Annotated in this window: 227 protein-coding genes, 2 tRNA genes, 4 pseudogenes and 1 riboswitch (1 of these 234 only partly in view); of the genes and pseudogenes, 126 read left to right on the top strand and 107 right to left on the bottom strand. The window is 64.5% G+C overall.

Going from position 1 to position 222315, the window contains the following annotated elements:
• The 5 genes from C7G42_RS25775 to flaF form a co-directional block, all read left to right on the top strand.
• Positions 1 to 1015, top strand: a 1015-nt coding sequence (locus C7G42_RS25775) for a DUF1522 domain-containing protein (RefSeq protein ID WP_147250286.1), incomplete at its 5' end; no start/stop codon positions are given.
• A 358-nt stretch (positions 1016 to 1373) separates the two neighbouring features.
• On the top strand, positions 1374 to 3656 hold the full coding sequence (locus C7G42_RS25780; RefSeq protein ID WP_106951760.1) for a DUF1522 domain-containing protein: 2283 nt from the start codon (positions 1374 to 1376) through the stop codon (positions 3654 to 3656).
• Positions 3657 to 3997: 341 nt separating this feature from the next.
• On the top strand, positions 3998 to 6280 hold the full coding sequence (locus tag C7G42_RS25785) for a DUF1522 domain-containing protein (protein ID WP_106951761.1): 2283 nt from the start codon (positions 3998 to 4000) through the stop codon (positions 6278 to 6280).
• A gap of 219 nt (positions 6281 to 6499) precedes the next feature.
• A complete protein-coding gene (locus C7G42_RS25790; protein ID WP_106951762.1) occupies positions 6500 to 8791 on the top strand; it encodes a DUF1522 domain-containing protein in 2292 nt (763 codons plus the stop codon).
• Between the two features lie 296 nt (positions 8792 to 9087).
• Positions 9088 to 9456, top strand: a complete 369-nt coding sequence (flaF, locus tag C7G42_RS25795; protein ID WP_008554779.1) for a flagellar biosynthesis regulator FlaF — start codon at positions 9088 to 9090, stop codon at positions 9454 to 9456.
• Between the two features lie 116 nt (positions 9457 to 9572).
• Here flaF and C7G42_RS25800 read toward each other — a convergent pair whose 3' ends face one another.
• The 4 genes from C7G42_RS25800 to C7G42_RS25815 form a co-directional block, all read right to left on the bottom strand.
• Complete coding sequence (locus C7G42_RS25800) at positions 9573 to 9932, bottom strand: hypothetical protein (RefSeq protein WP_106951763.1); 360 nt, start codon at positions 9930 to 9932, stop codon at positions 9573 to 9575.
• 164 nt (positions 9933 to 10096) lie between these two features.
• Positions 10097 to 10591 (bottom strand): hypothetical protein, encoded by a 495-nt coding sequence (locus C7G42_RS25805; protein ID WP_106951764.1) that lies wholly within the window; start codon positions 10589 to 10591, stop codon positions 10097 to 10099.
• Positions 10592 to 10602: 11 nt separating this feature from the next.
• The gene (gene flgJ, locus C7G42_RS25810) at positions 10603 to 10971 is read right to left on the bottom strand and encodes a flagellar assembly peptidoglycan hydrolase FlgJ (protein WP_199581144.1); all 369 of its coding nucleotides are present in this window, start codon (positions 10969 to 10971) and stop codon (positions 10603 to 10605) included.
• Positions 10971 to 12095: a flagellar basal body P-ring protein FlgI gene (locus C7G42_RS25815; RefSeq protein ID WP_106951766.1), complete on the bottom strand. Its 1125-nt coding sequence runs from the start codon at positions 12093 to 12095 to the stop codon at positions 10971 to 10973. The genes flgJ and C7G42_RS25815 overlap by 1 nt, the downstream gene beginning before the upstream one ends.
• A 283-nt stretch (positions 12096 to 12378) precedes the next feature.
• Here C7G42_RS25815 and C7G42_RS25820 point away from each other — a divergent pair, with 283 nt between their 5' ends.
• On the top strand, positions 12379 to 12792 hold the full coding sequence (locus C7G42_RS25820; protein ID WP_106951767.1) for a flagellar assembly protein FliX: 414 nt from the start codon (positions 12379 to 12381) through the stop codon (positions 12790 to 12792).
• Positions 12793 to 12939: 147 nt separating this feature from the next.
• Here the strand turns inward: C7G42_RS25820 and C7G42_RS25825 are convergent, their stop codons facing one another.
• The gene (locus C7G42_RS25825) at positions 12940 to 13311 is read right to left on the bottom strand and encodes a winged helix-turn-helix transcriptional regulator (RefSeq protein WP_094972339.1); all 372 of its coding nucleotides are present in this window, start codon (positions 13309 to 13311) and stop codon (positions 12940 to 12942) included.
• A gap of 148 nt (positions 13312 to 13459) precedes the next feature.
• On the opposite strand from C7G42_RS25825, the gene C7G42_RS25830 reads away from it, so the two are divergent.
• Together C7G42_RS25830 and dksA are read left to right on the top strand one after the other, a co-directional pair.
• The gene (locus C7G42_RS25830; RefSeq protein ID WP_106951768.1) at positions 13460 to 14071 is read left to right on the top strand and encodes an NAD(P)-dependent oxidoreductase; all 612 of its coding nucleotides are present in this window, start codon (positions 13460 to 13462) and stop codon (positions 14069 to 14071) included.
• Positions 14072 to 14286: 215 nt separating this feature from the next.
• Positions 14287 to 14652 carry an RNA polymerase-binding protein DksA gene (gene dksA, locus C7G42_RS25835; protein WP_008554760.1) on the top strand — a complete coding sequence of 122 codons (366 nt, stop codon included), beginning with the start codon at positions 14287 to 14289 and terminating at the stop codon, positions 14650 to 14652.
• A gap of 284 nt (positions 14653 to 14936) precedes the next feature.
• Here dksA and C7G42_RS25840 read toward each other — a convergent pair whose 3' ends face one another.
• Entirely contained in the window at positions 14937 to 15335 is a 399-nt protein-coding gene (locus C7G42_RS25840; RefSeq protein ID WP_199581145.1) for a winged helix-turn-helix transcriptional regulator, read from the bottom strand.
• 92 nt (positions 15336 to 15427) lie between these two features.
• Here C7G42_RS25840 and C7G42_RS25845 point away from each other — a divergent pair, with 92 nt between their 5' ends.
• Together C7G42_RS25845 and C7G42_RS25850 are read left to right on the top strand one after the other, a co-directional pair.
• On the top strand, positions 15428 to 16456 hold the full coding sequence (locus C7G42_RS25845; protein ID WP_106951769.1) for an SDR family oxidoreductase: 1029 nt from the start codon (positions 15428 to 15430) through the stop codon (positions 16454 to 16456).
• Between the two features lie 84 nt (positions 16457 to 16540).
• A complete protein-coding gene (locus tag C7G42_RS25850) occupies positions 16541 to 17320 on the top strand; it encodes a 2-keto-4-pentenoate hydratase (RefSeq protein WP_106951770.1) in 780 nt (259 codons plus the stop codon).
• A 287-nt stretch (positions 17321 to 17607) separates the two neighbouring features.
• On the opposite strand, the gene flgH is transcribed toward C7G42_RS25850, so the two are convergent.
• Genes flgH through flgF form a run of 4 tightly spaced genes read right to left on the bottom strand, consistent with a single transcriptional unit; the run spans position 17608 to position 21092 of the window.
• Positions 17608 to 18372 (bottom strand): flagellar basal body L-ring protein FlgH, encoded by a 765-nt coding sequence (gene flgH / locus C7G42_RS25855; protein ID WP_106951771.1) that lies wholly within the window; start codon positions 18370 to 18372, stop codon positions 17608 to 17610.
• Positions 18373 to 18381: 9 nt separating this feature from the next.
• Positions 18382 to 19515, bottom strand: coding sequence for a flagellar basal body P-ring formation chaperone FlgA (flgA, locus tag C7G42_RS25860; RefSeq protein WP_199581146.1), 1134 nt, complete (start codon positions 19513 to 19515; stop codon positions 18382 to 18384).
• 10 nt (positions 19516 to 19525) lie between these two features.
• A complete protein-coding gene (gene flgG, locus C7G42_RS25865) occupies positions 19526 to 20314 on the bottom strand; it encodes a flagellar basal-body rod protein FlgG (protein WP_091965437.1) in 789 nt (262 codons plus the stop codon).
• Between the two features lie 16 nt (positions 20315 to 20330).
• Positions 20331 to 21092, bottom strand: a complete 762-nt coding sequence (flgF, locus tag C7G42_RS25870) for a flagellar basal-body rod protein FlgF (protein WP_106951772.1) — start codon at positions 21090 to 21092, stop codon at positions 20331 to 20333.
• Positions 21093 to 21465: 373 nt separating this feature from the next.
• On the opposite strand from flgF, the gene fliL reads away from it, so the two are divergent.
• The 5 genes from fliL (at position 21466) to C7G42_RS25895 (ending at position 28272) form a co-directional block, all read left to right on the top strand.
• Positions 21466 to 21966, top strand: coding sequence for a flagellar basal body-associated protein FliL (gene fliL / locus C7G42_RS25875; protein WP_106951773.1), 501 nt, complete (start codon positions 21466 to 21468; stop codon positions 21964 to 21966).
• A gap of 29 nt (positions 21967 to 21995) precedes the next feature.
• Positions 21996 to 23198: a flagellar motor switch protein FliM gene (gene fliM / locus C7G42_RS25880; RefSeq protein ID WP_094972332.1), complete on the top strand. Its 1203-nt coding sequence runs from the start codon at positions 21996 to 21998 to the stop codon at positions 23196 to 23198.
• The gene (locus C7G42_RS25885; protein WP_106951774.1) at positions 23195 to 23641 is read left to right on the top strand and encodes a DUF6468 domain-containing protein; all 447 of its coding nucleotides are present in this window, start codon (positions 23195 to 23197) and stop codon (positions 23639 to 23641) included. Before fliM ends, C7G42_RS25885 begins: the two co-directional genes overlap by 4 nt.
• A gap of 9 nt (positions 23642 to 23650) precedes the next feature.
• The gene (locus tag C7G42_RS25890; protein WP_106951775.1) at positions 23651 to 24415 is read left to right on the top strand and encodes a MotE family protein; all 765 of its coding nucleotides are present in this window, start codon (positions 23651 to 23653) and stop codon (positions 24413 to 24415) included.
• A 104-nt stretch (positions 24416 to 24519) separates the two neighbouring features.
• Positions 24520 to 28272: a tetratricopeptide repeat protein gene (locus C7G42_RS25895; RefSeq protein WP_199581147.1), complete on the top strand. Its 3753-nt coding sequence runs from the start codon at positions 24520 to 24522 to the stop codon at positions 28270 to 28272.
• A gap of 190 nt (positions 28273 to 28462) precedes the next feature.
• Here the strand turns inward: C7G42_RS25895 and fliP are convergent, their stop codons facing one another.
• A complete protein-coding gene (gene fliP, locus C7G42_RS25900) occupies positions 28463 to 29221 on the bottom strand; it encodes a flagellar type III secretion system pore protein FliP (RefSeq protein ID WP_094895712.1) in 759 nt (252 codons plus the stop codon).
• Positions 29218 to 30189, bottom strand: coding sequence for a flagellar biosynthetic protein FliO (locus C7G42_RS25905; RefSeq protein WP_106951777.1), 972 nt, complete (start codon positions 30187 to 30189; stop codon positions 29218 to 29220). Before C7G42_RS25905 ends, fliP begins: the two co-directional genes overlap by 4 nt.
• A gap of 354 nt (positions 30190 to 30543) precedes the next feature.
• Here C7G42_RS25905 and flgB point away from each other — a divergent pair, with 354 nt between their 5' ends.
• From flgB to C7G42_RS25950, 9 genes are all read left to right on the top strand, one after another.
• Positions 30544 to 30948: a flagellar basal body rod protein FlgB gene (gene flgB / locus C7G42_RS25910; protein WP_106951778.1), complete on the top strand. Its 405-nt coding sequence runs from the start codon at positions 30544 to 30546 to the stop codon at positions 30946 to 30948.
• Positions 30949 to 30966: 18 nt separating this feature from the next.
• Positions 30967 to 31392: a flagellar basal body rod protein FlgC gene (gene flgC / locus C7G42_RS25915; RefSeq protein ID WP_091965448.1), complete on the top strand. Its 426-nt coding sequence runs from the start codon at positions 30967 to 30969 to the stop codon at positions 31390 to 31392.
• Between the two features lie 16 nt (positions 31393 to 31408).
• The gene (gene fliE / locus C7G42_RS25920; protein ID WP_106951779.1) at positions 31409 to 31723 is read left to right on the top strand and encodes a flagellar hook-basal body complex protein FliE; all 315 of its coding nucleotides are present in this window, start codon (positions 31409 to 31411) and stop codon (positions 31721 to 31723) included.
• Positions 31724 to 31878: 155 nt separating this feature from the next.
• A complete protein-coding gene (gene fliQ / locus C7G42_RS25925) occupies positions 31879 to 32142 on the top strand; it encodes a flagellar biosynthesis protein FliQ (protein WP_018321865.1) in 264 nt (87 codons plus the stop codon).
• A 17-nt stretch (positions 32143 to 32159) separates the two neighbouring features.
• Complete coding sequence (gene fliR, locus C7G42_RS25930; protein WP_106951780.1) at positions 32160 to 32930, top strand: flagellar biosynthetic protein FliR; 771 nt, start codon at positions 32160 to 32162, stop codon at positions 32928 to 32930.
• Positions 32931 to 32940: 10 nt separating this feature from the next.
• Positions 32941 to 34020 carry a flagellar biosynthesis protein FlhB gene (gene flhB / locus C7G42_RS25935; protein ID WP_106951781.1) on the top strand — a complete coding sequence of 360 codons (1080 nt, stop codon included), beginning with the start codon at positions 32941 to 32943 and terminating at the stop codon, positions 34018 to 34020.
• A gap of 156 nt (positions 34021 to 34176) precedes the next feature.
• A complete protein-coding gene (gene cckA / locus C7G42_RS25940) occupies positions 34177 to 36756 on the top strand; it encodes a cell cycle histidine kinase CckA (RefSeq protein ID WP_106951782.1) in 2580 nt (859 codons plus the stop codon).
• Between the two features lie 216 nt (positions 36757 to 36972).
• On the top strand, positions 36973 to 37983 hold the full coding sequence (locus tag C7G42_RS25945; RefSeq protein WP_106951783.1) for a Tim44 domain-containing protein: 1011 nt from the start codon (positions 36973 to 36975) through the stop codon (positions 37981 to 37983).
• Positions 37984 to 38235: 252 nt separating this feature from the next.
• A complete protein-coding gene (locus tag C7G42_RS25950) occupies positions 38236 to 38943 on the top strand; it encodes a glutathione S-transferase (RefSeq protein ID WP_106951784.1) in 708 nt (235 codons plus the stop codon).
• 319 nt (positions 38944 to 39262) lie between these two features.
• Here C7G42_RS25950 and C7G42_RS25955 read toward each other — a convergent pair whose 3' ends face one another.
• The 3 genes from C7G42_RS25955 to C7G42_RS25965 form a co-directional block, all read right to left on the bottom strand.
• Positions 39263 to 40384 (bottom strand): helix-turn-helix transcriptional regulator, encoded by a 1122-nt coding sequence (locus C7G42_RS25955; protein ID WP_106951785.1) that lies wholly within the window; start codon positions 40382 to 40384, stop codon positions 39263 to 39265.
• 340 nt (positions 40385 to 40724) lie between these two features.
• Positions 40725 to 40898 carry a hypothetical protein gene (locus C7G42_RS35460; RefSeq protein ID WP_162848669.1) on the bottom strand — a complete coding sequence of 58 codons (174 nt, stop codon included), beginning with the start codon at positions 40896 to 40898 and terminating at the stop codon, positions 40725 to 40727.
• A 266-nt stretch (positions 40899 to 41164) separates the two neighbouring features.
• A complete protein-coding gene (locus tag C7G42_RS25965; RefSeq protein WP_106951787.1) occupies positions 41165 to 41638 on the bottom strand; it encodes a hypothetical protein in 474 nt (157 codons plus the stop codon).
• 212 nt (positions 41639 to 41850) lie between these two features.
• On the opposite strand from C7G42_RS25965, the gene C7G42_RS25970 reads away from it, so the two are divergent.
• Positions 41851 to 43506: a fumarate hydratase gene (locus tag C7G42_RS25970; protein WP_106951788.1), complete on the top strand. Its 1656-nt coding sequence runs from the start codon at positions 41851 to 41853 to the stop codon at positions 43504 to 43506.
• A 140-nt stretch (positions 43507 to 43646) separates the two neighbouring features.
• Here C7G42_RS25970 and C7G42_RS25975 read toward each other — a convergent pair whose 3' ends face one another.
• From C7G42_RS25975 to C7G42_RS26000, 6 genes are all read right to left on the bottom strand, one after another.
• Entirely contained in the window at positions 43647 to 44567 is a 921-nt protein-coding gene (locus C7G42_RS25975; protein ID WP_106951789.1) for a hypothetical protein, read from the bottom strand.
• Between the two features lie 14 nt (positions 44568 to 44581).
• Positions 44582 to 44878, bottom strand: coding sequence for a hypothetical protein (locus C7G42_RS25980; protein ID WP_106951790.1), 297 nt, complete (start codon positions 44876 to 44878; stop codon positions 44582 to 44584).
• A gap of 101 nt (positions 44879 to 44979) precedes the next feature.
• Positions 44980 to 45534, bottom strand: a complete 555-nt coding sequence (locus tag C7G42_RS25985; protein ID WP_106951791.1) for an inner membrane-spanning protein YciB — start codon at positions 45532 to 45534, stop codon at positions 44980 to 44982.
• A gap of 12 nt (positions 45535 to 45546) precedes the next feature.
• Positions 45547 to 46122, bottom strand: coding sequence for a hypothetical protein (locus C7G42_RS25990; RefSeq protein ID WP_106951792.1), 576 nt, complete (start codon positions 46120 to 46122; stop codon positions 45547 to 45549).
• 76 nt (positions 46123 to 46198) lie between these two features.
• Positions 46199 to 46462: a hypothetical protein gene (locus C7G42_RS25995; RefSeq protein ID WP_106951793.1), complete on the bottom strand. Its 264-nt coding sequence runs from the start codon at positions 46460 to 46462 to the stop codon at positions 46199 to 46201.
• A 68-nt stretch (positions 46463 to 46530) separates the two neighbouring features.
• Positions 46531 to 47928 (bottom strand): carotenoid oxygenase family protein, encoded by a 1398-nt coding sequence (locus tag C7G42_RS26000; RefSeq protein ID WP_106951794.1) that lies wholly within the window; start codon positions 47926 to 47928, stop codon positions 46531 to 46533.
• A gap of 104 nt (positions 47929 to 48032) precedes the next feature.
• On the opposite strand from C7G42_RS26000, the gene C7G42_RS26005 reads away from it, so the two are divergent.
• Positions 48033 to 48764, top strand: a complete 732-nt coding sequence (locus C7G42_RS26005; RefSeq protein ID WP_106951795.1) for a TetR/AcrR family transcriptional regulator — start codon at positions 48033 to 48035, stop codon at positions 48762 to 48764.
• Positions 48765 to 48963: 199 nt separating this feature from the next.
• Entirely contained in the window at positions 48964 to 49455 is a 492-nt protein-coding gene (locus C7G42_RS26010) for a DUF6321 domain-containing protein (RefSeq protein ID WP_245427955.1), read from the top strand.
• On the opposite strand, the gene C7G42_RS26015 is transcribed toward C7G42_RS26010, so the two are convergent.
• Positions 49452 to 50054 carry a hypothetical protein gene (locus tag C7G42_RS26015; protein ID WP_199581171.1) on the bottom strand — a complete coding sequence of 201 codons (603 nt, stop codon included), beginning with the start codon at positions 50052 to 50054 and terminating at the stop codon, positions 49452 to 49454. The genes C7G42_RS26010 and C7G42_RS26015 overlap by 4 nt on opposite strands.
• A gap of 163 nt (positions 50055 to 50217) precedes the next feature.
• Here C7G42_RS26015 and C7G42_RS26020 point away from each other — a divergent pair, with 163 nt between their 5' ends.
• Positions 50218 to 50772 carry an SET domain-containing protein gene (locus tag C7G42_RS26020; protein WP_106952020.1) on the top strand — a complete coding sequence of 185 codons (555 nt, stop codon included), beginning with the start codon at positions 50218 to 50220 and terminating at the stop codon, positions 50770 to 50772.
• Between the two features lie 71 nt (positions 50773 to 50843).
• Here the strand turns inward: C7G42_RS26020 and C7G42_RS26025 are convergent, their stop codons facing one another.
• The 3 genes from C7G42_RS26025 to C7G42_RS26035 are packed head-to-tail and all read right to left on the bottom strand — an operon-like array spanning position 50844 to position 53155.
• Positions 50844 to 51374 (bottom strand): VOC family protein, encoded by a 531-nt coding sequence (locus C7G42_RS26025; RefSeq protein WP_106951798.1) that lies wholly within the window; start codon positions 51372 to 51374, stop codon positions 50844 to 50846.
• Positions 51375 to 51432: 58 nt separating this feature from the next.
• On the bottom strand, positions 51433 to 52281 hold the full coding sequence (locus C7G42_RS26030; RefSeq protein ID WP_106952021.1) for an alpha/beta fold hydrolase: 849 nt from the start codon (positions 52279 to 52281) through the stop codon (positions 51433 to 51435).
• A 49-nt stretch (positions 52282 to 52330) separates the two neighbouring features.
• Positions 52331 to 53155 carry an oxidoreductase gene (locus C7G42_RS26035; RefSeq protein ID WP_106951799.1) on the bottom strand — a complete coding sequence of 275 codons (825 nt, stop codon included), beginning with the start codon at positions 53153 to 53155 and terminating at the stop codon, positions 52331 to 52333.
• Between the two features lie 206 nt (positions 53156 to 53361).
• Here C7G42_RS26035 and C7G42_RS26040 point away from each other — a divergent pair, with 206 nt between their 5' ends.
• From C7G42_RS26040 to C7G42_RS34875, 3 genes are all read left to right on the top strand, one after another.
• Positions 53362 to 54216, top strand: a complete 855-nt coding sequence (locus tag C7G42_RS26040; protein ID WP_106952022.1) for a LysR family transcriptional regulator — start codon at positions 53362 to 53364, stop codon at positions 54214 to 54216.
• A gap of 416 nt (positions 54217 to 54632) precedes the next feature.
• Positions 54633 to 54860, top strand: a complete 228-nt coding sequence (locus tag C7G42_RS34870; RefSeq protein WP_158537637.1) for a hypothetical protein — start codon at positions 54633 to 54635, stop codon at positions 54858 to 54860.
• Positions 54861 to 55094: 234 nt separating this feature from the next.
• Positions 55095 to 55571 (top strand): cupin domain-containing protein, encoded by a 477-nt coding sequence (locus C7G42_RS34875; protein ID WP_147250288.1) that lies wholly within the window; start codon positions 55095 to 55097, stop codon positions 55569 to 55571.
• Positions 55572 to 56581: 1010 nt separating this feature from the next.
• Here C7G42_RS34875 and C7G42_RS26045 read toward each other — a convergent pair.
• On the bottom strand, positions 56582 to 56980 hold the full coding sequence (locus C7G42_RS26045; RefSeq protein WP_106951800.1) for a hypothetical protein: 399 nt from the start codon (positions 56978 to 56980) through the stop codon (positions 56582 to 56584).
• Between the two features lie 37 nt (positions 56981 to 57017).
• Positions 57018 to 57248: a hypothetical protein gene (locus C7G42_RS26050; protein WP_106951801.1), complete on the bottom strand. Its 231-nt coding sequence runs from the start codon at positions 57246 to 57248 to the stop codon at positions 57018 to 57020.
• 101 nt (positions 57249 to 57349) lie between these two features.
• Between C7G42_RS26050 and C7G42_RS26055 the strand changes: the two genes are divergently transcribed.
• Together C7G42_RS26055 and C7G42_RS26060 are read left to right on the top strand one after the other, a co-directional pair.
• On the top strand, positions 57350 to 58171 hold the full coding sequence (locus tag C7G42_RS26055; protein WP_106951802.1) for a helix-turn-helix domain-containing protein: 822 nt from the start codon (positions 57350 to 57352) through the stop codon (positions 58169 to 58171).
• A gap of 78 nt (positions 58172 to 58249) precedes the next feature.
• A complete protein-coding gene (locus tag C7G42_RS26060; protein WP_106951803.1) occupies positions 58250 to 58915 on the top strand; it encodes a DsbA family oxidoreductase in 666 nt (221 codons plus the stop codon).
• A gap of 7 nt (positions 58916 to 58922) precedes the next feature.
• On the opposite strand, the gene C7G42_RS26065 is transcribed toward C7G42_RS26060, so the two are convergent.
• The gene (locus tag C7G42_RS26065; RefSeq protein WP_106951804.1) at positions 58923 to 60086 is read right to left on the bottom strand and encodes a GNAT family N-acetyltransferase; all 1164 of its coding nucleotides are present in this window, start codon (positions 60084 to 60086) and stop codon (positions 58923 to 58925) included.
• Between the two features lie 105 nt (positions 60087 to 60191).
• A complete protein-coding gene (locus C7G42_RS26070; RefSeq protein ID WP_106951805.1) occupies positions 60192 to 61118 on the bottom strand; it encodes a transglutaminase family protein in 927 nt (308 codons plus the stop codon).
• A gap of 200 nt (positions 61119 to 61318) precedes the next feature.
• Between C7G42_RS26070 and C7G42_RS26075 the strand changes: the two genes are divergently transcribed.
• The gene (locus C7G42_RS26075) at positions 61319 to 62203 is read left to right on the top strand and encodes a transglutaminase-like domain-containing protein (RefSeq protein ID WP_106951806.1); all 885 of its coding nucleotides are present in this window, start codon (positions 61319 to 61321) and stop codon (positions 62201 to 62203) included.
• 25 nt (positions 62204 to 62228) lie between these two features.
• Here the strand turns inward: C7G42_RS26075 and ccoG are convergent, their stop codons facing one another.
• The 4 genes from ccoG to C7G42_RS26095 are packed head-to-tail and all read right to left on the bottom strand — an operon-like array spanning position 62229 to position 65657.
• On the bottom strand, positions 62229 to 63665 hold the full coding sequence (ccoG, locus tag C7G42_RS26080) for a cytochrome c oxidase accessory protein CcoG (protein ID WP_106951807.1): 1437 nt from the start codon (positions 63663 to 63665) through the stop codon (positions 62229 to 62231).
• A 36-nt stretch (positions 63666 to 63701) separates the two neighbouring features.
• Positions 63702 to 63905 (bottom strand): YgaP family membrane protein, encoded by a 204-nt coding sequence (locus C7G42_RS26085; protein WP_106951808.1) that lies wholly within the window; start codon positions 63903 to 63905, stop codon positions 63702 to 63704.
• A 25-nt stretch (positions 63906 to 63930) separates the two neighbouring features.
• Positions 63931 to 64374, bottom strand: coding sequence for a thioredoxin TrxC (gene trxC / locus C7G42_RS26090; RefSeq protein WP_106951809.1), 444 nt, complete (start codon positions 64372 to 64374; stop codon positions 63931 to 63933).
• The gene (locus C7G42_RS26095) at positions 64371 to 65657 is read right to left on the bottom strand and encodes an NAD(P)/FAD-dependent oxidoreductase (RefSeq protein ID WP_106951810.1); all 1287 of its coding nucleotides are present in this window, start codon (positions 65655 to 65657) and stop codon (positions 64371 to 64373) included. The genes trxC and C7G42_RS26095 overlap by 4 nt, the downstream gene beginning before the upstream one ends.
• Positions 65658 to 65773: 116 nt before the next feature.
• Here C7G42_RS26095 and C7G42_RS26100 point away from each other — a divergent pair, with 116 nt between their 5' ends.
• From C7G42_RS26100 to C7G42_RS26115, 4 genes are all read left to right on the top strand, one after another.
• Positions 65774 to 66073: an ArsR/SmtB family transcription factor gene (locus C7G42_RS26100; protein WP_199581148.1), complete on the top strand. Its 300-nt coding sequence runs from the start codon at positions 65774 to 65776 to the stop codon at positions 66071 to 66073.
• Positions 66074 to 66196: 123 nt separating this feature from the next.
• Positions 66197 to 67198: an efflux RND transporter periplasmic adaptor subunit gene (locus tag C7G42_RS26105; protein WP_106951812.1), complete on the top strand. Its 1002-nt coding sequence runs from the start codon at positions 66197 to 66199 to the stop codon at positions 67196 to 67198.
• Complete coding sequence (locus tag C7G42_RS26110; protein ID WP_106951813.1) at positions 67195 to 70422, top strand: efflux RND transporter permease subunit; 3228 nt, start codon at positions 67195 to 67197, stop codon at positions 70420 to 70422. Before C7G42_RS26105 ends, C7G42_RS26110 begins: the two co-directional genes overlap by 4 nt.
• Positions 70423 to 70429: 7 nt before the next feature.
• Positions 70430 to 70786, top strand: coding sequence for a carboxymuconolactone decarboxylase family protein (locus tag C7G42_RS26115; protein ID WP_106951814.1), 357 nt, complete (start codon positions 70430 to 70432; stop codon positions 70784 to 70786).
• A gap of 77 nt (positions 70787 to 70863) precedes the next feature.
• Here the strand turns inward: C7G42_RS26115 and C7G42_RS26120 are convergent, their stop codons facing one another.
• Together C7G42_RS26120 and C7G42_RS26125 are read right to left on the bottom strand one after the other, a co-directional pair.
• A complete protein-coding gene (locus C7G42_RS26120; RefSeq protein WP_106951815.1) occupies positions 70864 to 71190 on the bottom strand; it encodes a hypothetical protein in 327 nt (108 codons plus the stop codon).
• Positions 71191 to 71297: 107 nt separating this feature from the next.
• The gene (locus C7G42_RS26125; RefSeq protein ID WP_106951816.1) at positions 71298 to 71702 is read right to left on the bottom strand and encodes a hypothetical protein; all 405 of its coding nucleotides are present in this window, start codon (positions 71700 to 71702) and stop codon (positions 71298 to 71300) included.
• Between the two features lie 153 nt (positions 71703 to 71855).
• Between C7G42_RS26125 and C7G42_RS26130 the strand changes: the two genes are divergently transcribed.
• Both C7G42_RS26130 and C7G42_RS26135 read left to right on the top strand, forming a co-directional pair.
• Positions 71856 to 72080 (top strand): hypothetical protein, encoded by a 225-nt coding sequence (locus tag C7G42_RS26130; protein ID WP_106952023.1) that lies wholly within the window; start codon positions 71856 to 71858, stop codon positions 72078 to 72080.
• A gap of 56 nt (positions 72081 to 72136) precedes the next feature.
• A pseudogene (locus C7G42_RS26135) lies at positions 72137 to 74130 on the top strand (pyrroloquinoline quinone-dependent dehydrogenase).
• A 44-nt stretch (positions 74131 to 74174) separates the two neighbouring features.
• Here the strand turns inward: C7G42_RS26135 and C7G42_RS26140 are convergent.
• Positions 74175 to 74417: a PilZ domain-containing protein gene (locus C7G42_RS26140; RefSeq protein ID WP_199581149.1), complete on the bottom strand. Its 243-nt coding sequence runs from the start codon at positions 74415 to 74417 to the stop codon at positions 74175 to 74177.
• Positions 74418 to 74598: 181 nt separating this feature from the next.
• Between C7G42_RS26140 and C7G42_RS26145 the strand changes: the two genes are divergently transcribed.
• Positions 74599 to 74892 (top strand): HdeA family protein, encoded by a 294-nt coding sequence (locus C7G42_RS26145; protein ID WP_162307619.1) that lies wholly within the window; start codon positions 74599 to 74601, stop codon positions 74890 to 74892.
• 121 nt (positions 74893 to 75013) lie between these two features.
• Here C7G42_RS26145 and C7G42_RS35465 read toward each other — a convergent pair whose 3' ends face one another.
• Positions 75014 to 75478 (bottom strand): PaaI family thioesterase, encoded by a 465-nt coding sequence (locus C7G42_RS35465; protein WP_199581150.1) that lies wholly within the window; start codon positions 75476 to 75478, stop codon positions 75014 to 75016.
• A 363-nt stretch (positions 75479 to 75841) separates the two neighbouring features.
• On the opposite strand from C7G42_RS35465, the gene C7G42_RS26155 reads away from it, so the two are divergent.
• On the top strand, positions 75842 to 76138 hold the full coding sequence (locus C7G42_RS26155; RefSeq protein ID WP_106952024.1) for a hypothetical protein: 297 nt from the start codon (positions 75842 to 75844) through the stop codon (positions 76136 to 76138).
• 107 nt (positions 76139 to 76245) lie between these two features.
• Positions 76246 to 76500 carry a hypothetical protein gene (locus C7G42_RS26160; RefSeq protein ID WP_094972285.1) on the top strand — a complete coding sequence of 85 codons (255 nt, stop codon included), beginning with the start codon at positions 76246 to 76248 and terminating at the stop codon, positions 76498 to 76500.
• A 74-nt stretch (positions 76501 to 76574) separates the two neighbouring features.
• Here C7G42_RS26160 and C7G42_RS26165 read toward each other — a convergent pair whose 3' ends face one another.
• Together C7G42_RS26165 and C7G42_RS26170 are read right to left on the bottom strand one after the other, a co-directional pair.
• On the bottom strand, positions 76575 to 76808 hold the full coding sequence (locus C7G42_RS26165; RefSeq protein ID WP_106951819.1) for a DUF6894 family protein: 234 nt from the start codon (positions 76806 to 76808) through the stop codon (positions 76575 to 76577).
• Between the two features lie 166 nt (positions 76809 to 76974).
• The gene (locus C7G42_RS26170) at positions 76975 to 77172 is read right to left on the bottom strand and encodes a hypothetical protein (RefSeq protein ID WP_106952025.1); all 198 of its coding nucleotides are present in this window, start codon (positions 77170 to 77172) and stop codon (positions 76975 to 76977) included.
• A 354-nt stretch (positions 77173 to 77526) separates the two neighbouring features.
• Between C7G42_RS26170 and C7G42_RS26175 the strand changes: the two genes are divergently transcribed.
• Complete coding sequence (locus C7G42_RS26175; RefSeq protein WP_199581151.1) at positions 77527 to 77784, top strand: DUF2798 domain-containing protein; 258 nt, start codon at positions 77527 to 77529, stop codon at positions 77782 to 77784.
• Between the two features lie 674 nt (positions 77785 to 78458).
• Here C7G42_RS26175 and C7G42_RS35470 read toward each other — a convergent pair.
• Both C7G42_RS35470 and C7G42_RS26180 read right to left on the bottom strand, forming a co-directional pair.
• Positions 78459 to 78626 (bottom strand): hypothetical protein, encoded by a 168-nt coding sequence (locus C7G42_RS35470; RefSeq protein WP_199581152.1) that lies wholly within the window; start codon positions 78624 to 78626, stop codon positions 78459 to 78461.
• Positions 78627 to 78780: 154 nt separating this feature from the next.
• Entirely contained in the window at positions 78781 to 78981 is a 201-nt protein-coding gene (locus C7G42_RS26180; RefSeq protein WP_106952026.1) for a hypothetical protein, read from the bottom strand.
• A 310-nt stretch (positions 78982 to 79291) separates the two neighbouring features.
• Between C7G42_RS26180 and recA the strand changes: the two genes are divergently transcribed.
• A complete protein-coding gene (gene recA / locus C7G42_RS26185) occupies positions 79292 to 80380 on the top strand; it encodes a recombinase RecA (protein WP_106951821.1) in 1089 nt (362 codons plus the stop codon).
• A gap of 102 nt (positions 80381 to 80482) precedes the next feature.
• Entirely contained in the window at positions 80483 to 81484 is a 1002-nt protein-coding gene (locus C7G42_RS26190) for a hypothetical protein (protein WP_106951822.1), read from the top strand.
• Between the two features lie 133 nt (positions 81485 to 81617).
• Here the strand turns inward: C7G42_RS26190 and gcvP are convergent, their stop codons facing one another.
• From gcvP to gcvT, 3 genes are all read right to left on the bottom strand, one after another.
• The gene (gene gcvP / locus C7G42_RS26195) at positions 81618 to 84485 is read right to left on the bottom strand and encodes an aminomethyl-transferring glycine dehydrogenase (RefSeq protein ID WP_199581172.1); all 2868 of its coding nucleotides are present in this window, start codon (positions 84483 to 84485) and stop codon (positions 81618 to 81620) included.
• 162 nt (positions 84486 to 84647) lie between these two features.
• Positions 84648 to 85016 carry a glycine cleavage system protein GcvH gene (gcvH, locus tag C7G42_RS26200; protein ID WP_106951824.1) on the bottom strand — a complete coding sequence of 123 codons (369 nt, stop codon included), beginning with the start codon at positions 85014 to 85016 and terminating at the stop codon, positions 84648 to 84650.
• 9 nt (positions 85017 to 85025) lie between these two features.
• Entirely contained in the window at positions 85026 to 86174 is a 1149-nt protein-coding gene (gcvT, locus tag C7G42_RS26205) for a glycine cleavage system aminomethyltransferase GcvT (protein ID WP_106951825.1), read from the bottom strand.
• A gap of 162 nt (positions 86175 to 86336) precedes the next feature.
• A riboswitch (glycine riboswitch) is annotated at positions 86337 to 86427 on the bottom strand.
• 223 nt (positions 86428 to 86650) lie between these two features.
• On the opposite strand from gcvT, the gene alaS reads away from it, so the two are divergent.
• Together alaS and C7G42_RS26215 are read left to right on the top strand one after the other, a co-directional pair.
• A complete protein-coding gene (alaS, locus tag C7G42_RS26210) occupies positions 86651 to 89332 on the top strand; it encodes an alanine--tRNA ligase (protein WP_199581153.1) in 2682 nt (893 codons plus the stop codon).
• Between the two features lie 6 nt (positions 89333 to 89338).
• A complete protein-coding gene (locus C7G42_RS26215; RefSeq protein WP_106951827.1) occupies positions 89339 to 90571 on the top strand; it encodes a cyclic nucleotide-gated ion channel in 1233 nt (410 codons plus the stop codon).
• Positions 90572 to 90587: 16 nt separating this feature from the next.
• Here the strand turns inward: C7G42_RS26215 and C7G42_RS26220 are convergent, their stop codons facing one another.
• Entirely contained in the window at positions 90588 to 91088 is a 501-nt protein-coding gene (locus C7G42_RS26220) for a DUF3455 domain-containing protein (RefSeq protein ID WP_106951828.1), read from the bottom strand.
• 96 nt (positions 91089 to 91184) lie between these two features.
• Positions 91185 to 92399: an NADP-dependent isocitrate dehydrogenase gene (locus C7G42_RS26225; protein ID WP_094895661.1), complete on the bottom strand. Its 1215-nt coding sequence runs from the start codon at positions 92397 to 92399 to the stop codon at positions 91185 to 91187.
• Positions 92400 to 92747: 348 nt separating this feature from the next.
• Between C7G42_RS26225 and C7G42_RS26230 the strand changes: the two genes are divergently transcribed.
• Positions 92748 to 93947: a TrmJ/YjtD family RNA methyltransferase gene (locus tag C7G42_RS26230; RefSeq protein WP_106951829.1), complete on the top strand. Its 1200-nt coding sequence runs from the start codon at positions 92748 to 92750 to the stop codon at positions 93945 to 93947.
• Between the two features lie 184 nt (positions 93948 to 94131).
• On the opposite strand, the gene C7G42_RS26235 is transcribed toward C7G42_RS26230, so the two are convergent.
• From C7G42_RS26235 to C7G42_RS26250, 4 genes are all read right to left on the bottom strand, one after another.
• Positions 94132 to 97395, bottom strand: coding sequence for a CHAT domain-containing tetratricopeptide repeat protein (locus C7G42_RS26235; RefSeq protein WP_106951830.1), 3264 nt, complete (start codon positions 97393 to 97395; stop codon positions 94132 to 94134).
• 162 nt (positions 97396 to 97557) lie between these two features.
• Entirely contained in the window at positions 97558 to 97965 is a 408-nt protein-coding gene (locus C7G42_RS26240) for a hypothetical protein (protein ID WP_106951831.1), read from the bottom strand.
• Between the two features lie 369 nt (positions 97966 to 98334).
• Entirely contained in the window at positions 98335 to 98718 is a 384-nt protein-coding gene (locus tag C7G42_RS26245) for a nuclear transport factor 2 family protein (RefSeq protein ID WP_106951832.1), read from the bottom strand.
• Between the two features lie 34 nt (positions 98719 to 98752).
• The gene (locus C7G42_RS26250) at positions 98753 to 99505 is read right to left on the bottom strand and encodes an SDR family NAD(P)-dependent oxidoreductase (RefSeq protein WP_106951833.1); all 753 of its coding nucleotides are present in this window, start codon (positions 99503 to 99505) and stop codon (positions 98753 to 98755) included.
• Positions 99506 to 99620: 115 nt separating this feature from the next.
• Here C7G42_RS26250 and C7G42_RS26255 point away from each other — a divergent pair, with 115 nt between their 5' ends.
• A complete protein-coding gene (locus C7G42_RS26255; RefSeq protein ID WP_106951834.1) occupies positions 99621 to 100514 on the top strand; it encodes a LysR family transcriptional regulator in 894 nt (297 codons plus the stop codon).
• A gap of 58 nt (positions 100515 to 100572) precedes the next feature.
• On the opposite strand, the gene C7G42_RS26260 is transcribed toward C7G42_RS26255, so the two are convergent.
• Genes C7G42_RS26260 through mddA form a run of 4 tightly spaced genes read right to left on the bottom strand, consistent with a single transcriptional unit; the run spans position 100573 to position 103799 of the window.
• Positions 100573 to 101325: a hotdog fold domain-containing protein gene (locus tag C7G42_RS26260; RefSeq protein ID WP_106951835.1), complete on the bottom strand. Its 753-nt coding sequence runs from the start codon at positions 101323 to 101325 to the stop codon at positions 100573 to 100575.
• 25 nt (positions 101326 to 101350) lie between these two features.
• Positions 101351 to 102328 carry an NADPH:quinone oxidoreductase family protein gene (locus C7G42_RS26265; RefSeq protein WP_106951836.1) on the bottom strand — a complete coding sequence of 326 codons (978 nt, stop codon included), beginning with the start codon at positions 102326 to 102328 and terminating at the stop codon, positions 101351 to 101353.
• Positions 102325 to 102954: a helix-turn-helix transcriptional regulator gene (locus C7G42_RS26270; RefSeq protein ID WP_245427957.1), complete on the bottom strand. Its 630-nt coding sequence runs from the start codon at positions 102952 to 102954 to the stop codon at positions 102325 to 102327. Before C7G42_RS26270 ends, C7G42_RS26265 begins: the two co-directional genes overlap by 4 nt.
• Positions 102955 to 103007: 53 nt before the next feature.
• On the bottom strand, positions 103008 to 103799 hold the full coding sequence (mddA, locus tag C7G42_RS26275; RefSeq protein ID WP_106951838.1) for a methanethiol S-methyltransferase: 792 nt from the start codon (positions 103797 to 103799) through the stop codon (positions 103008 to 103010).
• 147 nt (positions 103800 to 103946) lie between these two features.
• Between mddA and C7G42_RS26280 the strand changes: the two genes are divergently transcribed.
• Entirely contained in the window at positions 103947 to 105509 is a 1563-nt protein-coding gene (locus C7G42_RS26280) for a bifunctional AfsR/SARP family transcriptional regulator/alpha/beta hydrolase (protein ID WP_106951839.1), read from the top strand.
• 107 nt (positions 105510 to 105616) lie between these two features.
• Here C7G42_RS26280 and C7G42_RS26285 read toward each other — a convergent pair whose 3' ends face one another.
• Positions 105617 to 106294 carry a TetR/AcrR family transcriptional regulator gene (locus C7G42_RS26285; RefSeq protein WP_106951840.1) on the bottom strand — a complete coding sequence of 226 codons (678 nt, stop codon included), beginning with the start codon at positions 106292 to 106294 and terminating at the stop codon, positions 105617 to 105619.
• A gap of 245 nt (positions 106295 to 106539) precedes the next feature.
• On the opposite strand from C7G42_RS26285, the gene C7G42_RS26290 reads away from it, so the two are divergent.
• From C7G42_RS26290 to cynS, 7 genes are all read left to right on the top strand, one after another.
• The gene (locus C7G42_RS26290; RefSeq protein ID WP_094972527.1) at positions 106540 to 107082 is read left to right on the top strand and encodes an OsmC family protein; all 543 of its coding nucleotides are present in this window, start codon (positions 106540 to 106542) and stop codon (positions 107080 to 107082) included.
• Positions 107083 to 107117: 35 nt separating this feature from the next.
• On the top strand, positions 107118 to 108251 hold the full coding sequence (locus C7G42_RS26295; protein WP_199581154.1) for an acyl-CoA dehydrogenase family protein: 1134 nt from the start codon (positions 107118 to 107120) through the stop codon (positions 108249 to 108251).
• Positions 108252 to 108298: 47 nt separating this feature from the next.
• A complete protein-coding gene (locus tag C7G42_RS26300) occupies positions 108299 to 109177 on the top strand; it encodes a sulfurtransferase (RefSeq protein WP_106951842.1) in 879 nt (292 codons plus the stop codon).
• Positions 109178 to 109295: 118 nt separating this feature from the next.
• Positions 109296 to 110675: a CmpA/NrtA family ABC transporter substrate-binding protein gene (locus C7G42_RS26305; protein ID WP_106951843.1), complete on the top strand. Its 1380-nt coding sequence runs from the start codon at positions 109296 to 109298 to the stop codon at positions 110673 to 110675.
• 142 nt (positions 110676 to 110817) lie between these two features.
• Complete coding sequence (gene ntrB / locus C7G42_RS26310) at positions 110818 to 111657, top strand: nitrate ABC transporter permease (protein ID WP_106952027.1); 840 nt, start codon at positions 110818 to 110820, stop codon at positions 111655 to 111657.
• 4 nt (positions 111658 to 111661) lie between these two features.
• The gene (locus tag C7G42_RS26315) at positions 111662 to 112585 is read left to right on the top strand and encodes an ABC transporter ATP-binding protein (protein WP_106951844.1); all 924 of its coding nucleotides are present in this window, start codon (positions 111662 to 111664) and stop codon (positions 112583 to 112585) included.
• A 16-nt stretch (positions 112586 to 112601) separates the two neighbouring features.
• A complete protein-coding gene (gene cynS, locus C7G42_RS26320) occupies positions 112602 to 113090 on the top strand; it encodes a cyanase (protein ID WP_106951845.1) in 489 nt (162 codons plus the stop codon).
• A 98-nt stretch (positions 113091 to 113188) separates the two neighbouring features.
• On the opposite strand, the gene C7G42_RS26325 is transcribed toward cynS, so the two are convergent.
• Positions 113189 to 113512, bottom strand: a complete 324-nt coding sequence (locus C7G42_RS26325) for a DUF1476 domain-containing protein (RefSeq protein ID WP_106951846.1) — start codon at positions 113510 to 113512, stop codon at positions 113189 to 113191.
• Between the two features lie 321 nt (positions 113513 to 113833).
• Here C7G42_RS26325 and purC point away from each other — a divergent pair, with 321 nt between their 5' ends.
• Both purC and purS read left to right on the top strand, forming a co-directional pair.
• Positions 113834 to 114601: a phosphoribosylaminoimidazolesuccinocarboxamide synthase gene (gene purC, locus C7G42_RS26330; RefSeq protein WP_173015815.1), complete on the top strand. Its 768-nt coding sequence runs from the start codon at positions 113834 to 113836 to the stop codon at positions 114599 to 114601.
• Between the two features lie 14 nt (positions 114602 to 114615).
• Complete coding sequence (purS, locus tag C7G42_RS26335; protein ID WP_106951847.1) at positions 114616 to 114858, top strand: phosphoribosylformylglycinamidine synthase subunit PurS; 243 nt, start codon at positions 114616 to 114618, stop codon at positions 114856 to 114858.
• 108 nt (positions 114859 to 114966) lie between these two features.
• Here the strand turns inward: purS and C7G42_RS26340 are convergent, their stop codons facing one another.
• The gene (locus C7G42_RS26340; protein WP_106951848.1) at positions 114967 to 115983 is read right to left on the bottom strand and encodes a magnesium and cobalt transport protein CorA; all 1017 of its coding nucleotides are present in this window, start codon (positions 115981 to 115983) and stop codon (positions 114967 to 114969) included.
• Between the two features lie 167 nt (positions 115984 to 116150).
• On the opposite strand from C7G42_RS26340, the gene purQ reads away from it, so the two are divergent.
• From purQ to C7G42_RS26355, 3 genes and pseudogenes are all read left to right on the top strand, one after another.
• Positions 116151 to 116852, top strand: coding sequence for a phosphoribosylformylglycinamidine synthase subunit PurQ (gene purQ, locus C7G42_RS26345; RefSeq protein ID WP_106951849.1), 702 nt, complete (start codon positions 116151 to 116153; stop codon positions 116850 to 116852).
• Positions 116849 to 117835, top strand: a complete 987-nt coding sequence (locus tag C7G42_RS26350; RefSeq protein WP_106951850.1) for a tripartite tricarboxylate transporter substrate binding protein BugD — start codon at positions 116849 to 116851, stop codon at positions 117833 to 117835. The genes purQ and C7G42_RS26350 overlap by 4 nt, the downstream gene beginning before the upstream one ends.
• A gap of 191 nt (positions 117836 to 118026) precedes the next feature.
• Positions 118027 to 118763, top strand: a pseudogene (locus C7G42_RS26355) (tetratricopeptide repeat protein).
• A 1-nt stretch (position 118764) separates the two neighbouring features.
• Here C7G42_RS26355 and C7G42_RS26360 read toward each other — a convergent pair.
• Positions 118765 to 119730: a DMT family transporter gene (locus tag C7G42_RS26360; RefSeq protein ID WP_106951851.1), complete on the bottom strand. Its 966-nt coding sequence runs from the start codon at positions 119728 to 119730 to the stop codon at positions 118765 to 118767.
• Positions 119731 to 119806: 76 nt separating this feature from the next.
• Positions 119807 to 120286: a PaaI family thioesterase gene (locus C7G42_RS26365; RefSeq protein ID WP_199581155.1), complete on the bottom strand. Its 480-nt coding sequence runs from the start codon at positions 120284 to 120286 to the stop codon at positions 119807 to 119809.
• A 184-nt stretch (positions 120287 to 120470) separates the two neighbouring features.
• Between C7G42_RS26365 and purL the strand changes: the two genes are divergently transcribed.
• Positions 120471 to 122681, top strand: a complete 2211-nt coding sequence (gene purL, locus C7G42_RS26370) for a phosphoribosylformylglycinamidine synthase subunit PurL (RefSeq protein WP_106951852.1) — start codon at positions 120471 to 120473, stop codon at positions 122679 to 122681.
• A 120-nt stretch (positions 122682 to 122801) separates the two neighbouring features.
• Here the strand turns inward: purL and C7G42_RS26375 are convergent, their stop codons facing one another.
• On the bottom strand, positions 122802 to 123989 hold the full coding sequence (locus C7G42_RS26375) for an acyltransferase family protein (protein WP_106951853.1): 1188 nt from the start codon (positions 123987 to 123989) through the stop codon (positions 122802 to 122804).
• A gap of 166 nt (positions 123990 to 124155) precedes the next feature.
• Here C7G42_RS26375 and C7G42_RS26380 point away from each other — a divergent pair, with 166 nt between their 5' ends.
• Positions 124156 to 124329, top strand: a complete 174-nt coding sequence (locus C7G42_RS26380; RefSeq protein WP_007612121.1) for a DUF1328 domain-containing protein — start codon at positions 124156 to 124158, stop codon at positions 124327 to 124329.
• A 125-nt stretch (positions 124330 to 124454) separates the two neighbouring features.
• On the opposite strand, the gene C7G42_RS26385 is transcribed toward C7G42_RS26380, so the two are convergent.
• On the bottom strand, positions 124455 to 124814 hold the full coding sequence (locus tag C7G42_RS26385) for a DUF427 domain-containing protein (protein ID WP_106951854.1): 360 nt from the start codon (positions 124812 to 124814) through the stop codon (positions 124455 to 124457).
• Positions 124815 to 125008: 194 nt separating this feature from the next.
• On the opposite strand from C7G42_RS26385, the gene C7G42_RS26390 reads away from it, so the two are divergent.
• The 3 genes from C7G42_RS26390 to C7G42_RS26400 are packed head-to-tail and all read left to right on the top strand — an operon-like array spanning position 125009 to position 126840.
• The gene (locus C7G42_RS26390) at positions 125009 to 125245 is read left to right on the top strand and encodes a BolA/IbaG family iron-sulfur metabolism protein (protein ID WP_106951855.1); all 237 of its coding nucleotides are present in this window, start codon (positions 125009 to 125011) and stop codon (positions 125243 to 125245) included.
• 25 nt (positions 125246 to 125270) lie between these two features.
• A complete protein-coding gene (locus tag C7G42_RS26395; protein WP_106951856.1) occupies positions 125271 to 126461 on the top strand; it encodes a low temperature requirement protein A in 1191 nt (396 codons plus the stop codon).
• 7 nt (positions 126462 to 126468) lie between these two features.
• Positions 126469 to 126840, top strand: a complete 372-nt coding sequence (locus C7G42_RS26400) for a hypothetical protein (RefSeq protein WP_106951857.1) — start codon at positions 126469 to 126471, stop codon at positions 126838 to 126840.
• A gap of 36 nt (positions 126841 to 126876) precedes the next feature.
• On the opposite strand, the gene egtD is transcribed toward C7G42_RS26400, so the two are convergent.
• Positions 126877 to 127848 (bottom strand): L-histidine N(alpha)-methyltransferase, encoded by a 972-nt coding sequence (gene egtD / locus C7G42_RS26405; RefSeq protein ID WP_199581156.1) that lies wholly within the window; start codon positions 127846 to 127848, stop codon positions 126877 to 126879.
• A 48-nt stretch (positions 127849 to 127896) separates the two neighbouring features.
• Positions 127897 to 129192 (bottom strand): ergothioneine biosynthesis protein EgtB, encoded by a 1296-nt coding sequence (gene egtB / locus C7G42_RS26410; RefSeq protein ID WP_199581157.1) that lies wholly within the window; start codon positions 129190 to 129192, stop codon positions 127897 to 127899.
• Positions 129193 to 129432: 240 nt separating this feature from the next.
• Between egtB and grxD the strand changes: the two genes are divergently transcribed.
• From grxD to C7G42_RS26430, 4 genes are read left to right on the top strand one after another with little or no spacing between them, the layout of a single operon-like run.
• A complete protein-coding gene (gene grxD, locus C7G42_RS26415; RefSeq protein WP_094972247.1) occupies positions 129433 to 129759 on the top strand; it encodes a Grx4 family monothiol glutaredoxin in 327 nt (108 codons plus the stop codon).
• 3 nt (positions 129760 to 129762) lie between these two features.
• Positions 129763 to 130314 carry an O-acetyl-ADP-ribose deacetylase gene (locus C7G42_RS26420; RefSeq protein ID WP_106951859.1) on the top strand — a complete coding sequence of 184 codons (552 nt, stop codon included), beginning with the start codon at positions 129763 to 129765 and terminating at the stop codon, positions 130312 to 130314.
• A 46-nt stretch (positions 130315 to 130360) separates the two neighbouring features.
• Complete coding sequence (locus C7G42_RS26425; RefSeq protein WP_199581158.1) at positions 130361 to 131647, top strand: serine hydrolase domain-containing protein; 1287 nt, start codon at positions 130361 to 130363, stop codon at positions 131645 to 131647.
• A 1-nt stretch (position 131648) separates the two neighbouring features.
• Positions 131649 to 132908 carry a serine hydrolase domain-containing protein gene (locus tag C7G42_RS26430; RefSeq protein WP_199581159.1) on the top strand — a complete coding sequence of 420 codons (1260 nt, stop codon included), beginning with the start codon at positions 131649 to 131651 and terminating at the stop codon, positions 132906 to 132908.
• 99 nt (positions 132909 to 133007) lie between these two features.
• Here C7G42_RS26430 and C7G42_RS26435 read toward each other — a convergent pair whose 3' ends face one another.
• The 6 genes from C7G42_RS26435 to murI all read right to left on the bottom strand — a co-directional run bounded on the left by C7G42_RS26435 (position 133008) and on the right by murI (position 137923).
• Complete coding sequence (locus tag C7G42_RS26435) at positions 133008 to 134075, bottom strand: threonine aldolase family protein (protein ID WP_106951861.1); 1068 nt, start codon at positions 134073 to 134075, stop codon at positions 133008 to 133010.
• A gap of 88 nt (positions 134076 to 134163) precedes the next feature.
• Complete coding sequence (rpsD, locus tag C7G42_RS26440; RefSeq protein ID WP_106951862.1) at positions 134164 to 134781, bottom strand: 30S ribosomal protein S4; 618 nt, start codon at positions 134779 to 134781, stop codon at positions 134164 to 134166.
• 197 nt (positions 134782 to 134978) lie between these two features.
• Complete coding sequence (locus tag C7G42_RS26445; protein ID WP_106951863.1) at positions 134979 to 135746, bottom strand: acyltransferase; 768 nt, start codon at positions 135744 to 135746, stop codon at positions 134979 to 134981.
• Between the two features lie 103 nt (positions 135747 to 135849).
• Entirely contained in the window at positions 135850 to 136233 is a 384-nt protein-coding gene (locus C7G42_RS26450; protein WP_106951864.1) for a cupin domain-containing protein, read from the bottom strand.
• Between the two features lie 63 nt (positions 136234 to 136296).
• A complete protein-coding gene (locus C7G42_RS26455; protein ID WP_106951865.1) occupies positions 136297 to 137070 on the bottom strand; it encodes an HpcH/HpaI aldolase family protein in 774 nt (257 codons plus the stop codon).
• A gap of 61 nt (positions 137071 to 137131) precedes the next feature.
• Complete coding sequence (gene murI, locus C7G42_RS26460; RefSeq protein ID WP_106951866.1) at positions 137132 to 137923, bottom strand: glutamate racemase; 792 nt, start codon at positions 137921 to 137923, stop codon at positions 137132 to 137134.
• 174 nt (positions 137924 to 138097) lie between these two features.
• On the opposite strand from murI, the gene C7G42_RS26465 reads away from it, so the two are divergent.
• Positions 138098 to 138739 (top strand): glutathione S-transferase family protein, encoded by a 642-nt coding sequence (locus C7G42_RS26465; RefSeq protein ID WP_106951867.1) that lies wholly within the window; start codon positions 138098 to 138100, stop codon positions 138737 to 138739.
• Between the two features lie 10 nt (positions 138740 to 138749).
• On the opposite strand, the gene C7G42_RS26470 is transcribed toward C7G42_RS26465, so the two are convergent.
• A complete protein-coding gene (locus tag C7G42_RS26470; protein WP_106951868.1) occupies positions 138750 to 139556 on the bottom strand; it encodes a Crp/Fnr family transcriptional regulator in 807 nt (268 codons plus the stop codon).
• A 253-nt stretch (positions 139557 to 139809) separates the two neighbouring features.
• Entirely contained in the window at positions 139810 to 140904 is a 1095-nt protein-coding gene (locus C7G42_RS26475; RefSeq protein ID WP_106951869.1) for a SecDF P1 head subdomain-containing protein, read from the bottom strand.
• Positions 140905 to 141107: 203 nt separating this feature from the next.
• Here C7G42_RS26475 and C7G42_RS26480 point away from each other — a divergent pair, with 203 nt between their 5' ends.
• The 5 genes and pseudogenes from C7G42_RS26480 to C7G42_RS26500 all read left to right on the top strand — a co-directional run.
• Entirely contained in the window at positions 141108 to 141452 is a 345-nt protein-coding gene (locus tag C7G42_RS26480) for a hypothetical protein (protein WP_245427960.1), read from the top strand.
• The gene (locus C7G42_RS26485; RefSeq protein ID WP_245427962.1) at positions 141391 to 142275 is read left to right on the top strand and encodes a hypothetical protein; all 885 of its coding nucleotides are present in this window, start codon (positions 141391 to 141393) and stop codon (positions 142273 to 142275) included. Before C7G42_RS26480 ends, C7G42_RS26485 begins: the two co-directional genes overlap by 62 nt.
• 155 nt (positions 142276 to 142430) lie before the next feature.
• Positions 142431 to 144338: an acyl-CoA synthetase gene (locus C7G42_RS26490; protein WP_106951871.1), complete on the top strand. Its 1908-nt coding sequence runs from the start codon at positions 142431 to 142433 to the stop codon at positions 144336 to 144338.
• 214 nt (positions 144339 to 144552) lie between these two features.
• A complete protein-coding gene (locus tag C7G42_RS26495; RefSeq protein WP_106951872.1) occupies positions 144553 to 146346 on the top strand; it encodes a caspase family protein in 1794 nt (597 codons plus the stop codon).
• Between the two features lie 23 nt (positions 146347 to 146369).
• Positions 146370 to 147206, top strand: a pseudogene (locus tag C7G42_RS26500) (caspase family protein); the annotation flags it as partial.
• 160 nt (positions 147207 to 147366) lie between these two features.
• On the opposite strand, the gene C7G42_RS26505 reads toward C7G42_RS26500, so the two are convergent.
• Both C7G42_RS26505 and purB read right to left on the bottom strand, forming a co-directional pair.
• Complete coding sequence (locus C7G42_RS26505) at positions 147367 to 148539, bottom strand: M20 aminoacylase family protein (protein ID WP_106951873.1); 1173 nt, start codon at positions 148537 to 148539, stop codon at positions 147367 to 147369.
• Between the two features lie 112 nt (positions 148540 to 148651).
• Positions 148652 to 149959: an adenylosuccinate lyase gene (purB, locus tag C7G42_RS26510; RefSeq protein ID WP_106951874.1), complete on the bottom strand. Its 1308-nt coding sequence runs from the start codon at positions 149957 to 149959 to the stop codon at positions 148652 to 148654.
• 558 nt (positions 149960 to 150517) lie between these two features.
• Between purB and C7G42_RS26515 the strand changes: the two genes are divergently transcribed.
• Positions 150518 to 151105: a TetR/AcrR family transcriptional regulator gene (locus C7G42_RS26515; protein WP_199581160.1), complete on the top strand. Its 588-nt coding sequence runs from the start codon at positions 150518 to 150520 to the stop codon at positions 151103 to 151105.
• 35 nt (positions 151106 to 151140) lie between these two features.
• Here C7G42_RS26515 and C7G42_RS26520 read toward each other — a convergent pair whose 3' ends face one another.
• The 3 genes from C7G42_RS26520 to C7G42_RS26530 form a co-directional block, all read right to left on the bottom strand.
• Positions 151141 to 151461, bottom strand: a complete 321-nt coding sequence (locus tag C7G42_RS26520; protein ID WP_106951876.1) for a hypothetical protein — start codon at positions 151459 to 151461, stop codon at positions 151141 to 151143.
• Between the two features lie 113 nt (positions 151462 to 151574).
• Positions 151575 to 152225 (bottom strand): response regulator, encoded by a 651-nt coding sequence (locus tag C7G42_RS26525; RefSeq protein ID WP_106951877.1) that lies wholly within the window; start codon positions 152223 to 152225, stop codon positions 151575 to 151577.
• Positions 152226 to 152232: 7 nt separating this feature from the next.
• The gene (locus C7G42_RS26530; protein ID WP_106951878.1) at positions 152233 to 153603 is read right to left on the bottom strand and encodes a sensor histidine kinase; all 1371 of its coding nucleotides are present in this window, start codon (positions 153601 to 153603) and stop codon (positions 152233 to 152235) included.
• 185 nt (positions 153604 to 153788) lie between these two features.
• Here C7G42_RS26530 and C7G42_RS26535 point away from each other — a divergent pair, with 185 nt between their 5' ends.
• The 5 genes from C7G42_RS26535 (at position 153789) to C7G42_RS26555 (ending at position 158211) form a co-directional block, all read left to right on the top strand.
• Complete coding sequence (locus C7G42_RS26535; protein ID WP_106951879.1) at positions 153789 to 154583, top strand: MotA/TolQ/ExbB proton channel family protein; 795 nt, start codon at positions 153789 to 153791, stop codon at positions 154581 to 154583.
• The gene (locus tag C7G42_RS26540; RefSeq protein WP_106951880.1) at positions 154580 to 155266 is read left to right on the top strand and encodes a DUF2135 domain-containing protein; all 687 of its coding nucleotides are present in this window, start codon (positions 154580 to 154582) and stop codon (positions 155264 to 155266) included. Before C7G42_RS26535 ends, C7G42_RS26540 begins: the two co-directional genes overlap by 4 nt.
• Positions 155259 to 155864 carry a hypothetical protein gene (locus C7G42_RS26545; RefSeq protein WP_106951881.1) on the top strand — a complete coding sequence of 202 codons (606 nt, stop codon included), beginning with the start codon at positions 155259 to 155261 and terminating at the stop codon, positions 155862 to 155864. The genes C7G42_RS26540 and C7G42_RS26545 overlap by 8 nt, the downstream gene beginning before the upstream one ends.
• A 160-nt stretch (positions 155865 to 156024) precedes the next feature.
• Positions 156025 to 156765 carry a metallophosphoesterase family protein gene (locus C7G42_RS26550; RefSeq protein ID WP_106951882.1) on the top strand — a complete coding sequence of 247 codons (741 nt, stop codon included), beginning with the start codon at positions 156025 to 156027 and terminating at the stop codon, positions 156763 to 156765.
• 6 nt (positions 156766 to 156771) lie between these two features.
• On the top strand, positions 156772 to 158211 hold the full coding sequence (locus C7G42_RS26555; protein ID WP_106951883.1) for a serine/threonine protein kinase: 1440 nt from the start codon (positions 156772 to 156774) through the stop codon (positions 158209 to 158211).
• A gap of 24 nt (positions 158212 to 158235) precedes the next feature.
• Here the strand turns inward: C7G42_RS26555 and C7G42_RS26560 are convergent, their stop codons facing one another.
• Entirely contained in the window at positions 158236 to 158427 is a 192-nt protein-coding gene (locus tag C7G42_RS26560; protein WP_106951884.1) for a hypothetical protein, read from the bottom strand.
• Positions 158428 to 158475: 48 nt separating this feature from the next.
• Here C7G42_RS26560 and C7G42_RS35090 point away from each other — a divergent pair, with 48 nt between their 5' ends.
• Positions 158476 to 158652, top strand: coding sequence for a hypothetical protein (locus C7G42_RS35090; protein ID WP_158537638.1), 177 nt, complete (start codon positions 158476 to 158478; stop codon positions 158650 to 158652).
• On the opposite strand, the gene C7G42_RS35475 is transcribed toward C7G42_RS35090, so the two are convergent.
• The 3 genes from C7G42_RS35475 to C7G42_RS35920 form a co-directional block, all read right to left on the bottom strand.
• A complete protein-coding gene (locus tag C7G42_RS35475) occupies positions 158634 to 158777 on the bottom strand; it encodes a hypothetical protein (protein WP_199581161.1) in 144 nt (47 codons plus the stop codon). The genes C7G42_RS35090 and C7G42_RS35475 overlap by 19 nt on opposite strands.
• A gap of 167 nt (positions 158778 to 158944) precedes the next feature.
• Positions 158945 to 159646, bottom strand: coding sequence for a ribulose-phosphate 3-epimerase (gene rpe, locus C7G42_RS26570; protein WP_106951886.1), 702 nt, complete (start codon positions 159644 to 159646; stop codon positions 158945 to 158947).
• Positions 159647 to 159812: 166 nt separating this feature from the next.
• On the bottom strand, positions 159813 to 160064 hold the full coding sequence (locus tag C7G42_RS35920; protein ID WP_245427989.1) for a hypothetical protein: 252 nt from the start codon (positions 160062 to 160064) through the stop codon (positions 159813 to 159815).
• Here C7G42_RS35920 and C7G42_RS26575 point away from each other — a divergent pair.
• On the top strand, positions 159952 to 160698 hold the full coding sequence (locus C7G42_RS26575) for an EF-hand domain-containing protein (RefSeq protein ID WP_245427983.1): 747 nt from the start codon (positions 159952 to 159954) through the stop codon (positions 160696 to 160698). The genes C7G42_RS35920 and C7G42_RS26575 overlap by 113 nt on opposite strands.
• A gap of 13 nt (positions 160699 to 160711) precedes the next feature.
• Here C7G42_RS26575 and C7G42_RS26580 read toward each other — a convergent pair whose 3' ends face one another.
• From C7G42_RS26580 to C7G42_RS26590, 3 genes are read right to left on the bottom strand one after another with little or no spacing between them, the layout of a single operon-like run.
• Positions 160712 to 160924, bottom strand: a complete 213-nt coding sequence (locus tag C7G42_RS26580; RefSeq protein ID WP_106951888.1) for a KTSC domain-containing protein — start codon at positions 160922 to 160924, stop codon at positions 160712 to 160714.
• Positions 160925 to 160973: 49 nt separating this feature from the next.
• Positions 160974 to 161969 (bottom strand): P1 family peptidase, encoded by a 996-nt coding sequence (locus tag C7G42_RS26585; protein ID WP_106951889.1) that lies wholly within the window; start codon positions 161967 to 161969, stop codon positions 160974 to 160976.
• Between the two features lie 58 nt (positions 161970 to 162027).
• The gene (locus C7G42_RS26590; protein ID WP_106951890.1) at positions 162028 to 164835 is read right to left on the bottom strand and encodes a PAS domain S-box protein; all 2808 of its coding nucleotides are present in this window, start codon (positions 164833 to 164835) and stop codon (positions 162028 to 162030) included.
• A gap of 236 nt (positions 164836 to 165071) precedes the next feature.
• On the opposite strand from C7G42_RS26590, the gene C7G42_RS26595 reads away from it, so the two are divergent.
• The gene (locus tag C7G42_RS26595; RefSeq protein WP_106951891.1) at positions 165072 to 165458 is read left to right on the top strand and encodes a response regulator; all 387 of its coding nucleotides are present in this window, start codon (positions 165072 to 165074) and stop codon (positions 165456 to 165458) included.
• A 78-nt stretch (positions 165459 to 165536) separates the two neighbouring features.
• On the opposite strand, the gene C7G42_RS26600 is transcribed toward C7G42_RS26595, so the two are convergent.
• The 5 genes from C7G42_RS26600 to C7G42_RS26620 all read right to left on the bottom strand — a co-directional run bounded on the left by C7G42_RS26600 (position 165537) and on the right by C7G42_RS26620 (position 170637).
• Positions 165537 to 166655, bottom strand: a complete 1119-nt coding sequence (locus C7G42_RS26600) for a branched-chain amino acid ABC transporter substrate-binding protein (RefSeq protein WP_106951892.1) — start codon at positions 166653 to 166655, stop codon at positions 165537 to 165539.
• Positions 166656 to 166818: 163 nt separating this feature from the next.
• Positions 166819 to 167562 carry an ABC transporter ATP-binding protein gene (locus C7G42_RS26605; protein WP_106951893.1) on the bottom strand — a complete coding sequence of 248 codons (744 nt, stop codon included), beginning with the start codon at positions 167560 to 167562 and terminating at the stop codon, positions 166819 to 166821.
• Positions 167559 to 168392 carry an ABC transporter ATP-binding protein gene (locus tag C7G42_RS26610; RefSeq protein WP_106951894.1) on the bottom strand — a complete coding sequence of 278 codons (834 nt, stop codon included), beginning with the start codon at positions 168390 to 168392 and terminating at the stop codon, positions 167559 to 167561. The genes C7G42_RS26605 and C7G42_RS26610 overlap by 4 nt, the downstream gene beginning before the upstream one ends.
• Positions 168389 to 169666, bottom strand: coding sequence for a high-affinity branched-chain amino acid ABC transporter permease LivM (livM, locus tag C7G42_RS26615; protein WP_502694238.1), 1278 nt, complete (start codon positions 169664 to 169666; stop codon positions 168389 to 168391). Before livM ends, C7G42_RS26610 begins: the two co-directional genes overlap by 4 nt.
• A gap of 53 nt (positions 169667 to 169719) precedes the next feature.
• Positions 169720 to 170637, bottom strand: a complete 918-nt coding sequence (locus C7G42_RS26620) for an ABC transporter permease subunit (RefSeq protein WP_015685118.1) — start codon at positions 170635 to 170637, stop codon at positions 169720 to 169722.
• A gap of 276 nt (positions 170638 to 170913) precedes the next feature.
• On the opposite strand from C7G42_RS26620, the gene C7G42_RS35480 reads away from it, so the two are divergent.
• Complete coding sequence (locus C7G42_RS35480; RefSeq protein ID WP_199581162.1) at positions 170914 to 171087, top strand: hypothetical protein; 174 nt, start codon at positions 170914 to 170916, stop codon at positions 171085 to 171087.
• Positions 171088 to 171317: 230 nt separating this feature from the next.
• A complete protein-coding gene (locus tag C7G42_RS26630) occupies positions 171318 to 171854 on the top strand; it encodes a hypothetical protein (protein ID WP_106951896.1) in 537 nt (178 codons plus the stop codon).
• Here C7G42_RS26630 and C7G42_RS26635 read toward each other — a convergent pair.
• From C7G42_RS26635 to C7G42_RS26645, 3 genes are all read right to left on the bottom strand, one after another.
• Complete coding sequence (locus C7G42_RS26635; RefSeq protein ID WP_014494190.1) at positions 171816 to 172208, bottom strand: carboxymuconolactone decarboxylase family protein; 393 nt, start codon at positions 172206 to 172208, stop codon at positions 171816 to 171818. The genes C7G42_RS26630 and C7G42_RS26635 overlap by 39 nt on opposite strands.
• A gap of 114 nt (positions 172209 to 172322) precedes the next feature.
• Positions 172323 to 173105 carry a 3-oxoadipate enol-lactonase gene (gene pcaD / locus C7G42_RS26640; protein WP_106951897.1) on the bottom strand — a complete coding sequence of 261 codons (783 nt, stop codon included), beginning with the start codon at positions 173103 to 173105 and terminating at the stop codon, positions 172323 to 172325.
• Between the two features lie 98 nt (positions 173106 to 173203).
• On the bottom strand, positions 173204 to 174559 hold the full coding sequence (locus tag C7G42_RS26645; RefSeq protein WP_106951898.1) for a 3-carboxy-cis,cis-muconate cycloisomerase: 1356 nt from the start codon (positions 174557 to 174559) through the stop codon (positions 173204 to 173206).
• A 173-nt stretch (positions 174560 to 174732) separates the two neighbouring features.
• On the opposite strand from C7G42_RS26645, the gene C7G42_RS26650 reads away from it, so the two are divergent.
• From C7G42_RS26650 to adhP, 11 genes are all read left to right on the top strand, one after another.
• Positions 174733 to 175179: an SRPBCC family protein gene (locus C7G42_RS26650; protein ID WP_106951899.1), complete on the top strand. Its 447-nt coding sequence runs from the start codon at positions 174733 to 174735 to the stop codon at positions 175177 to 175179.
• Between the two features lie 134 nt (positions 175180 to 175313).
• Positions 175314 to 175799: a (2Fe-2S)-binding protein gene (locus C7G42_RS26655; protein WP_106951900.1), complete on the top strand. Its 486-nt coding sequence runs from the start codon at positions 175314 to 175316 to the stop codon at positions 175797 to 175799.
• A 33-nt stretch (positions 175800 to 175832) separates the two neighbouring features.
• On the top strand, positions 175833 to 176639 hold the full coding sequence (locus tag C7G42_RS26660; RefSeq protein WP_106951901.1) for an FAD binding domain-containing protein: 807 nt from the start codon (positions 175833 to 175835) through the stop codon (positions 176637 to 176639).
• Positions 176640 to 176701: 62 nt separating this feature from the next.
• Entirely contained in the window at positions 176702 to 177637 is a 936-nt protein-coding gene (locus tag C7G42_RS26665) for an AAA family ATPase (RefSeq protein ID WP_106951902.1), read from the top strand.
• Positions 177638 to 177782: 145 nt separating this feature from the next.
• Positions 177783 to 178985, top strand: coding sequence for a vWA domain-containing protein (locus tag C7G42_RS26670; RefSeq protein ID WP_106951903.1), 1203 nt, complete (start codon positions 177783 to 177785; stop codon positions 178983 to 178985).
• 11 nt (positions 178986 to 178996) lie between these two features.
• Positions 178997 to 179320, top strand: a complete 324-nt coding sequence (locus C7G42_RS26675; protein WP_007602422.1) for an XdhC family protein — start codon at positions 178997 to 178999, stop codon at positions 179318 to 179320.
• Positions 179321 to 179322: 2 nt separating this feature from the next.
• Complete coding sequence (locus tag C7G42_RS26680) at positions 179323 to 180024, top strand: XdhC family protein (RefSeq protein WP_106951904.1); 702 nt, start codon at positions 179323 to 179325, stop codon at positions 180022 to 180024.
• The gene (locus C7G42_RS26685; protein ID WP_106951905.1) at positions 180021 to 181625 is read left to right on the top strand and encodes an NTP transferase domain-containing protein; all 1605 of its coding nucleotides are present in this window, start codon (positions 180021 to 180023) and stop codon (positions 181623 to 181625) included. Before C7G42_RS26680 ends, C7G42_RS26685 begins: the two co-directional genes overlap by 4 nt.
• 191 nt (positions 181626 to 181816) lie before the next feature.
• Positions 181817 to 182206, top strand: a complete 390-nt coding sequence (locus C7G42_RS26690) for a DUF4189 domain-containing protein (RefSeq protein WP_106951906.1) — start codon at positions 181817 to 181819, stop codon at positions 182204 to 182206.
• Between the two features lie 80 nt (positions 182207 to 182286).
• Complete coding sequence (locus C7G42_RS26695) at positions 182287 to 182697, top strand: DUF2000 family protein (protein WP_106951907.1); 411 nt, start codon at positions 182287 to 182289, stop codon at positions 182695 to 182697.
• A 135-nt stretch (positions 182698 to 182832) separates the two neighbouring features.
• On the top strand, positions 182833 to 183858 hold the full coding sequence (gene adhP / locus C7G42_RS26700) for an alcohol dehydrogenase AdhP (protein WP_106951908.1): 1026 nt from the start codon (positions 182833 to 182835) through the stop codon (positions 183856 to 183858).
• A gap of 4 nt (positions 183859 to 183862) precedes the next feature.
• Here the strand turns inward: adhP and C7G42_RS26705 are convergent, their stop codons facing one another.
• The 3 genes from C7G42_RS26705 to C7G42_RS26715 are packed head-to-tail and all read right to left on the bottom strand — an operon-like array spanning position 183863 to position 185085.
• Positions 183863 to 184276: a GFA family protein gene (locus tag C7G42_RS26705; RefSeq protein WP_106951909.1), complete on the bottom strand. Its 414-nt coding sequence runs from the start codon at positions 184274 to 184276 to the stop codon at positions 183863 to 183865.
• A gap of 12 nt (positions 184277 to 184288) precedes the next feature.
• Positions 184289 to 184753: an SRPBCC family protein gene (locus C7G42_RS26710; protein ID WP_106951910.1), complete on the bottom strand. Its 465-nt coding sequence runs from the start codon at positions 184751 to 184753 to the stop codon at positions 184289 to 184291.
• A complete protein-coding gene (locus tag C7G42_RS26715; RefSeq protein ID WP_106951911.1) occupies positions 184750 to 185085 on the bottom strand; it encodes an ArsR/SmtB family transcription factor in 336 nt (111 codons plus the stop codon). Before C7G42_RS26715 ends, C7G42_RS26710 begins: the two co-directional genes overlap by 4 nt.
• A gap of 105 nt (positions 185086 to 185190) precedes the next feature.
• Here C7G42_RS26715 and C7G42_RS26720 point away from each other — a divergent pair, with 105 nt between their 5' ends.
• From C7G42_RS26720 to C7G42_RS26745, 6 genes are all read left to right on the top strand, one after another.
• Positions 185191 to 185874 (top strand): TetR/AcrR family transcriptional regulator, encoded by a 684-nt coding sequence (locus C7G42_RS26720; protein WP_245427964.1) that lies wholly within the window; start codon positions 185191 to 185193, stop codon positions 185872 to 185874.
• A complete protein-coding gene (locus C7G42_RS26725) occupies positions 185871 to 186659 on the top strand; it encodes an HlyD family secretion protein (protein WP_106951913.1) in 789 nt (262 codons plus the stop codon). Before C7G42_RS26720 ends, C7G42_RS26725 begins: the two co-directional genes overlap by 4 nt.
• Entirely contained in the window at positions 186656 to 187588 is a 933-nt protein-coding gene (locus C7G42_RS26730; protein WP_106951914.1) for an ABC transporter ATP-binding protein, read from the top strand. Before C7G42_RS26725 ends, C7G42_RS26730 begins: the two co-directional genes overlap by 4 nt.
• On the top strand, positions 187585 to 188748 hold the full coding sequence (locus C7G42_RS26735; protein ID WP_106951915.1) for an ABC transporter permease: 1164 nt from the start codon (positions 187585 to 187587) through the stop codon (positions 188746 to 188748). The genes C7G42_RS26730 and C7G42_RS26735 overlap by 4 nt, the downstream gene beginning before the upstream one ends.
• Positions 188749 to 188776: 28 nt before the next feature.
• Positions 188777 to 190084 (top strand): adenylate/guanylate cyclase domain-containing protein, encoded by a 1308-nt coding sequence (locus C7G42_RS26740; protein ID WP_106951916.1) that lies wholly within the window; start codon positions 188777 to 188779, stop codon positions 190082 to 190084.
• A 128-nt stretch (positions 190085 to 190212) separates the two neighbouring features.
• Positions 190213 to 191127: a PhzF family phenazine biosynthesis protein gene (locus tag C7G42_RS26745; protein WP_106952032.1), complete on the top strand. Its 915-nt coding sequence runs from the start codon at positions 190213 to 190215 to the stop codon at positions 191125 to 191127.
• A gap of 107 nt (positions 191128 to 191234) precedes the next feature.
• Here C7G42_RS26745 and C7G42_RS26750 read toward each other — a convergent pair whose 3' ends face one another.
• The gene (locus C7G42_RS26750; RefSeq protein ID WP_106951917.1) at positions 191235 to 191696 is read right to left on the bottom strand and encodes a DUF488 domain-containing protein; all 462 of its coding nucleotides are present in this window, start codon (positions 191694 to 191696) and stop codon (positions 191235 to 191237) included.
• An 8-nt stretch (positions 191697 to 191704) separates the two neighbouring features.
• Positions 191705 to 192541: a DUF72 domain-containing protein gene (locus tag C7G42_RS26755; RefSeq protein WP_106951918.1), complete on the bottom strand. Its 837-nt coding sequence runs from the start codon at positions 192539 to 192541 to the stop codon at positions 191705 to 191707.
• Between the two features lie 102 nt (positions 192542 to 192643).
• Here C7G42_RS26755 and C7G42_RS26760 point away from each other — a divergent pair, with 102 nt between their 5' ends.
• The 4 genes from C7G42_RS26760 to C7G42_RS26775 all read left to right on the top strand — a co-directional run bounded on the left by C7G42_RS26760 (position 192644) and on the right by C7G42_RS26775 (position 196226).
• A complete protein-coding gene (locus C7G42_RS26760; RefSeq protein ID WP_106951919.1) occupies positions 192644 to 193024 on the top strand; it encodes a hypothetical protein in 381 nt (126 codons plus the stop codon).
• Positions 193025 to 193137: 113 nt separating this feature from the next.
• On the top strand, positions 193138 to 193341 hold the full coding sequence (locus C7G42_RS26765; protein WP_094895576.1) for a hypothetical protein: 204 nt from the start codon (positions 193138 to 193140) through the stop codon (positions 193339 to 193341).
• A 242-nt stretch (positions 193342 to 193583) separates the two neighbouring features.
• Positions 193584 to 194717: a glycosyltransferase family 2 protein gene (locus tag C7G42_RS26770; protein WP_106951920.1), complete on the top strand. Its 1134-nt coding sequence runs from the start codon at positions 193584 to 193586 to the stop codon at positions 194715 to 194717.
• Between the two features lie 6 nt (positions 194718 to 194723).
• A complete protein-coding gene (locus tag C7G42_RS26775; protein WP_106951921.1) occupies positions 194724 to 196226 on the top strand; it encodes a glycosyltransferase family 39 protein in 1503 nt (500 codons plus the stop codon).
• Between the two features lie 5 nt (positions 196227 to 196231).
• On the opposite strand, the gene C7G42_RS26780 is transcribed toward C7G42_RS26775, so the two are convergent.
• Positions 196232 to 198118, bottom strand: a complete 1887-nt coding sequence (locus tag C7G42_RS26780; protein ID WP_106951922.1) for a CHASE2 domain-containing protein — start codon at positions 198116 to 198118, stop codon at positions 196232 to 196234.
• A 132-nt stretch (positions 198119 to 198250) separates the two neighbouring features.
• The gene (locus tag C7G42_RS26785) at positions 198251 to 198769 is read right to left on the bottom strand and encodes a FecR domain-containing protein (RefSeq protein ID WP_199581163.1); all 519 of its coding nucleotides are present in this window, start codon (positions 198767 to 198769) and stop codon (positions 198251 to 198253) included.
• Positions 198770 to 199426: 657 nt separating this feature from the next.
• Between C7G42_RS26785 and C7G42_RS26790 the strand changes: the two genes are divergently transcribed.
• A complete protein-coding gene (locus C7G42_RS26790) occupies positions 199427 to 200518 on the top strand; it encodes a DUF2778 domain-containing protein (RefSeq protein ID WP_199581164.1) in 1092 nt (363 codons plus the stop codon).
• 61 nt (positions 200519 to 200579) lie between these two features.
• Here the strand turns inward: C7G42_RS26790 and C7G42_RS26795 are convergent.
• Positions 200580 to 201403: pseudogene (locus C7G42_RS26795) on the bottom strand (SDR family NAD(P)-dependent oxidoreductase).
• Positions 201404 to 201425: 22 nt separating this feature from the next.
• Complete coding sequence (locus C7G42_RS26800) at positions 201426 to 202259, bottom strand: MurR/RpiR family transcriptional regulator (RefSeq protein WP_106951925.1); 834 nt, start codon at positions 202257 to 202259, stop codon at positions 201426 to 201428.
• 134 nt (positions 202260 to 202393) lie between these two features.
• On the opposite strand from C7G42_RS26800, the gene C7G42_RS26805 reads away from it, so the two are divergent.
• The 7 genes from C7G42_RS26805 to C7G42_RS26835 all read left to right on the top strand — a co-directional run bounded on the left by C7G42_RS26805 (position 202394) and on the right by C7G42_RS26835 (position 209398).
• The gene (locus C7G42_RS26805) at positions 202394 to 203689 is read left to right on the top strand and encodes an ABC transporter substrate-binding protein (RefSeq protein ID WP_245427966.1); all 1296 of its coding nucleotides are present in this window, start codon (positions 202394 to 202396) and stop codon (positions 203687 to 203689) included.
• Between the two features lie 105 nt (positions 203690 to 203794).
• Entirely contained in the window at positions 203795 to 204715 is a 921-nt protein-coding gene (locus tag C7G42_RS26810; RefSeq protein ID WP_106951926.1) for a branched-chain amino acid ABC transporter permease, read from the top strand.
• 3 nt (positions 204716 to 204718) lie between these two features.
• Positions 204719 to 205762, top strand: a complete 1044-nt coding sequence (locus tag C7G42_RS26815; RefSeq protein WP_106951927.1) for a branched-chain amino acid ABC transporter permease — start codon at positions 204719 to 204721, stop codon at positions 205760 to 205762.
• The gene (locus C7G42_RS26820) at positions 205759 to 206502 is read left to right on the top strand and encodes an ABC transporter ATP-binding protein (RefSeq protein ID WP_106951928.1); all 744 of its coding nucleotides are present in this window, start codon (positions 205759 to 205761) and stop codon (positions 206500 to 206502) included. Before C7G42_RS26815 ends, C7G42_RS26820 begins: the two co-directional genes overlap by 4 nt.
• Positions 206499 to 207200, top strand: a complete 702-nt coding sequence (locus C7G42_RS26825; protein ID WP_106951929.1) for an ABC transporter ATP-binding protein — start codon at positions 206499 to 206501, stop codon at positions 207198 to 207200. Before C7G42_RS26820 ends, C7G42_RS26825 begins: the two co-directional genes overlap by 4 nt.
• Positions 207201 to 207866 carry an ATP-binding cassette domain-containing protein gene (locus C7G42_RS26830; protein ID WP_106951930.1) on the top strand — a complete coding sequence of 222 codons (666 nt, stop codon included), beginning with the start codon at positions 207201 to 207203 and terminating at the stop codon, positions 207864 to 207866.
• A gap of 95 nt (positions 207867 to 207961) precedes the next feature.
• Positions 207962 to 209398, top strand: coding sequence for an NAD-dependent succinate-semialdehyde dehydrogenase (locus tag C7G42_RS26835; RefSeq protein WP_106951931.1), 1437 nt, complete (start codon positions 207962 to 207964; stop codon positions 209396 to 209398).
• Between the two features lie 117 nt (positions 209399 to 209515).
• Here C7G42_RS26835 and C7G42_RS26840 read toward each other — a convergent pair whose 3' ends face one another.
• The 3 genes from C7G42_RS26840 to C7G42_RS26850 form a co-directional block, all read right to left on the bottom strand.
• The gene (locus C7G42_RS26840; RefSeq protein WP_106951932.1) at positions 209516 to 210865 is read right to left on the bottom strand and encodes a caspase family protein; all 1350 of its coding nucleotides are present in this window, start codon (positions 210863 to 210865) and stop codon (positions 209516 to 209518) included.
• Between the two features lie 108 nt (positions 210866 to 210973).
• Positions 210974 to 211603, bottom strand: a complete 630-nt coding sequence (locus C7G42_RS26845; protein ID WP_106951933.1) for a glutathione S-transferase family protein — start codon at positions 211601 to 211603, stop codon at positions 210974 to 210976.
• A gap of 11 nt (positions 211604 to 211614) precedes the next feature.
• A complete protein-coding gene (locus C7G42_RS26850; RefSeq protein ID WP_106951934.1) occupies positions 211615 to 212208 on the bottom strand; it encodes a cysteine hydrolase family protein in 594 nt (197 codons plus the stop codon).
• Positions 212209 to 212338: 130 nt separating this feature from the next.
• Here C7G42_RS26850 and C7G42_RS26855 point away from each other — a divergent pair, with 130 nt between their 5' ends.
• The 5 genes from C7G42_RS26855 (at position 212339) to lepB (ending at position 215914) form a co-directional block, all read left to right on the top strand.
• Positions 212339 to 213178, top strand: coding sequence for a LysR family transcriptional regulator (locus tag C7G42_RS26855; RefSeq protein ID WP_106951935.1), 840 nt, complete (start codon positions 212339 to 212341; stop codon positions 213176 to 213178).
• A gap of 193 nt (positions 213179 to 213371) precedes the next feature.
• A tRNA-Phe gene (locus tag C7G42_RS26860) sits at positions 213372 to 213441 on the top strand.
• A 5-nt stretch (positions 213442 to 213446) separates the two neighbouring features.
• A tRNA-Asn gene (locus C7G42_RS26865) sits at positions 213447 to 213514 on the top strand.
• A 337-nt stretch (positions 213515 to 213851) separates the two neighbouring features.
• A complete protein-coding gene (locus C7G42_RS26870) occupies positions 213852 to 215003 on the top strand; it encodes a slipin family protein (RefSeq protein WP_106951936.1) in 1152 nt (383 codons plus the stop codon).
• Positions 215004 to 215164: 161 nt separating this feature from the next.
• Positions 215165 to 215914 carry a signal peptidase I gene (gene lepB / locus C7G42_RS26875; RefSeq protein ID WP_106951937.1) on the top strand — a complete coding sequence of 250 codons (750 nt, stop codon included), beginning with the start codon at positions 215165 to 215167 and terminating at the stop codon, positions 215912 to 215914.
• Positions 215915 to 215985: 71 nt separating this feature from the next.
• On the opposite strand, the gene C7G42_RS26880 is transcribed toward lepB, so the two are convergent.
• The 3 genes from C7G42_RS26880 to C7G42_RS26890 form a co-directional block, all read right to left on the bottom strand.
• Complete coding sequence (locus C7G42_RS26880; protein ID WP_106951938.1) at positions 215986 to 216273, bottom strand: GIY-YIG nuclease family protein; 288 nt, start codon at positions 216271 to 216273, stop codon at positions 215986 to 215988.
• A gap of 149 nt (positions 216274 to 216422) precedes the next feature.
• Positions 216423 to 218063, bottom strand: coding sequence for a chaperonin GroEL (gene groL / locus C7G42_RS26885; RefSeq protein WP_100176750.1), 1641 nt, complete (start codon positions 218061 to 218063; stop codon positions 216423 to 216425).
• A gap of 43 nt (positions 218064 to 218106) precedes the next feature.
• Complete coding sequence (locus tag C7G42_RS26890) at positions 218107 to 218421, bottom strand: co-chaperone GroES (RefSeq protein WP_008139213.1); 315 nt, start codon at positions 218419 to 218421, stop codon at positions 218107 to 218109.
• Positions 218422 to 218798: 377 nt separating this feature from the next.
• On the opposite strand from C7G42_RS26890, the gene C7G42_RS26895 reads away from it, so the two are divergent.
• Entirely contained in the window at positions 218799 to 219086 is a 288-nt protein-coding gene (locus tag C7G42_RS26895) for an usg protein (RefSeq protein ID WP_094895562.1), read from the top strand.
• Positions 219087 to 219094: 8 nt separating this feature from the next.
• On the opposite strand, the gene C7G42_RS26900 is transcribed toward C7G42_RS26895, so the two are convergent.
• On the bottom strand, positions 219095 to 221224 hold the full coding sequence (locus C7G42_RS26900) for an O-linked N-acetylglucosamine transferase, SPINDLY family protein (RefSeq protein ID WP_106951939.1): 2130 nt from the start codon (positions 221222 to 221224) through the stop codon (positions 219095 to 219097).
• A 218-nt stretch (positions 221225 to 221442) separates the two neighbouring features.
• Here C7G42_RS26900 and C7G42_RS26905 point away from each other — a divergent pair, with 218 nt between their 5' ends.
• Entirely contained in the window at positions 221443 to 221970 is a 528-nt protein-coding gene (locus tag C7G42_RS26905; protein WP_106951940.1) for a cupin domain-containing protein, read from the top strand.
• Between the two features lie 319 nt (positions 221971 to 222289).
• Positions 222290 to 222315: the start of an MgtC/SapB family protein gene (locus C7G42_RS26910; protein ID WP_106951941.1), read on the top strand. It continues 397 nt past the right edge of the window; the window shows 26 of its 423 coding nt (coding positions 1-26); the start codon lies at positions 222290 to 222292; its stop codon lies off the right edge, out of view.

Consider the following 222315-nt stretch of genomic DNA (forward strand, 5'->3'; position numbering starts at 1 on the left):
GGTCAACGCCAACGGCACCGCGACGCTTGCGACCGCCACCGGCCAGACCAACTCGTCGATCAACGCCTCCGGCCAGCTCAAGATCTCGACCGGCGTCAATGCCGATCTGTCGGTCACGGGCACAGGCAACGCGCTGAACGTGCTCGGCCTTGCCGGCAACACCGGCACGGCAACCGCTTTCACGGCGGCCCGCACCTCCGGCGTCGGCGGCATCTCCGGCAAGACCTTGACCTTCTCGTCCTTCAATGGCGGCACGGCGGTCAATGTCACGTTCGGCGACGGCACCAACGGCACGGTCAAGACGCTCGATCAGCTCAATACCAAGCTTCAGGCCAACAACCTGACGGCGACGATCGACGCCAACGGCCTGCTGACGGTCTCCACCACCAACGACTACGCGTCCTCGACCATCGGTTCGAGCGCCGCAGGTGGTTCGATCGGCGGAACGCTGACCTCGTCGCTGACCTTCTCGACGGCTTCCACCCCCGTCCAGGACACGGTTGCCCAGACCTCGCGTTCCAACCTGGTCAACCAGTACAACAACATCCTGAACCAGATCGACACGACCTCGCAGGACTCCTCGTTCAACGGTGTCAACCTCTTGAACGGCGACCAGCTCAAGCTGGTGTTCGACGAGACCGGCAAGTCGAACCTGAGCATCACGGGCGTGACCTACAACTCCAAGGGTCTGGGCCTCGCTGCGCTGACCAGCGGTGTCGATTTCATCGACAACGCTGCGACCAACAAGGTGCTGTCGAACCTGAACGCCGCGTCGAGCACGCTGCGCTCGGAAGCGTCGAGCCTTGGTTCGAACCTCTCGGTGGTGCAGGTTCGTCAGGACTTCAACAAGAGCCTGATCAACGTGCTGCAGACGGGTTCGTCCAACCTGACCCTGGCCGACACCAACACCGAAGCGGCCAACAGCCAGGCGCTGTCGACCCGCCAGTCCATCGCGGTCTCCGCGCTGTCGCTGGCCAACCAGTCGCAGCAGAGCGTGCTGCAGCTGCTCCGCTAAGTCGCGGACCACATCGCAAGCAAGATCCGGCGGCGGGGCTTCGGCCCCGCCGCTTTCTTTTTTGCGCTGGCATCAGAATGTCGCCATGAGATGAGAATGATGCAATCGAATGCAGCCAATTGCTCACTCTGAGTTATGGTTGACAAGTGGCAAACGCTTCGTCGCTGCACCGAAAAGCGTCATTCTTTCATGACGATATGAGCGAACACGTTCTGGCTCCGAACGCGCGTATGGTGAATCCGGGCAAGGCCTGCCGCGACACGCTTCATGCTTTGTTAGCCGTCTGCGTTCACCGTCCCGGCCATCGATTAATCCTAATCGAAGTTAGTTGCGTTGCGTACCAGAAGGGTAACACTCAATGTCCGGTATTGTTCTCTCCTCGTCGGTTCGTCAGAACCTGCTCTCCCTCCAGTCCACCGCTGATCTTCTCGCCACCACCCAGAGCCGCCTGTCGACCGGTAAGAGCGTCAACTCGGCCCTGGACAATCCCACCAACTTCTTCACCGCCCAGTCGCTCGACAACCGCGCCAGCGACATCAACAACCTGCTCGACGGCATCGCCAACGGCGTGCAGGTGCTGCAGGCCGCCAACACCGGCATCACCTCGCTGCAGAAGCTGATCGACTCCGCGAAGTCGATCGCGAACCAGGCGCTGCAGACCACGGTCGGCTACTCCACGAAGTCGAACGTCTCCACCACGATCTCGGGTGCGACGGCGGCCGACCTGCGCGGCACCACCTCGTACGCCAGTGCGACTGCGAGCAGCAACGTGCTGTATAGCGGCGCGGCCGGCGGCACCACCGCGGCGGGCGGCACCACGACCCTCGGTGCCACCATCGGCACCTTCACCGGCACCACCGCGACGACCGGCGCCGGCGGTACCACGGCCCTGACCGGCACCATCACCCTGATCGCCACCAACGGCACGACCGCGACCGGCCTTGCCGGTGTGGCGCAGCCGGCTGACGGCGACACGCTGACGGTGAACGGCAAGACCATCACCTTCCGTGCCGGCACCGCGCCGGCGACGACCGCCGTTCCGACCGGCTCGGGCGTCAGCGGCAACCTCGTCACCGACGGCAGCGGCAACAGCACCGTTTATCTCGGCACCGCCGGCACGCCGGCTGCGACCGTCAACGACCTGTTGAGCGCGATCGATCTTGCCAGCGGCGTCAAGACGGTGTCCATCACCTCGGGTGCCGCGACGCTCGCAACGAGCACTGGTCAGACTGCCTCGAGCGTCGCTGCGAGTGCCGTCACGCTGAAGAGCTCGACGGGTGCGGACCTGAACGTCACCGGCAAGGCCGACCTGCTCAATGCGCTTGGCCTGACCTCTGCCGTGGGCGGCGGCAACGCTACCGTCAGCGCCAACCGCACCTCGAGCTCAGGTTCGCTGGGCGCGACGATTGCGGACGGCTCGACGCTGAACGTCGACGGTCACGTCATCACGTTCAAGAACGCCCCGATCCCGGGTTCGACCGGTGCTCCGAGCGTTCCGAGCGGGTTCGGTGCGAGCGGCAACGTCCTCACCGACGGCGCCGGCAACTCGACGGTCTATCTGCAGGGCGGCACGGTCAATGACGTGCTGAAGGCGATCGACCTTGCCAGCGGCGTTCAGACCGCCACGGTCAACGCCAACGGCACCGCGACGCTTGCGACCGCCACCGGCCAGACCAACTCGTCGATCAACGCCTCCGGCCAGCTCAAGATCTCGACCGGCGTCAACGCCGATCTGTCGATCACCGGCACCGGCAACGCGCTGAACGTGCTGGGCCTTGCCGGCAACACCGGGACCGCCACCGCCTTCACCGCGGCGCGCACCTCCGGCGTGGGCGGCCTCACCGGCAAGACTTTGACCTTCTCCTCCTTCAATGGTGGCACGGCGGTCAATGTCACGTTCGGCGACGGCACCAACGGCACGGTCAAGACGCTCGATCAGCTCAACTCGAAGCTTCAGGCCAACAACCTGTCGGCGACGATCGACGCCAACGGCCTGCTGACGGTCTCCACCACCAACGACTACGCGTCCTCGACCATCGGGTCGACGGCCGCAGGTGGTGCGATCGGCGGAACGCTGACCTCGGCGTTGACCTTCTCGACGGCTTCCAGCCCCGTCCAGGACACGGTTGCCCAGACGTCCCGTGCCAACCTGGTCAACCAGTACAACAACATCCTCCAGCAGATCGACTCGACCGCCCAGGACTCCTCGTTCAACGGCGTCAACCTGCTGAATGGTGACCAGCTCAAGCTGGTGTTCGACGAGACTGCCAAGTCGAGCCTCAGCATCACCGGCGTGACCTACAACTCCAAGGGTCTGGGCCTCGCTGCGTTGACCAGCGGTGTCGACTTCATCGACAACGCTGCCACCAACAAGGTGCTGACCAACCTCAACTCGGCGTCGAGCACGCTGCGTTCGGAAGCTTCGGCTCTGGGCTCGAACCTCACGATCGTGCAGGTTCGTCAGGACTTCAACAAGAACCTGATCAACGTGCTGCAGACCGGCTCGTCCAACCTGACGCTGGCCGATACCAACGTCGAAGCGGCCAACAGCCAGGCGCTGTCGACCCGCCAGTCCATCGCGGTCTCCGCGCTGTCGCTGGCCAACCAGTCGCAGCAGAGCGTGCTGCAGCTGCTCCGCTAAGTCGCGGACCACATCGCAAGCAAGATCCGGCGGCGGGGCTTCGGCCCCGCCGCTTTCTTTTTGGCTGCGCGAGATCGCGCGGCGGGGAGGGGGCGCTCGAAAAAAGTAACCATCAAAAGTAACCAGCGGTTATGGTTAATGGAGCGTAAGCGCCGGGAATTCTCAATGATTTCAGGGGTATTGCGAACCGCGCGCGCGCCGTCTGACCGGTCATGGTGAACCGGCGCTTATGCAAGCCGCGCGCGCTTCACCCTTTGTTAGCCATGTCGCGGCACGCTGGCCCCGTCACTCGATCCAGAAGCGATCGAACGAAGACGCGTAAGCCAGAAGGGTAAAGAGTCATGTCCGGTATTGTTCTCTCTGCGTCGGTTCGCCAGAACCTCCTCTCTCTCCAGTCCACCGCCGATCTTCTCGCCACCACACAGAACCGTTTGTCGACCGGCAGAAGCGTCAACTCGGCGCTCGACAATCCCACCAACTTCTTCACCGCCCAGTCGCTCGACAACCGCGCCAGCGACATCAACAACCTGCTCGACGGCATCGCCAACGGCGTGCAGGTGCTGCAGGCCGCCAATACCGGCCTGACCTCGCTGCAGAAGCTGATCGACTCCGCGAAGTCGATCGCCAACCAGGCGCTGCAGACCACGGTCGGCTACTCCACCAAGTCCAACGTCTCGACCACGATCGCCGGTGCGACCGCGGCTGACCTGCGCGGCACGACGAGCTTTGCCAGCGCCACCGCGAGCAGCAACGTGCTGTATAACGGTACGGCCGGCGGCACCACCGCGGCGAACGGCACCACGACGCTCGGGGCCACCATCGGCGTGTTCGCAAGCACTGGCGCAACGACCGGCGCCGCCGGTACGACGACCCTCGAAGGCACCATCACCCTGATCGCCACCAACGGCACGACCGCGACCGGCCTTGCCGGTGTGGCGCAGCCGGCTGACGGCGACACGCTGACGGTGAACGGCAAGACCATCACCTTCCGCAGCGGTTCAGCTCCGGCCTCGACCGCGGTTGCGTCCGGTTCGGGCGTCAGCGGCAACCTCGTCACCGATGGCAGCGGCAACACCATTGTCTATCTCGGCACCGCGGGCACTCCGGCTGCGACCGTCAACGATCTGTTGACCGCAATCGATCTTGCCAGCGGTGTCAAGACAGTGTCCATCAGCTCCGGTGCTGCGACGATCGCCACGAGCGTCGGCCAGACTGCCTCGACCGTTGCCGGCGGCGCCGTCACGCTGAGGAGCTCGACAGGCGCGGATCTGAGCGTCACCGGCAAGGCCGACCTGCTCAAGGCGCTCGCGCTGACTACGGCGACGGGTGCAGGCAACGCCAACATCGAGGTCAACCGAACCACGACCGCGGCCTCGCTGGGTGCGACGATTGCGGACGGCTCGACGCTGAACGTCGACGGTCACGTCATCACCTTCAAGAACGCGCCGGTGCCGGGTTCGACCGGCGCTCCGAGCGTTCCGAGCGGTTATGGCGCGAACGGCAATGTCATCACCGACGGCAACGGCAATTCGATCGTCTATCTGCAGGCCGGCACGGTCAACGACGTGCTGAAGGCGATCGACCTCGCCACCGGCGTGCAGACGGCGACCATCAACGCCAACGGCACCGCGACGCTTGCGACCGGCACCGGTCAGTCGAACTCGACGATCAACACCTCCGGTCAGCTCAAGATCTCGACCGGCATCAACGCCGATCTGTCGATCACCGGCACCGGAAACGCACTTAACGTGTTCGGCCTCGCGGGCAACACCGGCAACGCAACGGCGTTCTCCGCCGCCCGCACGTCCGGCATCGGCGGCCTCAGCGGCAAGACCTTGACCTTCTCGTCCTTCAACGGCGGCACGGCGGTCAACGTCACCTTCGGCGACGGCACCAACGGTACCGTCAAGACGCTCGATCAGCTCAACTCGAAGCTTCAGGCCAACAACCTGTCCGCGACGATCGACGCCAACGGCCTGCTGACCATCACCGCGTCCAACGACTATGCGTCCTCGACGCTCGGCTCGACGACTGCCGGCGGCGCGATCGGCGGCACGCTCACCACGGCGCTGACGTTCTCGACGGCTTCCAACCCCGTCCAGGATGCGGTTGCCCAGACGGCGCGTGCCAATCTGGTGTCTCAGTACAACAACATCCTGAACCAGATCGACACGACCTCGCAGGACTCCTCGTTCAACGGCGTCAACCTCTTGAACGGCGACCAGCTCAAGCTGGTGTTCGACGAGACCGGCAAGTCGAGCCTGAACATCACCGGCGTGACCTACAACTCGAAGGGTCTGGGTCTTGCCGCGCTGACGGTCGGCGTCGACTTCATCGACAACGCCGCGGCCAACAGGGTTTTGACCAACCTGAACGCCGCGTCGAGTACGCTGCGCTCGGAAGCCTCGGCTCTGGGCTCCAACCTCTCGGTTGTGCAGATCCGTCAGGACTTCAACAAGAACCTGATCAACGTGCTGCAGACCGGCTCGTCCAACCTGACCCTGGCCGACACCAATGTCGAGGCGGCCAACAGCCAGGCGCTGTCGACCCGCCAGTCGATCGCGGTCTCCGCGCTGTCGCTGGCCAACACCTCGCAGCAGAGCGTGCTCCAGCTGCTTCGCTAATAAGCAACTGAAATCACTAAATAAAACCGGGCGGCGGGGCCATTTGCCCCGCCGCCCATTTTTGCGTTCCGAGGTGGGGGAGGGCCTTCACGAGCCATTAACCGTGTCTCTTAAACCGGCGTTAACCATACTTTAAAGGACACCTCCTAAAACTGGACAAAAGCCCGCTTTCGAGACCGCGCGGCCGATTCGTATCCGGTTCAAGAGGAAGACTCGCCAATGTCCAACATCGTTCTCTCGGCGTCCGTTCGCCAGAACCTGTTGTCGCTGCAGTCGACGGCCGACTTGCTGGCCACGACGCAGGAGCGGCTGTCGACCGGCAAAAAGGTCAATACCGCGCTCGACAATCCCACCAACTTCTTCACGGCGCAGGGGCTGGACAATAGGGCGAGCGACATCAGCAACCTGCTCGACGGCATCAATAACGGTGTCCAGGTGCTGCAGGCCGCCAACACCGGCATCACCTCGCTGCAGAAGCTGATCGACTCCGCGAAGTCGATCGCCAACCAGGCGCTGCAGACCACGGTCGGCTACTCCACCAAGTCCAACGTCTCGACCACGATTCCCGGCGCGACCCCGGCCGATTTGCGCGGCACGACCTCCTATGCCAGCGCGACCGCCAAGAGCAACGTGCTCTATACCGGTGCAGCCGGTGGCGTGACCCCGGTCACCGGAACTGCCGCGCTTGGCGCATCGCTCGGCTCGACCGCCGGCGCCTTCATCGGCACGGCAGTGACCGCGGCCGACGGCACCACCGCGCTGTCCGGCACCGCCACGCTGGTCGGCACTACTACGTCCACCACATTCAGCAGTGCGCCTGCGGACGGCGACACCATCACGGTGAACGGCAAGACCATCACCTTCCGCACCGGCATCGCGCCGAGCACGCAGCCGACCGGCTGGGGCCTCGACGCCAGCGGGCACATCGCTACGGACGGCAACGGCAATTCGATCGTCTATGAAGGAACGGCGGCTGCCCCCGGGGCAACCATCAACGATGTCCTCAGTGCGATCGACCTCGCCAGCGGCGTCAAGACTGCGACGATCAGTGCGGGGGCGGCGACCATCGCGGTCAGCGGTGCGGCTGGTCCCGTCGGCACGCTGCAGGTGGCATCCTCCATCACGGCAGGCGCAACGACGCTTAAGAGCTCGACCGGCGCCGATCTGAGCGTGACCGGAAAGGCCGATTTCCTCAAGGCGCTTGGTCTGACCGCCGCGACCGGCGCCGGCAACGCCAACGTCACCGCGGCCCGCTCGACGACCGCCGGCTCGCTCGGCACTCTCGTTCAAGACGGCTCGACCCTGAACATCGACGGTCACACCATCACATTCAAGAACGCGCAGACGCCGCAATCGGCGGCGAGCGTGGCCACCGGCTATGGCGTCAACGGCAATGTCGTCACCGACGGCAACGGCAACTCGACCGTCTATATCCAGAGCGCGACGCTGACCGACCTGTTGAACGCGGTCGACCTCGCCACCGGCGTCAAGACGGCGAATATCTTCAACGGCGCGGCTGCACTGTCGACCACCGCGGGCCAGATCCCGTCCTCGGTCAATAGCAGCGGTCAGCTTGCGCTCTCCACCGGTATCAACGCCGATCTCTCGATCACCGGCACCGGCAACGCCCTCAGCGCGTTCGGCCTCAGCGGCAACACGGGAACCGCGACCGCCTTCACCGCCGCGCGGACCTCCGGCGTCGGCGGCGTCAGCGGCAAGACCCTGACCTTCTCCTCCTTCAACGGCGGCACGCCGGTGAACGTTACCTTCGGCGACGGCACCAACGGCACCGTCAAGACGCTCGACCAGCTCAATGTGCAGCTGCAGGCCAACCACCTGACGGCGACGATCGATGCCAATGGCGTGCTGACGGTCACCACCGTCAACGAATACGCGTCCTCGACCCTCGGTTCGACGGCCGCAGGCGGCGCGGTCGGCGGTACGCTCACCGGCGTGCTCGCCTTCACCACCGCGCAGCCGCCGGTTCAGGACCCCGTCGCGCAGACCGCGCGGTCGAGCCTGGTCAGTCAGTTCAACAACATCCTGGCGCAGATCGACACGACCTCGCAGGACTCGTCCTTCAACGGCATCAACCTGCTCAACGGCGACACGCTGAAGCTGGTCTTCAACGAGACCGGCAGCTCCACGCTCGGCATCAACGGCGTCGTGTTCAACGCGGCCGGCCTCGGCCTCAGCAATCTCGTTCCCGGCACCGACTTCATCGACAACGGCGCCACCAACAAGGTGCTGGCCAGCCTGAATGCCGCCTCGAGCAGGCTGCGCTCGGAAGGATCATCGCTCGGTTCGAACCTCTCGATCGTGCAGGTGCGTCAGGACTTCTCCAAGAACCTGATCAACGTGCTGCAGACCGGCTCGTCCAATTTGACGCTGGCCGACACCAACGAGGAAGCGGCCAACAGCCAGGCGCTGTCGACCCGCCAGTCGATCGCGGTGTCCGCGCTGTCGCTGGCCAACCAGTCGCAGCAGAGCGTGCTGCAGCTGCTCCGCTAATCTCGCAGCGCAAGATCGCGATACGATATATCGCGGCGGGGCTAACGCTCCGCCGTTCTTTTTTGAGGGAGATCGCTAAGACGAGATTAGCCGAGATCGACACGTATCACGCGAAGCGAATTTACTTCGTGCATGCATCGATCTAGCGTTGCGCCAACGAAGAGCTCCGCGCCCCGTAATTATCCGGAGTGCTTCGAAGCACAACACGTAAGCAAATCTTAAGCGGTGCTGCCTAGGGTTGGAAAAGAAATCCTTAAGCGCTTACAACGCGCTAGGTTACCTCCAGGGTGTGATTGATGTCGAATTCCGCTGCCTCGGCTTATGCGCGTGTTGCAACGACCACCGCATCTCCTCGCGACATCGAGGCGCAGACCCTGCTCAAGGCCGCGAACAAGCTCCAGGATGCGGTGAACAACGCCGATCCGCTCAGCGAGCAGACCATGCAAGCCCTGATGTTCAACCGCAAGCTCTGGACCATCTTTCTGAGCGAGGCGATGCGCGACAACAATCCGCAGCCGATCGACGTCCGGCAGAAGATCGCCAACATCAGCGTGTTCGTGCTGAGCCAGACCGCGGCGCTGCAGATGAGCCCGCAGTTCGATCACTTCCGTCCGCTGATCGAGATCAACCGCAACATCGCCGCGGGCCTGTCCGGGCGGCCGTGACGGCTGCTGGTGATGCGCGGCATCACCAGCAGCTTGGACCTTCGTCTTTCGGCAACGCGAATTTCGCGCTGACCGGTACCGGTCAGACGCAGCAGAACGTCGCTAATACCTGATCGTCAGGCGCTGACGTCGGTGCTGAGCGGACGCGAGGGCTCGGACTTCATATCCATCGCATGGAAATAGGCCCGCCGGCGCAGCATCGCCTCGTCGGGGAACTGGTTGACCACCGCGTCGGTCTTGTCGTTGACAACCTGAAACACGAAGGATGCGGCCGCCTGGTCGAACACGACCTGGCGCGAGACGTTCTCGTGGTTCGGCAGATCGTTGCGCAAAGGTGCGCTCGTATCCGCCGCGGCGACCGTCTGGTTCACCGGAAGATCGGTCTGCACAGCCTCGTTCGCCGCCGCATTGGACGTCGTTACGATCTGCACAGGGGCCGGGATCCCCACCGGCCTGATGCTGAAATCTGTACTCATGGCAGCCTCCTGGTTGCCTAACGTGAGTCAAATCCCAACCCCTCTCGTAACGCAACCTTGGAACACCAGGACTGAAGACCCGGTAAGGAAACGTGCCTAACCGCGCGACGATTTCGCCGCGCGGTTTTTCGTAAAATTGTCGCTTGTTCTCGTGCGTGCTCGGCTCAGAGCGAGCGGCTGACCGCGAGCGGCGTGATGTGACGCGGGCCGGGAGCTGCGCGGCGACCTGCGGCCGTGTAGGTGTTCGGCACGTTACGCTTCTGGATCTCGGCATTGACGCCGCGCACGACGCTTTCGGACACCGCGTGCGCGGTCGCGAGCACGGTGAGATTGACCTGGAGCATCGCGCGAAACGCATCGTGGTGGCGGTGCAGCGTCGAGAGCAGTTCCGGCGCGGATTTTGCGAGCTGCGCCTGGTTCGCCTTCAACTGGCCGACGGCGCCGACATAGTTTCGCGACAGCTCCTGCTTCTTGCTCTCGAGCATCATCGCCTCCCGAACCTTGCCGGCGCGAACGAGCTCGGTCTCGCGCTCGATCAGTCCGAGCAGGGCGCTCATCGCGTCCATCAGGCCCTCGGCGAGCTTGCGCGCCTCGGCACTGCCGGGCGCGGTGTTCGGGCGCTGTTGCATCGGCTGACGTGAGGCGTTGAAATGGTTCATCTCGTTTGACCTTATGCCGTGCGGATCGTTTTCGCCTGCTGCGTGATGAGGGTGCGATAGACGTCGCGGGCAATGCCGACGCCGCCGGCATTGGCGAAGTTCTTGGAATATTGCTCGGTCAGCATCGAGCGCCACACGCCGGTCCCGGGCGTGTCGCCGAACGGGCCTTCGCCCTTCAGGCCCGAGGTCATTTGCGAGAACATGCTGTTGAGGAACATCGCCTCGAAGTCGGTGGCGGTCTTCTGCGCTTTGGTCTGCTGCTTCGGCGAGACCTTTTGTAGCGCCGCAGCGAGTTCGAAATCGGGCCGGCCGTTGCGGCTCTCGACCGAGAAGGCCGAGGACGTGGCGGCACGCGGGGTGTTGATCGTGCCGGCCTGCATCACATCACCTCGATGTCGGCTTCGATCGCACCGGCGGCCTTGATCGCCTGAAGGATGCTGATCATGTCGCGCGGACCGATGCCGAGGCCGTTGAGGCCGTCGACGAGCTGCTGGAGCGAGACGCCGTCCTTGACGAGGGCCAGTTTCTTGCCGTCCTCGGTGACGGTGACGCTGCTGCGCGGCGCGACCACGGTGCGGCCGCGCGACAGCGGATTCGGCTGGCTGACCTGCGGGCTCTCGGAGATGGTGACGGTGAGGTTGCCCTGCGCCACCGCGACGGTGGCGACGCGGACGTCGCGGCCCATCACGATGATGCCGCTGCGTTCGTCGATGATGATCTTGGCGGCGAGATCAGGGTCGACCTGCAGCTGCTCGATCTCGGTGAGAAAGGCGACGACGTTGCCCTTGAACTCGGGTGGCACCGAGAGCTGCACCGTCGAGGGATCTATCGGCTCGGCGGTCTTGACGCCGAGATAGTCGTTGATCGCAGCCGCGATCCGTTTGGCCGTGGTGAAGTCGGCGTTGCGCAGCGCCAGGCGCACGTTCGGCAGCCGATTGAGCGCGAACTCGATCTCGCGCTCGATGATGGCACCGTTGGCGATGCGTCCCACGGTCGGCACGCCGCGCACGATCTTGGCCGCCTCGCCCTCGGCCTGGAAGCCGGAGATCGCGAGCGAGCCCTGCGCCACTGCGTAGACATTGCCGTCGGCACCGAGCAGGGGCGTGACGAGCAGGGTGCCACCCTGGAGGTTCTTGGCATCGCCGAGCGCGGAGACGGTGACGTCCATGCGCGTGCCCTGGGTGGCGAAGGCCGGCAGATTACCTGTTACCATCACGGCGGCGACGTTGCCGGTGCGGATGGTGGCGCCCCGGATGTTGACGCCCATGCGCTCGAGCATCGCCTGCAGCGACTGCTTGGTGAAGGGGATGTTGTTGAGCGTGTCGCCGGTGCCGTTGAGGCCGACAACGAGGCCGTAGCCGATGAGCTGGTTTTGCCGCACGCCTTCGATATTGGCGAGGTCCTTGATGCGCGAGGTCGCAGCCGCGGGCGCGAGCGACAGCGTCAGCGCCGACAGCGCGGCACAGGCCACCCCGATAATCCTCACCCAACGAACGCCTGGCATCCTCTGCTCCCCAAGGATCCTCAAAAGGCTCCTCAAATCGTAAGGACCTGCACGACACTCCCATGACGAGCTGGTCCGACGCTGTCCTTGCGAGGGCTGTGCCAACAAGGGGCCGCAGCATAGGTGGCTGAATAGGTTGAATAAATCTGTTTCGGCTGGTGTCAGCCGGTGTTGTCCCTGAGGACCGAAACTGCCGCGTGTCGGCAGATTTTGCCGGGCTGTTTACGCCCCGTTAACCATAAGACGGCGAAGGTGACGGCATCGACCACCCGGATTCCCTCCGATGCGCATCTACGGACCGAACGGCACCACACTTGGAACGCCGGCCAGCCAGGCCCGGCGGACCGGCTCCGGCACCTTCGAGCTGCCCGACACCTCGTCGGCGCAGGAGACGCGTAGCGCCGCCGCACCGAAGGCCGCCACCAACATCGACGGGCTGCTGGCGCTGCAAGGCGTCGAGGAGGACCCGGTCGAACGCCGCAAGCGTTCGGTCTCCCGCGGCCGGACGGCGCTCGACGTGCTCGACGATCTCAAGATGGGGCTGCTGTCCGGCAATCTCGACGCCTCGACCGTGATGCGCCTGCGCGATGCTGCGGCGAACCTGAAATCGTCCTCGGGCGATCCGGGACTGGACTCGCTGCTTTCCGAGATCGAGCTGCGCGTCGAGGTCGAGCTGGCCAAGGCCGGGCAGGCCTAATCAGGCGTATTCAGCAGTCGTAGTTCGGCTTGACCGGGTCACCTAGTCTTCCAGAGACAGTCGTTTTTGCATCGAGCGGCCGCGGTGTAGCCGGAGCGTGACAGCGGGGATTGGGCGAGACCGCGTCTCGCTCCACAACGCGCCTCCTTACGCCGCTTCCTTCTTCTGCTGCGCGTCATAGCTGCGCTGGGCGGCGAGAACGTCTTTCAGATTCTGCTCGGCCCAATCGCGCAGCGGATCGACCGCACCGGCGAGCGTCAGCCCGAGCTGCGTGATCGAATACTCCACCGTGACGGGCACGGTCGCGATGGCGTGGCGCCTGAGCAGGCCGTCGCGTTCGAGCGATTTGAGAACCTGGCTCAGCATCTTCTGCGAAATGCCTTCGATCGTGCGGCGCAGCTGATTGAAGCGCATCGGCTCCTCGCGCAGCAGCAGCAGGATCAGCACGGCCCATTTGTCGCCGATGCGATCGAGGATCTGGCGCGTGGGGCAGTTCGCTGCATAGACGTCGGGTTTCATCGTCAGGCCTCGGAATACAGTTTCGTCGCTTGCGATACGCGTGCGGTTACCCCTACGTAATCAGGTAAGCACAAAGTGCTCTCTTAACACCAGCATTCTTTGCGATATCTAGTAACTTCTAGTTACTATTTAAGCAAAGGAGCCTTCCATGAAAATCGCAGTTGCCGGCGCATCGGGCCGGGCCGGGTCGGAGATCACCAGGGAACTGTCCCGCCGCGGCCATGCGGTCACCGCCATCGCTCGGAACCCCGAGAAGATCGCGGCCCTGCCGAACGTCACGCCGACCAAGGGGGACGTGCTCGACCAGGCGGGCCTTGCCAAGCTGTGGGCCGGGCACGACGTCGCCGTGAGTTCGGTGCATTTCCTGGCCAGCGATGCGCAGAAGCTGATCGGCGCGGCGAAGGACGCCAAAGTCGGTCGTTACCTCGTCGTTGGTGGCGCCGGCAGCCTCGAGGTCGCACCGGGTGTGAAACTCGTCACGACTCCCAATTTTCCGGCCCAATACAAGGCGGAAGCGGAGGCGGGCTCGGCTTTCCTCGACCTGCTGCGGCAGGAAAAGGAGCTGAACTGGACCTTCATTTCGCCCTCGGCCTTGTTCGTCGAGGGGGAGCGCACCGGCAAGTTCCGCGTCGGGACCGACCAGCTTCTCGCAGATGCGAACGGCAAGAGCTGGATCACCTTCGCCGACTATTCCATTGCGCTCGCCGACGAGATCGAGCGCCCCGCCCATGTGAAGCAGCGCTTTACGGTCGGCTACTAGCTTTCGGCCGCCCCCGGTCCCTCAAGGATATACCTTCCTGTGCAAGGGCTTGGGGGCGCCGTTCGGGCGGTAAGGGAAACATTGTCTGTCACAGGTGGCCGCTATATAAGGCCCCGCTCAGCGGACCCCGTTCCGCTGTACGAGTCGTTGCTTAGACAGATAGGCCGCCCTTGGAAAAGTTGAAAAACTACCGACCGACCGAAAAAGAGCCTTTCATGAACGACCGGCAGAAGGAGTACTTCCGTTTGAAGCTCCTCGCCTGGAAGGATGAGATCCTCAAAGAGTCCAAGCTCACCCTGCAAGCCCTGCAGGAGGAGAACGTGAACCACCCCGATCTCGCCGATCGGGCATCGTCCGAAACCGACCGTGCCATCGAACTCCGTGCCCGCGACCGCCAGCGCAAGCTGATCGCCAAGATCGACGCCGCGCTCCAGCGTATCGAGGACAACACCTACGGCTATTGCGAGGACACCGGCGAGCCGATCTCGTTGAAGCGGCTCGAGGCCCGGCCCATCGCGACGCTCTCGGTGGAGGCGCAGGAGCGCCACGAGAAGCGCGAGAAGGTCTATCGCGACGAATAGAGACGGAGCCGCCACGTGCGGCTCTTTTGTTTTGGGACTCAAGGTGCCGCTTCGCGCCGTATTCAGCGTTTTGCCCGTCGCTTGTCGCCGGTGCGCCTTTGGCGCGCGGACGCAATCGCGAAAAGTGAATCGCAATCAACGGGCTAGAGTCACTTCCTCCGAGCTCACGTGAGTTCGGATGAGAAACAGCCTTCACTTCAGGTGCGGGAGATTTTGCGAGTCGCATCAACGAGATCGCCAGGCCTGTTGAAGCGTGGATCGAGTTGCATCAAGCATCGCTGCAATCAGGCTTCTTGCGACGCCGCGAGGCGTGCATTCCCATAAAGCCTGGACCAGCTCAATATTTCCTTAAACGCTGGCAGCAGGCCGAAGGCCGCATCGGTCAGCTCGTACTCGATCCGCAACGGCCTCGAAGCGAGAACGGTGCGCGACACCAATCCGTCTCGCTGCAGCTCGCGCAATTGCGTGGTCAGCATGTGCTGGGTGACGCCGCCGATCGATCGCCGCAAGGCGCCGAAGCGGACCGCACCGTTCATCAATGCGAACAGGATCTCCAGCTTCCACTTGCCGCCGATGGCATGGATGGCCTGCTTGAAATCGGCGAGCACGGCAGGGTCGGGGCTGCAATCGCAGTCTTCGTCGCAGGCGCTGGTCGGGTTTTCCATACTGGTCTCGAAATCCATTCTACTTGTTGCCCCCAGAGATAGTGACCAGATGCGGCCTTGAGCAGGTGGCGGAACCCATTCGCCGGCCTGGGCAACGAGGGAATTTGGCTATGAGCACTGTCCTGGTGACCGGCGGGTCCGGCTTCGTCGGCATCCATGTCGTCCTGCAACTTCTCGCCGCCGGCCATCGGGTGCGGACCACGGTGCGCCGGCCGGACCGGCAGGCCGACGTGCTGGCGATGCTGCGTGAGGGCGGGGCGGCATCGCCCGAAAGCCTGTCCTTCTTCACCGCCGACCTCACCGCTGACGAGGGCTGGCGCGAGGCGGTCACGGGATGCGACTACGTGCTGCATGTCGCCTCGCCGCTCTCGACCAGCATTCCCAAGGACGAGAACGAGATGATCGTCCCCGCCCGTGACGGCACGCTGCGGGTGTTGCGCGCCGCGCGCGATGCCGGCGCCAGGCGTGTGGTCATCACCTCGTCGCTGGGGGCGATTGGCTACGGCCATCCGCCGCGCGACAAGCCGTTCGACGAGTCGGACTGGACCGATCTGGGCGGCGCCGACGTGCGGCACTACATCAAGTCCAAGACGCTGGCCGAGCGGGCGGCCTGGGATTTCATTGCGCAGGAGGGCGGCGGGCTCGAATTGTCGGTGGTCAATCCTGCCGGCATCTTCGGTCCGGTGCTCGGGCCGGACTTCTCCGGCTCGATCGAGATCGTCAAATCGCTGCTCGACGGTGCCATGCCGGCCGTGCCGCGGGTCTATTTCGGCGTGGTCGACGTGCGCGACGTGGCCGATCTGCATCTGCGGGCGATGATCGCGCCGGAAGCGAAGGGCGAGCGCTTCATCGCGGTGTCCGGCGAGACGATGTCGATCCTCGACATCGCCAAACTGCTGCGGCGGGAACTGGGGCCAGCGGCACGCCGGGTTCCGCGGCTGCAGGCCCCGGACTGGCTGGTGCGGCTCGCCGCCAACCGGATCCCCTTGCTGCGCGCGGTCGTGCCGATGCTCGGCAAGGTGCGACATTCGACCAGCGCCAAGGCGAGGTCGGTGCTCGGCTGGCAACCCCGTTCCAACAATGAAGCGATCCTCGCGACGGCCGAAAGCCTGATCCGGCTCGGCCTCGTCAAGGGTTGAAGGCACACGCCGCTTGCGCTTGTCATGCCCGGGCGGGGATGCTGAAGTGCCGCCTTCGACTGCGTAGCGTGGGAGGCGGCGCCGATGGACAGGATTCTCGAAGCCGCGAAGGCGATCGCGCTGGCGCGTCGCAACCATGCGCCGCTCGCGGCGCTGGAGCGTCCGCCAGCCGATGAGGCCGAGGGCTATCAGGTCCAGCGCGCGCTGCACGATCTGCTGCTGCCGCATCTCGGACCGCTGGTCGGCTACAAGATCGGCTGCACCAGCCAGGTGATGCAGGACTATATCGGCATTCCGCACCCTTGCGGTGGCGGCGTGTTCCAGAAGGGCGTGCACGAAACCGGCGCCAGGCTCGCGGCTGCCGACTATGTCCGGGTCGGCGTCGAATGCGAGATCGCGGTACGGCTGAAGCGGAACCTCGCCGCCGGCGAGGCGCCGTTCACCGCCGAATGGGTCGGCGAAGCCGTCGAGGCCTATCATCCCGCGATCGAGATCGTCGACGACCGCTACGTGAAGTGGGAGACGATGGGCGCGCCGACGCTGATCGCCGACGATTTCTTCGCCGCCGGCTGCGTGCTGGCCCCCTCTGTTCCGCGCTCGTCGGTGCCGGACCTGAGGGCGGTCAAGGGCCGCGCCATCGTCAACGGCGAGGAGGTCAGCCACGGCACCGGCGCCGACGTCCTCGGTCATCCCCACAACGCGCTCGCCTGGCTCGCCAACCATCTCGCCGCCGACGGCAAGGGTCTTCACGCGGGGCAGCTCGTGCTGACGGGCAGCCTGGTCAAGACGCTATGGCTGAAGGCCGGCGACAAGGTGCGGATGGAGCTGGACGGGCTGGGGGCGGTGGAGGCGGAGTTTACGTGAGGGGGGCGCACAGCGCCGTGGCATTCTCCGTCATTGCGAGGAGCTCTTGCGACGAAGCAATCCCGACTCTCTCCGCGGCAGTCTGGATTGCTTCGCTGCGCTCGCAATGACGGGCTTTGAGGCGGCAGCGTCGCCATGATTGCGCGCGCGGAGCTGGTTCACTGCACGCAGCCGCATCCACGCCAAAATACATGCGGCCCTCGCCAGGGGAGCTAGCGAGGGCCGCGTCGTACATCGTCGTTCGCGCCTTAAGTTCGCGAACACGATGTGGGAGCTCTTGAAGAGACTTAGAAGGGCAGCAGCACGTCCATCACTTGCTGGCCGTAGCGCGGCTGCTGCACGTCCATGATCTGGCCGCGGCCGCCATAGGCGATGCGGGCTTGTGCGATCTTGGTGGAATCGATCGTGTTGTCGCTCTGGATGTCCTCGGGGCGGACGATGCCGGCGACCACGAGCTCGCGGATCTCGTAGTTGACGCGGATCTCCTGCTTGCCCTCGACCACGAGATTGCCGTTCGGCAGCACCTGGGTGACGACCGCGGCGACGTTGGTCTGCAGGGCTTCCGTGCGGTTGACCGAGCCCTTGCCGTCGCTGGAGGCGGAGGAGTCGGCCGTGAGGATGCGGCCCGGCAGAACCTTCTGCGCCTGCGCGCCGAGGGTCTTGGCGCCGATGAAGTCGGTGATGCCGGAATCTTCCGAATTGGTGCGGCTGCGCTGGGTCTCGTTGGCGATGTTGGCCTTGTCCGTGATGTTCACGGTCACGGTCAGGAGGTCGCCGACCTGGCGGGCGCGCTGGTCCTTGAAGAAGGCGCGGCTGCCGTTGCGCCACAGCGAGTTCGGATTGTAGGAGGCGACTTCCGGCTTCGGCATCGGCATCTGCACCGGCTTGTAGCCCGGCTGCGTCGTCGGATTGTCGATCGCCGACAGCTTCGGTTGCTCCCCGATCTGCGACAGGCGGTCGATTGAGGAACAGCCGCCCAGCGCGCACGAGGCCAGCAGCAGGGCAGAGATCGCGATGCGACGAAGACGGTAAGCCGAACTGAAAGCGGACATGACGAACTCTTACTTGGCTTGAGCTTGCGAGGCGCGAGCTTGCGGGATCTGGGCTTCTGCGATCTGGGCCGGCGACGCGGGGGCCTGAACCAGGCTCCGGAGGAGAGCTGCGGTGTCGACGGGGGCCGGCGCCTCATCGCGCTTGAGCGAGGAGGTCTGCTCGACCGCGGGCGCCATCGGCGCGGACTGGCTCGCACCCTCGATCGTCACCTGGCCGCGGCCGGTGACGACGCCGCTCAGCGTCCGCTTGGATTGCACATTGAGCACGCTGACGGTGTCGCCCTCGGCGCCGCTCTCGATCGCCTTGCCGCGCGAGGTGAGATAGAGGCCGGGCACCTTGTAGATGATGGTGACGCTCTGGTCGCGCACCACCAGGTCGGGCTTGACCATATCGGCAGCACGCAGCGGCGTACCCGCGCGCATCGGCCGGCGCAGCTGCATGCCGACGCTGCGGTCGCGCGAGGCGGGCTCGCCGGTGATTTCGGCCTTCGGCCGGCGCTCCAGTGCGATGTCGGATGACTTCAGCAGATCGGTACGGTCGATGTCGCGCGTCAGCACGGCCACTTCCACCGTCTCGATCGCGGTCCCGGTGAAGCGCAGCTTGGTCGGGACCGGACTGCTGTCGTTGGCGATCTCGAAGGCGATGTCGAACCTGCCGCTGCGGGCATCGTAGCGGGTTGCGACCGGCTGCAGCGCGCCGGAGTTGGAGGCATCCAGCCGCATCTCGGCGACGCCGCGGTCGAAGGTGACGGTGATGTTGGCGGCGTCCCCGAGGCCGAAGCGGTGCCCGAGCGCCGCGGCGACCGCGGTTTCGAGATCCTTGTTCGCCAGCGTGCGGGCGAGGCGGGTGACCTGCACCTCCTTGAGGTCGCCGGTCATGACGCCGATCACCTGCTTGGCGCGGAGCACCGACAGCACCTGGCCGACCGTCAGCGTGCCGGTGGTGCCGAGATCGGGCGAGCGGTAGACCGGGATCAGCGCGGCCGATCCGGCATTGTCGAGGAGATCGCCGACCCGCACCACGTCCGAAGTCACGGTGACGCTCGCGCGCAGCGTCGGCGAGGCGATGAAGTCGTCCGCGGCCGCTGCCGGCAGGGCCAGCGCGAGCAGGGCGGAGAGGGTGGCGAGGGTGGTGCGGATCATCGTCATCACCTCAGCGGAACAGCGCGGTGGTCGATTGCATCATCTGGTCGGCGGCGCTGATCACCTTGGCGTTCATCTCGTAGGCGCGCTGCGCGGCGATCAGGTCGCTCATCTCCGAGACGACGTCGACATTGGCCTGCTCGAGGCTGCCCTGGGTGATCTTGCCGTAGCCCTCGGAGTTCGCGGTGCCGTCCTGCGGCGGGCCGGACGACGGGGTCTCGGTGAACTGGTTGCTGCCGACCGGCTGCAAGCCGGCCTTGTTGATGAAGCGGGTCACGCCGATCTGGCCGACGATCGAGGAGGTCGATGAGCCCGGCAGCGTCACCGAGACCTGGCCCTGCTCGCTCACCGAGATGCCGGACGCGTTGTTCGGGATCGTGATCGTCGGCTGCACCGGGTTGCCCTGGGCGGTGACGACGCGCCCCTGGTTGTCCATCTGGAAGGTGCCGTCGCGGGTGTACTGGTAGGTGCCGTCCGGCATCAGGATCTTGAAGAAGCCTTCGCCCGACATCGCGAGGTCGAGATCGTTGCCGGTCTGCGACAGCGTGCCCTGCGTCATGCTGCGCGGCGTGCCGACGGTCTTGACGCCGCCGCCGATGTCGACGCCGACGGGCAGGATGGTGCCCTGGTCCGAGGCCTGCGCGCCGACGCGGCGGACGTGCTCGTAGATCAGGTCCTGGAACGCCGCGGTCTGCTTCTTGAAGCCGGTGGTGCGGAGGTTCGCGATGTTGTTGGAGATCACCTGAACGTTGAGTTCCTGTGCCGCCATTCCGGTCGCTGCGGTGTGAAGCGCCTGCATATCAGTTCTCTCTCAATCAGGCCGGAACGTCGGCGAGCTTCTCGATCGCCGATTTGTGGAGGTCGCTCTGCTGCTGGAGCAGGTTGGCGATGGCGGTGTAGCTGCGCATGACTTCGACCATGCGGGTCATCTCGCCGACCGAGTTCACGTTGGACTTCTCGATATAGCCCTGGCGCACGGTGGATTTGGCATCGGGCTGCTGGGTGGCGGAGCCGGCGGAATAGAGATTGGCGCCGAGCTTGGTCAGCTTGGTCGGATCGTCAAACGAGGCCATGCGGATCTTGCCGCGGATCGAGTCGGTCTTGGCGGTGCCTTCGAGCACCGTGATGGTGCCGTCCGGCGCGACGTTGATGTCGTGATCGGTCGGCTGGAAGGTGATCGGGCCGCCGGTGCCGAGCACCAGATTGCCGCTCGAGGTGACGAGCTGGCCGGTGCTGTTGAGCGTGAACTTGCCGTCGCGCGTGAACATCTCGCCGCCATTGGCCTGCACGGCGAAATAGGCGTTGCCGTCGATCGCCATGTCGAGCGGGTTGCTGGTCGCTTCCATCGCGCCCTGGCCGATGTCGCGGTAGGTGCCGCGGTCCTGCACATAGGAGACACGGCGGTCCGCGCCGACGAAATTGTCCTCGCGTGCGTTCGAGTTGAGGAATTCCTCGAACAGCGAATGGTCGGCCTTGAAGCCGTTGGTGTTGGCATTGGCGACGTTGTTGGCGATGACATCCATCTGCCGTTCCAACGTCATCTGCCGTGACAAGCCGATCAGAAGCGCGTTCTGCATCGGAAATCTCCCCTGAGCGGATCTGCCATTTCGCTCTCCCAAGCGCCGTGGCGGACCCCGTGAACGAGACCGTCGGGTTCTCCCAAACCGTTCGGTCTCGATCCTTTCTCAGCGAAAGCCGTGCCAACCTGAAAAGATTCGTAATTTCAGTGGCTTGATTATTTTCGAGGGGCGTCGGAGGGCGGCAGAAAGGTTCTGTTAGCCATGTCTGCCCGGCAGATTTTTCCTAGCGGATGCCAGATCGAAAGGTTCCGTTAACCATTATTACCGTAGCGTTTGCATGAAGAGGAGCGCATCGCGCCGGGGCATTTGTATCGCGTTCTTGTCTTATGGCTTCGCTCTTTCGACCCCTTTGAGAGATCCGGGCGCGGCCATGGCAGAGAATGAAGCGGAAGGCGGCGCGGCCGCCGAAGGCGCGGAAGCCGCTCCGCCGAAGAACAAGCTGAAGCTCATCATCATGGTTGTCGGCCTGCTCGCCGTGCTCGGCGGCGGTGCTGCGACCTGGTTCTTCTTCTTTCGTCACGGCGACGACGAGCATCATGCCGAGGCAGCACCTCCGCCGAAGCCGCCGTCCTTCGTCGACGTTCCCGACATCATGGTCAATCTCGCCGGCGCGCCCGGCGAGCGCGTGCAATATCTGCGGCTGAAGATCGTGCTGGAGCTGAAGGAAGAGAAGCAGATCGAGGTGATCAAGCCGACGATGCCGCGCGTCACCGATATCTTCCAGACCTATGTGCGCGAACTGCGCCCCTCCGACCTCAACGGCTCCGCCGGCATCTTCCGCCTCAAGGAGGAGTTGACCAAGCGTGTCAACGCGGCGGTCGCCCCGGTCCAGGTCAGCGCGGTGCTGTTCAAGGAAGTCGTGATCCAGTGACGGCTTGCGGAAGGTAACGGGCTAGCGTCATGGCCGGCAACGAACAAATGGACCAGGATGCGATTGCCGCCCAATGGGAGGCATCGCTCGATTCCGAGGATCCCGCGGAGGCCGCCAAGGCTGCCGCCGAAAACGAACTCTCCGAGACCATGGCCCTGCAATGGGCGGCGATGGTCGAGGACGGCAGCCGCGATCTCGGCACCGGCAAGAACTCCGGCGAGCGGGTGCTGTCGCAGGAGGAGATCGACAACCTCCTCGGCTTCGCCGTCGGCGACGTCACCCTCGACGACCATTCCGGCATTCGCGCCATCATCGATTCGGCGATGGTCTCCTACGAGCGTCTGCCGATGCTCGAAATCGTCTTCGACCGCCTGGTGCGGTTGCTGACGACGAGCTTGCGCAATTTCACTTCCGACAACGTCGAAGTCTCGCTCGACCGCATCACCTCGGTGCGCTTCGGCGATTACATGAACTCGATCCCGCTGCCCGCCGTCCTCACCGTCTTCAAGGCCGAAGAGTGGGACAATTTCGGCATGGCGGTGGTCGATTCCAGCCTGATCTACTCGATGATCGACGTGCTGCTCGGCGGCCGCCGCGGCACCAGCCAGCTCCGTATCGAGGGGCGGCCCTACACCACGATCGAGACCGAGCTGGTCAAGCGGCTGGTCGAGGTGGTCATGGCCGACGCCGAGCAGGCGTTCCGGCCGCTGTCGCCGGTGACCTTCACGATCGACCGGCTCGAGACCAATCCGCGTTTCGCCGCGATCAGCCGTCCCGCGAATGCCGCGATCCTGGTGCGCCTGCGCATCGACATGGAAGACCGCGGCGGCAACATCGAGCTGCTGCTGCCTTATGCGACCATCGAACCGATCCGGGGCGTCCTGCTCCAGATGTTCATGGGCGAAAAATTCGGCCGCGATCCGGTCTGGGAAGGCCATTTCGCAACCGAGATCGTGCAGGCGGAGATCGCCGTCGATGCCGTGCTCTACGAGGCCGAGATTCCGCTCAAGCAGCTGATGCGGCTCAAGGTCGGCGACACGCTGCCGCTGGACATGCGCGCCGACGCCAACGTCACCGTGCGCTGCGGCGACGTCACGCTCACCGAGGGGCGGATGGGCCGGGTCGGCGACCGCGTCGCGATCCGGGTGACGAAACCCTTGCGCAAGCCAAGTACGACACTTGCGATGTTCGAGAAGGTGGACGAGCAGAACAAGATGATGGAGGCCCCATGAACCACTCCCTGGGAATGGCGATCGAGACGCTGGTGGCTATCCTGCTGATGCTGACGATCTTCTACTGCGTCATGCTCAACAAGCGGCTGACGCGGCTGAAGGCGGACGAGCATTCGCTGAAGGCGGTGATCGGCGAGCTGATCACCGCGACCGAGATCGCCGAGCGCGCGATCGGCGGGCTGAAGCTCGCCGTGCGCGACGTCAACGAGAACCTCGGCAGCCAGCTCGCAGCGGCGACGCAGATGTCGGACCAGCTCTACAAACAGCTCGGCGAAGCCGACAACGTGGTGCGGCGGTTGTCCAAGATCGCGATCGCCGCGCGTCCCATGACCAATCCCGAAACGGCCGCCGCGCCCGCAGCCAAGCCCTCGTCGGCGAAGGCGGTGGCGGCTGCGGCCGAAGCCTTCTCCGAACGAAGACGATCCAACGGCCTTGCGGCATAAAGTCAGGGTATGAAGTCCTTTCGTAACATCCGCGTCATCCCGGTCGTCCTGGTCGCCATCGCAGGCCTCGCCACGCTGAAGGTGGCGGGCCTCGTGATCAATGGCGGCTACGTCTTCGACTACAAACCGAACCAGACCAAGAAGTCGTGGGCGGAGGAAAATCTGAACTTCCCGACCGGCCGCGAGGAGCCGGAGATCATCACCGGCTCGACCCATGGCGCGCCGAAGGAGGCGCCCAAGCCGGCCGCGCCCGAGACCAAGCCGGAAGGCACCGTGGTCAAGATCGACGAAGCCCAGCCGCAGATCTCGGCCTCCGAGCGCGCGATCCTCGAACGGTTGCAGGCGCGCCGCCAAGAGATCGAGGCCCGCCAACGCGAGATCGACATCCGCGAGAGCCTGTTGAAGTCGGCCGAGAAGCGCATCGAAGGCAAGGTCGAGGAGATGAAGGCGGTGGAAACCCGCATCTCCGCGACGCAGGCCGACCAGAAGGCCGCCGAAGCCCAGCGCATGAAGGGCCTCGTGACCATGTACGAGGGCATGAAGCCCAAGGACGCCGCGCGGGTGTTCGACCGGCTGGAGATGGGCGTGCTGATCGAGATCGCCTCGGCGATCGCGCCACGGAAGATGTCGGACATCATGGGACTGATGTCGCCGGAGGCCGCCGAGAAGCTGACGGTCGAGATGGCCCGCCGTGCCAATGGCGGCGGCGATCAGTCGGCCTCGGCCGGCGAGCTGCCGAAGATCGACGGCAAGCCGACGCAAAAGCCGAATTGAGGGCTCATACTTAAGAAGTCCTTAATTGGCAAAACCTTAGACTCGGGGGCAGGGGCCGGCACCAGTGCCGCCGTGGACCCGTCGAAACGGAAGACATGCCGCCAATGGCGCGAGAGGCTGCCGATGGATTGTGGTCGCGAGCCCGCGCTCTGGCGCCGGGGCTGTCGCGGCATGTCCGCGTGCTGGTGGTCTGCCTGCTGGTCGGCGTCGGTACTCCGGCCCGGGCGGCCGATCCCGTCAGGGGCGAGGCGAGCTTTTCGGCCGGCGGCGGCTTTGCCCGTCTCGTCATCAAGCTCGGCGAGGACATTCCCTCCGAGGTGACGACCGCGGGCTCCATCCTCATCATCCGCTTCGACCGGCCGGTCGACGTTCCCGTCGACCGCGTTCCGGAAGGCGCGCCCGATTACGTCAACTCCGCGCGCCGCGACCCCGATGGCGGCGCCATCCGCCTGTCGCTGGCGCGCCGCGTCACCGTCAACACCATGAATGCCGGCGAGCGCACCTTCGTCGACCTCCTGCCGGAGGGCTGGAAGGGACCGCCGCCGAGCCTGCCGATGGACGTCGTCAAGGAACTCGCCGAGCGCGCTCGCGCGGCCGAACGCGCGCTGCGCGCCCAGCGCTCCGCGGCGGAGACCAAGAAGCGTCCGCAGATCCGCGTGCGCGCTTCGGTGCAGCCGACCTTCGTGCGCTTCGTGTTCGAGATGCCCGACGGCGTCGGCGTGTCCTCCGTGCTCAACGAGCAGAAGCTCACGCTCGCTTTCAACGCCAACCTCAATTTCGATCTGGCCGACGCGGTCGTCGCAGCGCCGCCGAACGTCGCCTCGATCAAGCAGAAGGCCGACATCGACCAGACCAATGTCGAGATCGCGCTGATCGGCGATTCCGATGTGCATTCGTTCCGCGACGAGAAGAACTACGTCGTCGACGTCTCCTTCCAGCCCGACAAGGGCAAGACCGCCGCGACGCCCGAGGCGGCGATCGCGCAGATGAAGCCTGCCGGTCGCGGACCGGCGCCGGCGCCGGACAAGCAAGCGGCCCAGAAGCCGAAGGACGCCCATAAGGACGTCCACGGCGAGATCGCGCCGCCGACCTCCGAGAGCATCGCGCGCGAAGCCAAGATCGACGTCAAGCCCGAGCTGAAGCCGGACGCGCCCGCCGCGATGCCGCCAGCAGAAGCGCCGAAACCGGCGCCGGCTCCCGCGACCGAGGCCGCGCCCGCTCCCGAAGCGCCCAAGGAAGCGTCCAAGGAAGCCCTGAAGGAAGCTCCGAAGGACATTTTGAAGGAAGCTGCGAAGCCCTCACCGGTGGCCGAAGCTGCGCCCGCCAAGCCGGCGCCTGCGGAGGCGCCGAAAGAGGCCGCGAAGGAGCCGGTCAAGGACGCCGTCAAGACTGCGTCCGCCGAGGCGCCGGCCGCGCCGCTGCCCACCGTCGCCAGCGTCGATGCGCGCCGCGACAGCGACGGCTTGCGCGTGACGTTCCCGATTCCGGTCGCAACGCCGGCGGCGGCTTTCCGCCGCGGCGACACGGTTTGGCTGGTGTTCGATACGCCGAAGCCGATCGACCTCGAGGCGATCCGCAGCAAGGGCGGTGTGATGATCGGCGAGGTCGGTCGCATTCCGCTCGACAAGGGCCAGGCGGTGCGCATCCGTCTCACCCGCCCGCTGGTCTATTCACTGGCGAGCGAGGAGGTCGGCAAGGAGACCAACTGGCTCCTGACGCTCGCCGACAAGATCCAGACGACGCCGCTGCCGCTGATGATGTCGCGCAACATCACCGACCCCGCGCTCGCCAACATCGCTATCCCCTTCGCCAATCCGGGCCAGCTGCACAAGCTCACCGACCCCGATGCCGGCGACACGCTCTTTGTCGTCACCGCGCAGCGGCCGGTGCGCGGCTTCATCAAGCGGCAGGATCTCGTCGATCTCTCGCTGCTGGAATCCGCGCACGGCATTGCGATCCGGCCGAATTCCGACGAGGTCGGCGTCGAGGTCGGTGCCGACAAGGTGATTCTCGGCAAGAAGGGCGGACTGACGTTGTCGCCGGTCGACATCTCGGCCGAGCGGGCGCCGACCGCGGTGCGTCCGGTGTTCAGCCCCGAAGGCTGGCGCAAGGGCCAGTCGGAGAACTTCGTGGCGCGCCAGAGCGAGCTGATCGCGGCGATCTCGGTCGTCGAGCCGGCGCTGCGCTCACTGCCGCGGCTCGATCTCGCGCAATTCTACATGTCCCGCGCGATGTATCACGAAGCCAAGGCCGTCACCGACCTGATGCTGAGCGATCCGCTCAACAAGGAGGAGAGCGGCGCGCTGATCATGCATGCGATCGCCAGCATCCTGATCGGCCGCCCGGCGCAGGGCCTGAAGGACCTCGCCAATCCCGTGATCGGCAACAGCCACGATTCCCAGCTCTGGAAGGCGCTCGCCTATGCGCGCCAGGGCAAATGGGCTGACGCGCGCGAGAAGTTCAAGAACGTCGAATTCGCGATCGCCTCGCTGCCGCTCGACATCCAGCGCATCGTGACGATGGACGCGATGCGCGCCTCGCTCGAGGTGAAGGACTATGCCGGCGCCTCCAAGCGCCGCAGCGAGCTCGAGGTCGTCGGCGTCTCGCCGGAGGCGGCGCCCGGCTTTGCCGTGCTGCGCGGCCGGCTCGCCGAGGCGCTCGGCCACGACAAGGACGCGCTCGACGATTACAGGTTCGCGGCTGCCTCGGCTGATCGGCCGGCTGCGGCCGAGGCCAAGCAGCTCGAGATCGCGCTGCGGCAGAAGCGAGACGAGATCGGCAAGGACGAGGCGCTGCGCGAGCTCGAGACCCTGTCCATGACCTGGCGCGGCGACTCGATCGAGGTCAAGACGCTGCAGATCCTGTCGAAGATGTACGCCGAGGGCGGGCGCTACCGCGACGCGCTCACCGCGGCGCGCACCGCGACCAGGTTGCAGCCGAACGCGGACGCCTCGCGTCAGGCGCAGGATCTCGCCTCGGACCTGTTTACGCAGATCTTCCTGGGGCCGAAGGGTGACGAGCTGCCCGAGGTCGAGGCGCTCGGGCTGTTCTACGAGTTTCGCGAGTTGACGCCGATCGGCAGGCGCGGCGACGAGCTGATCCGCCGTCTCGCCGACCGTCTTGCCTCGATCGACCTGCTCGACCAGGCGGCCGAGCTGCTGCAATATCAGGTCGACCACCGGCTCGAAGGCGCCGCCCGCGCCCAGGTCGCCGCACGCCTGTCCATGATCTATCTCGCCAACCGCAAGCCGGACAAGGCGATCACGGCGCTGCGCGCGAGCCGCATCAGCGATCTCTCCGGCGAGCTCAGGCAGCAGCGCCTGCTGCTCGAAGCGCGCGCGCAGAGCGACGTCGGCCGTCACGATCTCGCACTCGACATCGTCTCCAACGTCTCGGGGCGCGAAGTGCTGCGGCTGCGCTCCGACATCTTCTGGGCGGCACGGCGCTGGCGCGAGTCCGCCGAGCAGATCGAGCTCTATTACGGCGAGCGCTTCCGCGACTTCAAGCCGCTCAATTCGGTGGAGAAGAGCGACGTCATCCGCGCAGCCGTCGGCTATGCGCTCGCCGACGACTCGATCGGCCTGTCGCGCTTCCGCGAGAAATACGCGCCGCTGATGAGCGAGAGCGCCGACCGTCTCGCCTTCGACATCGCCAGCAAGCCGGCCGCGGCCTCCAGCGCCGAATTCGCCGAGATCGCCAAGCTCGCCGCCAGCGTCGATACGCTCGACGGCTTCCTGCGCGAGATGAAGCAGCGCTTCCCCGACGCCACCGCCCGCGCGCCGCAGGCCAAGGAAGAAGACCACACCGGCTCGCTGCCGACGATCCCGGTCGTGCGGCAGATCAAGATGACGCGGTAGCCTCTGCTGCCGCACGAAGCGCGGCCCGTGATAGCGCTACAACTTCGTCATTGCGAGCGCAGCGAAGCAATCCAGAATTTCTCCGCTGAGGGATTCTGGATTGCTTCGTCGCAAGTGCTCCTCGCAATGACGGTGACGGGGCGGGGGCTATTGCGGGAGCAGAGGGGACGCGGGCGTCACCAGGGGCTCGCTACCCTCCGTAACTCTGCACCAGGCTTCCCGCCACCAGCGACCAGCCGTCGACCAGCACGAAGAAGATCAACTTGAACGGCAGCGAGATCGTGGCCGGCGGCAGCATCATCATGCCCATCGACATCAGCACCGAGGCAACGACGAGGTCGATGATCAGGAAGGGCAGGAACAGCAGGAAGCCGATCTCGAAGGCGCGCTTCAGCTCGGAGATCATGAAGGCGGGGACGAGGATGCGCAGTGCCAGCTCGTCGGGCGTGGCCGGCGGCGGCTCGCCGGAGAGATCCAGGAACAGCTTGAGGTCCTTCTCGCGCACGTTCTTCTGCATGAAGCCGCGCAACGGAACGGAGGCGCGCTGCAGCGCGTCCTCGACGCCGATCTGGTTGGCGACGAGCGGGCGGATGCCGTCGTCGTAGGATTTTTGCAGCACCGGCCCCATCACGAAGAAGGTGAGGAACATCGCCAGCGCGATGATCACCGAGTTCGGCGGCGCGGTCGCCGTGCCCATCGCGGTGCGCAGCAGCGACAGCACGACCACGATGCGCGTGAACGACGTCATCATGATCAGGATCGACGGCGCGATCGACAGCACGGTGAGCAACGCGATCAGCTGGATCGCGCGCTCGGTGACGCCGCCGCCGCCAGCGCCGCCGCCGAGATTGATGCTGATGTCCTGCGCATGCGCCGGCATCGCTGCCGATGCCGCGCCGATCAGAACAGAAAGGAAAACAACTCTACGCGGAAGGGACGGCAGCCTCACGAAGACGGCTTCGGACGGCCGAGCAGCGAGGCCATCTCGTCTTCGAGGTTTTCAAAGCTGGTCTTTTCCGCGGCCGGCTTTGCCGGCGGGGCCGGTGGTGCCGGCGGCTCGCTGCGTGCGGCGCGCGGGGAAGCAGCAGGCGGCTCCGGCGCAACCGGAGGCGCGACCGTCTCGCCGGTCGGACGACGTAGCGCGGCCTCCAGCCGCTGCGCCATCTCGGCCAGATTCTGCTCGGCACTGGAAGGGGCTGCGGCGGAAGCCGGCGGCGGAACGGGCGGAGCCTGCGGCACCGGCGGAGGCGGCGGGGGGGCGGCGACGCGCTCGGCCCGCACCGGCGGCATCTTCGGCGGCTCGCTCTGGCGCGGCGGCCGCGGCATCAGTGGCGGCTCGCTGCGCGGAACGCGCGGCGGCAGCGGCTCGGGCCGCGGTTCACGCTCGGGGCGTGGCGCGATCGGCTCGGCCGTGAAGCCGGCGAGGGGATCGCTGCGGCGTTCGGCCAGCGCGGGAGCGGGCCGGCGCACCTCGTCGGCAAAAGACGGGCGCGCGGGCCGCGGCGGCGGCTCGGGCATTTGCGGCTCGGGATGATCGAGCAGTTCCGGTCGCGGCGCTTCGTCGGCCCAGCCGCTGGTATCCGGCATGGGCGCGAGCCGCGGCGGTTCCGCGGCGTTCGGACGCTGCGGAAGCTGGTCGCGGCCGGGCGCGGCGCGAACGATGTTGGGCTCGACGACGATATCGGTCGGCCCGCCGATCATCAGGAGATGCTCGACATTGTCACGCCGGACCAGCACCAGGCGGCGCCGACCGTCGACCGCGGCAGCGTCGATCACCGCGAGCCGGGGCATCCTGCCGCGCTGGGTGTTGGCGCCGACCCGGCTGCCGGCGAATCGGCGAACCAGCCAAGCAGCGACGCCGATCAACGCCAGGACGACGATGAACGCCACGATGAAGGTGATAGGGCTGCCTTGCATACTTGTCCCCGACAAATGGCGCTGTTCTCGTGCCGATGGTTGGACGCGCCAACCACTGGTTTAACGATGCCCCAAACCTGCGATTTCTTAACGTCCCACGGCAAGTTTTGCCGTCCCCAACTCTTAATAACCCATGAATCGCTCGATCCAAAACGACTTCTTGGCCTGTGCACGGGCCGCCAAATGGTTGGGTTAATGCCGGTTTTGGAGACGTAGAATCACGGGAGCACAAAATGGTGTCCCGCCCGGGGACACGCCTCGAGGGCGGTCTTAACCAGCTGTTAACCATACACGCGGCAAATTCTGCCTAGCGGCGGACCCAAGGTTCGCAAGACGGCGGAAGGAGCCGCGACGATGTCCATCAACGACCTCCCGGTGCTATCGGCGCTTCGCACCAAGATGCAGTGGCACCAGGAGCGCCAGCGCGTCCTGTCCGAGAACGTCTCCAATTCCGACACGCCCAAATTCCGGCCGCGCGACCTCGTCGAGCCCAAGCTCGACAAGGCCGGAGCTGTCACCGGCTCGATGGGCCCCCTGGCAATGACCCGCACCAGCGGCTCTCACATGACGCCGTCGGGGGCGGCGTCCGGATTCGACCAGAACAGGAACGCGGGCTTCGAGACCCGCCCCGCGGGCAACGCCGTCAATCTCGAAGAGGAGATGATGAAGGCGGCCAGCAACCAGATGGACTACGCGGCGGCGACCTCGCTCTATTCGAAGAGCCTGCATCTGCTCAAGACCGCGATCGGCAAGGGCTAGAGCTAGAGGAGGCGCATCATGGCGAATGACAGCAGCGACTTTGCCCGCTCGATGGCGATCGCGACCTCCGGTCTGCGGGCGCAAGCCGGCCGCATGCGGGTGATCTCGGAAAACATCGCGAACGCGGATTCGACCTCGCAGACATCAGGCGGCGATCCCTACCGGCGCAAGGTTCCGACCTTCTCCTCCGCGCTCGACCGCACGCTCGACGCGCAGGTCGTCACGCTCGGCAAGATCAAGCCCGACCAGTCGAACTTCCGCGTCAAATACGAGCCGAGCAATCCGGTCGCGGACGCCAGCGGCAACGTCAAATATCCCAACGTGAACTCGGTGGTCGAGATGACCGACATGCGCGACGCGCAGCGGTCTTACGAGGCCAACCTCAACATCATCAGTGCGACGCGCCGGATGATCCAGCGCACGCTCGACATCCTCAAGAGCTGAACAGGACAATTGAGCCATGGCATCACCGACAATCGCAGCCAATGCTTATGCCAACCTCGCCCGGGTGCTGGAGAACAGCGGCGGCGGTGCGGGCAAAGCCACCGAGGCCGGCGGGCAATCCTTTGCCTCGATGCTGAAGGACGCCGTCGGCAGCGTCATGGAGTCCGGCCGCAAGTCGGACGCGCAGACGGTGGCGATGGCCGCCGGCAAGGCCAACGTGATGGACGTGGTGACGGCGGTGGCGGACACCGACGTCGCGGTGTCCACCCTGGTCTCGGTCCGCGACCGTGTGATCGCGGCGTACGAAGACATCATGAAGATGCCGATCTGATTTCTGCTCCGTCGTCATTGCGAGCGAAGCGAAGCAATCCAGAATCTCTCCGCGGTGGCAGTCTGGATTGCTTCGCTTCGCTCGCAATGACGGGGAGGGGTTCGTGTGGTCGTCCTCAAGCGGTGGGGATGAGATTTGAATAAAGGAACTGCGAAATGACCGGCCCCGAAACCCTCGACGTCGCGCGCGATGCGATCTGGACGATCGTGATCGTGTCCTCCCCCCTGATGGTGGTCGGTCTGGTGGTCGGCGTCATCGTGTCGCTGTTCCAGGCGCTGACGCAGATCCAGGAACAGACGCTGATCTACGTGCCGAAGATCCTCGCCATCTTTGCCACGATGCTGCTGGCGCTGCCGTTCATGGCCGACGCGCTCCATGCCCACATGCTGCGGATCTCGTCGCGAATCATCGGCGGCTGAGGCAGGATGCGTCAATTATGCGCATCGACGTCTCGCTGCTGCCGGCGCTCGCCGCCTCCTTCATGCTCGCCTTCGCCCGGGTCGGCGCGATGGTGATGCTGTTGCCGGGGCTGGGCGAGACCAACATTCCGACGCGGATCAAGCTGTCGATCGCGCTGCTGCTGACTCTGATCATCCTGCCGCTGCATCGCGACGCCTACCATGTCGACATGGGCTCGCTCGCGCCGCTCCTGGTCCTGATGCTGCACGAGATCGCGATCGGCATCGTGCTGGGCGCCACTGCGCGCGTGACGCTGTCGGCGCTCCAGGTCGCGGGATCGGTGATCGCGCAGCAGATGGGGCTCGGTTTCGTCACCTCGGTCGATCCGACGCAGGGCCAGCAGGGCGTGCTGGTCGGCAACTTCCTGACCATGCTCGGGGTGACGCTGCTGTTCGCCACCGACAGCCATCATCTGGTGATCGCGGCGCTGAACGACAGCTACACGATCTTCTCGCCGGGCGAGACCGTGTCGAGCGGCGATGTGGCCTCGCTCGCGACGCGCGCCTTTGCCGCCGCGTTTCGCCTCGGCCTGCAACTCTCCGGACCGTTTCTGGTCTTCGGCCTGGTCTTCAACATCGGCCTTGGTGTGCTGGCGCGGCTGATGCCGCAGATGCAGGTCTATTTCGTCGGCGTGCCGCTCTCGATCTTCGCGGGCTTCCTGGTGCTCGCCGTGGTGCTGTCGGCGATGATGGGGACGTATCTGGATTACTTCATCGGTGTCATGCACCAGTTGATGCCGCTGAGGTAACGGTCGATCGATGTCAGAAGACAAGGACCCGGAGAGTCAAACAGAAGACCCGACGCAAAAGCGTCTGGACGACGCGCTCGAACGCGGCGACGTCGCCAAGAGCCAGGAGATCAACACCTGGTTCATGATGGCGGGCGGCACGCTCGTTGTCTCCACCTTCTCGGGCTCGGTGGGCAGCGGGCTGCTGGCGCCGATGCGGGGCCTGCTCGCCAATTCCTGGATGATCAAGACCGACGGCAAGGCCCTGATCGCGCTGATGCAGCAGATCGAATTCGCCATTCTTGCGGCGATCGGCGTGCCGCTGATGATGCTGATGCTGGCGGCGATTGCCGGCAACATGCTGCAGCACCGCCTGGTCTGGTCGGCCGAATCCCTGACGCCGAAATTCAGCAAGATCTCGCCCGGCGCCGGCTTCAAGCGCATCTTCGGCAAGCAGGCGGCGGCCAATTTTCTCAAGGGCATCGGCAAGCTGGTCGCGCTCAGCGTGGTCATGACAATGATCCTGTGGCCGGAGCGGCATCGCATGGAGGCGATGGTCAGGCTCGATCCGGCCGCCATGCTCGGCGCCAGCACCAGCATGACGATCCATCTGCTCGGAGCGGTGGTCGCGGCGCTCGCGATCATCGCCATTGCCGATTATTTCTTCCAGTACCGCAGCTGGTTCCAGCGGCAGAAGATGTCGCTTCAGGAGATCAAGGAAGAGTTCAAGCAGTCCGAAGGCGATCCGCACATCAAGGGCAAGCTCCGGCAGTTGCGCCAGCAACGCTCCAGGAAGCGCATGATGGCGGCGGTTCCCAAGGCTGCGGTGATCATCACCAACCCGACCCACTATTCGGTGGCGCTGTCCTACGAGCGCGGCATGACGGCCCCGATCTGCGTCGCCAAGGGCGTCGACAATCTCGCCTTCAAGATTCGGGAGATCGCGCGCGCGCACGACATCCCGATCGTGGAGAACGTGCCGCTCGCCCGCGCGCTCTACGCCACCGTCGAGATCGACCAGGAAATCCCGGCCGAGCACTACCATGCGGTCGCCGAAGTCATCGGCTACATCATGCGGCTGAAGCGTGGCTTCAGCGCCGGGCGAGGATAAAAACACCCGAAAAGTACCGGAAATGGCCGTAATCTGGGAATCAGCGTACCTTTCGCCCCCGCGGCCCTTGCACCTCAGGGTCCGATTCAGGCAGGGAGGACCCCACGCGCGCTGTCGCGCGTTGATTCTCTGTCGACAGGCTGCGCCAGCTCGAGAATGACCGCCGAGTCCGACCACGACCTCACCCGCGAGCCCGTTGCGACGCACGAGCCGTCGCCGCGCTCGGGTAGCATTGCGCTGGTGCTGCTGGTGGCCGCCGGCCTCGTCGCCGTCGCCGTCGGGTTGATGACGCTCGGGCGCGTGCAGGCGCAGCCCTATATCCTCGGCATCCTTGCCGTGCTGGCGATGGTCGGCCTGTTCAACCTGTTCGCTTTCGCCGCCGGGATCATCCGCTTCGCCGACCGCAGCCTCGATGATCCGGTCGTGGGCCGTATCGCCGATCACGGGTTCGATGGCCTCGCCGTGACCGATCCGCGGGGCCACGTGGTCTATTCCAACGCCGCCTATCTGACGCTCACCGGCGCCAGCGGTCCGCAGGACGTGCGCCCGGTCGAGCGTGTCTTCATCGGCAACCCCGACGTTTCGGAGGCCGTGTTCCGCCTGCTCAAGGCCGCGCGCGAGGGCAAGCGACAGCAGGAAGAGGTCCGGATCTCCGGCCAGGACGGCAGCCAGGGCCGCTGGCTGCGCATGCGGGTGCGCCCGCTCGGCACCGGCAAGCGCGAGGCGAAATACGCGGTGTGGTCGATCGCCGACATCACCCGCGACCGCGAGCGCCAGGAGGACGTATTCCAGGAGCTCCAGCACGCCATCGAATATCTCGACCACGCGCCGTGCGGGTTCTTCTCGGTCAATCCGGCCGGGGAGCTCGCTTACGTCAACGCGACGTTGGCGAACTGGCTCGACTACGACCTCGCCGAGATCGGCTCGGGCGGCCTCAAGCTGACCGACATCGTCTCCGGCGACGGCGCCTCGTTGCTGACCTCGATCGTGGCGGTCCCGGGCGAGGTGAAGACCGAGGTCTTCGACATCGACCTGCGCATGCGCACCGGCAAGACCATGCCGGTGCGGCTCTATCACAAGCTCGCCTTTGGCGCCGACGGCGCGCCGGGCCCGTCGCGCACGCTCGTGATCAGCCGCGCCCGCGACGAGCGCAGCGATCCTGATCGCGCCGCCGAAGTCCGCTTCATGCGCTTCTTCGACCATACGCCGATGGCGATCGCGACCGTGGACCGCGCCGGCAACGTGGTGCGCGCCAACGCGCGCTATGCCAAGCTCGGGCAGGCGCTCGGGCTCGACAGCTCCTCCAAGTCGATCTTCCGCGCGGTGAATTCGCGCGACCGTCACCTTTTGATCGCGGCCATCAACCAGGCCGCCGATGGCCAGGCCGACGTCGCGCCGGTGGAAGTGGCGCTGGAAGGGCCGAGGGAGCGCTGGGGCCAGTTCTTCGTCACGCCGGTGGATGCGGCCGAGAACGAGGCGGAAGCCGCCATCGTGCACATGCTCGAGACCACCGAGCGGCGCGCGCTGGAGAACCAGATCAACCAGTCGCAGAAGATGGAAACGGTCGGCCAGCTAGCCGGCGGCATCGCCCACGACTTCAACAACGTGCTCTCCGCCATCATGATGGCGAACGACTTCCTGCTGAACGCGCACAAGCCGACCGATCCGTCGTTCCAGGACATCATGCAGATCAAGCAGAACGCCACGCGGGCCGCCACGCTGGTGCGGCAGCTGCTGGCGTTCTCGCGGCGGCAGACGCTGCGGCCGCAGGTGCTCGATCTCGGCGATGCGTTGTCCGATCTCGCCATGCTGCTGCGCCGCCTGATCGGCGAGAAGGTCAAGCACGAGACCATCCACGGCCGCGATCTCTGGCCGGTCAAGGTCGACGTCTCCCAGTTCGAGCAGGTGATCGTCAATCTCGCGGTGAACGCGCGCGACGCCATGCCCGACGGCGGCAAGCTGATCATCCGCACCGCCAACGTCACCGCGGAGGAAGCGGCCAAGCTCGCCTACAAGGGCATGCCGGCCGCGGATTACGTCCGCATCGAGGTCGCCGACACCGGCACCGGCATTCCCGCCGACATCCGCGACAAGATTTTCGAGCCGTTCTTCTCGACCAAGGAAGTCGGCAAGGGCACCGGCCTCGGGCTTTCCACCGTCTACGGCATCGTCAAGCAGACCGGCGGCTTCATCTACGTCGATTCCACGCCGGGACAGGGCACCTCGTTCCACATCTTCCTGCCGCGTCACCATGCCGAGCCGGAAGCGCAGGTCGAGCAGCCGGCGGCTGCCGTCAGCGCGACCAACGGCGCCGGGAAGGACGCCGCGGCGGCCGAGGCCAAGCCGCGCACCGATCTGACGGGGCAGGGCACCATCCTGCTGGTCGAGGACGAAGAGGGCCTGCGCGCACTGAACGCACGCGGATTGCGCTCGCGCGGCTACACCGTGGTCGAGGCCGAGAACGGCGTCGATGCCATGGAAGTGCTGGAGGAGCAGAGCGGCGCGATCGACCTCGTCGTCTCCGACGTCGTCATGCCCGAGATGGATGGCCCGACGCTTTTGAAGGCGATGCGGGAGAAGAAGCCCGACATCAAATTCATCTTCGTCTCCGGCTATGCCGAGGACGCCTTCGAAAAGAGCCTGCCCGAGGGACAGCAGTTCGACTTCCTGCCGAAGCCGTTCACGCTCAGCCAGCTGGTGGCGGCGGTGAAGGAGACGATGGCGAAGCAGGGGTGAGCGAGGGCGCTCCTTTCTGCCGTCATTGACGAAGGAAACGCGGAGTTCGCTTCCTCACGCCGCTGGTATCCCGCGACCACGGTTCCCCCGCGCATTCGGTCAAGCCCCCGCCAAATATGGGCTTTTGCCACATCCCCGCGACTGAGGGCCGCAGTCGCAAGTTCCGAAAGCGTCTTCACTTTTCGGCAAGTCTGCCCATCTTAGGAGCACGTCCCCATGCCGGGGATTTGGGAAACGAACATGAATTTCTCGCTACGCTCCCGCAGTCTCTTCAAGACGATCGCTGTCGTGCTGGCGCTTGCGCTGCCGACCGCCCTGGCGATCTCGTCCGCCGACGCACGTGTCGGCGGCGGCGGCTCGTCGGGCTCGCGCGGCTCGCGCACCTTTTCGGCGCCGCCCTCGACCTCCACGGCGCCGGGCTCGGCCTCGCAGTTCAACCGCACCTACACCCAGCCGGGTGCAGGCATGAACTCGGCTGCTGCCGCGCCCGCGCGCGGTGGTCTGTTTGGCGGTCGCGCCGGCGGCTTCATGGGCGGCCTTGCGGCCGGCTTCCTTGGTGCCGGCCTGCTCGGCATGCTGTTCGGCGGCGGCCTGTTCGGCGGCCTCGGCGGCCTGTCCTCGATCATCGGCCTGATCATCCAGATCGCGCTCGTGGTGCTGGTGGTGCGGCTGGCGATGTCCTGGTGGCAGCGCCGTCACACGCCGCAGGCGGCCTATGCCAATGCCGATGCGGGCGCAGCTCCCGGACCGCAGCCGAACCAGCGCGGCGGACTCGGTGGTGGTCTTGGTGGCTTCGGCTTCGGCGCGAACGCCAACAACGCGCCGCTCGAGATCAAGCCGGACGATTACGAGGCGTTCGAGCGCCTGCTCGGTGATGTCCAGACCGCCTGGTCGAACGAAGACGTGGCCAAGCTGCACACGCTCGCGACGCCGGAGATGGTCTCCTACTTCGAGCAGGACCTCGCCCAGAACCGCGCGCGCAACGTCGTCAACAAGGTGACCGACGTCAAGCTGCTGCAGGGCGACCTCGCGGAAGCCTGGCGCGAAGGCGAGACCGACTACGCCACGGTGGCGCTGCGCTTCGCGCTCACCGACAAGACGCTCGACCGCAACAGCGGCACGGTCGTCGCCGGCAGCGAACAGCCGGGCGAAGTCACCGAAGTCTGGACCTTCGCGCGCCGGCCCGGCAGCGGCTGGGAATTGTCGGCGATCCAGCAGACCAACTGATCGCAAGCAGATTGAAGACAAGGGCGTCGTGCTCCGGCACGGCGCCCTTTTTCGTTGAAGGGTTATCAGCTCTCTCCGCCCGTCATTGCCAGCGTATCGAAGCAATCCAGGGTCTTTTCACTGCGGGATTCTGGATTGTTTCGCTGCGCTCGCAATGACGAGTGTGTGGCTCCGCTGTTCCGTCCCACGCTGACGAAACCTTGGAGCGCGTGCTACATTGGATTCACCATCCAACGCACACGGACTCCTCCCATGAAATACGAGCTCTATTACTGGCCCGAGATCCAGGGCCGCGGCGAATATGTGCGGTTGGCGCTGGAGGAGGCGGGCGCCGCTTACGTCGATGTCGCGCGCGGAGCGCGCGGTACGGCTGCGATGATGAAGATGATGGACGCGCATCAGGGCACGCCGCCCTTTGCGCCGCCGTTCCTGAAAGCGGGCAAGCTCGTCATCGGCCAGACCGCCAACATCCTGCTCTATCTCGGCGCCCGCCATGGGCTCGCGCCGAAGACGGAGGCTGGAAAACTCTGGGTGCACCAGCTGCAGCTCACCATCACCGATTTCGTCGTCGAGATCCACGATACCCATCATCCGCTCGGGCCCTCGCTCTATTACGAGGACCAGAAGCCGCCGGCGAAGAAACGCACGGCGGATTTCTGGAGTGAACGCGTGCCGAAATATCTGGGCTATTTCGAGCAGCTTCTCACCGGGAATGGCGGCGCCTATGTCACCGGCCGGCGGCTCACTTACGTCGATCTCTCGCTGTTCCAGATCGTCGCCGGGCTGCGCTATGCCTTCCCCAAGCGCATGACGGCGTTCGAGACGGACATTCCGGGGCTCGTGGCGCTGCACGACCGCATCGCCGGGCGGCCGAACATCAAGGCGTATCTGGCAAGCGAGCGCCGCATTCCCTTCAACGAGGAGGGCATCTTCCGCCGCTATCGTGAGCTGGATGGCTAGAGCGTTTTCAACTTAGGGAATCTAGCCGGTCCGGAGGGAGGCTGGCGGCAGCCCCCGTTCCGGACCGGCCGCTTCGGGCGAGATCAATCGCCCGAATGCGTCGTGGCCGGGAAGCGTCTGTGAACGCGCCGGTCCAGATCGGTTGTCTGAATCATCGGCGACGGGAGAGAGGTCGTGCTCGTCGGGGCAGGGGGGCTTGCAGAACATCGTCGCGTCTCCCGTTGCGTGGGTGCGGTTCCCTCTAGCGAGGTTCGCTTGCGGCGACGTCAGTCGATCGGAGGAGGAGACGCGATTTCGCCGCCCGCGCGACGTCCCGGCTTCAGACCTTGATCGGCGGTGTGAAGGCCGCCATCAGCCGAACCAGATCCGCCTGTCGTTTGGTCCCGGTCTTGGCGAAGATCCGGGCGAGATGGGTCTTGATCGTGCTTTCGGCGGTGCCCATGCTCCTGGCCACGTCGGGAACCCCGCCGATCTCGACAATGGACAGGAACACGCGCAGCTCGGTCGGCGTCAGCTTGAACAGCTTGCGGATCAGGTCGGGCGCGACGCTCGTATCGAACGCGGCCTTGCTGACGAACAGGACGGCGCAGGCATCGTAGCTGGCTGCGAAGCTTTGCCGGCGCCCGGCGGTCAGCGGCAGGAGATGCGCAACGAAATGCGAGCCGTCGCGGGCCGTCAGATGCAGCGAGATGCTCGCACTCGTCATCGCCCGGTCGCCGAGAGCCGTGCTCGCCAGCGCCTGCCGCAACACACGATCGGCGTTCGGGTCGGACGTCACCAGCCGGCCCCGGACCGAGCGAAGGATTTCGGCTTCCTCCAGAATGTCGCGCGCAGCGGCATTGGCGTGCGTGATATGAGCCTCGGCATCGAGCAGCAGCACGGCTGTTCGCAGGGCGTCGAGCGTGCGGACCGAAATATCCTCCAGCGCGTTCTGCTGCTGCAGCTTCTGTCTGACGATCATGGCCCGTTGCAAATGCGGCGTGAGGTGGGAGATCACCTGGACCATCCTGCGATCGACCGGGCCGCCGGCCTTCATGATCGACAGGCGGGATATTCCCTCGGCAGATTTGTCGAGCAGGATATTGGCGGCGTCCTCGAGGCCCTGCGGCCGCGTCCATTCGTTGTAGAATTGGGTGGTGCGGAATTCGTCGATGTCGACCCAGTCCCTGATGGTCTGGATCTCGCCGACCGGAGCGTGGAGCACGCTGCGCGAGGGATCGAACGGTTCATAGGTTTCGATGTAGGATTGAACAAAGGCGGGCTCGACCCCGACGGCATGCGCGATCACGGCCTCGCCGGCTGCTCCGATCCGCACCAGACCGCCGCTCTGGCCGCCCGCCATGTCGACGATGCGACGCAGCGTCGACGACCATCGGGAATCGTCGAGCGCTGCATCGTAGATGTCCGCCACCAGCGACAGCAGCTTTTCATTCAGTTCCATCGGCCTGTCCCATCGACGCATGCTCGTTCGGCCTCGCAGATGAGCACGCCGGATGCGGAGATTTGATGAGGCGGATCACACTTGAAGATGCGAAATGGCCGCGGAGGAGCAGGCCGGGCGCGGCGAGAAGCACCGACGCCGGCGCCACGTTCGCGTGGAGGCGAACGTTCGCGCGCTCATGGCGGCGACGAGCGTGGTGTCAAGCAGCGGCAGTTTTGCGATCATGCGCAGGCCCCGGAGTGGGCGCGCACGATGTCGATCCCGCTCTCCGGCGACGATTCGGCCGGACGCGAAACGGCCCGATCAACCGGATCGGGCGATTCGTCATCGAGAGGATCGATCAGGCGAGCTGATCGATCCGCGTGCCCTGACCCGGCGGCAGCGGTGCGGGCGGCTGCGGCTTGTAGGTGGGGTCGGCATCCCTGGTCTTGGTCTGATCGTCCTGCTGCTTGGTCGTGTCGTAGCTCGGAACCACAACCGCGATCGGCGGCGGCGCAACGGTGGAAACGTTCATCCGCAAATCCTCACACATGGAAACAAAGCGATCCTGTGCTGCGACGAGCGAAAATTCCTTCAAGCCAATCGTTAAAATGCAAGGGAATCCAGAGGATGAGGGTGGCCCGCGCCACTCTGTCATTCGATGGACGCCCGGTCTCTCCCTGTCATTGCGAGCGTAGCGAAGCAATCCGGAGTCCCTCCGCGGAGACAGTCTGGATTGCTTCGCTGCGCTCGCAATGACGGAGTGTGTGGCCGGTGGCGAGCCCGCCCAAACGCGCGCGCCTACTCGTCCTTGCCGCGCGTGATCGCGATGGACGCGTCCTTCTTGGTGCGGGTGCATTCCATGTTGAGCCGCCGATAGCGCATGCTGATCTTGTCGCCGCGCAGCAGGCCCATCCGCTTCAGGCAGCGTGTCGCGCCCGTCGTGGTGTCGTCCTTGGTCACGGTGAAGACGATCGCCGCCATCGATCCCACCAGCGCAAAGAACTCCGGCTTGGGCTTGCGGTCGCCCTTGGCATAGAGCTCGATGGAATATTTATCGCCGCGGCAAGCTACCGACAGCTCCTTGGCGAGCGGGTGCGTCAGGTAGACGACGTTTGCTGCCCGGAAATTCACCTTGAGGCGATCGACCTGGTTCGCCAGCTCCTTGGCGCTGTCGTCGCAGCGGTCCGCGCGCGCAGGCGAGGCGAGGGTCACAAGTCCGGTGATGGCGGCGGCGACCAGGATCGCGCCGCGGACGTTCAGTTTCAATGTCATGTTGAAAAGCCCCTTAAGCGGCGCATTCAAGCGTCGTCGGGCGCGAAGCGCAAGGGTGGGGACGGGCATTTCCACGTGCTGTGTCAGCACCTTCCCCGAGCCCGAGCCGGCCTGCCCATGCGCGTCGTTCCCTTTCCTTTCCGCTCAAAATGGGCTTAGAACGCTTCTACGCGAGGGCCCGCACGACGGCTCCAAAACCCGAGATTCGACCCATGAACGCTCCGACCGCCTTCCCCGACCAGTCCAAGCCCGTTCCACCCTACAAGCACACCCCGCTGTTTCCGCTCGGCAAGGACGAGACGCCCTACAAGAAGATCACGGCCGAGGGCGTCCGGGTCGAGAAGGTTCTGGGCAAGGACATGCTAGTGGTGTCGCGCGAGGCGCTGCGGGCGTTGTCGGAGGCCGCTTTCGGCGACATCAACCATTACCTGCGCCCCGGCCATCTGAAGCAGCTTCGCGCCATCCTGGAGGACGGCGAGGCCAGCCCGAACGACAAATTCGTCGCGCTGGACTTCTTGAAGAACGCCAACATCGCGGCCGGCGGCGTGCTGCCGATGTGCCAGGACACCGGCACCGCGATCATCATGGGCAAGAAGGGTTGCAACGTCATCACCGACGGTGACGACGAGGCGGCGTTGTCGGAAGGCGCGCGCGATGCGTATCTGCGCCGCAATCTGCGCTACTCGCAGGTCGCGCCGCTCTCGATGTACGAGGAGAAGAACACCGCCAACAACATGCCGGCGCAGTGCGAGATCTATGCCGAGGGTGATGACGCCTACAAGTTCATGTTCATGGCGAAGGGCGGCGGCTCCGCCAACAAGAGCTTCCTGTTCCAGGCGACGCCCTCGGTGCTGACCAAGGACCGGCTGCTCGCCTTCCTGAAGGAGAAGATCCTCACGCTCGGCACCGCGGCGTGCCCGCCTTATCACCTCGCCATCGTGATCGGCGGCACCTCGGCCGAACTCTGCATGAAGACCGTGAAGCTGGCGTCGGCCCGCTATCTCGACGCGCTGCCGACCCACGGCTCGCCCGACGGCAACGCCTTCCGCGACGTCGAGATGGAGCAGGAAATCCACAAGATGACGCAGTCGCTCGGCGTCGGCGCGCAGTTCGGCGGCAAGTATTTCTGCCACGACGTGCGCGTGATCCGCATGCCCAGGCACGGCGCCTCGCTGCCGATCGGGCTTGGCGTGTCGTGCTCGGCCGATCGCCAGGTGCTCGGCAAGATCACCAAGGACGGCGTCTATCTCGAGGAGCTCGAGCACAATCCGGCGCAGTACCTGCCCGAGGTCGAGCAGGCGCTTGGCGGCGAGGTCGTCAAGATCGATCTCAACCAGCCGATGAAGGACATTCTGGCGACGTTCTCGAAGCATCCGATCAAGACGCGCGTTTCGATGACCGGCACCATGATCGTCGCGCGCGACAGCGCCCACGCCAAGCTGCGCGAACGGCTGGAGAAGGGCGAGCCGCTGCCGGATTACTTCAAGAACCATCCGGTCTACTATGCCGGCCCCGCCAAGACGCCCGAAGGCTACGCTTCCGGCGCATTCGGTCCGACCACGGCGGGCCGGATGGATTCCTTCGTCGACCAGTTCCAGGCCGCCGGCGGCTCGATGGTGATGGTGGCCAAGGGCAACCGCGCGCCGGCCGTGCGCGAGGCCTGCAAGAAATATGGCGGCTTCTATCTCGGCTCGATCGGCGGTGCGGCGGCGAACCTCGCCGAGCACTGCATCAAGATGGTCGAGGTGCTCGAATATCCCGAGCTCGGCATGGAAGCGATCTGGCGCATCGAAGTCGTCGACTTCCCGGCCTTCATCATCATCGATGACAAGGGGAATGACTTCTTCAAGGAGTTGAATCTGGGTTGAGGCTGCGTTCCCCGGATGCTGCGCAGCACGAAGTGATGCGCTGCTGATCCGGGGTCCATTTGGCTGCATGGGTCCCGGCTCAGCGGAGCAGCGTTACACGCTGCACCGCGTCCGGGACATGAGATCCTCGTCTCACTCGCTCAACTGCAATTCGTGACCTGGTTCGAGCACAGTCCGCGCCACCAGCCGCGGACGCCGTCTTGGCTCTCGACCAGGCCCCAGAGGCCACTGCAGGCGAGCATTCGCTTCGGGCCGCCGTCGGTGTCGATTGGGCCGCCGAGCTCGCGCTGGGCCGGCATCCATTTGGCATCGACGAAGGGGGCCTGAAACAGGCCGCCCATGCGGGTGGCGCCGTTGGCATAGGCGGCGCCGATCTTGTTGGACGCGACCCAGCCGCGCCCGGCATAGGGTTTGGGCGCGCTGCGCGGATATTTCTTCTCGTCCTCGTAGTCCCTGCCCGGCGGCTTGGCGCCTTCGATCAGGAACCAGCCGTTCCTGAAGGCGATGATGCGGAATTCGGTGAGCCAGCCGCCGTCGGGCGTGTTCTCGGCGCCGCCCAACTTCAAGCGGTAGGGCGGCGGCAGCGTGCCGAGCACGCGCGCCGTCACCGACGGCTCGGCGCGCACGTTGAGGCCGGCAGGGTCCTTGTCGATGGACCAGGCGCCGAGGTCGCAGGGCTCGGTGCCATCGGGCAGCGTCGCCCGCTTGGCCGCAAGCTCGGCGTGCAGCTTTGCGAAATCGGCCGCGTCATCGTCCGGATCGGGCTCCACGCGCGGCTTCAACTCGGCTGAAACGGCGCGTGTCGCATCCGATGTCAGCGTGACCACGAGCGCCTGGCGCGAAGCGAACACGCTGGCCGGTGTTTTCGGATCGTTCGATGCCGCGGGATAGACGGCGAGATAGCCTGTTGAACCCTCGGTTCGATAAGCGGTGCCGGCGACGTATCCTGCCGGCACCAGGGCGAGCGCGCTTGCGCGCCACGCCGGCTCGGTGTCATCCGCGCGCGCCGCTTGTGTCGCGACGCACAGCATCGTCGCCGCGATGAGACGGAGCACACGCATGTTGCTGCGCGGCCTTACGCGCGGGCGCCCGTGAACGGGAAGCTGCCCATCGGGCCGATGCCCATCTCGCCACTGATGCTGTCGCCGGAGACCGTGCCGGCGAATTCGAGCGTGAGCGGCATCGGTTTGTCGATCGAGACCTTCCAAGAGACGTTGTCGCCAGAGACGGTGCCGTCGAAAATTTCGGTGGTATTACCTTCCGCACTCTGCGTGCCCGTGAGCGTGCCGCCCGCGGCCTTGAGGCTCAGGGTCGTCTGGCGCTCGCCCATCGGCGTCGTCGTGGTCAGAGTCCAATTGCCGTCCACGGCCATTCGCGTCTCCCAAAATTCTGGCGGACCGCGACGATCCGCGGTCAGTCCGAGCGAGCCTATAACCCAACTCGCAACTCCTGCCTAACCCTCCGGTAGGGCATTTAAGCGCGGGCGGCGGCGCGACGGCGGCTGGTGACGATGAGGCGCAAAACCACGTATTGCACGGCGAAGGCGAGGATCTTGCCGCCGCCGGCGACCACCGTGAGGTAGAACGCCCACAGCTTCAGATCGCCTGTGGAGGCGACCACGATCACACCGGCGCCGATCACGAACATCAGCGCCGCCCAGGCATAGCCCGCAGCCGTGACATATTCCGGAACGGTCTCCACGACGATTGGCGGCATGTAGCGCAGCATCCAGCCGCGCTTGAGCATGATCAGACCGATCGCGAAATGCGCGATCGCGGGCTTTGCCAGCATGAAGCGGGGATCATTGGTCAAGAGCGTGACCGTGCCCAGCACGACGACGAGCGCGAGGCTCGCGTAAGTCATGTAGTTGAGCTGCTGTCCCTTGATGCGGGCGTAGACCACTTGTGCGAACGCGCCGGCGATCGCCACCGACGTCGCCAGGATGACGTTGTCGGTGACGAGATAGACGACCAGGAAGACGATGGCGGAGAAGAGGTCGGAGGCGAGGCGGGCGAATACGTCCTTCATCGTCAATCCTGTTCAGCTTGCGTCGGGCAATGCGCGGGCGGGCGTACCGTACTTGATCCGGATATATTCGGGGTACCACTTTGTGAAGTAAATCGCGCTGTTGCGGGCGGCGAAGGCGACCGCAAGGCTGGACCACAGCGGCAGGCCGGGGACGTAGAGCAGCACGAGATTGCCGGCCGCCATCAGCAGCGCGGCCACGGTCCAGGCGCCGGTGATGACGTAATTGGCGGTGAGAAAGCCCGGCATCGCCGCGGTCTCGGCCGGCACCGCTTCAAGCGCATATTGCAGCGTGAAAGGACGGCGGACCAGCAGCGAGCCGAACGAGATGACGAAGATGCCGATATCGACCGAGAGCTTGACGCCGAGCGTTCCGAGCTGCGGATCGATCAGCGCGAGGTAGAGGCCGATTGCGGCGAACACGATCGCCGAGCCCGACGCCAGAATCTTCACCGAACGGCCGCGCACCACATCGATTGCGACGGTGGCGAGGCAGATCGCGGAGGCCGCGAACACGCTTGAAGCGGCCGACGTCACCAGCATCAGCAGGCTGAAAGCGCCGTAGGGCGCCAGGATCAGGAAAATCGCCATTGCCACCCTCGGTCAGGCCCATCTTTACGGTGTAAAGATAAATAATTCAGCGGCGTGGTCGGGTCAAGCGAAATCTTTACAGTGTCAAAATGATATACGCGGCATGTAAAAGCTGAATGGCAGCAATGGCTTGTTCGGACGCCTCGTCGACCGGATCCGCCCAGTTCAGGCGCGACAGGAGGGGGAGCGCGCAGGCGATCGCAAGGCCGAGGGCGAGCAGGATGCCGCCGTTGAAGATGATCTCGCCGCTTCGCCGCAGCCGGATCACCTCGAGGGTGAGTGCGGCGCAGACGAGGGCGAGGATGGCGAGGAGGTCTGCGGTGATCGAGGGCATCTGCATGCGGGCCTCCAGGTGACAAATCCCGTGCTGTGGCCGGGCGCGCCACGAGCGCGCCCCGCATGACGGGGCTACTGCGCCCCCACCCAATTGCCGTGAAAGCCGTCGGGCACGCGGTGGCCGAGCTGCACCAGCGCGACGGGACCCGCTTCGACATCGGTGGCGTTGAAGACGGCGAGGTCGCTGCGATTCTCCCACGCCCGCCAGATGACGGCCAACAGCCAGCCATCGCCCTCGGCAGCATCCTTCGATCTCTCGACGAACACCGGTTCGGAAATGGTATCGCCGGCGGGCAGCAGATAATGGCCGAGACGCCTGCCGTTGCCGTCGACATGGACAATGCCGGACAGCGCGCCGAATGTCGGCCGTTTCGGGTTGGCGCAGGCGTACCAGCCGTGACGGTTCCTCAGCCCCGCGTGGCGGTCGTCGATGCGTGGGAATTCGCCGGTGAGGTCGTCGAGATAGGTCTGCTGGAAGCGGTCGGTATTCCCGGAGAGATCGAACGTCCAGCGGCAGTGCCGGGCGCGCGACTTCTCCGGATCAGTCGGCCGGCCGTCGGGATGCGGAAACAGCGGCGCTTCCTCGAACTGCATGACGTCGGCGACGATACGGTTGTCGTCCTCCCACGCGTTCATGATGTGGAAGACGTAGCAGGCTTCACCGCGAAACCAGACGATGTCCTTTGCCGTGCCGCTCCGCTTCATCACGCCGACATAGGCGCCCTTGTCCGGCTCCCAGGCGTAAGGCGGCCGTCCGCTCATGGCGCGCTCCATGCTGCCAGTGATTGGCAGGATCGGAAACAGCACGTGGTTCGCGGTGACGATGAAGTCGTGCACCATGCTGGCATAGGGCGCCTCGAACCGCTCGAAGCGCGTCGCCTTGCCGGCGGCGTCGATCGAGCCGTAGGAGAGGGCAGGCGTCAGCGGTCCCGCCGCGTTGTAGCCGAAGAACACGAGCTCGCCGGTGACGGGGTCGATCTTCGGGTGCGCGGTAAAACTGCCGGCGACGCGGCCCTGGTAGTTGTGATAGCCGCGCGTCGCCAGCGTGCCCGGCTCGATCTCGGTCGGCAGATGCGCTTCTTCCAGCGCCAGCAGCTTGCCGGCATGGAAGATGATGTTGGTGTTGGCGACGCCGCCGTCGGTGAGATCAGCGGGCGCATCCGGCAGCTTGCGGCCGAAACCGCCGAACAGGGCGCGGCCGGCATCGTGCTCGGCGAGCCATTTCGGTGTGCGGACCCAGCGGTTGCGATAGGTGGCGCGGCCGTTCTCGAGATGGAAGGCGTGCAGCATGCCGTCGCCGACGAACCAATGTGCGCCGGGGGAATCGAATTGCGGGTTGGGGCCGTTGCGATAGAGCACGCCGTTCAGCTCGCGCGGCAATTCGCCGATGATCTTCAGGAACGGCGCGTCCGCCTCGAACGGGATAGGCGAGATATTGTTGCGGCGCTCGGTGACGGCGTCGTGCTGCACGGCGTACCTCCCTATCTTTACATCGTAAAGATCAGTTAGCGCCGAACATCGCCTGCGTCAAGCGAAATCTTTACACTGTCAATATTGCGTCATATATCTTGCGAATGGCCAAGATCGACACCAAGAGCGAAACGGCGCGAAGCACGCGTCCCTCCAGAAGAACGAATTCGACTGCGGGGTCGCGCCCAAAGCGCGGCCCGGCGAGCGTGAAGAGCGAGACGCCCTATCATCACGGCGCCCTGCGCGAGGCGCTGCTCCAGGCCGCCGAACGGGTGCTGGAGCGCGACGGGCTCGCCGGCCTCACCTTGCGCGCTGTGGCGCGCGAGGCGGGCGTCTCGCATGCCGCACCGACCCATCATTTCGGCGATCTCACCGGCCTGCTCAGCGAACTCGCGGCCGTCGGCTTCCGCCAGTTCAACACGGCGATGGCGTCATCATGCGATGCCGCCACCACGCCGCTCGAAGCCGCGCTGGCGCGCCCCAAAGCCTATGTCGCCTATGCGCAGGCGCATCCCGGCATGTATGGCATCATGTTCCGCACCGAGCGGCTCGACTATTCCAGGCCCTCGCTGCACGAGGCGGCCGAAGCCTCCTTCGCCGGGCTTGCGAATGCGATCGGCATGATGCGGCAGGAGCGGATCAGCGGCGACGCGCTGACCTTGAACCAGGGCGCCGCGATCGCACGCGCCTGGTCGATGGTGCATGGCTTCACCACGCTGCTGCTCGACGGACGGCTCGAAGACATCCTCGGGCGGCTGCCCGAGGGAACGACGGCCGAAAGGTTGCTCGAGGCGATGCTGACGGTGCCGATGACGGGGAAGCCGCCCGGCCCCTGACCCCGCATGCGCAACTCTTGCCGTGGTGACGCGTTGACGGCGCATGGCAAAAACATCACGCGCGCCCTGGAAACGCTCAAATCCCCGCAAGCGGGCAGGCAAAGCCTCCAAGCACCTCAGTCCCGCGCAGAAATCGGCGGCGAAAGCGCGCGCGCGTCGCGCCGGCCGCCGCTATCCCAACCTCGTGGACAACATGCGTATGGCAGCGAAGAAGACCACCAAGAAGGCCTCGAAGAAAAAGACTTCCAAGTCCAAAGCGTCGAAATCGACGGCAAAGTCGGCGAGAAAAACTGCAAAGAAGGCCCGCAAGCGCACCGCGAAAAAGAAAGCCAAGTCCTCCCGCAAACGCAGCGCGTCCGTGCGCGAAAAGGATCCGCGCGGCGGTCTGACTGCGGCCGGCCGCAAGGCATTTGCGCGCAAGCAGGGCGCCCATTTGCGACCCGGCGTCACCAAGACAGAGGCGGAGATGACGCCGCAGGAGATGCGGCGGAAAGGCAGCTGGGCCGTGCGCTTCTATGGCCGCGCCAAGCTTCCGCCTTTGGTCGATGCCAAGGGCCGGCCGACCCGCCACGCATTGTCGGCGCATGCCTGGGGCGAGCCGGTCCCGAAGACCGTGGCAGCGGCACGGCGCATCGCTGCCAAGGGCGAGCGGCTGCTGGCGCGCTATCGGCGTGCCAAGGCGAAGGCCTAGCGCATCGTCGCAAGGTCGACGGCGCGGCCGCGAGTGCCGATGATCTTCACCTCGTCCTTGCCGCACACGAAGCCGCGGGCGAAATCGTCGGCGGCCTTGCGCGCGAGCTCGTTGGCGGTGGGGTTGGCGACCGCATCGACATAGGCGACGTGGCAGACCGGGCCCGGCGGCAGCCGGGTCACGACCAGCATGGCCTTGGTGTTCGGCCGGCCTCGCTTGTCGGGATCGTCATTGTCGGCGATGTGCCAGCGCTGGATGATCGCGAACGGCTTTGCGCCCATTGCGCGCCATTCGATCGTGGTCTCCGACGAATTGAATGGGCCGAACCAGACCTTGGCCGCCGGTTCCTCGGCAGCTCGCCTGCGATTGCGGCCGACCGAGACGATTTCGCGAAGGTCGTCCTCCGCGATCAGCACCGTCAGGCCTGCCTTGCCCGGGCATGCCCGCGTGGTGCCGCCGTCGAGTTCGCTGGGCCTGCCGATCTGGCGGCAATCCTTCGGCGCCGTCGAGGTGTATGTGCTGCCTACGGATTGGGCGCCGGCGCTGTTCAGGCCGATGCAAATCATCAAGACAGCCAGTCGTAGCGTGATGCGGTTCATCATGAGGACTTCATCGCAGGGAACTCCGTCCCATCAGACGTCTTCATTGTGGGCAAGGTTCAAACAGGCGTGGGATTGACCTGACAGCGGCGCGGAATCGTTCTAGAAGAGCGGCTTCGCCTGAGGCCTCCCGCCTCGTTTGCGTTTCTCATTACCCTTGATCATGCCAGCCATCGCTTCCAGCAAATCCTACCGGGTCGGCCGCTCCAAGACCGGACTTGGCCTGTTCGCCACCATGCCGATCAAGAAGGGGACCCGGATCATCCGCTATTTCGGACCGATTCTGGACTCCAAGATTCCCGCGCACGACGAGATCGAGAACAAATATTTGTTCGAGCTCAACGGCCGCTGGACCATCGACGGCTCAGTGCGCAAGAACCTCGCCCGCTACATCAACCATTCCTGCCGGCCCAACGCCGAGTCCGACGTTCGGCCGCGCGAGCGCAAGGTCTTCATCCGCGCCATCAGGAACATCGAGCCGGGCGACGAGATCAACTACGACTACGGCACCGACTATTTCAAAGCCTACCTGAAGCCGATCGGCTGCAAGTGCGAGTCTTGCGAGAAGAAGCGCAAGAAGCTGCGCGCCGAGGCACGGGCGGAAGCCGCCAAGGTGAAGGCGCGCGCCGCCAAGAAGGTGGCCCCGAAGAGCACGGCGAAAAAGAAGAAACTTAACGGCAAGCGTTTCGCCGGCAAGGCCGGTCGGGCCAAGGCGTAGCGCTTCTTTCGTGGTCTGACATCGTCAGCATCGTCGCGAATGAGCTGATGCGGGTCCCTTTCGCGCCCTGCTCAGTCCTCATCTTGCCACCTGCGTAGATCCGTCTGGTCATGATAGGCCATTCGGTCCGGCGTGGTGATGAATTCCATCGTCGTGCCCCAGGGCATGCGGCAGTAGCAGACCTTGTTTCCAGGACCTTTCTCGGTTGCATAGGGAATTGCGCGCGGCGCGGTGAGGGGCGTGCCTCCCGCCTTCGCGAAGCGCTCGACCGATGCGTCGATGTCGTCGGTGTAGAGCGCGAAGTGCGTGATGCCGAAGTCGCTCGCCCGGATCGGCTCGGCTTGCTCGGGACCGTGCATTTCGAAGAGCTCGATATCGGGTCCGGTTCCGATCTTGACCATCGCCTGCGCGCGCACGACCGTTCCGGGAAAAGCGCCGACGGCCCGCTCGAATTCGGCTCCCTGCCGCGGCGGATCCTGCGGTCCGAAGGACTGGTAGATCACTTGGCCGCCGAAAGCTTCCACCAGGAACGATTTTGCTGCTTCGATGTCGGGCACCGTGATGCCGATATGATTGACACCGCGAATGACGGGTGCGGTCATGACAGTCTCCTTTGTTTTATTCGATCCGCCCGGCCCAGGACGGCGCGGGCGCTGAGTTTCAATTGGCCTTGAGGAACTCGATCAGGGCGGCTGCGACTTCATCCGGTCGCTCGTCCGCGACATAGTGGCTGCACCGCGCGATCGAGCCGCCCCTCACATGGGTGGCGAACTCCTTGAGCATTGGCACCATCTGCGCACCGAACCGCTGGTCCCCACCCAGGCCAAGCACCGGTATGTCGAGCGGTTGCGTCTTGTACGCGAGCGCTGTCGCATGATCGGCGGCGAGTGTGCGGTACCATTCCATGCCGCCACGCGTGCGGCCAGGAAGCGCCATCGCTCTGGCGTAGATCTCGATGTCCGCCGGATTGAAGGTGCTGTGATCGTAGAACCGCTCTGCCATGAAGGTCGAAACATAGTCGTATTCACGGCCATGAATCAGGCGCTCGGGCAGGTCCCGGTTCATATGGAAGCTGAAGTGCCAGAGCCTTGCGGTCGTCGCCTCCCATCCGGTCCAGCCGGGAAGCGGAACGTCGAGGACGGCCAGGTGGGTAACGGCCTCCCGATGGATGGCGGCCTGCGGCAAGGCAACCATTCCGCCGATGTCATGTCCGCACACGGCGTAGCGTTCGTGCCCAAGGGCAACCATCACTTCATGCGCGTCGCGCGCCATCGTCGCCTTGTCATAGCCGCCGAGGGGGCAGTCGGAAAAGCCCGCGCCGCGCAGATCCATGGCGACCACGCTGAAATGCTCGGCGAGCCGCGGCATCACATGATGCCATTCCCACCATGTTTCCGGCCAGCCATGTAGGAGAAGAATCGGCGGGCCTGAGCCTCCCGTGACGGCGTTGATCTTGATGCCATTCGCCGGCATGAGCTGCTGGGTAAACCCCTTCAAAGTCGCGATCATCATCGCTTTCCAGTCGGATGTTGACGTTCACAGAGTTCGTGGCCAGCGCTCACGGCTGGTCGAAATCGGTGGCGATCGTGATGTCGCGCCAGGCGTCGATATCGCTGCGGAAGGCAGCCAGCTTTCGCTCGGCGATCGCGTGCGCGATCGGGCCGAGCGGCAGATGAAGCGGGGCGTCATCGGCGTCGACTGCCTGCAGGATCACCGCGACCGCCTTGTCGGGATCGCCGGCCTGATTGCCGTTGTTGGTTTCGCGATAGTGCTTTCGCGAGCTCGCGGCGTATTCCGGCATCCCGTTGGCCGCCATCGTGATCGAACGGCCGAGGAAATCGGTACGAAACGGCCCGGGCTCGACGATCAGCACGCGAATGCCGAACGGCTCCAGCTCGCCTGCGAGCGCTTCGGAAATCCCCTCCACGGCAAACTTGGCGGCATTGTAATAACCTCCTCCGCCGCCGCCTGCGATGCCCGCGCCGGACGACATGTTGACGATCGTTCCGCCGGAACGTCGCAGGACGGGCAGGGAGGCTCTGGTGGTTTCGATCAGGCCGAAGACGTTCACCTCGAACATCGGCCGGTATTCCTCGGGCGTGCCTTCCTCGATCGCGCCGAACAGTCCGTAGCCGGCATTGTTCACGAGCACGTCAAACCCGCCGAAGATCTCGACCGCCTTTGCGACCGCTGCCTTGGCCGCCGCCGCATCGGTCACGTCGAGTGGCAAAGTGATCATCCGGCCGCCGAAAGGCTTAGCCATTTCCTCGATCGTCTTGACATTGCGGGCCGTCGCGATGACCCGATCTCCGCGCTGTGCCGCGGCCAGCGCGAGCCGCTGGCCGAAGCCGCTTGAGCAGCCTGTGATGAGCCAGGTTTTCATGACTTCTTCTCCGAGTTGTTTTCCGACGACGCCACGCCGTCGCGAACCGTCGAGCTTTCCTTGGGGCCCACACTCAGGGTCCCCTCACGGGTCGGGGGAAGCCACAGAAGGACGCACCAGACGATGGCGGGGATCTAGGTGCTTAGATTTGTTCTTGAACTGACATAAATGTACTCTCCGCGTTCAGTTTTGTGCGGATGGTCTCGATGGAATGGAGTGACGTCAGAATCTTTCTTGCTATTGCGCGATCCGGCACGCTCGGCGGCGCCGCGCGTTCTCTTCAGACAAGCCATCCGACCGTTGGCAGGCGCCTTCGCGCACTTGAGCAGGCAATCGGTCACACGCTCTTCCAGCGCACAGTGGACGGTCTTGTTCTGACCGACGAGGGCCACGGGGTCATCGCGCTGGCCGAGCAAATGGAAGAAGGCGCGCTAGCCATGGAGCGCCGGCTTGCGGGGCAGGAACAGAATCTCAGAGGCAGTCTGCGCATTTCGTCAACGGACTGGTTCGGGGCCTATGTCCTCCCTCCTATCCTGGCGGATTTCTCGAAAGCCTATCCGAACGTCGACGTCGAGATCCTGACCGGCACGCGCCGATTCAGCCTTGCCCAGCGGGAGGCTGAAGTCGCTTTTCGTGCCGTTCCGTTCGACACTGCCGATGTCATTCAGCGGCGGCTCTTCAGGCTCGACTACGGCGTCTACATCGCGGAGGAGGCGGCTGATCCCAAATATGGCGATGGGACTGGTTTCCGGCTGATCACGCCATCCACGCCCCACTTTCCCGACAGCGCGTGGCTCATCGAGAGTTTCCCCAACGCAAAACCGGTCCTGCGATCGAACAACCGCAACGTCCAGGGGCGCATGTGCAGGCAAGGCGTCGGCATCGCTGTCCTGCCCCGCGTGGTCGGCAGCCAGATCCCTGGTATTCGCAGACTGGACCTGCCGACCCTGCCGCCAGCGCGAGACATCTGGATGGGATACCACCGAGACCTACGGCGTCTTGAGCGTCTCCGCGCGTTCATCTCGACGGTATCCGACCATCTCGTGGACGCCGCCACATAGCACGAAAAGAAGAAGTGATGTGACGTCTGCAACTGGCTCCATCGGCGAAGTGGCGGCACCTCTTACAAGGTCCGCTCACTGAGGAATAACAGACGAGATTTGCTCAGGTTGAGTTCTTCGCGTTGTGACCCATTGCAGATGTCGCAATGAATTGGCACCATCATGCAATAATGAATACATCGCTTCCCGACCTGCGCACATGGGCCGTCTGTTGGATCGTTTGCTGCGCGGCTTGCACAGGCGCAGTTGCGGCCACAGCTCCCTGCGTGCCAGAGGCCTTCCGGGCCATCACATTCGAGCACGTCCCGACCGATATCGATGCCCCGGTCATCGTAGAAGCGACCATCCAGGACACTGCGGTCCTAAGAGACAACGGAGTACGCCGGTTAGTCGTTATGAACGCGCGGATCGATCGCGTGATCAAGGGCGATGTCGATGTCAGGACCTTGAAGATTGTTGTCGAAGCCGAAAGATGCACCCGCGCCGACGTCGGCCAAGGCATCGTCCTCGGAAAGCTGCAAGACGATCCTCTGCACGGCGCGGTGTTGGAAGCAGTTTCAAGACGCGAAGATGCTTGCATGGTCCAAAGAATTTGCGCAGAAGCAACGGCACCTTCTGAACAGCGCAATTTGCTTGAAGAATGAGTTCGGCTTTAGGGAGTGCCGCCTTACCGGTGCCGGACCGGGCTCGACCAAACGATAGTATCGGAATAGTTCTGCTGTTGGCCCGAACGCGAAGTCTGGCAGCGTCCCGGGTGGTCGGCTCATAGGGGTAGACTAGACGCAGCCGGCCGGCACTCCGAAGGGCGGTTATGACCCCTAGCGGACTCGAGCAGCTTGGAATAAAATCAAGTCACCACATCCGGCGGGAGCACAACGATGTCGCCCTTGAAGCTGATGACTGGTTTCGTTTCATTCATTGTTTTCTTCGCATCACCAACGGCGCATGCACAATCGCCAGCGTATGCCCGCGTTCTGCCCGACGATTTGAAGTGGACGCCATTACCCTCGATGCCAAAAGGGGCACAGATTGCGGTGCTACATGGCAGTCCCGGGAAGCCCGGCCTTTTTACGATCCGGGTCAAATTGCCAGCGAATTTTAAGCTCCCCGTGCATTCTCATCCAGATGAACGTGTGCGCACAATCATTGCCGGTACTTACTATTCAGCCATTGGTGACAAGGTCGATAATTCTGCGTTGATGGCGTTTCCCGCTGGTACCTTCTCTCATGTGCCGCCAAAGGTTTGGCAGTTTGCGGAAACGAGGGGAGAAGAGGTCGTGTTTCAGATTACAGGCGTGGGACCAACCGGTATTGACTATCTCAACCCTTCTGAAGACCCGCGAAAACCCCAGTAGGACGCGCGGCTATTTTTGGTTTTGGCCCTTCAGCGACCTCGGGAGACGTCAGCTTTCCCGCCGTTGTTAGAGGCTGGGCGGACATCAGGCGGCCAGCTATTAATAAGCCCATAGCCTAAAGCGGACGCGGCATCCGGATGTTGGGCGCCGTCTCCTGCCGGCTCTGACTGGCGCGGCGCGAGGCGTCGGGCAAAACACCCGAAACCCGTCAATCCCTCCCGACATAAATATATCGCTTTTCCGAATTTCGGATTTGTGGCATATGTGCGCCATCCCGGCCCTGCCAGAGGGGCGCTTCGCGATCGTCACGAGATGCGGGCCGGGGTGCGGTGGACGCGGTAGCGCCGACGCGATTGCGTGGGGACAGGGACGGGTGACCGTTGAGTCCCGGCGCGATGCGCATACGACACGGCGCGGTCACAGCGGTTTGGTCGATGGTCGGGGGTGCGCACACCAAGCCCCGGGCGCTGAGGCCACGCCGTCCGCGGACGGAGAAGTCGTGTGGTCCCGACGCCCGGGGTTCTGGCGTCAAGTCTTGCGGTGATGCGGCGGCCCGACCGGGTCCTCACATCGATCAACCGCAAGGGGACGGGGGCAATAGTGCAACGCTCCCCGAGGAGAGCACGAAGGACACCGTTAAAACCATCCGCGCAGGGAAGGCCGGGCGACCGGCATCACCTGTAGTCCACCCCGTGTGCATGTCCTTGTACACGGACTCGGGTGCCGCCGGCGCCCGGCCTTCCCTGCGCCCTTTGGCAATCCATGGGCGCAAGACGGCAGCAAAGCTCGGGCGAAATCCGCCGCGAGAACGCGAGGATATGTCTGCAATGACGATTGTGGAAAGAGGTGTGTCGAAAAGCCACGATCTCGTGCCCCGGACGCAGTGCAGCGCGCACGTGCGCGATTCGCTGCAGAGCCGGGGCCCATGTATCGGTGTGGCATGCGGTCGCTGGGTACCGGCTCTGCGCAGCAGCGCAAGAGCGCTGCAGCGCGTCCGGGACACGAGATCGTCAGGCTGTGACGACACGCTCGCTCTTGCGCAAACCCACATATTGCAGCTCGGCGAACACGCCGGTGGCGATCGCTTCCGCCACGATCATCAACTCACCGGCGAGGTTCGGCGACACCGCGCCCGACAACAGCAGCGCGATGCTGCCGACCGTCCAGGCCGCATTGCCGACCACGACCAGCAACACCAGCGGCTTTGCCACCGAAGCGCGCGAGGCGAGCCAGCCGACCAGCGCGGCATAGGCGATCAGGAACAGGCCGGTCTCGCGCAGCAGCGCCTCCGGCAGATTGAACAGGGTCGCGAACGCGCTTGCGCCAAACGTGAAGCCGAGCGCGGCGACGCCGCTGAAGACGGCGTCGGCGAGCAGGGCGCGGCGGAGGAAGGTGGATGCGGCGATCATTTGAGGTCTCCATGGTCAGGTGGGCTCGGGGTGAAACTCAGTGCCGTCCGCGCCACCAGGCGCGGAGCAGGCGGGCGAGGCGGAACGGGCAGAGGCTTCTGCCGACGCCGTGCTCGAAGGCCGTGACCCGCGCGACCACATAGTCGCCGGTCGAATGCAGCAGCGGCTCCGGCATATCGAGGCTGCGCGCCAGCATCCGCGTGGTCAGGGTGACGGCGAAGGGAACGACGTGGTCGGCGACAGCGCGGTAGATCACGAGAGCAATCATGGCGAACTCCTGTTGCCACGGAGGATGCCGCCGTGCCGGGTCGGTTTCGATTACCTCGGGGGTAATGGAAGCTCTGAAATCCGCATGCTAGGTTTTTGCTCATGAACGCACATGCATCCACGGCACAGGCCGACCGCAGCCAGCCGGTCCACATCGGCGACCATTTGCGCGAATGGCGGCAGCGCCGCCGTATGAGCCAGCTCGATCTCGCGGGCGAGGCCGAAATCTCGGCGCGTCATCTCAGCTTCGTCGAGACCGGCCGTGCCGCGCCCTCGCGCGACATGGTGCTGCGGCTCGCCGAGCGTCTCGACGTGCCCTTGCGCGAACGCAACGTGCTGCTGGTCGCGGCCGGCTACGCGCCGGCGTTTCCGCAGCGCCAGCTGGAGGATCCCGCGTTGAAATCAGCCCGCCAGGCGATCGACCTCGTTCTCAGAGCGCACGAGCCCAATCCCGCGCTCGCGGTGGACCGGCACTGGAACCTGGTCTCGGCCAACCGCATGGTGGCACCGCTGCTCGACGGCATTCCGCAGCATCTGCTCGGCCAGCCCCTCAACGTGCTCAAGCTCGCCTTTCATCCGGAGGCGCTGGCGCCGCGCACGGTCAATCTCGCGGAGTGGTGCGGGCATCTTCTGGAGCGTCTGCACCGGCAATGCGAGGTGACGGCCGATCCTGAGCTGATCAAGCTCTACACCGACCTCAAGACCTATCCGATTCCGGCGCGCGCGGGGCCGCTGTCGAGCGACAACGTCGCGATCCCCTTCAAGCTGCGCCACGGCGGTGAAATCCTGAGCTTCTTCTCCACCACCATGGTGTTCGGCACGCCCGTCGACATCACCCTGTCGGAGCTGGCGCTGGAAACCTTCTTCCCGGCCGATGAGCGCACCGCCGAGCGGCTCAGGCAGATGGCAGCAGCCATGACTTAGCGCCCCTTGGCGCCCTTGCCTCGGAGCGGGTTCGGCTTATCTTCCGACGAACCTTATCGCCCGAAGGAGGCGCCTGACATGAGCACGCTGAAACCGCTCCAGATCGACGTCGTCTCCGACGTGGTGTGCCCCTGGTGCTATATCGGCAAGCACCGGATCGAGAGCGCGCTGGCGCTGGTGCCGGACGTTCCGGTCAAGCTCAATTTCCGCCCGTTCTTTCTCAATCCCTGGGTGCCGCGTGAGGGCATCAGCCGCGAGGCCTATCTCACGCAGAAGTTCGGCTCGGTCGAGGCCTACAAGGGCATTTCGGGGCGCGTCGTCGCGGCCGCGAGCGAGGAGGGCCTTCTCTACAAGCCCGAGCTGGTGGCGCGCCAGCCCAACACCACCGACTGCCATCGCCTGATCCTGTGGGCGGAAGCGATCGGCAAGGCGCCCGAGATGAAGCAGCGCCTGATGGAGCTGTATTTCCGCGACGGCGGCGATCTCACCGATGTGAACGTGCTGGTGCAGGCGGCGGCCGATGTCGGCCTCGATGGCGACGACGTGCGCAAGCGCCTTGCCACCGACGAGGACGTCGCGCGCGTCTCCGCGGACGCGCAGGAGGCTGCCGAGAAGGGCATCTCCGGCGTGCCGACCTATGTGTTCGCGCAGAAATACGCCGTCTCCGGCGCGCAGGATCCGAACCTGCTGGCGCGCGCCATCCGCCAGGTCTCGGCGGAAATCAACGCGCAGGCGGCGGAGTAGTCTTCGGCTATTTGCGGAGCCGGCGGACCACACGTCGCGCGGCCTCGTGCGCGGCGTTGCGGCCGAGCAGCGCGCCGTGAATGAGCGCGACGACCGGATCGTGTCGCCGCAACGGGATCAGCACGTCGCCGACCGCGAACCGCCCGCGCCAGATCGGGTTGATCATGGGGTGGTCGGCGCTCGCGGTGGAGTCCGCGCTGGCGATGGCGGGATCGGCGCAGAGATGGCGCGTCAGCTCGAGCGTGAGCTGCACGCCGGGGGAATATTTCGCAAAACGCTCGTCGATGCCGAGCTTGAAGAAGAAGGCGCGGTCCTGATGGCGCAGCACGATGCCGGCGGCCACCGGTGTCGTCCCGGTGCGAAGCGTGATGATCTCGCACTGCGCGGTCTCGGCCAGCGCCGGCACGGCGCGGCGAATGAAGGCCGCATCGCCCGCATGCTGCGCCAGCGCGGTGCCGCGCTTGCCCTTCCAGCCGCTGGCTTCGAGCTGCAGGAATGTCTCGAGTGCGGGCCCGATCTCGTCAGGCCGGCGTGCGACGTCGAGCGCAACGGGGCCGTGCTCCTCGAGCCGATGGCGCTGTCGGCGCAGCTCCTTGAGCTTCTTGGCGCCGAGCGCCTCGCGCAGCAGCGTTTCGTCATCCTGCGTCGCATCGAGGCTGGCGCGGACGTAGGAGGACAGTACGCGTGGCTTCAGGCCGTCGCGGTCCAGGACCTGCTTCAGCGCAGTCATCGCGGCACCGTCGAGCGCGACGTCGTTGAGCACGAGCGCATGCGCGCCGGCCTCGCGCGCCCGCTGCAACAGTTGCGTGGCCGCCTCGATCGGGGCATCGCGGTCGATCAGCGGGCTGCAGAGCGTGCCGTAGGGATGCGCGCTCACCAGCGCGGCCAGGGGAATCTTTAAGGAGCGCCAGAGCGGGATTACAGGCATCAGCCCGATCAACCGCTTCGAAGAGCCGTCGAATGCGGGCAATGCCGAGGCGTCGGTGCGGTCGCGCGCGGTCGCGCTGACGGCGAACTCCCAGCCGGGCAGATAATATCCGTTCGGCTCGATCGCCCGCTGCGCGAGCGCGCGCCACTGGCCGGGGTCGATCGCGGTGAGCGGCACGCGCGCCGTCGCGGCATCCGCCGCCGGTGCCGGATGGATCGCTGCCTGCTGCGCGATGTCGACCACGTCCCTCGTCCCCGTTCACGCGGGCCGAGCCCGAGTTCTGTGGGGCATGCTAGCGCATAGGATGGAAAATGCCGTTCGGGCGCCGCGCCAATTTGCGCGAAATTGTTAACGTCGCGTTGACGATAGCGAATGCTGCGCCGCCGGCTGGTCGGCCGGAGAGGTCAGCCCGGTCTTCACGTTCACCGAGACTTCCATGCCGAGATCGTCCTCGGGTTCCCCCCAATAGGAGCCCCAGAGCGGGATGGCCTGCTGCGGCGTCCGGGCGACGCCGACCCGGATCAGGTCGCGATTGCCGACGATGCCGTTGGTCGGATCGAACTCCACCCAGCCCGAGCCGGGCACGTAAATCGAGCACCAGGCGTGGGTCGAGCCGCCGCCGAGCCGCACCGGCCCGTCGCGATCGGCAACGTAGACATAGCCTGTGATGAAGCGGGCGGCGAAGCCGAGCGCGCGTGCCGCCTCCATCATCAGCAGCGCGAAATCGCGGCATGTCCCCTGCTGCAGCCCAAGGGTTTCCGCGGGCGTCTGTGTTCCCCGCATCGTCCGGCGCTGGTAGGAGAAGCCTTCGGCAATGGCCTCGTTGAGCGTCATCAGCAATTGGCCCGTGGGCCGCCGGCCGTCCACCGCCACGAACTTGGCCAACCACTCCTCTACCGCGAAATCGTCGGGATGATGGCGACGCATATAGGGTTCGAGATCTGGCAGCTCGCTGTCGGCATAGGCGAACGGATGCTCGCGGGCGTAGTCCTCGATGCGGAAGTCCGGCGTGTTCTCCGGCGTATGGTCGAGCTCGATAGTGGTGTCGAACTGGAGCTGGTCGCTTACGGTGTCGAAGTCGACCAGCGTGAGGCAATTGCCCGAGACGTCGTGAATCCAGCGGATCTCGGCGGGTTCGGGCCGGATGACGAGCCGGCAGTCGAGCAGGCGCTGGTCATAGCTGTCGCGTGGCCGGAATAGCAGCTGGTGCTGCCCGAGCTTCACCGGCTGACGGTAGCGGTAGATCGTTCTGTGGTGGACTGCGTAGGTTGTCATGTGCTCGCTTCTGGCCCGCGGCTATATGACCCTGCTTTCGTCCCCGGTCCAAGCAGGGATTCAAGGGGTACAGCGGGGGAAAGGTGACAACAGGCACAACTGCCCTTCATTTCAGCAGCGCTGCAGCCGAAGACGCGGAACGAATTCGCCGGGGCAGGTGTTGGCGTGCCAAGGTCAACGACGACTCCGAGGAGACGATCTTGAAGATTCGCGCCGGCTACGACATTGCGTTCAAATGCCTTCAAGACGTCCCGATGATCCTGATGCTGAGCGTGCATCCGTCCCGGCAAGGCGATCTCTTGTCCCCGCACGCCATCCAAACCACGCCCGGTGTTGGCACCAGGGACTATCTCGATGCCTTCGGCAACGTCTGCACCCGCCTGGTCGCGCCAAGCGGTCTGATCGAGATCCGCAACGACTTCGTGATCGAAGATTCCGGCGTTCCCGAGCCGGCGGCGCCGTTCGCAACTCAGGTTCAGCTCCAGGACCTGCCCGACGACGCGCTCGTGTATCTGCTGGGCAGCCGCTATTGCGACACCCAGAAACTGGCGGATCTGGCCTGGTCGACCTTCGGCTCGATCGAAGGCGGCGGACAGCGCGTGCAGGCGATTTGCGACTATGTCCACAACCGCATCAAATTCGGCTATCAGTTTGCACGCGGTGACCGCACGGCGTCCGAAGGTCATGCCGAACGCATCGGCGTATGCCGGGACTTCGCCCATCTGGCCGTGACGTTGTGCCGTTGCATGAACATTCCAGCGCGTTATTGCACCGGCTATCTCGGCGATATCGGGGTGCCTCCCGACCCGGCACCGATGGATTTCAGCGCCTGGTTCGAGGCCTATATCGGTGATCGCTGGTACACGTTTGACGCGCGCCACAACCATCCTCGCATCGGCCGTATCGTCATTGCCCGCGGCCGCGACGCCGCCGACGTCGCGATCTCGACGGCGTTCGGCCAGGCGGAGCTGGTTCGGTTCAATGTCGTGACGGAGGAAGTCGTCGACGACAGTTCCGTCCAGCTCGCGCCTGATATCGTCATGGCCCCGCGCGCGCAGTCGATGCTGCAACGTGCGATGGCTTGAGACGATTGCTCCAGAGGATCGACTTTCACTCCTTCGGCACGAAATGATCGCGCGCATCGGCGCGCTCTCCGCTGCCGACATCGGTGATCTCGACTCCTATATCGATCGCCCCCTTGGGCACGCGGTCGGGGGCAACCTGCACCGACATCCGAACCTCGCGGGTCTGATCCTGTCCAACCTGCACAAGCGGATTGCCGTCGGGCCCCGACTCGACACCGGCGACGCGGACAATGGCGCCCGGCAGGCCTGAGACCTTGAGCGCGAAAGATCGGTGCGCGCCCTTGTTGAGGATGCGTACGGTGTAATCGTTGCGGACTCCGCCATCCGAGAGCTGAACGAACAACGGATTGCGCTCGTGCAGCACGTTGACGTCCATCGTCGCGCGCGTGGCGAGGGTGTAGACCATGATGGTGCCGACGATGGCAATGGCTGCGGTATAGACCAGCGTGCGCGCGCGGATGATGCGATAGATCGGCGGCTTGCCCTCGCGCCGGCGTTGCATGTTGATGTCGGTGTCGTAGCCGATCAGGCCTTTGGGCCGGCCGATCTCGCTCATCACGTTGTCGCAGGCGTCGATGCACAGCCCGCACTGGATGCAGCCGAGCTGGATGCCGTGACGGATGTCGACGCCGGTCGGGCAGACATTGATGCACTGGTGGCAGTCGACGCAGTCGCCGGCGAAATCGCCGTGGGCGCGGGCGGCTTCCGCCTTCTTCACCGACATGCGCGGCTCGCCGCGGTCGCGGCGATAGGTGACGTTGAGCGCCCACTCGTCGGTCAATGCCGCCTGGATGCGCGGCCACGGGCACATGTAGATGCACATCTGCTCCCGGGCGTGGCCGGCGAAGACATAGGTCGTCGCGGTCAGGATACCGATCCAGAGATAAGCCGTGAACGGTGCCTGGAAGGTGGCGAGTTCCTTCACCAGCGTCGGTGCGTCGTCGAAATACAGCACCCAGGCGCCGCCGGTCCACCAGGCGATCATGACCCAGAGGAAGTGTTTGAGTGCGACCTTTCGGATGTGGTCGAAGGTCCAGTAGCGCTTGTCGCCCTGCATGCGCTCGCGTCGGTCACCCTCGACCCAGCGCTCCACGGCGTAGAACAGGTCGGTCCACACCGTCTGCGGGCATAGATAGCCGCACCACAGCCGGCCTGCGACCGCGTTCATCAGGAACAGCATCATGGCTGCGATGATGAGCAGACCGGTGAAGTAATAAACCTCCTGCGGCCACAGCTCGATGAAGAAGAAATAGAAGCGGCGGTGCGGCAGGTCGATCAGCACGGCCTGGTCGGGCAGGCCGGGCCCGCGATTCCAGCGGACGAACGGCAGGAGATAATAGATCCCGAGCGTGACGCACAGGATCGCCCATTTGATGCGGCGGAACGGCCCGTGGACCGACTGCGGATAAACCTTCCTGCGCTTCTCGTAGAGAGGCCCCTCGATGAAGGTGTCGTCGGTCATGGCAGTTCCCCCGCATCACAAGTTGCATCTGCGCGTTCAGGAGAACGCGCAGCCGCTGCTCAGGCCCAGCTTTCTGAACACGATCGCCGCCGGGCAGAAGCCGGTGAACGAGGCCTGCAGCATGTTCAGCCCGGCGAACGCCGTCAGCAGGTACCAATAAGCGTTCACATAGGTCCCCAGTGCGAGACCGAGCAGGACGACGAATCCCGCAAAGGCGAGGACGGCTCTATCGACATTCATGGCAGGCTCCTTTTGATTGGTGACGTTACGAACGGGTCAGATTGGTTTCGGTCCAGGCGACGATGCTGCGCGTATCCATCGCGCCGGAATGGCGGGCGATCTCGCGGCCGCCGTGCATCAGCAACAGCGTCGGAATGCCGCTGATGTTGAGCCGCGACGACAATGCGGGCGCGCTGTCTGAATTCAGCTTCAACAGCCGCACGCCGGGTTCGAGTGCTTGCGCCGCGCGCTCGAACATGGGCGCCATCGCGCGGCAAGGTCCGCACCATGGCGCCCAGACGTCGATCAGCACGGGAATGTCGCTGCTGGCGACATGGCGGTCGAAGGCTGCTTCGTCCACCTCGATCGGCTGGCCGGTGAACATCGGATGGTGACAGGCGCCGCAACGCGCACCTTGCGGTGCGCGTTCGGCCGGCAGGCGGTTGATGCGCCCGCAATGTCCGCAGACGATCTGGCGTGTCGTGCTCATGTGCCGGTTCGGACCTCCTTGATCTTGGCGATGTTCAGCCTGTCGAGCAGGAAGCGCTCGTAGAACGGCTCGCTCTCGCCGCGCCGCATCTTGCGCAGGAAGTATTTCTCGAAGGCGACCTTGGCGAGGTGCACCCATTCGCCCTTGGAGGACCAATTGACGTTGCGCGGCGGGATCTGCGGCTGCGCGAGGAAGGCGACGCCGGAATCGCCGAAGTCGGCGAGGCAGATCGCGTTCCAGGTCGGCTGTGTCGTCGGCGCCTTGCCGCGGAGCAGGGCGCCGATGTTCATCGCGGTCGCCGTCACCATGGATTCGATCATGAAGCCGGTCTTGGGGACGCCGACCGGCACCGGTGTCGCGCCGACCGGCGCGATCGCGACGCAGACGCCGACGGCAAACACGTTGGGGAAGGCGGGATTCTGCTGATGCTTGTCGACGATGACGAAGCCGCGCGGATTGGTCAGCTTCTCGATGCCGCGCACCGCCTCGACACCGCGAAAGGCGGGCAACATCATCGAATAGACGAATGGCAGTTCGTGGGCCTTGCGGGACGTGCCGTTGTCGGAAAACTCCTCCACGGTCATCAAGCCGGGGACGACATTGTCGACGCGGGCATTGGTGATCCACTTGATGTGCTTCTCGCGCATCTCGCTTTCCAGAAGACCCTTGGTGTCCCCGACGCCGTCAAGGCCGAGATGGCCGATATACGGCTCCGAGGTGACGAAAGTCATGGGAACCCGGTCGCGCAGCTTGCGCCGGCGCAGCTCCGTTTCCAGGATGAAGAGAAATTCGTAGGCCGGCCCGAAGCAGGAGGCGCCCTGAACGGCGCCGATCACGACCGGGCCGGGATTGGCCGCGAGCTTCTCGAAGGCTTCGCGGGCATGCGCGGCGTGATCGACGTGGCAGATCGACTGGATATGACCCTGCGGGCCGAGGCCGGGGATCTCGTCGAAGGCGAGTTCGGGACCGGTCGCGACGACCAGATAATCATAGTCGATCGACGTGCCGTCGCCGAGATCGATACGGTTCTCCTCGGGGTGGACGCGCTTTGCGCCCTGCGTCAGCAGCCGCACTCCCTTGCGCTTCATGACGTCTGCGAGATCGATCTCGATCTCCGCGCGCTTGCGCCAGCCGATGGCCACCCACGGATTCGAGGGGACGAAATGATAGACCGCGCCTTGCGAGATGACGCTGAGGCGGTCCTCCTTTCGCAACTGGGGAAGCAGTTCATAGGCCATCAGCGTTCCGCTCAGACCGGCTCCGACTACGACAATCTCCGCCATGGGTAACCTCCGTTGGATCAGGCCGCTTCACCGGTTCAGTTCCGGTCGTCATGCAGCGCTTGACTACATATTCGTATTTGCGTATATATGCAAGTATGAAAATAGATAGCGAGATCATGGAGCGGGCAGCGGACCGGGCGAGCGACCTGCTCAAGGCGCTCTCGAATCGTCACCGTCTTCTCATCATCTGCCAGCTGATCGACGGCGAGCGGTCGGTCGGCGAGCTGGCCGAGTTCCTGAACCTGCGGGACTCGACGGTCTCCCAGCATCTTGCGCTCCTTCGCAAGGATGGCCTGGTCGCCTCCAGGCGCGATGCGCAGACGATCTTCTATTCGATCGCCAGCGAGCCGGCGCGCGCGATCCTGAAGACGCTCTATCAGGTGTTCTGCGCGCCGAAGTCCGCAAGGACGAAGTGAAGCCTAGGAAACGGCGGGCGGGTGCGCCTTGCGCGAGATCAACACGCGTCTCGCGACGCGGATGAAAATGAGAGGGCACCGCGGCGCGGTGTGATGAAACCGATGACGGCGTGGATGTGTCCTATGCAAAATCTGGCGCGCCTGGGACTTCTGGCTGCGTGGGCGGCAATTGGAGTTCCGACGGGATCCGCTGCCGCCGCGGGAACGCTGACCGTGGCGCAGCGGACTGTCACCGACGAGAAGGCGGTCTTCGCGACCGTCGAGAGCATCAGCGTGGTCCCCGCGCGTAGCCGCATCGGCGGCACCGCCGTTCAGCTCAAGGTGCGGGAAGGCGATCGCGTCACCGCCGGTCAAGTCATTGCGGCCATCGGCGACGAGAAGCTCGTCCTGCAGATGAAATCGCTCGACGCGCAGATCGAGGCGCTGCAGGCTCAGGCCAAGCAGGCGCAGCTCGATTTCAACCGAACCGAAGGACTGGTCGAGCGCGGTATTCTGCCGCGGATCAAGCTCGACGAGCAGCGCACGGCGCTCAATGTCGCCGACAACGGCCTGCGCGCCAAGGCTGCGGAGCGTGCCGTCATCAACGAGCAGCTCAACCAGGGGCAGGTGCTCGCGCCCGCGGACGGGCGCGTGTTGAAGCGGCTGATCACGTTGGGGTCCGTCGTGCTTGCCGGCGACCCGATCGCGACCGTGGCCGAGCAGAACTTCAAGCTGCGGCTGCGCGTGCCGGAGCGCCATGCGCGGTTCCTGAAGGCCGGCGACAAGGTCCGCGTCGATGGTGCCGAGCTGGGGGGAGAAGCCTCGAAGCGCGGCGTGATCGACCTCGTCTATCCCCAGATCGAGGAGGGGCGCGTCATTGCGGACGCGACCGTCGAGGGGCTCGGCGAATATTTCGTCGGGGATCGCTTGCGTGTCTGGATCGCCGGCGGCACGCGGCCCGCCTTCGTGATTCCTTCGAGCTGTGTGACGACGCGGTTCGGCATCGACTACGTCCAGCTCCGGAAAGGCAGCGACACGATCGACGTGCCGGTGCAGCGCGGCCGCGACATGCCGACGCCTCCGCTTCCGGACGGCCTCGAAATCCTCTCGGGTATCCAGGTCGGTGACCAGTTGGTGCAACCGTGAATCTCGGTCTGTCAGGACGGTTGACCCGGTCGACCATCGCATCGCCGTTGACGCCGCTGTTCCTGATCGGGGCGCTCGTCATGGGCCTGATCGCGGTCGTGGCGATCCCGCGCGAGGAGGAGCCGCAGATCAGCGTTCCCATGGTGGACATCCGCGTCAATGCCGATGGCCTGCGCGGGCCGGACGCGGTCGAGCTGGTGAGCAAGCCGCTGGAATCGATCGTCAAGGGCATCGACGGCGTCGAGCACGTCTATAGCCAGACCGAGGACGACCGCGTGATGGTGACCGCGCGCTTCCTGGTCGGCACCAAGTTCGAGGATGCCATCCTCAGGGTGCACGAGAAGATCCGCGCCAATCTCGACCGCATTCCCGTCGGCATCCCCGAGCCGCTGATCGTCGGCCGGGGCATCAATGACGTCGCGGTGACGGTGCTCACGCTGTCGCCGAAGCCGGAAGCCGCCAGCCGCTGGACCGACAAGGACATCTACGAGCTCGCCGACAAGCTGCGCTCGGAGCTGATGAAGGTCGACGACATCGGCCTGACCTACATTTCCGGCGGTTCGGCGCAACAGATCCGGGTCGAGCCGGATCCCGAGAAGCTGTCGCTGTTCGGGATCACGCTGCAGCAGCTTGTAGCGAAGGTGAAGGATGCCAACCGCTCGTTCCTGGCCGGGCAGGTCCGCGATGCCGGCATCGTGCGGAGCGTCGCCGCGGGGCAGACGCTGTCCGGCACCCCCGATATCGGATTGCTGCTGATCACGAGTCGCGACGGCCGGCCGGTCTACGTCAAGGACGTCGCCTCCGTCGTCGTCGGTCCGAGCACCGTCGAGCATCGCGTCTGGACGGATTCGCGCAACTCTGCCGGTCAATGGGCGCGGACGCCGGCCGTCAGCCTGGCGCTGGCCAAGCGGGCCGGTGCCAATGCGGTCGTCGTGTCCGAGAACATCGCCAAGCGCCTCGAAGGCCTGAAGTCGCGCCTGATCCCCGAGGATATCCAGGTCACTGTGACGCGCGACTACGGCGAGACCGCCAACGAGAAGGCCAACGAGCTGCTGTTCCATCTCGGGCTCGCGACGGTCTCGATCGTCATCCTGATCGCGGTCGCGATCGGCTGGCGCGAGGCTCTGGTGACCTTCGTCGTCATTCCCACGACGATCCTGCTGACGATGTTCGCCGCCAACCTCATGGGCTACACCATCAACCGCGTCAGCCTGTTCGCGCTGATCTTCTCCATCGGCATTCTCGTCGACGACGCCATCGTCGTGGTCGAGAACATCGCGCGGCACTGGGGCATGCGCGACGGCAGGCCGCGCCTGCAGGCAACCATCGAGGCGGTGGCGGAGGTCGGCAATCCCACCATTGTCGCGACCTTGACCGTGGTCGCGGCCCTGCTCCCGATGCTGTTCGTGTCGGGCCTGATGGGCCCCTATATGGCGCCGATCCCGGCCAACGCATCGGCTGCCATGCTGTTCTCGTTCTTCGTCGCGATGGTGGTCGCGCCCTGGCTGATGCTCAAGCTCGCCCCAAAGGGCGAGGTGGCCTCCGCGCATGCGGCGCATGATGAAGGCCGGCTCGGCCGGCTCTATCGGCGCTTCGCCACGCCGATCGTGCGGAGCAAGCGCTCGGCCTGGGTCTTCCTGCTCGGCGTCGGCATCGCAACGCTGCTGTCGATGACGCTGTTTGCGACCAAGTCGGTGACGGTCAAGCTGCTGCCGTTCGACAACAAGTCCGAGATCGCCGTGGTGGTCGACCTGCCGGAAGGGGCGAGCCTGGAGGCGACCGAGCGCACGCTGTTCGGCGCGGCCGAGATCGCGCGGCAATTGCCGGAGGTCACCTCGCTGCAATCCTATGCCGGCACGCCGGCGCCGTTCAATTTCAACGGCCTGGTGCGGCACTATTATCTGCGGGAGAGGCCCGAGCTCGGCGAGGTGCAGGTGAACCTGGCCGCGCGGGGCGAGCGCAAGCGCGCGAGCCATGAGATCGCGCTCGAGCTTCGCGAGAAGCTGAAGGCGCTCGATCCACCTGCTGGTACCAGCATCAAGGTGGTCGAGGTGCCGCCCGGGCCGCCGGTGCTGTCGACGCTGCTCGCCGAGGTCTACGGTCCCGATGCAGCCACACGCCGTGCGGTCACCGCCGAGCTCAAAAAGGTCTTCGCGGAAGTACCGTTCATCGTCGATGTCGACGATTCCATCGGCGAGAAGCGGCCGCGGCTGCGGCTCTCGATCGACCAGGACCGGCTCGAATTCTTCGGCGTCGAGCAGCGCGACGTCTACGACACCATCCAGGCGCTGTTCGGCGGTACCTCGATCGGCTATTCGCATCGCGGCGAGGACCGCAACCCGATCGAGATCGCGGTGCATCTCGGAAAACGCGATCTGGTCTGGGACGAGGCGCTGGCCTCGACGCCGGTGCCGGCCAACACGTTGCCCGGCAGCAAGACGGTGGTCGAACTCGGTCAGGTCGTGAAGGCGACCATGGAGCAGGGCTCGCCGACGATCTTCCGCCGCGACGGCCGCTTCGCCGACATGGTGATGGCAGAGCTCGCCGGGCGCTTCGAGGCGCCGCTCTACGGCATGCTCGCGGTCGCTGATCGCGTGGAGGCCCATGATTGGGGCAAGCTGCCCAAGCCCGCGATCAGCCTGCACGGCCAGCCAACGGACGAGTCGCGTCCGACGCTATTGTGGGACGGCGAATGGGAAATCACCTGGGTGACCTTTCGCGACATGGGTGCGGCCTTCGGCGCGGCCATCCTCGGGATCTACGTGCTGGTCGTCGCCCAGTTCAGGAGCTTCCGTCTGCCGCTCGTGATCCTGACGCCGATCCCGCTGACGCTGATCGGCATCCTGATCGGGCACTGGCTGCTGGGGGCGCCGTTCACGGCGACCTCGATGATCGGCTTCATCGCGCTGGCCGGCATCATCGTGCGCAATTCGATCCTGCTGGTCGATTTCATCAGGCACAGCGGCGGAGACGGCAAGACGCTTCGCGAAGTAGTGCTGGAGGCGGGAGCGGTCCGCTTCAAGCCGATCCTGCTCACCGCGCTTGCGGCCATGATCGGGGCCGCAACCATCCTGCTCGATCCGATCTTCCAGGGATTGGCGATCTCGCTGCTGTTCGGGCTTGCGTCGTCGACGCTGCTCACCGTGCTGGTGATCCCCGCGATCTACGTCGCCTTCCGCGCGCCGCGCGAGGCGGCTCCGACCACAGCCAAATCCAGCTCATGAGGATCCAATGGACAAGAACTACGTCGACATCACCAGGAACATCTCGGCCAATTTGAAGAAACTGCGGAGCGAAATTCCCGACACCATGAAGGGGTTTGCGATGCTCGCGCAGGCCGCGACGCGGGACGGCGCGCTGGACAAGAAGACAAAGGAGCTGATGGCGCTGGCGCTCGGCGTCGCCGCGCATTGCGATGGCTGCATCGGCTTTCACACCGAGGCGCTCGTCAAGCTCGGTGCCAGCCGCGAAGAGATCGAGGAGACGCTGGGGATGGCCGTTTATATGGGCGGCGGGCCGTCGCTGATGTACGCGGCCGATGCGATCGCGGCGTACGAGCAATTCAAGCAGCAAGCCGCTTCCGGCTGAATGGCTCCGTCGGCTGCCTGACGCGAAAAGGACCGGACGGCGATCGTCGTCCGGTCCTCTGCCTTACTTTGCGGTCGTTACCAGCGGTCGCCGCCGACACCGATGCTGACGCCGGGGGCGCGAATGCCGACCCCGCCGCGCGGACCATCGTCCCAGTCGCGATGATAGGACCGGCGCTCATAATAGCGTTCGCGCGGCATGGTGTTATAGGACTCGCGCACGATCACGCGCGCGCCACCGCGGGTGCGATAGCAGCGGCCTGAGTCGTCGCAGACAAGCCGGACCTGCTGGACGAGATCCGGATTGGTGTACTCGCTGCTCGTGTAGATATCGGAAGCCTTCGCACCCGACGCAGCTGCCAAAGCGCCGACGCCTGCCAAAAGCGCAATCGTAAATGTCTTCATCCTGTCCTCCACCGTAAACTGCCCTATGGGACGACAAGAAGGGGAGGCGGTGATTGTTCCCTGCTGATTTGCATGTTTTTCCCGGAACTCGCTTTTTGCCGCGGCTCCTAAATCGGCTCGTAGGTCTCCGACCCGCATATATCGTCCGCCTCCGCGCGCCGGCGATCGACGACCTTTCCTCCTGATATCGTCACGATGTAGGTCTGGGCGCCGAGCGACGTGCCGGTCGCGGAGGTGAGCTCGGCGCGGACGCAGGCGGTCCAGCCCGGTCCACGCACCTCCCGGTGGGGCATGGCGACGTGCACGGCGCGTGGATAGGAGGTGGTGAGGAAGACGACATCGATCTGCTCGCGCACCACACGCTTGACGTCGGGGGCGGCTTCGGGCGGCGGCTGCTCGGTTTCCTTCATGCGCATGAATTCCGGCACCGGCGCGCGGCTGTCGGCAAAGCCGCAGGCACCGAGTGCGAGCGCGCCGGCCAGCAGCGTCGCATGAGCAATGATCCGCAACATCCGTGAAGGTCCCCTGCGGGCGAAGAGATAGGCAGGAAAGCGATCCGGCGAAGTCCCCAGCAATCAAGTTTTGCTGAAGTGCTGGAGCTCGCGGCATTTCATATTCCGGAATTGCAGGCTAAGTTCGTATCCCAGACGAGGGGGCTTGCATTGATGAGGATTTTGCTCATAGCGGCTGCGGTCATGGCGCTGGCGATTGCCTCGGCGCAGGCGCAGGGCCGGCGGTCCCCCAATGACGCGGGCAAACCCGCGGACAACAAGCCCAAGATCGACGAGAAAGCCTACAAGGCCGCGCTCGAGCGCATTCCCGAGCCCAAGGACAAGTACGATCCGTGGGGAGGAGCGCGTCCGAGCGAACCCGCCAAGAAGCCGAAATAAGAGCGAGACGAGCTTTGCGGACCGGCCTGCGAATTCCGATCGGAGTCGTTGCGCTGCTGCTGGTCGCCGTGCGGCCAAGCGCGGCCTGGGAAAGTTGGGGCGGCGATGCCGGCGGCTCGCGCTTCTCGCCACTGCAACAGATCACGCCCGACAATGTCGGCAATCTGGTTCGGGCCTTCGAATTCCGCACCGGCGATCTCGCGGTGCGCGCGCCGGAGGTGATGCGGCGAACCAAGTTCCAGGCAACGCCGCTGTTCGTCGAGGACAGCCTGATCTTCTGCTCGCCGTTCAACGAGGTCATTGCGCTCGATCCCGGCACGGGCGCGCAGAATGGCGTTACGATCCGAAGATCGCGACCAATCAGCGTCCTGCCAATCGCTACGTCTGCCGCGGCGTCACCCACTGGACCGACGATGAGGCGCCTGCGGATGCCGCCTGTCGTTCGCGCATCTTCATGGGCACCAACGACGTCCGCCTGATCGCGCTCGATGCGAAGACGGGACTTCCCTGTGCCGGCTTCGGCAATGGCGGCGAGGTGAAGCTCGATATCGGCATGGCCCTGGAATGGCCCGGGGAATTCCAGATCACCTCGCCGCCGGCCGTCGGCCGGGGTGTCGTCGTGGTCGGCTCCGCGATCTCCGACAACCGCCGCGTCGATGCGCCGAGCGGCGTCGTGCATGCGTTCGATGCGCGCACCGGCCGGGCGCGCTGGAGCTTCGAGCCGCTCAAGCGTGACGGCATCGAAGCCGGGCACGCCAATGTCTGGGCGCCGATGTCGGTCGACGCGGCGCGCGGCCTGGTGTTCCTGCCGACGTCCTCGCCGTCGCCGGATTTCTGGGGCGGCAAGCGGCCGGGCAACAACGAGCACGCCAATTCGGTGGTTGCATTGCGCATCGAGACCGGCGAGCTCGCATGGGCATTCCAGACCGTGCATCACGACGTCTGGGATTACGATCTGGCGGCTCAGCCGACGCTCGCGCGCCTCGATGCAGGTGACGGCCAGCGCGACGTCGTGATCCAGCCGACCAAGCAGGGTTTTGTCTTCGTGCTCGACCGCGATACCGGCAAGCCGGTCTGGCCGGTGGAAGAGCGCGCGGTGCCGCAGGGCGGCGCGGAAGGGGAGGCGTTGTCGCCGACGCAGCCGTTTCCGACGCATGTACCGGCGCTGACGTCGCAGATGATCTCGACCGACGACGCGCTCTCGCTGCTGCCGGCACTGCGCCGCTCCTCCTGCGAGCGGCAGTTCGCGGAGGCGCGCAACGAAGGTCTGTTCACGCCGCCTTCCGTGCAGGGCACGCTGGAGTTTCCCTTCACCGGCGGTGGCGTGAACTGGGGTAGTGCGGCCTTCGATCCGGTCCGGCAGATTCTCTACGCCAACACCGGGCGCGCCGTTCATCTCATCAGGCTGATCCCGCGCGCGGAGGCCGCCGGATTCAATCCGCCGCCCGGGCATGATTTCGGCCAGCAGCGCGGCGCGCCGTTTGCGATGTCGCGCGCGGTGATGATGTCGCCGCTCGGCCTGCTCTGCAACAAGCCGCCCTGGGGCGAGATGGTCGCGGTCGATCTGAAGGCCGGGAAGATCCTCTGGCGTTCGACGGTCGGCACCACCGAAGACCTGGCGCCGCTCGGTGCGCCGATGCCCTGGGGCGCGCCTCTCGTCAACGGACTCGCGGTCACGGCGGGCGGCCTCGTATTTACCGGCGCGATGGATGCTTATTTGCGTGCCTTCGATGCGCGAAGCGGCAAGGAGCTGTGGCAGGGGCGACTGCCGGTGCCCGGCGTCGCCAATCCCATGACCTATCTGTGGAAGGGCGAGCAGTATGTCGCGATCGGCGCCGGCGGCCACTCCGAAGCCGGCACCTCGATCGGCGACAGCGTGGTCGCGTTCCGCCTGGCGCGGACGGGCGAGGTGCCGACATTGTGGTCGCGCACCATCGATCGTCCCGGTGGACGATTCTTCGCGGCATCCGCGGCAATCGGAATCGCGATCGTCGCGCTCGTGATCGCAAGCCTGCGCTGGCGTCGCCGTCGTCGTACCCCGCAATCATAATCGTGTTGTGGATGAGATGCGAACATTCGTTCACATCGCGCGCGCTATTGCACGAAGGCGAGGCCGACGCGCTTGTCACTGCGCCAAACTGTGCGACAATTCCGGACGAAATCGTCGCGCGTGATCGATAGCGTGATTGATTGCGGCAATGTGACGGGGGTGTCGAGGTCGATCGCCGCGCCGCCCGCCGACATGTTTCGCACGGTGCAGGGAATGCCGCTGTTTTCAAAGGTGATCGTGCCACCCTTGAAAACACGGTGACGCTGCGCTGCTCGCTTCTCGATCATCCGCTTCGGTCCATCATGATGATCGTGAAATAGTGCATAGAAATTACGTTGAACTAAACTCAATACTGGCGCTACTTGCACGGCGCTTCAGACTTCGTTTACGACGTCGACGCGGAGAATCTCTCCGCCGACTTCCCCACACGCTCTTCTTTTGTGGCGCTGCGCGCCGATGGAGATACTGATGAAGACTACGCTTTCGCTTCTGCTCGCCGCCGCGTTCTCGCTGTCGTCGATGCCCGCCCACGCCGTCAAGTGGGACCTCTCGACCATGAGCTGCAAGCAGTTCCTCGAGAGCGGCGAAGACAACATCCAGGTCGTGCTGACCTGGATGGACGGCTGGTACAAGGGCGACGAGGACAACGCGATCATCGACACCGACGTGTTCATCGAGAACGCCAAGAAGTTCGGTGCCTATTGCGGAAAGAATCCGACAGCCAGCATCGTCACCGCGGCCGACGAAGTGCTCGGCAAGTAATGACGCGTGCGGACCGAAGCGCGGATGCAATCGCGCTTCGGTCTTTGGCTTCGACACGATCGCAATGGAAGGCCGCGACGCGCTTTGCGCTTACGCGGCTCTCTTCCTCTAGAAATGCCGCTCAGCCCGGCAACATCGCGAACGCACTCGATACCATCGCGACCGGCCTGTTGTCGGCGGCCGAGAGCAGCGTGACGCGGCCAAAGCTCATGGTGCGTCCGAGCCGTACCACGCGGGCGTCCGCAAGCACGTCCGATGAGGACACTGCGCGCATGAAATGCGTGGTCTGGTCGACCGTGGTCATGGGGCGGTAGCCGCGATTGGCCGCCAGGATCGCGATCACCATCGCGGTGTCGGCGAGTGCCATCGGGGCCTGGCCGCAGACGATGCCGCCGTTCCGGCACAACCGCTCCGAAAACGGCATGCGCAGCAGTGCGCCCGGCTGCCAGTCCGGCGCATCCGCCGGCTGCGCGTGCTCGAGGCGCTCGACGGTGAGGTCGAGATCCTGCACCCAGGGGGCAAAAACCTCGCCGAGGATGCGTCTGGCGTCGGGGAGGCCGAATTCAGCGTCTGGCTGCATTTGCATTGCTGTCGCGTTCTCCTGTATTGCCGGATGTTTCGAGCATTGTGCGCGCATCGGCGCGGCAAAGTCACCCGGTCTGGCGCCGGTCCGGTCGGCTTGAAAATGCCTGACTTGGCCCGATATGATGCCTTGCTTGGGTGTGGATGGATGATGTTGCGTCGGTGTGTCCTCGTCTTTGGTATGGAAGCGCTCGGCCTCGCGCTGAGCGGGTGCACCAAGTGTGGTCCGATCTGGGACGACTGGCTGCATGCGCCGAAATCGTGCAGATCGGATCGGCTCTAGCGGGCCTCGACCGGCCTCTGCGGCCGCGACTGGGATGACGAGGTGCGGACGATTCGTGCCTCATGGATGATCAAGGAGTGGACGATGAAGCTTTTCCGTTTCGCCGCGGTGCTGGCCGTGCTGGCGGGACCTGCCTATGCGCAAATGCCCAATCTGAATTTGCTGCAGGAGGCCCCGAGCAAGACCCCCGAGGAGAAGGCCGCGGAAGCCGAGCGCGACAAGGCCTACAAGGAAACGTTGAAGAAGATCCCGGATTCCAAGACGTCGAACGATCCCTGGGGCGGCATGCGCTCCGATCCGCCGAAGCAGCCGGCGGCGCCGAAGGCCTCGGCCGCCACCAGCGTGCCGAAAAAGACCAAAAGCGGTACGGCCGCCAACTGACCGAACTCCGTTCGGGAGGCTGCACTGGCGCCTCTCGGATGGGACTCCTCTTCGTCAGGCCCAGGCCCTACATTGTGCTGAGCGTAGCGCGTAGAGGAGGGCAGGACATGGCCGACCGTCCGCGGGATCTCGCCGAGCGGATGGCGCGCCGGCGCAACATCGCCGGCAAACCGGGCCAGACGGTCCGCGACGGCTATCTGCGCGAGACCTTCACGCTGCCACGCGCGGCGGCGCGGGAAAGGGCGCAGGCCTTCTTCGCCCGCTACCCCAAGGCCGGCTATATGAGTGCGGTGGAGACGTGGCGCGAGCTGCCCGGCGGCGACATCGAATTCACCATGCGGCGGCTGCCCAGCGCGGACTAACGCATGATCCGGGATGTGCACAGCGGTTTTCCGAAAAGGTCATGCTCAAACAACAACCTCCGGAGACCTGCTGACTAGTCGAGTGTTTCGGCAACGATGCGAATCCGGAACACGGGCTCCTTGGCCTCGTCCAGCAGCTCCATGTGCCATTCGGAATTTTCCTGGAGCTTGCGGGCAATGCCGGCGGTCATGTCGGCGCAGACATTGGTCATCTCTTTCCAGGCCGAATTGCGATCGGCAAACTCCGCCGCCTGGTCCGCGCAGCCCGAGTAATTTCCATTCCGGATTCGAAAGAAATACAGCGGCATGGCTGGCACCGATGGCAGGCGTGATGGCCTCGCCCCAGGCCATGGACGCGCGCAGTGCAATCCCAAACCACCGTCAGATCAATTCCGGGCGGCTACGGATGTTTGTTCCGCCGCAACTCCCAGCCGCGGCGCTGCCGGTGCACAAGGCGCCATCCGGCGCCGACCGTTATTCGCCCGCTTCAGGCTGTCCGGCCGATCGCTTCAACTCCCGATCGATCCGCAGCTGCACGCGCCGGATTGCCAACAGATCGATTTTCGTCTCGGTCTTGCCGGACTTGACCTGCTCGCCAATGCGGAACTGCCACTGCCAGATTCCGGGAATCGCCGTCTTGGCGACGGTGAACTCGATGCCCCTGTGATTCATGGTGACCTCCCCACGATTCACTTCCATGACTGCAAACATGTTGGGTGTCACAATATTCCGGACACAAGCAAATTTTGGCGGTAAGCCACGGATAGTTCGGGGATATCTCGAAAGCGCGCGTGCGCCGAAACAAACGAACCCAGGTCCGAAACACGCCGCGCCGCCTGAGGGTACCCGGGTTACGGAACGCTCCGTGGTTCTCCGACCATGAACAGAGTTCCTGGCCTGCACCCGGCTGCACCGGTGCGCCGATCGAACAGGCCGCAGGGCCGGGCCGAGGATGACCGATTCCCTGCAAGCGGCGGCATGTGCCTTGCTTTGCCTGATGACGGCAACAAGCAACATGGGCCCGTCATGCTCGGCATTCCCCGCCGCTACAGTCATTTCGTCTTCGGCATCATCCAGTCCGGACTGACCTCGCTGGTCGCGTCGGGGATTGCGAGCCTGCCCGCAGGCAGCGCGGTGAGCTTCGTCGGGCACTGGATGGTGTCGTGGCTGATCGCATGGGCCGCGATGCTGCCGATCGTGCTGCTGGCGGCGCCCGCGATCCGCGCCTTCTCGCTGCTCCTGACGCAGGAGGAGAGGGAGTCGCGAACCGCCCGGCAGGCATGAAAAAGCCCCGCCTGGGGAGAGCCAGACGGGGCCGAGAGTTATTGGAGGCTGAGGTGCTGGGCTGCAACACCGTAGCCGCATCACCCTAGCCGGCCCCGCTTACGGCAGCCTGACAGGCGGCAGATTTCCGCAGCCCGAACGCCGAGGCCGCAGACTGGCCCCGCACCCGTCCCAATTTCGACATCCGCCCGCACGACTGCGGACACACCCGTCGGCGAGATTCCACGCCGTTCGGCGCCGCCATGGGGGAAACGTGGCACGCCGGCCAGGGGTGGCATCATGGATAACGTAGAGCGGTCGTTCGCCGCCGCGACAGCGGCTGGCTTCATCGTGCTGGTCATCGGCCTCGCGCTGCTGGCGCTGCTTTAGGTGGCGCGGGGGCCGTCAGCCGCGCTCCGGGATGATGGGGCGCGGAGCATGCCGGATTCTCAAAAACCGGAAAACAACCCCATGCACAGTAGGCGGGCATAGAAATTCAGTTGTTGTTTCAGTGACTTAACGGCGAGCTGGATGCCGTTTTGGAGCGTGATGCGCTCTGTAGGCCGTTCACATCGACCCGGCCGGACCTGCGCTGCTGGCATCTTGCGGCGACCGGGCGACCACATTCCGCGAGTCGTCGGGAAGGCCGCCGCCAGCCGGCGCGCCCTTGTCGGTTGGCCGGCTCGGCGCCGGTTCTAGTGGATGTTGATGTCGTTCAGCGGAAGGTGGAGCTCGGTGGCGCGTTCTTCGCGGTCCTTCTTGCGGAACTCGTTCTCCTGGCGCTCGAACTTCATCATCTCCCGATGCGCCCTCTCCGGCAGGGGATTGCGCCTGGTCGTATCGCGGTGCGTATTTTCCGTCATGATCGTGTCCCCGGAGTTGCGGTCTCATCCTTGGAGAAGGCCCAGCACCGCGAAAAAGTTCGGTGCCGCAGGATTACGGAAGTCTGACGGCGGCCGGGCCATGCGTCTTTGATGCGCGTCAGCTTCGGTCGAAGAAGGACGTTGCCACAGTCTGCTATTTCGGCGGTTGCAGTTCGGGGGATTTGGCCCAGTCCTGCAGGTGATTGGCGACATCGGCCTGGCGGGCCTTCTTGAGCAGGGCATCCCGCTCGGGCCCGGGCGGAAGCCTCAAAGCCTGTTGCTGGACCTGCTTCACCCATGCGGAAAGCCGGTCTTGAAGGGTCAGCTGCTGCTTGTAACGCCGCCGCTTGAACATGGCATGCTCCTTTCCGTGCGAGGAAGGCGGGAGCGCAATCGGCGTTTTCATCACCGATAGGGGCCATGCTTCGTACGGTGATGGTCTATTAGGGGCCATGAACGGGCCGGCGTCTGTGCAGTTGTGTGCACAACGCGAAGGGGGAGGGGCGGACCCTAGAGGAGGGACGGCATTCTCGCGCACAAACCCTCAAATCCGCAAAGAACATATTGCGAACATAGAACAGATAGGGTACATTGCCTTTATCGACGAGCCGCCTCGCCAATCGTTTGTCCCTCTAGCGAATCCTCGCCATAAGGAGCACGACCCAATGTCCACCACTGCCCTGCGTATCGTCGAAGGATCTTCCATGGACAAGAGTAAAGCTCTGGCCGCCGCGCTCTCCCAGATCGAGCGTCAGTTCGGCAAGGGCTCGGTGATGAAGCTCGGCAAGAACGACCGCTCGATGGATGTCGAGGCGGTCTCCTCGGGCTCGCTCGGGCTCGACATCGCGCTCGGCATCGGCGGCCTGCCCAAGGGGCGCGTCGTGGAAATCTATGGGCCGGAATCCTCGGGCAAGACCACGCTGGCGCTGCATACGGTGGCGGAGGCGCAGAAGAAGGGCGGCATCTGCGCCTTCATCGACGCCGAGCACGCGCTCGACCCGGTCTATGCCCGCAAGCTGGGCGTGAACATCGACGAGCTCCTGATCTCGCAGCCGGACACCGGCGAGCAGGCGCTGGAAATCTGCGACACGCTGGTGCGTTCGGGCGCGGTGGACGTTCTGGTGGTCGATTCGGTTGCGGCCCTGGTGCCGAAGGCCGAACTCGAGGGCGAGATGGGCGATGCGCTGCCGGGCCTTCAGGCCCGTCTGATGAGCCAGGCGCTGCGCAAGCTGACGGCCTCGATCAACAAGTCCAACACCATGGTGATCTTCATCAACCAGATCCGCATGAAGATCGGTGTGATGTACGGCTCGCCGGAAACCACCACCGGCGGCAATGCGCTGAAGTTCTACGCCTCCGTCCGCCTCGACATCCGCCGCATCGGCGCGATCAAGGAGCGCGACGAAGTGGTCGGCAACACCACCCGCGTCAAGGTGGTGAAGAACAAGCTGGCGCCGCCGTTCAAGCAGGTCGAGTTCGACATCATGTACGGCGAGGGCGTCTCCAAGATGGGCGAGATCCTCGATCTCGGCGTCAAGGCCGGCATCGTCGAAAAGTCCGGTGCCTGGTTCTCCTATGACAGCCAGCGTCTCGGCCAGGGCCGCGAGAACTCGAAAGCGTTCCTGAAGGCCAACCCCGACATCACCGCCAAGATCGAGACCTCGATCCGCCAGAACTCCGGCCTGATCGCCGAGCAGATTCTCGCCGGCACGCCGGAGCGCGACGCCGACGGCGAGGAGCCGGCGGACGAGTAAGCCTCAACGCGAAGAGTTTTTCGCGAGGAGCGGGCGCTGAGGACGTTGAGTTGCCGACGTCGTCAGCGCCCTTTCGTTTTTGCGTGAGGGGAGACCGCGCCGATGAAACGGATAATTCTGACCAGTTCGTCAGGCGCCGGCCTCACCTATGCCGATCGCGCCGACTTGGTCATCCCGTTCATCTATCGCTTCGTTTCGGGGCCGCTTCCCACGCCCGACCACCTCATCCGTTATCTCGGCTGGCGGCAGTCCAGGACGTGGGTCGACGAAATGCACTGGTCGGATTGCGTCCCCGTGCGTCAGTCGCCCCTTATCCGGCGCCAGGATCGGGCGGGTGCCCTGCTTTGGATCTTCGAGCATTACGCGGTCGATCTCATCGAGCTGTGGTTCGATCCTGAACCCAATAGCCAATTGCAGTTGATATGGATCCTCGATTACCTGCGTTTCAGGCCTTCACTGACGGAGAACCTGAGACTTCGACGGGTCGATTTCAGTCTACGGGGAGCAAATCCAGCAGAGCTTCGTCATCGTGACGTGGAGCAGCTCGACGTTGCGGAAAGCGACGTTGAGATCGCAACTCTCGCGTGGGAGGCCTACGGCGCGCCGACACCCGAGCTTTGCGCCGGGCTGCTCGACAGGCCGCTCGGCAAGCTGTCTTTTTTGAAGACGGCCATGGATGAGCTGCTCTCGGAACTGCCGTCGCCGGTGACGGGACTGGGGGCGACCGAGACGCGCCTTCTCGAACTGATCGCAAGCGAACAGAGTCGCGCCGATACGCTGTTTCGGCCAGGCAGGCCTGAGGCTCGTGTGTTCGATCTCTGGGAGCTGGGCGCGTTGCTCGAAGGGCTCGCATTCGGCCCGGCACCTGCGATTGCGGGTCTGGACGGCAAGCTGGCGACACTCGATCCGGACAACACGCGAGGCCGCAACGCCGCCTATCGCCGGAGCCGGCTGTCGCTGACCGAATTCGGCAAGGCGGTTCTGGAAGGTGGGGAGGATTTTCGTCGTCACAACCCGATCCGACGCTGGTGGGGCGGTACGTTTCTCACGAGCGAGCGGCTGTGGCGGTGGGATCGTGAAAGCCGGTTGTTGATTGCGCCTTAAGCCGTAGGGTGGATCAGCCGAAGGCGTAATCCACCAGATCGTCTCCGCGGACGCGGAAGTGGTGGGTTACGCCGGCGGACCGGGCTTCGCGCAACCGCCCGCTAACCCACCAGACGAAAACCGCTGTCGGATCTTACTCCGCCGCTTCCGCGTAATCGCTCACCGGCGGGCAGGAGCACACCAGGTTGCGGTCGCCATAGACGTTGTCGACGCGCCCCACAGGGCTCCAGTACTTGTCCGTCCGCGAGCTGCCCGCGGGGAAGCAGCCTTCGGCGCGGGTGTAGGCGCGCGCCCAGTCGTCCTCAGCGATGTCGTGCACCGTGTGCGGGGCATGACGCAGCGGTGACGCTTCGATCTTGAAGCGGCCAGCCTCGACCTCGGCGATTTCTTTCCGGATCGCGATCATGGCGTCACAGAAACGATCCAGCTCGGCCTTCGATTCCGACTCGGTCGGCTCGATCATCAGCGTGCCCGGCACCGGGAAGCTCATGGTCGGCGCGTGGAAGCCGTAGTCGATCAGGCGCTTTGCGATGTCGTCGACGGTGACGCCGCTCGTGGTCTTGAGCGGACGGGGATCGACGATGCACTCATGCGCGACGCGGCCCTTCTCGTTCTTGTAGAGCACCGGGAAGTGCGGATCGAGCCTTGCTGCGATGTAGTTGGCGTTGAGGATCGCAATCTCGGTGGCGCGCTTCAGGCCTTCACCGCCCATCATCAGGATGTAGATGTAGGAGATGGTCAGGATCGAGGCCGAGCCGAACGGCGCGGCCGAGACCGGGCCGACCGGGGCTTTAGCCTTTGTCGCAGGATGGCCGGGCAGGAAGGGCGCCAGATGCGCCTTGACGCCGATCGGGCCCATGCCGGGACCGCCGCCGCCATGCGGAATGCAGAAGGTCTTGTGCAGATTGAGATGGCTGACATCGGCGCCGTAATCGCCGGGCCGGCTCAGGCCGACCTGCGCGTTGAGGTTGGCGCCGTCCAGATACACCTGGCCGCCATGGCCGTGCACGATGTCGCAGATTTCGCGGATGTGCTCCTCGAACACGCCGTGGGTCGAGGGATAGGTGATCATGACCGCGGCGAGATTGGCCGAGTGCTTCTCCGCCTTGGCGCGGAGGTCATTGACGTCGACGTCGCCGTTCTTCTCGCAGGCGACCACCACCACGTCCATGCCGACCATCGCGGCCGAGGCGGGGTTGGTGCCGTGGGCGGAGGAGGGGATCAGGCAGATCTTGCGGTGCGTCTCGCCACGCGCGGCATGGTAGCCACGGATGGCCAAGAGCCCCGCATACTCGCCTTGCGCGCCCGAATTCGGCTGCAGCGAGATCGCGTCATAGCCGGTGATGTCACACAGCCATTTTTCCAGCCGCGCGAACAGCGCGTGATAGCCGGCGGCCTGCTCGCGCGGAACGAACGGATGCAGCGTCGCGAACTCCGGCCAGGTCAGCGGCATCATCTCGGTGGTCGCGTTCAGCTTCATGGTGCACGAGCCGAGCGGAATCATCGCGCGGTCGAGCGCGAGGTCGCGATCGCTGAGCTTGCGCATGTAGCGCAGCATCTCGGTCTCCGAGCGATGCGCGTGGAACACGGGATGGGTCAGGAACGCGGTGGTGCGCTTCAAGCCGTCCGGCAGCGCCTCGCGCGTCTCCGCGTCGATCTCGACGTAAGCAAGCGTGCCGCCGAAGGCACGCCAGACTGCTTCGACCGTCGCTGACGTGGTGGTCTCGTCGAGCGCAATGCGCAAGCTGGTGTCGCCGACGCCGAGATTGATCTTCTCGGCCGCCGCTCGCGCGACGATCCCGGCGCGCTTGGCGCCGGCGTCCACGCTGAGCGTGTCGAAGAAGTTCTCGCTATCAGGCGCAAAGCCGAGCTTGCGCAGGCCGGCGGCCAGCACGGCGGCGCGGCGATGCACATTGCGCGCAATCTGCGTCAGGCCTTCGGGGCCGTGATAGACCGCGTACATCGAGGCGATCACGGCGAGCAGCACCTGCGCGGTGCAGATGTTCGACGTCGCCTTCTCGCGGCGGATGTGCTGCTCGCGGGTCTGCAGCGCGAGCCGGTAGGCAGGCGCACCGCGTGAGTCCACGGAGAGGCCGACGATGCGTCCGGGCAGCGAGCGCTTCAGCGCATCGCGCACTGCCATATAGGCCGCATGCGGGCCGCCATAACCCATCGGCACGCCAAAACGCTGCGCCGAGCCGATCGCGATGTCGGCGCCGAGCTCGCCGGGCGAAGCGAGCAGCGTCAGGGCCAGCAGGTCGGCGGCTACGATCGCGAGCGCGCCCTTGGCCTTCAGCGTAGCGATCGCGGGCCGGAGGTCGCGCACCGCGCCGGAAGAACCGGGATATTGCAGCAGCGCGCCGAGCACGTCGGCCCTGTCGAGATCAGTGAGGGGATCGCCGACGATCAGGGTCCAGCCGAGCGGCTCGGCGCGGGTGCGCATCACGGCCAGCGTCTGCGGATGCACGTCCTTGTCGACGAAGAAGGCTTGCGCCTTGACCTGCGAGTGCCGCTCTGCGAGCGCCATCGCTTCCGCCGCGGCGGTGGCCTCGTCGAGCAGCGAGGCGTTGGCGACGTCGAGCCCGGTGAGGTCGCAGATCATGGTCTGGAAGTTGAGCAGCGCCTCCAGCCGGCCCTGGCTGATCTCGGGCTGATAGGGCGTGTAGGCCGTGTACCAGGCCGGGTTCTCCAGGATGTTGCGCTGGATCACCGCGGGCAGGATCGTTCCGGAATAGCCTTGGCCGATCAGCGAGGTGAAGACCTGATTCCGGGCAGCGAGCTCGGCCATGTGCGCGATCGCCTCGGTTTCGCTCAAGGGCCTGCCGAGATCGAGCGGGGTGGCCTGCCGGATCGAGGCCGGCAGCGTCTCCGCCATCAGCGCGTCGACGCTCTTGGCGCCGACGGCTTCGAGCATGGCGGTGACATCGCGCGCCGACGGGCCGATGTGGCGGCGAACGAAGGAGGTGGCGGTGTCGCCGTTGGATTTGCGGTGCGCGGTCATCATGGGTCCTCGCTTTAGATTTCGTTGTCGCCGTCATGCCCCGCGAAGGCGGGGCATCCAGTACACGCAGGCGTCACGGCTTGAACCGAAAAGCCGAGGCGTACTGGATCGTCCGCCTGCGCGGACGATGACACCGAGTATGAGGTCAGAGTTCGCGTCATCTCACGCCGTGTGGGCCTTGTAGGCGGATTCATCCATGAGGCCGCCGAGCTCACCCTTGTCGGCCATCTTGATCTTGAAGAACCAGGCCTTGCCTTGCGCGTCCGAGTTGACCAGCGCCGGCTCGGCCACGAGCTCGGCATTGGTTTCGAGCACTTCGCCGGTCACAGGCGCGTAGACGTCGGAGGCGGCCTTGACCGATTCGACGACGGCGGCGGCTTCCGCCTTCTTCAGCGTGCGGCCGACCTTGGGCAATTCGACGAACACGACGTCGCCGAGCTGCTGCTGGGCATAGTCGGTGATGCCGACGGTGGCGACATCGCCGTCGATAGCGAGCCATTCATGGTCGGAGCTGTACAGCGTCGTGGTCATTGTCGATCCTCAGCGTTTGTAAGTGTTCTTGACGAAAGGCATGGCCGCGACCTGCACGGCCAAGCGCTGGCCGCGCACTTCGGCGAACAGGTTTGTGCCGAGCGCGCTTTGGCTCGTGGGCACATAACCCATCGCAACCGGCGCATTCAGGCTCGGGCCGAAACCGCCCGAGGTGACTTGTCCGATCGGCTCGCCGCCCGCGCTGTCGGCGAACAGCAGCGCGCCCTCGCGGACCGGCGCGCGTCCCTGGGCGAGCAGGCCGATACGGCGGCGGGCCGCGCCGTGATCGAAATGAGCGAGGATTTTTTCGGCACCGGGAAAGCCGCCGGCGCGCGCGCCGCCGGTGCGGCGGGACTTCTGCACCGACCATTCCAGCGCGGCCTCGACCGGCGTGGTCGCGGTGTCGATGTCGTGGCCGTAGAGGCAGAGCCCGGCCTCCAGCCGTAGGCTGTCGCGGGCGCCCAGGCCGATCGGCAGCACGTCCGGATTGTCCAGCAGCGTTTTGGCAAGACGGTCGGCATCGGCCGTCGGAACCGAGATTTCAAAACCGTCCTCGCCGGTGTAGCCGGAGCGCGAGACGAAGCAGTCGATGCCGGCAACCTTGCGCGGGCCGGAATCCATGAACTTCATGGCGGGCGCCTCTGCACACAATTTCGCCAGCGCCGCCTCGGCCTTCGGCCCCTGCAGCGCGATCAGCGCGCGATCCGTGAGAGAATCGATTACGCAAACGTCGGAGAGATGCGCGCGCAGATGGGCCTCGTCGGCGTCCTTGCAAGCGGCGTTGACGACCAGGAAGAGGTGATCGCCGAAATTGGCGACCATGAGGTCGTCGAGAATGCCGCCGTCCGCATTGGTGAACTGGGCGTAGCGCTGCCGTCCCGGCGCGATCGCCACGATATCCTGCGGCACCAGCCGTTCCAGCGCGCGGGCAGCGTCCTCGACCTTGCCCGATTTCGGCCGAAGCGCGATCTGGCCCATATGGGAGACGTCGAACAGGCCGGCGGAGGTCCGGGTATGGAGGTGCTCCTTCAGCACGCCCGCGGGGTATTGCACGGGCATGTCGTAGCCCGCGAACGGCACCATCTTGCCGCCCAGGGAGACATGAAGCCCATGAAGGGGTGTACGTTTCAGGGAATCTTGGTCGTCGCGCGCTAGCATCACAGGGGCCCTCGGCGGTTCCCCCGGGAGGATTCCCTGAGGACACCAGTCGAAGCCCCATCTGTCGCTGTGCCTGAGAGTATTATCCCGTCGGCGGGAGCCATCCGGGCAAACCTTCCTTAAAAGGTATTTGCCCGTCGGCGCCTCTTTCCAGATGCTGTCAAAGCCACGCGGTCCTTTTGCCTGAGAGTTTCCGGGGCGGTTGCTCCTTCGGCGCCGGCTGCCTAAAGCCGGTCTCTCCCGACGTGGCCGTACGATACAGATGGGTAAAGACCACAGCGGGGCCAAGCCTGTCAACGCGTCCGCGCGTCCTATCCAACGGGATTGAGCGCCTGCGGCAACCCTCTGATCTCTCTGCACAGTTTCTGGACAGCGAAGCTGGCCTTGTCTAAAAGCGCTTTGGCCCGCAGATATCAGCCTCAACGTTACGGTTTGGATGGCGAGAAGCGGGTCCAGGCACACCCGATTGGATGAACATGAGCGGCGTCAACGAGATCAGGTCGACCTTTCTGAACTTCTTTGCCGAGAACGGCCACGAGATCGTGTCGTCCTCGCCATTGGTGCCGCGCAACGACCCGACATTGATGTTCACCAATGCCGGCATGGTGCAGTTCAAGAACGTCTTTACCGGCGTCGAGAAGCGGCCCTATCAGCGCGCCACCACGTCGCAGAAATGCGTTCGCGCCGGCGGCAAGCACAACGACCTCGACAATGTCGGCTATACCGCGCGCCATCTCACCTTCTTCGAGATGCTCGGCAACTTCTCGTTCGGCGATTATTTCAAGGAGCGCGCGATCGAGCTGGCCTGGAAGCTCATCACCAAGGATTTCGGGCTCAACAAGGACAAGCTGCTCGTCACCGTCTACCACACCGACGACGAGGCGCACGGGCTCTGGAAGAAGATTGCAGGCTTCTCCGACGACCGCATCATCCGCATCCCGACCTCGGACAATTTCTGGGCGATGGGCGACACCGGTCCGTGCGGCCCGTGCTCGGAGATCTTCATCGACCGCGGCGACCACATCTGGGGCGGCCCTCCGGGCTCGCCGGAAGAGGACGGCGACCGCTTTCTCGAATTCTGGAATCTCGTGTTCATGCAATATGAGCAGGTGACGAAGGAGGAGCGCGTGGATTTGCCGCGTCCCTCGATCGACACCGGCATGGGTCTGGAGCGCATGGCCTGCATCATGCAGGGCGTCGACAGCGTGTTCGAGACCGATCTGTTCCGTCATCTGATCGATGCGACATCGTCCGCGCTGGGCCACGGGCCGAACGAGCAGACCGTGGCCTCGTTCCGCGTCATCGCCGATCATCTGCGTTCCTCGGCCTTCCTGGTCGCGGACGGCGTGCTGCCCTCGAACGAGGGCCGCGGCTACGTGCTGCGCCGGATCATGCGCCGCGCGATGCGTCATGCGCAGCTGCTGGGTGCGAAGGAGCCGCTGATGCATCGGCTGGTCTGGGCGCTGGTACGCGAGATGGGCCAGGCCTATCCCGACCTGATGCGCGCGGAAAACCTGATCGAGGAAACGCTGCGGCTGGAAGAGACCCGCTTCCGCAAGACGCTGACCCGCGGCCTTGCGATCCTCGACGAGAAGAGCGCGTCCCTGAAGAAGGGCGACATGTTCGACGGCGACGTCGCCTTCACGCTTTACGACACCTATGGTTTTCCGCTGGACCTGACCCAGGACGCGCTGAAGTCGCGCGGCATCAGCGTCGACCAGGCCTCGTTCACCGACGCGATGGAGCGCCAGAAGGCCAAGGCGCGTGAGTCCTGGAAGGGCTCGGGCGAAGCGGCTTCCGAGGCGATCTGGTTCCCGCTGCGCGAGAAGCTCGGAGCCACGGAATTCCTCGGCTACGAGACCGAGAGCGCCGAAGGCGTGGTGACCGCGCTGGTGAAGGACGGCAAGGAAGCCACGAGCCTCAAGGCCGGCGAGACCGGTGCGATCGTGCTGAACCAGACCCCGTTCTATGCGGAGTCGGGCGGCCAGGTCGGCGATACCGGTGTGCTCACGGGCGAGGGCGGCGTCAAATTCCGCGTCACCGACACGCAGAAGAAGCTCGGCGATTTCTTCGTGCATGTCGGCACGGTGGAGAGCGGCGAGCTCAAGCTCGGCACCGCGCTGCAGCTCGAGGTCGATCATTCCAGGCGCTTCTCGATCCGCGCGCATCACTCGGCGACACATCTCATCCACGAGGCGCTGCGCCAGGTGCTCGGCGACCACATCGCCCAGCGCGGCTCGATGGTCGCGCCGGACCGCCTGCGCTTCGACTTCGTGCATCCGAAGCCGATCACGGCGGAAGAGCTCGCCCGCGTCGAGGACATCGCCAACGATGTGGTGCTGGAGAACGACGAGGTCACGACCCGCGTCATGGGCGTTGACGAAGCCCGCGAAGCCGGCGCGCGTGCGCTGTTCGGGGAGAAATATGGCGACGAGGTTCGCGTCGTCTCGATGGGCAGGACCGCGCGCGAGCGCGGCGCCAACGCGCTCGGCTGGTCGGTCGAGCTGTGCGGCGGCACGCATGTCAAGCGCACCGGCGATATCGGCCTGATCACGCTCACCGGCGAGAGCGCGGTTGCTTCGGGCGTGCGCCGCATCGAGGCGCTGACCGGCAATTACGCGCGCCGGCACGCCAACGAGACCATGGCGCTGGCGAAGAGTGCGGCGAACGAGCTGCGCACCTCGATCGACGACGTCCCTGCGCGCATCACAGCCCTGATGGACGAGCGCAAGAAGCTCGAGCGCGAATTATCCGACGCCCGCAAGAAGCTGGCGATGGGCGGCGGTGCGTCCGCCGGCAGCAATGGTGCAGCCGCGGGCGTGCGTGACGTCGGCGACGTCAAGCTGATGGCGCGCGCGGTGGAAGGCATCGAGATGAAGGATCTCAAGAGCCTTGCCGACGACGGCAAGAAGCAGATCGGCTCCGGCGTCGTCGCGATCGTCGGGGTCACCGAGGACGGCAAGGCCGGCGTGGTGGTCGGCGTCACCGCCGACCTCACCGCACGCTTCAACGCGGTGAACCTGGTCAAGATTGCTTCCGAGGCGCTCGGCGGCAAGGGCGGCGGTGGCCGGCCCGACATGGCGCAGGCCGGCGGCCCCGATGGAGCCAAGGCAACCGAGGCGCTGGCGGCGATCGAAAAAGCGATGGCAGGCGCGTAAACCACCATGGAGCCCGTTCCGCGAGGACGTGGCTTGCGTGATCCCAATTTAAGGGATCGCCTCTATGAATTGCTTGAGCACGACCCGTTGGCTTATTCAGCCGGGTCGCGCTTCATCAAGTTCATCATCGGCGTCATCGTGCTCAACGTCGTCTCGATGATCCTCGCCTCGGTGCCGGAACTGGACGGGCAATTCGGCACGCTGTTCTCGTCCATCACAGCCCTTGCCGTGATGGTGTTCGCGCTGGAATATCTGGCGCGGCTGTGGACCGTGGCGGGCCACACCCAGCGCAAGGGCTCCGCGCTGTCCGACCGGCTCGGCTACGTGTTTTCGACGCTCGGCATCATCGACCTCATGGCGTTCCTGCCCGCGTCGATCGTGCTCGCCACCGGCCGGCACGCGACGCTGGCGGCGCTGGGCGTGCTGCCGTTCTTCAAGCTGATCCGGTACTCGCCGGCGATGCGCTCGCTGCTCGCCGCTGTTCATGCCGAGCGGCGGGCGCTGATCGGCTGCATCGTCATCCTGATCGGCGCGGTCTTGACCTTCGCCTCGCTGCTCTACGCCATCGAGCGCGACGTGCAGCCGGACAAGCTCGGCACCATCCCGCAGGCGATGTGGTGGGCGATCGTGACGCTCGGCACCGTCGGCTATGGCGACGTGGTGCCGGTGACGGCGCTCGGCAAGCTGGTCTCCACTTTCGCCATCATCTCAGGCTTTGCCATGATCGCGCTGCCGGTCGCGATCATCTCCACGGCGTTTGCCGAAGAGGTGAAGCGGCGCGATTTCGTCGTCACCTGGGGCATGCTGGCGCGGGTGCCGCTGTTCTCGCATCTGTCGGCCGCGGAGATCGCCGACATCATGCGTCTCTTGCGCGCGCGCACCATCGAGCAGGGCGAGATACTGGTCCGTCGCGGCGATGCGGCCTCGTCGATGTATTTCATCACCGCCGGCGAGGTCGAGATCGCGCTGCCGAGCCAGCACGTGCGGCTCACCGACGGCACCTTCTTCGGCGAGATCGCGCTGCTGCACAAAACAAAGCGCAGCGGTACGGTGACGGCGACGCGCAAGACGCGCCTTCTGGTGCTCGACGCCCAGGATTTCCACGCTTTGATCGAACGCATGCCTACGCTGGCCGACCACGTCCACACGACCGCCAAGGCGAGGCTCGCCGATACCGGCGACCTCGCGCTGGCGGAGCTGGCTCAGGCGGAGGGGGAAAGCGGGGGCGAGGCGAACTGATGAGGCGTGCTCCGCCTCAGCCTTTCTTCAGGAAAACATACTCGGCCGAGTAGGGCGCGCTTCTGAACTCGCCGGCCTTTTCGCACGTGCCGTCGAGCTTGCCGCCATGGGTGTTGATGCGCTGAACCGTGGTGACAGGCGTGAGGGCGCCGCTGCCGCGGCGGGCGGTGACCTCCAGCTTCAGCCAGGGGATATCGGCAGCCGTCGCACCGGGCGCGTTGCCAATCGCCTTGCCGACCACGGCGCTGCTGTCGGCGAGTTCCCAGTTCGGGCCGGCATAGTGCCTGCCGATCGTCTTGCCCTCGGACAGCAGCGTTGCGATCGGCTCACGGAAGGTCCAGGCGAGCTTGCCGTCGCTACCGGCTTTGCATTCGTAGACCTGCGCGCCCTCGGCGTGGACGCTGAGCACGACGCTCTCGCCCGGTGCGGCGATGGCGTCGGGAAGCGGCTCTGCAGCCCCGACCGGCCCGATCAGGGCCGTGAGCAGCATTGTGGGGCCGGCAAGCTTGATGAACATAATGGCATCTCCGGGCAAGGTCCCAAAAAGAAACGGGCCGCGCTGTTGCGCGGCCCGTGATGATGTCTGGCCCAGTCGGGCGAAATTGCGGTCGGCTCAGGCCGCCAGCTCCTTGGTCAGGTTCTCGGCGACCTTGTCGAGGAAGCCGGTGGTCGAGAGCCAGCGCTGGTCGGCGCCGACCAGGAGCGCGAGGTCCTTGGTCATGTAGCCAGCCTCGACGGTGTCGACGCAGACCTTCTCCAGCGTGTTGGCGAACTTGGCGAGCTCGGCATTGTTGTCGAGCTTGGCGCGGTGCGACAGGCCACGGGTCCAGGCGAAGATCGAGGCGATCGAGTTGGTCGAGGTCTCCTTGCCCTTCTGGTGCTCGCGGTAGTGGCGGGTCACCGTGCCGTGGGCGGCTTCCGCCTCGACGGTCTTGCCGTCGGGGGTGAGGAGCACGGAGGTCATCAGGCCGAGCGAGCCGTAACCCTGCGCGACCGTGTCGGACTGCACGTCGCCGTCGTAGTTCTTGCAGGCCCAGACGTAGCCGCCGGACCACTTGAGTGCCGAGGCCACCATGTCGTCGATCAGGCGGTGCTCGTAGGTCAGACCCTTGGCCTCGAATTCCTTCTTGAACTCGCGGTCGTAGATGTCCTGGAAGATGTCCTTGAAGCGGCCGTCATAGACCTTGAGAATCGTGTTCTTGGTCGAGAGATAGACCGGGTAGTTGCGCAGCAGGCCGTAGTTCAGCGAGGCGCGGGCGAAGTCGATGATGGAGTCGTCGAGATTGTACATCTCCATGGCGACGCCGGCGCCGGGCGCCTTGAACACTTCCTTCTCGATCACGGTGCCGTCTTCGCCGACGAACTTCATCGACAACGTGCCCTTGCCCGGGAACTTGAAGTCGGTGGCGCGGTACTGGTCGCCATAGGCGTGGCGGCCGATGATGATCGGCTTGGTCCAGCCGGGAACCAGGCGCGGCACGTTCTTGCATATGATCGGCTCGCGGAAGATCACGCCGCCCAGGATGTTGCGGATGGTGCCGTTCGGCGACTTCCACATCTGCTTGAGGTTGAACTCCTTCACCCGGGCTTCATCAGGGGTGATGGTGGCGCACTTCACGCCGACGCCGACCTTCTTGATCGCCTCGGCGGCGTCGATGGTGACCTGATCATTGGTGTGGTCGCGGTACTCCATGCCCAGGTCGAAATACATCAGCTCGACATCCAGGAACGGGGTGATCAGCTTGTCCTTGATGTACTGCCAGATGATCCGGGTCATCTCGTCGCCATCGAGTTCGACGACGGGATTGGATACCTTGATTTTTGCCATGATCGGGGAAGCCTCTTGGGAACGGCGCTTTTGGTGCGCCACGGGAATATCCGCCGCCTCATAGCACCCGGACGCGGCGGGCGAAAGCCAAGGGATTATGCACTTTTAGCCGATCCAGCCCCCACAGACGGGGGGCGGGGAGGCGCCCGCAGGCCGGGGCGGGCCTGAGGCTTCGGCAGAGATTCAAAAGTCGATTCCAACCCGTTATTTCCCTTGAGAATTTCGTCAGGACAGGCAAACGACAGGCGAACGGGCAGCCGGTCCCAAGGAGATCTTGGCAGCCGGCATGAATCAATTCCTGAGGCGGCCCCGCCAAGGCCTTGAGGGACAGAGTGAAAGCGAAACGAGATGTCGGGGACTGACAAGAGCAAGGCGGGTTTGTCCCTCGACGGTCCCATCGTCATCCTGGTCGAGCCGCAGCTCGGCGAAAACATCGGCATGGCCGCGCGCGCCATGGGCAATTTTGCGCTCGGTGCCATGCGTATCGTCAACCCCAGGGACGGCTGGCCCAACATCGCGGCCCAACGCGCCGCGGCCGGTGCCGACCACATTCTGGAAAAGGTCCAGTTGTTCGGCACGGTCGAAGAGGCGGTGGCCGACCTCGACCTGCTGTTCGCCACCACCGCGCGCCCCCACGACCAGGCCAAGCCCGTGGTCGGGCCGGAGGCGGCGGCCAGCGAGATCGCGGGTCACGTCGCGGCCGGTGGCAAGGCCGGTATCCTGTTCGGCCGCGAGCGCTGGGGACTGACCAACGAGGAGGTCGGCCTCTCAAACCGCATCATCACCTTCCCGGTCAATCCGGGTTTCGCCTCGCTCAACCTCGCCCAGGCCGTGCTGCTGGTCGGCTATGAATGGTTCAAGCGGGCGACCTCAGGCGAGCTGCCGCACGCGATGCCGGAGCGCTCCGAGCGCGCTTCGCAGCACCAGATGCAGGCTTTCTTCGACAACCTGATCCGCGAGCTCGACAAGGTGGAATTCCTGCGCCCGGCCGAGAAGCGCGACACCATGCTGGTCAACCTGCGCAACATCTTCAGCCGGATGGAGCCGACCAAGCAGGACATGCACACCCTGCACGGGGTGATCATGGCAATCGCCGAAGGGCGCAAGGGACCGGCCAAGGGCGGCGTGCTCGACGGCGAGCAGGCCACGCGCCTGCGCGCGCTCCTGGCCGAGCACGGGCAGGGCGGCGGCGTTCCCGACAGCGGCTCGACGGTGCGCGGTCTCGCCCGCCTGCTCCGCCGCAACCCGACCGATGCCGAGCGCCTGCTCTGGCAGGCCCTGACCCGCGACCGCCGCTTTGCCGGCGGGTTCAAGCGCCAGACCCCGGTCGGTCGCCACATCCCGGACTTCGTCTCGTTCCCGCACCGGATCGCGATCGAGCTGGTCAACCCGGGCGAGGGGGAAGCCATCGCAGCGGATCGCGCGTCGCGGCGGAATTGGCTCGAGGCGCGGGATTATCGGGTGTTGGAGGTCCGTGCGGCGGACGTGGAGCGCGATCTCGAGGCCGAACTGGCGCGGCTGCAGGGGATGATCGAGCAGGGCGCGTAACCCCCGGTCGATCAGCGCCGGTTCAGCGCTGAACCACAACCTTGCCGCCGACCAGGGTCAGTTCGCCTTGATATCCTTGATCTGCGCCTCTGGCACGGCCGTGTAGCCCGCGGAGAGTATCAAGATGTCCGCAAGCTTGCCGGGTTGCATTGTCCATTTTGCGCTGTCGGGCTCGCGAGCGCCTTCAGTTCCGGGATTTTCCGCCATCACCAATGATGGAGTAGGGCGCCCAAAACAGCGGATGTGCATAAGTGAATTGGGTCACGCCAGTGCTGTCGACATAGCCGGGGCCGTCCGCCAGCGCCATCATGGCTTGGCGGAGAGCCTCGCTTCTGGTCAAGGTCGGGTCTGCGCTTTGGCGTCTGAACAAATCCGTCACCAACTCGCGAGCGGACTGAGAGTGGACGGACCAATTGGTGACGAGCAAAGCCCGCGTACCCGCGTAGAAGAACGCGCGGCCCAAGCCCGATGCCGCTTCTGCGCCGGCTCCGGACGCCGCACCGGTGTTGCAGGCCGAAAGGACGACCCAGTCGGCATCCAACTTGAGTGACAGGATTTCTTCCATGGTCAAAAGCCCATCGCCCGGCCTGCCGGTGACCTTCGGGGAAGAAAGCGCCAAAGCTGGCTGGGTGAGACCATCGAGCTCGCCAGGAACCAGACCGTGAGTCGCGAACGCAAGCACCTTGAATCCCGAGAGGTCCATGGTCTTGACCGCTTGCTCGTTTGCATTCTCGCCGAGGAACAGAACCTTGGAGGGATCGGCCTGCAGTGCCGATGCGATCGACCTCAGCTCCTCTGCCGTATCTGGAAGCCGAGGAAGCATTTCGATGCTCGCGCTATCGGCGTCGTCGAGATCGGGGCTGCTGCGCCGCCTCAAGGGCATTCCGCGCGTCGTGGCCGCTGCAGACACGACCGTGGCGACTTCCTCCGCGCGTTTGCTCCGATCGTCGATGCTGAAAATGGGGTCGCCAAATGCAATTAGCTCTCCCCGGCCGGGCTTGCCCGGTGACAATTGGCGAAGGGTACGCAGGGCTGCCGCCGAAGGCACAAGCGTGACAGCATGCGAACGGGCAAGCCACGGCACCGCCCTGTAACTCGAGAAAAGAGGATCGTCCTCCGTCCAGGCCTCGACCGGCGCGGTTGGCAGGAGTGACAGGGGAAGCAGGCCAAGCGCGCCGTTCGTCGCGACGATGAGACTTTTGGCGGGCCTCCACCCGGCTTCGACCGGCTTCAGCAACAGGGAGTAGAGCTCGTAGCCGAGCTTCAGATCGAACGGGGGAATGTCTGAAATCATCGCCGCCTGGGGCTCAAGCGCAGCTCGGAGCTTTCGGATTCGGCTATCGACGTCGGCGCTGGTGGCCGCTATCTCGGCAAAGGCAACCGGTCCGGCCTTCGAAATTGCCCAGACGAAGCTTGCGTCCCTTCCAAAGTAGAAGGACAGCATGGCTTCGTTGTCGGCAAGAGTGGCCTTGATCTCCGCGACGCTTGGCGGCTTCGGAGATACCAGATCCGCATAGGTAGGAAATTTTTGATCGATCTCGATGCGTGCTTTTGCACGCTCGTCGCGCAGCGCGTTGATCGAGGCATTCAGAGAAGCGACGTTCTTTTCGTCGCGTTCCGCAGATGCCAGCGACAACACGTTGTTCAGCGCGCCGAGTTGCGCGCTGATTTGCTTGGAGAGATCCTGCTCCTGGCGAACCAGCTTGGCCAACTCGGGGTCTTGCGCGGCGCTGCGCGAGCTCGAAGCTGCGAGGGCTTGCTGGACCGAACGCCCGCGAATGGCGTCGGCCAATGCGAATGTTTCCGTGCCGACCTCGTCATTCGCAGTATTCTTTTGCCGAGCCAGCAACGCGACATAAGCCTCGACGGTCGCCTGCAATTGCTGGCTACGGGCGGCCTTTGCGCTCGCATCGTCGTCGTCGGCGTTGTCGCGCGATTGCGATACCAGCAGCGGAATGGCCGCTCTGAACTCGCGGATCGCGCTGTCTTCGTGCCTGGCGAGCATCAATCCGATCGCAAGGATCCCGCGCGCATTCGCAGTATCCGGATGGTTGTTGCCGAAAGAGGACGCAGCGCGCTCGACCAAGCGCTCCGCGGCGGCAATCCCGACCTGAACCTGCCCGGAGTTGTATAGCGACAATATTCGCGATCCATCAGTCTCGAACTTTTCGCGCTGGCGTGGTTCCCAATGAGCGATCGCCTTGTCCAAATCCGCGTAGACATGGCTTGCTTCGGCATACTTGCGCTGGATCACCAGGATAGAACCCAACTGCGAAAGCAGGCGAACGGTGGAAACGGCGTCATCGGCAACTCCGATGGTCCGATTGATCTCGATCGCAACGCGGGCAAGCTTTTCCGCATCTTCGTAGCGGCCCTCCTCGATGAGGATGCCGGCAAACCCGCGCATGAAATTGATCGTGACGGGGTTGTATTTTCCCACATCCTTCAACCGGGACAACAAGGCGCGCCGGGCGTCGACTTCGGCCTCGGCCAACCGACCTTGCTGCGCCTTCATGCGCGCCTGATTGAGAACCGCATAATCGATGCCTTGCCGCATCAGGGTTTCGGAGGGAGCATTGTCGAGTTGCAGAATGGATTTGATCGACGCGCGTTTGCGGGCCTCCTGAATCCTGTAGGCCTGCTCGGCCTCGCCGAACCGGCCCCGGGCCTCGAACAGGATCGCGTGACCGCTCTCGACCATGCTTTCCCAGTCGTCACCCTTAATAGCATAGGATGAACGCCAACCGGCTTCCTGGCTTGTGCGCGCTTCGTGGATGAGCGTGTCGTTCCTGCGGATATATTCATCCGCTTTTTCGATGTCTCCCATCTGGAGCAATATCTGTGCGATCTTGATGTTGGCGCCGAGCGCGTAGCCCTTTGCGCCGGCCAAGTTGGAACCTGCCAACTGGCGTTGGTTAATTTCCAGCCCTCTTTGCGGGTCTCCTGTCGCTGAGTATTCCTGGCCAAGAAATTGCAGAAAGCGGCCCATCACATTTGGGCTGACGACACCTTTCCCGACTTCAACGGCTTTCTCGCCGTCAGCAACAGCTTCAGTGAGCCGGCCGAGTTGCGATCGAGCCCTCGCGCGATCAAAATAGAACTGCGCAAGCTCCGCGCCGGCCTGAGCCGCTGGATCGGCAGCAGCCTTGGCCTTGAGCGCATCGATCTTTTTGAGGTTGGGCTTTTCGTTGTCGAGAATCGAGGTGATGTCGACGATGCTGCGGGGCGGTGGGAGAAACGCCGCAGGGGCCGCATCGTTGCCCGATGTATTGATAGAACGTTCGGGCGGCGCCGCGCCGGCATCCGCGCGCCGGTTCATATCAGCATCGGTTTGCGCGGATGATGACGCGGTTGGAGCCAGAAATAGCGAGCCGATCATAAGGAGCGACAGACACGACGTGACCCTGCGCTTCATCGAGACATGTTCCGTTTGCATCGCCTCTGCCATCGCAATCGATCAATGACGCCCAGCTCATATTATCCGGCTGATTGTCCTCCGACCGCTATACCGCAGCGCGCTCATTGAAACAGGGGCTTGCCCTCACGGCGAAATCCGACCCATCACTCGAATTCCGGCGGCCAACCCCGACGTGTTCAACGGTCAGCCGCTCTAGGATTGTCTCGGGCAGGCCTTATAGCCGAACTTGCTGATGAGGACGCTGCCTGGGACTGCATGAAATGTCCGGGAATCCATGAAATGATTGCCTTCGACGTAGCTTCGCAAGGCACCGTTGTAGGTCGCGGCCATCCGCGCCGTGACCGCGGGTGAAACTCCAGCATGGAACATCAGCTTGGCGCCTGGTTCGACACAAACGTTTCTGATCGAAAGGAACATCGTGCAGGCGGACTTGCAGACCCCCTGGATCCGGAATAGCTCGCCGCTTGAGTTGGCTTGCGCGATCATTGCCTCGTAGGGTTCGAGTTTCCCACCTTGGCCCCAGCCGGCAGACGTGCCGGCGAATGCAGATGACGAGATGCAAGTAGCAAGGATGATCCCCAGAAGTCGACGATGGGTCATGTTTTTTTGAGCCTCTAAATTATTTGCGACCGCGATGAATATTTTTGAAACGTGAGATCATGTTGGCAGCATCAAAAATGAAAATCAACAATCCAGATGGGCTCTCCGAACGGCTGTGAAAGCTTCGAAGGTTCCAATGAGGTTCATGATCGACTGCGATCGATAATCGATTCGTGCGGCCTACGCCTGGCCGCGGACGCACGAGGAGCTGCCCTGCGTGATTTCAAAGGCGTTCGCGCTCACCGCCGGACGGAATGTCCGGCGGTCGAAGTTGGCCGAAGCGTATCGCCATCTTGACGACATGGCCAAGACAGCAGTCGTGGACCGGCTGCGCGCGTACGGCCATCCCAGCGAAGCGTCAGACAACGTTCACGTCCGCGGCGGGTCGAGAAAAGCGTAGAGCGCGGCGATCCTGCCGTTCTTCACCATGATGACGTCCCATCCGGTGTAGTCGGGCGCCCCGCCGCGGGGGCCAGATCCCCAGGCCAGCCGTCCGGCGTTGTGAAGCGCCTGCGGCTCGCCGGTCGGCGTGTAAACGAAGTGGGGATGTGTGGCGCGCAGATCGCCGGCGAACTTGGCGATCGCGGCGCGACCGACAATGACACCGGGCGGGACGTAGAGGGTGGGGTTCTCCGTCCATAGCTCGTCGATTGCGGCGCGGCGGCGCTTCGCATCGCCTTCGCCGAAGACCTCCTGGAGGTTGCGACGAAGCAGTTCGTGGATCCGATCCACCGATTCATTTGTCTGGGTCATTGGCATTTCCATGATCAATCCCGAGGAAGTCCGCTCAGATCTGAACCTGACCGCCATCAACGAAAAGCTCGACGCCGTTGACGAAGCTGGCATCGTCGGAGGCGAGGAACAGCACGGCCTTGGCGATCTCCTCGGGCTGGCCGACGCGGCCGGCCGGGATCAGGCTCGCGAGATAGGACTTGGTGCCTTCCGCCTGCTCGCCGGCGCCGAACAGATGGTTCAGCCCTGGCGTTTCGGTCACGCCGGGGCTGACGGCGTTGACGCGGATGTGCCGATCCTTCAGGTCGAGGATCCAGCTGCGCGCGAAATTGCGTACGGCGGCCTTGGTCGCCGAATAGACGCTGAAGGCGGGGGTGCCCGAGACGCTCGTGGTCGAGGCGTTTAGTACGATGGAAGCGCCGTCGCGGAGCAAGGGCAACGCTTTCTGAACGGTGAAAAGGACGCCTTTCACGTTGGTGTCGAAGGTGCGTTGATAGTGCTCCTCGGTGATGGCGCCGAGCGGTGCAAGTTCGCCGCCGCCGGCATTGGCGAAGATCGCGTCGATCTGCTGGTGCTTCTTCTGGACGGCGTCGTAGAGCCGGTCGATGTCGGCGAGATTGGCCATGTCGCCCTGCACACCGGTCACGCCAAGGCCGATCGATTTCACTGCGGCGTCGAGCGCGTCCTTGCGGCGGCCGGTGATGAAGACCGAGGCGCCCTCAGCCGCAAAAGCTTTTGCGGTGGCAAGCCCGATGCCGCTGGTGCCGCCGGTCACCACCACGACCTTGTTGTTGAACCTGTTGGTCATCGTCCGTCTCCTTCGGAAGTTCCCGGCAAAAGCGCCGTTGCCCATCGTATATGTAATCGGAACGATGATGACGAGAGGACGCAAATATGGTACTTAGCGTTCTATTTGAGGAACGATGAAAGCTGATCTGAACGACTTTGCCTATTTTGCCGAGGTGGTCGGGCATGGCGGATTTGCGGCTGCTGGGAGGGCGCTGCGCGAGCCCAAATCAAAGTTGAGCCGGCGGATTGCCGGGCTCGAGGAACGCCTGGGGTTGCGCCTGATCGAACGCTCGAGTCGACGCTTCCGCGTCACCGAAGTGGGGCAGGCCTTCTACGAGCGTTGTCGCGCCATCATGGCGGAGGCCGAGCAGGCCGAGGCGCTGGTCACGCAAGCGCAGGCCGAACCGCACGGCCGCATTCGTTTCAGCTGTCCAACCGGCATGGTCGGGGAGATGTCCGGACTCGTGTCGAGCTTCCTGACGCGCTATCCCAAGGTGCGCCTGCAACTCGTTGCCATCGACAGGCCTGTTGACCTGATTGAAGAGCGGATCGACGTGGCCCTGCGGGTCCGTTCCGTGCTCGTCGGTGACGCGGCACTCACGATGCGGTCGCTCGGCACCTCGATGCGGATCCTTGTCGCAAGCCCGCAATTGGCAAGCCGGCTGCGAACTCTCGACGATCTTGCTGCGCTTCCGACGCTCGCGACATCCGATAACGACGCGATGGTCGAATGGCATCTGGAGACGAATGACGGGCAAGCTCGGATCCACAGGCATGAGCCGCGGATGGGATGCGGTGACTTCGGCGCGGTGCGTGATGCGGCGGTCGCCGGTCTCGGCATTGCGCTTCTGCCCGACCACCTCTGCCGGGAGGCGCTCGAGCAGGGTAAGCTCGTCCACGTGCTGTCGGACTGGCGTGGCCACAAGGGTATCGTGCATCTCGTGTTCACGACGCGACGAGGCCTACCGATGGCCGTTCGCGCTCTGATCGATCATCTCGCGGCGGGTTTCTCCAAGACGTTGCTGTAGCGCGGTCTTGCAGAACGGCAAGGGCGCGTAGCTTTGCCACCTGCGGGATCGGGTTTGTTCAGCCGCGTCCGAGCTGCACTTCGCGCTCCACTGCGATCCATGTCGTCCTCGCCACAGCGAGCAGCTTCCCGGCTTCATCGTGGAGCGCGGCTTCGGCCGAGCGCTTGCGGCCGTCGCGGCCGGTGGGCCAGGCGGTGACGATGCAGGGCACGCCGGGACGGGGACGGGCTTCGATGCGGGCTGCCATCCGTCCGAGCAGGAGCGGGGTCTTCTCGAAGCTGGCGCTCTGCTGGTCGTAATTGCAGGCAAAGCCGGTGGGGCAATCGAGCGCGGACCAGAGGAATTCCGGTGCGATGAGGCCGTCCTTGGCAGCGAGATTTGGATCGGGTACCCAGCTCGCGGCAAGAACGGGGGTCTTCGCATGACGGCCGAGCGGGCCGGCGAAGATGCGCAGGCCGTCACCTTTCGCCCTTGCTGGACCGCAGACGAAACAGTGTGGCAGCGGATGTTCGTCCGGCCTGGACAGTGCGAGCAATTCGGCTGCGCGGGCCTCCTGCAGGGTCGCTGTCTCGACCTGCGCAAGCTCGACGCTCGCGGTGCGGCCGGTGGCGACGGCCTTGTCGCCATCGCGAAGCTCAAATGTGCCATCGTCCGTTGCCACCGTAGCGAGCGGCGTGTCCAGAGGCGGCGGCGCACGCAGTGTCACCTCTGCAACTCCGGGGACGTGCCGGGCCAGCCGGCCGCAGACATAGCCGCCGTTGCCGGAATTCGGAGGACCGCAATAGCGCTTGTCGATGATGATCTGAGCCATCAGTCTTCCTCAGAGTTGGCGCACTCTACCCGATCCTGAGCACGATTCGCCCCTGAACCGTCCGGTTGGCCACGGCGCGCATCGCCTCAGTGACCTCCTCCAAAGGGAGGATACGATCGATATGCGGGCGGATTTGTCCGTCGGCGAGCCATTGCATCAGCGTGTCGTTCATGCGTGCGCCCTCGTGCGGGAATTTCTCCGCCCAGGCGCCGGCAAAGACGCCGACGATGGAGAAGTTCTTCAGCAGCGGCAGGTTCATCGGGATGGACGGAATCTCGCCGCCGGTGAAGCCGATCGGCATCAGTCGTCCGCCCCATTTCATCAGCCGGGCCATCTGCTCGAAGATCGCGCCGCCGACATTGTCGAAGCCGACATCGAGGCCGTTTCCCGACGTGATCGACTTGATCCGATCTCGCAAATCCTCGCTGCGGTAGTTGATGACTGCGCTGGCGCCATAGTCGCGGACCAAGGCTGCCTTGTCGTCTGAGCCGACGCCGGCGACGACGCGCAGGCCGAGATGGCGGCCGAGGTCGACGGCGGCAAGCCCAACGCCGCCCGCAGCGCCGGTGACGAACAGCGTTTCGCCACGCACGGCTCGCGCCCGCTCGACCAGCGCATAATAGGCCGTGCCGTAATTGTGCAGGATGGTTGCCGCCGCCTCGAACGTTACGCCGTCAGGCAGGCGCACGGTCTTCGACTCCTTCGCAATCATCCGTTCAGCGTAGCCGCCGGTCCAGCTGCTGCAGGCCACGCGGTCGCCGGGCGCGAACCTTGTCACGTCGCCGCCGACCGCCACGACGGTTCCGGAGGCTTCCGTACCGGGCACGAAGGGCGTCTGCGGCCGCATCTGGTACAGGCCCGAGACCATCAACTGGTCCATGAAACTGACGGACGCCGCGTGGACGTCGATGAGGATCTCGTCGCTGGCCGGCTTGGGCACGTCGATCTCACCGAGGCTGAGATCGCCCGGCCCGGTGAACGAATGACACAGAACCGCTTTCATCTTGGCGCTCCAACGGGATTAGATTTGGCGAGTTCTCTCAGCGGTGTCGCATATCCGGCGACGATCTTGACGAGATCAGCCTGCCGCGCAGCGCCGGTCTTATCGAACAGGCGGCGGACATGCGTCTTGACCGTCGATCCGGCAACGCCGAGCGCCGCGGCGACTTCAGGAATGCCGCCGAGCTCGACGAGGGCAAGCAATACGCGCAACTCGGCCGGCGTCAATTTGAAAGCCTTGCTGATCACCTCCGCGCGGGACGGGATCGGCAGGGCCGTCTTGCGCACGAACAGCGCTGCCGCCGCTCGGTGGTTTGCGCCGGAGTGTCGGCGCGTGCCTGCGGGCAGCGGCAGGGCGTCGGCGACGTAACGCTGGCCATCGCTCCCGGTCATCGGCACGGCGGTTGCGCCGGCGGCGGAACTCCGGTCGGCCTGTCCCGCAGCCGCGAAGGCACCTTGCAGAGTCAGGTTGGCTGGCAGATCGCTGACGACGAGACGCCCGCGGACCTCATGCAGGATGTCGCCGGCGTCGATGAGGGCGCGGCCTGCGATATTGGCGTGAATGAGATGGGCGTCGGCCTCGACCAGATACATCCCGGCATGGAGCCCGTCGAAGGCATCGGCAAACATGGCAGCATCGCCAGACATTTGGGGACAGGCGGACGCCCTCCACAACACCGCGGTCATCGGGGCGCTCCGATGCTCCGGGTGGTGTTAGGATCCCTCGTCCGGGTCCGCGCGAAGAGGCGCGGCAGCAGCATCGGAACGCGGCGGCGATACTGCCGATAGCTCTCCCCGAACTCCGCGATCAGATCCCGCTCTTCGAACTGCAACGCGGCCAGGATATAGGCGGTGTTCGCGAGCGCGAACAGCAGATGGCCGGCGGTCATCTCGGGCGTGGCCCAGAATGCGAGGAGGAAGCCCAGCATGATCGGATGCCGCACGATCTTGTAGAGCAGCGGCGTCTTGAAGGACGGCCCCTGCGGCTCGGTCCCGCGCAACTCCGCGAGGGCCTGACGCAGGCCGAACAGGTCGAAATGATCGATCATATGGGTGGAGGCGAATGCGATCAGCCAGCCGAGCCAATGGATGCCGGTCAGCAACCACGCCACGATTCCGGCGGTCTGCCAGATCGGTGCCGGGATCGGACGCCACTGCCAGAACAGCAGGAGGAGAATGAGGCTGGAGAGCAGCACGTAGGTGCTGCGCTCGCAGGCCACGGGAAGGACCCTGGTCCACCAGCGTTTGAAGGCCGGGCGCGCCATGACGCTGTGCTGGATGGCAAACAGGCTCATCAGCAGCAGGTTGACGACGATGGCTTCGGTCACATTCGAGGGGCTGCCGACGTCGAAGGGTAGATCGATCGACTTGGGTACGACATAATTGCCGACGAAACCGAGAGCATAGAGGAAGGACACCGTGAATACGGCATAGCTCACGATTGCGTAGAGCAGGATTGCGAGGCGCGAGAACATGGTTTTTCCTATTGTGCCTGATCCGGGGGTGCCGCATGCAGAGCGCGAAGCGGTCGCCTGCGAGCGGGTGCGATCCGGGCCGATGGCTACCGCGGCGCCGTCCCCTGTGCGTCCCCTGGGGACGCCCCGGAGGGAGAGAGGATTTCCATGACGGCCTTCTCGCTGGAGACATTCGGGTTCCCGGAGGTCCATGCCGACGGCCGTCCGATCAAGTTGAACCTGCGCAAGGGTCTTGCGCTGCTGGTCTATCTCGCGGAGGCCAAGGCTGCGGTCGCGCGCGAAATCATTGCCACGGTGCTCTGGCCCGAGACCGATCGGGAGACGGGCCTTGCGCGGTTGCGGCGGCTGCTTCATCGCGTCGAACTCGCGCTCGGCCAGCCGGTGTTCGAGACCGACCGCACCAGCGTGCGCTGGTCTCCGGCGGTCGTGCTCAAGGTCGATGCGCATTCATTCGAGAGTGCCTGCGACCGCGGCGACTTCGACGAAGCCTGCGCGGTTTATCGCGGCGACTTCCTGGCGGGCTTTGCTCTCGACGATGGCCCTGAATTCGACGATTGGGCGTTCTTTCGCCGCGAGGCGCTGAGGGGCCGCCTGATGCACGCGCTGGAGCGTCTGGTGCAGGACAGGAATGCCGCCGGCGACCATTTTGCCGCGGCCGCGCATGCGGGACGCCTGTCTGAACTCGATCCACTCAGCGAGGTCTATGGCCGACATCTGATCCGCAGCCTTCTGCTGGCAGGCGACCGCAGCGCGGCGGAGCGTCATCATGCGGCCCTGACACAGCGGCTGCGGGACGAGCTCGGAATTACGCCGGAAGCCGAGACCGAGGCGCTCATGAGTCCTGCCGCGGCGCCGCAGGACGTTCCGCCGACGCGCTATGTGAAGGGCTCCGGCGTGCATCTGGCCTATCAGACCTACGGAAGTGGTCCGCTCGATATCCTGGTCATGCCCGGCTTCGTGTCGCATGTGGAGCGCGCCTGGGAAAGCCCTGCGAGCCGGACGTTCCTGGCGTCGTTGATGAAGCTTGGACGGCTGATCGTTTTCGATCGCCGCGGGATCGGACTGTCCGACCGGGTCGGATCGGCACCTGGCATCGACGTCACCGCCGAGGACATCGGCACCGTATTGCGGGCGGTGGATTCGCGCCGCGTCGTGCTGTTCGGCGCCTCCGAATGCGGGCCGGCCTGCGTCAAGTTTGCGGTCGACGAACCGCACTGCGTCGCCGGGCTCATCCTGTTTGGCGCATTGGCCAAGGGCTGCTGGTCGCAGGATTATCCGCATGCCCTGCGCGCCAGCCAGTACGATGCGTGGAGCAAGCAACTCATCGCACAATGGGGTGGGCCGGTCGGGATCGAGACCTTTGCGCCGAGTCTGGCCGGTGATCCCCAGGCGCGCGCCTGGTGGGCCGGGCTATTGCGTGCGGCCTCCAGTCCCGGCGGCATCTCGGCCGTGCTCGAAGCCTTTCGCGACGCCGACGTGCGGCATCTCCTGGCGCAGATCGCCGTGCCGACGCTGGTGCTGCACCGGCGCGGCGACCAGGCGGTGCGGATCGCGGCCGGCCGCGACATCGCGAGCCGGATCAGTGGCGCGGAGTTCGTCGAGCTCGACGGCAACGATCATTGGTTCTTCGCAGGCGATCAGCGACCGGTGCGCGAGGCGATCAGGCGATTTACCGAGGCGTTGCCGCGGGAGGGAAAGGCGGGGCGGTAACCAGATTTTGTAGGGTGGGCAAAGAGAAGCGTGCCCACCGTCTTCGAGCGATCGGGATCAGAAGTGGTGGGCACGGCGCTGCGCGCCTTTTGCCTACCCTACGAAACCTACACCGCCTCGAGCTGATCCGCCGCGCGCTTCTTCTTTGCCTTGGATTGACCGAGCAGGGGGCCGGCCGTGAGCGCCGCCGTATCTGCCACGCCGGGATCACGCGAGATCATCGCAGCGACGATCGCGCCATCGATCAAGAGGCCAAGCTGGTGGGCAAGTACCGCGGGTTCGCTCGAGCCGAGCTCGCCGGCGAGCTTCTCGATGTGGCCAAGCACGATCTTCTTGTGCTTCAGCGCGATGTTGCGGAACTGCTTGGCGTCCTTGTCGTGCTCGCCGACCGCGTTGATGAAGGGGCAGCCGTAGAAGCGCTCTTCGGCAAACCAGCTCTTCAGGGCCGGGAAGATGCGCGTGAGTTTCGCCTGTGCATCGCCGCCACCGTCTTCCATGGCAGCGATGAACCATTCGCGCCATTGCTTGCCTTCGCTTTCCAGCACCGCGTTGACGAGATTGGTCTTGGAGCCGAACAGTTTGTAGAGCGTGGTTTTCGCGGTGCCGGCTTCCTCGATGATCGCATCGATGCCGGTGGCGTTGATCCCGTTCTTGCAGAACAGATGTGAGGCGGCGCTGAGCAGGCGCCCGCGCGCGGATTCGTCGTCGCCAGCGCCTGAATGCGGCGCGTTCTTTTTCGACGACACCTTGTTGAGTGAGGGCTTGTTCAGTGAAGGCTTGGCCATGGCTGCAACTTAATCGCAGCCGCGCGGTATCATCAAGCCGCATCTGCTCCGCGCCAAAAAGATTCGCATCGGCGGTCTCATCTGCTTCGCCTTTGAGCAGAGCGCGGCTGATCAATCCGCAGGCAGCCATCGCTAAGCGGCTCCAAGGCCTCGCATTTCGCTTTCAGCCTGCTCTGGCACGCTCCATGCAAGGAAACAGACCGTTCGGTATCCTGCCGCTTTCCACTTCTGCCAGGGAGAAGATGATGACTGCCGTCGTTCAAAAGACAGTACTGACGGGGTGCCTAGCGCCCATCGACAAGAATGGCCTCGAGCAACTGATCGCGAGCGGCAAAGCCAATCCGAAGGTCGTCAAGACCTTGAAGTGCAAGACGGTCGCGGAAGGAAAATTCCGCCATGCCAACTACATCCGCAACCTGCCGCCCTATATCGTCGACGAGCCGCCCGGGCTGCTGGGCGACGACACCGCGCCCAACCCATCGGAAGCCTCGCTCGCCGCGCTCGGCTCATGCCTTGCCGTCGGCCTGCATGCCAACGCCGTGCATCGCGGCTGGATCGTCAACAAGCTCGAGCTCGAGCTCGAAGGCGACCTCAACATCACCGCGGTCTGGGGCACCGGCGATACCTCGGACAAACCGGTCGGCTTCACCGACGTGCGGGTCAAGGTCGACATGGAATGCGAGGGCATCTCACAGGACGAGATCAACGCGCTGGTCGCCCATGTGAAACAATGGTCGCCGGTGGCCAATACCTTCACACGTCCGGTCAATCTCGAGGTCGGCATCTAGCTGACAGCAACCAGGACAAGGTGCGGGAGACGATCATGGGTTCACTGGCTTTATCGCGGGCCGAGGTTTTGGATCAGCCCGCACCGTCCATTGCAGGGGAGGTGGCGCGGATCGCAAGAGAGCAACTCGCGCCCCTCGCGGCCGGCATCGACGACGGCTCGGTCTATCCGGCCGAGGTGTTGCGCAAATTCGGCGAAATCGGCGCCTGGGGCAGTCACGTGCCCCACGAAGGTCCAGCCGATCTGCGCTGCGCGATCCAGGCGATGGCCGCGATCGGCGAGGTCTGCGGCGCCACGGCCTTCATGGCCTGGTGTCAGAACACGCTGGTCTGGTACGCGGCGAATTCCACCAACGTAAGGCTCGCCAAGCGTTTCGGCGATGGCTTCTCGACCGGCCGGGTGCTCGGCGGCACCGGGCTTTCCAACCCGATGAAGAGCTTTTTCGGCATCGAGAAGCTGAAACTTAAGGGGCGCAAGGTCGAAGGCGGCTACATCGTGCGGGGCGCGCTGCCCTGGGTCTCCAATCTCGGCCCCGATCATTATTTCGGCACCATCTTCGAGCGCGAGGATGATCAGGGCATCGCAGGCGGCGAGCCCGGCACTGTCATGTTCCTGGCCGACTGCTCCGATCCCGCGATCACGCTGACGCCGTGCAAGCCGTTCATGGCGATGGACGGCACCGGCACCTATGGCGTGCAGTTTCGCGACGTCTTCGTGCCGGATGAGCTGATCCTGGCCGATCCCGCCGGCCCCTTCGTCAAGAAGATCCGCGCGGGCTTCATCCTGCTGCAGGCCGGCATGGCGCTTGGTCTCATTAAGGATTGCATCAACATCATGGACGAGGTGGATAGCCCGCTCGGCCACATCAACCGCTATCTGCCGCAGCAGCCGGTGCATTTCCGCGATCTCGCCGCCGAGCTCGAAACCGAGACCATGGCGCTGGCGCGCGATCCCTACAACGAGGACGACACCTACTGGCGCAAGGTGATCGCGCTGCGGCTCCGCGCCGGCGACGCCAGCGTCGCGGCGGCGCATGCGGCGATGCTGCATTGTGGCGCACGCGGCTACCTCAAGAGTCACCGCGCGCAGCGACGGCTGCGCGAGGCCTATTTCGTCGCGATCGTCACGCCGGCCACCAAGCAGCTGCGCAAGATGCTCGCCGATTGCTGAGCTTAACCGAGTCCCCCCAAGACCCCAACCTCAACGGAGAGGCTGCCATGACTGACGTTCTGATCACTGCCGTCGAACTTGCCGATCTCTTGAAGCTAGAGCCGTGTGTCGTCATCGACACCCGCAATCCCGACGCCTATGCCGCTGGGCATCTCCCCAACGCCGTCAATGTGCACGAGATATTCACGTTCCTCGCGACCTCGACGCCGGAGGGCATGGCCGAACTGAAGACGAAGTTCGCGGATGCCTTCGGTGCTGCGGGTCTGTCCGGCAAGGAAACGGCCGTGATCTACGAGCAGTCGATGAATTCCGGCTTCGGCCAGTCTTGCCGCGGCTACTACCTGCTCACCATGCTCGGTTATCCCAAGGTGAAGGTGCTGCATGGCGGCTTCGATGCCTGGTCGGCCGCGGGCTTCCCGGTGACGAAGGATGTCCCGATGCCGGCCAAGGCTTCGTTCGCGATCGTGCCCGAGGCGGGTGAGATCCTGATCGATGCCAAGACCATGCTGGCTGCGGTCGGCAAGCCCGGCGTCGCCATTCTCGACGTGCGCGATGTCGACGAGTGGATCGGCGACAGCTCGTCGCCCTACGGCAAGGATTTCTGCCCGCGCAAGGGCCGCATCCCCGGCGCGGTCTGGCTGGAATGGTATCGCATGATGAAGCCGACGGCCGAAGGCCCGCGCTTCAAGTCCAAGGACGAGATTCTGGCGGAATGCGCCACCGTCGGCATCTCGACGACCACGCCGGTCTATCTCTACTGCTTCAAGGGGGCGCGCGCCTCGAACACGTTCCTGGCGCTGAAGAATGCCGGCGTGAAGGACGTGCGGATGTATTTCGGCTCCTGGAACGAATGGTCGCGTGACCCTTCGCTGCCGATCGAGCAGGGGCTGCCGGTGGCTGCCCAGGTAACAGGCAAGGCGGCATAGAACCTGCATGTTTCCAATGGCCCGGCTGCGCAAGCCACAGCCGGGCCACGATGGAATTTTGACCTGACGCGGCGGACAACGGCGTCCGCCGGACGGTGTGACAAAGGGGCGCAGCAGCATGTCCACGTTCGACGATCCGTTTGATGCCGGCCGCAATCTCGGGGCGGGCTGCGTTTGCGGCCAGCACCGTTCGGCTCGCGAGCACGAGCAGGCCACCGCGTTACGCTGTGACCCCGTCGAGAGCGAGGAGAAGCGCTACGAGGGCGTCGTTGCCTCCGCGGTGATGCGCGCGATGTTTCCGCAGGATGCGGCGCGGCGCGCCTTCCTGAAATCGGTCGGCGCGTCCACCGCTCTCGCCGCGCTCTCGCAGTTCTTTCCGCTCAAGACGGCGACCGAGGTGTTTGCGCAAACCGGCACGCCCGAGAAGAAGGACCTCAAGGTCGGCTTCATTCCGATCACCTGCGCTACGCCGATCATCATGGCGGCGCCGCTTGGCTTCTATGCCAAGCACGGCCTCAATGTCGAAGTGGTCAAGACCGCCGGCTGGGCGGTGATCCGCGACAAGACCATCAACAAGGAATACGACGCCGCGCACATGCTGGCGCCGATGCCGATCGCGATCTCGCTCGGCTTGGGCGCGAACGCCATTCCCTTTGCCGTCCCTGCGATCGAGAACATCAACGGACAGGGCATCGTGCTGGCGAGCAAGCACAAGGACAAGCGCGACCCGAAGGACTGGAAGGGGATGAAATTCGCGATTCCCTTCGACTATTCCATGCACAATTACCTGCTGCGCTATTATCTCGCCGAGCACGGTCTCGACCCCGACACCGACGTGCAGCTGCGCTCGGTGCCGCCGCCGGAGATGGTCGCGAATCTGCGCGCCGACAACATCGACGGCTTCCTCGCGCCCGACAATATCTGCCAGCGCGCGATCTATGACGGCGTCGGCTTCATGCATCTGTTGTCGAAGGAGATTTGGGACGGCCATCCCTGCTGCAGCTTCGCCGCCAGCCGCGAGTTCATCACCACCGCGCCGAACAGCTTTGCCGCGCTGACCCGCGCCATCGTCGATGCCACGGCCTACGCGTCAAAGGCGGAGAACCGCAAGCAGATCGCCGAAGCCATCGCGCCGGCGAACTACATCAACGCGCCCGTCACGGTGCTTGAGCAGGTCTTGACCGGCACCTACGCCGACGGCCTCGGCGGCGTGAAGACCGACGCCAAGCGCGTCGATTTCGATCCATTCCCCTGGCAGTCGTTTGCGGTATGGATGCTGACGCAGATGAAGCGCTGGGGCCAGATCAAGGGCGACGTCGACTACAAGGCTGTCGCCGAGCAAGTGTATCTCGCCACCGACACCAAGAAGCTGATGACTGAGATGGGCCTATCGCCGCCTGCGAGCAGCTACAAATCGTTCGCGGTGATGGGCAAGACTTTCGATCCGGCGAAGCCGGAGGATTACGTTGCGAGCTTCAAGATCAGGAAGGCGTCGTGATTATTTCGGCTCTCGTGTCCCGCACGCGGCGCAGCGCGCAGCGGTGCACCGCAGATGCGGGACCCATGTCGCCGCAATGGGTTCCGGTTCTGCAGCGCGTCACTTCATGCCGCGCAGCGCCCGGGACACGGTGGAGGGTGCGATGACATCCTCCCTCCGTCTCCGTGCCGGCCTCGTGTCCATCGTGCTGCTCGCTGCGTTCCTCGGCGTCTGGCATCTGGCCACGCGGTCGACCAGCGCCACGACGACGATGAGCCCCGAATACGCCAAGTTGATGGGCCTGACGGCGACGCAGGGCAAATCGGCGATGCCCGGGCCGCTCGATGTCGGCGCCAAGCTCTGGGAGCATCTGCGGCGTCCGTTTTACGACAACGGGCCGAACGACAAGGGCCTCGGCATCCAGCTCGGCTATTCCATTGCGCGTGTCGGGCTCGGCTATCTGCTCGCGGTGCTTGTCGCCATCCCGCTCGGCTTTCTGATCGGCATGTCGCCGCTGCTCAGCAAGGCGCTCGATCCCTTCATTCAGGTGCTGAAACCGATCTCGCCGCTGGCCTGGATGCCGCTGGCGCTCTACACCATCAAGGATTCCTCGATCTCGGCAATCTTCGTCATCTTCATCTGCTCGATCTGGCCGATGCTGCTCAACACGGTGTTCGGGGTTGCCAGCGTTCGCAAGGAATGGATCAACGTCGCGCGCACGCTCGAGGTCGGCACCGTCAGGCGCGCCTTCACCGTGATCCTTCCCGCGGCGGCGCCGACGATCCTGACCGGCATGCGCATCTCGATCGGCATCGCCTGGCTCGTGATCGTCGCCGCCGAGATGCTCGTCGGCGGTACCGGCATCGGGTATTTCGTCTGGAACGAGTGGAATAACCTCTCGATCACCAACGTCATCATCGCGATCCTGCTGATCGGGATCGTCGGCATGCTGCTCGACCAGATCCTCGCGCGCTTCACGCGCATGGTCACGTTTCCGGAGTAGGGGCATGACCGATAAATTCATCTCCATCGAAGGCATCGCAAAGCGTTATCCCGGCGCCAGCGACGCCACGACCACCATCTTCGAGAACCTGTGGCTCTCGATGGCACGCGGCGAGTTCGCCTGCGTGATCGGGCATTCCGGCTGCGGCAAGACCACCGTGCTCAACATCCTCGCCGGCCTCGATGCGCCGAGCGAGGGCGCCGTCATCGTCGACGGCCAGGCGATTTCGGGCACCAGCCTCGACCGTGCCGTCATCTTCCAGAGCCATGCGCTGCTGCCCTGGCGCACCGTGCTCGGCAACGTCGCCTATGCCGTGAGCTCGAAATGGCGGAGCTGGGACCGCGCCAAGGTGAAGGCGCATGCGCAGACATTCATCGATCTTGTCGGTCTTTCCGGCTCCGAGCACAAGCGGCCGTCAGAGCTGTCCGGCGGCATGAAGCAGCGCGTCGGCATCGCACGTGCGCTCTCGATCACGCCGAAGATGATGCTGATGGACGAGCCGTTCTCGGCGCTGGACGCGCTGACGCGCGGCACGCTGCAGGACGAGGTGCGGCGCATCTGCCTGGAGACCGGGCAGACCGCGTTCATGATCACCCACGACGTGGACGAGGCGATCTACCTCGCCGACAAGATCTTCCTGATGACGAACGGGCCCGGCGCGGTGCTGGCGGAGGTTGTCGAGAACCCGCTGCCCCGGGATCGCGGCCGGACCGATCTGCACCGCCATCCGCTTTATTACGCGCTGCGCAACCATATCATCGATTTCCTGGTGACGCGGAGCAAGGCGTTTACGACCGAGAAGACCGATCATGATTCCCGCAACGTGCCGCTGGTGCAGATCGGCAAGCCGGGGCTGACGATCGCGGCGGGCAATGATGAGCCTCGACAGACGTGGATCCCCGGAACCAGTCCCGGATTAAGTGCCTAACCAAGGAGACATCCAGATGAAACGCGAAGACCTCACCGAGAAGCTGCTCGACATCAAGCGCGAGAAGGGATGGAGCTGGAAGCACATCTGCGAAAAGATCGGCGGCTATTCGGAGGTGCTCATCGTCGGCGCCATTCTCGGCCAGATGAAATTGACGAAGCCGCAGGCTGCCAATGCCGGCGAGCTGTTCGGCCTGTCGAAGGCGGAGACGGCTATGCTGAACGAGGTGCCGATGCGCGGCACCGGCACGCCGATGCCGCCGACCGATCCCCTGATCTATCGCTTCTACGAAATGGTGATGGTGAACGGTCCGGCCTGGAAGGCGTTGATCGAAGAAGAATTCGGCGACGGCATCATGTCGGCGATCGACTTCGACATGGCCATGGAACGCGTCGCCAACCCGAAGGGCGACCGCGTCAAGATCACGATGAGCGGCAAATTCCTACCTTACAAATATTACGGCGCCAGCGGCAACGTGCCGGAATACGGCTTCAAGGAGGAGTGACTTACCCAACCGTCATTCCGGGGCGGTCCGCAGGACCGAACCCGGAATCTCGAAATTCCCGGGCCGCGCTCGCGCGCGTCCCGAAATGACACTTCGTGTTATTTCCCCGCCTTCACCTCGGCGGCCGCGACCGCAAGCAGTTCGCTCATCTTGGCGCGAATCGCCTGCTCGGTGACGGCGACGTTCTTGGCGGCGAAATCGGTCGTGATCTTGCGCAGGACGTCGGCATCGCCGGCCTCCTCGAAATCGCTAGCGACAACTTCCTTGGCGTAGGCGGTAGCGGCATCCCCTGACATGCCCAGCTTTTCGGCGGCCCACAGCCCGAGCAGCCGGTTGCGGCGGGCCTCCGCCTTGAATTTCTGCTCCTCGTCGAGGGCGAACTTCTTCTCAAAACCTTCCTGGCGCTTGTCGAACTGGCTCATACCTTGTTCCAAATCCCCTGCTGAATGGAGCGGGAGCCTTCCGTTGCGGCGACCCGACTGCATGCCTACATAGATAGCACGAATCGGCAAAACAACGGGCCGTTAAGCCGCAGGCAAGATGGTATAAGTTGTTGCAGAACGGCCGGATCGATTGTGCTCAGTCAGCCAATCGGATAGGTTGCCGGAAGGCTTGGTTCCCGTTCGGTTTCCAAGGGTCATAGACGGGTTCCCAGCCGTTCACGGCAGCTCCGCTGTGGGTCGTAATCCTGGTAACCGGAGCACACCAAATACATGGATTTCAACAAAACACGGTACATCCCCATGAGCCGTCGGCGTCGCATTTATGAAGGTAAGGCAAAGGTCCTGTATGAAGGCCCGGAGCCCGGTACCCTGATCCAGCACTTCAAGGACGACGCGACCGCTTTCAATGCGAAAAAGCATCAGGTGATCGAGGGCAAGGGTGTCCTCAACAACCGGATCTCGGAGTACCTGTTTCAGCACCTCAACGACATCGGGGTGCCGACCCATTTCATTCGCCGACTCAACATGCGCGAGCAGTTGATTCGTGAGGTCGAGATCGTGCCACTGGAAGTGGTGGTGCGGAACGTCGCCGCCGGCTCGCTGTCGCAGCGCCTCGGGATCGAGGAGGGCACCCAGTTGCCCCGTTCGATCATCGAATTCTATTACAAGAACGACCAGCTCAACGACCCCATGGTGTCGGAAGAGCACATCACCGCCTTCGGCTGGGCGACGCCGCAGGAGATCGACGACATCATGGCGCTCGCCATCCGTGTCAACGACTTCCTCACCGGCCTTTTCCTCGGCATCGGCATCCGCCTCGTCGACTTCAAGATGGAGTGCGGCCGGCTGTTCGAGAACGAGATGATGCGCATCATCGTCGCCGACGAGATCTCGCCGGACAGCTGCCGTCTGTGGGACATCAAGTCGAACGAGAAGCTCGACAAGGATCGTTTCCGCAGGGATCTCGGCGGGCTCCTGGAGGCCTATACCGAAGTTGCAAAGCGCCTCGGCATCCTCATGGAAAACGAGCGTCCGCAGGGCTCCGGCCCGGTGCTGGTGAAGAGCTAGAAGGGGATTTGGACGTGAAGGCACGTGTCACCGTTACGTTGAAGACGGGCATCCTCGATCCGCAAGGAAAGGCCATCGAGGGCGCGCTGAAGTCGCTCGGCGTCGACGGCGTCGCCAGCGTCCGTCAGGGCAAGGTGTTCGACATCGAGCTCGCCGGCGCCGACAAGGTCAAGGCGGAGGCGGCGTTGAAGGACGCCGCCGACAAGCTGCTGGCGAACACCGTGATCGAAAACTACCGGGTGGAGCTGATCGGCTAGGCCTGCCCTCGTAGCCCGGATGGAAATCCGGGTCTATTTACGTCGAGGCTGTCCCGGATTGCGCTTCGCTCCATCCGGGCTACGAATGCTGAGTGAGCGCTTTCGCGCTCACAGCCAGCCGACGCTGCGAAATCGCCAGTAAAGCGCCGTGCAGGCGGTCAGCATCACGCCAAGCAACAGGTAATAGCCGTAGTCCCATTCCAGCTCCGGCATGTGCTTGAAGTTCATGCCGTAGATGCCGGCCAGCGCGGTCGGGATCGCGATGATCGCGAGCCACGAGGCGAGCTTCTTGGACACCGCGGTCTCCTGCGCCTGGCCGACCAGAAGGCTGGCCTCGAAGGCGAAGGCCAGCACCTCGCGCATGGAATCGATGCGCTCCTGGATGTTGCGGACGTGGTCGGTGACGTCGCGGAACAGCGGCTGCATGGCCTGCCGGACCATCGACAGCTCGTCGTGCTCCAGCCGGCGGCAGACCTCCACCAGCGGCCCGATCGCGTTGCGCAGCCGCAGCAGATCACGGCGCAGCATGTAGAGGCGCTCGATCTGCGTCTTGCTGATCGGCTTGGACAGCACGTCGTCCTCGATGCCCTCGACCTCGTCGTGAATGCTCTCCAGCACGGGCGAGTAATTGTCGACGATGAAATCGAGGATCGCATAGAGGATGTAATCCTCGCCGCGGGCGAGCGCCCGCGGGCAGCTTTCGCAGCGTTCACGCACGGGCGTGTAGGATGTCGAGGCGCCGTGGCGCACCGAGACCAGATAACCTTCGCCGACGAAGATGTGCGTTTCGCCGAAGACAATGCGGCCCTCAAGCAATTGCGCCGTCCGCGCCACGATGAACAGGGCTTCGCCATATTGCTCGATCTTGGGGCGCTGATGTGCGTGGTTGGCGTCCTCGATTGCGAGCTCGTGCAGGTCGAATTGCTTCTGCACCGCGCCGAGCAGCGCCATGTCGGGTTCGTGCAGGCCGATCCAGACCACGTGGCCGGGCTTCGCCCGCCAGCTCGAGGCCTCGCTGATGGCGATATTGGCGACGCGCCGGCCATCGACATAGGCGCCGGCCGCGACGACGCCCTCGACAGACACCGGCTCGGAGGGGGATGTGGGCAGCGACGGGACGTTCATGGCTTCAATCCCGGGCAAGATCGTCGGGCAGAAGTGCCTCGGCTATGGCCTGTGTACAAGGCCGTCCGGCAAGGCTAGCACTGGTAAAATCCCCGTCAAATGGCTATGTCTCTTCACGAATTGGCCCTTTGGCCAGCCCGAATCCCAGTGCCGTCGGAACCTCTGCCATGAAAGCCGCCATCCTCGTCTTTCCCGGAATCAACCGCGAGCGCGACATGGCGCGGGCGCTGAGGCTGATCTCCGGGAGCGAGCCGGCGATGGTCTGGCACGCCGAGACGGCGCTACCTGCGGGCACGGATCTCGTGGTGGTGCCAGGCGGCTTCTCCTACGGCGACTATCTGCGCTGCGGCGCCATCGCGGCACGCGCGCCGGTGATGGACGCGGTGCGCGACTACGCGTCCAAGGGCGGCCTCGTGCTGGGCGTTTGCAACGGTTTTCAGATCCTCTGCGAGTCCGGGCTCCTGCCGGGCGTGTTGATGCGCAATGCGCGGCTGAAATTCATCTGTCACGACGTGCATCTGCGCGTCGAGCGGTCCGACACGCCGTTCACCCGCGGCTACAATGCCGGCCAGGTGATCCGCGTGCCGGTGGCCCACGGCGAGGGCAATTACGAGGCGGATGAGGAGACCATCAAGCGGCTCGAAGGCGAGGGGCGGGTGCTCTATCGCTATTGCTCCGCGGACGGCGTGGTCGACGAGGCCCATAACATCAACGGCGCAGCACATTCGATCGCCGGCATCGTCAACGACGGGGGCAACGTGCTCGGCATGATGCCGCATCCGGAAAACCACGTCGAAGACATCATGGGCTGCACCGACGGCCGTGGCCTTTTCGCGGGCCTGACCGCGCATCTGGAAAAAGCCGCGTGATTGCGTTCGGGCTGAGGCGGTCGCTCGCCGCGATCGCGGCGCTGTCGTTCGCGTCATTTTCGCTCGCGACCGCCGCGTCCGCGCAGGATTTCCCCAAGCGTCCTGTCACCATGATCGTGCCGTTCGCGGCTGGTGGCACCTCGGACGTGATCGCGCGCGCGGTGGCCGAGCAGATGGGCATCGCGCTCGGACAGACAATCGTTATCGAGAACGTTGCGGGGGCCGGCGGCTCGACCGCGCTGGCACGCGCCTCCCGCGCCGAGCCTGACGGCTACACCATCGCGATCGGCAATGCCGGCACCAATGCCGCGACCTACACGATCTATCCAAAACTGCCGTTCACGCCTGAGTCCTTCTTGCCGATCGCCATGGTGGCGAAGACGTTCGGCATCATCGCGCTGCGCAAGGACTTTCCGGCGAAGGACCTGAAAGAATTCATCGCCTACGCCAAGGCCAATCCCGGCAAGATCAATCTCGGCCATGCCGGCGTCGGCTCCTCGAACTATCTGATCTGCAAGAGCTTCGTCACCGCCGCCGGGATCGACGCGACGCTGGTCGGCTATCGCGGCGCTGCGCCTGCGCTGACCGATGCCGTCGGCAGCCAGATCGACGGCGTCTGCGATGCGGCAGCCTCGGTCTCGCAGTCGATCAACGAGAAGCTGGTGAAGGGGCTCGTGGTCGGCTCGACGGTGCGGCTCGCCACGCTGCCGGACCTGCCGACCTCGGCGGAGGCGGGCCTGCCCGAATTCGAGGCACAGGGCTGGAACGGCCTGTTCGCCCCGAAGGGTACGCCGCCCGCCGTGATCGCCAAGCTGAACGCCGCCGCGCGCACCGCCGTCGAAACCGACGCGGTCAAGAAGCGCTTTGCCGATCTTTCGACAGTCGCCCCCGATGCCGACGAGCATGCGCCCGAAGTACTGCAAAAGCTGGTGACGCGCGACGTCGAGAAATACCGGAAGATGCTGGCGGACGACGCCAAGTGACTGTCGGGCCGCACCGCGGCTCCCTGCCTTCGTGAACCTCCATCGAGATCGAAGCGACTGACTGGTCGTCGCCGTCAAGGCGCGTGCGCTCCGGGTGCCGATTCTGTGCAGAGACGAACAACTCAAAGTTGTTTCGGCGCGATAGTTGTTGTATCCGGAATGCCTGCGCCTCATCGTGCTCCGGATGTCACATGCCCGTTGCTCTCGTCGTTCTGTTGCTCGATCTCACGCTGATCTATCACGCTTCGCGAACCGGGCGGCTGCGGCCGTGGGCCTTCATCATCCTGCTGGTGCCGATGATGGGCGCGATTGCCTATATCGCGGTCGAGCTCGTGCCGGAGTGGTTCTCCAGCCCCGGCGCGCGTCAGGCGCGCCAGCGCGTTGCCAACCGGCTTGATCCCGAAAAGCGCTATCGTGAGCTGTCCGATCGCCTGGCCGGCACCGACACCATCGCCAACCGTGCGGCACTGGCGGATGAGTGTGCAAATGTCGGCCGTTTCAGCGAAGCGGAAGCGCACTACGATCACATTCTGAAGCTGCCCATGGGCCACGATCCCGCTTATGCGCTTCGCAAGGCCCAGGCGGAGTTCTCCGCCAGGCGGCCCGCTGACGCGCTCGCGACCCTGGACGATCTGCAGAAGCAAGGCCGGACTTCGATTCCGCCGACGCACATCTTCTCTATGCCCGCGCGCTCGCCGAGGTCGGACGTCTCGACGAGGCGCTGGAGGAATATCACGCGCTCTCCGGCTATTTCCCAGGCGCCGAGGCGCGGGTGCGCTACGGCATGCTGCTGCAGACGGTCGGCCGCAGCGCCGAGGCACGCATGGTCTTCAACGAACTCCTGATCCAGATGCGGCGCGCGCCGAAATATCTGCGCAAGGCGCAGGCGGAGTGGCTGTCAATCGCGGAGAAGCAACTGTCAGCTTGAACTAGCGCCACTTCAGCCGCTCCGCCGGCACCGTCATGGCCGCAACACCGGCCATAACCAGCAGCAGGCCGAGTGCGAGGTTGGACGGTACGCTCTCGCCGAGCAGCACCACGGAGAGGCCGACGCCGATCGGGATGCGCAGGTAGCCTTGCGCGTTGGTGGTCAGCGTCCCGAGGCGGCCGAGGCAGACGTAGAACAGCATCAGGCCCAGCGCGCTGGAGACGATGCCCATGACGATGGTGGCGACAATGGCCTCCGGCGTCGGCTGCAGCGTCCAGGGCTGGTCGATGATCAGCGACGGAGGCAGCAGGAGGAGACCGCCGAACAGCAGCGAGCCGGCCGCCACCACCATCGGGTCGTATTCGGAGAGGCGAAGGCCGAAGATGGTCGCACAGGCAAAGGAGATGGTCGCGAGCAGGATCGCGATCTCCGCCACGATCTCACTGCCGAAGCCGCGCAGCGCGTCGAGGCCGACGATGACGATGGTCCCGGCAAGGCCGAGGATCGCGCCAGCCAGTTTCAACAGCGTTGCCGGCTCGTGCCGGGTGATCAGCGACGTGATCAGGAAGGCGAAGATCGGTGTCGTGGACGCCAGCACCACGGTGTTCGACGCCGGCACGTATTGCTGCGACCAGGTGATGATGAGGAACGGGACCGTCGAGTTGATCAATTGCTGGGTCGCGAACAGCTTCCAGGCCTTCGCGTCGGTCGGGACCTTGATGCCGCGCATCCACAGGATCGCGAAAAGGAAGGCGGCTGCGATCAGCGAGCGTGCCGAGATGAAGGTGACAGGCGGGATGGTGGGAAGCGCGAGCTTGGCGAGCGGATAGGTCGAGCTCCAGCAGCAGGCGAGCGCCAGCAGCAATGCATAGTCGCGCCAGTTGCGGGCGCCGGTTGCGGCCATGGACGGCCGCGGCGTTGCTGCGGCCGCCGTCGCGCGACGCGCCTCCGATGTGCTCTGCGGCACCTTGTTCCTGCTCCCCGGCGCGACAGCGCTTGCCGGGAAGTCTGGGCGAGGGCGCGCGAAAAGGGAAGCCGCCGAGCTATGCGTTTGGCTGAGGGAGCGCCTTCCCCTTCATCCGCTTGATCGTGCCGGAAAAGGTCAGCAGCACCCGCTCGCCCGACGTCATCTTGCCGCGCAGGAAGATCAGCGAGCCGCCGGCGCGGGTGACCTCGCCGGTGCACTCGATCAACTCCCCCTCGCGTGCCGCGTCGAGGAATTCGCAGGCGAAATTGGTCGTCACCGCCCGGCTGTCCAGGACGTGGGTGGCAATTGCAAACAGGGAGTAGTCGGCAAAGGCCATGTAGCAGCCGCCATGGACGTTCCCGGAGCCGTTGAGGTGCTTCTTCTCGACCCGGAAGGCGCTGCGGACGCTGCCGTCTGCCTCGATGAGGTGCCAGAAGGGGCCGACATGGGCTTCAAAACTGTCGCGAATCCAGGTCCTCCAGCCCAGAAATTCGCCCTCGGTGGCGATGTGGAGGTCGGGGCGGCGGGGCGGGGGCGTTTTGGTCAATTCGTGCAAGGAAATGGGCCTTCAATTGCGGGTCTTGAGCCCTTAAATCCGATCCGTCCGCGCCGTGCAATTCCTGTTCCCGCCGGCCCCGCCTGCAAAACGTGGGACAGCGGGAAAATGCGCCATAAAGGGCTTTTCGCGAGCCCCGGATGTTCCTAAGAACGGCCCAGCCGCCGCCGAAAGCCTGGAATCCATGAAGAACCAACCCAAGATCACCCCCGAACTGGTTGCCGCCCACGGGCTCAAGCCCGACGAATACGAGCGCATCCTGAAGCTGATCGGGCGGGAGCCGACCTTCACCGAGCTCGGCATCTTCTCGGCGATGTGGAACGAGCACTGCTCGTACAAATCCTCGCGCATCCATCTCAAGGGCCTGCCGACCAAGGCGCCCTGGGTGATCCAGGGCCCCGGCGAGAATGCCGGCGTGATCGACATCGGCGACGGCCAGGCCGTGGTCTTCAAGATGGAAAGCCACAACCACCCGAGCTACATCGAGCCTTACCAAGGCGCGACGACGGGCGTCGGCGGCATCCTGCGCGACGTCTTTACCATGGGTGCGCGGCCGATCGCCTGTCTCAATGCGCTCAGCTTCGGCGCGCCCGAGCATGCCAGGACCCGGCATCTCGTCTCCGGCGTCGTCGCCGGCGTCGGCGGCTACGGTAATTCCTTCGGCGTGCCGACGGTCGGCGGCCAGGTGCGTTTCCACACCCGCTATGACGGCAACATCCTCGTCAACGCGATGGCTGTCGGCCTCGCCGACACCGACAAGATTTTCTATGCGGCGGCCTCCGGCGTGAACATGCCGATCGTCTATCTCGGCTCCAAGACGGGCCGCGATGGCATTCACGGCGCCTCGATGGCCTCGGCCGAATTCGACGACAAGTCCGAGGAGAAGCGCCCGACCGTGCAGGTCGGCGATCCCTTCGCCGAGAAGCTGCTGCTGGAAGCCTGCCTCGAGATCATGGAGAAGGGCTGCGTCATCGCGATCCAGGACATGGGCGCAGCGGGGCTCACATGCTCGGCGGTCGAGATGGGCGCCAAGGGCGACCTCGGTGTCGACCTCGATCTCGACGCGGTGCCCACCCGCGAAACCGGCATGAGCGCCTACGAAATGATGCTCTCGGAAAGCCAGGAGCGCATGCTCATGGTGCTCAAGCCCGAGAAGGAAAAGGAAGCCGAGGCGATCTTCAGGAAGTGGGGGCTCGACTTCGCGGTGGTCGGCTACACCACGCCGAGCAAGCGCTTCGTGGTCAAGCATGGCGGTGACGTCATGGCCGATCTGCCGATCAAGGAGCTCGGCGACGAGGCGCCGCTGTACGATCGTCCGCACGTGGCCTCCGCCGCGCTGCCGGTCGTGCATGCGCGCGAGGTGCCGGCGCCGATGGGCGTAGGTCACGCGCTGGAGAAGCTGATCGGCACGCCCGACATGTGCAGCAAGCGCTGGGTCTGGGAGCAGTACGACCACGTCATCCTCGGCAACACCATGCAGCGTCCCGGCGGCGATGCCGCCGTGGTGCGCGTCGAGGACGGGCCAAAGGGCCTGGCGCTCACCGTCGACGTCACGCCCCGCTATTGCGAGGCCGATCCCTATCAGGGCGGCATGCAGGCGGTGGCGGAAGCCTGGCGCAACATTACGGCGGTCGGCGGCAAGCCGCTCGCGATCACCGACAATCTGAATTTCGGCAACCCCGAAAGGCCCGAGATCATGGGCCAGTTCGTCGGCTGCCTGAAGGGCATCTCGGAAGCCTGCCGCACGCTGGACTTTCCGGTCGTCTCCGGCAACGTCTCGCTCTACAACGAGACCAACGGCCGCGCGATCCTTCCCACGCCCTCGATCGGCGGCGTCGGACTGCTCGACGACTTCACCAAGTCGGCGTCGCTGGCCTTCAAGGCCGAGGGTGAGGCCATCCTCTTGGTCGGCGATACCCATGGCTGGCTCGGTCAGTCGGTCTATCTGCGCGAAATCTGCGGCCGCGAAGAGGGCGCCCCGCCGCCGGTCGATCTCGCCGCCGAAAAGCGCAACGGCGATTGCGTCCGCGGCATGATCCATGCGGGCACCGCGACCGCCGTGCACGACTTGTCCGACGGCGGCCTGCTGATCGCGCTGGCCGAGATGGCGATGGCAGGCGGTATCGGCGCCAAGCTCCTGGCAGCCCCGACTTCGCTGATCTCGCAGGCCTATTGGTTCGGCGAGGACCAGGCGCGCTATCTCGTCACCGTGCCGGAAACCGAAGCCGGCCGCGTGCTCGCCAAGATGCGCGGCTGCGAGGTGCCCTGCGTGCGGATCGGCACCACCGGCGGCGATGCGATCGCCATCGCGGGTGAAGCGCCTGTCACGATCGATGCGCTGCGGACGTCGCACGAGCGCTGGCTGCCGGACTACATGGGCGGGAAGGCGGCCTGAGGCGGGGCCCCATACTCCGTCATTGCGAGGAGCTAAGCGACGAAGCAATCCAGACTGTCTCCGCGGAGGAACTCTGGATTGCTTCGCTGCGCTCGCAATGACGCGACGAGGGAGCGTGCCTCACAACACGTGCGACGCCCCCGGTATCTTCCGCAATACCGCTGTCAGTCCCCAGCTCAAAATCACCGTAAGCACGAACCCGATTGCGGCCTTCACGATCGCCGGCAGCTCGTAGTCGTACAGCGCGTACTGGATCCACAGTGCGATCGGATAGTGCACCAGGAAGATGCCGTAGGCATCAGCCTGCATGCGGTCGAGCAGGGTCGGCCCCGGCGCCTTCGAATGCAGAAAGAAAGCGAGGATCGCGAGCAGGATCGAGGCCGAGAACAGCACCAGGAACGTGCCGTAAAACACATGGTACCAGTGCGGCAGCGGATCGGGACTGCCGAGGATTTCGCGCTTGATGTAGATCATGCCCCACATCAGGCAGTAGGGGATCAGCGTGACGATCACCCACAGCCAGCGCTGCTTCGGCAACTGGCCATCGGCGCCGAGGATGCCGCGATCGAAATTCGCCGAACCCACGCTGGCGCCGATGAAGAAATAGCTGAAATAGAGCAGGATGCGGCTCGCCTGCACCGAGAACGGCCCGAACTCGAACCACTTGTTGGCACCGAAATAGACCAGCGCCGGTACATAGACGAGCACACTGACGCCGGCGAGCAGCAGCCAGAACACGGCCGGCTGCTCGAATCCGCGAAGCGAGACGCGGTTGACCGGATCGACCAGATGCGAGGAGACACGGTAGAGCAGGCTTGCGGTGAGGTCGAAGGCGAGCAGCACCCACACGAACCAGATCGGGCCGCTCGGCCATGGGCCCGACGTCACCGTCTTCCACCAGAATGCAGCGAAGGTCAGCTCGGGCTCGGCCCGCAGCGCGATCGCGTAATAGGCGAGCGGGATGACGGTGAGCGCCGCGATCGCGAACGGCAGCCCAAGCCGCAGCAGGCGGTCGCGCAAAAAGACCGACGGCGCCTTGCGCGCGATGCCGGGCCAGGTGAACAGGCCCGACAGGAAGAAGAACATCGCCATGAAGAAGCTGTCGGTGGCGAGCACGATCATGTCGAAGCCGGCAAACGACGTCGGATCGGTGTGACCGAAATGGGTGTAGGGGATCACCGCATGGTGCAGCAGCACCACCAGCGTCAGGAAGGTGCGGGCGCGATCGAGCGAAAGATTGCGTGCCTTGGTCTTGGGGGCGGCGTGCGCTTCCGCACCGATCGTCGCCGAATGTGACATCGTGGTCATGGCCGCCCCGCGCTCCTGCTCCCGGCGCGACTGTGCCGCCCGGAACCGGATTCAGCAAGCCTCGTTTGAGCTGTGCCGGTCGTAGGAACCAGTTCCGCGCAGCGAAGTTAGCGTTCCCGAAAAGGGCTTGGGCCGCAGGCTAGCGGCAAGATTTTCGGAGCTGGCGATGACGATCCTGAAATGGGCGCTGATCTTCCTACTGGTCTCCATTGTGGCCGGCGTGCTCGGCTTCACGGGCATTTCGGCCGCCTCCGCCGATATCGCCCGCTTCCTGTTCTACGTCTTCGTCGTGATCTTCCTGGTGCTGCTGATCCTGGGGTTGACGATCTTCAGGGCGTAGCCGGCGCGGATCTCGACCTCGCCCCCGTCATGGCCGGGCTCGTCCCGGCCATCCACGCATCGCAACGCACGACCGAGAGCGGGGATGTCCGAAACAAGCTCGGGCGTGACGAACTCGTGAGACATTTATTCCACTTCTTCGATCTTCACCTTGTCCGGATAGAAGGCGAGATGGCCGGAAATCTCGGTCATCGCGGGGAAAGGCGTCTCGTAGGTCCAGATCGCATTGTCCAACGTCTTGCCGTCGGCCTTGACGCTGTAATAGCTGGCGTCGCCCTTGTAGGGGCAATGGGTGGTGCGCTCGGTTCGCTCCAGCAGGGCCATGTTGGCGTCCTCGCGCGGTACATATTGCACCGCCGGGTATTTAGCCTCTTTCAAGGTCAGTGCCTTGCTGGTCTCGGCGATCAAGACGTCGCCCGCGGTGACGCGGACGCGACGGGGATTTTGGGTGATGGTGATGGGGTGGTCGGGCCCTGGAATCTTCATGATGTCACGCCTTTTCGATCGATCTGCCGCGCGCGGCACTTTGTCGTGCCTTTATCCTGATGGGATCAGGGATATAGTGCCTGAAGGCGTGACGTAGAAGGCCGTTCACGCTAAGTTTCGCCATGCCGACAAGTTTGGCTTTGCAGATTCGACCCCGGCAAGCGATTCTCTGCCGAGACAGGAGCTAGACCCTAATGCCCATGGACGCCCACGATATCGAGGCGATGATCAAGGCAGCGATCCCCGATGCCCAGGTGACCATCCGTGACCTCGCCGGGGATGGCGACCATTATGCCGCGACGGTGATCTCGGAATCCTTCCGCGGCAAGTCCCGCGTCCAGCAGCACCAGATCGTCTATCAATCCCTGCGCGGCCAGATGGGCGGCGTGCTGCACGCGCTGGCGCTGCAAACCGGCGTGCCGGGCGCCTGACCTGATCGCGCGACGGGAGGCCACGATGGCTGCGGACAATGCTCGCGGTGCGATGTTTCGCGTCATCGTGCCGAACCAGCACAGCCGTGTCACCAACGTCGAGCTGTTCTTCGACCTGGTCTTCGTCTTCGCCGTCACGCAGGTGTCGCACACGCTGCTGCACCGTTTCACGCCGCTTGGCGCGGTGCACGTCACGGTGCTGTTTCTCGCGGTGTGGTGGGTGTGGGTCTACACCGCCTGGGTCACCAACTGGCTCAATCCGGAGCTGACGCCGGTCCGCGTCATGCTCTTCCTGATGATGCTCGGCGGTCTCGTGCTGTCGACGACGATCCCGACCGCCTTCGAAGGGCGGGGCCTGTGGTTTGCGATCGCTTACGCGACGATGCAAATCGGGCGCACCGCGTTCTGGCTGTTCGCAACGCCGCGGCATAGGACAGCGGTCCGCCACAACGCGATCCGCATTCTGACCTGGCTCTCGATCTCCGCGGTGTTGTGGATCGCAGGCGGCCTCTCCGCAGGTGAGACGCGGCTGTGGCTGTGGATTGCGGCAGTCACCTGGGAGTACGTCTCGCCGGCGGCGCGCTTCTGGGTTCCCAAGCTCGGTTTCTCGTCGGTCGAGGCCTGGGCCGTCGAGGGCGGTCACATGGCCGAGCGCTGCTCGCTCTTCGTCATCATCGCGCTCGGCGAAGCCGTCGTGGTCAACGGCGCGACCTTTGCCGAGCTGGAGTGGACCGCGGACAACGTCCTGGCCTTCGTCTCGGCGCTGGTCGGCGCCATCGCGATGTGGTGGGTTTATTTCCACAAGGGCGCCGAGGCCGGCGCCGAGCGCATTTCGAAGTCCGCCGAATCGGGCCGGCTGGCGCGGCTTGCCTACACCTATCTGCACATGCCGATCATCGCCGGCATCATCCTGACCGCGGTCTCCGACGAGTTGGTGCTGAAGCACCCGACCGGCCATTCCGATATACGGACGATCTTGAGCACGATCGGTGGGCCGCTGGTGTTTCTGATCGGCACCATCCTGTTCAAGCACGCGATCCGCGGCTTCCTCCAGCTCTCGCACGGCATCGGCATTATTCTGCTGCTGGTGCTGTGGTGGTTCGCAGCTAACCTCTCGCCGCTTTGGCTGTCGGTAGGGACGACGGTGATCTTGATCGTGGTGGCGGTGTGGGAGTCGATGTCGCTGGGGTCGGCGCCGGAAGAGGCCGAGAAATAGGCGAGGGATGCGGCGCCTCATCATCCTCGGTGCTGCAATCGCCGCAGTCCTGACCATTGAGGAAGCCATGATGGGTTGGATGCTTGGCCATCGGCCGGCAGCCTGCCAAGCCATCGGCGGAAAGCCGGCGGGCGGACGATGCGTCACGCCCTTGTGCTACTGGCAGGGCGATTGCGGGCAATGGGCGAACCCGACGCAGTGGGCCGATCGCATCAAGCCGGGTGACCCGATCTCGAAGGTGGTTTTTTGGCTGGGTAATCCACTCAAGCGCGACGGTGAGTCTTTTTCATGGTCGTGTGGGAAGCCGCACACCGATAGTTTTCGCGCCATCATCCGGGATGAGCGGCTGGTGGCGGTGGAGGCCTGCAAGCCTGATTGACGCCCGCCCAATGGCGAGCGTCAGGCGTGAGCGCGTTTACTCCGCCACCTCCAGCGCGTGCACCGAGAACATCCTGGCCGCATCCGTCCAGCTCTCGCGCACCCGCCAGCCGGCGCCGTGTGCCAGCGCCGCAAAACGCTCCAGGCTGTATTTGTAGCTGTTCTCGGTGTGGATGCTCTCGCCCGGACGGAACGAGAAGCTGGTGCCGAGCAGGCGCACGGTCTGGCTCTTCTTGCTGATCAGGTGCATCTCGATGCGATGCCGCTCGCGATTGTAGATGGCGCGATGGGTAAAGGCGGAGAGGTCGAAATTGCCGCCGAGCTCGCGGTTGATCCGGACGAGAACATTGAGATTGAAGCGGGCGGTGACGCCGGCAGCATCGTTGTAGGCATCCAGCAAGACGCGCTCGTCCTTCTCGAGGTCGGCGCCAATGATCATCTGCGCGCCCCGGCCCAGGATCTCGCGTGCGCTCTTCAGGAAAGCCTGGGCTTCATGCGGCTCGAAATTGCCGATGGTCGACCCCGGGAAGAAGCCGACCTTGGGCATTGATGCGACCTGCTTGGGCAGCTCGAACGGCGTGGTGAAGTCGGCCGCGACCGGATAGATGCCGAGCGAGGGGAAATCGCGCTTCAGGCCGTTCGCCTGTGCCTTGAGGAAGTCACCGGAGATGTCGACGGGGACATAGGCCGCAAAGCTGCAATGGTTCAGCAGCAGGCGAACCTTCGTCGTCGCGCCCGCGCCGAATTCGACCAGCGCGGCATGCTCCGGAATGATCTTCGCGATCTCGCTGCCACGATCCTTCAGGATCGAGAGCTCGGTGCGCGTCGGATAATATTCCGGCAGCTTCGTGATCGCCTCGAACAGCTCCGATCCGGTCGCGTCGTAGAAATACTTCGGGGACAGCTTTTTCGGCTGCTGCGAGAGGTCCTCGATCGCCTCGCGGGCGAAAGCGGTGGTCTGCTCGTCGGGAAGATGGGCTTCGGCCAAAGCGCTGGCATGCACATTCATGATACTCTCCTGAACGCGCTGTCCGGCGCGCATTTGTCGTCGGAAATGTTAGTCGTAATCGGCGAGCCGGAGTCCGGTGAACTGCCAGCGGTGGTGCGGATAGAAGAAGTTGCGATAAGTGATACGGCTGTGGCCATCCGGAGTTGCAAGCGAGGAGCCGCGCAGCACCAGCTGGTTGACCATGAACTTGCCGTTGTACTCGCCGAGCGCGCCTTCGATGGCGCGATAGCCGGGATAGGGGGTGTAGGAGCTGCGGGTCCACTGCCAGACGATGCCGAAGGCGTCGTTGAGCTGGCCGGCGCGGGCCGCGACCTCCCATTCCATCTCGGTCGGCAGATGCTTTCCGGCCCAGCGCGCGAAAGCGTCCGCCTCGTAGTAGCTGATATGGCAGACCGGCGCGTTGGGTTCGACCGGCTTCACACCCGCCAGCGTCATCACGTGCCACTGGCCATCGATCTCGCGCCAGTGACCCGGGGCCTGCCAGTCTTCCTTGCTGGCCGCGGCGAAGCCGTCCATCAGCCACAGCGTTGCTTTCGCGTAGCCCCCGTCGCGCATGAAGGCGAGCCATTCGGCATTGGTGACGAGATTGCGGGCGATCTTGACCGGGCCGACCAGGGCGCGATGCGCCGGCTTCTCGTTGTCGAAATGAAAGCTGTCGTCGACATGGCCGACGGTGTGGATGCCCTCGTTCAGTGTCAGCCAGTCATCTGCGGCGCGCGCCGCGGCCGGGAAGCGCCAGTCCTGGTCGTAGGCCGGATAGACCGGGTTCTGCGCAAAGGCGTGCAGGATGTCGGTGAACATCAATTCCTGGTGTTGCTGCTCGTGGTTGAGCCCGACCTCGACCAGTGGTGCGATCTCGCGAAGCTTGTCCGTGCCGGTTTCGCGGAAATATTTGACGACGGCCGCATCGACATAGCCGCGATAGGCGCCGACCTCGTTTGCGCTGGGACGGGTGATATCCCCGCGATGATTGCGGGCGTGACGCGGGCCGGCGCTGACGTAATAGGAATTGAACAGGAACGCGAAATCGGGGTGGAAGGGCCTGTAGCCAGCCGCGTGCTCGCCGAGCAGGAATTGCTCCCAGAACCAGGTGGTATGGGCCCGGTGCCATTTCGTCGGGCTCGCATCGGGCATGGACTGGATCTGTTGGTCTTCCGGAGAAAGCGGCGCAGCCCGGCGTTCGGTCTCGTTGCGGACGGCGAGAAAAGCGTCTTCCAGCCGCCGGGCGAGGTTGCCGGCGGTGGACAGTGACGAAAGCGAGGGGGCGGCCGTAGCGGAGGCTTGTTTCGTCACGTTTTTCTCCAGACAGGACAAGAGAACGTTGTTGGCGTTGCCCGGTTCCAAAACCTGGGTTCGTCCTACATAGGGGCTTCGTTACGGTATGAAAGTCCTCCCCGGCGATGATATTGATGTCACCAGCCTATGGACCCAGCTGGGGGGCGAGTCGGCCAGCGGGGGCATGTCGCCGCCATTTTACTTTGGATGCACAACGGTTTGGGCTACATATATGGGCAGGTATCGGGTTAGATCGGCTGAGCCGGCCCGAAGCGATCGGAGTGGGCTCGGCCCCAGAAGGACACGGAAATGAGCATCGAGGAATTCATCGCAAACGAAGTGAAGTCGAACGACGTGGTTCTGTTCATGAAGGGCACTCCGCAATTTCCGCAATGCGGTTTCTCCGGCCAGGTCGTCCAGATCCTCGACCATGTCGGGGTCGGCTATAAGGGCCTCAACGTTCTCGAATCCGCCGAACTGCGCGACGGCATCAAGACCTTCTCCAATTGGCCGACGATCCCCCAGCTCTATGTGAAGGGCGAGTTCGTGGGCGGCTGCGACATCGTCCGCGAGATGTTCCAGGCTGGCGAATTGCAGCAGCTTCTCACCGAGAAGGGCGTCGTCGTCGCGGCCTGATGCGTGACCGTGCTGACGCGCCGGATTGGCGGCGCCGAGCTCGAGGTCATCGTCGCCGACATCACCACGCTGGGCGTTGACGCCATCGTCAACGCCGCGAATACGTCGCTCCTTGGCGGAGGCGGTGTGGACGGTGCAATCCATCGGGCCGCCGGGCCCGATCTGGTCGCCGAATCCCGCATGCTCCAAGGCTGTAAGACGGGCGATGCCAAGATCACCAAAGGCTACCGGCTTAGGGCTGCCCACGTGATCCACACCGTTGGGCCGGTCTGGAACGGCGGTACGGTGGGCGAAGACGATCTGCTCGCCTCCTGTTATCGCCGTTCGATGGCGCTGTGTGGGAAGCACAGACTGACCTCGGTGGCATTCCCCGCGATTTCGACCGGCATTTTCCGCTTCCCCGCCGACCGGGCTGCCGACATTGCGGTGCGCACGACGGTCGAGGGGCTCTCGGCAGCGCCGTCCGTGACTCGTGTCGTGTTCTGCTGCTTCGCCGAGCCCAGTGCCAAACTCCATGCCGCGGCGCTTGCGCGACACCCCGGCCCTTGTGCCTGATGATGCGGCCGGTACACTCCGCCGGACCATGTTCCGGGGAGGGGATATGATTTCGAAGTCTGGACTGCGTGCGCTGGTCTGCGGCGCGCTGGTGTCGGTCGGCGCGATGTCGCTGGCGCGAGCCGAGGGCACCTACGAGATTCCGGCCGGCGCGCATTTCAATCAGGACAAGCTCGGCAAGATCAGCGAGTTCTTCAAGAACGAGGTCGAGACCGGCAAGATCGCCGGCGCGACTGTCCTGATCAAGCAGCACGGTAAACCGGTCTACCACGAAGCCTTCGGCGTGCAGGACGTGGTCAGCAAGGCGCCGATCACCGACAAGACCATCTTCCGCCTGTTCTCGATGAGCAAGGCGCTCACGTCGGTGGTCGCGGTGCGGTTGATCGAGGATGGCAAGATCAAGTTGGATGATCCCGTTTCGAAGTACATCCCGTCCTTTGCCAACGTGAAGGTCGGCGTCGAGAAGAAGGCGGAGGACGGCACCAAGTCGCTCGAGCTGGTGCCGCCGAACAGGCCGATGACGGTGCACGATCTGATGACGCACACATCGGGCATTACCTATGGTTTCTATGGCGACAGCCTGGTCCGCAAGGCCTATCGCGAGGCCAACATCTATGCCGGTGATTTCGACCTCGCCGAGTTCGCCGAGCGCATCGCTAAACTGCCGCTGCACAACCAGCCGGGCGCGCTCTGGCAATACGGCCATTCCACCGACGTGCTGGCACGCGTGATGGAGATCGCGGCCGGCAAGCCGCTGATCGACATCATGCGGGAGAAGCTGCTCGACCCGCTCGGCATGGTTGATACCGGCTTCTTCGTCACGGCTCCCGAGAAGCAGAAGCTGCTGGCGCAGCCGGTGCCGAACGACAGCGATTTCCGGGTCGGCCGGATCAACGATCCGACGGTGGCCAAGAAGATCCAGTTCGCCAGCGGCGGCATGGTGACGACCATGGCCGACTATGAGCGCTTCGCGCAGATGCTGCTCAACGGTGGCAGTCTCGACGGCAAAACGATTCTCAAGCCCGAGACGTTCAAGCTGATGACGACCGATCAGATCGGTCCAAAGTCGGGCGTCGATCGCGATTATTTCTACTTCCCCGGCGACGGTTTCGGCTTCGGTCTCGGGCTCGCCGTCCGCACCGATCCCGGTAACGCCAAGCCACCGCCGCCCGGTGATCTTGGCGAACTGAAATGGGACGGCGCCTCCGGCTGCTATTTCGTGATCGATCCCAAGCAGGACATGTTCTTCGTGCTGCTGGAGCAGACCCCGACCGAGCGCCAGCGCGTGCAGCGGACATTGAAGCAGCTGGTCTATGAAGCCATGGAAAAGTGAGATGCCCGGGCGCCGCGCGTTCATCGCGGCGCTCCTGCTTCTGGTCGGTGCCGCGAGTGCGCAGGCAGGCTCCGAGCGCGCCACACGCAACTTCTCGCCCGGGGGCCTGACAAAAGTTTCCGATTACATCCGGAACGAGGTCGCCACCGGCAAGATCCCCGGCGCCATCCTGCTGCTCCAGCAGCACGGCAAGCCGGTCTATTACGAGACTTTCGGCGTCCGTGACGTCGCGACCGAAATCTCGATGAGCGCGGATACGATCTTCCGTCTCTACTCGATGTCGAAGCCGGTCACGTCAGTCATGGCGATGATGCTGATCGAGGAGGGCAAGCTTTCGCTCGATGATCCCGTCGCAAACTACATTCCGGCCTTTGCCGATATGAAGGTCGGCGTCGAGAAGAAGGCGGAGGACGGCAAGGTCTCGCTGGCACTGGAGCCGCCGGCGCAACCGGTCACGATCAAGGACCTGCTGCGCCACACCGCGGGGCTGCCTTATGGATCTTCTGGCGGCGGTGCGGTGCGCGAGCTGTATGCGGCCGCCAACCTCTTCAATGGCGATGTTTCCAACACCGATTTCGTCGCGAAGCTCGCCACGCTGCCGCTCGCCGAGCAGCCGGGCACGCTGTGGGACTACGGCTTTGCCACCGATGTGCTCGGCCGCGTCGTCGAAATCATCTCGGGCAAGACGTTGCTGCAGTTCGAGAAGGAGCGGTTACTCGATCCGCTCGGCATGACGGAGACGGCATTCTTCGTCACTGCCCCCGCCAAATTCTCGCGCATTGCCGAACCGATGCCGAACGATCGCAACATCAATCCAACGACGCCGGTTCGCGACGTCAGGCGTCCGGCGATCTGGCAATCGGGCGGCGCTGGCATGGTCGGCACCGTCGGCGACTACGCCCGTTTTGCGCAGATGCTGCTGAACGGCGGGACCTATGACGGCCGGCGCTATCTCAAGGCAGAGACGATCGCGCTGATGGCGTCGGATCATGTCGGTCCCGAGACCAGGATCGCGCGTGACCACGGTTATTATCCGGGCGGCAGCTCCGGCTTCGGCCTCGGCTTCGCAGTGCGCACCTCGGTGCCGCCAGGCACGTCATGGCCGCTGGGCGAATATCGCTGGGACGGCGTCGGCGGCACCTTCTTCTTCATCGATCCCGAAGACGATCTGTTCGGAATCTTCATGGCGCAGACGCCCTCGCAGCGCGGCCGGATCCAGCTGGCGCTGAAGACGCTGATCTATCAGGCGATGGGGCGGTAGGTCCTGCGCGGGCTGCGTGGCTCGGATGAGCGAGGCGACATCCGGGATCTCTGCGCGAGAAGTCCCGGGTATCGCTGCGCTCACCCGGGCTACGAGACTTCACGCCCCGCGCACGATCTCGCGCACATACCCGATCGTCTCCTCGACCTGGGCCGCATTGACGTCGAGATGGGTGCAGGCGCGGATGCGGCCATCCATCATCGCCAGCGTCACGCCGCGCTGGCGCAGTGCGGCAACCATCCTGTCGCCGGCAACGCCCGCACCGTCGGGCTTGAAGAACACCAGATTGGTCTCGGGCTCCTGCACCGCGATTCCTGCGATCTGCGACAGCCCACGGGCAAGCGCACGCGCATTGGCGTGGTCGTCGGCGAGGCGGTCGACATGATGGTCGAGCGCGTAGATGCAGGCGGCGGCGCAGATGCCGGCCTGCCGCATCGAGCCGCCGAGGCGCTGCTTCCATTGCCAGACCGCGTCGATGAAGGCGCGCGAGCCCGCGAGCACGCCGCCGATCGGTGCGCCCAATCCCTTCGAGAAATCGATCCAGGCCGAATCCCACCCCGCCGTCATGTCTCGCGGGGAGATGCCGCTGGCGACGGTCGCGTTGAGCAGGCGCGCGCCGTCCATGTGGGTGACGAGGCCGTGTTGTTTCGCGATCGCGACGATCTCGTCGAGCGCGGTCTTCTTCCAGATCGTGCCGCCGCCGATATTGGCGGTCTGCTCGACGCTGACGACGGTCTGCGGCGGCTGGTAGCGGGTGCGCGGATGCAGGGCTTTCCGGAATGTCTCCGGCGTGAACTGGCCATCGGGGCCTTTGAGCTGCGTCACCTGGAAGCCGCCGATCGCGGCATGCGCGCCGCCTTCTCGGGCGATGATGTGCGCGGTCTCATGGGCGAGGATCTCGTCGCCGGGACGGCAATGCACCAGCGTCGCGGTGACGTTGCACATCGTGCCCGACGGCATGTAGACGGCGGCCTCCTTGCCGAGCAGCTCCGCGACGCGCTCGCACAGTGCGTTCACGGTCGGATCGTCGCCGACCTGCTCGTCACCGACCTCCGCCCGCGCCATCGCCTCGCGCATCGCAGCCGTCGGCTTGGTCTGCGTGTCCGAGAGCAAATTGATGCGCACCGGCGGCGCCTTGGGATCGATCGGGGGAGGGGTATAGAGCATGCAACGGCTCCTAAGACATTGCGGCCACTGAAGTGTGGCTCTTAAGCAAAAAGGCCCCGGCGAACCGGGGCCTTTCGATATTCAGATCTTAGCGCGAATAGAATTCGACGACCAGATGGGGCTCCATCTGCACCGGGAACGGCACGTCGGAGAGGCCGGGGATGCGAATGTATTTCGCGGTCATCTTGCCATGGTCGACTTCGAGATAGTCGGGGGTGTCACGCTCGGGAAGCTGGCTGGCTTCGAGCACGTGGGCGAGCTGCCTGGAGGCTTCCTTGACCTCGATCACGTCGCCGACCTTGAGCTGGTAGCTCGAGATGTTGACCTTGCGGCCGTTCACCTTGATGTGGCCGTGGTTGATGAACTGGCGGGCGGCGAAGATCGTCGAGACGAACTTGGCGCGGTACACGACCGCGTCGAGACGACGCTCCAGCAGGCCGATCAGGTTCTCGCCAGTGTCACCCTTGAGGCGGCTCGCCTCGACATAGATGCCGTGGAACTGACGCTCGGAGATGTTGGCGTAGTAGCCCTTCAGCTTCTGCTTGGCGCGCAGCTGCACGCCGAAGTCCGAGAGCTTGCCCTTGCGGCGCTGGCCGTGCTGGCCGGGGCCGTACTCGCGGCGATTCACGGGGCTCTTCGGGCGGCCCCAGATGTTCTGGCCCATACGGCGATCGAGTTTGTACTTCGCCTCACTGCGCTTAGTCATCGCGTCCTCTTCAGGTACATGGTTTGAGGAAACGCGCCCTCCTGGGTGACGGGCTAGCCCGGCACTGACAGGTCCGATCCCAAAGCTTAAGGGAGTGGACCACGGGTCGCGAAACGCTTCGCGGGCCGAAATCGGCCCGCGAGCAGGCGGCTTTTAGGGGAGTTTGGGCCAGTCTGTCAATGCAAATGGGCCCGGAATCATGTCCCGACCACTCTTATCGGCTTCGCGCCGGCCGCGCGCAATTCGGCAGCGATTTCAGTGTTCAGGACTTGTTCCAGCCGGGTCAGGACCCGGGCGATCGGCGCCGCATCGGTAACGCGGTGGTCCCAGCGGATCACGACATGGATGGTCTGATTTGGCTCGACCAGACCGTAGCTGACGATGAACGGGCCGGGCGTAATGGGATGAAGCTCGCCGCCGCCATAGGCGGCCACCGAGCTCACCGCAAAGCTGCCGAACCAATTGCCACGCTGGCGGCCGAAATTCAGGCCAATCGCCCAGGACAGCCGCCTCAGCGGCAGTGGCAGGCGAGTTGCCCGCATGATCTTGCGGAACATCGGGACGTCTGCGATCGGAGCTGTCTTGCCGCGCCGGATCTCGGCGTCGACCGCGGCCAGCGCCATGGCCTCGGGGGCCGCGATTCGCTGCGGCATCACGCATTCCTCGCCGTCCTCGACCCGGGCGATCGCCACCGACGCCACGCTGTGCGACAATTCGTAGAACGTCGGCCAGGGCCATTTGGCGTAGACCGTGCGCAAGATCGGCTCGTCTTTCGCGACCAGGGCGAATGCCTTGACGAAGGTCGCAGCCCAGCCCGCTGGTGCGGCGGCGCTGGCGCGTGCCTCGAGCAGGGGGCGGATATTGAGCGAACGGGAGAGCGAGACGAACGGCACGTCCATCGACGCGCGCATGAGGTCGCAAATCAGGCGGCGCGGCAGCGAAATAGGCTTTGGCGTCCCGCGCATTGGTCTTTCTGTTCCTAGAGATGAAAAAATGTACAGCGAGCGGGTTCCCGCTCGCTGTCCCTTAGCACGAACCAACCCGCCAGGGGTTGAACGGTTCGACCGTTCAGGGAACCGGCGACGCCAGCGGCTTGGTTTTGTCGACGACGTAAACTCCCAGCACTTTCATAGCCTTGTCGCCATGGGCCTTGGCGTCGTGCACGACGCCTGCCGGGATCTGGTAGGAATCACCGGCCTTCAGGGTTTTCTCCGGCTGACCGTCGATCAGGAGATTGAGTTCGCCTTCGAGCACGTAGCCGGTTTCGATTCCCGGATGGGTATGGCGTCCGGCCGAGCCTCCCGCCGGAACTTCGGCGATGGCGGTGATGGTGTTGTAGCCGTCCGGAAATTCGACCTTCTGGAGCGGGGTGCGCTTAATTCCGGGCTGCTGGGCGAAAGCCGCAAAGGCGAGGCCGGTGAAAGCAAGAGCGAGCAAAGTCTTTTTGAGCATTGTTTCCTCCCTGGGACCGACCCTAGCAGGGCCGCAGTTCCCGGCAAGGTGGCATCGGTCTACTCAGCGCCGGATGCCCTCGAATGCCGCCATGATGCCGCGCTGGAACAGCGACCAGTCGAAGCCGAGGGCGATGGCGCGGTAGCCGCGATCGACCAAGGCGTTGGCCTGGTCGGCGGTGCGGGCCACGCCGCCGATCGGCACGCCGCTTCTGAGGATGCCGGCCTCGGCGCGGGCGACCAGCTCCAGCAATTCCGGATCGTCCATCTGACCGCGCTTGTTGATGGACGTCGCGAGATCGCCGGGCCCGATCACCGCGACGTCGATGCCCGGTGTCGCCATGATCTCGTCGATGCGGTTGACGGCATCGACATGCTCGATGGTGATCATGCAGATCATTTCGTCATCGGCGCTCGCCATGTAGTCCGGCATCGACTGACCCCAGCGGAACGGGGCGTGGAACGGACCCCAGAGCCGGTCGCCGCGCGGCGGATAGCGCACGCTGCGGACCGCCTTCTCGGCATCGGCGCGGTTCGTGATCATCGGAAAGTTGATGCCGAAGGCACCGATGTCCATCGGCGCTTTTGCAAGCCACGGCTCGTTCGCCGCGATCCGCACCAAGGGCGTGCACGGCGTGCCTGTGGTCGCGGCGATCATCGCGTGTGCTTCAGTGAGGCCGATCGGTCCATGCTCGAGATCGACGATGATCCAGTCGAGCGAGCGCGCCATGATCTGAACCGTCTGCACGCTCGGGATGGTCGCAATCGCGCCGAAGGCGGGGCGCCCCTCGCGCCACAATTGGCGGAGGCGGTTGAGCGGCGGGGTCTGGACCGACATGGAAAGGCCTGCGGTGAGGTGGCGACGGCAAAACCTAGCAGCGCGACGCCGAGGCGCAAAGTCAGGCCAGGGCGCGGCCGCCAAAGAACGGCGTCAGCGTGGCCGAGAGGCCGTGCACGCGGTTCGAGGTGAAGATCATCTCGGCGCCGGACTGTGCGATGCCGTCGGTCGGCGGGCCGAGCAGATCCGAGACGCGGCGGGCGATCGCAGGCGCCGGGTCGATCCAGTCGACCGGCCAGGGCGCCAGCCGCTTCAGCCGGTCGAGCAGCAGCGGATAATGTGTGCAGGCGAGCACCACCGTATCGGTACGCGAGGTCGCGTCTTCGCCGACGAAGCAGGGGGTGAGTTCGGCCAGAATGTCGCCGTCGCTGACGGAAGCACCGCTGAGCTCGGCTTCAGCCAGCGACGCGAGCTCGGGCGAGCCGACCAGCGTCACCTCGCACCCTTGTGCGAAATCGCGGATCAGGGCCTTGGTATATTCGCGCTTCACCGTGCCCTTGGTGCCGAGCACGGAGACGCGGCGGGTCCTCGATTGCGCGCAGGCCGGCTTGATCGCCGGCACGGTGCCTACGAAGGGCACGGAATAAGCGGCCCGCAAGTGAGACAGCACCAGGGTAGACGCGGTGTTGCAGGCGATGACGACGATATCAGGGTCATGCGTGCCGATCAGTTCACCCATCAGCGGCACGACGCGGGCGATGATCTCGTCCTCGCTGTGATGGCCGTAGGGGAAGAAGGCGTCGTCGGCGACGTAGGCAAAATGGGCGTCCGGACGCGCCGCCACAACTTCGCGGAGCACCGTGAGCCCGCCAAGGCCGGAATCGAACACCAGGATCGTTGGAGAATTGGTCACGTCATTACCCTAGCCCGTCATGGTTACCATTCGGTTTTTAGGGCGATTTTGCGGCGGGACTGCTTGGGAGAGGCTAGACGCGCTGCCTCAGGCACTGGAGCGAGATGCACCTCTGGCAATGGCGGGCCATATGCGTCATCACGAGGTGCCCAACTTACCGCTGCAGGAGGCCTCATGATCACCGTCCATCATCTCGGCAAGTCTCAGTCCGAGCGCATTGTCTGGTTGTGCGAGGAACTGGGGCTTCCCTACGAGCTGAAGCGCTACGCACGTGATCCCGTCACCATGTTGGCACCGCCCGAGTACAAGGCGCTGCACCCAAGCGGGGCGGCGCCCGTCGTGACCGACGGCGATCTCGTGCTCGCGGAGTCCGGCGCCATTGTCGACTACATCGTCGCAAAGTACGGCAACGGCCGCCTGGTGCTCGGCTCCGACGATCCCGCCTTCGCGCAGTTCCTGTACTGGCTTCACTTCGCCAATGGCACGTTGCAACCCGGCATGGGGCGGATGATGATTCTAAATCGGCTTGAGCTTGCAAAGGACAATCCGACCCTGCTTGCCATGAAGGGACGGCTCGACCGCTCCTACGATCTCCTCGATGCGCGCCTTCGCGACGCCGAATATCTGGCAGGCAAGGCCTTCACCACCGCCGACATCATGATGGGCTTTTCGCTGACGACGATGCGCTATTTCCAGCCCTATGATCTCGCGCGCTGCCCGAACGTGGTCAAATATCTCGGCCGCGTCAGTGCCCGCCCGGCCTACCGGCGCGCGATGGAGAAGGGCGATCCCGGCATGGCGCTGCTGCTCGACTGAGCGGCGGCAATCACGCGATCCTGTTCGTCGTGGCCGCCCGCTCCGTCGCCAGCTGCTTCTGCAAGCGATCGATGTTCTGCAGCAGGCGCTGGCTGGTCAGCACCAGGAAATAGTAGCCGAACTGCGGATCCTGGAAGTAGATCTCAAGCAGCCGGTCATAGGTGATCGTCAGCACCTGGCCGTCTTCGATGCATTCGATCGTGCCGGTGCGGCGGTTGTCCGGCGTGAGGAAGCCGAGCTCACCCATCAGCGCGCCGGGCCCGATCTCGACGTTGATCTCCTTGACCAGGAACTTGCCGGTCACCGTGAGGAGCATTTCCTTGGCCGAATCGCCCAGCTTGAACAGCGTGTCGCCGCGGCGATATTTGCGTTCGGTCATGAATGGCTTGAGCCATTCGATCGACATGTCGCCTTCGGCGGCATGCCGTGCCTTCTTGACGAGCTTGAGCATCTGCCGCAGGCGCAGCGCGTTGATCGGAAGCAGGAGCAGATAAAGCAGGAACGTCGCGACGTTGGCGGAGAGCGCGCCGAAAACGGCGAAGAACCCGCAGCCGATCATGTTTGCGACGCGCAGGGGCACCATTGTCCGCATCAGGAGGGTCGCGACGAAGAAGCCGGCGCCGACCGCGGCGAACAGATTGGCCAGCGTGATATTGTGGACGAAGATCTCCAACATCCGGTTGAAGATCGCGTCATAGGTGACGTCGTTCGGATCCAGGCCCATCTGGACCAGGATCTTCGCGATCCTGAGGTTGTCCGTTGCCGCATCGAGAATGCGGTCGAGGATCGAGGATATGTCTGCGCTGCCGGACGGCATGGTACTAACCCCGCGTAAGGCTTTCAGTCCTGGTCGGTATGCTCGACACGTATAGCCGAAAATGAATGACGGCCGCCTGAAATGAAGCCTTTGGCGGTCACGCCGCAAGAGGCAAATTTTAGCCTGATCGGGCGTTTCGGCAATTGCCCGTTGGTTGTGCCTCTGGCCGCGACGCGGCCGTGATTCGGAGGCGAGCTTCGGCGTCGCGGAGAGGGCGGACGCCCCGGGGCGGGCGCGTCGGACGATCTTCGCGTTATGGCTTGGCGGCGGGTTGGACGACCTGTTGCTCGACGAGGCCAAGACGTCCAGGCAGCGAGCCGGCGCGTAGCAGCATCGCGACGCTGTTGGCCTCTTCCAGGGTGAAGTTCCCGGAAATCTGGCCCGAGCCGCCGGTGATAGGCTCGCGGATCACGGGGGCGGAGATCACCTTGTCGTCGAGCGCGATGGCGAAGGGCATTCCAACATTCTCAGCGGTGATGTGAGCGAAGCGTCGCGTACCGCGGCCGTTGAAGCGGAACGAGGCGATCGGCTCCTTGGTGTCCCCTGTCAATCCCGGTCCCGCGTAGCTGATGTCGTCGCCGTCGAGCGCGCTGGCCTTGACGAGATAGGGGCGCTTGTCCTTGAAGCCGAACATGACATCCGTGCCCGCCGGAGGGGTGCCGGATTGCGCCAGCTCCGCCGACATCGTGACGTCGATCAGGCGGAAGCTGACCTTGACCTTTTTGGCAAAGATCGCAGTGATGCGCTCGGGCTCCATCGTGCCCGGCAGGAAGATGCGGATGCGGTCCGTTCCCTCAGGCTGGACGCTGGCCAATGTGACGCCGGCGTCCTTCAGGCGCTGCTCGATCATGGCGATGGAATCCTCGACGAGATCGCGCAGCCGCGCGGCGGAGGCGGCGTCAGTTGGCGCGAGCCTGATCAGCCCGTCTCCGGCGTCGGTCACGGCGAGCGCGTGCGTGGGCAATCCCTCTGCGGATGACGCGAGCTTGCGCGCGAGCAGTTCTCGGCCCTTGGCGTCCGCGATCTTGACGTCGACGCCGCCATCGCGGATCGTAAGGCCGGCGAAGGCGATCTTGCCGTCGCGCAGGGTCTTGTACACCTCGTCGCGCAGATCCGTGGTGATCGTCTCCCGCAAGGCGTCGCTGTCCACCTTGTAGACGATGCGCGATCCGCCCAGCTTCTCCATCTTGTCGATGATGAATGCCGCGATCCTGGCGCGCATCTTGTCGAGCTGACTATCGCCGGCGAGCGCGGCGCGGGGCAGGGCGATGGCCGAAGCGATGATCCCAGATGTCACGGCAAGTGCGAGGAGCAGCGGAGTGATGCGGTCTCGCAGGGGCGTGGTCATGGTGTCCTTCGCGCGTCTCGTGGCCCGCCGTCCGGCGAAGCCGCTGCTGCGAGTTGGTCCGCCTACGGCGCAAGGAGGTTCACCCTTTTGAACAAAGTCAAATTAAGCCAAGGATCACAATGTCTTGTTGTCGTAACCGGGATACGAATTTGCGTAACCGGGATACGTGTGGTAGCTTTGAGGTTTCGCGAAGCGAGGAGCCGATGATCCCTGCGAACAAGCGCGTCAGGAAATATCGCAGCCAGGGTGGTGCGGCCGACCTCGTGCGTGTCGAAGTCCTGATTCCGCCGGCTGCACGCGACGAAGTCCTGGCGCTCGCCTCGCGCATGCGCGCGGAGCACCGCCTGACCAAAGAACTGCAATCGCTGCTCGACAATGCACTCCGTCTCTACGGACCGCGCATTCTCGACAATGTCGATCTCGATCGGCTTCCCGATCTGCGGTCCCGCGCCGCCGTCGCCGCGCGTGCCATGATCGAGCGTGGCGATGCGCGAGCTTTTGCGATGGGCAGGAAGATGCTCGACCGCGTCAACGCCAGGGAGAACTGAGATGGCTCTCAGCAAACTGCAGAGCGACATTCTGAGACTTCTCGCCCAAAATCGCTCGGACAGCAGTTATCTTGCCGGCGGCCTGATGCTCAACAAGGATTGGCAGCGGCGATCCGACGACATCGACATCTTCCACGATACGGATGAAGAGGTGACCGAGAGCGCAAAGGCCGATCTTGCCGTCCTCGATACCGCCGGCTTCAAGACGCATCGCGACTTCATCGTCTATGGCTGTGTGGATGCGACCATCTCGCGCGATTCCGAAACGACCGTCATCCAGTGGTTCGCGGAGACGCGACTTCGCTTCTTTCCGCTCGTGAAGGACGAGCAATGGGGGGCGCGGCTCCATCAGGCGGATCTCGCAGTCAACAAGGTGCTCGCTGCCGCAGGTCGCTCCAAGGCGCGCGACATCGCCGATCTCGTCGCCATCGGCCACGACTATTGTCCGCTCGGGCCGCTCGTGCTTGCTGCGGCTGGCAAGCCGCCCAATTTCTCTCCGCGTCGAACCACCGATGAAATTCGCCGGCACGCGTTATCGATCCCGGCCGAGGAGTTCGCCGCTGTGAAAGGCCTGCCATCCGAATGGTCGGCGGCCTTCATTCGCGACGAGGTCCTTCGTCTGATCGAAGCTGCGGACCGCTACGTGATGACCGCACCGCCCGAGATGACGGGAAGACTCGCTGTGGACAAAGAGGGCGTGCCGATCGAAATGTCGGACCTAAATCGCGCGGACGCAATTCTGCGTAAGGCAACCGCCGAGCCCGAAGTGATGCCTGCGCCAGCCGATTTCAACGCAATAGGCTGGTCGCCGGATCATCCATAAAGCCTCGCCGCGTGAGCCTGCGCAGCCGGCCATGGACGAACGCCAAATCATCGATCATTCTGTCTGTGCCCTGCCGGCCATCGGTTCGGGGCCTCGCCGACCCAAATGTCAAAAGACAGGGGCGGGGACATGTATCTGAGGGAGGACGGAATTCCATGGCGGGCATCCACGCGCTCGATCGGTTGATCGGCAGCGACTATCCAGATCTTTCGACAGACGAGGAGGTCCGTGCGTTCGAGCAAGTCCCCTATGCGGACCGCATTGCCGCCGAGAGCACGTTTGACGCGATCAAGCTCGGTGCGGCGCGCAATCCCGACGGGGCGGCGATCCAGTTTCTGCAAAACGCCGATCCCGCCGACACGCCGCTGGTGGTCACGTACCGCGATTTCATTGCGCGCGTCACGCAGGCTGCCAACATGTTTCACGCGCTCGGCGCGGAGAAAGGCGACGTCATCAGCTTCATGCTGCCGCTGGTGCCGGATGCCTTCGTGACGCTGTTCGGCGCCGAGGCCGCCGGCATCGCCAATCCCGTCAATCCCCTGCTGGAGCCGCACCAGATCGCGGAAATCCTGGAGGCGGCGAACACCAAGATCCTGGTGGCTCTCGGGCCGATGCCGGGCACCGACATCTGGCAGAAGGTCGAGCAGATCCGCCCGCAATTGAAGCACCTCAAGGCGATCGTGCAGGTGTTTGGCGGCGGCGATCCCGCGAATGGTATCTTCGCCTTCAACGACCTGATTAGGCAGCAGCCGTCGGACCGGCTTGTCAGCGGGCGCAAGATTTTGGGCAGTGACATTGCAGCCTATTTTCACACCGGCGGCACCACCGGCACGCCGAAGCTGGTGCGGCATACTCACACCAATCAGGTTTACCAGGCCTGGGCACTCAATCTGCTGCTGAAGGCCAAGCCGGGCGGCAATTTGCTATTCGGCATGCCGCTGTTTCACGTCGGCGGATCGCTGACGCAGGTGCTGCTGACGTTTTCGAGCGGCGGCTCGCTTGTCGTGCTCTCGCCGAGCGGCTGGCGCAATCCGAATGCGGTGAAGAACATCTGGCGGCTGGTCGAGCGCTTCAAGCCCGAGGCACTGTCGAGCGTGCCGACGGTGCTCGCGGCGACGCTCGCGGTGCCGCCTGATCAAGCCGATATCTCCAGCCTGAAATATGCCGCCGGCGGCGGCTCGGCGATTCCCGTCGCGGTGGGCTCGGCGATCCAGGACAAGCTGAAGCTGCCAGTGGTCGAGGTCTACGGCATGACCGAGACTTCGAGCGTGCACACGCTGGCCTATCCGTCGCGGCCGATCCGGCTTGGCTCGGTCGGCCTTCCCATGCCCTATGCGCGCGTGCGCATCGTGCAGCTCGATGCCGATGGCCGCCTGATCCGCGACTGCAAGCCTGACGAGATCGGCGTCGTCATCATGGCCGGGCCCGGCGTGTTCGGCGGCTATCTCAACGACGAGCACAACAAGGGCGCCTTCGTCGATGACGTCTGGGTCAATTCCGGCGATCTCGGCCGGCTCGATGCCGACGGCTATCTCTGGATCACCGGCCGCGCCAAGGATCTCGTGATCCGTGGCGGCCACAACATCGATCCCGCGCCGATCGAGGAGATCATGTTCCGGCATCCCGCGGTCGGCTTCGCCGCCGTCGTCGGCCAGCCCGACGCCTATGCCGGCGAACTGCCGGTGGGATACGTGCAGTTGAAGCCGGGCGCAAAAGTCGAGCCGGGCGAGTTGGAGACGTGGGTGCGCGAGCGCACCCCGGAGCGTGCAGCCGTCCCGGTGCAAGTCATTCCGATCGATCCGATGCCGGTGACCGGCGTCGGCAAGGTGTTCAAGCCGCAGTTGCGCTGGGACGCGGCCGAGCGCGTGTTCGCCAAGGTGCTCACGCCGCTGGTCGCGCGCGGCATCGATTGCGAGGTCAAGGTCGGCGCTCATGGCAGTCACGGATCGATCGCCACTGTGACCCTTGCTGGCCTGCCACCGGAACAGCGCGAGGAGGTTGCGAGCGAAGTACACGCGCTGCTTGCACCCTTCGTGATGCGTCACGAGGTGGTGCAGCTTTAGCGAGCCCAAACAGATCAGGTTTTGGCGTCGCCCAGCTCGACAGTGAGGGGCGACGCTTCGCCGCACTACCCATATCGCAGCTGGAAAGCTCTATGTGACTGGTGTCACATAGGAAGAATTGGTAATCGGCGACACTACCGAATAGTCTCATGGAATTGCATCCGGGGGGACGCAAGTGATTCCGGTTCGGCTATTTGCATTGTTGATATTGGCGATGGGACTTGCCTGCGGTCCGGCGCAAGCCGACCGCCGGGTGGCACTCGTCATTGGCAATTCCGCCTACAAAAGCGCCCCCAAGTTGGGTAACCCCGCGAACGATGCCACTCTGGTCGGCGGCATGTTCAAGAAGGCCGGCTTCGATTCCGTCGACGTCCGGCTGGACCTCAGCGCCAGCGAGATGCGGCGCATGCTGCGTGAGTTTGCCGGCAGGTCGCGTGATGCGGACATGGCGGTTATCTACTACGCGGGCCACGGCATCGAACTCGACGGAACCAACTATCTCATTCCGACCGATGCCACGCTGGAGACGGATGGCGACGTTCTCGACGAGACCATCCCGGTCGAACGTGCGCTGTTCGCGGTCGAGCCGGCCAAGCAGCTGCGCTTGATCATCCTCGACGCCTGCCGGGACAACCCGTTCTCCAAGACGATGAAGCGCACGCTAGCCTCGCGCGCGATCGGTCGGGGATTGGCCAAAGTCGAGCCGACCAGCCCGAACACGATGATCGCCTTTGCGGCCAAGGCCGGCTCGACGGCGTCCGATGGCGATTCCAGAAACAGCCCGTTCGCCACCGCGCTGGTCGAGCACCTGCCAAAGCCCGGCCTCGATCTGCGCAAGGCCTTCGGCTTCGTGCGCGACGACGTGCTCAAGGCTACCGGCTACAAGCAGGAGCCCTATGTCTACGGCTCGCTCGGCGGCGACGACGTGCCCCTGGTGGTAAGGCCGGCGGCAACCGGTCCCCAGGCCAACCCACAGGAAGCCATCCGCAGGGACTACGAACTCGCGCTCCAGCTTGCGACGCGCGATGGCTGGGAAGCATTCCTGGCGCAATACCCCGACGGTTTCTACGCCAACCTGGCCAAGGGCCAGCTGAACAAGATCGGCGCCGAAGAGACGCGCGCTTCGGCTGAACAAAAGGCCAAGGCGGCCGAGCAGGAAAAGACGAGGCTCGTCGCCGAGCGCGCCCAGAAGGCCGAGCAGGAGAAGGCGGCTGCGGCTGCCAAGGCAGCGGAAGAGGCCCGGATCGCCGCCGAAAAGCAGAAGCAGATCGAGCAGGCGAAGGCGGAAGCGGCCGAACGGCAGCGCAAAGCGGCCGAGGCGGCGGCGGCGAAAGCGCTGGCCGAGAAGCAGGCGGCGGAGAAGGCCAAGGCCGAACTCGCCGCCAAGCAGGCGGCGGAGAAGGCGGAGCAGGCCGCAAAGCCAGCGGCCGATCGGCAGATGCCGGAAGCAGACCAGAAAGTGGCGGCCCTCGCGCCTGCGCCGACATCCACATTGTCAGCGGCTGACCTCGCGAAAAGCGTGCAGACCGAATTGCGCCGCGTCGGCTGCCTGTCCGGTGGCGCCGACGGCGACTGGAGCGCCGCCGCGCAGCGCTCGCTGACCCTGTTCAACAAATATGCAGGCACCCAGCTCGACGTGAAGCTCGCGAGCGTGGACGCGCTCGATGCGCTGAAGGCGAAGCCGGGCCGGGTCTGCCCGCTGGTGTGCAATTTCGGCTTCAAGGCCGACGGCGATCAATGTGTGAAGATCACCTGCCGGGCCGGCTATCGCGTCGGCGACGACAACGAGTGCGAAAAGATCCAGGAGAAGAAGCCGGTTGCGCGTGAGGAGTCCATAAGGCGAGACCAAGGCCGAAGGGAAGCGGAATCTGCTACGCCGAAGTCACAAGCCTCCGGGCAGATAATTTGCAATAGCGCTGGATGCAGGCCCGTCGCAAAGGGTTGTCGTCTCGGGCTAGTTCCTAATGCAAACGCCAGTGTCAAGATCACAGGCGAGGTGTGCAATTGATGGCCAGGCATCGCGCTCGGGGCAAGGCGTTGCGCGAGTTCGGAGGACGTGCTCGGGATGCCGATGTCGCGGTGATCTACTATGCGGGCCACCGCATGGAGTGGACGGCACCACTACCTGATCCCGACCGATGCCGCGCTCGAGACCGACACCGACGTCTATGACGAGGCGTTGCCGATCGATCGCGTACTGGTGAGCATCGAGCCTGCAAAGCAGTTTCGCCTCGTCCTTATCGATGCATGTCGTGACAATCCGTTTGCGAAGACGATGCGGCGCGCCGTGGCCTCGCGCGCGATCGGGCGCGGGCTTGCCAAGGTCGAGCCGACCAGCCCGAACACGATGATTGCGTTCGCGGCCAAGGCGGGATCAACGGCGTCTGACGGCGATTCCCGCAACAGCCCGTTCGCCATGTCACTGGTCGAGCACCTGCCGAAACCGGGGCTTGGTCTGCGCAAGGCGTTCGGCTTCGTGCGGGACGACGTCCTGAAGAACACCGGCGGCAGGCAGGAGCCCTATGTCTATGGAGCGCTCGGCGGCGACGATGTGTCGCTGCTGCCGGCGAAGGCGGTCGCTGTCGCGGGACCGCAGGCCAATCCGCAGGATAGCGTGCGCCGGGACTATGGGCTTGCGCTTCAGGCGGGCCTGCGTGAGGCCTGGGGAGCTTTCCTGCAGACCTATCCGGACGGCTTCTACGCCAACCTCGCCCGCGTGCAGTTGAAGAAGATTGCGGCCGAGGAGGAGCGTGCGACCGCAACCGAAAAGCCCGGCAGGCCGAGCTGGAGAAGGTGAAGCTCTCGGCCGAACGTGCCCACAAGGTGGAGCTGGAAAAGGCCGCGGCCGCTGCCAAGGCCGCCGAGGACGAAGAATGCAATTGACGTTCGTGCCCCGTAGCTTTTGGAGTGATCTGAGCGCGTAGTTCGGATCAATGCGGCGATATCCGGAACCCTGCTACGAGTCCGGCGCAAGCGTTCCCGTGTTTCGCTTCATTCACCGGGGCTACGAATATAGTGACAAGCAGCTCTATCCCGCCGGCATACGCGTTTCGACCAGACGCGCCCAGAACGACGCGCCGTGACCCAAAATGTTGTCGTTGAAGATGTAAGAGGGGTGATGGCACTCGTTGCCGTCGCCCATGCCGACCAGCACCATCGCGCCGGGACGCGCCTCCAGCATGAAGGAGAAATCCTCGGCCCCCATCATCGGGATGAACTTGTCGTTGACGCGATCGGCGCCGACGATGTCGCGGGCGACGTCGGCGGCAAGCCCGGCTTCGCGCGCATGGTTCATCGTCACCGGATACATCCGCGTGTATTTCGTCTCGGCAGAGCCGCCATAGGCGCGGGCAACGCTCTCGGCGACCTCACCGATGCGGCGCTCGACGAGATCGCGCACCTCAGGGTCGAGTGTGCGCACGGTGCCGCCGAGTTCGGCGATCTCCGGGATGATGTTGAAGGCCGTGCCGGAGTGGAATTGGGTGATCGAGATGACCGCCGACTTCAGCGGATCGACGTTGCGCGCCACGATTGATTGCAGCGCATTCACGATCTGCGAGCCGATTAGCACGCTGTCGACGGATTTGTGCGGGCCCGCGCCGGCGTGGCCTCCCTTGCCGTGAACCGTGATCTGGATGTTGTCGGAGGAGGCGAGCATAGCGCCGGGCGTGGTTGCGAAATGGCCTTCGGGAAGGCCGGGCATGTTGTGCATGCCGTAGACCTCCTGGATGTTCCAGCGCGTCATCAGCCCGTCCTCGACCATCGCCTTGCCGCCACCGCCGCCTTCTTCGGCGGGCTGGAAGATCACGATCGCCGTGCCGTCGAAATTGCGCGTCTCGGCGAGATATTTGGCAGCGCCGAGCAGCATCGCGGTGTGGCCGTCATGGCCGCAGGCGTGCATCTTGCCGGGCACTTTCGACGCATAGGCCACGCCCGAGGTTTCCATGATCGGCAGCGCGTCCATGTCGGCGCGGAGCCCAATGGTCTTGCCGGAGGCGGATTTGCGGCCGCGGATCACGCCGACCACGCCAGTGCGGCCGATGCCCGTCACCACCTCGTCGCAGCCGAATTCGCGCAGCTTGTCGGCGACGATGCCGGCGGTGCGGTGGACTTCGTAGAGCAGCTCCGGGTTCTCGTGGAAGTCATGGCGCCAGGCGGCCATTTCGTCGGAGAGGGCGGCAACGCGGTTGACGATGGGCATGGGGGGATCCGTTCTCGTTCTTGCTGTAGCCCGGATGAGCGAAGCGACATCCGGGATCTTGTGAAAGGATACCCGGGTATCGCTGCGCTCACCCGGGCTACGGACGTGACGCTCAGCTTTCGCCGAACACGCGCTTGAAGATCGTGTCGACGTGCTTGAGGTGATAGCCGAGGTCGAACTGCTCCTCGATCTCGGCGTCGGTGAGATATTTCTTCACCTCGGCGTCCTTCTTCAGCAGAACAAGGAAATCGCCTTCGCCGCGCCAGACCGGCATCGCGTTGCGCTGCACCAGCTTGTAGGCGTTCTCGCGGCTCGCGCCCTTCTGGGTCAGGGCCAGCAGCACGCGCTGCGAATGCACGAGGCCGCCGAGGCGGTCGAGGTTCTTCTGCATGTTGGCGGGGTAGACCAGCAGCTTCTCGATCAGGCCGGCGAGGCGCACCAGCGCGAAGTCGAGCGTCACGGTGGCATCCGGACCCATCATGCGTTCGGCGGAGGAGTGCGAGATGTCGCGTTCGTGCCAGAGCACCACGTTCTCCAGCGCCGGCGTCACATAGGCGCGCACCATGCGGGAGAGGCCGGTGAGGTTTTCCGACAGCACCGGGTTGCGCTTGTGCGGCATCGCGGAGGAGCCTTTTTGTCCCTCCGAGAAGAACTCTTCGGCCTCCAGCACCTCGGTGCGCTGCATGTGGCGGATCTCCACCGCGATGCGCTCGACCGACGAGGCGATCACGCCCAGCGTCGAGAAATACATTGCGTGGCGGTCGCGCGGGATCACCTGGGTCGAGATCGGCTCGGGGGCGAGACCCATGGCTTTTGCCACATGCTCTTCGACGCGGGGATCGATCTGCGCGAAGGTGCCGACGGCGCCCGAGATCGCGCAGGTCGCGACTTCCTTGCGCGCCGCGATTAGGCGCTCCTTGGCGCGCGAGAACTCGGCATAGGCATAAGCAAGCTTGAGGCCGAAGGTCACGGGCTCGGCATGGATGCCGTGGCTCCGGCCGATGGTCGGCGTCATCTTGTGTTCGAAGGCGCGCTTCTTCAGTGCGGCGAGGACCTTGTCGAGGTCGGCGAGCAGCAGGTCGGCGGCCCGGGTGAGCTGGACGTTGAGACAGGTGTCGAGCACGTCGGAAGAGGTCATGCCCTGGTGCACGAAGCGCGCCTCGGGGCCGACGATCTCGGCGAGGTGGGTGAGGAAGGCGATGACGTCGTGCTTGGTCTCGCGCTCGATCTCGTCGATGCGGGCGACGTCGAAGGTGGCGTTTTTGGCCTTGGCCCAGACCGTCTTGGCGGCCTCCTTGGGGATGGTCCCGAGTTCGGCCAGCGCGTCGGCCGCATGCGCCTCGATCTCAAACCAGATCTTGAACCGGGTCTGCGGCTCCCAGATCGAGGCCATTTCCGGGCGGGTATAGCGGGGGATCATCTGACGGCTCCAGGAAGGTGGGCGGGCGGTCGCGAAGGGGCAGCGCCGGCCAAAATGCTTTTTACGCCGTGATTTAACAGAGCGGGCAGGACGAAACAAACGGTCTGGGCCCCAGGAGAGGGGGAACGCCGAGCCTATCCACCGGACGGCTAGCCGGGCACGGGCCTGACCGCAAATATTGGCTATCAATCACGGATCATTGACTGACAGATATTGAAATATGTCATCGAGACGTGTATATGCCTTTTCGGACGCTCCGATTGGGTGTCCCGCGACAAGACCCGGAGAGCCCGACATCCGAGCCAAGCTCGGATCGAAGGGCGGATTGAAGAACGGGAAGCGCGGACGAATGGAGACTTACGACAATGACGACCGAAATCATCAATCTCACCGGCACAATTGGGCATTGGCTCAATTTACTGGTGGCGCGCCAGATTGCGGCGCAGGCTGCAAAACTGCCTCATTGAGGCGAGAGCTTTCCGAACGGCCGGCAATGGGCGCTTCGGAAGCAGCTCGATCGCCGGATAACTGAGCCCTGAACGGGAACATGGTGCTGGCATGAATGAAGCCGTTGTCTTGACGCCGGAGCGGATCCTCGAAGTCACTGAGGACGTGCTGAGGCGCTTTGGGCTTGCCAAGGCCACCGTGGTCGATGTTGCCCGTGCGCTCGATGTGAGCCACGGCAGCGTCTATCGCCATTTCCCGAGCAAGGCCTCGCTGCGCGAGGCCGTCGCCAAACGCTGGCTGGACCGTATCGACGCGCCGTTGCGCCAGATCGCCGAGGAGCAGGGCCCGGCGCCGGCAAGACTGGATCGCTGGCTGCGCACGCTGTTCGCCGCCAAGCGGTCGCGCGTGCTCGACGACCCCGAAATGTTCGATACCTATCTGACGCTGGCCCGCGAGGCCTGCGCGGCTGTCAAATGCCACAAGGACACGATGATCGACCAGATCTCTGCGATCCTGACTGATGGAGTGGCGCAGGGTGTCTTCGCCCCGGGCGACGTCAAGACCACCGCGCGCGCGATCTTCGATGCCACCGTCCGCTTCCACCATCCGGCGCATGCCGACGAGTGGAAGGATGCCGATCTCCCCGCACGCGTCGATGCGATGCTCGCGCTGCTGCTGCGCGGTCTGAAGGCCGCCTGAGGCCGCGGGATCCGTTCAATCCGCCGAGTTGCCGATCAACCTCTCGCCTTGTGAAGACTCGCCTTGTGAAGAAGAGTGCTGTCGCCAAGCGAGGGCGCTGAAGCAGCATGTCTTCGCGCGTGGAAGGCATGATCAGCCGACGCCACGATCGGCGGACTGTTCGGATAGGCATTGACCGCGATTTCGACGGCGTCCTTTGACCGCTTGCGAAGTCGGTAGAAGGTTAGCTCCTGATCGAGCATGGGACAGCGGAAGTGGACGACGGCTGTGTCAGGCAAGCGGCAGAGCTCGTCGATGAGGTCGCCTACTGTGATGATCGGGTGATGGTCGGCTGCCTTGTGATGACCCTTACTCATGATCTCGTCACTCCTTCACTCCGGGAATAACCAGACCCGGATGGAGTCCGTTCCAATTTCGTTCGGAAGTTTGAGAAGCTTCAGGGGACCAGGGCAATGCGGCAGCGCTGCTGCTAGATCCTCGTCAACCCACACGTCGCCGCGAGCCGCACAAGCTGTGCATCCGTGCGCGCGCCGGTCTTGGTCTTGATCAGATAGTGGTAGTTCTGCACTGTCTTCACACTGAGATTGAGATGCGTAGCGATTTGCTCGGTGGTGGCGCCGCCGGCAAACTGGCGCAGGATCTCGATCTCGCGTTCGCCCAGCTGATCCAACACTGAGCCCGCCGACAGGCTGTCCTCAGCGAGGATGTGTGCGATATCGTCGCTCATGGCCCGCTCGCCGCGCGCGACGGCGCGGATCGCAGTGACGACGGCAAACGGTTCGCTGCTCTTGGTGACGAAGCCGCTGGCGCCGGCGCCGAAGGCGGCTTTTACCAGCACGGCCTCGTTGTGCATGGTGAAGACGAGGATCCGCGCCCGCGGGCTGCGCGCGCGAATGTTGCGGATCGCCTCCAGACCACTCGCGCCGGGCATCGAAATGTCGAGCAGGACGACATCGGGATCATGCGTCTTGAATGCGCCGTAGGCGTCCGCGGCGTTGTCGGCTTCCGCCACGACATGCAGATCGCCCTGACTTTCCAGCACGCGCCGATAGCCTTGCCGGACGATCGGGTGGTCGTCCACCAGCAGCACGGAGATGCCTGTTGCTGCGACCTCGCTCATCCCGCCCTCACGCGGCGAGCGGGATGGTGGCGGCGACGCTGAGGCCGCCTCTCGCAGGCAGGATCGACAGCGATCCGCCGGCCGCCGTGACGCGCTCGCGGATGCCGGTCAGGCCGAAGCCGGCCGATTGCGCGACGCGCTCAGCATCTCCGCCGCCGTCGTCCTCGACGCGGATCAGCAGCGCGTCGTCCTCGCCGGCCCGGCGTTCTATGCGCAAAGAGATCTCCCGCGCCGCACCGTGACGCAGCGCGTTGGTCAGGCATTCCTGTGCCACCCGATAGGCCGTGGTCGCGGCCGGACCGCTGATGTCGGTGAGGTCACCCCGGAGATCGAGCTGGATCATCGGCCGCGCCGCGCTCTGCGAGCGCCAGCTGTCGACGAGATTGACGAGGCTTGCCTCGAGCCCAAGCTCATCAGGCAGGGGATTGCGCAGGCGCTTCAGCGCATCGCGCAGCGAGGCCATCAGATGATGGGTGGCCTGCGAGATCATGCGCGCATCCTGTGCGATGCCGCTGTCGGTTTTTCCCTTCGTGCTCGCCGTCTCGATCGTATTGGCAAAGGCGAGGATGGCGGAGAGATTCTGCCCGAATTCGTCGTGCAGCTCGCGGGCGAGGGCGCGGCGCTCGTCGTCGCGGATTTCGATCAGGCGCCGCGTCAGCGCAGCGCGCTGCTCGGTGGCTTCTTCCAGCCGGCCGCCGAGCTCGTCGACGGCGCCGCCGATCATTGCCAGTTCCATCGAGCGGAAGCGCGGCAGTTTGGTGCGATACTGCCCGCGCGCCATGCGCTGCAGGGCGGTCACGATCGTGCGCGCCGGGGCCAACGCATGGGCAATCGCCAGCGAAGCCAGCAGCGCGATCGCGGCCGCCATCAACAGCGCGACGTCGATCACGTTGAGGATGTATTCCCATGCGAGCGAGATGGCGGCCGCGGCATCCGGCGTCGCGACCACCGTTCCGGCCGAGGCGGCGCGGGGACTGACGGGCCGTATCACCTCGGCATGGTTGCCGAGGAAGATCGGCACGATCGATGCGAACCAGCGCGGCGGGGTTTTGCCCAGCCCCTCGCTCTGGCCGCAGAGCGGCTTTTCAAATGCGATGGCCGGCTGGAACTCGACGCAGACTCCCGGCGAGATCAGCTTCATCGTCTCCAGTGTGCGCCACTCCGGAACCGGCAAAAGCTGCTCGCGCGTTCTGCTGCTGCGCAACAAAAACTCATGCCAGTACAAGGCCTGAAGCGCCTGCGCGACCCGCTGCGCGGAGGCCGCAGTCGCGCGGTCGACGCTGCGATAGGCGTCGAAAGTGGCCCATATGGTTGCCGCGCCAAGGCACAGCGCCACGATAAGCAGCAGACGGGCGACAAGCTGAAGTACGAGGCGCATGCGATCACCCTCGACGTTTGATAAGCTCAGCCTAACAACGCCGCCGCGCCTTGCCAATTGCGGGGTGGGGCCGGATTGCAGCTCGGGCAAATTTCCCAAGCCGGATTGGGCATGGGTCTTTGGACCTCATACGGCTGTTTTGATCTAATCGGGTGGGAAACGTTACTGGCCAGGAGCAGTGCAGCATGAGTTCGATCACGATTGGACCGATCGCGTCTGCGACGACCGACCCGTCCGAGCGCAGAGCGCTCCTGTTCTGGATGATCTTCACGGGGCTCTCGATCTTCGCCGTCGTGCTGTTGTGGCGGTTCGGCCTGATCCATCTGATGCTGACCTCGGACCGGACCTACATTTCCAGCGTCATCGCGGTGCTCTATGTCCTGACTTGCGGCCATTGTTTTCTGCGCACGCGCGCGATCGCGCGTGAAGGCGCAGCGGCGCGGCGCTGCCGTGAGGCGCTCGCGGCGCCTGACGGCGGCAAGGTGCTCGATGCGAACGCGGCGGTGCTGCCGCGCGGGCTGGTGCGCGACCACATCCAGAGTCTGGTGACGAAGGCGGCCGCGCAGGATTTTCGCCCGGTGGACCAGACGCTGCTGCTGCGGACGCTCGCGGACCGGCTGCGCGGCTCCAATGGGTTCGGCGCCTTCGTCTCGGATACGCTGATGAAGCTCGGCCTGCTCGGCACCATCGTCGGCTTCATCATCATGCTGGCGCCGATCGCGGGGCTGGATGCTGCCGACAAGGTCGCGATGCGCTCTTCGATGGGGCTGATGAGCGACGGCATGGCGGTTGCGATGTACACGACGCTCGCCGGCCTCGTCGGCTCGATCCTGGTCCGCATTCAGTACTACATGCTGGACGCCGCGACACAGCGGGTGTTCTCGGATGCGGTCGTGCTGACCGAAACCTATGTGACGCCGGTGCTGGAGCGCAAGGGTTCGGACAAGAGCTCCGACAAGGGCTCCGGAACGCCGCCATGATGGATGATTTCGGTCTCTATCCGCGCGAGGAGCCGTTCGATCCGCTGGGCGTGATGCTGTTCAAGGCGCTCCAGGTGATCGCGTTCCTGTTTTTCCTCGCGCTGCTCGCGGTCTCCCCGGATGCCAAGGAGGGCAAGATCGACTCCAAGGCGGAGTTCATCATCACGCTCGACTGGCCGGACAGCCACCCCGACGATCTCGACCTGTTCGTACAGGATCCCGCCGGAAACATCGCCTGGTATCGCCATCGTGAGGCCGGCTTCCTGACCCTCGATCGCGACGACCGTGGTGGCGCCAACGACTTCATCATGGTCGCCGGCAAGAAGATCGCCTCGCCGATCCGCGAGGAGATCGTCACGGTGCGCGGCATCGTCCCAGGCGAATACACGGTGAACGTCTCGCATTTCGTCGCCACGACCGGCGAGCCCGTCACGGCCAATGTGAAGGTGCAGAAGCTCAATCCGACCGCGCAGGTGGTCTTCGATAACAAGTTCACGCTCGACCACACCGGCGACGAGAAGACCGCGGTGCGGTTCCGGCTCGATGCCGAGGGCAAGGTCATCGACGTGAGCCAGCGGCCGAAATCGCTGCTGGAGACCTTCCGCAACGTGAGAGCCAACGGCGCCGGTGTCGATCCCAACACCGGGGTCAGGATTCCGGCAGTGAGGACGATCCGTGAGTAATTTGCAAACGGTCATCCTCACGTTGTCGCTCGCCTATGCTGTGATCGGCGCGCTGCTGCTGATCGTGCTGGTCTACGCGCGCCTGCACTGGTCGCTGAAGGCGGTCGCCGTTGTCGTGACCAGTGCCTTCTATGTCGTCAGCTTCAGCGAAATGCGCGGGCTGCTCGGCTGGGCCAGCTCCGACCGGCTGCCGGCGACTTTCAAGCTGCTGAAGTCCCGTATCGTCGAGCCGCATTCGCTTCAGGGCGATCCCGGCGCGATCTATCTGTGGGTCGAGCAACTGGACGAGGACAATCGCCCGAGCGGCATCCCACGGGCGTTCCGCGTGCCCTATAACGACGCCCTTGCCGACAAGACCCATGCCGCGGAGAACGAGATCGCTCTGGGACATCCGCAAGGTGGCCGCGCCGCGGATTTCGGCGGCGGCGATGGCAGCCTCATCGACATGGTCCGGGAATATGTGACGCCCAAGACGATCATGGAAACGACCGGCGGTGATTCCTCGACCGGCGAATTCATCGCGCCGCCGGCCGGCGCGCAAGGCGTGAGCTTCACGCCGCTTCCGCCGCCCCGTATGCCGCCAAAGGACGAGCAATAGGCTCGTCACCATCGCCGCCAGGAGCATCACCGCGGGATCATCGCCGCAGAATTATCCCCGAAAGGCTGCGCTGGTAAACGGCGCGGCGCTGGCGCATGGTTTTGACTTCCCTCAATTTGGCCTTACCGGCCTTCACTAAGAATTGGAGGGTGGAGGGGGCGTGCTGCTAGCTGTCTTTTCGGATATCCACGGCAATAGGCAGGCCTTCGAGGCCTGTCTGAAGGTTGCCCGCGCGAGGGGCGCGGAGCGGTTCGTCCTGCTCGGCGATTTCGTCGGCTATGGCGCCGATCCGGAATGGGTGGTGGATACCGCGATGGAGCTCGTTGCCCAGGGGGCGATCGCCGTCCGCGGCAATCATGACCAGGCGGTCAATTCCCCGACGGAGACCATGAACGCCGAGGCGCAAATCGCAATCGAATGGACCCGCGGCCGGCTTGATACCGCGCAGCGGCGCTTCCTGACCGAACTGCCGATGCTGGTGGAGGATAGCGATCGTCTCTTCGTGCATTCGGAAGCTTCCAGCCCCCAACGCTGGCACTATGTCCGCTCGACGGTGGACGCCGCCAAGAGCCTGATTGCGACGCCCGCCCATGTCACGTTCTGCGGCCATATCCATCGTCCCGCGCTCTATTCGATGTCGGTGACGGCGAAGATGACGAGCTTCGTGCCGAAGACCGACGTCCCGGTGCAGCTTCTGCGCGGCCGGCAATGGCTGGCCGTACTCGGCTCGGTCGGCCAGCCCCGCGACGGCGATCCGTCGGCGGCCTTCGTATTGTTCGACACCGAGACGTGCCAGATCACCTACTGCCGCGCGCCTTACGACATCGGGACCGCGGCGGACAGGATTCGCGACAACGGCCTGCCGCACTGGCTCGCCGATCGGCTCTCGCAGGGGCGCTAGAGGCCGATGCCGAAGCCCCTGGTCAAATCCGGCGCGGTGATCGATGGTTACACCATCGGTGAATGCGTTCATGCCGGCGGCATGGCGACACTGTGGACGGTCACCCATCCCGGCATCGACGTGCCCCTGCTGATGAAGATCCCGCGGGTGTCGGAGGGCGAGGACCCAGCCGCGATCGTTTCCTTCGAGATGGAGATGATGATCCTGCCGCGACTGGCGGGTCCGCACGTCCCGGCCTGTTTCGGCACCGGCGATTTCGCGCACCAGCCCTATGTCGTGATCGAGCGTATCGGCGGCACCACGCTCTATAAGCGGCTGCCCGACTTGCCGTTGCCTTACGACGAAGCGCGGCTGCTCGTTGCCAGGATCGCAACCGCGCTTGCCGATCTGCACCGCCAGAACGTGATCCATCACGACATCAAGCCGAGCAGCATCATGTTCCGCGAGAGCGGCGAGGCTGTGCTGATCGACTACGGCCTGTCGCATCACAACCATCTGCCGGATCTCCTGCAGGAGGAATTCCGCCTGCCTTACGGCACCGCGCCCTACATGGCACCCGAGCGGCTGTCAGGGGTGCGCGACGATCCGCGCAGCGACCTGTTTTCGCTCGGCGTGCTGCTCTATTTCTTTACCACCGGCGAGCGGCCGTTCGGCGAGGGCGAGACGTTGCGCGCGATGCGGCGCCGGCTGTGGCGCGATCCGCATCCGCCGAGTAGCTTGCGCGCGGATTATCCGCCATGGCTCCAGGAGGTGGTATTGCGGTGCCTCGAGATCGAGCCGGTGCGGCGCTATCCGACGGCGTCCCAGCTCGCGTTCGATCTCACCCATCCGGATCAGATCAGGCTCACGACGCGCTCGGAACGGATGAAGCGTGACCCCCTCGGTATCGCCTGGCGGCGCCGCTTCAACCAGGGTGTCATGGCGCCACGCGCGAAATCGGATGTCGCCGCCCAGATCGCATCGAGCCCGATCCTCGCCGTGGCGCTCGATACGACGGAAGGCGCACCGGAGCTGAACGAGGCGTTGCGCGTCACCACCGAGCGCATCCTCGCTACCCTGCCGTCGGCGCGGCTTGCCTGCCTCAATGTGCTGAAGCTCAACCGCATCGCGATTGATCGGACGCTGGACGAGCAGGGCTCCAACAAGCATATCGACCGGCTGGTCGCGCTCAGGCATTGGGCGACGCCGCTCAAGCTGGATGAGAGCCGGCTGTCGGCTCATGTGCTGGAGGCGGTCGATCCCGCCGCCGCGATCCTTGAATTCGCCGAGGTCAACCATGTCGACCACGTCATCATCGGGGCGCGGCAGGGTTCGTTCAGGCGCACGCTGCTCGGCAGCGTTTCGGCCAAAGTGGCCGCGGAAGCGTCCTGCACAGTCACCGTGGTGCGGCCGCCGCGAATGGCGGGGGAAGCCGGCGAGTCCGATACCGGCGAAGCGCCGGGTTAGGCCGCCTGCCGACTTGAGGCTTGATCAAGCCGCGCGGGCGGTGTGGGCGACGCGCTTGCGGCGGATCGGCCACGAGAATTGCGGTCCGGGCTCGCCGTGATCCGCGCTGCCGCCAAAATACTGGATGATCTCGCGGCAGGGCTCGCAATTGAACAGGTTACGCGAGGCGGATGCCTTGGTCATTTCTTTCAGGCAGTTCGGGCAGTGCGGTTTCATGGGGTGTCCGGAAAGGAAGTCTCAGTGTCGGCGTTGCGAGGGAAAACAATGATCGAGGTCCGTCGTGTCGAGCCCCGCATCGTCGTCGAGCTGGTGATCGGTGCGCTCGAAGCGGCCGAAGAAAAAATCGAGGCTCGGATGCGGGCGGCGCGGGATTCGGCATCTGCGCTTCGGCTGGCGCTTCACGAGGGCGATTTGCATGACGCTCAACCCTGCCGACGATGAAGGTGAATGATGCGGGCCGAATCCGGGACCTTCGCCGGCTGCGCGATATAGCGGCTGCGAACTGCAACTGCCGCGTTGAACCCGAGCCACAATGCCACGCCAGTCCAAATCAGGGTCGTCGTCATGATGTCCTCCCGTCAAAAGCAGGCAGGAAGCACTAGCGGTGATTTGCGCGAATCAGTGAAGTCCGGATGAGTACGGATCAAGGTTGCAAATTTTAGGCATTGCGCGTTGCAACACCCGCAAAAGCCGCGGAAAAATTCCGATCGTTCGCGTGCGCGCTCGATCCAGATCAGATCGCTTCGCCGCGCGCCCCCAGCGCCGCGTTGCGGATCGCGGCGATGTTAGTCTTGTAGGCATCCTGCGTGCCGCCCCGGAATACGGATGTGCCGGCAACGAAGGCGTTGGCGCCCGCCGCCGCGAGCGCACCTGCGACGTCAGGGCCGACCCCGCCATCAACCTCGATGTCGATCGGGCGCCCCGCCGTCATCGCGCGGATGTCGCGGATCTTGCCGATCGCGGAAGGGATGAAGGCCTGGCCGCCGAAGCCGGGGTTGACCGACATCACCAGCACGAGGTCGACGAGATCGAGGACATATTCGAGCGTGCCGATCGGCGTGCCGGGATTGAGCGAGACGCCGGCCTTCTTGCCGAGCGCGCGGATCGCCTGGAGCGAGCGGTGCAGATGCGGACCGGCCTCCGCATGCACGGTGATGTGGTCGCAACCGGCTTTCGCAAAGGCCTCGAGATAGGGGTCGCAGGGCGAGATCATCAGGTGCGCGTCGAACACCTTCTTCGTGTGCGGGCGCATCGCCTTGATGACGTCGGGGCCGTAGGAAATGTTGGGAACGAAGTGACCGTCCATCACATCGAGATGGATCCAGTCCGCGCCGGCGGCGTCGACGCTGCGCACCTCCTCGCCGAGCCTGGAGAAGTCCGAGGCCAGGATCGAGGGCGCAATTGCCAGGGGGCGGGGGGCGAAGGCTTGGGTCATGACGCGGTTTCCCGTGGCGGCCGAAAGGAGATTGAGCCTCGCCTAACATGGGCCCTCTTGGCGGGCAATGCAGGACAGGCGTGCTTCCTGTGGGCGGAAATTTCTGCCGCCACCGGCACGAATTGCCGATATTTCGAGGCTCGGCGATGCGCACGAGGCGCGGATTTCATTGAACTTTTTGCGCTGGCACGCCGCTTGCTGCCACGACCTGCAGAACATTGGCTGCGGCATGCCGCATCGGTTGGAGTTGTGCAATGTTGTTCGCCCTTGGTGCCGTATCTAGCGCGCTCGACGCGATCCAGTCGCTGGCGAACTCGAAGTCGTCTTCGTCGACGCAAAAGGCCGGTTCAACGCAGAAGACCGGATCTTCGCAAGGCGCAACCAACCCGTTCGCGATCGACAGCAGCACGGGCAGCATGACGACCTCATTGGCCGGCTCAGGCAGTCCTCCACAGATCGCGCCGGAGACCATGAACGCGCTGCTGGCCGCGCAGAGTCAGTCGACCGACGGCGCGAGCAGTTCGGCGGGCTCGACCTCGTGGAGTTCGTCGCCCTCGGCGTCGAAGAGCCGGGATGCAGCACTCAAGGATCTGTTCTCGCAAATCGATGCGGATGGCGACGGCAGCATCACCAAGTCCGAGTTCGAGGTCGCGCTCGGCGCCGGCGGGACCAACCTCGCAAAGGCCGACGACGTATTTTCAAAGCTGGATTCGAATGCGGACGGCAGCGTGAGCCTGGATGAGATGTCGAAGGCGCTGCAGAGCGGCCACGGGCACCATCACGCGCAAGGCGCCGGTGGCGCGGGCGATGGATCGGATTCCTCGTCGAAGCCCAGCGGCGGATCGACCTCGACCACGACGACCGCTGCCGACGGCTCGACCACGACGACCGTCACCTATGCCGACGGCTTCAAGATGTCGACGACGGTGCCGGGTGCCTCCAGCCCCCGCAACTCGGCTTACGATCTGTTCGCGCAGTTGATGCAGCAGCAAGGCGGCAAGGGGCAGGGTGCTTCGGCGGCTGCCGGTTCGTCGATGTCGATGAGCGTTTGAGCGGCATCCGAGATCAGCCGGCATACTCGCAAGTGATGTCACGATAGACATACCGGTCACGGATTTCGCGGTTGAAGAACGTTCCCTTTGAACGCGCTTCCCGGAACGCGGCCGCGACCTCGGCCGGAACATCCTCGTAGACATAGAGGCGTCCGCTGACAAAAGTCACCCTCAGTTCACGCGTGTCCGGCGCATAGCGAAAGAAGCGGATCACGGACGACGGCATGGCAATACACCTTGACCGCCGGGATAACGCCGTATCCGCCTTTTCGTTTCTAGCCGAACCTGTCCTTCCACGCTGGCAGCGCCCCGGGGAAGGGCAGCGCCGTCGCGTTGTACACGCCGATTGCGATCGCCCGCGCGACCACGTTGGCGGCGACCATGCCGAGTTCGGTGAGGCCAACCAGCGGTTCGATCGGCTTCTCGCAGGTGGCCGCGGCAAACAGTACGTCGCCATCGAGGGGTGCATGTACCGGATAGATTGCGCGGGAAAATCCGGTGTGCGCGATCATCGCCAGCCGCTTGGCCTGGGGCTTGGTCAGCACCGCGTCGGTGACGACGGCGCCAATGGTGGTGTTTTCGCGCGCGTTCGCGGCAGGGCCGCCCTTGATGCGCATGCGGAGCATGTCGTCGGTGAATTCGTTCGGCAGGCCGCGTCCGCCGAACTCGCCGTTCACCTCGAACGGCGCCGTCCAGAACCAGGGTCCGTTGCCGACGGTGACGCTTCCCACCGCGTTGACGGCGACGATCGCGGCGACCTTGACGCCGTCAGGCGTCACCGCCGAGGCCGAGCCGAGCCCGCCCTTGAACGTGGCGGTGGTGGCACCGAGGCCGGCGCCGACGCTGCCGATCGCGAAGTCGGTGCCGGCGGCAGCCGCCGCGGCGTAGCCGAGGTCGCGATAAGGCGAGTACCGTCCCCAGGCCTTGTCGCCGCCATTGAGCAGGTCGAACAGGATGGCGCCCGGCACGATCGGGATCACTGCTTCCCGAACCCGGTGGCCGCGGCCCTGCTCGGCGAGCCAGGCTTGCACCCCGCCGCCGGTATCGAGGCCGAAGGCGGAACCGCCTGACAGTGCGATCGCGTCGACGCGTTCGACGGTGTTGGCTAGATCGAGCAGTGCGTCTTCGCGCGTGCCGGGTCCGCCGCCGCGGACGTCGATCGCCGCCACTGCCGGCTGGTCGAAGATGATCGCGGTCGTGCCGGAGGCCACTTTCGCGTCTTCGGCATGGCCGACGCGGACGCCGGCAATATCGGTGAGCAGATTTTTCAAGGCGGCCTCATCGTCGAGTGCAGTTCGTGGTCTGCGATAGCGTAGGGAGGACGCAGGCTCAACAGGCGAGCGCGGTCCTGAGCATCCTGGCAAGCTCGGACTTGCGGTAGGGCTTTGCCAGCAGCAGCACGCCGGAATCGAGCCGGCCGTGGTGAACGATGGCGTTCTCGGTGTAGCCCGAGGTGAACAGCGTCTTGAGGCCGGGGCGGCGGCGGGCGGCTTCGTCGGCAAGCTGGCGACCGTTCATGTTGCCCGGCATGATGATGTCGGTGAACAGCAGGTCGATGGTCTTGTCGCTGTCGATGATGGTCAGGGCCTCGGCGCCGTTGGCAGCCTCGAGCGCGGTATAGCCAAGGCTTTTGACCTGGGTCACCACATATTGCCGAACCAGCGCATCATCCTCGACGATGAGGATCTTCTCGTCGCCCCCGGTGATGGGCGCGTTCTGCAGAGCCTCGATATCGGTCTCCTGCACGCCGCTCGAGCGCGGCAGGTAGATCTTGACGCTCGTGCCGTGGCCTTCCTCGCTGTAGATCTTGATGTGGCCGCCGGACTGCTTGACGAAGCCGAACACCATGCTGAGCCCGAGTCCGGTGCCCTTGCCGACCTCCTTGGTGGTGAAGAAGGGGTCGAAAACCCGGTCGATCAGCTCCGGCGGGATTCCGGAGCCGGTGTCGCTGACCGCGATCATCACGTAACTGCCGGCGACCATGTCGGCATTCATGCTGGCATAGCCGTCGTCGAGGAAGACGTTGCGGGTCTCCAGCACCAGGGTGCCGCCCTCGGGCATGGCGTCACGCGCGTTCAGCGCGAGATTGAGGATCGCTGTCGAAAGCTGGCCGGGGTCGACCAGCGCCGGCCAGGCGTCCTCGGTGAGCTGCGGCATGATGGTGATCTGCTCGCCAAGGGTGGGGTGCAACAGCTTGGCGGCTTCGAGCGCCAGCGCATTGACGTCGATCTCGCGGGGCTGGAGCGGCTGCTTGCGGGCGAAGGCAAGCAGGTGTTTGGTCAGCTGTGCGCCGCGCTCGGCGGCGTCGTCGATCAGCTTGGTGATCGCAGCCAGCTCGGGCCTATCGGCGACCGCGTCCGACAAGATGCCGATCGTGCCGGTGATGACGGTCAGCACGTTGTTGAAGTCGTGAGCGACGCCCCCGGTCAACTGACCGATGGAATCCATTTTCTGGACCTGCCGGAACTGGGCTTCGGCGGCCTGCTTCTCCGTGAGATCCCGGCCGATGAAGAAGTGACGTTTCACCGGGTCGGACCAGGTGCCCATCCAGTTCAGCGCGACCTCGTGACCGTCGTCGTGATAGTAGCGCGCCTCGAAGCTGCGCTTGACCGCGCCGCGCCGCGCCGCGCGCATCTCCTCCCGGGTTCTATCGAGGTCGTCGGGGTGAATGAACTCGGTCGCGCTGTGCCCGATCATCGCTTCCGGGCTGTATCCGAGAATATCCTTCACGCTCGGGCTGACCTGGATGAAATTGCCGAAACCGTCGGTGACCAGGATCAGGTCCTGCGAGGTTTCGAAGATGCGCTGGCGCTCCTCGATCTCGCGGCGAAGCTTTTCCCTGGATTGCTTCTCCTCGGTGATGTCGTGGGCGATCTTGGAGGCACCAATGATCTCGCCGCTCTCCGCCCGAAGTGGCGAGACGTTGAGGACGACGTCGATCGCGCGACCATCCTTCCTGAGACGCACCGTCTCGTGCTGGGCAATCGACTCGTTGCTGCTGATTCGATTGAGAATACTCCTGACTTCCGGCTTGCGGTCCCCCGGCACGATGATGTCGATCGGCTTGCCGACCGCCTCTGCGGCGGAATAGCCGAACAGGTGCTCGGCGGCGCGATTCCAGCCGGTAATGACGCCGTTGAGCGACTGGGTGATGATGGCGTCGTTGGAGGATTCGACGACCGCGCCATACAGGGCGAGGCGTTTGCCGTAGAAGTCGCGATCCGACGCCGATTGCTCGCGCAGCCTGCCGACGAGACCCACAGTCCGGGCCTGGAGGCGAACGTTCTCGATCAGCAGCACCGCCAGCACGAAGCTCGACGCGCAGAGGCCATAGAGACGGCCGGCGTAGAAACCGAGATCGAACCGCGCGACGTTGACGATTGCGGACAGCGCGATGTCGAACAACCAGGCACACATCACGACCATGAGCCAGACGTCGATCACCGAATGCGGGCGACGGAACCACAGCGAAATGAGCGCGGCGAAGCTCAGCGACCACACAAAGGACACGACCCCGATCATGGTCGTCGTGTAACGGCCGTCGCGAAGCAGCACCGGTAACAGATCGTGCTGTGCAGTGACGATCCAGGTGAAGGCGCCCATGGTCACGATGACGCCGAACACGATGGCGTAGATCGCGTTTCTTGTCGCGCCACGGATCTTGGGGCCGCCATCTTCTTCCTTGAGCCAGGCATAACCCAGCACGAACAGCGGGAAGGCGCCGTGCCAAATCATGTAGAGCCAGACCGTGGTCTGGGCGCCGGCGCCAAACAGTCCGGTCGGCGCGAACAGGCCGGGAAAGGTGAGGGCATGGATCAGCGCTGCCGCAGCGGTGAACAGGTAGCCGCTCGACAGCCACAGCAGAGCGCGGGTCCGCAACACCGCAAACTGCGACAGCAGCAGCACGGCCGTGACGATGTCGCTCACGGCAAGGGCTGCTTGATAGCTCGCGACGAACGCAGGGACAGGTGGTAATTTTGTACCTGCAAATGGAACAGCCAGTGCGAACAGGATCGAGGAGACGCCGACGATCCATAATGCCGCGGTCCGGTCGGCCGATGTGGCCGGAAGCGTTGAAAGAAACGTGCTTCGGTCGATCGCAGGCGCGTTCATCTCATGCAAACCAGTCTTGAGCATCGCCGCAATCCCAGATTTGGCAGTCCTTGACCCCTACGGTAGCCCGGTCTGGGCGCGTGCCGTGAACTGTTGCAGCGACGACTCAACCGAAGGTTACAGCTTACTTAATTTTGGTGGGAACGCGGAATGGGGATCGGGTAAGATGCGCTTTACTGGGCGGTGTCATAATGCTCTCCCGCCGCGGCGGGTTCCAGGTTTGAATCACACGATTTGATCAACCCGTAGGGGTTATTCCCATGCCTCGTATCCTCATCATCGACGACCAGAAGGACGTGCGTGCGATGGTTGCGATCGTGCTTCGGGTCAATCACTACGAGGTTGCCGAGGCCGACAGCGGTGCGGCCGGGCTGAAAACCTTCTCGGAAGGCTCCTTTGACGCTGCGATTGTCGATATCTTCCTTGGCGACATCAGCGGTGTCGACGTCATCGCGACCCTGCGCGAGCGCGCCCCGGGGCTTCCCGTCATTGCGGTGTCCGGAATGACGGCGCTGGATTTCATGGAGCAGTCGCCCCACCTCGCCAGCGTGGTCTGCCTGCAGAAACCGTTTCGGCCGAACGATCTGCTGCAGGCGCTTCGGAGAGCCCAGGCTGCAGCCGGCGGCGAGCTGCCTGCAGCCGTCTGAACCCGCCGCGAAAAGAAACGCCCCGGACAAGCCGGGGCGCGGTGGTGATCGTATGCGGGCTCGAGGCCCCAAGCGAGCTTAAGTGCCGTTGCCCTTGATCTCGGCGTAGCCGCCCTTGGCGTCCCACTTGTAGACGACGTAGTCGAGCTGCTTGATGTCGCCCTTGGCGTCGTACTCGATCGGGCCGATCACGGTGTCCCACTTGCCGGCCTTCATCGCTTCCATGACCTTCTTGGCGTCGGTGGTGCCGGCCTTCTTGGCCGCCTGCGACCACACCTGCATCGCCGCGTAGGTGTAGAGCGTGTAGCCTTCCGGATCGATGTTCTTGGCCTTGAAGGCGTCGACGATCTTCTTGGCGGTCGGCTTGTTGCGCGGATCCGGGCCGAAGGTGAACAGCGTGCCTTCGCCCGCCGGCCCGGTGATGGAAGAGTACTCCTTGTCGGCGAGCGCGTCGCCGGCCATCAGGATCGTCTTGAGACCCTGGTCGCGCATCTGGCGCAGGATCAGGCCACTCTCCTGATGATAGCCGCCGACATAGACGAGGTCGATGTTGTCGCGCTTCAGGCGCGAGACGATCGCGTTGAAGTCCTTGTCGCCCTTGTTGTAGGACTCGTACATCTTCTCGGTGACGCCGGCCTTGTTGAGCGCCTTCTTGGTCTCATCCGCCAGACCCTTGCCATAGGTGGTCTTGTCGTTGAGGATCGCGATGTTCTTGCCCTTGAAGTTCTTGGCGATGTACTGCGCCGCGATCAGGCCCTGCTGGTCGTCACGGCCGCAGACGCGCGCCACGTTCCAGAGCTTGCGCTCGGTGAACAGCGGGTTGGTCGAGGCCGGCGTGATCTGCAGCACGTTGCCGTCGGCATAGGCTTCCGAAGCCGGGATCGACGACGACGAGCAATAGTGCCCGGCCACGAACGGGATCTTCGCGCCGGCGATCTTTTCGGCGATCGAGCGCGCCTGCTTCGGGTCGCAGGCATCGTCCTCGACCGACAGCGCGAGCTTCTTGCCGTTGACGCCGCCGGCGGCGTTGATATCGGCCACGGCCATTTCGGCGCCGTTCTTCATCTGGCGGCCGAAGGCGGACTCGCCGCCGGTCATCGGGCCTGCGACTGCGACTGTGACATCCTGCGCGAATGCCGCGCCCGACAGCGCGAGCGATGCGCCGAATGCCAGACCGATGAGCTTCAGTGATTTCATGAGATACCTCGCGGGTGGTCGCCTGTGGAAGTTGCCGGGCGTGCCCGGTCCAAACCGGCGCCATTCTCGAATGAATTTACCGAGAAGTCACCGGCAAAATACGGGCATCGAGAGAGATATCTCGCCACATTCGGCCGGACGCAGGTCGGGCTTGCCGACCTGGTCAGCCGTGCCGGCCGCCTTCCAGGTAGGCGGCGCGAATCTCGGGGCGCTGCAACAACTCGGCGCCGGTACCGGCCAGCGTGATCAGGCCGTTGACCATGACATAGCCGCGATGGGCGAGCTTGAGGGCGTGGTTGGCGTTCTGCTCGACGATCAGGACGGTCAGGCCGTCCTGCCGGTTCAGCGTCCGGATCGCATCGAAGATCTGGCGCGCGATCAGCGGCGCCAGGCCAAGCGAGGGCTCGTCGAGCAGGAGCAGGCGGGGACGGCTCATCAAGGCGCGGCCGATCGCCAGCATCTGCTGCTCGCCGCCGGACAGGGTTCCGCCGCGCTGGGCGTAACGTTCCTTCAGCCGCGGAAACAGCGCAAAGACGCGTTGCAGCGTCGCCTCGCGTTCGGCCTCGGTGCATTCGGTGGCATCCGCCCCCATCTGGAGGTTTTCCGCTACGCTCATGCGCGGGAAGACGCGGCGGCCCTCCGGCGATTGCGCGATGCGCAAATGCGCGATCTCGTGGGTGGGGACGTCAGTGATGTCGCGGCCTTCATACAGGATCTGGCCTGCGCGGGCGCGCGGCTTGCCGAAGATCGTCATCATCAACGTCGACTTGCCGGCGCCGTTGGCGCCGATCAGCGCCACGATCTCGCCGGAGTTGATCTCGACGTCGACGCCCTTCAGCGCCTCGATCTTGCCGTAGGCGGCGCGCAGGCCCCGGATCGCGAGCAGGGGGGACGGTGCCGCGGTCATGAGCCGCCCTCCATCACGGCTGCCGCCTCTTCCTCATCGGCGCCGAGATAGGCGGCGATCACCTTGGGATCGTCGCGGACCTCGCGCGGCGTGCCTTCGGCGATCTTGACGCCATGGTCCATCACCACGATGTGGTCGGAGATCTCCATCACCACCGACATGTCGTGCTCGATCAGGAGGATCGAGGTGCCGAGCTCATCGCGGATCGAGAGCAGGAGCTCGCTCAAGGCCGCGCTCTCGCGCGCATTGAGGCCGGCGGCAGGCTCGTCCAGGCACAGCAGCGCGGGCTCGGTGCACATTGCGCGCGCGATCTCGAGCCGGCGCTGGTCGCCATAGGCGAAATTGCCGGCGGCATCGTCGGCGCGGTCGAGCAGATTGACCCGCTTGAGCCAGTCCGTGGCGAGATCGATCGCGCGCTTTTCGGCCTCGCGATAGCCGGGGGCGCCGATCAGGCCGAGGAAGGTGAAGCCGGAGGCGCGCATCAAGGCGTTGTGCTGCGCCACCATCAGGTTTTCCAGCGCGGTCATGCCGGGAAACAGCCGGATGTTCTGGAAGGTGCGGGCCACCTTGGCCTGCTTGGCGATGCGGAAATCGTTCAGCCGCTCCAGCGCGATCGTCCTGCCGCCGTCATGGGTGAGGCGAATGGCGCCGCCGCTTGGTTTGTAGAATCCGGTGATGCAGTTGAAGACGGTGGTCTTGCCGGCGCCGTTCGGTCCGATCAGCGCGGTGATCTTCTTCCGCTCGGCGGCGAACGAAAGGTCCTGCACGGCAACGATGCCGCCGAAGCGCATGGCAAGCCGGTCGACGTTGAGAATCTTGTCGCCGCTCATCCGTGTCCTTCCTTGACGAGGTCGGAGGAGATCGCTTTCGCCTTGGTCAGATACACGGTGGGCGCGCGATGGCCGATCAGGCCGCGCGGCCGCCAAATCATGATCAGCACCATGGCCATGCCGAACACCAGCATCCGATAGTTCTCCAGGCTCCGGAACAATTCGAAGCCGCCGATCATGGCGAGCGCGGAGAGCGCGACGCCGAGCTGCGAGCCCATGCCGCCGAGGACGACGATGGCGAGCACCAGCGCAGATTCCTGGAAAGTGAAGGATTCCGGGCTGATGAAGCCCTGCCGCGTGGCGAAGAACGCGCCGGCAAAGCCGCCGAACATCGCACCGGTCGCGAACGCCGTGAGCTTGGTGGTCGTGGTGTTGATGCCGAGCGCGCGGCAGGCAACCTCGTCCTCGCGCAGGGCTTCCCAGGCTCGCCCGATCGGCAGGCGGCGCAGTCGGATCGTCGCCCAGTTGGTGAGCAGCGCCAGCGCCAGGATCAGATAGAACAGGAACACGATGCGGTGCGTCGGCGAATATTCGATGCCGAGCCTGGCGGCGAGTCCGTCATCGCTGTTGTCGAGCGGGATGCCGAAGAAGGAGGGGCGGGGAATGCCGGAGACGCCGTTGGGCCCGCCGGTGAGATCCTGCCAGTTGATGATGACGAGGCGGATGATCTCGCCGAAGGCGAGCGTCACGATGGCAAGGTAGTCGCCACGCAGGCGCAGCACGGGGAAGCCGAGCAGAACGCCCCAGAACGCGGCGAGGATGCCGGCGAGCGGCAGGCAGATCCAGAACGACCAGCCGAAATTGGTGGCGAGCAGTCCGTAGGAATAGGCGCCGACCGCATAGAAGGCGACGTAGCCGAGATCGAGCAGGCCGGCGAGGCCGACCACGACGTTCAATCCCCACCCCAGCATGACATAGGTGAGCACCAGGATCGCGAGGTCGAGGATGTAGCGCTGGTTATAGAAGATGACAGGCACCAGCAACGTGAAGATCAGGAGCGCTGGCGCGAGGTAGCGGCCGATGAACGATATGCCGCTCTGCACCGCCGGCGGCACCAGCTTCTCGGCGCCGGTCCGGCCGATCCATTGCCTGAGCAGCTCGATCACGATCGAGCCGCCGAACACGGCGGCAACGATGGACGCGAGGTCACCGAAGCGGGTCCAATAGGTGAGCTGGCCGGAGGAGCCCGCCTCGGTGCGGATGCCGATCATCAGCGAGAACAGCACCAGCGCGATCAGCGCGTTGACGAAGGCTGTCTTCAGGAGAGCGGGGATGCTCGTTGCAGGTTTGGCCGGGTGGGTCGAGGGAGCTTTCACGCGTGCGACCGTCAGACTTTTTCGACTTCGGGACGGCCGAGCAGGCCGGTCGGCATGAAGATCAGCACCACGATCAGGATCGAGAACGCGGCGACGTCCTTGTACTCGACCGAGAAATAGGCCGACCAGAACGTCTCGATCAGGCCGATCGCGAGGCCGCCGAGCATGGCGCCCGGCAGCGAGCCGATGCCGCCGAGCACGGCAGCGGTGAACGCCTTGATGCCGGCGACGAAGCCCATGAAGAAATCGACGAGGCCGTAATAGAGCAGGTACATCAGGCCCGCGACTGCGGCGAGCGCCGCACCGATCACGAAGGTCATCGAGATGGTGCGGTCGACGTCGACGCCGAGCAGCGCCGCCATGGTCTGGTCCTGCTCGCAGGCGCGCATGTCGCGGCCGAGCCTTGTGCGCGATACCAGCCAGGTGAAGATCGCCAGCAGCACGATGGTGGTGATGACCACGATGATCTGGATGTTGGAGAGCTGGATCACGAAGCCGTCCGCGCTCTCGTGCAACGTATAGCCGCCGGTGATGACGGGCGGGATCGGCTTGACCCGCGCGCCCTGCGCCACCTGCGAGTAATTTGTCAGCACGAAGGACATGCCGATCGCCGACAGCATCGGGGCGAGGCGGAAGGAGTGGCGAAGCGGCCGGTAGGCGATGCGCTCGATGGTCCAGCCATAGAGCGCGGTGATCGCCATCGAGACCAGCAGCACGATCAGCAGGATCACCGGGATCGCGGTCAGGCCGGTCGAGATCAGCAGCAGAAAGGTGATCAGTGCGATGAAACCGCCGATCATGAAGACGTCGCCATGGGCGAAGTTGATCATGCCGACGATGCCGTAGACCATCGTATAGCCGATCGCGATCAGGCCGTAGATCGAGCCCAGGACGAGACCGTTGATGAGCTGTTGGGCGAAATAATCCATGGGCTGCCGTACCAAACCTGACGCGGGCTCAAAAGGGAGCTCTTAGGAGAGTGGGTTGGAGTGTGGTTTCTTGGGCCCCGGCAGCCCCTTACGCATTCTTCCGGATTTGTAACAGGAGGGAACTGGCTGCTGCAACAGCTCACGGTTCGGCAGAAGGTCTTGTACAGAGGTCATTTGGCGCGGGGTTCCGTAACTGCGAGGAACCCGGTTTCATGGGCACCAAACCGTCTGCCAGGGGTTATCTCTTCTCTGACGTTCAACAAGGGAGTTCCCCGAATGACGAAGCAGCAGAACCAGAACCGGGGTCAGCAGAGTCAAAATCCCGTCCAGCAGCGCCCCGATCAACAGCCCGGGCAGCAGCAGGGCGGTGGTCAGAAACCCGGACAGCAGCAGCAGAACGATCCGATGCGCCAGGGCGATCGCCCGGGCCACCAGCAGGGTCAGAAATAGCGAGTTTGGGAGCCCAGGAGCACGAGGCCCCGCCGATAGGCGGGGCCTTTTTCTTTTGGTCGTCTACGTCGTCGTTCCGGGGCGGCTCGGAGAGCCGACGCCGGAACGACGACCCCTGCGAGGGCAGTTAAGGTAAACAAAGGGTTTAAATTGCCGCCACAGTCTGATGCGAGTTAGCTCCGGCAAAGCCTTCCCAGCGAAGGCGCGTGATTGACGAAGCGGGAAGCGGCATGTTCAGGAATTGGCGGATCGGCTCGGTCAACGGCGCGCTGCTGGCGGCCTATTTCATTCCGGCCTGGACCCTTGTCGCCTTCAACATCATCATCGCGCCGGTGCACGGCCTCTATGAGCGGCCGAGCGTGGCCGTTGCACTATATCTCAGCGACCATCTTCAGATGGCGGGCATGGAGACGGTGCGTGCCGCCTGGCTGCTTGCGCTCGGCCGGCTGACCGTCGTGGCGTTCTTTGCGATCTACCTCGTGCTGCTCTGTATTCCCCGCATCCGCAAGTCCGGCGGCAGCGACGAGGCGCTTGGGATTGCACTGGCGATCGGCAGCCTGATCTCGTTTGCCAGCATGGTGATGGCTTCGAAGGTCGGCGAGATGGCTGCGCTGCGGCTGCACGCCACCGAACTGTTGCTGCTGCTTGGTGCTGCCATCGTGATCCTGATCGAGCGGCCCGAGGCGGCTCCGCAGACCGCCGAGACGCCTGCCGAGATCCCTGCGTCGCTAGGACTTGAGCAGGCCGAGCTCCTGCACAATCGCTGAGGCTTCCTTGACGGCGTGGTTCGCCGCCGGCACCCCGCAATAGATCGCCTGCTGCAGCAGGATTTCCTTGATGTCGTCGGGGGTGAAGCCCCCCTCTGCGAGCGCCGCACGCACGTGCAGGCGAAACTCGTCCCATTGTCCGAGCGCGACCATGGTGCCGATCACCAGCACCCGCCGCGTGCGCTCGTCGAAATGCGGCCGGGTCCAGATTTCCCCCCAGGCATAGCGCGTGATCATGTCCTGGAAATCGGTATTGAAGGCATTGCGGTTCGCGATCGACTTGTCGACCCAGGCGTTGCCCAACACTTTTCTGCGTACGTTCATGCCGGCATCGCGGCGCTTCTGGTCGTCCATTGCTGTTTCTCCTGCCCGTCATTGCGAGGAGCGTAGCGACGAAGCAATCCAGGATGTCTCCGCGGAGGGATGCCTGGATTGCTTCGCTATGCTCGCAATGACGGCGTTCTGCGGTTAGCGCTGCGTCAGGAAGCCCACCACCGCATCCGTGAAGGCGTGCGGCTGCTCGACGTTGGAAATATGCGCCGCGTCGATGATGGTCATGCTGGCGCCCGGAATCTTCGAGCGGATTAACTCGCCCGCCGAGATCGGCGTCGCCATGTCGTGACGGCCGGCGATCACGAGCGTCGGACTCTTGATTTTGGGAAGCAAGTCGCGCTGGTCGAGCGTTGACAGCGCCTCGCAGCAGGCGAGATAGCCTTCGACGGGGGAGGCGAGCAGCATCGATTTCATCCTCGCCGTGATGTCGGGCTCGCGGTCACGGAAATCCTGCGTCAGCCATCCCGCGATCACGGCATCGGCGACCGCAGCGATGCCGCCCTTCTTAACGGCGTCGATGCGCTCGAGCCATTTGGTCGGTTCGGCATAGTAACAGGAGGTATTGGCGAGGATGAGCTTGCCGAAGCGCTCCGGCGCGTTTGCGCCCAGCCATTGTCCGACCATGCCGCCCATCGACAGGCCGCACCAATGCACCTTTGCGATGTTGAGGTCGTCGAGGATCGCGAGCACGTCGCGGCCGAAGCGCTCCATCGTATAGGGACCGGGCGGAACGTTCGATTTGCCGTGGCCGCGGCGGTCGTAACGGATGACGCGGAACACCTGCGTCAGCGCCTTCATCTGCGGCTCCCACATCTGGAGCGTGCAGCCGAGCGAATTGGAGAGCATCAGCGTCGGCCCGCCGTCGCGGCCCTCGACGGAGACGTTGAGCAGGCATCCGTCGGCATCGATCATGGGCATGGGTTACTCCTCGTCATGCGCGGGCTTGACCCGCGCATCCATCTAGAAAGTGGATCTATCCAAGATGATGGATTGCCGGGTCAAGCCCGGCAATGACATCAAGGGAGATCCAATGAAGCGAGCAGCCGGTCGATCAGAGCCTGGGAAGCTCCTTGATAGGCCATCGGCTCGAACAAAGCCGCAATTTTTTCCGGCGAAAGATGCGCAGTGACGTGCGAATCGGCCGACAGCACCTCGCGCAGATGTTTCTTCTCGGCGACCGCGCGCTTGCTGGCGGCCTCGACGAGATGATGCGCGTCGCTCTTGCCGATCTTGGCGGCCAGCGCGAAGGTGGCCGCTTCCGCCATGATCAGCCCGTGCGTCGCATCGAGATTGCTGCGCATGCGCGCGGCGTCGACGTCCAGGCCCTCGGCGATGTCGACGATGGCGGCCAGCGCCCCCGAGGTGACCAGCATCAATTGCGGCAGCGTCGGCCATTCCGCATGCCAGGGGCCTGCGCTGCGCTCGTGATCCTGCACCTGCGCGGCAAAAATCGTCGCGGCAAGCTGTGGGGCCATGGTTGCACATCCCAGCGCGCTTGCGGCGGCGACCGGGTTGCGCTTGTGCGGCATCGTCGAGGAGCCGCCGCGGCCTTCGCCTGCCGGCTCGAACGCTTCGCCGACATCGGTCTGCATCATCAGCGAGACGTCGCGCGCGATCTTGCCGCAGCTGCCGGCGAGGATCGCGAGGCATGAGGCGGCCTCCGCGATCCGGTCGCGATGGGTATGCCATGGCGCTGCCGGCAGCGGCAGGTTCAGCTCCTGCGCCAGCCGTTCGGCTACTGCCAGCCCCTTGTCGCCGAGGGCCGCGAGCGTGCCGGCAGCGCCGCCGAATTGCAAGGCGAGGCCCTCGCGGCGTAGCCGCCGCAGGCGACAGCGGGAGCGGGCGAGGCTTGCGGCATATTCGGCAGCTTTCAGGCCGAACGGCATTGGCAGTGCGTGCTGGAGCCAGGTCCGAGCCACCATCGCAGTGTCCCGATGGGTTCGTGCGAGCTCGGCAAATCCCTTGATGGCACGGCTGAGGTCGGCGTCCAGAGCGTGGAGACCGGCGCGAAGCGTGAGCATGGTCGCCGTGTCGATGACGTCCTGACTGGTTGCGCCCCAATGCACGTAGCGCGCGGCCTCGGTGTCGGCTTTGCCGACATTGGCGGTCAGCATCTTGACCAGGGGAATCGCCAGATTGCCCGATCGCGTCGCGGCCTCGGCCAGTGCCGCCATGTCAACGGAATCGGCCTTGCAGGCGGCCTCGATGGACCCGACAGCAGAGGCCGGAATTACATCCGTGGCGGCCTCCGCGCGTGCCAGGGCTGCCTCGAAATCGAGCATGTTCTGCAGGGTCGAGCGGTCATCGCAGACCGCGCGCATGGCGGCGCTCGACAGCATCGGTGCGAGCAGGGGGGAGAGGGATGTGCTCATATTGCGCGCGACCTAATCACCATGGCCCGGCCGTGCCAATCCCCAACCGGGCGGACACGTCTTTTTGCAGTTGCGAATATGCATTGCACTTGACCGGGCGCCGCCCTTTCCTTTGCCGCGTCCCTGCGTTACTTGATCAGCATTATAAGTTACGCGATCCGGGAGGCACCCTCATGGCCATGACGATGAACGGCGAAGTCCAGCTTGCGGCGCCGCGCGAGGCCGTGTGGGCCAAGCTCAACGATCCCGAGGTGCTGAAGGCCTGCATCCCCGGCTGCGAGGAGCTCGAGAGGACCGAGGACGGCGGCTTTCGCGCTACGGCGAAAATGAAGGTCGGCCCGGTGTCGGCGCGCTTCAAGGGCAAGGTCACGCTTTCCGATCTCGATCCGCCGAACGGCTATCGGATCTCGGGTGAGGGCGAGGGCGGGGTTGCCGGCTTCGCCAAGGGTGGCGCGGTGGTCAAGCTGGCGGAGAAGGACGGCGGCACGCTGCTGTCCTACGACGTCGAGGCGCAGATCGGCGGCAAGTTGGCGCAGCTCGGCCAGCGCCTGATCAACGGCGCCGCCAAGAAGCTCGCCGACGAATTTTTCGCGAACTTCGCCAAGGCGGTACAGGGCTGAAGGTCAGCGCCTTCAGCATGGCGCCTTGCGCCCCGGGTGATGTTGCCCCGGGGCTTAATGGCCCATATGATGGGTTGGAATAATTATAAGAACCGCTTCGACGGGACCCGTCGGGGCGCTGATAGAGAGTGCTTATGGCAAAAATCTCCCTCATCGTGAACGGCAATCCAGTCACGGCCAACGTCGATCCCCGCACCCTCCTGGTGCAGTTCCTGCGCGAGAATCTGCGCCTGACCGGCACCCATGTCGGCTGTGATACCTCGCAGTGCGGCGCCTGCGTCGTTCATGTCGACGGCAAGGCCGTAAAGTCCTGCACCACGCTGGCGGTGATGGCCGACGGTCATGAGGTCAAGACGATCGAGGGGCTGGCCGCCGACGGCGCGCCGTTGCATCCGATGCAGGAGGCCTTCCGCGAGCACCATGGCCTGCAGTGCGGCTTCTGCACGCCGGGCATGATCATGACCGCGATCGACCTTGTCCATCGCAAGGGCAACGAGCTCGACGACCATACGATCCGGGAAGAATTGGAAGGCAATCTCTGCCGCTGCACCGGCTACCAGAACATCGTCGCCTCGATCTCCGCCGGCGCCAAGGCGATGGCGAAATCAGATCTCGCCTAAAGCGCGCAACGATCCCGCGATCAGGACATTCAGATGTACGAATTCAAATATCATCGCCCCGGGACCGTGCGGCAGGCCGCCAACCTCCTGGTGAAGAACGAAGACGCCAAGATCATCGCCGGCGGCCACACGCTGATTCCCGTGATGAAGCAGCGCCTCGCGAGCCCCCCGCATCTGGTCGACCTCTCCCATATCGAGGGGCTCAACACGATCGAGATGAAGGGCCGTTCGCTGGTGATCGGCGCCACCGCCAAGCATGCCGAGGTCGCGACGTCCGCGATCGTCGGCGAGGCGATCCCGGCGCTGGCGAATCTGGCCAGCCAGATCGGCGATCCCGCCGTGCGCCACAAGGGCACGATCGGCGGTTCGCTCGCCAACAACGATCCGACCGCTGACTATCCGGCCGCCGTGCTTGCGCTGGGCGCGACCATCGTCACGAACAAGCGCCGCCTCAAGGCGGAAGAGTTCTTCCAGGGGTTGTTCACAACCGCGCTCGAAGCCGACGAGATCGTCACCAAGGTGATGTTCCCGCTGCCAAAGAAGGCCGCCTACATCAAGTTCCGCAACCAGGCCTCTCGCTATGCGCTGGTCGGCGTGTTCGTGGCGCGGCGTCCATCGGACGTCCGGGTTGCCGTCACCGGCGCCGGCTCCGAAGGCGTGTTTCGCGTCACCGCGTTCGAGGAAGCGCTGAAGAAGCGTTTCGCGTCCAAGGCGCTCGACGGAATCGAGGTGCCGGCCGAGGGCCTCAACAGCGATATCCACGGCAGCGCCGAATACCGCGCGCATCTCATCGGCGTGCTGACGCGGCGCGCCGTCGATGCCGCCAACGCCAAGGAGTGAGGTAACCTCACGCCTCGGCCCCAACTTGTCCTCAGTGAGGGCATAGCGAGACTGGCTTTTTCATGACTTCAGCGGCCAATACTTCCGGGGCCAATACTTCAGTGGGCTTGCCGGCATCGGTCGACGCGATGCTCGAACTCCTGACCTCACGCGGCTACCTCGCGGAGCGGTCGCTGGCGACGGTGACCTATCTCTCGCTGCGCATGGGCCGGCCGCTGTTCCTGGAAGGCGAGGCTGGCGTCGGCAAGACCGAGATCGCCAAGGTCTTGTCCGCTGCGCTGGGGCGGAAGCTGATCCGCCTGCAATGCTACGAGGGTCTCGACGTCTCGTCCGCGGTCTACGAGTGGAATAGCGCCGCGCAGATGATCGCGATCCGGATGGCGGAAGCCGCCGGCGACACCGACCGCGACCAGCTCTCGAGCGACATCTTCGCCGACCGCTACATGATCAAGCGGCCGCTGCTCCAGGCGCTCGAGCCCGACGTTGCGGGACCGCCGGTGCTGCTGATCGACGAACTCGATCGCGCCGACGAGGCGTTCGAGGCGTACCTGCTCGAAATCCTCAGCGACTTCCAGGTCACGATCCCCGAATTCGGCACCATCAAGGCGCCACATCCGCCGATCGTCATCATCACCTCCAACCGCACCCGCGAGATTCACGACGCGCTGAAGCGGCGCTGTCTTTATCACTGGGTCGATTATCCCGCCGCCGAGCGCGAGCTCGCGATCGTCAAGTCGCGCGTGCCCGGCATCTCCGCCAAACTGTCGCAGCAGGTCGTGCGCTTCGTCCAAGCTTTGCGTAACCAGGACTTCTACAAGTCGCCGGGTGTCGCCGAGACCATCGACTGGGCCACAGCGTTGTCCGAACTCGATGCCCGCTCGCTGACCCCGCAAGTGGTCGGCGACACGCTGGGCGCGTTGCTCAAGTACCAGGACGACATCACCCGCATGCAGGGCGACACCCTGCAGAAGGTGCTGAAGGAAGCGACGAGCGATTAGCCCGTCATTCCGGGGCGCGCGTCAGCGCGAGCTATGGTGCGCAATTGCGCACCTGAGAATCCATTGTGCAGCGGTGACGGTGGACTGGATTCCGGGCTCGCGCCAAGAGGCGCGCCCGGAATGACGAGGGGATGGATACGAGACCATGGTCATCAACCACCTTGCCCCCGAGCAGACCGAGCAATTCGCCGACAACATCGTCGGCTTCGCCCGCGCGCTCCGCTCGGCCGGCATGCCGGTCGGTCCTGGCGCCGTCATCGATGCCATGAGCGCGCTGCAGGTGATCGACATCGGCAACCGCGCCGATGTCTTCACCACGCTGGAGGCGATCTTCGTCAAGCGTCATGAGCATGCGCTGATCTTCAAGCAGGCCTTCAACCTGTTCTTCCGCGCCTCGGAAGAATGGAAGCACATGCTGGATTCGGTGCCGCTGCCGGACGAGGCCAAGAAGAAGCCGCAGGCCGGCTCCCGCCGCGTGCAGGAGGCGATGTCACAGCCGCGCATGACCGAGACGCCGCAGCATCAGGAGCAGGATCTGCGGCTGTCGGTGTCCGACAGGGAAATCCTCCAGAAGAAGGATTTTGCGCAGATGAGCGCCGCGGAGATCGCCGAGGCGCTGCGTGCCGTCGAGCGGATGCGGCTGCCGCAGGCCGAACTCCTGACGCGCCGCCACCGGCCCGATGCTCGCGGGCTGCGCCTCGACCTGCGCCGCACGCTGCGCGCCTCCTTGCGAACCGGCGGCGACATCGTGGATATCCATCGCCTGGGACGGATCGAGAAGCCGGCGCCGATCGTGGCGCTGCTCGATATTTCGGGCTCGATGAGCGAGTACACCCGCCTGTTCCTGCATTTCCTCCATGCCATCGGCGATGCGCGCAAGCGCGTCTCGGTGTTCCTGTTCGGTACCCGCCTGACCAATGTCACCCGCGCGCTGCGCCAGCGCGATCCCGACGAGGCGCTGGCGAACTGCTCGGCCTCGGTCGAGGACTGGGCGGGCGGCACGCGGATCTCGGCCTCGCTGCACAACTTCAACAAATTGTGGGCGCGACGCGTGCTGAGCCAGGGCGCCATCGTGCTGCTGATATCGGACGGGCTGGAGCGGGAGGCGGATTCCAAGCTGGCCTTCGAGATGGACCGGCTGCACCGGTCATGCCGGCGGCTGATCTGGCTCAACCCGCTGCTGCGGTTCGGCGGCTTCGAAGCCAAGGCCCAGGGCATCAAAATGATGCTCCCGCACGTTGACGAATTCCGTCCGGTACATAATTTGAGCTCGATCCAGGAGCTGATTACGACGCTCTCGCGGCCGCTGCCGCCGCATCATCGCAACCTGATCCGTTCCGCAGCTTGAGAGGTTAAGCCATGCTCGATCGCGACGAGGACATTCTGAAGGCGGCGGAGGACTGGCAGAAGGCCGGCCGCGGCGTCGCGCTCGCCACCGTGGTGGAGACCTGGGGCTCGGCGCCGCGCCCGGCGGGATCCAGCCTCGTCATCAACGACGAGGGCACGTTCCTGGGCTCGGTCTCCGGCGGCTGCGTCGAGGGCGCCGTGGTCACCGAGGCCATGGACGTGATCCAGAGCGGCAAGCCGCGGATGCTTGAGTTCGGCGTCGCCGACGAGACCGCCTGGAACGTCGGGCTGTCCTGCGGCGGCACCATCCGCGTCTTCGTCGAGAAGGTGGGTTAGCCGTGAAGCTCGAGATCCTGCACGAACTCAACGCCGAGCGCGCCGCGCGCCGGCCGGCGATTCTGGTGACCGACACCGAGAGCGGCGAGCAGCGCCTGGTGAAATCAGCTGATTTCGCCAAGGATCCGCTGCGCGCGGAACTGGACAAGCAGCTCCGCATGGGCAAGAGCGCCAGTGTCGAGGCCGGCGGCAAGAAGCTGTTCCTCAACGTCTATGCGCCGACCGCGAAGCTCGTCATCGTCGGCGCGGTCCATATCAGCCAGGCCTTGGCGCCGCTGGCGCGCTCGCTCGGCTACGACGTCACTGTCGTGGATCCGCGCACGGCCTTTGCGAGCCCCGAGCGCTTCCCCGATATTCCGCTGGTGGCCGAATGGCCGGACACCGCGCTGCCGCAGCTTAATGTCGATGCCTACACCGCCTTCGTCGCGGTGACGCACGATCCCAAGATCGACGATCCGGCACTGCTGCACGCCTTCGAGCGCGGCTGCTTCTATATCGGCGCGCTCGGCTCGCGGAAGACGCACGCCAAGCGCGGCGACCGGCTGCGAGCGCAGGGCGCCAAGGAAAGCGACATCGCGCGCATCCACGCGCCCATTGGTCTCGCGATCGGCGCCGTCTCCCCGTCCGAGATCGCGGTGTCGATCATGGCGGAGATCACCGCGGTGCTCCGCCTGCCACCCAAGGAAAAAGAAGAGGCCGCATGAAATTCGGCCCCGCGAGTCCCAAGGATGCAATCGGCGGCGTAACCGTCCACACGCTGCGCCAGGGACCGCTGGTGCTGAAGAAGGGGACGACGATCGGCGCCGTCGAGGTTGAGGCCCTAGAGCGCGCCGGCATCAAGGACATCGTCGTGGTGCGCATGGAGGCGGGCGACGTCTCCGAGGACGTTGCGGCCGCCGGCATCGCGCTGGCCGTCGGCGGCGAGGGCATCCGTGTCGAGCGCGCCTTCACCGGCCGTGCCAATCTATTCGCCGCGCGCCCGGGCGTGCTGGTGATCGACCGCGCCGCGGTCGACCGCATCAACAACATCGACGAGGCCATCACCTTTGCGACGCTCACCGCATATAAGCCGGTGGTCGAGGGTGAGATGGTCGGCACGGTCAAGATCATCCCGTTCGGCGTCGATGGCAGTTTGCGCGATGCCGCGGTGAAAGCCGCCGGCCAGAACGTGCTGAAGATCGCGCCTTACGTGATCAAGCGCGTCGGCGTGGTCTCGACGCTGCTGCCGGGCCTCTCCTCCAAGGTGATCGACAAGACGCTGCGCGTCACCGCCGAGCGGCTCGCGCCGGCCGGCGCCAGCATCATCGCCGAGCGGCGCGTGCCGCACGAGGAGCAGGCGCTCTCGGCCGCGATCAAGGAATTGCTCTCGTTGGGGGCCGAGCTCGTCATCGTGTTTGGGGCCTCCGCGATCGCCGATCGCCGCGACGTGATCCCGGCGGCCGTCACGGGCATGGGCGGCGAGATCGAGCATTTCGGCATGCCGGTCGATCCCGGCAATCTCTTGCTGATCGCCCGCGCCGGCGATGTCCCGGTGCTGGGCGCACCGGGCTGCGCGCGCTCGCCGGTCGAGAATGGCTTTGACTGGGTCTTGATGCGGCTGCTCGCCGGCATCAAGGTGACGCGCGCCGAGCTGATGGGCATGGGCGTGGGCGGCCTGCTGATGGAGATCGTCACGCGGCCGCAGCCTCGCGCGACGCCCGAGATCGAGGGCAACAACCGGGTCGCGGCCATCGTGCTCGCGGCAGGTCGTTCGACCCGGATGGGAGGACCGAACAAGCTTTTGGCCGAGCTCGACGGCAAGAAGCTGGTGCGGATCGCGACCGAGCAGGCGCTGGCGTCGAAAGCATCCGAGGTGATCGTGGTCACCGGCCATCAGACCGAGCTGATCGAGCAGGCGTTGCAAGGCCTGAAGGTGCGGTTTGTCAAGAATCCGGATTTCGCCGGCGGGATCGCCAGCTCGGTCAAATCAGGCATCGTTGCCGTCCCCGACACTTGCGACGGCGCCGTGGTGTGCCTCGGCGACATGCCGCTGATCGATGCCGGCCTCATCGACCGTCTCATCGACGGCTTTGCGCCGGATCGCGGCAATCTCATCGTCGTGCCCGTGAGCGAAGGCCGCCGCGGCAATCCCGTGCTGTGGTCGCGCCGCTTCTTCAAGGAATTAATGACACTCGACGGCGACGTCGGCGCGCGCCATCTGATCGCCAAGCACTCCGAGGCCGTGACCGAAGTGCCGGTCGATGGCGAGAGCGCTTTCCTCGACATCGACACGCCGCAGGCGCTGGAGGCGGCCCGCGGCGGATGACGGTGCCGTAGGGTGGGCAAAGGCGCGTAGCGCCCTGCCCACCATCTCTCGACCTAAGCTACAATTCGTGGGCACGCTTCGCTTTGCCCACCCTACGAGAGCTCCCGTTCGACTCTATTTCAACCCCCGTTCACCATCTGGAAACGACCCGGGCTTAAAGTTCCTCCGCTGCCTCGGGGGAGGGGTTTTCCATGGTTTCGAATGTCGTCGCGCGCCGTTGCGCGATGTTTTTCTTTGTGCTGTCCGTTTGTGTTTCCGGCGCCCGCTACATCACCGAAGCCCATGCCGCCGGCGCGATTGCAGTCGGCAAGTGCGGCGCTTATGGCCAGGCTTTTGATTACGGCCACGAGCACGAAGCGCGTGCCGCGGCGCAGAAGCAGTGCAAGGGCGATTGCACGACCGTGACGATGAGGCGCGCCTGCGCCGCGGTGTCGGTCGATCTCGCCAACCCCTGCGGCGCGTATGGCTATGCAGTCAAGCCGAAGATCTCTGCCTCGCTCAACGCCGCCACGCGCGAATGCTACAAATACGGCGGCAAGGAATGCGTGATCCGCGCCTGGGCTTGCGACGCCAAGGGTTGATTATTGGAGCGCTAATTCTTCTTGCTGTCATTCCAGGGCGATGCGTAGCATCGAATCCGGAATGACAATTGAGGAACCACATGCAATTCGATACCAAGATCGCGGTCGTGATCCGTACCGATCTTCAAGCCTGGCAAAAGCTCAACGTCGCGTCCTTCCTCACCAGCGGGATCGCCGCGGCTTTTCCCGAATGCATCGGCGAAGCCTATGAAGATGCATCAGGCACGCAATATCACGCGCTGATCGGACAGCCGATCCTGATCTACGGCGCCGACGGTCCGGCGTTGTCGCGTGCGCTGGACCGCGCGCTGGCGCGCAACGTCAAGCCGGCGGTCTATACCGAGGACATGTTCAGCACCACGCACGATGTCGCCAATCGCGAGGCGGTGAGGGCGGTGGCGCGCAACGATCTCAATCTCGTCGGCATCGCCATGCGCGCCGAGCGCAAGGTGATCGACAAGATCGTCGACGGGCTGAAGTTCCATAGCTGACACGCCGGCATCCGCGCGTCGTCATCGTGGTGTCATGATGGGGCCGGCTTGCGCAAACTTTGTGCGGTTTGACTCCCGTCAAAGGAGTCGTGGGCGTCGTCGCTATTCTGCTCCAAAGTGCACAGGAGCAGACCGATGCCGACCATGAAAGCCGCAATCGTCAAGCAATTCGGCAAGCCGCTGGTGATCGAGGACGTACCGGTGCCGCAGCCTGGTCCCGGCGAGATTCTGGTCAAGGTGAAGGCCTGCGGCGTCTGTCACACCGATCTGCATGCAGCCTCCGGCGACTGGCCGGTGAAGCCGGTGCCGCCCTTCATTCCCGGCCACGAGGCAGCCGGCATCGTCGCCGCGCTTGGGCCCGGCGTGAAGAATTTGAAAGTCGGAGATGCCGTCGGAGTCGCCTGGCTGCACGACGCCTGCATGTCTTGCGAATATTGCGAGACCGGCTGGGAGACGCTGTGCGAGCACCAGCACAATACCGGCTACAGCGTGAACGGCGGCTTCGCCGAATATGTCATCGCCTCGGCGGCCTTCGCTGCAAAGCTGCCTACGACGGTCGACTTCGCCGCGATCGCGCCGATCCTGTGCGCCGGCGTCACCACCTACAAGGGACTGAAGGAGACTGAGGCCAGGCCCGGCGAGTGGGTCGTGATCTCAGGCATCGGCGGGCTTGGCCATGTCGCGATCCAGTACGCAAAGGCGATGGGGCTCAAGGTCGCGGCCGTCGATATCGCCGAGGACAAGCTGAAGCTGGCGCGCGAAACCGGCGCCGATCTCGCGGTCAACGCGCTCGAAGCCGGCGCCGTCGAGAAGGTTCTGGCGGCAACCGGGGGCGGGGCGCACGGCGTGCTGGTGACGGCGGTCTCGACCGCGGCGTTCGCCCAGGCGCTGAAGATGGTGCGCCGCAAGGGCACCGTCAGCCTGGTCGGCCTGCCGCCGGGCGAATTCCCGACGCCGATCTTCGACGTCGTGCTCAAGCGCATCACCGTGCGTGGTTCCATCGTCGGCACGCGGCGTGACCTCGATGAAGCCGTCGCATTCGCGACCGACGGCAAGGTGAAGGCCGAGGTGACGAAGGTGCCGCTCGCGCAGATCAACGACGTCTTCGACCGGATGAAGGCCGGCAAGATCGATGGTCGGATGGTACTTGATTTCGGCTAGCGCCTCATCCAGGCGGCATGCCTTCGAACTTGACCAGTCCGGGATCGAGGTAATCCCAGCCGTGACCGCGCGCCGCGTAGGTGACCGCCTGCGGCCTGTAGCGGGTGGGCTCGTCGAGGCTTGCGGCGCGGATGGTGAAGATGTCGGGCATCGCCACGAACGTCAGGTAGACCGCGACGCCGCATTGCGGGCAGAAGCCGCGCGTCTTCACATTTCCGCTGTCGCCGGCCATGTTCCAATGCCTGGCCTCGCCAGTGACCGTGACGCCGGCCCGCGCGAACGTCGCGTACGAGCCGTGGCCGCTGCCGCTTTCCCGCTGACAGTCTCGGCACTGACAATGATTGCTGAAGAAGGGCTCACCGGCAATCGAATAGCGGATCGCGCCGCAGGCGCAGCCGCCGGTATAGGGCTTGTCCATTGCGGTGCTTCCTCACTTGTCTTCGCCGGAGATGGCATCGAGCCGCTGCAGCACCTTGACCCAGCCGTCGCTCATGTTGCGATAAGCCGTGTCGTTCGTCGGCGTCACGAAGCCCGAATGTACCACGCGCACGCGCGTCCCTGCTTCCACCGGCGTAAGCGACCAGGTGACGACGGTGTCGAGCGCCGAGCCGTAGCCGGTATTGCTGGCGTCGCCGCCCTTCCAGGCATAGGCGAAGAGTTGGTTGGGCACGACCTCCAGAACGCGGCAATGGATCGTGCCATCCCACGCGCCGGCTGGATTGGTCTTGAAGGTGAAAGTATTGCCTTCGACGGCCTCGAAACCGGTCGGCGGCATCAGCCAGCGCGCAATCAATTGGGCGCTGGTCAGCGCCTTCCAGATCGTCGCGGCGGCGTGAGGGAAGACCTCGTCGATGACGATGTCCTGTGTCTTGATATTCGAAGCAACAGCACTCACGGATCGATCTCCTTCAAGAGGTCACGCAGATTCTGGAAGCGCTCGCGCCAGAACACGCCGTAATGGTCCATCCAGGTGACCAGCGGTTCGAGTCCCTGCGGTGCAGCGCGGTAATAGACGTTTCGGCCCTCGGCGCGCTCGGCGACAAGGCCCGCCTGTTTCAGCGACTTCAGGTGCTGCGAGATCGCGCCCTGGGTTACGCCGCTGCCGCGCGTCAGCTCGGCGACGGTGATTTCCTTACTCTCGAACACGCGCTCGAACACGGCCCGGCGGGTCGGGTCGGCGAGGGCGCGCATCACGGTGGTGACGGGGTTTGCAGCGGCTTCGATCATAACATTCAATTAGCCTGCGCTAATATATTAGTCAACACTAATTGGATGGCTCGTCCGTTCGACCTCAAGTTGACTATGACTGACTGGTCAGTCATACTATTACTCATGAGAAAGCCGACCAAGCTCACCGACAAGTCTGCACAGAGTGCCAAGCCAGCGTCCGTAGCCCGCGAAGAGTCGCCTGCATCGAACCGCGCTACGCGGGCGCAGGAGCGGCGCGCGGCGATCGTGGACGCCGCGATGGAGGAGTTCATCGCCCGCGGATTTGCCGCGACGCGACTCGACGACATCGCCAAGCGTGCCGGCGTCGCCAAGGGCACGATCTACCTGCACTTCAAGGACAAGGAATCGATGTTCGAGGAGCTGGTGCGCATCGTCATCGTGCCCGTGGTGGCGCGGCTGACTGCGCTGCCGCCGCCCACCGGATCGGTGCGCGACCTCATCGAGGCCTTTGCCGGCAATTTCCTGAAAGAAGTCATCGGCACCAGGCGCGGCGATTTGGTGCGGCTGATCGTGGCGGAGGGGCCGCGCTTTCCGGCCGTCGCCGACTTCTACTACCGCGAGGTCGTCTCGCGCGGGATCGCCGCCATGCGCGCGCTGATCGAGCTGGGCATCGCCCGCGGCGAGATCCACGAGAAGGACCTCGCGCGCTATCCGCAGATCCTGGTCGCACCGGCGATGATCGCGGTGATCTGGCAAAGCCTGTTTGCGCGGCACGCGCCGCTCGACGCCCAGGAGATGCTGCGCGTCCATCTCGATTTGATTTTTGGCGAACGGAGGACGACATGAGGTCGTCGCGGGTGTTTTTTGTTGTTGCATTGGCGCTCGTGCTCGCAAGCGGCCTTGCCGGCTGCAACGACAAGCGCGATCCCGGCTTCCAGGGCTGGGTCGAGGCCGACATGATTTTCGTCAGCCCTGACGAAGCGGGGCGGGTCACGAAGCTCAGCGTGCGCGAGGGCGACGAGGTCAAGGTCGGCGATGCCCTCTATTCCGTCGACGACGATCTTCAGCTCGCCGATCTCAACCAGCAAAAGGCGACGCTTGCCAACGCGCAACAGACCTACGATCGCGCGGCCTCGCTGAGCAAGACTGGCTCGGGCACGCAGGCCAATCTCGATTCCGCGGTGTCCGCCTTGCGCGTCGCGGAAGCGCGGGTGGCGACATCGGAGACGCGAATGGCGCGGCGCAAGGGCTTTGCGCCCGTCGCCGGCACCATCCAGCAGATCTATTTCCGCGAGGGCGAGATGGTGGCGGCGCAGCGTCCGGTGCTGTCGATCATGCCGCCCGGCAACATGAAGCTGCGCTTCTTCGTGCCGGAGACCGCGCTGCCGAAGCTTGCAATCGGCGATACGGTGCGCATCTCCTGCGACAATTGCGCGGCCGATCTCACCGCAAAGATCTACTTCATAGCGACCTCGGCCGAATACACCCCGCCTGTCATTTACAGCCTCGATGAGCGCAACAAGCTGGTCTATCTGATCCAGGCGCGGCCGTCGCGCCCCGACGCGCTGCGGGTCGGACAACCGATCGACGTCTATCTCAATCCGAAGACCCCGGTGGCGGACAAGCGATGAACGGCGACAACGGCATCGCAATCGACGTCAAGGGGCTGACCAAATCGTTCGGCGGCCGCGAGGTCGTGCACGATCTGTCGATGCAGGTGAAGCGCGGCTCGATCTACGGCTTCCTTGGCCCCAACGGATCGGGCAAGACCACGACCATCCGTATCCTCTGCGGACTGCTCACGCCCGACAGCGGCGAGGGCACCTGTCTCGGCTACGACATTTTGCGCGACGCCGAAAAGATCAAGCGCCAGGTCGGATACATGACCCAGCGCTTCAGCCTGTACCAGGACCTATCGGTGCGCGAGAACCTTGAATTCGTGGCGCGGCTCTACGGTCTCGCCGACGCGCGCGGCGCCGCGCGCGACATGGTCAAGCGGCTCGGACTATCCGGGCGCGAGGAGCAGCTGGCGGGCGAACTCTCCGGCGGCTGGAAGCAAAGGCTGGCGCTGGGGGCCTGTACGCTCCCCAATCCGCAATTGCTGCTGCTGGACGAGCCGACGGCGGGCGTCGATCCCAAGGCGCGGCGCGATTTCTGGAACGAGATCCACGCGCTCGCGGCCGATGGCCTCACCGTATTGGTCTCCACCCATTACATGGACGAAGCCGAGCGTTGCCATGAGATCGCCTACATCGCCTACGGCCATCTGCTCGCGCACGGCACGGTCGAGCAGGTGATCGCGAAATCCGCGCTGACGACCTATACTGTAACGGGCGAGGGGCTGAACGAGCTCGCTGCCGCGCTCACCGGCAAGCCGGGGATCGACATGGTGGCGCCGTTCGGCACCTCGCTGCACGTCTCGGGGCGCGACGTTGCCGCGCTCGAAGCCAGCATCGCGCCCTGGCGGGCAAAGAGCGGCTTGCACTGGCACCAATCGTCGCCGTCGCTGGAAGACGTGTTCATCGAACTGATGGGTCGCTCCAAGGACAATTTCCAATGAGTGCCGTCGACCCTCCCGCGCCGCGCCGCGAAATCCGTGAGCGCTTTGGTTTCCTGCGGCGTTCTTATGCGATGCTGATCAAGGAGTTCATCCAGCTCAAGCGCGACCGCGTGTCGTTCGCGATGATCGTGATGCTGCCGGTGATGCAGCTGATGCTGTTCGGCTATGCCATCAACACCACGCCGCACCATCTGCCGAGCGCGGTGCTGCTGCAGGAGGACTCCGATCTCGCCCGCTCGATCCTGAAAGCTCTCGAGAACACGGCCTATTTCCGCTTCCTCCACGAAGTCCATGATGTCGAGGATTTCGACAACCTCCTGAAATCCGGCAAGGTGTTGTTCGGCGTGGAGATCCCGCGCGGCTTCGAGCGCGCGGTGCGGCGTGGTGACAGGCCGGCGCTGCTGGTCGCGGCCGATGCGACCGATCCGGTGGCCGCCAGTGCGGCGATCGGTTCGCTCGGTATGGTCGTGCAGACCGCGCTCAAGCACGATCTCTATATCGGCGATCCCCCGGAGATGCCGTTCGAGATCCGCGCACACGCCCGCTATAACCCGGCCGCATCCTCCAGTCTCAACATCGTGCCGGGTCTCGTCGGCACAATCCTCACCATGACCATGCTGATCTTCACTGCGCTGTCGGTCACGCGCGAGGTCGAGCGCGGCACCATGGAGAGCCTGCTCTCGATGCCGATCAAGCCGGTCGAGGTGATGTTCGGCAAGATCGTGCCTTACGTGCTGGTCGGTTTCCTGCAGGCCTTCCTCATCATCGGCATCGGCGTCGGCCTGTTCGGCGTCCCGGTGCTCGGCAATCTGTTCCTGCTGGCACTGCTCTCGACACTGTTCATCACCACCAATTTGTCGATCGGCTACACGATCTCCACCGTGGTGCAGAACCAGCTCCAGGCCATGCAGATGTCGATGATGTTCTTCCTGCCAAGCATCCTGCTGTCCGGCTTCATGTTCCCATTCGCGGGCATGCCGACCTGGGCGCAATATGTCGGCGAATGCCTGCCGCTGACCCACTACCTGCGCATCGTCCGCGCCATCATGCTGAAGGGGGCGAGCATGCAGAACTTGCACTTCGACACGCTGGCGCTGGCAGCCCTGATGCTGCTGGCCATGACCATCGCCGTGACCCGCTTCCGCCGCACGCTGGATTGAGGCACAATGCCTTCGGAATCGAGGGCAAATGGTCAGGTTTGCGAGCAGGAAGACGCGGCACCAGGCCGTGCTGTCGGAGGATTTCGAGCGCGAGCTGACGCGGGAGGTGTTGCGCACCGAGCTCTTGCGGGTGCGGGCACTGATCCTGACGGGCTGCATCATGATGCTGCTGCTCACCTCGATTTATTTGATCGACCCCGGCGTGGTGAACCGGGTGTGGCGCGGTTCGGACGGGATTGTCGCGGTCTATGCTCTACTCGCCGGTTTCATTCTGTTCGAGGTCTGGGTCCACACCCAGATCAGACAGAACCTGCGGCTCGATCGCGACGTACCGGTCGTCAGACGCTATATCGGCACGCTGATCGAGACGTCGCTGCCCACGGTGATCCTGATCCTGCAAACCCGCACCATGGGCGCAAGCCAGGCGCTCGGTTTCGCCGTGCCGCTCATGTACTTCATCTTCGTCATCCTCTCGACCCTGCGGCTCGATTTCTGGCTCTCCGCATTCACCGGTTTCGTGGCTGCAGCCGGGCTTCTGTCCGTCGCGCTGTACTACAATTCGGCGGACGAGGCCGGCGATCCCCTGATCTATTTCCACGCCGTGCGCAGCGTCGTCATCCTGATCTGCGGCGTGCTGGCGGGCGCCGTCGGCGCGCAGCTGCGCCGCCAGTTTGCCGCGAGCATCGCGGCGGCCAACGCACGCGACCGGGTGACGAACCTGTTCGGCCAGCATGTCTCTCCGCAAGTGGTGGAGCGCCTGATGGCGGCGGGAACCACGGGGGGCGGAGACGTTCGCCGCGTTGCGGTGATGTTCGTCGATTTTCGCGGCTTCACGGCGGGCGCGCAGTCCCGCACTCCGCAGGAGGTGGTCGACCGGCTCGACGGCGCCTTTGCAGTGCTGGTGGACATTCTCGATCGTCAGGGCGGCATCGTGAACAAGTTTCTCGGCGATGGCTTTCTCGCCTTGTTCGGCGCGCCGCTGGAGGCCTCAGACGCGGCGCAGCGTGCCGTTGCCGCGGGCCGCGAGATGCTGAGCGCGATGGACCGCATCAACGCGCAGACGAGCTGGCCGCTTCGCATCGGTATCGGCATTCATTTCGGCGAGGTCGTCGCCGGCAATATCGGCTCGCCCCGGCGCAAGGAATATACCGTGATCGGCGACACCGTGAATTTCGCCTCGCGGTTGGAAGCCCTCAACAAGGAGTTCGGTTCGCAGCTCCTGATTTCCGCGACCGTGCGCGAGGCGCTGGGCAACGACGGTGACGATGCCGTTGCGCTCGGTGAGGTCGAGGTGCGCGGCTATGAGCGGAAGGTGGCGGTGTTTCAACTCGGATAGGGCGCGCCTCTTGCATCGGCGATTGCTCCGATTGCTCCGAATTTTGGGGCATGACGAGTGATGTTTTCGGCTTGTAGACTGCGCGCGATGCGGCCGTTCGCGGCCGCGATTTGCATGAGGAAGAGACGATGCAGCGCCGCTACATCACCGCCGACGTGTTCACCGATCGCGCCTTCGGCGGCAACCAGCTCGCCGTGGTGCTCGACGCCGGCGGGCTCACGACAAAGCAGATGCAGGCGGTCGCGACCGAGTTCAACTATTCCGAGACCACCTTTGTGCTGCCGCCGCGCGACAAGGCCAATGATGCCGAGGTGCGCATCTTCACGCCGGTGCGGGAGCTTCCCTTTGCCGGCCATCCGAATGTCGGGACCGCTTTCGTGCTGGCGAGTCTCGCCAGTGAGTCGAAGCCGCGTTTGCTGTTCGAGGAGAAGGCGGGGCTCGTGCCGGTCGACATTCGTCGGGAGCAAGGCAAGGTGGTCAGCACCGAATTGACCGCTCCGCAGCCGCTGTCACGACTGGCGGAAATTTCCGCCGCTGACATTGCGGCCTGCATCTCATTGACTGCCGATGACATCAGGACCGATCGCCACGCGCCGCAGGTCGTTGGCGTCGGCACGCCTTTCCTGGTGGCGGAGCTGCATTCGCGCGATGCGCTGAAGCGGGCAAGGCCGGATGCGGCCGCCTTCGGCAGGGTGCTTCCGCGTGACGGTGCGTTCTCCGTGTGGTTCTACACGCGGGACGTTGGCGCGGCGGAGGCGCCTTGCGATATCCAGGCGCGGATGTTCATGCGCGGCACCAGCGGTTTCGCCGAGGACCCCGCCACCGGCAGCGCCACGGTTGCCGCGGCTGCACTGTTCGCCGACCTCGATCCCGTGCGCGATGGCGAACTCAGGCTCACCGTCGGCCAGGGCTTTGACATGGGCAGGCCGAGTATCCTGCTGACGCGCGTGCGCAAGCAGGACGGCAAGATCGTCTCGGCGCATGTTGGTGGGCAATGCGTGCAGATGATGGAGGGGACGTTCCGGCTCGCGGGCGAGGGCTGAGCTCCATCCATCGTCATGCCCGGGCTTGTCCCGGGCATCCACGTCTTGGCCACAGGGAAGAAGAACGTGGATGGCCGGGACAGGCCCGGCCATGATGGAGAATTCCGTCAGACCTGCCGCCCAACCAAATTCCGCACCGCAACCGCATCGCGCTCCTCGATGAGCTCCGCAATCATCTGGCGGTGGCAATGGGTGTGGTCGCGCTCGTAGCAGAGCAGGCATACGGGGCCCGCCTTCTTCACCAGCGCCGAGAGCTCGTCCATCGCCTCTTTGGCCTCCGGCGACTTCAGTTGCTTTGAGAAGATCTTCTCCAACAAATCATATTGCCCGCTGCGCGCAGCGAGGCGACCTTCCTTCGGCGTGCCGAGCGCAGCGAGGTGGACATAGGCGATGCCGCGTGCGTCCAGGCCTGCCGACAGCTGCTTCTTGGAAAATCCCGGGCGCCGTGACGACGTCACCGCGCGCACGTCGACCACGAGCTTGACGCCGGCCTGTTCGAGTTCGTCCAGCACCGCCTTGGGCGGCGTCTGCTCATAGCCGATGGTGAACAGCTTCTTCGCCTTTGCCATGGCCCACCTCAGCTCACCCTTGCGATTAATTCCATGGCGCCGGCGGGCGCGCGCACCTTGCCTTCGTGGATGACATAGGCGAACACGTCGCGCGGTTCTTTCTTCGGCTTGGTCTTGTCGATTTTGGGCAGGTCGTCCGGTTCACCGCCCGAAGCCCAGGCCTGAAGGCGCTCGGCCCAGGCATCGAGCTGCTTCGGCGGATAGCAGGTCTTGATCTCGTCATTGCCCTTCTGCAGGCGGGCATAGACGAAATCGCCGGCGACATCGGCGATCGCCGGATATTTGCCGTGTTCGGCGAACACGACGGGCGTCTCGAATTCGCGGATCAGCGCCACGAAGTCCGGCGTGCAGAAGCTGTCGTGGCGGACCTCGACGACATGGCGCAATGCGCGTCCCTCGAGCTTGCGCGGCAACAGCTCGAGGAACTTGCCGAAATCGGCGCCGTCGAATTTCTTGGTCGGCGCGAACTGCCACAGCACCGGCCCGAGATGGTCGCCGAGTTCCAGCACGCCTGAATCATAGAACCGCTTGATGGAATCGCCTGCTTCCGCCAGCACCCGACGGTTGGTGGCGAAACGCGGTCCCTTCACCGAGAACACGAAGCCGTCGGGTACCTCGCTCGCCCATTTGCGAAAGCTCTCCGGCTTCTGCGAGCCGTAATAGGTGCCGTTGATCTCGATCGAGGTCAGTTTCGAAGCGGCATAGGACAGCTCCTTCGCCTGCGTCAGCTTCTCCGGATAGAACACGCCGCGCCAGGGCTCGAAGGTCCAGCCGCCGACGCCGATGAAGATGTTGCCTGATTTCTTGGACGCGGTTTTTGCTTTGGCCACGGAGGGATCTCGCATCGACGTGGAGGGGATGCGTCATCCTAATCAAACCAGTTGTGATTGGCCAGTTGCTGCGTCCGGTCTAAGGTCGCTCTGTGATCTGCGATAAGGGAGAAAAAGATGCGGATGCTGATGCTGGGAGCGGCGCTCGTCATGATGACATCTGCTGCCATGATTTCTCCGATCATGGCGGATGATGACGATACGAAAGGCGCGCAGAAGCTCGCCATGCAGGGCCGCGACGATTACTGGCATTGCCTGGCGCGGGAATATTCGCGCGACACCAATCAGGGAATGTCGCAGCAGGATTTTGGCCGCTCGGTCGCGGGCGCTTGTCCGTCGGAGCGGCAATATTACCGGGTGGCGCTGCTCGACTATCTCACCACGCAATATCCCGATATCGATGCCGGCGCCCATCTCGCCACCGCGAACAGGGCGGTGGAGGCCGCGCAGAAGGACATCGTGACAGCCTTCGTCAAGCAGAGGCCGCCGTCGAAATAGCGAGTGGCGAGCAGGGCAGACGCCGGCGCCGTCTCATTCGGCGCCCAGCGCCCTTCCGGCTCAGCGCGCATCCGTGATATCAGGAGGCCTATCTGGAACAGGGATGGGTTTCCATGGCGTCTGAGTCGGTGGGGGGCATTTTGGGCGCGATCGTTGCCGCGGTCGTGCTTGCGGTCGCTGTCGTGTTCGGGCCGATCGGCCAGTACGGCAAGCCGCCCAAACCGGCGAAAGTCGAGCCGGCTCCGGCTGCGGCACCCGCAGCCCCCGCCGCGCCCGCGCCGCGCGGGCCAATCATCCGGGAAGTGCCGAACCAATAGGACTCAGAAATCGTCGTTTTCGCCCCTTGCGAAGCGATCTCGTCATTCCCATCTAGTCTTTAACGGCGACGTTGAGCGAAAACTCCGGCGCTGGGACGACCTTGGAATAGCTTAAGGCTTGCGCCGGATGTACGCGCAGCCCGCCATTCCGGGGTCGTTGGCATTTTTGGGCCCCTTTTAGGGCATTCCCCACAGAACCACCGGCTTGGCAGCGCAGGACGCGGCGGATATACGCTGCCGTCATGAATGAAGCGATCAGACCGGGCTCCGACTCTCCTTTGCAGGCTCTTGAAGGGCCGGAACTGTCGGTCATCGTCCCGACCTTCAACGAACGCGACAATGTCGCTGTGTTGTACCGGCGGCTGGAGGCGACACTCGGCAGCGTGGCCTGGGAGGTCGTGTTCGTCGACGACAATTCGCCCGACGGCACCTGGGACGTCGTGCGCGCGCTGGCGCAGCAGGACAGCCGCGTGCGCTGTATCCGCCGCATCGGCCGCCGCGGCCTGTCCGGGGCCTGCATCGAGGGCATCCTGGCGTCCAGCGCCCCCTATGTGGCCGTGATCGACGCCGACCTCCAGCACGACGAGACGCAACTGCCGAAGATGCTGTTGCTGCTCGCAAGCGACGAGGCCGACCTCGTGGTCGGCAGCCGCTACATCGAGGGCTACAAGACCGAGGGTTTCAACAAGCAGCGCGCCGGCGCCAGCGCGCTGGCGACGGAATTCGCCAGGAAGATGCTGCGGGTCGAGATAGCGGATCCCATGAGCGGCTTCTTCATGATCCGCCGCGATCGTTTCGAGCAGCTCGCGCCGAAGCTCTCCGTGCATGGCTTCAAGATCCTGCTCGACGTCGTCGCGACCGCACACGGCGGCTTGCGGGCGGTCGAGATTCCCTACACTTTCGGCGCCCGCCAGCACGGCGAGAGCAAGCTCGATTCCATGGTCGCGCTCGACTTCCTCGGCCTCGTGCTGGCCAAGCTGAGCAACGACATCGTCTCGCTGCGCTTCATCCTGTTCGCGATGGTCGGCGGCATCGGCCTCGTGGTGCATCTCACCACGCTGTTCATCGGACTTCAGCTATTCAAGGCGCCGTTCGCGGAAGCGCAGGCCGCCGGCGCCATCGTCGCCATGACCAGCAATTTCATCCTCAACAACTTCCTCACCTATCGCGACCAGCGGCTGAAGGGCTTTGCGCTGCTGCGCGGCCTCATCGCTTTCTACATCGTGTGCAGCGTCGGCCTGCTCGCCAATGTCGGCGTCGCCTTCTCGGTCTACGACCAGGAGCCGATCTGGTGGCTGGCCGGCATGGCCGGAGCGCTGATGGGCGTGGTGTGGAACTACGCGATGTCAGGCCTGTTCGTCTGGCGCAAGAAATAGCGCGATATGGGCGGGGCTGATGCGCGGATCGTCCGCAACACCGCGCTGCTGATTGTGGCGCTTGTGGCCATGCGGCTCGTTGCGGCCGCGTTCACGCCGATCACTTTCGACGAAGCCTATTACTGGATGTGGTCGAACAACCTCGCCGGGGGCTATTACGACCATCCGCCGATGGTCGCCTACGTGATCCGCGCCGGCACGATGATTGCCGGGAATAACGAGCTCGGCGTCCGCCTCGTTTCGGTCCTGTTGGCGCTGCCGATGAGCTATGCGGTCTATCGCTCTGCTGCGATCCTGTTTGGGGGCGCGCGCGTGGCAGCGACCAGCGCGATCCTGCTCAACGTCACCATGATGGCCTCCGTCGGCACGCTGATCGTGACGCCGGATGCGCCGCTTCTGGTGGCATCCAGCTTCGTGCTGTTCTTTCTCGCTAAAGTACTGGAGACCGGTCGCGGCGTCTGGTGGCTCGCGGTCGGTGCGGCCGTCGGGGCGGCGCTGCTGTCGAAATACACGGCGATGTTCTTTGGTGCGGGAATCCTGATCTGGCTCGCTTGCGTGCCGAAGCTGCGCCGCTGGTTTCTCTCGCCCTGGCCCTATCTCGGCGGCCTCGTTGCGCTGGCGCTGTTCTCGCCGGTGATCCTCTGGAACGCGGACCATCAATGGGTCTCGTTCGCAAAGCAGCTTGGGCGCGCGAAGATCGAGGACTTCCGCCCCGTCTTCATCGCCGAGCTGATCCCGACCCAGATCGCGTTCGCGACGCCGCTGGTCTTCATCCTCGGTGCGATGGGCCTGCACGCGCTGACCTGGCAGCGCGCCGGCGCACTGGCCTCGCGCGTGCTGATCGAGGCGATGTTCTGGACCATCGTTGCCTATTTCGTCTGGCATTCGCTGCATGCCCGCGTCGAGGCCAATTGGTTCGCTCCGGTCTATCCGCCCTTCATTGTTGCCGCTGCGGCCGCCGCCAACCTCGTGCAGTGGAAGCCGCGTGCGCAGCACCTGGCGGATTTCTGCCTGCGCTGGGCCGCGCCTGTCGGCATCGTGATGTTTGCGGCGCTGATCGTGCAGGCCAACACCGGCTGGCTCTCCGGATATCGCCGCGATGCCACCGTGCGCAGCGTCGGCGTCGGCTGGCGCGAGCTCGCCGCGGGAATCGAAGCCATGCGCGCGCGCTATGGCGCGACCTGCGTGCTCGCGCAGGACTATGGCACGACGGGTTGGCTCGCCTTCTACTTGCCGCCCGGCACCTGCGTGGTGCAGCAGAACCAGCGCATCCGCTGGGTCAACATGCGCGAGCCCGATCCAAAGCTGCTTGCGGGCAAGCTGCTCTCAGTCGACGAACTGCGTCCGGGCGGTCATCCCATCCTCGACGACCTATTTGCGAAAGTCACGCAGGTCGCGCAATTGCAGCGCAAGCGCGGCCCGCTCGTGGTCGAAACCTACAGCGTCGATCTGCTGGAGGACGCCAAGGGCGACGTGCTGGACCGCTCGCCGCCGCCGGAAACAAGGTAGCGGCCTTAATCGATCATCTCGGCCCTGGCCGCAGCCTGGCTCGGTCCGTCCCGGTCGCGCCAGAACCACACGGTCACGACGCCGGAGCGGCCACGGATCTGGGCGAGCAGGGGGCCCGACAGGACGCCGTCAGGAGCCCCGTGGAAGTCGGCCGTATCGAGCAACGTATTGCTCAGGGCGAGCCGTGCATCGTTCTGAACGGCGACTTCCATCAGCCGGCTCGCGACGTTGACGGTGTCGCCGGTCGCGGTGATGTGCTGATGGCTTTCGCCGAGGCGGGAGGCGACGATCTCGCCGAAATGCGCGCCGATCTTGAAGCCGAGCTGACCGCCGATGGCTGACGGCAGCGAGGCGATCCAGTGTTGGACGCCGCGATGCAGATCGATCGCGCATTTGAGCGCGCGCGCGGCATCATCGGGCATCGCAGCCGGCAGACCGAACAGGATCATGGCGCCGTCGCCGAGAAAGCCGGTGATCATGCCGCCGCAAGCGACCGCGACCTTGTCGATAAGCGCGTGAAACGCCCGTAGGATTTCTTGAAGCGCATCCGGATCGATCTGTTCGCTCAACGACGTGAAGCCGGAGAGATCGATGAAGACGATTGCGGCGTCTTGCCGGACCGGTTTGGACAGGAAATCCGGATCGCGCGCCAGCCATTCCTGCACGGCCGGTGCCTGGAATTGGGCGAGAGACCTGCTCTTGGCGGCGAGATATTGCGTACGGCGGCCTCCGGCCCACAGCTGCACACCGGCAAAGATCGCAACCGGCGGCACCGCAGCGGCGAGCGTGGTGGCTGCATTCAGCCAGACACCATGCGTGAACGCGAACGCGTTGAGACCGGCCCAGGCGAACATCACAATGGCCGCGGCCATGATGCCGAGCGCGCTGCGCCGCCACGCCAGCAAGCCGACCAGCAGCATCGGCAGCAGGATCGCAGCAAACGCGTCGGCGATACGGACCCTGTGGTCGCGGACGATGCCGTCGCCGGCGAGCAGATGAGTGATGGCGGTCGAGACCACCTCGACGCCGGGCATCAGGGAATCGAACGGCGTGGGATAGAAATCGCCGCCGCCCGCGACCGCGGCGCCGATCACGACGATCCGGTTCTCGATCGCTGCGCGATTGAGCGTGCCGTCGAAAATGCTCTGCGCGCTCACGGTGCGGATGGTGCGGCGCGGGCCGTAATAGGTGATCGGCAGTGCGAAGTCGGCATCGGTCGGCACGACGCGGTCGCCGAGCATGAGGTGATCGGGCGCGATCGTCAGCGGCTTGTCGAGCGCGCGCGTTGCGACGCGCAGCGGGAACGACAGTTCGACCTTGTCGCGGGTCCGGAACAGCATCGGCACCGAGAGCGGCGATCCAGATTGTCCCGTCGCGACATTGACGATGCCGACCTCTGCGTGATCGGCGAACGCAGGCAGCGGCAGCAGGAAACGTTCCGCTTGCGGCAGCACGGCGAGGGGACCTGCGCTGCCGGCCTCCACGGTCTCGCTGGCGGAGGGGAAGATCGCTGCGGCGGCGAGCACCATAGGGCCGGTGGCGAGCGTGTTGGCCAGCGTGGCGTCGCCGATCGCCGCGCTGCGGTCGACCAGCAGAAGATCGATCGCGACGACCTTCGGCTTGAACTGCACGATGGTGTCGACGACCCGGGCGAGATCGGCGCGCGGCAGCGGGTAACTGCCGCCGCGCTTCACCACGGTGTCATCGATCGCGACGATGGTGACGAGATCGGGCGGACGTTGCACGCCGCGGACCTGGGTCCGCCAATCGGTCAGCGTTGCTTCCAGGCGGTCGAGAAAGCGGAGATGGCCGCCTGCGTGCGCGGCATAGATGCCCGCGCCCCACAGCGCGGTGAGGGCGAGTGCCGCCAGGATTTGAACGCGTCTCGTCATTACGTCGTACTGCAATCGTCTTTTTCTTCGGGACCTGCGGGCTGAGGTCTATCGACCAAGCCCTATTGACCAAGTCCTATTGACCAAGCCCTATTGACCAAGTCCTATTGACCAAGTCCTATTGGCCAAGTCCTATTGGCCAAGTCTTGCCATGAGGGCGTCGATGCGCGGCTGGCCCCACTGCTTCACCGTCAACGGCCCGGTCGCTTCCACGTCGACGCCTTCGCCGGGGCCCAGCACGACGCCGCGCCCACGTGCCCTGTGGCTGACGCCGACACGACCGTCGGCGACGAAGACGGAGGTCTTGGCCTCAGCGACATCGACGGCCCATCGGGTGCCCCGCACCGCGGCAATCGCCTGCGGCGTCAGCACCTTGAACGGATTGCCGCCCGGCTTCCTGGGCACTTCGATCAGCAGGGCTTTGCTGCTCAACTCGACGGAGTCAATATGTCCGTCGCGGTTGGCGTCCCTTAGTTCAAATCTGGCGCCGTTTTCCGCGACGATGGTGATACCGTTGTCGCAGCGCCAGGTTTGCGTGCCCGCGGCCGAGGCCGACGATGTGCAAGCTGCATTGGCAGGCTGCGCGGCTGCGAATCCCATCAACGACGACCACGCCAGAGCAAAATATCCGGCGCGCGCGAACCTTCTCATGCCAGCCTCCGTTTGCATGCCCGGCACAATTCAAGGCGATGTTGATACGGTACCGTATCACACGCAGAGGCTGCTGAAAAGTGCCGCTCCACCAGCTATTTTCTCATCCCGGCCTTTTCCAGAGAGGTGCGATCAACTTTCGGTCAGGGGCGAGTGCGTGCGCATCCGAACGCGCTGTGTGATGCGCCTGACCTTGCCCGGCCTTGCTTGCGTCACTCGCGCCCGGTTGGGAAGGCCAGTGCACCAGCCTCGCGCAACGCTTCCCCGCTATCTTCCGGGTATCGATGGCCACGAAAACGACTTGGTTGGGTGGCCCTAGAGAGGTGTCCGGAGGAGCCGGCTCGCTGCGCCGATCCGGCCGAGAATTATGGTTAACAGACCCGACTAAGTCCGTAGTTCCGCGGGCTTTTTTCTCGAAATGGGACGACTTGGCCAATTGCCCTACATCCGCCCGAACTTAATCCGCATTTAACTAAAAGTCGCCTTAATGACGCTCCGACCCTCTGCGAAATGCTGTTCCCGGATCGTGACCAGCGGCACTTTGAAGGGGGACTGAGTGACACCGTCCTGGACGCAAGGCGAATGAGTACGAGTATCGCTGCGCAGAGTAACGCGGCACGGAAGTCCAAGAGAAATTCGCGGAATTCTTCCCGAAAAATGACGACGACCAATTGGCTCGGCGCCGCGGCCATCGGCTGCGTCGTGATGGGCGCCGGCTGGACCATCTACAGCAACGTCTTTGGCGCGAGCGTCTATCCGACCGTCGGCAACACCGGCTATGACGCGCCGGTGCTCAAGCGTACGCCCAAGGTCGCGCTGCGCGAGGCCGGCGACGCCATCAAGGACGCTTTTGCGCTCCTGCCCGACCGGTTGCAGGTCGCCGCCCCGATCTCGCGTGAGATGTTCAACGAGCGCTTTGCTGCGGCTGCGACCCAAGGCGTGGCATCGAACGCCTCCAGCGCGGCGCCGGCAACTCAGGTTGCCGTGGCCAAGGACGCACCGAAGCAGAGCGTGATCGCGAAGGTCGCGGAAGCGCTGAAGCCGTCGGCCCCGGCCAAGATGGCCGAGAAGGCGGCTGACAAGGCTGCCGACAAGTCCAAGCGCACTCCGGATGCCCAGATGCAACTGGCCTCGGCCGATCCGGCGCAGATCGTGCCGGCGCCCGAAGCCAAGAAGTCGTTCGCGGATCGCGCCAAGGCAGCGGTGATGTCGATCACCGGTCCGCGCCAGTCGATGGTCGAAAAACTCTGGGGCAAGCGGGAGCCGTCCGGCGGGCTGCTGGCCTATGCTTCGGCCGATGCCAGCGTGACCGCGTCCATCGCGCCGAAGGAGCAGAACCCGATGTTCGGCGGTGCGCCGCCCTACGAGCGGGACACCGCGGTCTACGATATCACCGCCAAGACGGTGTATCTGCCCGACGGCACCAAGCTCGAAGCGCATTCCGGCCTCGGCTCCAATCTCGACGATCCGCGCTCCCAGCGCACGCGCATGCGCGGCGTGACGCCGCCGCACATCTACACGCTGAAGCCGCGTGAAGCGCTGTTCCACGGTGTGCCCGCATTGCGCCTGACACCGGTCGGCGGCGAGAGCGCGATCTACGGCCGCGACGGGCTGCTTGCCCACACCTTCATGCTCGGGCCGAACGGCGATTCCAATGGCTGCGTGTCGTTCAAGGACTATTACGCTTTCCTCGATGCCTACAAGAACAAGGGCATTCGCAAGCTCGCGGTGCTGGCGCGGGTGGAGTGAGCTCAGCCTATTTGAGATGATTCAAAAGGGCCGCTCCGGAGCGGCCCTTTTCTTTTCGGCTTCAGCCCGGCCAGCACTGCCCGCCGCCATCGATCCTCAGCACCTGGCCGGAGACGAAGGCGCCCATGGGGCCGGCAAAGAACTCGACGACGCGCGCGACCTCGTCGACGGTCGCGATGCGGTCGAGGGTGCCGCTCTCGACCATCCGGTCAGGGTCCACCGCGCGCGTGCCGAGGAAGCGGCTGGTGCGGGTATCGCCGGGCGCGATGCAGTTGACGGCGATGTCGTAGGGGCGGAGTTGGTCGGCAAGGCATCGCGTGTAATGGGTCACGCCGGCCTTCGACACTGCGTAGATCGAACCCTGGGTGCGCCCCTTGAAAGCGGCGACCGAGCCGAGCGTGACGATGCGGCCGCGTTTCCGTTCCATCATTCCCTTCGCAACCGCCTGACAGGTCAGGATGGTCGAGAGCAGATTGCGCTCCAGCACCGCACGCACATCTGCCTCCTTGATGTACACCGCGTCGTTGGGGTCGGGCTTGCCGCCGGCAGCCGCGATATCCCCGCCGGCATTGTGGACGAGAATGTCGATCGGGCCGAGCGAAGCCTCCGTCTCGGCGATCACCCGCGCGATGTCCTCGCCTTGGTGAGATCGCCGAGCACCCGCTGGCTGCGCACGCCAAATTGCTGGCCGATCTCCGCGGCCACCGCGGTCAACGTGGTGCCCTCGCCATATTCCGCCGGCCCGTTCTCGCGCATGCCGTGGATGGCGACATCAGTGCCGAGTGCGGCGAGCTTCTCCGCAAAGGCGCGGCCAAGCCCGCGGCCTGCGCCGGTCACCAGCGCGACCTTGCCGGCAAGAATCTTCGTTCCGTCATGCGATGCCATGATCTTCTCCTGTTATGAAAGGTCAGTCTGCCGCGAGGTCGAGGCCGATCGCCATCGCCTGCACCAGACACATCGGTGCCACCAATGTGCGCAGCGCCGGCTCCGGCATGTCCTGGATCTCGAACACCACGCGCGCGCCCTCGACGATCGGGCTCAAGAGGCTGTCGGTGATGGAGATCGCGGGCACGCCGCGCGCGACGAGTTCCGGAAACAGCCGGGCCGTATCCGGATAGTAATTGCGGAAGCTGATCGCCACCAGTGCGTCGTCCACGGTCGCTGCGTGTGATTGCTCATGAATGCTGCCGCCGGTACCGTCGAGCAGGACGACGCGACGTCCAAGCTTGCGCAAGACATAGGCGAGGTGGGTCGCGACCGGAAACGAGCCGCCGAGGCCGAGCAGATAGATGTCGCGCGCCTTGGCAAGGATAGCGGTTGCCGCATCGAGCTCGCGTGCATGCACGGACTGGCTCAGCGTCACCAGCGACGATTGCGCTTCCGAGACGAAGCGCGACAGCACCGCCGCCGGCTGGCGGCCGAGAACCGACTTCTCCTCGCTCTTCATGCGGGCGAGCCGTGCCTTGTAACTTGGCGCCACGCCGGCGACGAGGCGGGTTCGGAACACCTGCTGCATCTCGGTGAAGCCGCCGAAGCCCAGAGCATGAGCGAAGCGAACGATCGCCGACGGCGGCACGCCCGAGCGTTGCGCAACCTCGGCGACGGTGCCGAGCGCAACGTCGGTCGGATGATCGAGCACGAACTCGGCAATCTGCTGCAGCCGGCCGGACAGCGCCCGGTGACGCTGTGCGATCGCGCCGCGCAGCTCGTCATAACTCATGGCGCCGGACGCCTTGTTCATCGGTCGGTCTCCAGATCGGTCGCCTCTTTAACGGCATTTCAGCGTTTGGATCAAATATTCTACTTTACAACATAAATGGAATGAATATTCTAACTTCACAAAAAAGCAAAAGACTTCGAAAACGGGAGGAAACGATGAGAGGGCGTCAGATCTCACGGCGGAGCGTTTTGAAGGGCAGCCTGATGGCCAGTGTCATCGGCGGCACCGGCAGCTTCTTCGGGCCGTGGAAAGAGAATCACGCGTGGGCCCAAGGCGCGGCCAAGCCAATCAAGCTCGGCCTGACCTGTGATGCCAGCGGCCAATATGGCAACAGCGGTCAGGATGATTTCCGCGGCATCAAGATGGCAATCGACGAGTTCAACGCCAAAGGCGGCGTGCTCGGGCGACAGGTGACGTTCATCACAGCGGACACCGAGACGACGCCGGCCACCGGCAGCCGCGTCGCCGAGCGCTTCATCACCCGCGAGGACTGCACCATCCTGATCGGCGCGCTGCATTCCGGCGTCGCCAACGCGATCACCCAGGTCGCGAGCAAATACGGCGTGATCTATATGAACACCAATTCCTCCGCGCCGAGCGAGGCCGGGGAGAATTGCTCGCGCGTCAAATTCGTCTGGGACGGCAACGGCACCAATTTCTCCAAGGCGTCGGTCAAGAACTCGGTCGATTCCATCGGCAAGAACTGGATGCTGCTGACCAACGACTATGTCTGGGGGCACACGACGTCGGCCGCGACCAAGGCGCAGGTCGAGGCGGCCGGCGGCAAGATCATCGACAATCTCCTGGTGCCGCAGAACACCCGCGACTTCACCGCTTATCTGCTGAAGATCCAGCAGGCGAAGCCCGACGTGGTGGCAACCGCGATCGGCGGAGACGACATCAAGGCGCTGCGCGAGCAGGTGGCGCAGCTCAAGCTCGACGGCAAGCCCGCCTGGATCAACAACCAGCAGGACTGGCCCGACGTGTGGGGCGCGCCCGACAGCCTGTTCGGCGTGTTCGGGACCACCTGGTATCACAAGCTGCAGCTGCCCGGCGTCGCCGACTTCGTCAAGAAGTGGCAGGCCGCTAACAAGGACGGCCCGATCCCGGTGCCGGGCAATGTCTCCTACAACGGCTACATGTCGACGCGCGAATTGCTGCGCGCGATCGAGCGGGCGGGGTCGACCAACAACGTCAAGATCATCAAGGAACTCGAGAACCTGAAGGTCTCGGCGACCGATCGCATGCAGCATTTCGACGCCTACATGGATCCGGTGACGCACCAGATGCAGCAGACGATCTATCTGGCGCGGCGTAACGCCAAACCGGCGGACAATACCGACCTGTTCGAGATCATCAGCTGGACCGAGCCAAAATCGGCCGCCGATGACGCTGCACCCGGCAAGTGCAAGCTCACGCCTTATGAGCAGGTGCCGACCGTCGACTCCTAGAGACGGCGCGTCACGTCGCAGACCGGGCGGCGCGCAGTCTCGCGCGCCGTTCGCCCGGGCCATCCATGCCCCGGGTCGGAAACGCCTGTTGCGAGAGCCAAAACATTGTTTGATCTTCTTCCGCATCTCCTGAACGGACTCACACTCGGCCTGCTGTTCGCGCTGATCGCGCTCGGCTTCATGCTCATCGTCGGGCTGATGGAGCAGATCAACCTTGCGCATGGCTCGTTGTTCGCGCTCGGCGCCTATGTCGCCATGCAGCTCACCGGACCGCGCCCGCCACTGCCGGCCGATCTCGCCAAAGTCTGGCTTACGCTACCGCTCGGTTGGCGCTACGCCGCGACGCTGGTCGTTGCGCCCGTCATCGTCAGCCTCGTCGGCATGCTGATCGAGCTCTGCATGCGACGCACCTACGGCAAGGACCCGCTTTATGGTCTGCTCCTGACGTTCGGCGCTGCGATGGTGATCGAGGAGATGATCCGCCTGGTCTGGGGCACGCGGGACTACGTCCTGCAGGTGCCGTCCGCCATCAATGGCGGCTTCATTTTCAATGATCTGATCTGGTCGACCTATCGCTTCTACGCGGCGGGCATCGCGGCGGGAATCATCGGCCTCGTCTGGCTGCTGATCGAGAAGACCTCGTTCGGCGCTACCGTGAAGGCCGGTGCGCATGACAGCGAAATCGTCCGCGCGCTTGGCATCAACCTGTCGCGACTGCGGCTGCTGGTTTTCGTGTTCGGCACCGTGCTGGCTGCAATCGCGGGCATCATCGTCGCGCCGATCTGGGGAATTCGCCCGCATATGGGCGTCGATGCCGTCATCCCCGCGTTCCTGGTGATCGTGCTCGGCGGCGTCGGAAGTTTCTGGGGCGCCGTCGTGGCCGGATTGCTGGTCGGACTCTGCGTCGGCCTTGCCGGTGCCTACGCGTCCGAATGGTCGCTGTTGTCGATGTATATCCTGCTCGTTGTCGTCGTGACGTTCCGCGCGCGCGGCCTCTGGGGCAAGAAGAGCGTGCTCGAGGCCTAGGGAATGATGGTTGGATCGAAGTCTTCTTCCGAGGCCTCACGCCTCGTCACGCCGACGATGCTGGTGCTCTGGCTCGTGCTTGCAACGGTGCCGCTCTGGATCACGCGGATCGGGCTCTACCCTTATCTCGGGATCGAGATCCTGATCTGGTCGCTCTACGCACTGGCATTCAACCTGGTGCTGGGTACGGCCGGACTCCCGTCGTTCGGGCATGGCGCCTATTTCGGCATCGGCGCCTACGCGTTCGGGCTCTGCCAGTTCGACATTGTCGCCAACCTCTGGATCTGCCTCGTGGCGGCCGCGCTGGCCGCGGGGCTCGCCGGCGCGTTGGTGGCATTGTTCATCTCGCACCGGCGCGGCATCTACTATGCTTTCATGACGATCGCCTTCGGTCAGATATTCTGGACGTTGGCCATCAAGTCGCACCGGATCACCGGCGGGGAGGACGGTCTGCTCAAGATCAAGCGGCTGCCGGCCGATTTCGGGCTGGTGTCGTTCGACCTCACCGACAACGTCGCCTTCTACTATTTTGTCCTCGCGGCTTTCGCCGTCGGTGTTGCTGCGCTGTGGCGCCTGGTGCATTCGCCCTATGGTCGGGTGGTCGCCGCCATGCGGCAGAGCGAAACCCGCGCGGCTCATCTCGGCTATAATGTGTGGCTCTACAAGGCATCGATATTCGCGCTGTCGGCCGCCGTGTCCGGTTTTGCCGGTGGGCTGTTCGCGATGGCGCAGCTTGCCGCATTTCCTGATGTCATGAGCCTGCATCAGTCCGGCTATGTCGTGATGATGACGCTTGTCGGCGGCGGCCTCGTCAGCTTCTGGGGACCGGTGATCGGCGTGTTCCTCTTCCTCACCGCGCGCGATGTGATCGGCGCGCTGACCAATGCCTGGATGCTCTATTTTGGCCTCTTGTTCATCGCGATCGTGCTGTTCCGCCCCGAGGGCATCGCCGGCGCGATCTCGGCCGCCCTGCAGCAGCATTCCCTGAATGCCCTGCGCCAGCGTGGTACGTCCGCCATGCGGCTCCTGGTTGGAGGCGGGCGATGAGCATGTTGGAGGCCGCGGGCGTGCATGTCCGCTTTGGCGATCGCGTGGTGCTGGAGAGCGTCGATCTCGCGGTGGCCGAGGGCGAGTTTCACGGGGTGATGGGGCCGAACGGTGCGGGCAAGACCACCTTCTTCAACGTGCTGACCGGACGCGTGAAGCCGAGCCGCGGCAAGGTCCGCCTCGGCGGCGAGGATGTCACGGGCCTCAGCCCGCACCGCATCGCCGCCAAGGGTATCGCCCGCTCGTTCCAAATCATGACGCTGTTCGACGAATTCTCCGCCCGTGACAACGTCATGATGGGCTTGCCCGAGTTCCGCGCGCGCGGCCTCGACGTCGTCCATGCGGTGGCAGGGGATCGCAGATTTGCCGAGCAGGCCTCCGAGGCGCTCGCCGCGGTCGGGCTTGTGGAGAAGGGCGATGTCCGTGCGAAGGACCTGTCCTACGGCGATCGCCGCGCGCTGGAGATCGCGGTGGCGCTCGCGCAGGCGCCGCGCGTGCTTTGCCTGGACGAGCCAACCTCCGGCCTCGGCTCCGACGGCGTGCAGCGGCTGGCTGCCCTGATTGCCCGCCTCAAGGGCAAGCTGACCATCGTCGCCATCGAGCACGACATGGAATTCCTGTTCTCCCTCGCCGATCGCATCTCGGTCATCCATTGGGGCCAGGTGGTCGCGCGTGGCACGCCGCACGAATTGCAACAGAATGATTGGGTTCGGCGCTCCAACCTCGGGAAATTCGCATGATCCTCGAAGTCGATGGTGTAGATACCTTCTACGGCGAGACCCAGGCGCTGTTCGGCGCCTCGCTCGCCATCGAGCGCGCAAAGGTGTGTGCGCTGCTCGGGCCGAACGGCGCCGGCAAGACCACCATGCTCCGCTCGATCCTCGGGCTGACGCGTCCGCGCCGTGGCGCCGTTCGCTTCGACGGGCATGACGTCACGCGCCATCCGACTCACGAGATCGCGCGTGCCGGCATCGGCTGGGTGCCTGACGACCGACGGCTGTGCCCGACCTTGTCTGTGGCGCGCAATCTGGCGATTGCGCAGAAGCGGACGCGGTTTCGGAATTGGTCCCTGAAGGAGGCGGCTGCGATCTTCTCGCCGCTCGAATACCTGATGGAACGTGACTGCGAAAACCTGTCAGGCGGTGAGATGCAGATGGTTGCGATTGCGCGCGCCCTGGTCGGCTCGCCCGGGCTGGTCCTGTTCGACGAGCCCAGCCAGGGCCTTGCGCCGAAGATCGTCGGCGACGTGCTCGCGACCATCGTGCGGATGAAGGACGAGGGCATCGCCTCGCTGGTCGTGGAGCAGAATGCCGAGATCGCGCTGTCGGTCGCCGATCATGCTGCGGTGATCGACCGCGGCCGGATTGTCTGGACCGGCGAAGCCGCGCTGCTGCGCGACGATCGCGCCCTTCGTCAGCGCTTGCTGGGAGTCCAATAAGTGGCCGCACCGATGCTCGTTCTCGATGACGTTCGCAAGGTCTACACCAGGGGCCGCGTCATCCGGCGCCCGACATTCACGCTGCAGGCAAACCTGTCGCTGGACGAGCCCGGCATCGTCGGCGTGGTCGGTCCGAACGGCGCCGGCAAGACCACCCTGTTCGAGATGATGACCGGCTCCAATGCGCCGACCTCGGGCCGCGTGCTGGTCGCCGGCACCGACATCCACGGCGTCAAATATCGGGAGCGTGATCGGCTTGCGATTCACTACCACCAGTCCTATCAGGTCAGGCGCTTTCGCAAGCGTATCCCGTCCGCCTTCCTGACGCCGTCGCCGACGAAGATGCCGCTGGTTCATCTGTTCGATGAGCCGCAGTTCAACCTGCAGGACGGCTATATCGGCTTCATGCTCGATTTCTTCCGCAAGCTGCGGGACGAGGGCAGGCTGGTGATCCTCTGCATGCATCCGACGGCGGCCTGGCACCTGGACATCCTCGCCGACATTGCCGAGCGATTTCTGTTCGTGGCCGGTGGCGGAGTGGCACAGATCGCGGATTTTCGCGGGCTGGTCGCCGAGCCCAGTTTCCGCACCTATCTCGGGCCGGAAATGACACGGGCCGCAGACGCCCTTTGTCAGGGCAGCGTTGCAGGTAAATTTGACGCGTGAGGTGACGGGGCGCCCTGTGCTAAGGGTCTTGCCAGATGGGGTCCCATCGTCCACCCACTTCAATTCCAACGATAAGCAACAACAGGGAGAGACCGTTGGCTTACGCGAACACTGAGCTTTTCATCGGCGGCAAATGGCGTCCGGCCCAATCGGGCAAGGTCATTGAGGTCGTCAATCCCGCGACCGAAGAAGTGATCGGCACCGTCGCCCATGCCGAGAAGGCCGACCTAGACGAGGCGTTGGCTGCGGCCGCCGCTGGCTTCAAGGTCTGGCGCAATGTCGCACCGTTCGAGCGCTGCCGGATCATGCGCAAGGCTGCCGCGATCATGCGTGAGCGCAACGATGAGATCGCGCTGCTCCTGACCATGGAGCAGGGCAAGACGTTGGCCGAAGCCAAGATGGAAGCCATGGCCGCAGCCGACGTGATCGAGTGGTTCGCCGAGGAAGCCAAGCGCGCCTATGGCCGGGTGATCCCCGCCCGCGGGCCCGGCATCTACCAGCTCGCGATGAAGGACCCTGTCGGCCCGGTCGCCGCCTTCACGCCCTGGAATTTTCCGATCAACCAAGTCGTGCGCAAATTGTCTGCCGCGCTCGGCGCCGGCTGCTCAATCATCGTCAAGGCGCCCGAGGAAACCCCGGCCTCACCCGCGCAACTCATCCGTGCGTTCGCGGACGCTGGCGTCCCCGACGGTGTCATCAATCTGGTCTACGGCGTTCCTGCCGAAATCTCCGAATACCTCATTCCGCATCCGGTGATCCGCAAGATCTCCTTCACGGGCTCGACCAATGTCGGCAAGCAGCTCAATGCGCTCGCCGGCCTGCATATGAAGCGCGCCACCATGGAGCTCGGCGGCCATGCGCCGGCGATCGTGTTCAAGGATGCGGACGTCACTTCGGCCGCGAAGATCCTGGCGGCTGCGAAGTACCGCAACGCCGGACAGGTCTGCATCTCGCCGACCCGCATGCTGGTGCAGGACGACGTGTTCAAGGAGTTCGTCGAGAAGTTCGTCGACGGTGCCAAGGCGTTCAAGGTCGGAAATGGCCTCGATCCCGACTCCAAGATGGGCTCGCTCGCCAATCCGCGCCGCGTTACCGCGATTGAAGGCATGGTGCAGGACGCGGTCGGCAAGGGCGCCAAGCTCGAGACCGGTGGCAAGCGTGTCGGCAACAAGGGCTACTTCTTCGAGCCGACCGTGGTGAGCGACGTGCCCAAGGATGCGCGCGCCATGAATGAGGAGCCGTTCGGCCCGCTGGCGCTGATTTCGCGCTTCTCGTCGTTCGACGAAGTGGTCGAGGAAGCGAACCGGCTGCCGTTCGGCCTTGCCTCCTACGCCTTCACCAGTTCGACCAAGACCGCGACCGCGATCGGTTCGGCGGTCGAGGCCGGCATGATGTCGATCAACAGCTTCGGCCTCGCATTGCCCGAAGTGCCGTTCGGCGGGATCAAGGATTCCGGCTACGGCTCGGAAGGCGGCACCGAGGCCATGGAAGCCTACTTCAACATGAAGTTCATCACCCAGACGGGCGTGTGAGCGATCGTCCCGTAGCCTAGAGCATGATCCGGAAAAGCGCGAAGCGGTTGTCCGAAAAGATCATGCGCAAACAACAGTCTAAAGCGCGGTGACGTTTCATCCGAAACTCATAGCGCTTTAGCGCTTGACGAAAATCAGGTTGCAGGGACGCGCCTCGTTGCGCTTGCCGCTGCCGCGGTTGCGATCGAACTGCGCATCGATCGTGAAGGCATAGGGAGAACCGGGCGCAAGGTCGTTGAGCGTGTAGGCGCTTGCCCCCGTTGTCCCTCGCGCGCTCAGGGTGGTCTTGCCGTCGGCCGGGATCTGACCGTCTATCTCGAGGCGATTGGCGCCGTCTCTGACCTGCGCCTCGGCGTGAAACACGCCGTTGGTGACGGTGCCGGAGAGGGGTCTGGTGTAGCCCTGCGCCTTGCCGGAAGCCGGGCAATTCAGCGTAACGTCCCAGCTGCCGTCGAAATCCTTACCGCCGCCGGCCCGGCTGTTGCTCGCAGGCGCCAGCGCCACCTTCTGCTTCAAGCTCTCGATCCGCGCCTTGGCGAGACTGGCGAAGCTGCAGCCGGAAAATCGCGTCAGATGGTCCTCGAAGGCGCTGACGGTGCCGATGGTGTCGGCAGCCTTCCAGTGAGCCTCCGCGGATGCACAAGGGTCGGCCCGCGGCGCGGCTTGCGGAGCCCCGGGTGCGATCGTGACCGACACCGGTCCGTTCAGGTAGAACTTGCCGATGATCGACAGTGACAGCTCCGGCAGCTGCGTCTTGCCGCTGGCATCATAGACGTCGCTGCTGATGTCGCGAAAGATGTCGCCGATCTCGTGCGGCTCCTCGATGTGCTTCAGGAACGCGGTCGTGTAGGGGCTGTTGCGGCCGGCGCCGTCGGCTGCGACCTGTCCCGATTGCGTCGAGAACGACACGATGGTGCCGCGCGGCGCTTCGACCTTCGACAGGCCACGCCCGACCGAGGCGGCCCGCGTCGCAGAGCGCTTGAGAGTTTCCGCCAGCGGATTGTCGCGGCAGGAATCGAGCACGAGGATGCGCAGGTTCTTGGCCTGCTGCAGATCGTTCACGATGTCGTCGACCCGAACGAAACGCTTGAGGTCGGCCTCATCGGTCAGCGCGGCGTCGACAGGCATCAGATAGTTCACGCCGTTGTACTGCATCGCGTGGCCGCTGTAATAGAATATGGCGACATCGGCTCTGCTCGCGGCGCGCGCGAAGCGGATGGTCAGGTCCTGCATGTCGGCCTGACGCAGGTCGATACCCTGGATCACTTCGAAACCGCTGCGCTTGAGCGAGCTTGCGACGTCCTCGGCATCGTGTGACGGATTGGGAAGTTGGGCGGTGGAGCTATAGGCGCCGTTGCCGATCACCAACGCGACCCGCGCGTCCGCAAAGACGGAACCAAGGCCAAGCCAGTAGGTGAGGAGAGCCAAACAGAATCTGGGCAGGTCACTTCTAAAAAAGAGGCGCATGAAAGCCGTCCGGGAAAATTGAAAAATATCCCGTCAGATTAGCGCATGCCGCGCCGACTTCAATGCCCTCGCGATCGCGCTTCCAAATTTGGCAGCCGTGGCATCCTGTCACGCCGCGAGGGTTTTGCGGAGCGCCATCTCCGTTGCGACCGCCTCCCGCACGGCCGGCCGCGCCTGCATGCGCGCGAGATAGGCCGAAAGGGACGGCCACTGCGCGATGTCGACGCCCGCGGGACGCAGCAGCAGCAAGACCCAGGCGAGATTCGCATCCGCCACGGTGAAGCTGTCGCCGATGAGGAATTCGCGCTCCGCCAGATGCGCTGCCGGCACCGACAAGGTCTGTGTGATCCTCGCACGCGGCTTGGCGAGCGAGCCGTCGTCCTTGTACCAGAAGGTCGGAAACAGGAACGCCTTGTGGATCTCGGCGCCGACGAAGCTCAGCCATTCCTGCAGCCGATAGCGATCGGGATCGCCGAACGCCGGCGCAAGGCCCGCCTTCGGATTCAAATCTGCGATGTATTGCAGCACCGCCGCGCTCTCGGTCAGCCGCTCGCCGTTCTCCAGCACCAGAACCGGCACCGCGCCCTTCGGCGACACGTCGCGGAAATCGCTTCCGTCGTCCACCACCTGCTTGGTCCAGATATGGGCGAGGTGATACTGCGCCTCGATACCGGCCTCCATCAGCGCGATGCGGCTCGAGAGCGAGCAGGCCATCGGAAAGAAATAGAGTTGCAGCATCGTATGCTCCGTCAGGCCAGCGCTTCGCCTTGCGTGATGATCGCGAAGCGATCCGACAGCTCGGCCAGCGCGACCTCGTGAATCGTCCGGGCATCCAGCGTGCCGCCGTGGCCATCCGGCAGGTCGCGGGTCGCGCAGGCATCGGCCGCGATCGTCGTGCGCAGGCCGAGGTCGAGCGCGGCGCGGGCGGTCGAGGAGATGCACATGTGGGTCATGAAGCCGGCGAGCACGATGTTCTTGCATCCGGCCGCGGCAAGCCGGGCTTGCAGATCGGTGCCGGCAAAAGCGTTCGGCAGCGCTTTCTCGATGACGGGCTCGCCTGCGAGTGGTGTCAGGCGATCGACGATCGCGCCACGCGCGGCCTCGCGATCAAACAGGCCGCCGGCGCGGCCCTTGTGCGCGACATGGATGATCGCAGCGCCGCTCTCCCGGGCCCGCGCGAGCAGGCGCGCCGCCGCGGTGATTGCGGGCTGCGCATCGGGCAGGGCCAGCGGGCCGGCGCAATATTCGTTCTGAAGGTCGATCAGCACGAGGCAGGCCTCGTTGAGCTTCGGCGGATTGAGATCGGCGCCGGAGAGTTCGAGCAGGGTCTTGGGAGCGGTCATGTCGGCAGGCCTTCCAGGCATATCGGATGACACCACACTAGCGCAGTATGGGGCTGCCATTGTGCAGGACTATTGCCAGCTTATGGCTGCAGAATTGCAGGGGACAGCGAGCCCTGCTAGGCTCGCCGCCATGAACTGGGACGATCTGCGCATCATCGCTGCCGTGAGAGACGAGGGCACCTATGCCGGCGCCAGCGCGCGGCTGAGCATCGACGAGACCACGGTTGGCCGCCGCCTCGCGCGCATCCAGCGCGATCTCGGCGTGCCACTGTTCGATGCCGTGGACGGGCTGCGGCGGCCGACGCGCCATTGTGAGGCGGTGCTCGAGCATGTCGGCGCGATGGCCGCCCATGTCGCGGCGATCGACCACATCAAGGAGAGCCAATCCGGCCCGGTCGGCCGCCTGCGCATCGCCTCGACCAATGCGGTCGCTGAAGAGCTGCTGGCGCCGCACGCGAGCAGCTTCCTGCGCGATCATCCCGGCCTGACCCTGCAATTCCTGACCTCCAGCGGCAACGTCAAATTCTCGCGCTGGCAGGCCGACCTCGCCATTCGCCTGCGCAAGCCGGAGAAGGGTGACTTCACCATCTCCAAGCTCGGTGAGGTCAGGCTGTATTTCTTCGAGCCCGCCGACCGCATCGGCGGCGAGCCCGTCGCCTGCGTCTATCCCGATGAGCTCGACACGATTCCGGAGCAGCAATTCCTGCGGGCGAAGCGGCTGACCAACGTGCGCTGCATCACCGACAATGTCCGCATCATCAGGACCATGATCCAGTCGCATCAAGTCGTCGGCGTGCTGCCCGAGCACAGTTGCGAAGGCCTGCTAGCGGACCGCAGCCTGCGCGCGACGCTGCTGCCGAGGCGGCGCGATGTCTGGCTCTTGGTGCAGAACCACCTCAAGCGCGATCCGGCGACACGCGTGACGATCGACTGGGTGAGGGCGTGTTTTCAGGATACGTCTCGCGTTTAAGGTCACACCGCATTGTGATTATCGCGTCACAGTTTGTCCTGCGTGATTAAAAATCTTGAGCCGCCCTCTTGCAACCCGAAGGTGCTTCGTCTATTAGCGCCAGCCTTCGCTAGGCCATGGGTTCGGGCTCTCTGAGATCCCGACTGGCGCGGGCCGGTTTCCGGTTTCGTGTTCCGCCGAATGAAGGGCAAACGCAGGACGTAGCTCATGGAGAGCGTCGGGCTGAACACCCGAAGGCATCGGTTCGATTCCGGTCTCTTGCACAAAGGATAGCTCAGTTTGGTAGAGCAGATGACTGTTAATCATCGTGACGCGGGTTCGAATCCCGCTCCAGCGCTACGGGTCAGCCTGAAAAACTGACACCTCTGAGGAGGACCGGACGCGCGCTTCAGTTGCCGTCCGGCCGCATTGCTCAAAAGGCTTTCGTCCGAACAACGACACTGTGAGACCGGCTTTGCGCCGCGGGTAGATACCGCTTGCGCTGATGCCGGGTGGCTCCGCATGACCGCTCGACACGCGTCGGGCGATCGCGCGCGTGCACCCGTCGTCATGCAAGCTCAAGCCCCGGTCCGCCGATTTCCGCAGGAAGCGTCGTCCGCGTCCTCACTTCCTTTGCGAACGAAACCCGCAATCCGACCGCGTTCGGCCGGATGCAAATGATGGAGGCGTTGCCATGACCTGGCATTTGCTGACGACCACGATCACCGTGAAGGACGGTGAGCGCGCACTACTGACGCGAAACGGCCAGCTCGAGCGTGTGCTCGCGCCCGGTCGGCATCGACTGTTCGATCTGCGCAACGAGCTGACGGCCACCGTGTACAACGTCGTGGGGACCGAATTCCCTGCGGATCGTTACGCGGTGCTGAAGGCCGCGCGGCCCGATCTGGCCGCCGAGCTGTTCGAGGCAGTCGAAACCAAGGCGGACGAGATCGCCATCGTCAGCCTCGATGGCCGGCCCGTGCATCTGCTGACGCCCTGGCAGGTGCGCGTCTACTGGAAGGTCGTGACCGGCATCGATGTCGAGCGCGTCGATGTGTCGGGCGATCCCCGGATCGACGCGCGGCATCTGGGCATGATCGAGCGCAACCGTTCGGCGGTATCGTCCGAGACGGTGGTCGAGAACCATGAGGCGGGCCTGCTCTACGTCGAGGGTCGGCTCGTCGAGCGGCTCGCGCCCGGTCGGCACGCCTTCTGGACCGTCGGTCGCAAGGTCGAGGTGAAGCGCCTCGACCTGCGGCCCCAGGCGGTCGAGATCACCGCGCAGGAGATGCTGACCAAGGATCGCATCGCGCTGCGGGTGACGCTGACGGCGTTCCGCCGGATCGTCGATCCCGAGCGCACGGTGGCGACCGTGCCCGACGTGGATGCGTGGCTGTACCGCCTGGTGCAGTTCGCGATCCGCGAGGCGGTGGCGGGCCGGACGCTGGACGAGGTGCTGTCTGCGAAGGCGGCGCTGGATGCGGAGCTGCGCGACTATGTTCGCGCACGCGTCGCGGAGTCCGGTGTCGAGGTCACCGAGCTCGGCGTCAAGGACGTGATCCTGCCCGGCGAGATCCGGGAGCTGGTGAACAAGGTGGTGGAGGCGGAGCGGGTCGCGAAGGCGAACCTGATCCGCCGGCAGGAAGAGACCGCGGCGACGCGTTCGCTTCTGAACACCGCCCGCCTGATGGAGGAGAACCCCCTGCTGCTGCGGCTCAAGGAGCTGGAGTCGCTGGAGCGGCTGGTCGAGAAGGTCGGCCGCATCGACCTCCATGCCGGCAACGGCGAGGGCCTCGATGCCCTCCTGACCCGGCTCGTGCGCCTGAAAGCGCCCGAGAGCGCATGAAAACGAGGGGCCGCCCACGGGCGGTCCTTCACACATCCGTTGTCGTCGCTTGCAGTGAACGCGGAACCGCTCCTGTGCGACCAAAATCACGGACGTGGGATTGCGCGCCCGCGAAGGTTGCGTAATCTCGCGATAACCATTTCTTTGATCAGGGCAGGCGCATGACGATTGTTCAGGACACCATCCGGCCGCCGGCGGCGCGATCGCGGGAGTGGAAGGTGATCGTCATCCTGATCCTGCTGGTCCCGGTGCTGTGGTCGCCGCTGATCCTGCTTCGCTTCGCCCTGTATCAGCCGTTCAGCATCCCCTCCAATTCGATGGTGCCGACGCTGATGGTCGGCGACTATGTCTTCGCCGCCAAATATGCCTATGGTTACGGCCGGTATTCCTTGCCGTTCGCGTCGTCCTGGATCTCGCGCCGCGTCTTTGCTGCCGATCCGGAATATGGTGACATCGTCGTGTTCCGGACGGCGAAAGACAATTCGACCGACTACGTCAAGCGCGTGATCGGCCTGCCCGGCGACCGCATCCAGATGCTGCAAGGCCAGCTCTTCCTCAACGACAAGCCGGTGACGCGGGTTGCGCTGAAGGAGACGCCAGCCGGTTCTGCCTGCGGGGTGGATGACGACGCAACGGTCAAGCGCTGGCGAGAGACGCTGCCGAACGGTGCGAGCTACGTGACGTACGACTGCGTCGACAACGGTTACCTGGACAACACCAACGTCTTCACGGTGCCGCCGGGCCACTTCTTCGTGCTCGGCGACAATCGCGATAATTCCACCGACAGCCGCATGATGTCGGCGTTCGGTTTCGTGCCGATGGACAACCTCGTCGGCAAATTGACGCGCATCTTCTGGTCGCTCGATGAAGACGGCGAGCCGCGCTTCGAACGGTTGGGGAGGGTGGAGTGAGGCGGCGGGACTCTCCTCCGTCATTCCGGGGCCATGCGCAGCATCGAGCCCGGAATCCATAACCACAGGCCTTATTTGGCTATCCCAGGATAGAGATCATCCCAATTTGGGTTTTGCTCCTCGATGAGCCTCGTCTTCCAGTCGCGGCGCCACTTCTTGAGTTCTTTCTCGCGGGCGATTGCGGTAACTGCATCGTCGTGGATCTCGAACAAGACGAGCTTCTCGACGCCGTACTTCGTCGTGAATCCGGGAACGGCTTTTGTCTTGTGCTCGTACACACGGCGAATGAGATCGCTGGTCACGCCGATGTAGAGCGTGCCGTGCTTCTTACTTGCGAGGATGTAGACATCGTAGGCCATTCCATCCGCCTGTGGTTATGGATTCCGGGCTCGGCGCTTTGCGCCGCCCCGGAATGACGAACTCGCCACCATCTGGGCGTGTATCGTCCCCCCAAACAAAAACCCCGGCATCGCTGCCGGGGTTTCGTAGTCCTTGAGGTGCGTAGACCTTAGAAGTCCATGCCGCCCATGCCGCCGCCCGGGGGCATCGCCGGACCGGCGCCGCCCTTCTTGGGCAGCTCGGCGACCATGGCTTCCGTGGTGATCAGCAGGGCCGCAACCGAAGCTGCGTTCTGGATCGCGGTACGGACCACCTTGGTCGGGTCGATGATGCCCTTCTTGACGAGGTCACCATATTCGCCGGTCTGGGAGTCGAAGCCGTAGGCGTAGGTCTTGTTCTCGAGCACCTTGCCGACGATCACAGAGCCGTCTTCACCGGCGTTGATCGCGATCTGGCGAGCGGGAGCCGACAGCGCCTTGCGGACGATCTCGACGCCGGTCTTCTGGTCGTCGTTCTTGGTGCGCAGGCCCTTGAGCTGCTCGGAAGCACGGAGCAGGGCGACGCCGCCGCCCGGGACGATGCCTTCCTCGACAGCCGCGCGGGTCGCATGCATCGCGTCATCAACGCGATCCTTGCGCTCCTTCACCTCGACCTCGGTCGCGCCGCCGACGCGGATCACCGCGACGCCGCCCGCGAGCTTGGCAAGACGCTCCTGGAGCTTCTCACGGTCGTAGTCCGAGGTGGTTTCCTCGATCTGCGCCTTGATCTGCGCCACGCGCGCTTCGATGTCGGCCTTCTTGCCGGCGCCGTTGACGATCGTGGTGTTCTCCTTGTCGATCATCACCTTCTTGGCGCGACCGAGCATGTTGAGCGTGACGTTCTCGAGCTTGATGCCGAGATCTTCCGAGATCGCCTGGCCGCCGGTCAGGATCGCGATGTCCTGCAGCATGGCCTTGCGGCGATCGCCGAAGCCCGGAGCCTTGACGGCCGCGACCTTCAGGCCGCCACGGAGGCGGTTCACGACCAGGGTCGCAAGCGCTTCACCTTCGACGTCTTCGGCGACGATGACCAGCGGCTTGCCGGTCTGCACCACGGCCTCGAGCAGCGGCAGCAGCTCGTTCAGCGAGGAGAGCTTCTTCTCGTTGATGAGGATGTAGGCGTCGTCCATCTCGACGCGCATCTTGTCGGCGTTGGTGACGAAGTAGGGCGAGATGTAGCCGCGGTCGAACTGCATGCCCTCGACGACATCGAGTTCGGTCTCGAGCGACTTGGCTTCCTCGACGGTGATGACACCCTCGTTGCCGACCTTCTTCATGGCGTCGGCGAGGAACTTGCCGATCTCCGCGTCGCCGTTGGCCGAGATGGTGCCGACCTGGGCGATCTCGTCGTTCGAGGTGACCTTCTTGGAGTTCTTGACGAGGTCCGCAACGACGGCTTCGACTGCGAGGTCGATACCGCGCTTGAGGTCCATCGGGTTCATGCCAGCGGCCACCGACTTGGCGCCTTCGCGCACGATCGCCTGGGCCAGCACGGTCGCGGTGGTGGTGCCGTCGCCGGCCGCGTCAGCGGACTTGGAGGCGACTTCGCGCACCATCTGCGCGCCCATGTTCTCGAACTTGTCCTCGAGCTCGATCTCCTTGGCGACGGTGACGCCGTCCTTGGTGATGCGGGGAGCGCCGAACGACTTGTCGAGCACGACGTTGCGGCCTTTGGGGCCGAGCGTGACCTTCACCGCGTTGGCGAGGATGTCGACGCCGCGAAGCATCTTGTCGCGCGCATCGACGGAGAATTTGACTTCTTTAGCTGCCATCTGGATTTTTCCTTAGGTGTTTAGCTGGGTGAGAGAGGGGCTCTTAGGCCGCCTTCTTCTTGGAAGCGGGGACGTCGAGGACGCCCATAATGTCGCTTTCCTTCATGATCAGCAGGTCGACATTGTCGATCTTGACCTCGGTGCCGGACCACTTGCCGAACAGCACGCGGTCGCCGACCTTCAGGTCGATCGGGATCAGCTTGCCGGCTTCGTCGCGGCCACCGGGGCCGACGGCGACGACTTCGCCCTGCGAAGGCTTTTCCTTGGCAGTGTCGGGAATGATGATGCCGCCAGCGGTCTTCTCTTCTGCGTCGATGCGCTTGACCACGACGCGGTCGTGAAGCGGACGGAATTTCATGCAGTCCTCCTAAGCAATTGCTCGGGTTGATGTTTTTGGATTGTTAGCAATCCCTACCGGCGAGTGCCAGCAAGGCATTGCTCAGATAAGCCAGGATTTTTGCGGGAGCAAGGGCTTGTAGCAGAAAAATAAGCACTCAAGCGAGCAGGCTGCCAAATCCCTTGGCCATCGTTAACCGGGCTTTGTGACCGTAGTAGCACGGTGCCGCATCTGCTGCTAACGCATTGAATTTCAACAGCTTGTTAAACTTTTGGGCTTGAGATGAGTTGTCAGTTTGCGTCACATTTCTCTCATGTGAGCGCATCAGTACCGGGTGGCTCGTAAGGCGCACACCGACCAAGCCGCCCCTTGAATGCGCTCCTGCAAAGGAGGTTGGCATGGGCGTGCGGAGTGGGGGCGTTTCCGAGGATTTTCGGAAGCAGCTTTTGGGTTATGGGCTGACGACGGCACAAATCCTCTACCGGATGCCGGATCATCCCTCGCTGCTCCAGACCTACGTCTGGCAGAACTACGACATGTTTCCGAAATTTCCGGCGCTGAAGGACTTCCTGGCGTTCTGGCAGGACAAGCTCGACGGTCCGCTCCATTCAGTCACCGTCGCGCACTCCAAGCTGATCAAGCCGGCCGAGTTGCGCGCCGTGGATGGCGTGTTCCGGCTGCATTGAGACGGCGATCAGGTGCCGGCGCTGCAATAGCGTCTCCACATCGCGCGATAGGCGTCGTCGACCGCTCGGCCGTATGAGACCGGGTTGCTGGCGGCTGCGGTCCGGATTTTCTCGGGCAACTCGCGGCGCAACCGATCGAGCTCGCTAACTTGCGAACCTCGGCTGGTTGCGGTGTCGATGTACGCCTCATGGCTGTCCGTGACCCAGTCGGGCAGGCCGAGTGCCGTGAGAATGGAGCCGGCAGCACGGCTGGGCAGGCTGTTGCCGAGCTTCGCCACCACCGGCACGCCCATCTGCAAGGCTTCCCATGTGCTGACACCGCCATTCTGCGGGAAGGGGTCGAGGCAGATGTCGACGCGATTGAACGATGCCAGATGCTCGCTTCGCAAGGTCGCGCCGAGCAGATCGACGCGTTCGGCCGGCAATCCGCAAGCCTCGAAACGCGCCAGCAGGTTCTCGCGGACCAGCTGGTCGTCCAGCGCAACATCCTTGACCAGCAGGCGCGAACCCGGCACCCGCTCGAGAATCGTGGACCAGACTTGCGCGGCCTCGTCCGAAATCTTGCTGATGCGGTTGAAGACGCCGAAGGTGACGAATCCGTTCGAGATCGCCGGCGTTGGTGCCCGCGGAATCTCGGTCGGCAACGACGCCAGCGTGACGAAGCACGGCAGGTCGACCACGGTCTCGGCAAACAGATGCCGAACCTCGAAGGGGATCGCGACCGGGTCCGAGATCAGATAATCGATCGTCGGCAGGCCGGTGCCGGTGCCGTGACCCCAGCCATGCACCTGGATGGGTGCCGGCTTGCGCGCAAACACGCCGAGACGGTTCCCTCTGGTATGGCCGGACAGATCGATCAGGATGTCGATGCCGTCGGCGCGGATCTCGGCGGCGAGGCGATCTTCGGTCCATTGCGAGGCGTCGCGCCAGCGATCCGCGATCCCCTGAAATTCGCTGGTCGTCGCATCCACTTTCGACGAACAAGCGTAGCACACGACCTCGAACTGCGTGCGGTCGTGGTGTTGAAGGACCGGCTTGAAAATCAGCGCGGCCGAATGCGCATTGAAATCCGACGAGACATAGCCAAGCACCAGGCGTCGATCCGGATCGCGGCTGTTGTCATGCGGTGCCGCCGCTTCCGAAGCGATTTTCGCGCCGACACGGTCCCACCACACATGGCGCGCCTGCTGATGCCGTTCGACGGTGGCGTCCCCCGCAAAATCGAGCGTGAAGATCTTGTTGGAGATCGCGCTCTGCAGGTCGGGCTGGATGTCGAGGGCTTTGTCGAAACTGGCGAGGGCTTCGTCGACCCGGCCAAGTCCGGCGAGGCAAAGGCCCTGCACCAGGTGAGCTTGAATCGAATCGGGATCGATCGCGAGCGCCTGCACGCAATCGTGCGATGCCTGGGCAATCTGCTGGATCTGGAGCAGGACACTGGCCCGGGCGAGCCAGCCATTCGCGTCGCCGGGAGCGAGCGCGATGGCCTGGTTGCCGTCTGCCAACGCTTCGTCAAATCGCTGAAGCTCCCGTAGTGCAGTGGCACGGTTCGCCAGCGCCGCGGCATAGTCGGGCTTGATCGACAGCGCGCGGTTCAAGCTGGCGAGGGCCTCGTCATAATTGCGCTGACGGCACAGCGCCCAACCCCGGCCGTTGTGGGCTTCGGCAAGGTTTGCGTTGAGTGCGATCGCCTTGTCGTAGCTGTGGAGCGCCTCCTCGTGAAGATCGAGGGCCACGCTCGCGTTCCCGAGATTGGAAAGGGTTACGGCGTGGTTGGGCCGCAAGGCGAGGGCCTTTCGATAGCTCGCGCAGGCCTCGTCGTGCCGCCGCAGCCCGTTGAGCGCGATGCCCAGGCTCATATGAGCATCGGCAGATCGCGGATCCGCCGCGACCGCTCGGCTCAGCAGGATTTCGGCTTGCTGATAGTTCTTGGCATCGGACTCCAGAGCCCCGAGCATGTGCAGCACCATGAATTGGTTGGGCGCGAGCTGCAGGATTTGGCGATAGGCAGCCCGGGCCTCGGGGAGAAGCCCCATCTTGTGGAGTTGGAGCGCATGCCCGAGCAGCGGCAGCACTTCGGCCTTTTGCCTTTTCTGAAGCCGGGCATTTTGAAATGCACGCTGACCTACGCTGTTGCCCATGATTTCATTCCCCCAGAATCTCCCTTCGAGATTAATTCAGCGGGAAAACGAATACGAGACGACGGCCGCGCGCCACGACAGCTTCGGACAAGCTACGACCGATGGGGTCATCGTGCTGCCAGACTTGCGCCCGGCAATTGCCGCCTGATCCGGGACTGGATAGTCTGCCCTCGGGTTGTGCCTGTCCGGCGGGCCGGCTCAGATCAGGGAGGCAGACAATGGCCAAGCAAAAAACATCAAGACCCGCAACGAAGACCGCGGTCAAGAAGCGGAGCGGCGTAGAGGCCGCAGCGCGATCTCCAGCGCACATAGCGGTGAAGGCAAAGGCACCGATCGTAGCTCCAAAGAAGCCCGCACGCCCCAGGCAGCGCATCGCGATCAGCCATCACCGCGAGGAAGACTTCAAGGCCGATGGCCTGCGCGCTTACGCGAAATACCGGGACCTCGGCATCGCCGACGCCAGCCGCGGCCTCGCGCAAGCCCACGTGATCCGTCTGCAAGGTCCTTGCGATCCGGCCGAGGTGTCAAAACTGCATTTTCACGACGTCGACTTCCAGATGGTCTACGTGCTCAAGGGCTGGGTGAAGACCTACATGGAGGGGCAGGGCGAGACCTTGATGAAGGAAGGCAGTGCCTGGACCCAGCCGCCGAAGATCAAGCACATGATTCTGGACTACTCGGATGACGTCGAACTGCTGGAGGTGATCCTGCCGGCGGAGTTCAAGACGGTGGAGTTGAAGGCGTAGGCGCTTTCGTTTCTCTCCGCCTCCGCCGTCCTTGCGAGCGACGCAATCCAGACCATCTCCGCGGAAGCATTTCTGGATTGCTTCGGTTCGCTCGCGATGACGAACCGGTTCGCAGCCCGGATGCAGCGCAATCCGGGACAGCGCATCTGGCAGGCGATCTGCTCGGATTACGCTTGCGCCAATCCAGGCTGCGCGCGCCCCGCGAAACGCATCCCTGCACGACGCATGCGACAAATTCGCCCGTCAGGAAACCATCAGCCGCTTGGCCGCGTTGCAGCCGGCTTGATAGTGATGGCGGCTTTCGTTTCGGGGATTTGCTTTGGACAGGTTCAACATCGGCGTTCA

It is taken from the genome of Bradyrhizobium sp. MOS003 (assembly GCF_003020125.1).
In the GTDB taxonomy this organism is placed as follows: domain Bacteria; phylum Pseudomonadota; class Alphaproteobacteria; order Rhizobiales; family Xanthobacteraceae; genus Bradyrhizobium.

Coding starts and splice junctions, on each gene's coding strand:
- C7G42_RS25780 (WP_106951760.1), top strand. CDS start 1,374: ATGTCCGGTATTGTTCTCTCCTCGTCGGTTCGTCAGAACCTGCTCTCC.
- C7G42_RS25785 (WP_106951761.1), top strand. CDS start 3,998: ATGTCCGGTATTGTTCTCTCTGCGTCGGTTCGCCAGAACCTCCTCTCT.
- C7G42_RS25790 (WP_106951762.1), top strand. CDS start 6,500: ATGTCCAACATCGTTCTCTCGGCGTCCGTTCGCCAGAACCTGTTGTCG.
- flaF (WP_008554779.1), top strand. CDS start 9,088: ATGTCGAATTCCGCTGCCTCGGCTTATGCGCGTGTTGCAACGACCACC.
- C7G42_RS25800 (WP_106951763.1), bottom strand. CDS start 9,932: ATGAGTACAGATTTCAGCATCAGGCCGGTGGGGATCCCGGCCCCTGTG.
- C7G42_RS25805 (WP_106951764.1), bottom strand. CDS start 10,591: ATGAACCATTTCAACGCCTCACGTCAGCCGATGCAACAGCGCCCGAAC.
- flgJ (WP_199581144.1), bottom strand. CDS start 10,971: ATGCAGGCCGGCACGATCAACACCCCGCGTGCCGCCACGTCCTCGGCC.
- C7G42_RS25815 (WP_106951766.1), bottom strand. CDS start 12,095: ATGCCAGGCGTTCGTTGGGTGAGGATTATCGGGGTGGCCTGTGCCGCG.
- C7G42_RS25820 (WP_106951767.1), top strand. CDS start 12,379: ATGCGCATCTACGGACCGAACGGCACCACACTTGGAACGCCGGCCAGC.
- C7G42_RS25825 (WP_094972339.1), bottom strand. CDS start 13,311: ATGAAACCCGACGTCTATGCAGCGAACTGCCCCACGCGCCAGATCCTC.
- C7G42_RS25830 (WP_106951768.1), top strand. CDS start 13,460: ATGAAAATCGCAGTTGCCGGCGCATCGGGCCGGGCCGGGTCGGAGATC.
- dksA (WP_008554760.1), top strand. CDS start 14,287: ATGAACGACCGGCAGAAGGAGTACTTCCGTTTGAAGCTCCTCGCCTGG.
- C7G42_RS25840 (WP_199581145.1), bottom strand. CDS start 15,335: ATGGATTTCGAGACCAGTATGGAAAACCCGACCAGCGCCTGCGACGAA.
- C7G42_RS25845 (WP_106951769.1), top strand. CDS start 15,428: ATGAGCACTGTCCTGGTGACCGGCGGGTCCGGCTTCGTCGGCATCCAT.
- C7G42_RS25850 (WP_106951770.1), top strand. CDS start 16,541: ATGGACAGGATTCTCGAAGCCGCGAAGGCGATCGCGCTGGCGCGTCGC.
- flgH (WP_106951771.1), bottom strand. CDS start 18,372: ATGTCCGCTTTCAGTTCGGCTTACCGTCTTCGTCGCATCGCGATCTCT.
- flgA (WP_199581146.1), bottom strand. CDS start 19,515: ATGATCCGCACCACCCTCGCCACCCTCTCCGCCCTGCTCGCGCTGGCC.
- flgG (WP_091965437.1), bottom strand. CDS start 20,314: ATGCAGGCGCTTCACACCGCAGCGACCGGAATGGCGGCACAGGAACTC.
- flgF (WP_106951772.1), bottom strand. CDS start 21,092: ATGCAGAACGCGCTTCTGATCGGCTTGTCACGGCAGATGACGTTGGAA.
- fliL (WP_106951773.1), top strand. CDS start 21,466: ATGGCAGAGAATGAAGCGGAAGGCGGCGCGGCCGCCGAAGGCGCGGAA.
- fliM (WP_094972332.1), top strand. CDS start 21,996: ATGGCCGGCAACGAACAAATGGACCAGGATGCGATTGCCGCCCAATGG.
- C7G42_RS25885 (WP_106951774.1), top strand. CDS start 23,195: ATGAACCACTCCCTGGGAATGGCGATCGAGACGCTGGTGGCTATCCTG.
- C7G42_RS25890 (WP_106951775.1), top strand. CDS start 23,651: ATGAAGTCCTTTCGTAACATCCGCGTCATCCCGGTCGTCCTGGTCGCC.
- C7G42_RS25895 (WP_199581147.1), top strand. CDS start 24,520: ATGGCGCGAGAGGCTGCCGATGGATTGTGGTCGCGAGCCCGCGCTCTG.
- C7G42_RS25905 (WP_106951777.1), bottom strand. CDS start 30,189: ATGCAAGGCAGCCCTATCACCTTCATCGTGGCGTTCATCGTCGTCCTG.
- flgB (WP_106951778.1), top strand. CDS start 30,544: ATGTCCATCAACGACCTCCCGGTGCTATCGGCGCTTCGCACCAAGATG.
- flgC (WP_091965448.1), top strand. CDS start 30,967: ATGGCGAATGACAGCAGCGACTTTGCCCGCTCGATGGCGATCGCGACC.
- fliE (WP_106951779.1), top strand. CDS start 31,409: ATGGCATCACCGACAATCGCAGCCAATGCTTATGCCAACCTCGCCCGG.
- fliQ (WP_018321865.1), top strand. CDS start 31,879: ATGACCGGCCCCGAAACCCTCGACGTCGCGCGCGATGCGATCTGGACG.
- fliR (WP_106951780.1), top strand. CDS start 32,160: ATGCGCATCGACGTCTCGCTGCTGCCGGCGCTCGCCGCCTCCTTCATG.
- flhB (WP_106951781.1), top strand. CDS start 32,941: ATGTCAGAAGACAAGGACCCGGAGAGTCAAACAGAAGACCCGACGCAA.
- cckA (WP_106951782.1), top strand. CDS start 34,177: ATGACCGCCGAGTCCGACCACGACCTCACCCGCGAGCCCGTTGCGACG.
- C7G42_RS25945 (WP_106951783.1), top strand. CDS start 36,973: ATGCCGGGGATTTGGGAAACGAACATGAATTTCTCGCTACGCTCCCGC.
- C7G42_RS25950 (WP_106951784.1), top strand. CDS start 38,236: ATGAAATACGAGCTCTATTACTGGCCCGAGATCCAGGGCCGCGGCGAA.
- C7G42_RS25955 (WP_106951785.1), bottom strand. CDS start 40,384: ATGGAACTGAATGAAAAGCTGCTGTCGCTGGTGGCGGACATCTACGAT.
- C7G42_RS35460 (WP_162848669.1), bottom strand. CDS start 40,898: ATGAACGTTTCCACCGTTGCGCCGCCGCCGATCGCGGTTGTGGTTCCG.
- C7G42_RS25965 (WP_106951787.1), bottom strand. CDS start 41,638: ATGACATTGAAACTGAACGTCCGCGGCGCGATCCTGGTCGCCGCCGCC.
- C7G42_RS25970 (WP_106951788.1), top strand. CDS start 41,851: ATGAACGCTCCGACCGCCTTCCCCGACCAGTCCAAGCCCGTTCCACCC.
- C7G42_RS25975 (WP_106951789.1), bottom strand. CDS start 44,567: ATGCGTGTGCTCCGTCTCATCGCGGCGACGATGCTGTGCGTCGCGACA.
- C7G42_RS25980 (WP_106951790.1), bottom strand. CDS start 44,878: ATGGCCGTGGACGGCAATTGGACTCTGACCACGACGACGCCGATGGGC.
- C7G42_RS25985 (WP_106951791.1), bottom strand. CDS start 45,534: ATGAAGGACGTATTCGCCCGCCTCGCCTCCGACCTCTTCTCCGCCATC.
- C7G42_RS25990 (WP_106951792.1), bottom strand. CDS start 46,122: ATGGCGATTTTCCTGATCCTGGCGCCCTACGGCGCTTTCAGCCTGCTG.
- C7G42_RS25995 (WP_106951793.1), bottom strand. CDS start 46,462: ATGCAGATGCCCTCGATCACCGCAGACCTCCTCGCCATCCTCGCCCTC.
- C7G42_RS26005 (WP_106951795.1), top strand. CDS start 48,033: ATGGCCAAGATCGACACCAAGAGCGAAACGGCGCGAAGCACGCGTCCC.
- C7G42_RS26010 (WP_245427955.1), top strand. CDS start 48,964: ATGGCAGCGAAGAAGACCACCAAGAAGGCCTCGAAGAAAAAGACTTCC.
- C7G42_RS26015 (WP_199581171.1), bottom strand. CDS start 50,054: ATGAACCGCATCACGCTACGACTGGCTGTCTTGATGATTTGCATCGGC.
- C7G42_RS26020 (WP_106952020.1), top strand. CDS start 50,218: ATGCCAGCCATCGCTTCCAGCAAATCCTACCGGGTCGGCCGCTCCAAG.
- C7G42_RS26025 (WP_106951798.1), bottom strand. CDS start 51,374: ATGACCGCACCCGTCATTCGCGGTGTCAATCATATCGGCATCACGGTG.
- C7G42_RS26030 (WP_106952021.1), bottom strand. CDS start 52,281: ATGATCGCGACTTTGAAGGGGTTTACCCAGCAGCTCATGCCGGCGAAT.
- C7G42_RS26035 (WP_106951799.1), bottom strand. CDS start 53,155: ATGAAAACCTGGCTCATCACAGGCTGCTCAAGCGGCTTCGGCCAGCGG.
- C7G42_RS26040 (WP_106952022.1), top strand. CDS start 53,362: ATGGAATGGAGTGACGTCAGAATCTTTCTTGCTATTGCGCGATCCGGC.
- C7G42_RS34875 (WP_147250288.1), top strand. CDS start 55,095: ATGTCGCCCTTGAAGCTGATGACTGGTTTCGTTTCATTCATTGTTTTC.
- C7G42_RS26045 (WP_106951800.1), bottom strand. CDS start 56,980: ATGATCGCCGCATCCACCTTCCTCCGCCGCGCCCTGCTCGCCGACGCC.
- C7G42_RS26050 (WP_106951801.1), bottom strand. CDS start 57,248: ATGATTGCTCTCGTGATCTACCGCGCTGTCGCCGACCACGTCGTTCCC.
- C7G42_RS26055 (WP_106951802.1), top strand. CDS start 57,350: ATGAACGCACATGCATCCACGGCACAGGCCGACCGCAGCCAGCCGGTC.
- C7G42_RS26060 (WP_106951803.1), top strand. CDS start 58,250: ATGAGCACGCTGAAACCGCTCCAGATCGACGTCGTCTCCGACGTGGTG.
- C7G42_RS26070 (WP_106951805.1), bottom strand. CDS start 61,118: ATGACAACCTACGCAGTCCACCACAGAACGATCTACCGCTACCGTCAG.
- ccoG (WP_106951807.1), bottom strand. CDS start 63,665: ATGACCGACGACACCTTCATCGAGGGGCCTCTCTACGAGAAGCGCAGG.
- C7G42_RS26085 (WP_106951808.1), bottom strand. CDS start 63,905: ATGAATGTCGATAGAGCCGTCCTCGCCTTTGCGGGATTCGTCGTCCTG.
- trxC (WP_106951809.1), bottom strand. CDS start 64,374: ATGAGCACGACACGCCAGATCGTCTGCGGACATTGCGGGCGCATCAAC.
- C7G42_RS26095 (WP_106951810.1), bottom strand. CDS start 65,657: ATGGCGGAGATTGTCGTAGTCGGAGCCGGTCTGAGCGGAACGCTGATG.
- C7G42_RS26100 (WP_199581148.1), top strand. CDS start 65,774: ATGGAGCGGGCAGCGGACCGGGCGAGCGACCTGCTCAAGGCGCTCTCG.
- C7G42_RS26105 (WP_106951812.1), top strand. CDS start 66,197: ATGCAAAATCTGGCGCGCCTGGGACTTCTGGCTGCGTGGGCGGCAATT.
- C7G42_RS26115 (WP_106951814.1), top strand. CDS start 70,430: ATGGACAAGAACTACGTCGACATCACCAGGAACATCTCGGCCAATTTG.
- C7G42_RS26120 (WP_106951815.1), bottom strand. CDS start 71,190: ATGAAGACATTTACGATTGCGCTTTTGGCAGGCGTCGGCGCTTTGGCA.
- C7G42_RS26125 (WP_106951816.1), bottom strand. CDS start 71,702: ATGTTGCGGATCATTGCTCATGCGACGCTGCTGGCCGGCGCGCTCGCA.
- C7G42_RS26130 (WP_106952023.1), top strand. CDS start 71,856: ATGAGGATTTTGCTCATAGCGGCTGCGGTCATGGCGCTGGCGATTGCC.
- C7G42_RS26140 (WP_199581149.1), bottom strand. CDS start 74,417: ATGATCGAGAAGCGAGCAGCGCAGCGTCACCGTGTTTTCAAGGGTGGC.
- C7G42_RS26145 (WP_162307619.1), top strand. CDS start 74,599: ATGAAGACTACGCTTTCGCTTCTGCTCGCCGCCGCGTTCTCGCTGTCG.
- C7G42_RS35465 (WP_199581150.1), bottom strand. CDS start 75,478: ATGCAAATGCAGCCAGACGCTGAATTCGGCCTCCCCGACGCCAGACGC.
- C7G42_RS26155 (WP_106952024.1), top strand. CDS start 75,842: ATGAAGCTTTTCCGTTTCGCCGCGGTGCTGGCCGTGCTGGCGGGACCT.
- C7G42_RS26160 (WP_094972285.1), top strand. CDS start 76,246: ATGGCCGACCGTCCGCGGGATCTCGCCGAGCGGATGGCGCGCCGGCGC.
- C7G42_RS26165 (WP_106951819.1), bottom strand. CDS start 76,808: ATGCCGCTGTATTTCTTTCGAATCCGGAATGGAAATTACTCGGGCTGC.
- C7G42_RS26170 (WP_106952025.1), bottom strand. CDS start 77,172: ATGAATCACAGGGGCATCGAGTTCACCGTCGCCAAGACGGCGATTCCC.
- C7G42_RS26175 (WP_199581151.1), top strand. CDS start 77,527: ATGCTCGGCATTCCCCGCCGCTACAGTCATTTCGTCTTCGGCATCATC.
- C7G42_RS35470 (WP_199581152.1), bottom strand. CDS start 78,626: ATGACGGAAAATACGCACCGCGATACGACCAGGCGCAATCCCCTGCCG.
- C7G42_RS26180 (WP_106952026.1), bottom strand. CDS start 78,981: ATGTTCAAGCGGCGGCGTTACAAGCAGCAGCTGACCCTTCAAGACCGG.
- recA (WP_106951821.1), top strand. CDS start 79,292: ATGTCCACCACTGCCCTGCGTATCGTCGAAGGATCTTCCATGGACAAG.
- C7G42_RS26190 (WP_106951822.1), top strand. CDS start 80,483: ATGAAACGGATAATTCTGACCAGTTCGTCAGGCGCCGGCCTCACCTAT.
- gcvP (WP_199581172.1), bottom strand. CDS start 84,485: ATGACCGCGCACCGCAAATCCAACGGCGACACCGCCACCTCCTTCGTT.
- gcvH (WP_106951824.1), bottom strand. CDS start 85,016: ATGACCACGACGCTGTACAGCTCCGACCATGAATGGCTCGCTATCGAC.
- gcvT (WP_106951825.1), bottom strand. CDS start 86,174: ATGCTAGCGCGCGACGACCAAGATTCCCTGAAACGTACACCCCTTCAT.
- alaS (WP_199581153.1), top strand. CDS start 86,651: ATGAGCGGCGTCAACGAGATCAGGTCGACCTTTCTGAACTTCTTTGCC.
- C7G42_RS26215 (WP_106951827.1), top strand. CDS start 89,339: ATGGAGCCCGTTCCGCGAGGACGTGGCTTGCGTGATCCCAATTTAAGG.
- C7G42_RS26220 (WP_106951828.1), bottom strand. CDS start 91,088: ATGTTCATCAAGCTTGCCGGCCCCACAATGCTGCTCACGGCCCTGATC.
- C7G42_RS26225 (WP_094895661.1), bottom strand. CDS start 92,399: ATGGCAAAAATCAAGGTATCCAATCCCGTCGTCGAACTCGATGGCGAC.
- C7G42_RS26230 (WP_106951829.1), top strand. CDS start 92,748: ATGTCGGGGACTGACAAGAGCAAGGCGGGTTTGTCCCTCGACGGTCCC.
- C7G42_RS26235 (WP_106951830.1), bottom strand. CDS start 97,395: ATGGCAGAGGCGATGCAAACGGAACATGTCTCGATGAAGCGCAGGGTC.
- C7G42_RS26240 (WP_106951831.1), bottom strand. CDS start 97,965: ATGACCCATCGTCGACTTCTGGGGATCATCCTTGCTACTTGCATCTCG.
- C7G42_RS26245 (WP_106951832.1), bottom strand. CDS start 98,718: ATGACCCAGACAAATGAATCGGTGGATCGGATCCACGAACTGCTTCGT.
- C7G42_RS26250 (WP_106951833.1), bottom strand. CDS start 99,505: ATGACCAACAGGTTCAACAACAAGGTCGTGGTGGTGACCGGCGGCACC.
- C7G42_RS26255 (WP_106951834.1), top strand. CDS start 99,621: ATGAAAGCTGATCTGAACGACTTTGCCTATTTTGCCGAGGTGGTCGGG.
- C7G42_RS26260 (WP_106951835.1), bottom strand. CDS start 101,325: ATGGCTCAGATCATCATCGACAAGCGCTATTGCGGTCCTCCGAATTCC.
- C7G42_RS26265 (WP_106951836.1), bottom strand. CDS start 102,328: ATGAAAGCGGTTCTGTGTCATTCGTTCACCGGGCCGGGCGATCTCAGC.
- C7G42_RS26270 (WP_245427957.1), bottom strand. CDS start 102,954: ATGTTTGCCGATGCCTTCGACGGGCTCCATGCCGGGATGTATCTGGTC.
- mddA (WP_106951838.1), bottom strand. CDS start 103,799: ATGTTCTCGCGCCTCGCAATCCTGCTCTACGCAATCGTGAGCTATGCC.
- C7G42_RS26280 (WP_106951839.1), top strand. CDS start 103,947: ATGACGGCCTTCTCGCTGGAGACATTCGGGTTCCCGGAGGTCCATGCC.
- C7G42_RS26285 (WP_106951840.1), bottom strand. CDS start 106,294: ATGGCCAAGCCTTCACTGAACAAGCCCTCACTCAACAAGGTGTCGTCG.
- C7G42_RS26290 (WP_094972527.1), top strand. CDS start 106,540: ATGACTGCCGTCGTTCAAAAGACAGTACTGACGGGGTGCCTAGCGCCC.
- C7G42_RS26295 (WP_199581154.1), top strand. CDS start 107,118: ATGGGTTCACTGGCTTTATCGCGGGCCGAGGTTTTGGATCAGCCCGCA.
- C7G42_RS26300 (WP_106951842.1), top strand. CDS start 108,299: ATGACTGACGTTCTGATCACTGCCGTCGAACTTGCCGATCTCTTGAAG.
- C7G42_RS26305 (WP_106951843.1), top strand. CDS start 109,296: ATGTCCACGTTCGACGATCCGTTTGATGCCGGCCGCAATCTCGGGGCG.
- ntrB (WP_106952027.1), top strand. CDS start 110,818: ATGACATCCTCCCTCCGTCTCCGTGCCGGCCTCGTGTCCATCGTGCTG.
- C7G42_RS26315 (WP_106951844.1), top strand. CDS start 111,662: ATGACCGATAAATTCATCTCCATCGAAGGCATCGCAAAGCGTTATCCC.
- cynS (WP_106951845.1), top strand. CDS start 112,602: ATGAAACGCGAAGACCTCACCGAGAAGCTGCTCGACATCAAGCGCGAG.
- C7G42_RS26325 (WP_106951846.1), bottom strand. CDS start 113,512: ATGAGCCAGTTCGACAAGCGCCAGGAAGGTTTTGAGAAGAAGTTCGCC.
- purC (WP_173015815.1), top strand. CDS start 113,834: ATGAGCCGTCGGCGTCGCATTTATGAAGGTAAGGCAAAGGTCCTGTAT.
- C7G42_RS26340 (WP_106951848.1), bottom strand. CDS start 115,983: ATGAACGTCCCGTCGCTGCCCACATCCCCCTCCGAGCCGGTGTCTGTC.
- purQ (WP_106951849.1), top strand. CDS start 116,151: ATGAAAGCCGCCATCCTCGTCTTTCCCGGAATCAACCGCGAGCGCGAC.
- purL (WP_106951852.1), top strand. CDS start 120,471: ATGAAGAACCAACCCAAGATCACCCCCGAACTGGTTGCCGCCCACGGG.
- C7G42_RS26375 (WP_106951853.1), bottom strand. CDS start 123,989: ATGACCACGATGTCACATTCGGCGACGATCGGTGCGGAAGCGCACGCC.
- C7G42_RS26380 (WP_007612121.1), top strand. CDS start 124,156: ATGACGATCCTGAAATGGGCGCTGATCTTCCTACTGGTCTCCATTGTG.
- C7G42_RS26385 (WP_106951854.1), bottom strand. CDS start 124,814: ATGAAGATTCCAGGGCCCGACCACCCCATCACCATCACCCAAAATCCC.
- C7G42_RS26390 (WP_106951855.1), top strand. CDS start 125,009: ATGCCCATGGACGCCCACGATATCGAGGCGATGATCAAGGCAGCGATC.
- C7G42_RS26395 (WP_106951856.1), top strand. CDS start 125,271: ATGGCTGCGGACAATGCTCGCGGTGCGATGTTTCGCGTCATCGTGCCG.
- C7G42_RS26400 (WP_106951857.1), top strand. CDS start 126,469: ATGCGGCGCCTCATCATCCTCGGTGCTGCAATCGCCGCAGTCCTGACC.
- egtD (WP_199581156.1), bottom strand. CDS start 127,848: ATGAATGTGCATGCCAGCGCTTTGGCCGAAGCCCATCTTCCCGACGAG.
- grxD (WP_094972247.1), top strand. CDS start 129,433: ATGAGCATCGAGGAATTCATCGCAAACGAAGTGAAGTCGAACGACGTG.
- C7G42_RS26425 (WP_199581158.1), top strand. CDS start 130,361: ATGATTTCGAAGTCTGGACTGCGTGCGCTGGTCTGCGGCGCGCTGGTG.
- C7G42_RS26430 (WP_199581159.1), top strand. CDS start 131,649: ATGCCCGGGCGCCGCGCGTTCATCGCGGCGCTCCTGCTTCTGGTCGGT.
- C7G42_RS26435 (WP_106951861.1), bottom strand. CDS start 134,075: ATGCTCTATACCCCTCCCCCGATCGATCCCAAGGCGCCGCCGGTGCGC.
- rpsD (WP_106951862.1), bottom strand. CDS start 134,781: ATGACTAAGCGCAGTGAGGCGAAGTACAAACTCGATCGCCGTATGGGC.
- C7G42_RS26445 (WP_106951863.1), bottom strand. CDS start 135,746: ATGCGCGGGACGCCAAAGCCTATTTCGCTGCCGCGCCGCCTGATTTGC.
- C7G42_RS26450 (WP_106951864.1), bottom strand. CDS start 136,233: ATGCTCAAAAAGACTTTGCTCGCTCTTGCTTTCACCGGCCTCGCCTTT.
- C7G42_RS26455 (WP_106951865.1), bottom strand. CDS start 137,070: ATGTCGGTCCAGACCCCGCCGCTCAACCGCCTCCGCCAATTGTGGCGC.
- C7G42_RS26465 (WP_106951867.1), top strand. CDS start 138,098: ATGATCACCGTCCATCATCTCGGCAAGTCTCAGTCCGAGCGCATTGTC.
- C7G42_RS26470 (WP_106951868.1), bottom strand. CDS start 139,556: ATGCCGTCCGGCAGCGCAGACATATCCTCGATCCTCGACCGCATTCTC.
- C7G42_RS26475 (WP_106951869.1), bottom strand. CDS start 140,904: ATGACCACGCCCCTGCGAGACCGCATCACTCCGCTGCTCCTCGCACTT.
- C7G42_RS26480 (WP_245427960.1), top strand. CDS start 141,108: ATGATCCCTGCGAACAAGCGCGTCAGGAAATATCGCAGCCAGGGTGGT.
- C7G42_RS26485 (WP_245427962.1), top strand. CDS start 141,391: ATGCGCGAGCTTTTGCGATGGGCAGGAAGATGCTCGACCGCGTCAACG.
- C7G42_RS26490 (WP_106951871.1), top strand. CDS start 142,431: ATGGCGGGCATCCACGCGCTCGATCGGTTGATCGGCAGCGACTATCCA.
- C7G42_RS26495 (WP_106951872.1), top strand. CDS start 144,553: ATGGGACTTGCCTGCGGTCCGGCGCAAGCCGACCGCCGGGTGGCACTC.
- C7G42_RS26505 (WP_106951873.1), bottom strand. CDS start 148,539: ATGCCCATCGTCAACCGCGTTGCCGCCCTCTCCGACGAAATGGCCGCC.
- purB (WP_106951874.1), bottom strand. CDS start 149,959: ATGATCCCCCGCTATACCCGCCCGGAAATGGCCTCGATCTGGGAGCCG.
- C7G42_RS26515 (WP_199581160.1), top strand. CDS start 150,518: ATGAATGAAGCCGTTGTCTTGACGCCGGAGCGGATCCTCGAAGTCACT.
- C7G42_RS26520 (WP_106951876.1), bottom strand. CDS start 151,461: ATGAGTAAGGGTCATCACAAGGCAGCCGACCATCACCCGATCATCACA.
- C7G42_RS26525 (WP_106951877.1), bottom strand. CDS start 152,225: ATGAGCGAGGTCGCAGCAACAGGCATCTCCGTGCTGCTGGTGGACGAC.
- C7G42_RS26530 (WP_106951878.1), bottom strand. CDS start 153,603: ATGCGCCTCGTACTTCAGCTTGTCGCCCGTCTGCTGCTTATCGTGGCG.
- C7G42_RS26535 (WP_106951879.1), top strand. CDS start 153,789: ATGAGTTCGATCACGATTGGACCGATCGCGTCTGCGACGACCGACCCG.
- C7G42_RS26540 (WP_106951880.1), top strand. CDS start 154,580: ATGATGGATGATTTCGGTCTCTATCCGCGCGAGGAGCCGTTCGATCCG.
- C7G42_RS26555 (WP_106951883.1), top strand. CDS start 156,772: ATGCCGAAGCCCCTGGTCAAATCCGGCGCGGTGATCGATGGTTACACC.
- C7G42_RS26560 (WP_106951884.1), bottom strand. CDS start 158,427: ATGAAACCGCACTGCCCGAACTGCCTGAAAGAAATGACCAAGGCATCC.
- C7G42_RS35090 (WP_158537638.1), top strand. CDS start 158,476: ATGATCGAGGTCCGTCGTGTCGAGCCCCGCATCGTCGTCGAGCTGGTG.
- C7G42_RS35475 (WP_199581161.1), bottom strand. CDS start 158,777: ATGACGACGACCCTGATTTGGACTGGCGTGGCATTGTGGCTCGGGTTC.
- rpe (WP_106951886.1), bottom strand. CDS start 159,646: ATGACCCAAGCCTTCGCCCCCCGCCCCCTGGCAATTGCGCCCTCGATC.
- C7G42_RS35920 (WP_245427989.1), bottom strand. CDS start 160,064: ATGCTGCCCGTGCTGCTGTCGATCGCGAACGGGTTGGTTGCGCCTTGC.
- C7G42_RS26580 (WP_106951888.1), bottom strand. CDS start 160,924: ATGCCGTCGTCCGTGATCCGCTTCTTTCGCTATGCGCCGGACACGCGT.
- C7G42_RS26590 (WP_106951890.1), bottom strand. CDS start 164,835: ATGCTCAAGACTGGTTTGCATGAGATGAACGCGCCTGCGATCGACCGA.
- C7G42_RS26595 (WP_106951891.1), top strand. CDS start 165,072: ATGCCTCGTATCCTCATCATCGACGACCAGAAGGACGTGCGTGCGATG.
- C7G42_RS26600 (WP_106951892.1), bottom strand. CDS start 166,655: ATGAAATCACTGAAGCTCATCGGTCTGGCATTCGGCGCATCGCTCGCG.
- C7G42_RS26605 (WP_106951893.1), bottom strand. CDS start 167,562: ATGACCGCGGCACCGTCCCCCCTGCTCGCGATCCGGGGCCTGCGCGCC.
- C7G42_RS26610 (WP_106951894.1), bottom strand. CDS start 168,392: ATGAGCGGCGACAAGATTCTCAACGTCGACCGGCTTGCCATGCGCTTC.
- C7G42_RS26620 (WP_015685118.1), bottom strand. CDS start 170,637: ATGGATTATTTCGCCCAACAGCTCATCAACGGTCTCGTCCTGGGCTCG.
- C7G42_RS35480 (WP_199581162.1), top strand. CDS start 170,914: ATGACGAAGCAGCAGAACCAGAACCGGGGTCAGCAGAGTCAAAATCCC.
- C7G42_RS26630 (WP_106951896.1), top strand. CDS start 171,318: ATGTTCAGGAATTGGCGGATCGGCTCGGTCAACGGCGCGCTGCTGGCG.
- C7G42_RS26635 (WP_014494190.1), bottom strand. CDS start 172,208: ATGGACGACCAGAAGCGCCGCGATGCCGGCATGAACGTACGCAGAAAA.
- pcaD (WP_106951897.1), bottom strand. CDS start 173,105: ATGCCCATGATCGATGCCGACGGATGCCTGCTCAACGTCTCCGTCGAG.
- C7G42_RS26645 (WP_106951898.1), bottom strand. CDS start 174,559: ATGAGCACATCCCTCTCCCCCCTGCTCGCACCGATGCTGTCGAGCGCC.
- C7G42_RS26650 (WP_106951899.1), top strand. CDS start 174,733: ATGGCCATGACGATGAACGGCGAAGTCCAGCTTGCGGCGCCGCGCGAG.
- C7G42_RS26655 (WP_106951900.1), top strand. CDS start 175,314: ATGGCAAAAATCTCCCTCATCGTGAACGGCAATCCAGTCACGGCCAAC.
- C7G42_RS26660 (WP_106951901.1), top strand. CDS start 175,833: ATGTACGAATTCAAATATCATCGCCCCGGGACCGTGCGGCAGGCCGCC.
- C7G42_RS26665 (WP_106951902.1), top strand. CDS start 176,702: ATGACTTCAGCGGCCAATACTTCCGGGGCCAATACTTCAGTGGGCTTG.
- C7G42_RS26670 (WP_106951903.1), top strand. CDS start 177,783: ATGGTCATCAACCACCTTGCCCCCGAGCAGACCGAGCAATTCGCCGAC.
- C7G42_RS26675 (WP_007602422.1), top strand. CDS start 178,997: ATGCTCGATCGCGACGAGGACATTCTGAAGGCGGCGGAGGACTGGCAG.
- C7G42_RS26685 (WP_106951905.1), top strand. CDS start 180,021: ATGAAATTCGGCCCCGCGAGTCCCAAGGATGCAATCGGCGGCGTAACC.
- C7G42_RS26690 (WP_106951906.1), top strand. CDS start 181,817: ATGGTTTCGAATGTCGTCGCGCGCCGTTGCGCGATGTTTTTCTTTGTG.
- C7G42_RS26695 (WP_106951907.1), top strand. CDS start 182,287: ATGCAATTCGATACCAAGATCGCGGTCGTGATCCGTACCGATCTTCAA.
- adhP (WP_106951908.1), top strand. CDS start 182,833: ATGCCGACCATGAAAGCCGCAATCGTCAAGCAATTCGGCAAGCCGCTG.
- C7G42_RS26705 (WP_106951909.1), bottom strand. CDS start 184,276: ATGGACAAGCCCTATACCGGCGGCTGCGCCTGCGGCGCGATCCGCTAT.
- C7G42_RS26715 (WP_106951911.1), bottom strand. CDS start 185,085: ATGATCGAAGCCGCTGCAAACCCCGTCACCACCGTGATGCGCGCCCTC.
- C7G42_RS26720 (WP_245427964.1), top strand. CDS start 185,191: ATGAGAAAGCCGACCAAGCTCACCGACAAGTCTGCACAGAGTGCCAAG.
- C7G42_RS26725 (WP_106951913.1), top strand. CDS start 185,871: ATGAGGTCGTCGCGGGTGTTTTTTGTTGTTGCATTGGCGCTCGTGCTC.
- C7G42_RS26730 (WP_106951914.1), top strand. CDS start 186,656: ATGAACGGCGACAACGGCATCGCAATCGACGTCAAGGGGCTGACCAAA.
- C7G42_RS26735 (WP_106951915.1), top strand. CDS start 187,585: ATGAGTGCCGTCGACCCTCCCGCGCCGCGCCGCGAAATCCGTGAGCGC.
- C7G42_RS26740 (WP_106951916.1), top strand. CDS start 188,777: ATGGTCAGGTTTGCGAGCAGGAAGACGCGGCACCAGGCCGTGCTGTCG.
- C7G42_RS26745 (WP_106952032.1), top strand. CDS start 190,213: ATGCAGCGCCGCTACATCACCGCCGACGTGTTCACCGATCGCGCCTTC.
- C7G42_RS26750 (WP_106951917.1), bottom strand. CDS start 191,696: ATGGCAAAGGCGAAGAAGCTGTTCACCATCGGCTATGAGCAGACGCCG.
- C7G42_RS26755 (WP_106951918.1), bottom strand. CDS start 192,541: ATGCGAGATCCCTCCGTGGCCAAAGCAAAAACCGCGTCCAAGAAATCA.
- C7G42_RS26760 (WP_106951919.1), top strand. CDS start 192,644: ATGCGGATGCTGATGCTGGGAGCGGCGCTCGTCATGATGACATCTGCT.
- C7G42_RS26765 (WP_094895576.1), top strand. CDS start 193,138: ATGGCGTCTGAGTCGGTGGGGGGCATTTTGGGCGCGATCGTTGCCGCG.
- C7G42_RS26770 (WP_106951920.1), top strand. CDS start 193,584: ATGAATGAAGCGATCAGACCGGGCTCCGACTCTCCTTTGCAGGCTCTT.
- C7G42_RS26775 (WP_106951921.1), top strand. CDS start 194,724: ATGGGCGGGGCTGATGCGCGGATCGTCCGCAACACCGCGCTGCTGATT.
- C7G42_RS26780 (WP_106951922.1), bottom strand. CDS start 198,118: ATGACGAGACGCGTTCAAATCCTGGCGGCACTCGCCCTCACCGCGCTG.
- C7G42_RS26785 (WP_199581163.1), bottom strand. CDS start 198,769: ATGAGAAGGTTCGCGCGCGCCGGATATTTTGCTCTGGCGTGGTCGTCG.
- C7G42_RS26790 (WP_199581164.1), top strand. CDS start 199,427: ATGACGACGACCAATTGGCTCGGCGCCGCGGCCATCGGCTGCGTCGTG.
- C7G42_RS26800 (WP_106951925.1), bottom strand. CDS start 202,259: ATGAACAAGGCGTCCGGCGCCATGAGTTATGACGAGCTGCGCGGCGCG.
- C7G42_RS26805 (WP_245427966.1), top strand. CDS start 202,394: ATGAGAGGGCGTCAGATCTCACGGCGGAGCGTTTTGAAGGGCAGCCTG.
- C7G42_RS26815 (WP_106951927.1), top strand. CDS start 204,719: ATGATGGTTGGATCGAAGTCTTCTTCCGAGGCCTCACGCCTCGTCACG.
- C7G42_RS26820 (WP_106951928.1), top strand. CDS start 205,759: ATGAGCATGTTGGAGGCCGCGGGCGTGCATGTCCGCTTTGGCGATCGC.
- C7G42_RS26825 (WP_106951929.1), top strand. CDS start 206,499: ATGATCCTCGAAGTCGATGGTGTAGATACCTTCTACGGCGAGACCCAG.
- C7G42_RS26840 (WP_106951932.1), bottom strand. CDS start 210,865: ATGCGCCTCTTTTTTAGAAGTGACCTGCCCAGATTCTGTTTGGCTCTC.
- C7G42_RS26845 (WP_106951933.1), bottom strand. CDS start 211,603: ATGCTGCAACTCTATTTCTTTCCGATGGCCTGCTCGCTCTCGAGCCGC.
- C7G42_RS26850 (WP_106951934.1), bottom strand. CDS start 212,208: ATGACCGCTCCCAAGACCCTGCTCGAACTCTCCGGCGCCGATCTCAAT.
- C7G42_RS26855 (WP_106951935.1), top strand. CDS start 212,339: ATGAACTGGGACGATCTGCGCATCATCGCTGCCGTGAGAGACGAGGGC.
- C7G42_RS26870 (WP_106951936.1), top strand. CDS start 213,852: ATGACCTGGCATTTGCTGACGACCACGATCACCGTGAAGGACGGTGAG.
- lepB (WP_106951937.1), top strand. CDS start 215,165: ATGACGATTGTTCAGGACACCATCCGGCCGCCGGCGGCGCGATCGCGG.
- C7G42_RS26880 (WP_106951938.1), bottom strand. CDS start 216,273: ATGGCCTACGATGTCTACATCCTCGCAAGTAAGAAGCACGGCACGCTC.
- groL (WP_100176750.1), bottom strand. CDS start 218,063: ATGGCAGCTAAAGAAGTCAAATTCTCCGTCGATGCGCGCGACAAGATG.
- C7G42_RS26890 (WP_008139213.1), bottom strand. CDS start 218,421: ATGAAATTCCGTCCGCTTCACGACCGCGTCGTGGTCAAGCGCATCGAC.
- C7G42_RS26895 (WP_094895562.1), top strand. CDS start 218,799: ATGGGCGTGCGGAGTGGGGGCGTTTCCGAGGATTTTCGGAAGCAGCTT.
- C7G42_RS26900 (WP_106951939.1), bottom strand. CDS start 221,224: ATGGGCAACAGCGTAGGTCAGCGTGCATTTCAAAATGCCCGGCTTCAG.
- C7G42_RS26905 (WP_106951940.1), top strand. CDS start 221,443: ATGGCCAAGCAAAAAACATCAAGACCCGCAACGAAGACCGCGGTCAAG.